The 162320-nt window shown below is 48.9% G+C and carries 151 protein-coding genes, 9 tRNA genes and 2 pseudogenes; 64 read left to right on the forward strand and 98 right to left on the reverse strand.

Translation table 11 applies throughout. From position 1 onward, the window contains the following. Positions 1-35: 35 nt before the first annotated feature. From O3661_RS04300 to O3661_RS04315, 4 genes are all read right to left on the reverse strand, one after another. Positions 36-401, reverse strand: a complete 366-nt coding sequence (locus tag O3661_RS04300; protein ID WP_371492414.1) for a hypothetical protein — start codon at positions 399-401, stop codon at positions 36-38. A gap of 109 nt (positions 402-510) precedes the next feature. Beyond that, positions 511-957: an SsrA-binding protein SmpB gene (gene smpB / locus O3661_RS04305; protein WP_003679566.1), complete on the reverse strand. Its 447-nt coding sequence runs from the start codon at positions 955-957 to the stop codon at positions 511-513. A gap of 84 nt (positions 958-1041) precedes the next feature. Beyond that, positions 1042-1257, reverse strand: a complete 216-nt coding sequence (locus O3661_RS04310) for a branched-chain amino acid ABC transporter (protein ID WP_371492415.1) — start codon at positions 1255-1257, stop codon at positions 1042-1044. A gap of 75 nt (positions 1258-1332) precedes the next feature. Next, entirely contained in the window at positions 1333-1536 is a 204-nt protein-coding gene (locus O3661_RS04315) for a cold-shock protein (RefSeq protein WP_003682902.1), read from the reverse strand. Between the two features lie 257 nt (positions 1537-1793). Here O3661_RS04315 and clpS point away from each other — a divergent pair, with 257 nt between their 5' ends. Together clpS and clpA are read left to right on the forward strand one after the other, a co-directional pair. After that, positions 1794-2105, forward strand: coding sequence for an ATP-dependent Clp protease adapter ClpS (gene clpS / locus O3661_RS04320; RefSeq protein ID WP_003679561.1), 312 nt, complete (start codon positions 1794-1796; stop codon positions 2103-2105). A gap of 3 nt (positions 2106-2108) precedes the next feature. Next, positions 2109-4388, forward strand: a complete 2280-nt coding sequence (clpA, locus tag O3661_RS04325) for an ATP-dependent Clp protease ATP-binding subunit ClpA (protein ID WP_371492416.1) — start codon at positions 2109-2111, stop codon at positions 4386-4388. Between the two features lie 165 nt (positions 4389-4553). Here the strand turns inward: clpA and O3661_RS04330 are convergent, their stop codons facing one another. Then, positions 4554-4772, reverse strand: coding sequence for a hypothetical protein (locus tag O3661_RS04330; protein ID WP_049332666.1), 219 nt, complete (start codon positions 4770-4772; stop codon positions 4554-4556). A 12-nt stretch (positions 4773-4784) separates the two neighbouring features. Here O3661_RS04330 and O3661_RS04335 point away from each other — a divergent pair, with 12 nt between their 5' ends. From O3661_RS04335 to O3661_RS04345, 3 genes are all read left to right on the forward strand, one after another. Next, complete coding sequence (locus O3661_RS04335; protein ID WP_049332664.1) at positions 4785-4955, forward strand: YegP family protein; 171 nt, start codon at positions 4785-4787, stop codon at positions 4953-4955. A 197-nt stretch (positions 4956-5152) separates the two neighbouring features. After that, entirely contained in the window at positions 5153-6010 is an 858-nt protein-coding gene (locus O3661_RS04340) for a factor H binding protein domain-containing protein (RefSeq protein WP_371492418.1), read from the forward strand. Positions 6011-6131: 121 nt separating this feature from the next. Next, complete coding sequence (locus O3661_RS04345; protein WP_371492419.1) at positions 6132-7553, forward strand: surface lipoprotein assembly modifier; 1422 nt, start codon at positions 6132-6134, stop codon at positions 7551-7553. Between the two features lie 265 nt (positions 7554-7818). On the opposite strand, the gene tkt is transcribed toward O3661_RS04345, so the two are convergent. Then, on the reverse strand, positions 7819-9798 hold the full coding sequence (gene tkt / locus O3661_RS04350) for a transketolase (protein WP_070826451.1): 1980 nt from the start codon (positions 9796-9798) through the stop codon (positions 7819-7821). A gap of 444 nt (positions 9799-10242) precedes the next feature. On the opposite strand from tkt, the gene ccoG reads away from it, so the two are divergent. From ccoG to O3661_RS04405, 11 genes are all read left to right on the forward strand, one after another. Beyond that, on the forward strand, positions 10243-11727 hold the full coding sequence (gene ccoG / locus O3661_RS04355; protein ID WP_371492420.1) for a cytochrome c oxidase accessory protein CcoG: 1485 nt from the start codon (positions 10243-10245) through the stop codon (positions 11725-11727). Positions 11728-11730: 3 nt separating this feature from the next. Continuing rightward, positions 11731-12297, forward strand: a complete 567-nt coding sequence (locus O3661_RS04360; RefSeq protein ID WP_107723459.1) for a FixH family protein — start codon at positions 11731-11733, stop codon at positions 12295-12297. Positions 12298-12973: 676 nt separating this feature from the next. Further along, positions 12974-13534 (forward strand): CDP-diacylglycerol--glycerol-3-phosphate 3-phosphatidyltransferase, encoded by a 561-nt coding sequence (gene pgsA / locus O3661_RS04365; RefSeq protein ID WP_107723669.1) that lies wholly within the window; start codon positions 12974-12976, stop codon positions 13532-13534. A gap of 94 nt (positions 13535-13628) precedes the next feature. Continuing rightward, positions 13629-13704 (forward strand) — tRNA-Gly (locus O3661_RS04370). Between the two features lie 34 nt (positions 13705-13738). Continuing rightward, positions 13739-13814 (forward strand) — tRNA-Gly (locus O3661_RS04375). 24 nt (positions 13815-13838) lie between these two features. Further along, positions 13839-13914: transfer RNA gene (locus tag O3661_RS04380), tRNA-Gly, on the forward strand. A gap of 21 nt (positions 13915-13935) precedes the next feature. Continuing rightward, positions 13936-14011: transfer RNA gene (locus O3661_RS04385), tRNA-Gly, on the forward strand. Positions 14012-14042: 31 nt separating this feature from the next. Continuing rightward, a tRNA-Cys gene (locus tag O3661_RS04390) sits at positions 14043-14116 on the forward strand. A 10-nt stretch (positions 14117-14126) separates the two neighbouring features. Beyond that, positions 14127-14204: transfer RNA gene (locus O3661_RS04395), tRNA-Cys, on the forward strand. 21 nt (positions 14205-14225) lie between these two features. Next, positions 14226-14315: transfer RNA gene (locus O3661_RS04400), tRNA-Leu, on the forward strand. 392 nt (positions 14316-14707) lie between these two features. Next, on the forward strand, positions 14708-16729 hold the full coding sequence (locus O3661_RS04405; protein ID WP_371492421.1) for an LTA synthase family protein: 2022 nt from the start codon (positions 14708-14710) through the stop codon (positions 16727-16729). Positions 16730-16816: 87 nt separating this feature from the next. On the opposite strand, the gene rfaD is transcribed toward O3661_RS04405, so the two are convergent. From rfaD to lpxK, 11 genes and pseudogenes are all read right to left on the reverse strand, one after another. Beyond that, positions 16817-17821 carry an ADP-glyceromanno-heptose 6-epimerase gene (gene rfaD / locus O3661_RS04410; RefSeq protein WP_371492423.1) on the reverse strand — a complete coding sequence of 335 codons (1005 nt, stop codon included), beginning with the start codon at positions 17819-17821 and terminating at the stop codon, positions 16817-16819. A 140-nt stretch (positions 17822-17961) separates the two neighbouring features. Then, positions 17962-18924, reverse strand: coding sequence for a D-glycero-beta-D-manno-heptose-7-phosphate kinase (gene rfaE1, locus O3661_RS04415; protein WP_371492424.1), 963 nt, complete (start codon positions 18922-18924; stop codon positions 17962-17964). A gap of 41 nt (positions 18925-18965) precedes the next feature. Then, positions 18966-19637, reverse strand: a complete 672-nt coding sequence (locus O3661_RS04420) for an NAD(P)H-binding protein (RefSeq protein WP_371492426.1) — start codon at positions 19635-19637, stop codon at positions 18966-18968. 13 nt (positions 19638-19650) lie between these two features. Beyond that, positions 19651-20382: an orotidine-5'-phosphate decarboxylase gene (pyrF, locus tag O3661_RS04425; RefSeq protein ID WP_371492427.1), complete on the reverse strand. Its 732-nt coding sequence runs from the start codon at positions 20380-20382 to the stop codon at positions 19651-19653. Positions 20383-20492: 110 nt separating this feature from the next. Next, on the reverse strand, positions 20493-21140 hold the full coding sequence (gene adk, locus O3661_RS04430) for an adenylate kinase (RefSeq protein WP_371492429.1): 648 nt from the start codon (positions 21138-21140) through the stop codon (positions 20493-20495). A gap of 72 nt (positions 21141-21212) precedes the next feature. Further along, positions 21213-21731 carry a 3-deoxy-manno-octulosonate cytidylyltransferase gene (locus O3661_RS04435; protein WP_371492430.1) on the reverse strand — a complete coding sequence of 173 codons (519 nt, stop codon included), beginning with the start codon at positions 21729-21731 and terminating at the stop codon, positions 21213-21215. Positions 21732-21742: 11 nt separating this feature from the next. Next, positions 21743-22504 (reverse strand): 3-deoxy-manno-octulosonate cytidylyltransferase, encoded by a 762-nt coding sequence (gene kdsB, locus O3661_RS04440; RefSeq protein WP_371492431.1) that lies wholly within the window; start codon positions 22502-22504, stop codon positions 21743-21745. Further along, entirely contained in the window at positions 22501-22683 is a 183-nt protein-coding gene (locus tag O3661_RS04445; protein WP_371492433.1) for a Trm112 family protein, read from the reverse strand. Before O3661_RS04445 ends, kdsB begins: the two co-directional genes overlap by 4 nt. Before the next feature lie 94 nt (positions 22684-22777). After that, a pseudogene (locus tag O3661_RS04450) lies at positions 22778-23352 on the reverse strand (DUF2059 domain-containing protein). A 45-nt stretch (positions 23353-23397) separates the two neighbouring features. Continuing rightward, on the reverse strand, positions 23398-24063 hold the full coding sequence (locus O3661_RS04455) for a hypothetical protein (protein ID WP_371492435.1): 666 nt from the start codon (positions 24061-24063) through the stop codon (positions 23398-23400). A 64-nt stretch (positions 24064-24127) separates the two neighbouring features. Next, positions 24128-25138, reverse strand: a complete 1011-nt coding sequence (gene lpxK, locus O3661_RS04460; RefSeq protein ID WP_371492524.1) for a tetraacyldisaccharide 4'-kinase — start codon at positions 25136-25138, stop codon at positions 24128-24130. 181 nt (positions 25139-25319) lie between these two features. On the opposite strand from lpxK, the gene xseA reads away from it, so the two are divergent. The 3 genes from xseA (at position 25320) to O3661_RS04475 (ending at position 28383) form a co-directional block, all read left to right on the forward strand. Next, positions 25320-26669, forward strand: a complete 1350-nt coding sequence (gene xseA / locus O3661_RS04465) for an exodeoxyribonuclease VII large subunit (protein ID WP_371492436.1) — start codon at positions 25320-25322, stop codon at positions 26667-26669. Between the two features lie 123 nt (positions 26670-26792). Beyond that, positions 26793-27572: a CDP-diacylglycerol--serine O-phosphatidyltransferase gene (pssA, locus tag O3661_RS04470; protein ID WP_070461488.1), complete on the forward strand. Its 780-nt coding sequence runs from the start codon at positions 26793-26795 to the stop codon at positions 27570-27572. A 1-nt stretch (position 27573) separates the two neighbouring features. Next, positions 27574-28383 carry a sulfite exporter TauE/SafE family protein gene (locus O3661_RS04475; protein WP_314576749.1) on the forward strand — a complete coding sequence of 270 codons (810 nt, stop codon included), beginning with the start codon at positions 27574-27576 and terminating at the stop codon, positions 28381-28383. Between the two features lie 86 nt (positions 28384-28469). Here O3661_RS04475 and O3661_RS04480 read toward each other — a convergent pair whose 3' ends face one another. From O3661_RS04480 to O3661_RS04505, 6 genes are all read right to left on the reverse strand, one after another. After that, positions 28470-29150 carry a sulfite exporter TauE/SafE family protein gene (locus O3661_RS04480; protein WP_188211289.1) on the reverse strand — a complete coding sequence of 227 codons (681 nt, stop codon included), beginning with the start codon at positions 29148-29150 and terminating at the stop codon, positions 28470-28472. Between the two features lie 110 nt (positions 29151-29260). Further along, on the reverse strand, positions 29261-30301 hold the full coding sequence (locus tag O3661_RS04485) for an ABC transporter permease (RefSeq protein ID WP_371492438.1): 1041 nt from the start codon (positions 30299-30301) through the stop codon (positions 29261-29263). Positions 30302-30337: 36 nt separating this feature from the next. Then, complete coding sequence (locus O3661_RS04490) at positions 30338-31393, reverse strand: ABC transporter permease subunit (RefSeq protein WP_003746080.1); 1056 nt, start codon at positions 31391-31393, stop codon at positions 30338-30340. A 99-nt stretch (positions 31394-31492) separates the two neighbouring features. Then, positions 31493-32422 (reverse strand): GTP-binding protein, encoded by a 930-nt coding sequence (locus O3661_RS04495; RefSeq protein WP_070838309.1) that lies wholly within the window; start codon positions 32420-32422, stop codon positions 31493-31495. After that, on the reverse strand, positions 32410-32883 hold the full coding sequence (locus O3661_RS04500; protein WP_371492439.1) for a Fur family transcriptional regulator: 474 nt from the start codon (positions 32881-32883) through the stop codon (positions 32410-32412). The genes O3661_RS04495 and O3661_RS04500 overlap by 13 nt, the downstream gene beginning before the upstream one ends. A gap of 113 nt (positions 32884-32996) precedes the next feature. Then, positions 32997-33821, reverse strand: a complete 825-nt coding sequence (locus tag O3661_RS04505) for an SDR family oxidoreductase (RefSeq protein ID WP_371492440.1) — start codon at positions 33819-33821, stop codon at positions 32997-32999. 132 nt (positions 33822-33953) lie between these two features. Here O3661_RS04505 and O3661_RS04510 point away from each other — a divergent pair, with 132 nt between their 5' ends. Further along, positions 33954-34415 carry a cytochrome c gene (locus tag O3661_RS04510; protein WP_063068203.1) on the forward strand — a complete coding sequence of 154 codons (462 nt, stop codon included), beginning with the start codon at positions 33954-33956 and terminating at the stop codon, positions 34413-34415. A gap of 175 nt (positions 34416-34590) precedes the next feature. Here the strand turns inward: O3661_RS04510 and O3661_RS04515 are convergent, their stop codons facing one another. After that, positions 34591-35787 (reverse strand): acetate kinase, encoded by a 1197-nt coding sequence (locus O3661_RS04515; RefSeq protein WP_371492442.1) that lies wholly within the window; start codon positions 35785-35787, stop codon positions 34591-34593. Positions 35788-36023: 236 nt separating this feature from the next. Here O3661_RS04515 and O3661_RS04520 point away from each other — a divergent pair, with 236 nt between their 5' ends. The 9 genes from O3661_RS04520 (at position 36024) to trxA (ending at position 44270) form a co-directional block, all read left to right on the forward strand. Further along, positions 36024-36329: a hypothetical protein gene (locus O3661_RS04520; RefSeq protein WP_049335574.1), complete on the forward strand. Its 306-nt coding sequence runs from the start codon at positions 36024-36026 to the stop codon at positions 36327-36329. Further along, the gene (gene ccoS, locus O3661_RS04525) at positions 36329-36517 is read left to right on the forward strand and encodes a cbb3-type cytochrome oxidase assembly protein CcoS (RefSeq protein ID WP_049333240.1); all 189 of its coding nucleotides are present in this window, start codon (positions 36329-36331) and stop codon (positions 36515-36517) included. Before O3661_RS04520 ends, ccoS begins: the two co-directional genes overlap by 1 nt. Beyond that, on the forward strand, positions 36514-37830 hold the full coding sequence (locus tag O3661_RS04530) for an MFS transporter (RefSeq protein ID WP_371492443.1): 1317 nt from the start codon (positions 36514-36516) through the stop codon (positions 37828-37830). Before ccoS ends, O3661_RS04530 begins: the two co-directional genes overlap by 4 nt. A 322-nt stretch (positions 37831-38152) precedes the next feature. Beyond that, complete coding sequence (locus O3661_RS04535; RefSeq protein WP_371492444.1) at positions 38153-39133, forward strand: DNA polymerase III subunit delta'; 981 nt, start codon at positions 38153-38155, stop codon at positions 39131-39133. 10 nt (positions 39134-39143) lie between these two features. Then, positions 39144-39497, forward strand: a complete 354-nt coding sequence (locus O3661_RS04540; protein WP_003682949.1) for a PilZ domain-containing protein — start codon at positions 39144-39146, stop codon at positions 39495-39497. Positions 39498-39501: 4 nt separating this feature from the next. Continuing rightward, positions 39502-40287, forward strand: coding sequence for a TatD family hydrolase (locus tag O3661_RS04545; RefSeq protein WP_003682946.1), 786 nt, complete (start codon positions 39502-39504; stop codon positions 40285-40287). 319 nt (positions 40288-40606) lie between these two features. Continuing rightward, positions 40607-42160 (forward strand): fatty acid--CoA ligase, encoded by a 1554-nt coding sequence (locus tag O3661_RS04550; RefSeq protein WP_371492445.1) that lies wholly within the window; start codon positions 40607-40609, stop codon positions 42158-42160. An 85-nt stretch (positions 42161-42245) separates the two neighbouring features. Then, positions 42246-43811, forward strand: coding sequence for an ABC transporter ATP-binding protein (locus O3661_RS04555; RefSeq protein ID WP_371492446.1), 1566 nt, complete (start codon positions 42246-42248; stop codon positions 43809-43811). 126 nt (positions 43812-43937) lie between these two features. After that, positions 43938-44270 carry a thioredoxin TrxA gene (gene trxA, locus O3661_RS04560; RefSeq protein WP_003681479.1) on the forward strand — a complete coding sequence of 111 codons (333 nt, stop codon included), beginning with the start codon at positions 43938-43940 and terminating at the stop codon, positions 44268-44270. Positions 44271-44331: 61 nt separating this feature from the next. Here the strand turns inward: trxA and O3661_RS04565 are convergent, their stop codons facing one another. From O3661_RS04565 to O3661_RS04590, 6 genes are all read right to left on the reverse strand, one after another. Further along, complete coding sequence (locus O3661_RS04565) at positions 44332-44649, reverse strand: DUF2322 family protein (protein ID WP_049335566.1); 318 nt, start codon at positions 44647-44649, stop codon at positions 44332-44334. A 97-nt stretch (positions 44650-44746) separates the two neighbouring features. After that, the gene (gene upp, locus O3661_RS04570; RefSeq protein WP_003746048.1) at positions 44747-45373 is read right to left on the reverse strand and encodes a uracil phosphoribosyltransferase; all 627 of its coding nucleotides are present in this window, start codon (positions 45371-45373) and stop codon (positions 44747-44749) included. Between the two features lie 147 nt (positions 45374-45520). Then, complete coding sequence (gene grxD / locus O3661_RS04575) at positions 45521-45832, reverse strand: Grx4 family monothiol glutaredoxin (protein WP_003681608.1); 312 nt, start codon at positions 45830-45832, stop codon at positions 45521-45523. Positions 45833-45921: 89 nt separating this feature from the next. Then, positions 45922-47172: a glutamate-5-semialdehyde dehydrogenase gene (locus O3661_RS04580; RefSeq protein ID WP_371492447.1), complete on the reverse strand. Its 1251-nt coding sequence runs from the start codon at positions 47170-47172 to the stop codon at positions 45922-45924. 9 nt (positions 47173-47181) lie between these two features. After that, on the reverse strand, positions 47182-47985 hold the full coding sequence (gene proB / locus O3661_RS04585; protein WP_371492449.1) for a glutamate 5-kinase: 804 nt from the start codon (positions 47983-47985) through the stop codon (positions 47182-47184). A gap of 263 nt (positions 47986-48248) precedes the next feature. Then, positions 48249-49034 (reverse strand): inositol monophosphatase family protein, encoded by a 786-nt coding sequence (locus tag O3661_RS04590; protein ID WP_371492450.1) that lies wholly within the window; start codon positions 49032-49034, stop codon positions 48249-48251. Positions 49035-49209: 175 nt separating this feature from the next. On the opposite strand from O3661_RS04590, the gene O3661_RS04595 reads away from it, so the two are divergent. The 6 genes from O3661_RS04595 to O3661_RS04620 all read left to right on the forward strand — a co-directional run bounded on the left by O3661_RS04595 (position 49210) and on the right by O3661_RS04620 (position 57334). After that, on the forward strand, positions 49210-50025 hold the full coding sequence (locus tag O3661_RS04595) for an RNA methyltransferase (RefSeq protein WP_371492452.1): 816 nt from the start codon (positions 49210-49212) through the stop codon (positions 50023-50025). Between the two features lie 40 nt (positions 50026-50065). Then, positions 50066-50935: a DUF1853 family protein gene (locus tag O3661_RS04600; protein WP_371492453.1), complete on the forward strand. Its 870-nt coding sequence runs from the start codon at positions 50066-50068 to the stop codon at positions 50933-50935. Between the two features lie 36 nt (positions 50936-50971). Continuing rightward, positions 50972-52231: an RsmB/NOP family class I SAM-dependent RNA methyltransferase gene (locus O3661_RS04605; protein WP_371492455.1), complete on the forward strand. Its 1260-nt coding sequence runs from the start codon at positions 50972-50974 to the stop codon at positions 52229-52231. Between the two features lie 303 nt (positions 52232-52534). Continuing rightward, positions 52535-53764 carry a TolC family protein gene (locus tag O3661_RS04610; protein WP_371492456.1) on the forward strand — a complete coding sequence of 410 codons (1230 nt, stop codon included), beginning with the start codon at positions 52535-52537 and terminating at the stop codon, positions 53762-53764. A gap of 43 nt (positions 53765-53807) precedes the next feature. Further along, positions 53808-56015 (forward strand): type I secretion system permease/ATPase, encoded by a 2208-nt coding sequence (locus O3661_RS04615; protein ID WP_107723485.1) that lies wholly within the window; start codon positions 53808-53810, stop codon positions 56013-56015. 89 nt (positions 56016-56104) lie between these two features. Next, the gene (locus tag O3661_RS04620) at positions 56105-57334 is read left to right on the forward strand and encodes an HlyD family type I secretion periplasmic adaptor subunit (protein WP_107723486.1); all 1230 of its coding nucleotides are present in this window, start codon (positions 56105-56107) and stop codon (positions 57332-57334) included. 84 nt (positions 57335-57418) lie between these two features. On the opposite strand, the gene prfH is transcribed toward O3661_RS04620, so the two are convergent. The 5 genes and pseudogenes from prfH to pheA form a co-directional block, all read right to left on the reverse strand. After that, a complete protein-coding gene (gene prfH / locus O3661_RS04625) occupies positions 57419-58057 on the reverse strand; it encodes a peptide chain release factor H (protein WP_371492458.1) in 639 nt (212 codons plus the stop codon). Positions 58058-58059: 2 nt separating this feature from the next. Further along, positions 58060-58389 (reverse strand): RtcB family protein, encoded by a 330-nt coding sequence (locus O3661_RS04630; protein ID WP_371492459.1) that lies wholly within the window; start codon positions 58387-58389, stop codon positions 58060-58062. Positions 58390-58476: 87 nt separating this feature from the next. Then, positions 58477-58749, reverse strand: a complete 273-nt coding sequence (locus O3661_RS04635) for a GNAT family N-acetyltransferase (RefSeq protein WP_371492460.1) — start codon at positions 58747-58749, stop codon at positions 58477-58479. 82 nt (positions 58750-58831) lie between these two features. Beyond that, positions 58832-59512, reverse strand: a pseudogene (locus O3661_RS04640) (RNA ligase RtcB family protein); the annotation flags it as partial. 397 nt (positions 59513-59909) lie between these two features. Beyond that, positions 59910-60998 carry a prephenate dehydratase gene (gene pheA, locus O3661_RS04645; protein WP_107857225.1) on the reverse strand — a complete coding sequence of 363 codons (1089 nt, stop codon included), beginning with the start codon at positions 60996-60998 and terminating at the stop codon, positions 59910-59912. Between the two features lie 171 nt (positions 60999-61169). On the opposite strand from pheA, the gene tsaE reads away from it, so the two are divergent. Continuing rightward, entirely contained in the window at positions 61170-61640 is a 471-nt protein-coding gene (tsaE, locus tag O3661_RS04650) for a tRNA (adenosine(37)-N6)-threonylcarbamoyltransferase complex ATPase subunit type 1 TsaE (RefSeq protein ID WP_063076419.1), read from the forward strand. Continuing rightward, on the forward strand, positions 61628-62875 hold the full coding sequence (locus O3661_RS04655; protein ID WP_371492461.1) for an N-acetylmuramoyl-L-alanine amidase: 1248 nt from the start codon (positions 61628-61630) through the stop codon (positions 62873-62875). The genes tsaE and O3661_RS04655 overlap by 13 nt, the downstream gene beginning before the upstream one ends. 65 nt (positions 62876-62940) lie before the next feature. Here the strand turns inward: O3661_RS04655 and O3661_RS04660 are convergent, their stop codons facing one another. Then, the gene (locus tag O3661_RS04660; protein ID WP_371492462.1) at positions 62941-63552 is read right to left on the reverse strand and encodes a DUF4230 domain-containing protein; all 612 of its coding nucleotides are present in this window, start codon (positions 63550-63552) and stop codon (positions 62941-62943) included. A gap of 189 nt (positions 63553-63741) precedes the next feature. Between O3661_RS04660 and ribBA the strand changes: the two genes are divergently transcribed. Then, positions 63742-65082 carry a bifunctional 3,4-dihydroxy-2-butanone-4-phosphate synthase/GTP cyclohydrolase II gene (gene ribBA / locus O3661_RS04665; protein WP_371492463.1) on the forward strand — a complete coding sequence of 447 codons (1341 nt, stop codon included), beginning with the start codon at positions 63742-63744 and terminating at the stop codon, positions 65080-65082. Positions 65083-65235: 153 nt separating this feature from the next. Here the strand turns inward: ribBA and O3661_RS04670 are convergent, their stop codons facing one another. From O3661_RS04670 to O3661_RS04685, 4 genes are all read right to left on the reverse strand, one after another. Then, positions 65236-67716: a glycogen/starch/alpha-glucan phosphorylase gene (locus tag O3661_RS04670; RefSeq protein WP_371492464.1), complete on the reverse strand. Its 2481-nt coding sequence runs from the start codon at positions 67714-67716 to the stop codon at positions 65236-65238. Positions 67717-68029: 313 nt separating this feature from the next. Then, positions 68030-70015, reverse strand: coding sequence for a glycogen debranching protein GlgX (gene glgX / locus O3661_RS04675; protein ID WP_371492465.1), 1986 nt, complete (start codon positions 70013-70015; stop codon positions 68030-68032). Between the two features lie 132 nt (positions 70016-70147). Then, the gene (gene glgB, locus O3661_RS04680; protein WP_371492466.1) at positions 70148-74434 is read right to left on the reverse strand and encodes a 1,4-alpha-glucan branching protein GlgB; all 4287 of its coding nucleotides are present in this window, start codon (positions 74432-74434) and stop codon (positions 70148-70150) included. 217 nt (positions 74435-74651) lie between these two features. Then, the gene (locus O3661_RS04685) at positions 74652-75134 is read right to left on the reverse strand and encodes a peptidylprolyl isomerase (RefSeq protein WP_371492467.1); all 483 of its coding nucleotides are present in this window, start codon (positions 75132-75134) and stop codon (positions 74652-74654) included. Positions 75135-75643: 509 nt separating this feature from the next. Between O3661_RS04685 and O3661_RS04690 the strand changes: the two genes are divergently transcribed. Together O3661_RS04690 and O3661_RS04695 are read left to right on the forward strand one after the other, a co-directional pair. Then, entirely contained in the window at positions 75644-75886 is a 243-nt protein-coding gene (locus O3661_RS04690) for a hypothetical protein (protein WP_371492469.1), read from the forward strand. 95 nt (positions 75887-75981) lie between these two features. After that, a complete protein-coding gene (locus tag O3661_RS04695) occupies positions 75982-77355 on the forward strand; it encodes an FAD-binding oxidoreductase (protein WP_371492470.1) in 1374 nt (457 codons plus the stop codon). 54 nt (positions 77356-77409) lie between these two features. On the opposite strand, the gene O3661_RS04700 is transcribed toward O3661_RS04695, so the two are convergent. Beyond that, positions 77410-78240, reverse strand: coding sequence for a symmetrical bis(5'-nucleosyl)-tetraphosphatase (locus O3661_RS04700; RefSeq protein ID WP_371492471.1), 831 nt, complete (start codon positions 78238-78240; stop codon positions 77410-77412). Positions 78241-78310: 70 nt separating this feature from the next. After that, positions 78311-78700, reverse strand: coding sequence for a RidA family protein (locus O3661_RS04705; RefSeq protein ID WP_371492472.1), 390 nt, complete (start codon positions 78698-78700; stop codon positions 78311-78313). A gap of 171 nt (positions 78701-78871) precedes the next feature. On the opposite strand from O3661_RS04705, the gene yaaA reads away from it, so the two are divergent. Then, positions 78872-79651 carry a peroxide stress protein YaaA gene (gene yaaA, locus O3661_RS04710; RefSeq protein ID WP_371492473.1) on the forward strand — a complete coding sequence of 260 codons (780 nt, stop codon included), beginning with the start codon at positions 78872-78874 and terminating at the stop codon, positions 79649-79651. Positions 79652-79730: 79 nt separating this feature from the next. Next, positions 79731-79821: transfer RNA gene (locus tag O3661_RS04715), tRNA-Ser, on the forward strand. A 240-nt stretch (positions 79822-80061) separates the two neighbouring features. On the opposite strand, the gene O3661_RS04720 is transcribed toward O3661_RS04715, so the two are convergent. The 5 genes from O3661_RS04720 to O3661_RS04740 all read right to left on the reverse strand — a co-directional run bounded on the left by O3661_RS04720 (position 80062) and on the right by O3661_RS04740 (position 87314). Then, entirely contained in the window at positions 80062-81666 is a 1605-nt protein-coding gene (locus O3661_RS04720) for an ABC transporter ATP-binding protein (RefSeq protein WP_371492474.1), read from the reverse strand. A 24-nt stretch (positions 81667-81690) separates the two neighbouring features. Next, complete coding sequence (oppC, locus tag O3661_RS04725; RefSeq protein ID WP_003683112.1) at positions 81691-82599, reverse strand: oligopeptide ABC transporter permease OppC; 909 nt, start codon at positions 82597-82599, stop codon at positions 81691-81693. Between the two features lie 70 nt (positions 82600-82669). After that, complete coding sequence (gene oppB / locus O3661_RS04730) at positions 82670-83590, reverse strand: oligopeptide ABC transporter permease OppB (protein ID WP_036490316.1); 921 nt, start codon at positions 83588-83590, stop codon at positions 82670-82672. A gap of 232 nt (positions 83591-83822) precedes the next feature. Beyond that, positions 83823-85619 carry an aminopeptidase P family protein gene (locus O3661_RS04735; RefSeq protein ID WP_371492476.1) on the reverse strand — a complete coding sequence of 599 codons (1797 nt, stop codon included), beginning with the start codon at positions 85617-85619 and terminating at the stop codon, positions 83823-83825. A 75-nt stretch (positions 85620-85694) separates the two neighbouring features. Next, on the reverse strand, positions 85695-87314 hold the full coding sequence (locus O3661_RS04740; RefSeq protein WP_371492477.1) for an ABC transporter substrate-binding protein: 1620 nt from the start codon (positions 87312-87314) through the stop codon (positions 85695-85697). A gap of 327 nt (positions 87315-87641) precedes the next feature. On the opposite strand from O3661_RS04740, the gene O3661_RS04745 reads away from it, so the two are divergent. From O3661_RS04745 to O3661_RS04770, 6 genes are all read left to right on the forward strand, one after another. Further along, entirely contained in the window at positions 87642-88715 is a 1074-nt protein-coding gene (locus tag O3661_RS04745) for a porin (RefSeq protein WP_371492478.1), read from the forward strand. 124 nt (positions 88716-88839) lie between these two features. Continuing rightward, on the forward strand, positions 88840-90357 hold the full coding sequence (locus O3661_RS04750; protein ID WP_371492525.1) for a polyamine aminopropyltransferase: 1518 nt from the start codon (positions 88840-88842) through the stop codon (positions 90355-90357). A 168-nt stretch (positions 90358-90525) separates the two neighbouring features. Next, on the forward strand, positions 90526-90993 hold the full coding sequence (locus tag O3661_RS04755; RefSeq protein WP_162817322.1) for an FxsA family protein: 468 nt from the start codon (positions 90526-90528) through the stop codon (positions 90991-90993). Between the two features lie 178 nt (positions 90994-91171). After that, the gene (locus tag O3661_RS04760) at positions 91172-93019 is read left to right on the forward strand and encodes a transglycosylase SLT domain-containing protein (protein ID WP_371492479.1); all 1848 of its coding nucleotides are present in this window, start codon (positions 91172-91174) and stop codon (positions 93017-93019) included. A gap of 277 nt (positions 93020-93296) precedes the next feature. Next, positions 93297-93509, forward strand: coding sequence for a 30S ribosomal protein S21 (gene rpsU, locus O3661_RS04765; protein ID WP_003680926.1), 213 nt, complete (start codon positions 93297-93299; stop codon positions 93507-93509). Positions 93510-93607: 98 nt separating this feature from the next. Further along, the gene (locus O3661_RS04770; RefSeq protein WP_371492480.1) at positions 93608-94054 is read left to right on the forward strand and encodes a GatB/YqeY domain-containing protein; all 447 of its coding nucleotides are present in this window, start codon (positions 93608-93610) and stop codon (positions 94052-94054) included. A gap of 87 nt (positions 94055-94141) precedes the next feature. Here O3661_RS04770 and O3661_RS04775 read toward each other — a convergent pair whose 3' ends face one another. Further along, positions 94142-94507 (reverse strand): hypothetical protein, encoded by a 366-nt coding sequence (locus O3661_RS04775; RefSeq protein ID WP_254346021.1) that lies wholly within the window; start codon positions 94505-94507, stop codon positions 94142-94144. Between the two features lie 452 nt (positions 94508-94959). Here O3661_RS04775 and O3661_RS04780 point away from each other — a divergent pair, with 452 nt between their 5' ends. Beyond that, positions 94960-95346: a helix-turn-helix domain-containing protein gene (locus O3661_RS04780; RefSeq protein ID WP_003760765.1), complete on the forward strand. Its 387-nt coding sequence runs from the start codon at positions 94960-94962 to the stop codon at positions 95344-95346. A gap of 95 nt (positions 95347-95441) precedes the next feature. Here O3661_RS04780 and accD read toward each other — a convergent pair whose 3' ends face one another. The 14 genes from accD to O3661_RS04850 form a co-directional block, all read right to left on the reverse strand. Next, positions 95442-96308 carry an acetyl-CoA carboxylase, carboxyltransferase subunit beta gene (accD, locus tag O3661_RS04785; RefSeq protein ID WP_049331298.1) on the reverse strand — a complete coding sequence of 289 codons (867 nt, stop codon included), beginning with the start codon at positions 96306-96308 and terminating at the stop codon, positions 95442-95444. Between the two features lie 75 nt (positions 96309-96383). Then, on the reverse strand, positions 96384-97169 hold the full coding sequence (trpA, locus tag O3661_RS04790) for a tryptophan synthase subunit alpha (RefSeq protein WP_371492482.1): 786 nt from the start codon (positions 97167-97169) through the stop codon (positions 96384-96386). 305 nt (positions 97170-97474) lie between these two features. Further along, positions 97475-97822, reverse strand: coding sequence for a hypothetical protein (locus tag O3661_RS04795; RefSeq protein WP_222570392.1), 348 nt, complete (start codon positions 97820-97822; stop codon positions 97475-97477). Further along, positions 97806-98108, reverse strand: coding sequence for an integration host factor subunit alpha (locus tag O3661_RS04800; protein WP_003680933.1), 303 nt, complete (start codon positions 98106-98108; stop codon positions 97806-97808). The genes O3661_RS04795 and O3661_RS04800 overlap by 17 nt, the downstream gene beginning before the upstream one ends. Before the next feature lie 114 nt (positions 98109-98222). Then, complete coding sequence (pheT, locus tag O3661_RS04805; RefSeq protein ID WP_371492483.1) at positions 98223-100586, reverse strand: phenylalanine--tRNA ligase subunit beta; 2364 nt, start codon at positions 100584-100586, stop codon at positions 98223-98225. A gap of 51 nt (positions 100587-100637) precedes the next feature. Further along, entirely contained in the window at positions 100638-101663 is a 1026-nt protein-coding gene (locus O3661_RS04810) for a restriction endonuclease (protein ID WP_371492527.1), read from the reverse strand. Between the two features lies 1 nt (position 101664). Then, complete coding sequence (locus O3661_RS04815) at positions 101665-102759, reverse strand: DNA cytosine methyltransferase (protein ID WP_371492528.1); 1095 nt, start codon at positions 102757-102759, stop codon at positions 101665-101667. Between the two features lie 70 nt (positions 102760-102829). After that, complete coding sequence (locus O3661_RS04820; protein WP_371492485.1) at positions 102830-103279, reverse strand: very short patch repair endonuclease; 450 nt, start codon at positions 103277-103279, stop codon at positions 102830-102832. A gap of 16 nt (positions 103280-103295) precedes the next feature. Then, the gene (gene pheS, locus O3661_RS04825; protein ID WP_371492486.1) at positions 103296-104285 is read right to left on the reverse strand and encodes a phenylalanine--tRNA ligase subunit alpha; all 990 of its coding nucleotides are present in this window, start codon (positions 104283-104285) and stop codon (positions 103296-103298) included. A gap of 248 nt (positions 104286-104533) precedes the next feature. Beyond that, positions 104534-104893, reverse strand: coding sequence for a 50S ribosomal protein L20 (rplT, locus tag O3661_RS04830; protein WP_070645019.1), 360 nt, complete (start codon positions 104891-104893; stop codon positions 104534-104536). Between the two features lie 12 nt (positions 104894-104905). Further along, complete coding sequence (gene rpmI, locus O3661_RS04835; protein ID WP_003675505.1) at positions 104906-105103, reverse strand: 50S ribosomal protein L35; 198 nt, start codon at positions 105101-105103, stop codon at positions 104906-104908. Positions 105104-105245: 142 nt separating this feature from the next. Further along, the gene (infC, locus tag O3661_RS04840) at positions 105246-105767 is read right to left on the reverse strand and encodes a translation initiation factor IF-3 (protein ID WP_079453677.1); all 522 of its coding nucleotides are present in this window, start codon (positions 105765-105767) and stop codon (positions 105246-105248) included. A gap of 17 nt (positions 105768-105784) precedes the next feature. Next, positions 105785-107698, reverse strand: coding sequence for a threonine--tRNA ligase (thrS, locus tag O3661_RS04845; protein ID WP_371492487.1), 1914 nt, complete (start codon positions 107696-107698; stop codon positions 105785-105787). A gap of 52 nt (positions 107699-107750) precedes the next feature. After that, positions 107751-107827, reverse strand: a tRNA-Val gene (locus O3661_RS04850). A 237-nt stretch (positions 107828-108064) separates the two neighbouring features. Between O3661_RS04850 and tgt the strand changes: the two genes are divergently transcribed. From tgt to O3661_RS04870, 4 genes are all read left to right on the forward strand, one after another. Then, on the forward strand, positions 108065-109180 hold the full coding sequence (gene tgt / locus O3661_RS04855) for a tRNA guanosine(34) transglycosylase Tgt (protein ID WP_003745960.1): 1116 nt from the start codon (positions 108065-108067) through the stop codon (positions 109178-109180). A gap of 85 nt (positions 109181-109265) precedes the next feature. After that, entirely contained in the window at positions 109266-110276 is a 1011-nt protein-coding gene (hemH, locus tag O3661_RS04860; protein ID WP_371492488.1) for a ferrochelatase, read from the forward strand. Positions 110277-110399: 123 nt separating this feature from the next. Continuing rightward, positions 110400-110798, forward strand: a complete 399-nt coding sequence (locus O3661_RS04865) for a cytochrome c (protein WP_371492489.1) — start codon at positions 110400-110402, stop codon at positions 110796-110798. Positions 110799-111003: 205 nt separating this feature from the next. Continuing rightward, positions 111004-111495 carry a disulfide bond formation protein B gene (locus O3661_RS04870; RefSeq protein WP_295708018.1) on the forward strand — a complete coding sequence of 164 codons (492 nt, stop codon included), beginning with the start codon at positions 111004-111006 and terminating at the stop codon, positions 111493-111495. 60 nt (positions 111496-111555) lie between these two features. On the opposite strand, the gene O3661_RS04875 is transcribed toward O3661_RS04870, so the two are convergent. Next, on the reverse strand, positions 111556-112284 hold the full coding sequence (locus tag O3661_RS04875; protein WP_300481257.1) for a YebC/PmpR family DNA-binding transcriptional regulator: 729 nt from the start codon (positions 112282-112284) through the stop codon (positions 111556-111558). A gap of 363 nt (positions 112285-112647) precedes the next feature. On the opposite strand from O3661_RS04875, the gene O3661_RS04880 reads away from it, so the two are divergent. Beyond that, on the forward strand, positions 112648-114078 hold the full coding sequence (locus tag O3661_RS04880; protein ID WP_371492490.1) for an alanine/glycine:cation symporter family protein: 1431 nt from the start codon (positions 112648-112650) through the stop codon (positions 114076-114078). A gap of 58 nt (positions 114079-114136) precedes the next feature. On the opposite strand, the gene O3661_RS04885 is transcribed toward O3661_RS04880, so the two are convergent. Continuing rightward, entirely contained in the window at positions 114137-114763 is a 627-nt protein-coding gene (locus O3661_RS04885; RefSeq protein ID WP_070625855.1) for a hemolysin III family protein, read from the reverse strand. 198 nt (positions 114764-114961) lie between these two features. Between O3661_RS04885 and cysD the strand changes: the two genes are divergently transcribed. After that, entirely contained in the window at positions 114962-115894 is a 933-nt protein-coding gene (gene cysD, locus O3661_RS04890) for a sulfate adenylyltransferase subunit CysD (RefSeq protein WP_314576780.1), read from the forward strand. A 232-nt stretch (positions 115895-116126) separates the two neighbouring features. Beyond that, positions 116127-116690, forward strand: coding sequence for an RBBP9/YdeN family alpha/beta hydrolase (locus O3661_RS04895; RefSeq protein ID WP_371492491.1), 564 nt, complete (start codon positions 116127-116129; stop codon positions 116688-116690). A 127-nt stretch (positions 116691-116817) separates the two neighbouring features. Here the strand turns inward: O3661_RS04895 and pyrC are convergent, their stop codons facing one another. From pyrC to O3661_RS04910, 3 genes are all read right to left on the reverse strand, one after another. Continuing rightward, positions 116818-117852, reverse strand: coding sequence for a dihydroorotase (gene pyrC, locus O3661_RS04900; RefSeq protein WP_371492492.1), 1035 nt, complete (start codon positions 117850-117852; stop codon positions 116818-116820). A 100-nt stretch (positions 117853-117952) separates the two neighbouring features. Next, complete coding sequence (locus O3661_RS04905; protein WP_371492494.1) at positions 117953-118546, reverse strand: hypothetical protein; 594 nt, start codon at positions 118544-118546, stop codon at positions 117953-117955. Between the two features lie 12 nt (positions 118547-118558). Continuing rightward, a complete protein-coding gene (locus O3661_RS04910) occupies positions 118559-118783 on the reverse strand; it encodes a sulfurtransferase TusA family protein (RefSeq protein ID WP_003681929.1) in 225 nt (74 codons plus the stop codon). Between the two features lie 109 nt (positions 118784-118892). Here O3661_RS04910 and O3661_RS04915 point away from each other — a divergent pair, with 109 nt between their 5' ends. Next, positions 118893-119504 carry a CNP1-like family protein gene (locus O3661_RS04915; protein ID WP_371492529.1) on the forward strand — a complete coding sequence of 204 codons (612 nt, stop codon included), beginning with the start codon at positions 118893-118895 and terminating at the stop codon, positions 119502-119504. A gap of 63 nt (positions 119505-119567) precedes the next feature. On the opposite strand, the gene O3661_RS04920 is transcribed toward O3661_RS04915, so the two are convergent. Next, the gene (locus tag O3661_RS04920) at positions 119568-120683 is read right to left on the reverse strand and encodes a porin (RefSeq protein ID WP_371492495.1); all 1116 of its coding nucleotides are present in this window, start codon (positions 120681-120683) and stop codon (positions 119568-119570) included. Between the two features lie 388 nt (positions 120684-121071). On the opposite strand from O3661_RS04920, the gene O3661_RS04925 reads away from it, so the two are divergent. Continuing rightward, a complete protein-coding gene (locus O3661_RS04925) occupies positions 121072-121818 on the forward strand; it encodes a carbonic anhydrase (protein WP_371492496.1) in 747 nt (248 codons plus the stop codon). 63 nt (positions 121819-121881) lie between these two features. On the opposite strand, the gene O3661_RS04930 is transcribed toward O3661_RS04925, so the two are convergent. From O3661_RS04930 to hisS, 21 genes are all read right to left on the reverse strand, one after another. Further along, positions 121882-123516, reverse strand: a complete 1635-nt coding sequence (locus O3661_RS04930) for a CTP synthase (RefSeq protein ID WP_049348005.1) — start codon at positions 123514-123516, stop codon at positions 121882-121884. Positions 123517-123640: 124 nt separating this feature from the next. Next, positions 123641-125296, reverse strand: coding sequence for an AMP-binding protein (locus O3661_RS04935; protein WP_371492498.1), 1656 nt, complete (start codon positions 125294-125296; stop codon positions 123641-123643). A gap of 93 nt (positions 125297-125389) precedes the next feature. Next, the gene (gene mnmA, locus O3661_RS04940) at positions 125390-126493 is read right to left on the reverse strand and encodes a tRNA 2-thiouridine(34) synthase MnmA (RefSeq protein WP_371492499.1); all 1104 of its coding nucleotides are present in this window, start codon (positions 126491-126493) and stop codon (positions 125390-125392) included. A 126-nt stretch (positions 126494-126619) separates the two neighbouring features. Further along, positions 126620-127096, reverse strand: a complete 477-nt coding sequence (locus O3661_RS04945) for a copper chaperone PCu(A)C (protein WP_049331348.1) — start codon at positions 127094-127096, stop codon at positions 126620-126622. 131 nt (positions 127097-127227) lie between these two features. Further along, positions 127228-127611: a diacylglycerol kinase gene (locus O3661_RS04950; protein WP_150537723.1), complete on the reverse strand. Its 384-nt coding sequence runs from the start codon at positions 127609-127611 to the stop codon at positions 127228-127230. A gap of 68 nt (positions 127612-127679) precedes the next feature. Beyond that, positions 127680-128636, reverse strand: a complete 957-nt coding sequence (gshB, locus tag O3661_RS04955) for a glutathione synthase (protein ID WP_371492501.1) — start codon at positions 128634-128636, stop codon at positions 127680-127682. Positions 128637-128751: 115 nt separating this feature from the next. Then, positions 128752-130413, reverse strand: coding sequence for a DNA repair protein RecN (recN, locus tag O3661_RS04960; protein ID WP_371492502.1), 1662 nt, complete (start codon positions 130411-130413; stop codon positions 128752-128754). Between the two features lie 199 nt (positions 130414-130612). Continuing rightward, the gene (locus O3661_RS04965) at positions 130613-132628 is read right to left on the reverse strand and encodes a BCCT family transporter (RefSeq protein ID WP_371492504.1); all 2016 of its coding nucleotides are present in this window, start codon (positions 132626-132628) and stop codon (positions 130613-130615) included. A 250-nt stretch (positions 132629-132878) separates the two neighbouring features. Next, positions 132879-133487: an SMC-Scp complex subunit ScpB gene (locus O3661_RS04970; protein WP_371492505.1), complete on the reverse strand. Its 609-nt coding sequence runs from the start codon at positions 133485-133487 to the stop codon at positions 132879-132881. Positions 133488-133556: 69 nt separating this feature from the next. Further along, positions 133557-133790 carry a glutaredoxin family protein gene (locus O3661_RS04975; RefSeq protein ID WP_036472354.1) on the reverse strand — a complete coding sequence of 78 codons (234 nt, stop codon included), beginning with the start codon at positions 133788-133790 and terminating at the stop codon, positions 133557-133559. A gap of 149 nt (positions 133791-133939) precedes the next feature. Continuing rightward, on the reverse strand, positions 133940-134140 hold the full coding sequence (locus tag O3661_RS04980) for a (2Fe-2S)-binding protein (protein ID WP_003681978.1): 201 nt from the start codon (positions 134138-134140) through the stop codon (positions 133940-133942). Positions 134141-134367: 227 nt separating this feature from the next. After that, entirely contained in the window at positions 134368-135246 is an 879-nt protein-coding gene (gene xerD / locus O3661_RS04985; RefSeq protein ID WP_004519441.1) for a site-specific tyrosine recombinase XerD, read from the reverse strand. Positions 135247-135321: 75 nt separating this feature from the next. After that, positions 135322-135765 carry a peroxiredoxin gene (locus O3661_RS04990; protein ID WP_004519440.1) on the reverse strand — a complete coding sequence of 148 codons (444 nt, stop codon included), beginning with the start codon at positions 135763-135765 and terminating at the stop codon, positions 135322-135324. A 36-nt stretch (positions 135766-135801) separates the two neighbouring features. After that, positions 135802-136437, reverse strand: a complete 636-nt coding sequence (locus O3661_RS04995) for a deoxynucleoside kinase (RefSeq protein ID WP_004519439.1) — start codon at positions 136435-136437, stop codon at positions 135802-135804. A 97-nt stretch (positions 136438-136534) separates the two neighbouring features. Beyond that, a complete protein-coding gene (gene folK, locus O3661_RS05000) occupies positions 136535-137023 on the reverse strand; it encodes a 2-amino-4-hydroxy-6-hydroxymethyldihydropteridine diphosphokinase (protein ID WP_371492506.1) in 489 nt (162 codons plus the stop codon). A 15-nt stretch (positions 137024-137038) separates the two neighbouring features. Further along, positions 137039-137413: a SirB2 family protein gene (locus tag O3661_RS05005; RefSeq protein ID WP_003681989.1), complete on the reverse strand. Its 375-nt coding sequence runs from the start codon at positions 137411-137413 to the stop codon at positions 137039-137041. Positions 137414-137468: 55 nt separating this feature from the next. Next, a complete protein-coding gene (locus tag O3661_RS05010; RefSeq protein WP_371492507.1) occupies positions 137469-138038 on the reverse strand; it encodes a class I SAM-dependent methyltransferase in 570 nt (189 codons plus the stop codon). Between the two features lie 78 nt (positions 138039-138116). Continuing rightward, complete coding sequence (hfq, locus tag O3661_RS05015; RefSeq protein WP_036493792.1) at positions 138117-138413, reverse strand: RNA chaperone Hfq; 297 nt, start codon at positions 138411-138413, stop codon at positions 138117-138119. A 298-nt stretch (positions 138414-138711) separates the two neighbouring features. Next, positions 138712-140169: a ribosome biogenesis GTPase Der gene (gene der / locus O3661_RS05020; protein WP_004519434.1), complete on the reverse strand. Its 1458-nt coding sequence runs from the start codon at positions 140167-140169 to the stop codon at positions 138712-138714. Positions 140170-140309: 140 nt separating this feature from the next. Then, a complete protein-coding gene (locus O3661_RS05025) occupies positions 140310-140939 on the reverse strand; it encodes a tetratricopeptide repeat protein (protein ID WP_004519433.1) in 630 nt (209 codons plus the stop codon). Next, positions 140940-142235 carry a histidine--tRNA ligase gene (gene hisS / locus O3661_RS05030; RefSeq protein WP_004519432.1) on the reverse strand — a complete coding sequence of 432 codons (1296 nt, stop codon included), beginning with the start codon at positions 142233-142235 and terminating at the stop codon, positions 140940-140942. It lies immediately after the preceding gene. 257 nt (positions 142236-142492) lie between these two features. Between hisS and O3661_RS05035 the strand changes: the two genes are divergently transcribed. Next, positions 142493-142999 carry a hypothetical protein gene (locus O3661_RS05035; protein WP_371492508.1) on the forward strand — a complete coding sequence of 169 codons (507 nt, stop codon included), beginning with the start codon at positions 142493-142495 and terminating at the stop codon, positions 142997-142999. Between the two features lie 55 nt (positions 143000-143054). Here O3661_RS05035 and O3661_RS05040 read toward each other — a convergent pair whose 3' ends face one another. Continuing rightward, entirely contained in the window at positions 143055-143357 is a 303-nt protein-coding gene (locus O3661_RS05040; RefSeq protein ID WP_371492509.1) for a hypothetical protein, read from the reverse strand. A 209-nt stretch (positions 143358-143566) separates the two neighbouring features. Between O3661_RS05040 and O3661_RS05045 the strand changes: the two genes are divergently transcribed. After that, positions 143567-144490: an RluA family pseudouridine synthase gene (locus tag O3661_RS05045; protein WP_371492511.1), complete on the forward strand. Its 924-nt coding sequence runs from the start codon at positions 143567-143569 to the stop codon at positions 144488-144490. Positions 144491-144559: 69 nt separating this feature from the next. On the opposite strand, the gene adhP is transcribed toward O3661_RS05045, so the two are convergent. Further along, positions 144560-145603, reverse strand: a complete 1044-nt coding sequence (gene adhP / locus O3661_RS05050; protein WP_003681279.1) for an alcohol dehydrogenase AdhP — start codon at positions 145601-145603, stop codon at positions 144560-144562. A gap of 344 nt (positions 145604-145947) precedes the next feature. Here adhP and O3661_RS05055 point away from each other — a divergent pair, with 344 nt between their 5' ends. Further along, positions 145948-147426, forward strand: coding sequence for an aldehyde dehydrogenase family protein (locus tag O3661_RS05055; protein WP_371492512.1), 1479 nt, complete (start codon positions 145948-145950; stop codon positions 147424-147426). A 95-nt stretch (positions 147427-147521) separates the two neighbouring features. Here the strand turns inward: O3661_RS05055 and O3661_RS05060 are convergent, their stop codons facing one another. From O3661_RS05060 to yjgA, 4 genes are all read right to left on the reverse strand, one after another. Beyond that, positions 147522-148457 (reverse strand): DMT family transporter, encoded by a 936-nt coding sequence (locus tag O3661_RS05060; protein WP_070504412.1) that lies wholly within the window; start codon positions 148455-148457, stop codon positions 147522-147524. A gap of 18 nt (positions 148458-148475) precedes the next feature. Beyond that, a complete protein-coding gene (recJ, locus tag O3661_RS05065; protein ID WP_049344068.1) occupies positions 148476-150176 on the reverse strand; it encodes a single-stranded-DNA-specific exonuclease RecJ in 1701 nt (566 codons plus the stop codon). A 102-nt stretch (positions 150177-150278) separates the two neighbouring features. After that, positions 150279-150989, reverse strand: a complete 711-nt coding sequence (locus O3661_RS05070) for a hypothetical protein (RefSeq protein ID WP_049344067.1) — start codon at positions 150987-150989, stop codon at positions 150279-150281. Positions 150990-151060: 71 nt separating this feature from the next. Then, on the reverse strand, positions 151061-151594 hold the full coding sequence (gene yjgA, locus O3661_RS05075; RefSeq protein WP_371492514.1) for a ribosome biogenesis factor YjgA: 534 nt from the start codon (positions 151592-151594) through the stop codon (positions 151061-151063). 124 nt (positions 151595-151718) lie between these two features. On the opposite strand from yjgA, the gene pmbA reads away from it, so the two are divergent. The 3 genes from pmbA to O3661_RS05090 all read left to right on the forward strand — a co-directional run bounded on the left by pmbA (position 151719) and on the right by O3661_RS05090 (position 154970). After that, on the forward strand, positions 151719-153050 hold the full coding sequence (gene pmbA / locus O3661_RS05080) for a metalloprotease PmbA (RefSeq protein ID WP_371492515.1): 1332 nt from the start codon (positions 151719-151721) through the stop codon (positions 153048-153050). 87 nt (positions 153051-153137) lie between these two features. Further along, complete coding sequence (locus O3661_RS05085; protein ID WP_371492516.1) at positions 153138-154307, forward strand: glycosyltransferase; 1170 nt, start codon at positions 153138-153140, stop codon at positions 154305-154307. Between the two features lie 153 nt (positions 154308-154460). Further along, complete coding sequence (locus O3661_RS05090; RefSeq protein WP_371492517.1) at positions 154461-154970, forward strand: cold-shock protein; 510 nt, start codon at positions 154461-154463, stop codon at positions 154968-154970. A 93-nt stretch (positions 154971-155063) separates the two neighbouring features. Here the strand turns inward: O3661_RS05090 and smc are convergent, their stop codons facing one another. The 3 genes from smc to O3661_RS05105 form a co-directional block, all read right to left on the reverse strand. After that, a complete protein-coding gene (gene smc / locus O3661_RS05095) occupies positions 155064-158549 on the reverse strand; it encodes a chromosome segregation protein SMC (protein ID WP_371492519.1) in 3486 nt (1161 codons plus the stop codon). A 377-nt stretch (positions 158550-158926) separates the two neighbouring features. After that, positions 158927-161680 (reverse strand): autotransporter domain-containing protein, encoded by a 2754-nt coding sequence (locus tag O3661_RS05100; protein ID WP_371492521.1) that lies wholly within the window; start codon positions 161678-161680, stop codon positions 158927-158929. 456 nt (positions 161681-162136) lie between these two features. Beyond that, positions 162137-162320: hypothetical protein (locus O3661_RS05105; RefSeq protein ID WP_371492530.1), on the reverse strand; the 184-nt coding region annotated here is incomplete at its 5' end.

Raw genomic sequence — 162320 nt, forward strand, 5'->3', positions numbered from 1 at the left:
TCTCCATATCACGGCAAGCCGGTTTTTTATTCTGGCTATTTGCTGTTTTTTTCCAACAATTTGGCCACAACGCCTTCAGCCTGTTTCACCAAATCAGGATTGGTTCGAAAGTGATTTTCATCATTTAAAGAGTAGCTGACAGTAGAAACCGCATACTTCGTGCTTCGCAACACAAATACGCCTTTACGCAAGATTTCGTTATTGCCTTTGGTCTTGTAACGTAGGTTATACGGGCAAGAAGAATCATACAGTTTGCCGCGGTTGTCCGCTGTCACAATAGTGCTGCCAATGCCGCGTTTTGCCAAAGCTTTAGACAAAGCGCGATCCAAATCATGCGGTCTTACTTTTGCATTTTGAATGATGCAGACATGTTTGATACTGGTCAGCTCTTCAGGCTTCAATATAGCGGAAGCCGCAGCCAGAACCGTTGTTACTCTCTGTTTTCCTTTTTAAAATTTTCAAACAATAAATATTCAGACGGCCTTTATAAAAAGGCCGTCTGAAAAAAAATCAACGTACGTTTTTCATCAAACGCTGTTTCTCACGCTTCCAATCAGCTTCTTTCAGGCTTTGGCGTTTGTCATGCTGTTTCTTACCCTTCGCCAAACCGATTTCCACTTTGATTCTACCTCGGGTGTAATGCAGGTTTAAGGGCACAATCGTATAACCGGCGCGTTCGGTTTTGCCGATTAACTTATTGATTTCCGATTGTTTCAACAACAACTTACGCGGGCGGACAGGGTCGGGTTTGACGTGTGTCGAGGCAGTGGGCAATGCGGTAATGTGGCAGCCCACCAAATAGAATGCGTCTTTTTTCCAGTAGATATAGCTTTCTTTTAATTGCACGCGTGCAGCGCGGATGGCTTTGACTTCCCATCCCTCCAATACTATACCGGCTTCGATTTGGTCTTCGATAAAGAAATCGTGAAAGGCTTTTTTATTATTGGCAATACTCATTATGCTGATTCTTTACAAACTTTTCAGACGGCCTATTTTATCAGGCATGCTTAAAAAATAAAACGGCAAACGGTTTTGAAACGTTTATTCGCTTAAAACATGCCGGCGGTAAAAGCGGTCTATATCGGCAATGGCTTTTTCATCTTCAGGGCGCAAATCCAGTTTCAAATCGGCAAGGCGGATCAAGATTTGGTCTTCACGCTCGGCAACGGTGCAGCTGACCTCGCCTTCGCTGCGAAAATGACAGATAAGCTCGTCCAACTGGTTTAAAGCATTTTGATAAGATGAATTTTGATTCATAATTTTTAACCCAAACGCCCATAAAAAATGGCGGGAAACCCCGCCATGATTTTACGGCTTATGCCGCACATTTGATTAAGCAGCTTGAATGTTAGCAGCTTGTTTGCCTTTAGGGCCGGTGGTTACGTCGAAAGATACGCGTTGACCTTCTTTCAGGGTTTTGAAACCATCCATGTTGATCGCTGAGAAGTGAGCGAACAAATCTTCGCCACCTTCATCAGGAGTGATGAAACCAAAACCTTTAGCGTCGTTAAACCATTTTACGATACCGGTTGCCATTAGAAACTTCCTATACTTAAAAATTAACAAAATCAGCAAAACAAGGCATACAGCAAACTAAAACGTTCAGCGTTTCTCCCACGTATTGGATACGCGGTCGAGTGCCAACTTCTGCTTAACCGTCTTTTTACATTTGTTAAGACAAAACGTCAAGCTATGTTTTCAAAAAAGTGGGAAAATAGAAAAAAATTGCCGAAATACAACAGAAAACGGTTTACACTCTAAAACAGGCCGTCTGAAAACTGAAACCTAAGATTATGAACCATCCGAATACCGACCACCAATCCGATACTCTGCTCAGCGATATCAACACACAGCCGCCGAAACGTTACGGCGTATTTTTATTGAACGACGATTACACCACCATGGAATTTGTCGTCGAAATCCTGACCGAAGTCTTTATGCTTGCACAAGAACAGGCCGTGGCCGTTATGTTGCTGGTGCACCACGAAGGCAAAGGCCTGTGCGGCACCTACACGCGCGATATTGCGCAGACCAAGCAACATCAGGTCATGGAACGCGCCAAAGCTGAAGGGCATCCGCTCAAATGTATAGTCGAAGAGGTTTAAATCATGCTTTCACCCGAATTGGAACACATCCTGCAACTGCTCTACCGTGAAGCACGCAACGCCCGTTATGAGTTTATCAGCTTGGAACACCTGCTTTTGGTGCTGATAGAAGAAGATGCGGCTGTGCCGAACGTCTTGAAACTGTGCGGTGCGGATTTGAAAGTCCTGTCCGAACAGCTTGCGGCCAGCGTTGCAGAAAATACGCCGCAAATTCCCGATCATCTTCTGGATACGGTCGAAACCCAGCCGACATTGGGCTTCCAACGCGTCATCCAACGGGCGATGGTGCATACCCAGTCTGCCGGCAAAGCCGCAGTAGAGCCTTTGGATATTTTGGTTGCCATGATGAGCGAATCCGAAAGCCATGCCGTTTATTTCCTCAAATTGCAATCCATTACGCGCTTTGAAGTCTTGCGTTGTATTGCCCATGGCTCACCCGATGATGAAGACGGCAATGATTCAGACGGCCTGGGACGCGAGGGCGAAGAAGCGGAACAGAAAACCGGCTCCCTTTCAGACTACACCGTCAACCTCAACGCCGAAGTCAAAGCCGGCCGTATCGACCCTTTGATTGGTCGCAAACACGAAATGGAACGGCTGGTACAAATCCTGTGCCGCCGCCGCAAAAATAATCCGCTTTTGGTCGGCGAAGCTGGCGTAGGCAAAACCGCACTGGCAGAAGGTTTGGCACATCAAATCGTCAACGGCGACATTCCCGACACACTTAAGGAAGCCGAAGTGTACGCGCTGGATATGGGTTCGCTGTTGGCGGGCACGAAATACCGCGGCGACTTTGAAGCGCGGGTTAAATCCGTCCTGAAACAGCTCGAAAAAATCCCGCATGCCATTTTGTTTATCGACGAAATCCACACCATCATCGGCGCGGGCAGCACCAGCGGCGGTACGATGGACGCGTCCAACCTGCTCAAACCCGCATTAGCGAAAGGTTCATTGCGCTGTATCGGCGCGACAACTTACGATGAATACCGCACCATTTTCGACAAAGACCACGCCCTAAGCCGCCGTTTCCAAAAAATTGACGTGGTTGAACCCTCCGTTGCCGAAACCGTTCAAATCCTGCGCGGCTTGAAACCGATGTTTGAAGATTTTCACCAAGTCCGCTATACGCAAGGCGCACTTGAAGCCGCAGCCGAACTTTCCGCACGCTACATCAACGAACGCTTCCTGCCCGACAAAGCCATAGACGTAATGGACGAAGCAGGCGCGGCACAACGGATTCTGCCCAAATCCAAACAGAAAAAAGTCATCGGCAAAGCGCAAATCGAAACCGTCATCGCCAAAGTCGCGCGGATTCCCGAAAAAACCGTGTCGCACGACGACAAACAAGTGTTGCAATTCCTCGGCCGCGATTTGAAAAACATGGTTTACGGTCAGGAAAATGCCATTGATGCGTTGGTTGCCGCCGTCAAAATGTCGCGCTCCGGCCTCGCCCTGCCCGACAAACCAATAGGCAGTTTCCTCTTCTCCGGCCCGACCGGCGTCGGCAAAACCGAAGTCGCCAAACAGCTTGCCTACTCGATGGGCGTACCGCTGCAACGCTTTGATATGTCCGAATACATGGAACGCCACGCCGTATCACGACTCATTGGCGCGCCTCCGGGCTATGTCGGCTTTGAACAAGGCGGCCTTTTAACCGAAGCCGTCAACAAGCAGCCGCATTGCGTATTGCTCTTGGACGAAATCGAAAAAGCCCACCCCGACATTTTCAACGTCCTCCTGCAAGTCATGGACGCAGGCAAACTGACCGACAACAACGGTAAGAGCGCCGATTTCCGCAACGTCATCCTGATTATGACCACCAACGCAGGCGCAGAAAGCCTCAGCCGACCCAGCCTCGGTTTTACAGCCAAACGCGAACGCGGCGACGAAATGCAGGCAATCAACAAATTCTTCACGCCCGAGTTCCGCAACCGCTTGGATGCGATTATCCCGTTTGCACCCTTGTCCGAACCCATTATCGTCAAAGTCGTGGACAAATTCCTGCTCCAGCTCGAACATCAGCTCCTCGACAAAAAAGTCGAAGCCGAATTCACGTCGGCATTGCGCAAATATCTGGCGGAAAAAGGTTTCGACCCGCAAATGGGTGCACGTCCGATGAACCGACTGATTCAGGAAAAAATCCGCAAACCGCTCGCCGACGAACTCCTGTTCGGCAAACTCTCCGAAGGCGGCTTTGTGCTGATAAACTGGGATGCAACAAAAGAAGAAGCCGTGTTGAAGTTTAAGAAAAGCAAGGTCAAACCTGAAACAGCAGCGGTTTGAAGGATAAAGGCAAAAGGTCGTCTGAAAACGAAATTTCCGTTTTCAGACGACCTTTTTGTAATTAACATCCAATTCTCATCTATTCTTGTTCGCGGGAGCGGCTTAAGACCAATTCCAAATCGGCATGGCGCACAGCCAACTGACGTTCAACTAATTCACGGTAGGTCATTCTTTGATACCCATTAAATATTTTATCCGTCTGTACAACTTCTTAACCCACGAAATATTTACAAATGTATAAATCTTTGTTACAACTTCGCCGTCATACTGCGCATTTTCCCGTGCAGCCTGAAATTTTGCCCGGGCTTCTTCAGGGCTGTCCGCCCAAATGCTCAATGACCAGGACTTGCCGTCAAAGCGGTAAGAAAACGTGTACTCATTCATAGGAGAAACCTTATGTATTTTGAAATCTATAAAGACGCAAAAGGCGAATACCGTTGGCATTTGAAAGCAGCCAACCATGAAATCATCGCTCAGGGCCAAGGCTACACCAGCAAGCAAAACTGCCAGCACGCAGTCGATTTGCTGAAAAGCACTACCGCCGCTACCCCTGTAAAAGAGGTATAAAATCCGCTTTTACCCTAAGCCCGCGCCCTACGCGGGCTTTTTTGTCAGTCGCCGAATAGTGGTCATAAATAGCAAAATATCTAATAATTTAACAAATTAATTATTTTTGTAAATTATTCACTTGATATTTTTAAATGACTATTTGATAATACGTCTGCATTTCAATTATCAACCAAATCATTACAAAGGAAGCATCTATGTCTTTACAAAAAATAAGTGCAGTAACTGTTATCGCCTTGAGTCTGGCGGCTTGCAGCAGCGGCAGCGATTCCAACGGCAACAACCAGCCTAATGTAAATCCATCCGTTACTAACCCATCTAATGCCAATGCTACACCACGCGTTGATTTTTCAGTTTCATACGAAGGTTTAAAAAGCAATGCTAATGAAGCTGTTCAACACCTAGCAAAAGAGTTTGGTGTTGATGATGCTGCCCTTCAATCATACACTGTGAAATTAGGTAATCAAACCAGTAAGGGCAAGGAACTTAATTTGTCCGGATACCCGCTCAAAAAATTAGCACTCAATCAAGACTTCCAAGAAACTGCCATTGCGCGTGCCGAAGGTAAAAATTACACCATTACCCAAAGCGGTAAAGCTCATATCTACCGTCAAAACTACTCTTTAATTGCGGGCATCAATCCGACAAAAGCTACTCTTAGAGGTCCAGACATCAACAAATCTGAGAATTTTGACGATTCTTATATCCTGATTAAAGGTCAAACTACCCAAACCCTGCCGACTGCGGGCAAATTTGACTACTCAGGTATTGCAAGCGATGGCGCAAGCCAAGGTAAATTAGCGTATTCTGTTGACTTTGACAGCAGAAAAGGCAGCGGTAAAATTACCGGTGTCGGCAGCGACATCAATCTGCACGAAGCGTCTATTCGAGAAGGCAGCTACACCAACGAAATCGATAACACCGAAATTAAGGGATACGGTATTCAAGGCTCTTCCAACCGTGGCGATTATGCGCTCGGCTTCTTCGGCCCTAATGCGGAAGAAATCGTCGGTACGGTTAATGACGGTGAAATCGGCTTTGCCGGCTCCCGCTAATAGTAATGTGATATGACCAAAAGGTCGTCTGAAAACGTTTCAGACGACCTTTTCGATCATTTTCACCGTGTTATCCTTATAATGACAGAATATTCCTACGACCCATATCCCACTGAATAAAATGAATAAAAACTATCTCGTCTTACTAATATTCTCCTTCACATCAGCCGCCCTTGCTGAAACACCCATTGTCCGTGTACCTACTCCTGTATTTTTTGACAAACAACCCAACAGCGAAACGCCCTCAAAAGAATTTAACGACGACAAACCTGTAGAACAGAGGCTTTCAGACGACCTATCTACCGCTTCCTCATTGGAAGCACAAATCAACCGTTCATTAATCGGACGGGACTGGAAGACGCTGGAAGGCGTGTTGGCGCAATATAAAGCTGCGCCCGACCGTGATGCCGTTTTATACGATTATGCTTTAGGCGCGTTGAGGCGCAGTCAGTTGCGGCATGATGAAGCTGTCTCGCTCTATCGCGGCATTTTGGAGAAACATCCCGATTTGGCGTATCCGCGTTTCGATTTGGGCGTCATGATGTTTGAAAACAAGCAGTACCGCGAGGCAAAGGCAGAATTGAAACGTGCAAAACCGGATTTGCAGCCGCCCATGCAGCAACTTGCCGACCGTTATCTTGCCGCCATTGAATCGGCGCAAAGCTGGCAGCCTGATGTTTCACTGCAATACGAGCAGACCGATAATGTGAACAATGCCTCGTCCGAGCGCGTTATAGAATGGAACGGCAGACGCTGGAATAAAACCGCTGAGAGCCTGCCGCAAAAGGCGCACGGTATCCGCTACGGCGCCGGTGTATCGCGCGAAATCAACATGGGCGGGCATCATTTTGTTTACGGCAACCTGAGCGGCGACGGCGTGCATTATTGGGACAATCAGGATTTTAACGAGCAAAGCCTGCGCTTGGCGGCAGGCTATAAAAACCATTCGGCGATGCAATCTTTCGGGGTTGTACCGTTTGCCGAGCAAAACTGGATGGGCGGCAAACGCTATAATCGTGAAACCGGTATCCATACCGACTTTTCACGTCGTCTGAACGAAAAATGGCGGCTCTCGTTCAATGCAGGCTATATCAAAAAATACTATCAAAACAGCAACACGGCTGCGCGTTACAACAGCCATATGCCGCTAGTGGGAGCAACGCTGGCATACTCTGCGCCGAAAAACTGGCTGATTCACGGAGGCGTGGACTGGTCGCACGACATGACCAAAGAAGCGGAGCAGGCATCCGTACGCAAGGGCATACGCTTTGGCGCGGTAAAAGCGTTTGAGAACGGGTTCGGCATCCGCACCAACCTGCGCTACGCCCGCCGTACCTTTGATGCACCGGGTAGCCTGGTGTACCATCTGACCCGTAAAGACCATGAATATCAGGCAAATGCCTCTATTTGGCACAATAAAATTTCATGGAAAGGCTTGGTGCCGCATTTGAATTTCCGTTATTTGAAAATCGACAGCAATATGAGCGGCTTCTATTCCCGCAAGAATATGCAGACATTCATCAGTGTGGAGAAACAGTTTTAATGCAACAGGGTTGGGAACAAAACATACCGTTTCAATCAGCCTTTTTTCCTACACAGGTGGAGAGCCGTCGGAAATTCCAAGAAACAGGCATTTGAAAAACAGTTACTAAATTAAAAGTAATTCCCCACAAACTCGGAAATGATGCTGATGAAAGCGTTTCTATTTGAATTACAACTCACCGTATTCGCAAATCCAAACGATACGACCTAGAAAAAAGGCCGTCTGAAATTTCAGACGGCCTTTTTATCTCAATCAAAAATCTGATTTACAAAACGGATTTAACAGTGGCAACCACATTGTCTACGGTAAAGCCGAATTCTTTGAACAGCAAATCAGCAGGTGCAGACTCGCCGAAGCGGTTGATACCGACCACGGCGCCGTTCAAACCGACGTATTTATACCAACCATCAGCATGTCCGGCCTCTACGGCTACGCGTGGCAAACCTTCCGGCAGAACGGCGGCTTTATAGGCGGCGTCTTGGCGGTCGAATACATTGGTAGAAGGCATGGAAACAACGCGTACGGCAATACCTTGTTCTGACAATACTTTTTGCGCTTCCAGAGCCAATTCAACTTCAGAACCGGTAGCAATTACAACAGCTTGTGCATTGCCTTGAGCTTCACTGATTACATAAGCACCGCGTTTGATGTCGTTCAGCTGTTGCTCATCACGCGCTTGGAATTTCAGGTTTTGACGGCTGAAAATCAGGCTGGACGGATGATCGGCTGCTTTAACGGCTTCAGACCACGCCACCAAAGATTCAACGGTATCGCATGGACGCCATACATCCATATTTGGAATTAGGCGCAGAGTGGCGGTTTGCTCGATAGGTTGGTGGGTTGGACCGTCTTCGCCCAAACCGATGGAATCGTGGGTGAACACAAATACAGGGTTGATTTTCATCAGTGAAGCCATACGCAAGGCATTACGCTCGTATTCGCTGAACATCAGGAAAGTCGCGCCGAATGGTTTCACACCGCCATGCAGGGTAAGGCCGTTCATGATTGCGCCCATGCCGAACTCGCGCACGCCGTAGTGAATATAGTTGCCGCCGTGTTCGCGGGTAACGGAAACGCTGTTTGACCAGTCTGTCAGATTGGACGGGGTCAAGTCGGCAGAACCGCCCACCAATTCAGGCAGCTCTTTGGCCAAGATTTCGATGCTGTTTTGGCTGGCTTTACGGGTGGCGATGGTTTCTGCTTTGGCGCACACTTCTTTTAATGCAGCTTGAACGTAAGCGTCGAAGTTTTCAGGCAGTTTTTTATCCATGCGGCGCACGAATTCTGCGGCTTCGGCAGGATATTTGGCTTGATATTGAGCGAAGAGTTCGTTCCATTCGGCCTCAAGTTTCGCGCCTTTTTCTTTTGCATCCCATGCAGCATAGATTTCTTGAGGGATTTCAAACGCAGGATAAGCCCAACCCAAATGTTTGCGCGTGGCTTCGATCTCGTCCGCACCCAAAGGCGCACCGTGGGTTTTATGGCTGCCTTCTTTATTGGCACTGCCTTTGCCGATTAAGGTTTTACAGCAAATCAGGGAAGGTTTGCCGGTTTCGGCTTTGGCCGCTTCAATGGCCGTCTGAATGGCATCAGTATCATGACCGTTTACATTTGGAATCACATGCCAGCCGTAGCTTTCAAAGCGTTGCGGAATATTTTCGGTAAACCAACCGTCCACTTTACCGTCGATGGAAATATTGTTGTCATCATATAAAACAATCAGTTTGCCCAAGCCCAAAGTACCGGCGAGCGAACAGGCTTCGTGCGATACGCCTTCCATCATACAACCGTCGCCCATGAAGACGTAAGTGTGGTGGTCAACGATGTTCAAGCCTTCTTTATTAAATTCGGCAGCCAAGATTTTTTCGGCCAAAGCCATACCCACTGCGTTGGCAATACCTTGTCCCAATGGGCCGGTCGTGGTTTCCACGCCGTCGGTGTAGCCGTATTCTGGATGGCCGGGGGTTTTGCTGTGCAGTTGGCGGAAGTTTTTCAGATCATCAATGGAGACGTTGTAGCCGGTCAGGTGCAACAGGCTGTAAAGAATCATGGAAGCATGACCATTGGAGAGGACAAAACGGTCGCGGTTGTAGAATTTCGGGTTGGCCGGATTATGATTGAGGAACTTCGTCCACAATACTTCAGCCATTTCCGCCATACCCATAGGTGCGCCGGGGTGGCCGGAGTTTGCTTTTTGTACGGCATCGACTGAGAGGAAACGGATTGCGTTTGCCAGTTGAGACATGGTTTGACCTTCCTTGGACAAGATTGGAAATATGAAAAAAGGTGTGCCGATTATCGCCTGAATCAGCCGTGCTTTCAAGGATAGCTTTTGATATTCGCTTTGTCAGACGGCCTGTTTCCACTCGGTTGCCCGAAACGGACGGGACAGATGATATTAACTGTTATTTCGTTTTGAAACAGTGCTTTATATATTTTTATCGTGTAAATAGCAAATCACTATAAGTTTGCACATAGGCCGAACCATAAACCTTTGAATACTGCCCTTTTCAGACGGCACTACATCAAACGGCCGCAAGGAATCCATCGTTAAGACGAAGTCCCTCTTTTGCTTTGAATAGAGTCAAATGTTATGATTTGTATGCACGCGAAAGGCCGTCTGAAAATATTCACATCAAACTACTACCATGACAACAGGCTTGTGTGCACTTCATCAAGGAACACTGAAATGTCACCAGAAAACCAAGCTGAAAACACCTCACCCTCAACAGAAAAAACAGCAAAAGCCACTCCGCCCAAACCTTCCAAACCCAAATCCAGCGTGATTCAAATCCATCCTGAAGGCGAACGCATCCATCCTAAAAAGGCGGAAGGACGCTTTGCCAAACTGCGTATCGCCGCAGTATTGGCGACCCAGTTTGTATTTTACGTTATTCCATGGTTCAACTGGAGCGGCCGTCAGGCGGTTTTATTCAATATCCCTGACCGTCATTTCTTCATTTTCGGACTGTCGCTGGGTATGGGCGATTTGATTTACCTTGCCTTGCTGCTGATGATTTGCGCATTCGGATTGTTTTGGTGGACAACCATTGCCGGTCGTTTGTGGTGCGGCTATTCATGCCCGCAAACGGTTTACACCGAAATTATGCTGTGGATTGACAACTTGGTCGAAGGCGATAGAAACAAACGCCTAAAACTGGAAAAATCGCCTTGGAACTTTACTAAAATTCGCATTAAGGCCACCAAATACCTGCTGATTTTCCTTGTCTGCGCATGGACAGGTATCACTTTTGCAGGCTGGTTTATCCCGATCCGCCAATTTGTTCCTGATTTATTCACCGGAGCAGCAGGCGGCGGCGCAATGTTTGCCGCAGCATTTTACGGATTCATGACTTTCTTCTTCGCCCACATCATGCGCGAAAAAGTGTGTCTGCATATGTGTCCGTATGCACGTTTCCAAAGTGCAATGTTTGACAAAGACACGCTGATTATTTCTTACGATACCGAACGCGGCGAACCGCGCGGCGCACGCAAGAAAACCGCCAACAAAGAAGACAGCGGCTTGGGCGACTGCATCAACTGCACCATGTGCGTGCAAGTCTGCCCCGTCGGTATCGACATCCGAGACGGTTTGCAATACCAATGTATCGGCTGCGCGGCGTGTATCGATGCCTGCGACGAAATCATGGACAAAATGGGCTACGAGCGCGGCTTGATCCGTTATACAACCGAAGGCGCGTTGGAACACGAATACCCTGAAAGCGACATCAGAAAACGCTTGAAACGTCCGCGCGTAGCTGGTTATGGCGCAGTACTTCTGGTGGTCATCATCGCCTTCCTGGTCGGCATTTCCACCCGAAAAATGGTCGAAGTCGATATCCTGAAAGACCGTGGCGTTATGGTTCGCGAAAACAGCCAAGGCTGGTTGGAAAATGCCTATAACCTGCGCATTATCAACAATAGTGAAAATGAACAACTGATGACTGCAACCGTCAAAGGCTTTGATGAAATCGCGCTGACCGGCCTACCTGAAAACGGTATTAAAATTGCGCCGCGGGAAACCGTTACCATCCCGGTACAGGTATCTACCATTCCCGAATACGCTGACAAAGGCAGCCATCCGATTGAATTTACCTTTATCTATCGCGAGACCGGCTCTGCCGACTCCAAACCGACTACTTTAGAAGAAAAAGCAACCTTTATCGGAGAATAAACGGTGTCCTCACAACCCAAAATCAAACCTTGGTACAAACATATTTGGCCCTGGGTGCTGATGGCCGGCCCCATCTTCGTCGTTATCGCCAGCGTTTCCATGTTCTTCGTCGCAAAAGAACACACGACAGACTTGGTGTCTGACGATTACTACAAAGACGGCAAACACATCGAAATCCAACTTCACCGCGATGAAGAAGCCGTTAAACGGCAAATTCAGGTGCAGGTCTTAATCAGTCCGGATATGAATGCCGCCAAAGTATTCGTCAGCGGACAATTCGATACCAAACAGCCATTAAACCTATTGTTGATGCACCCAACGCGCAAAGCCGATGACCAAACCGTCAAGCTGCGCGCCGTAACAGCCGAACCACAAAACGGCCGCATGGAATACGAAGCCGTCTTTAAACCTTTACGCCCAACCAATCATTGGTACTTACGCGTTGAAGATGCCTCAGGCGTATGGCGTGTTGAAAACAAATGGATAGTCAGCCAAGGCAATGCAGTCAACCTGACCCCCATGGACAAATTGTTCGACAACGGAAAACAAGCCGCTTCAACAGAACAATAAATCCCGACCCAGGCCGTCTGAAACCTTTCAGACGGCCTGAAATCTTCATACCCTCTTATATTCCCTTCCAAATATGATTTTTTCCGATTGGCGCAGACTTACCGAAAATGAAGTCCGTATGGCAAAACAAGTTTTTGCGGACAGCATAAACTTCCACCGCATCAAAATATATCGCGGCATTCCACTTATACCCAACGCCAATACCGCCATTGCGCCCAATGGAAACATATACTTTCCGCGTAAACACTGCCCCGAAGATTTCACTCAAGCCGGGATCGCCTACAAAATCTGGCTGATTCATGAGCTGACACATGTCTGGCAACACCAGCGCGGTCACAAAGTTTGGCTTTCCGGCCTATTCATCATGCTCAAAGGCGGATACAGAAAACGCAAAGCTTACGCCTACCCCATCCCCTTACCCCACATCAACCAATTAAATATCGAACAGCAGGCAGACCTTATTGCCCACTATTTCGCAGCTACTTTTCTACCCAAAAACATTTACACCCCGCAACAGCCTATTTTTCATACGGCCTTAGCAGATTTTCTTCACAACCCACACGACAAAAATCTATGCCCGAAATACTTGTCGGCAAAAAAACAACACTTCAAAAAGCAGAGTGAACAAATAAGCTATAATGAACAATCCGACACATCATCCAAAAGATCCCAAACCATGCCTTGGAACATACCTATTTTACTTACCTGGATGCGCGTCCTATTAATCCCCGTGTTCACCATCCTATTCTATTTACCGAACACATGGATTCAACCACAAACCGTCAACTGGACAGCCGCTATCATCTTTGCACTTGCCGCTATTACAGACTGGTTCGACGGCTTTTTGGCACGCCGCTGGAAACAAACTTCCGACTTTGGCGCATTCCTTGACCCTGTTGCCGACAAACTCATGGTCGCAGTTGCCCTGCTCCTGCTCGTCAGCCTTGGCAGAACATACGCCATCTTCGCCATGATTATTATCGGACGAGAAATTACCATTTCCGCCTTGCGCGAATGGATGGCACAAATGGGCAAACGCGGCAGCGTTGCAGTGGCCACTATCGGCAAATTCAAAACTACTGCCCAAATGATCGCCATCTTCCTTTTACTTATCGGTACGGACAAATATAACGACCCTTTCTATCTCATTGGTAACATATTGATGTTTATAGCATCTGTATTGACCATCTGGTCCATGTGCTACTACCTGAAAATGGCATGGAGAGAATTCAAATAAAATTTTTAAAAAAATAAAAACAAAACACTTGACGCACACAATTAAATCCATAATAATTGCGTCTTCTTCGATATACGAAGCAACAAATATCAGAGCGGGAATAGCTCAGTTGGTAGAGCGCAACCTTGCCAAGGTTGAGGTCGCGAGTTCGAGACTCGTTTCCCGCTCCATACTGATTACTTGTTGATTGTTCTTTTTCAATATGCGGGAATAGCTCAGTTGGTAGAGCGCAACCTTGCCAAGGTTGAGGTCGCGAGTTCGAGACTCGTTTCCCGCTCCAGTTTAATTTCAGATGCACTCAAATGCGGGAATAGCTCAGTTGGTAGAGCGCAACCTTGCCAAGGTTGAGGTCGCGAGTTCGAGACTCGTTTCCCGCTCCATTAAATCATGCATCCGAATACGCGGGAATAGCTCAGTTGGTAGAGCGCAACCTTGCCAAGGTTGAGGTCGCGAGTTCGAGACTCGTTTCCCGCTCCAGTTTCATACTACAACACTCAAACGTAGTTTTGGCGAGATAGCAAAGTGGTTATGCAGCGGATTGCAAATCCGTCTACGCCGGTTCGATTCCGACTCTCGCCTCCATCCCTTTCATGGCGGGGTGGCAGAGTGTTTATGCTATAAGGGGTGCAACCCTTATATAGGCCGGTTCAAATCCGCGCCCCCGCCTCCAATTTTTCAATTTACTGTCTACGCCCGGGTGGTGAAATAGGTAGACACAACGGACTTAAAATCCGTCGGCCCTAAACCGGCCGTGCCGGTTCGATTCCGGCTCCGGGCACCATTTACCGCTTTTAAGCGGTTATTTTTTTATCTAGTACCCACGCCTAAGAGTAGTAAAGATAGCCCATTAACAGCTTTGTAATTATAAATACCCACTATTCTATCTAGAACAAGAGATTCATTTAAACCACTAAATTATTCTTATTTTAGATTAATTGTATTGCCGTAAAAGATACTAATTCAAAAACAAATTTCCCCAACTAGTTATATGATATTAAAATGAATTCAACATATTATGTTTTTATTTATAAGAAATAGCTAAAACATATGTCTATCTCCTTCCAAAAATCAAATCATCATATCGTATGATTTCTATAAAAATTATATGCTAGTTTAAAACCTTAAAGGGTTATAAAATAACGCCGTTTTAAATACTTATTACATATCTACAAAATGTCTCGTCTACTTGCCTACAAAAAAATTCTATGCAATTCTTTTTCATTATGGCTTTGCACTGTTCTAATTCTTTTTATTGAACGGTGTTTAATGTCACACTATTATCTATCAGATGATACCCGTAGTCGTTATTCCGAGGATATTATCCAGCTTATGATCAAAGGGTTATTATTTGATATTAAATCTGCTTCTGTATTAACGGCATTACCATTTTTACTGGGGTTATTCAGCTTATTAAATTCAAAAACTGTTGTAACATATGGACGGATTCAAGCACTATTGTCTACAGTATTGTTATCTATCGTTTCTGCTCTGGCTATAGGGAATTGGTTTTATTATGGAGTCTACGAACGCCAATTCGATGTTTTTATTTTTGGTCTTGCAGAGGAAGATACTGTAGCCGTACTCAAAACTATTTGGTCCGATTTCCCAATTATTTGGGGACTAATTGCTTTAGCCATAGCAGTAACCCTTTTTTGGAAATATTTTTCCCAAATTAACAGATACTCTTTTTCTGCTACTGCTACAAGCAAAGCAACTTGGGTTGCTATCATAATGATACCTATCTTAATCTTAAGTATTGGTATACGTGGTTCGTTTGGTAAATTTCCTTTACGACAAACCTCCATGCAAATTTCAACCTTACCGCAAATAAATAAATTAGTTCCCAATGCACTGATTTCTTTAAATTGGGCTTTTGCAGAACATCGAAACAGTAATAATTTTGTCGAAGTTACCGATTCAGATGGTATTGAACTGATGAATCGTCTACAAAATCAAAAAGCTGATGCCAATTTAAATCGCTTATTTACACAAACTAATAAAAATTTAATTGTTGAACAACGTAAGCCCAGCGTCGTATTCGCAGTTATGGAAAGTATGAGTACACACTTGCTTTCTCTAAATACGCCTGAACGAGATCTATTAGGTGAATTAGATAAACATTGGAAAGAAGATTGGGTTTATTCACGTTTTATCTCTGAGGGTGATGGTACTAGCGACTCACTACACCGTTTTTTTATTCGTAGCCCACGCCTTAACCTTAGTCAATCTGCCGCTAAAAATAAAACTTTTCCTGGAAACATGTTTAAACCATATCTTGATGCAGGATATCGTATTGTGTATATCACTGCCGGCAATGGGGGGTGGCGTGATTTTGATAGTTTTCTGCGTCATTTGGGTGTACATGAAATCATTGATGAAAATGCGATCAAAGTACGCTACCCTGAAGCCCAATCCAGCACATGGGGAGTACCTGATGAATTTATGTTCCGATATGCAGAAGACGAGTTGAAACAAGCAAGAAAAAATAATACTCCCGTATTCATCATGATGCTATCAGTAACTAATCACCCCCCCTATCAATTACCTAAACCTAACCAAGCTAAAGATTTTCATCTCACAGAGCAAGAAAAACAGCGACTTTCCAGTCTAGCGACAGGAAAAGAATTGAATGAGATTTTTAACACATTCCGATATAGCAACGACCAACTTGGACGCTTCATTAGTCATATAAAATCTATTGCACCGGATACTATTATTGCTGCAACTGGAGACCATAATATGCGCGCAATCAGTTATCCTTCACCTAATGAAATTGCTCTTGGCCACAGTGTACCATTCTATCTTTATGTTCCACCTACTTACCGCTCTAATGCAGAATATCATCCTGAGCGGGCAGGCTCACATAAAGACATTTTGCCAACGCTATATAATCTTAGCCTATCAGAAACACCTTATTATCAAACCGGTTGTAATTTGACTGCACCTACTGTTGATTCTTCATGGTGTGGCTATGGTTATAATCCTGAAGTTTTAGTAACTGAACATGGTTTTTATAATTTAAGTAATCAGGAGTTCCATCGTTGGAACAATCAGGGACTGCAGACGGCAGAAGCTGAAATCAGCCAACCACCTGCTGAAGATATACCTTTTATTGAACGAGGTAGTGTTTACACTCAATTTTTAGATTGGCAAATTAACCGTATTGCAACTACCCATCACAAAGAATACAACTAAGTTTTTATACTATCTTAGTAAAATAAAACCGACTTACCCAAACAGGTAAGTCGGTTTTATTCTCAGACAACATTACTGTACTATTTATTAAACCAAGTTCTCCAGCATCCATTTAACGTAACGGCTGACGCCTTGTTTTACATCCAAAAATTCTTCTTTATACCCAGCTTCGCGCAGCTTGGTAATATCCGCTTGAGTAAAGCTCTGATATTTGCCTTTGAGTGCATCTGGGAATGGAATATAACGGATAAGTTCTTCTTCAACCAACTCTTTCAAACTCATTTCAGGCTTGCCTTCGGCTGCACGACAGGCGTTGACGGTGGCAGCGGCAAGTTCGTTAAACTGTTGGCTGCGGCCTGTACCGAGGTTAAAGATACCTGAAAGCTCAGGATGATCGAAGAAGTAAAGGTTAACCTTGGCAATGTCTTCTACGCTGACAAAATCGCGTGTTTGCTCGCCATTGCCGTAGCCGTCATTAGCGCCAAACAGATTAACATAACCATGCTCGCGGTATTGGTGGAAATGATGGAAGGCAACCGATGCCATACGGCCTTTGTGTTGCTCCTGTTGTCCGTAAACATTGAAGTAGCGGAAGCCGACAACTTGGGCGGTCAAACCTTCTTCCATTCGGCGGCGCAATACTTGGTCAAACAAGAATTTAGAGTAGCCATACACATTGAGCGGTTTTTCCAGTTCGCGCTCTTCGCGGAAGATTTCACCCTTACCATATACGGCAGCGCTGGAGGCATAAAGGAACGGAATGCGTTCATCCTGACACCAGTCCAAGAGATCGAGCGTGTACTGGTAGTTGTTGTCCATCATGTAAAGACCATCATGATTCATGGTGTCGGAACATGCGCCTTGATGGAAAACCGCTTCAATATTGTCGTAAGGCAAAAGATGGCCGCGCACTTGGCGGATAAATTCGTGTTTATCAAGATAGTGGGCAATTTCACACTCGACAAGGTTTTTAAATTTTTCACCTTTGCTCAGATTGTCGACGGCAACAATGTCGGTAATACCGCGCTGGTTAAGTGCTTTGACGATGTTGCTGCCGATAAAGCCGGCCGCGCCTGTTACGATAATGGTCATAATGAGTTTCCTTTATTTTGATTTTTCAGACGGCCTTGAAGTAATCATGCCGTCTGAAAATAAAAACTTTTCTGTCTGGATTATTTTCCAACTCTATTTTCAGACGGCATTTAGAATTTTAAGGCCGTCTGAAACAATCATTATTGCTCTTCCAATGCCTTATTCAACTCTGCAAACGAGCAAACCGCCGTACCAAGTTTTGCCACGACAACGCCCGCTGCCGTATTAGCAAGGTGCATCGCTTCAGGCATGGTATAGCCTGCCGCCAAACCCAAGCCCATTCCGGCAATAACGGTATCGCCCGCACCGGATACATCATAGACTTCTTGGGCCCGTGTAGGCTGATAAATCGGCTCGCCCTCATTGAACAGGGTCATACCCTCTTCGCTTCGGGTCAGCAAAATAGCGGTCAAGTCGAGATGGCGGCGCAGATTTTGGGCTTTCTCGGTCAAATCGTTTTCGTTTTTCCAGCTGCCCACCACTTCTTTCAATTCTGCACGGTTAGGCGTAATCAGCGTAGCGCCGGCATATTTCTCGTAATCATCGCCTTTCGGGTCGATTAAAACGGGTTTACCGGCCTGTTTCGCCCAATCAATCATATCGGAAATATGCGACAAACCGCCCTTGCCGTAATCTGAAAAAATAATGGCATCGTATTCGGGCAACACTTCTCGATATTGATGTTTGATTTGTTCCAACACCTCACGATGAGGCAATTCTTCAAAGTCAAGTCGGATAAGCTGCTGGTTGCGGGCAACAACGCGCAATTTGACAGTGGTCGCAATTTGCTTGTCGCGCATCAGATAGGAAGAAACACCGTCTTGCACCATCAATGCGTCCAGCGCATCTGCAGCTTCGTCATCGCCGGTCACGGACAACAGCCCTACTTTACCGCCCAGCGATGCGATATTGCGCGCAACGTTCGCCGCACCACCCGCGCGTTGGTCGATACGTCCGATTTTCGCCACCGGCACGGGCGCTTCGGGCGAAATACGGGACACGTCGCCAAACCAATAGCGGTCGAGCATCACATCGCCGACAACCAAGACTTTGGCTTGTGCAAAACGTGATTTTAGGGTTTCTTGTTGGAACTTGGTTACCATACTGGCTCCATTAAAATCTCTGTGTAAGGCTTGTTATCAGTTTATTGATCTAACAGCCTAAAAATATCTTGAGGCTCATATACCTGCATATGGTTTTTCGAGTACGATGCCTGTTCATGAGATGACAACAACGCCGCTTTTAGCATGGCTTGCGCCAATTTTTCGACCGCAAGCGGACGTTGGCTTTTCATCAGGCCGATACGGTCGAATCCATGCAAAATCCGTTCGGCTATTTTCTCACCCAATCGATCGCTATTCGGACGAATCAATAAGGGCGGGCGGAAAATAATAAGGCGTGGAAAATTCAAAGCGATAATTGCTTGCTCCAATTCGCCTTTCATCCTTTGATAAAACAGGCGCGAAGCGGCATTTGCGCCGGACGCGGAAACCAAAACCAAGGTATGCACACCGTTTTCTCTTGCGGCTTTGGCGAACTCAAGATTCGCTTCGTAATCGACAGCCCATTGCGCCTCTTTGCTGCCTGCCGCTTTCAAAGTCGTGCCCAAGCAGGCAAACAATACATCACCCTGCACTTCATTTCGCCATGTATCAATCCGGGCAAAATCAATCTGATGAGCGTACAGCTTGGGATGGGAAAAATCGGGATTTCTGCGTCCGAAGCAATCTATACGCTCGATTTCCGAATGTTCTGTCAGCAAGGGCAACAAGGATTTTCCTGTTGCGCCTGTCGCGCCAATCACAATCGCCTTCATACTTCAGACGGCCTTAAGCGTTTGCCACGCGGTTCACTTCACGCAATACGGCTACCGGATCGGTAGCTTTGGTTACCGGACGGCCCATTACCAAATAGGTTGAACCTGCTGCCAGAGCTTCAGCCGGTGTCATAATGCGGCGTTGGTCGTCATTATTGCCTGCAACGTCCAAGCGGATACCCGGTGTTACCAAGACAAAATCCTGTCCCAATTCGCGACGCAGCGGCACGGCTTCTTGAGCGGAACATACCACGCCGTCCAAACCTGAACTTTGCGTCAGTTTTGCCAAACGGATGACTTGTTCCTCAGGGGCGATGTTCAAACCGATTTCTGCCAAGTCGCTTTGTTCCATACTGGTCAACACGGTTACGCCGATTAGGAGCGGCTTGGTTTGATATCCGGCAACGGCTTCTGCTGCAGCTTCCATCATACGGCGGCCACCGGAGGCGTGCATATCGACCATCCACACACCCATATCGGCGGCAACTTTACAGGCCTGAGCGACTGTGTGGGGAATATCGTGGTATTTCAAATCGAGGAAAAGTTTGAAACCTTGATTGATTAAGCTTTCCGCTAAATTACGGCCGGTTGCGGTAAACAGCTCTTTGCCGATTTTGATTTGACACAGTGTCGGGTCAAGATTGCGGACAAATCCGAGCGTATCTTTTTCGTTGGCAAAATCAAGGGCGACGATAACGGGAGTACGTTGTTGCTGAGTTTGGAAATCGGAGATCAAGGGATTCATAAGATGCCTGCAGATAAACGGTTATAGCTTCGATTTTAACAGCTTTTGTACACAAAAGGCCGTCTGAAAATATTTTTTCAGACGGCCTCATGATTTTACTTCGGCAAAACTTATTTGCCCAAACCTTTCAATACTTCGGCTTTCACGGCTTCTACCGGTTGAGTGCCGTCAACTTTGATGTATTTAGGCGCGAGTTCACCTTCCAGTTTGCTGTAGAAATCAACCAAAACTTCGGTTTGCTCGTGGTAAACGGCAAGGCGTTTTTTCACGGTTTCTTCTTTGTCGTCGTCGCGTTGAATCAAATCTTCGCCGGTTACGTCGTCTTTGCCTTCGACTTTAGGCGGATTGTAGGTAACGTGGTAGGTGCGGCCGGAAGCCAAATGCACGCGGCGTCCGCTCATACGGTCGACAATCACGCTGTCAGGCACATCAATTTCAACTACGGCATCCAAATCCACACCGGCTTCAACCATAGCTTCGGCTTGTGCCAATGTGCGAGGGAAACCGTCAAACAGGAAGCCGTTTTTGCAGTCGTCTTGGGCAATACGCTCTTTAACCATGCCGATAATGATGTCGTCGCGTACCAAACCGCCTTCATCAATGATTTTTTTTGCTTCCAAACCCAGCGGGGTGCCTGCTTTGATGGCAGCGCGGAGCATATCGCCGGTAGAGATTTGAGGAATGCCGAATGCGGCGGTAATGAATTGGGCCTGAGTGCCTTTGCCTGCGCCAGGTGCGCCCAACAATAATACTTTCATGATGAGTCCTTCTTGGTTTATGGATTTGATGTTTGTTTAATTCTACACGCCTTGCGTTTATCGTTCAAAACTTCAGGCTGCCTGCTCTACGCCAAAGTGCTGCCACGCATCATCGCGCATTTCGATAAACCAGCTGTCTTCGGGGAAGCGTTCCAACGCGTCTTTCAACGTGGAAAGTAGGTTTTGGGACAAGGCTTTTGCCAAATATTCTTCCTCGTTGGCTTCTGCCGCTTTGTCCGGCTGCTGCGCCAAACCGAGGGCGCGTGTCTGATGGCCGTGTGCCAGATAGTTGAGCGCAATCACTTTTTGTGCCCAAAGCTGGGGAATATCGGGGCTTTCCTGCAACAACACCGATAAAATCGATACAGCGACCGCCAACCGTCCGCCGGTCATGCGCAAATCTAAGGATTGGTTGGGCGGCAGGGTGCTGAGCATTTCTGCCATGCGAAACCAAAATTCGCCGCTGGCCTCATCGGGCGCGGCCACTTTCAACATTTCGTAGTTGAACTCTTGATCGTCGTCTTTGACCAGCAAAGCGACATCGGCAAGCAGTTTTTGTTCGTCACGGCTCAAATGGCGTAAATCATTCATGTTTTTTCCTTTCAGACGGCCTCGAACACAACCCTTACCCTGTCCAAATCTTCCTGCGTATCCACGCCGGCGGCTGGCGCTTCTTGGGCAATTTCAACGGCAATCGGATAACCGTGCCACAGGACGCGCAACTGTTCCAGCGATTCGATGGTTTCCAAAGGAGAAACTTCCATTTCGGAATAGCGTTGCAGGAAACCTGCGCGATAGGCATAAATGCCGATGTGGCGCAAAACTGCTGTTTCGGAAGGCAATTCGCGTTTTTCGGCACGCATCACATCACGCGGATAAGGAATCGGGGAGCGGCTGAAATAGATGGCGTTGCGGTTTTTATCGAGGATGACTTTGACGACGTTAGGATTCATAAACTCGTCAAAATCGTGCAATTCGTGGGCGGCGGTCGCCATTTGCACATTGTTTTCAACCAAAACTTCAACTGTACGGTTGATGAGCTCGGGATCAATTAAAGGCTCGTCGCCTTGTACGTTCACAACAATCAGATGCTGCGGCAGTTTCAGCGTATTGGCCGCTTCGGCAAGGCGCGTTGTACCGCTTTCGTGTTGATTGGAAGTCATGACCACTTCGACACCGTGCGCCTGACAGGCCGTCTGAATATCAGGATGGTCGGTGGCAACGACAACACGCGCAGCCTCACTTTTCGCTGCTTGTTCGGCAACACGTACAACCATCGGTTTACCGTGAATATCGGCCAAAGCCTTGCCCGGCAGACGTGAAGAATCCAACCGCGCCGGAATCAATACGACAAATTCGGTCATACTTTCAGTTCCTCTTCGCTCAACGCTCGTGCTTCGTTTTCCAGCATATAAGGGATGCCGTCACGAATCGGATAAGCCAGCTTTGCCTGACGGCTCCACAATTCTTGTTTGTCTTGATGGTATTCGAGTTTGCCTTTGGTAACAGGACAAACAAGGATGTCTAAGAATTTTTTTTCCATGGGGTTACTTTCTGGTTTGGTGGTTTTAGCGAAAATCACTTTGCTCGTTTTGGCGAAACTTGCTGCACTCGTTTTCAGACGGCCTCAAGCGGCATTATTTTTTCCGTGCCGTTTTCTTCGTTTGCTGTGTACAAGCTTGGTCAGGATTTTTGCCATTGCACATGATCTGACGGATTTTACGGACTAACTTTTTGTTTTTACTTGATTTTTCGTATTTTTCAGTGATAATTCTCAATATTAGATTCATTGTGGCCTCAAAATAGCGCGGCGTTTTAGTAAGTATAATTGCCCCACTGCAGTGCCGTAAAAGTCAATCAATGCGTTGACTTCTTCCTGAGTATAAACCGCCTTTATACCATCTAAAGCTGCTTTATGTACCTGGGTATTCTCTTGTAGTGCATTAATTTCGTTCATTAATTGATTTGTATATTTTTTAAGGACCTCTTCTAACTGTGGACGCTTATCTTTTGGCACATCTTTCAAAAAATCCTGTATCTTCGGATCAGAGAGCACAATACCTCCATCGCTTTGGAGAGACTGATTCAGCAGTGCATCCATCTTCTGAACTTCAAACAAACGCTCCAGCGACGCATCACTGGGCGGCGCGGCAAACGCATTGGCACACAAGGCCAGCGTGGCGAAGGGCAATAATAAGGTTTTCAGTTTCATTTTTTCTCCTTTTCAATAAAAAAATATTTTCAGATAGTCGGAAAATTATTTGGCACATTCCGAAGAATGTTTATTACCCTTACACAAAATATCGCGTGTTTGCGCCTCAAAAGCGGGCGTATATTTATCGCTTGCATTGAGGTAGTTTTGACTCATGTTTTTTTGGATAATCTCATCGCTCAGCTTATCGAAATGCTTGACTTTTTCGAGCGCAGACTTGCCGGCACCATGCCCAAATGCTTCGGCCATCTTTTCTATATCCGATTGGCTCAACATATCCTCAAGATTTCCACCATGCTGTTGGAAACTTCTTATCTTTTTCAAAATATTTTTCCCCTGAGCCGAAGAGAAAAAACGGTTGGTTACATCGACTTCTTCTTGTGTAAATACTTTCTGTACGGCACGCTTTTCTTCATCCAACCATTGTTTTTTCAACTCAGGGCGGCTCAAATCGTCTTGCATGTTTTTCATATAACGGCTGATGACCGCCTCCATCTGCGCTTTTTGAGCTTTGGGCGTCATCGTTAACAAGCGTTCATTGTCCTCTTTATTCACCATCTCTAAAGAACGTTGTACTTTCTCGCTATAATTACTGCTTATCCCTTGAATTTCCAACCATTTCATTGCAGATTCATCACTTGGTTTAGCAGCTAAGCTTTGAGTGGATACAAATAAAGCTGCGCAAGCGACCAACAAATATTTTAACTTCATGATTTACTCCTATCGCGTAGTTTGAAGATCATCTTTAAAACATCTGTGAAACATCTATAAGCATTTAGATTGAAACATTCGCGGATACAAACGCCGCCAAGTCCGGCTCAATTATCGCATAAACAGGCAAGACCCACACATGATTCAAACCGTGGCCGTCTGAAAATTTGACCGCATCCTTTTCCGTGATAATCACCACATCTGTGTCCGGCAAATCCGCGGCCGTAATATCTGCATGATCAGGCAAGGCAATGGTTTGTTTTAAAGCAATATTCATGCTTTGCAACGCATTGAAAAAACGCTCCGGCTTAGCGATACCGGCAACAGCGGCGACAGTTTGATTTCCCAAACCCGCCAAATCCAATTTTTCAGACGGCCTGTTCAAACGGTAAATCCGCCCTGTTTCAATATGGCTGGCAAACATATTTTCAGACGGCCTGAATGCCGTATCTGCTTGCCCCCCGCTGACGACAACCGCATCAACGGAAGCCAATCGCGACAAAGGTTCGCGCAAGCTGCCGTTGGGCAGTAAATCCAAATTGGTGCGTCCTGTATCTGCCGCTGGGAATACGGCAATTTCCATATCGCGTTGCAAGGCATAATGTTGCAAGCCGTCGTCGGCCACAATCAATTCAAGCTCTGGATGCGCCGCAAGCAATGCCCTGCCTGCTTCTGCACGGCTGCTGCCTACTGCCGTCGGCGCGCCGGTTTGGCGAAACAGCAATAAAGGCTCATCACCTGCATCTGCCGCGCTGCTGGCTGTATTCAATACATGAACCGCCTTACTCTTGCGCCCGTAACCTCGGCTGATGATGCCGACCTTAACGCCCTTTTCCCGCAAACCCGACACCAGCGCGGCGACTATCGGCGTTTTCCCTGTTCCGCCCGCATGGATATTACCGACCACCACCACAGGCACAGGCAATTTTTCGCTTTTCAGACGGCCTGAAACAAAATCATCGCGCCGTTTCGCCGCAATTTTGGCAAACAGCTTGGACAATGGTTTTAACAGCGAAGACAAAAACGGATTGGGGGATTGCCAATGGCGTTCGATAATTTGGTGGAGTTTGGGCATACGCACGGCTTTTGAAGCGAAAATCAAACGATAATATAACACAAGCCTGCCAAGGCAAGGCCGTCTGAACATGCGCCTTTGATAATATTAAAACAAAGGGCGCAAGTTTCATAAAACGAATACAACGAATCGCTCTAAAAACCCTTATAATTCAGCTTTCCCAAATTTTTTCCGTTTCGTAATGTCCGAACTTTTCGCGCCCTCCTCCATTTCCGTATCCGAACTCAACGCCATCGCCAAAGCCTTGCTGGAAGACCATCTCGCAGGTTTGTGGATTGCCGGTGAAGTATCCAACCTGACCCGCGCCGCCAGCGGACATTATTACTTCTCGCTCAAAGACAGCCGCGCGCAGGTGCGTTGCGCCATGTTTAAGGGTGCGGCCATGCGCTTGGCAAAGCCTTTGAAAGAAGGCGACCATATCGAAGTATCAGGAAAAATCAGTATTTATGAAGCGCGGGGCGAATTTCAAATTACCGTGAATGAGGTGCGGCTCAAAGGCTTGGGGCAGCTTTACGAAGCCTATGAGCAATTGAAGGCGCAGCTGCAGGCTGAAGGCGCGTTTGCGGCGGAACGCAAGAAACCGTTACCCGCCCGTCCGCAATGTATCGGCATCGTCACCAGCCTGGCGGCAGCAGCTTTGCGCGATGTTGTAACCACCTTAAACCGCCGCGCGCCCGAAATCCCCGTTATCGTTTATCCGACACCCGTTCAAGGCACAGGCAGCGAGTTGCAAATTGCCCAAGCGATTAAAACCGCTTCGCAACGCGCCGAGTGTGACGTATTGATTGTCTGTCGCGGTGGCGGCAGCATTGAAGACTTGTGGGCGTTTAATGAAGAGCCGGTTGTGCGCGCCATCGAAGCCTGCGCAATTCCCGTTGTCAGCGGCGTGGGACACGAAACCGATTTCACACTCGCCGATTTCGTCGCCGACGTACGCGCACCGACACCAACCGGAGCGGCAGAGTTGGTCAGCCCCAACCGCCAAGAATCGCTACATCGTCTAGCCCAAACGCAAGGCCGTCTGAAAACTGTTTTGGAGCAACGCTATTTCGATGCCAGCCAAAAACTCGACTGGTTGGCGCGGCAAATCCGTCATCCGCGCAAAAAACTCGACGAACAGCGTGCCTCAATCAGCAAACTGGCGCAAACGCTATCTTACTCAATGACGCAAAACCTTCGCGCCCACACCGCCCGTTTCGAACGCCAAACCCAAGTCCTGAAACATTGCCGTCCTGATGTTTCCGTTTACAAACACAACATCGACCGCTTTCAGACGGCCCTGTCGCATTCCTTCCGCCAGCTACTCACCCACCGCCGCCAAAGCCTGACCGCCCAAGCCGCATTGCTCGAAGCCGTCTCGCCTCAACATATTCTGGAACGCGGCTTCTCGGTCGTCAAAAACACACGCGGACAAGTCATCCGCAATGCCGATACGTTGAAACAAGGTCAAAAACTGCACATCACTTTTGCCGACGGCGAAACCGACGTACGCGTGACCAAAGAGCAGGCGCAGGGCGAGTTGTTTGACTGACGCAATAAAGGCCGTCTGAAACTTTATGCTGATGAAGTGAAACTACGACTGCCTTTTAAAAATCCTTAACCTGCCAATGCGGTATAATGCCTCATCTGCACCCGCAGCATATACGGAAACATTATGGACAACTCACAAAATACAGAAAATCCGATTCCACCGCGTAACTCCATCCGCAAAAACAGCATTTACCTGCTGCCCAATTCCTTTACCATCGCCGCACTGTTTTGCGCGTTTTTCGCCATCACCCAGTCCATGCACGGACGTTATGAAACAGCGGCGATTGCAGTTTTCCTTTCCATGCTGCTCGACGGCATGGACGGACGCGTGGCGCGGCTGACCAACAGCCAAAGCGCATTCGGCGAACAGCTCGACAGCCTTGCCGATATGGTCAGCTTCGGCGTCGCGCCTGCCCTGATTGCCTACAAATGGCAACTTTGGCAGTTTGGCAAAATCGGTTATTCCGTCGCCTTTATCTACTGCGCCTGCGCCGCCCTGCGTTTGGCACTGTTCAACACGCTTATCGGCAAAGTCGACAAACGCTGGTTTATCGGCGTGCCCAGCCCGACCGCCGCTGCGTTGATTGTCGGCCTGATTTGGGTCAACCACAGCGTCGAACGCTTCCCCAACGTGCATTGGTGGGCATTGGGTATCACCCTGTTTGCCGGCATTTCCATGATTGTGCAGATTCCGTTTTGGAGCTTCAAAGAAATCAACATCCGCCGCCAAGTGCCGTTTATGGGCATGGTGTTGGCCGTGTTGGTATTGCTGCTCATCAACTGGAAGCCTTCGCTCGTCCTCTTCTTGTTTTTCCTCGGTTACAGCTTGTCCGGTTATGTGATGGCAGTCATCCGTTGGTTTAAAAAACGCCATAAAACACACAAACACGACAAGGCCGTCTGAAATGTGGTCTTGGGACATCATCCTTGCCCTGCTCGCCGTCGGCAGCGCGGCGGGCTTTATTGCCGGACTGTTTGGCGTAGGCGGCGGCACGCTGGTTGTCCCCGTTGTCTTATGGGCATTGCAACTGCAAGGCGTAGGCAACCACCCCTATGCCCAGCATATCGCCATCGGCACTTCCTTTGCCGTCATGGTGTTTACCACCTTCTCCAGCATGTATGCCCAGCATAAAAAACACGCCATCGATTGGGCAACCGTCCGCCGGATGACGCCGGGCATGATATTCGGCGTCCTCCTCGGCGCAGTAACGGCAAAATATATGCCGACGCTGGCTTTGCAGGTTTTCTTTATTGCATTTCTTACCCTTATCGCACTCAAAACCCTACGCGATTCCAAACCCACGCCTTCACGCACCCTGCCCGCCCGCCCCGGCCTGACAGCCGCGGGCACGATTTTTGGTGCAGCTTCAAGCTGGGTCGGTATCGGCGGCGGTTCGCTATCCGTTCCATTCCTACTGTATTGCAACTTTCCGGCGCACCGCGCCATCGGCACATCTTCAGGCCTGGCGTGGCCGATTGCAGTTGCCGGCACCATCGGCTATTTTGCCAACGGTTTGCCTATTGCCAACCTGCCTGAAGGTGCGGCAGGCTTTATCTATCTTCCGGCCGTAGCCATTTTGAGCGTTGCCACCATCCTCTTTGCCCCGCTCGGCGTTAAAACGGCGCACAAGCTGCCCGCCCGAAAACTCAAAATCGCCTTCGGTATTATGTTGCTGCTGATTGCCGCCAAAATGACTTGGAATTTGATACATTAAATCTTTCTTGTGAAACAGGCCGTCTGAAAATCTTTCAGACGGCCTGTTTCATGACAATAAAAACAAACTAAATTAAACCTTTTTCCCTACCCGATTTGCCCCATCGCAAAGACGGCCAAGCGCCATATCGCCCATCCTGCCACCAACAATCCGGCGCACAAACGAACCATGCGTTTTTGCAAAAAGGTTTTCAACTGCGCTGCAAATATGCCCATCGCGAGCAGGTTCGGCAAGGTTCCCAACGCAAACGCCAGCATATACAGTCCGCCATGCAAGGCATTACCACTGCCCAAAGCATACAAAGACGCGCTGTACACCAAACCGCACGGCAGCCAGCCCCAAAGCACGCCCACGCCGAAACAGGCAGACACTGATTTAATCGGCAGCAATTTGTTCAGTAAAGGATTCAGGCGTTTCCATATCGGTTTGCCGATGCCTTCGATTTTGGTTGCGGCAGTCGAAATACCGGCAAGATACAGACCGAGCAAAAGCAGCAAGACATTGGCGGCAATATACAAACCGTTTTGAACCGCACGCGTATCGTCCAAGGAAATGCCGACCTGCCCGACCAAGCCGACCAGAAGGCCGATGACGACATAGCTGCTGATGCGCCCCAAGTTCAACAATACAATCAGCCCGATTCGGTTTAAATGTGGCGGCAGCTGCAAAGCAAATGCGCTGCTCAATCCGCCGCACATACCGACGCAATGCGTTCCGCCAAAAAAGCCGAGCAGAAAAAGAGTAAGAAATGTGATTTCTTGATTCATGGTTTTTAATGATTCAAACGAATGGATGAGGCCGTCTGAAACTTTTCAGACGGCCCTGAGAATGCAGGATAAGCTTTTCAGCCCACCCTCTTCACGCTTTAGAAAAGCAATTAACTGCGTGCGCGTACGTCAAATGCCTGACGTAAACCTTCGCCGATCATCACCAGCAAAAGCAGCATCATCGTCAGCGTAGCGACGGCAGACAGGCCGATCCACCACGCGTCCAAGTTGTCTTTGCCTTGCGCCAGCAACTCGCCCAAACTTGCCTGTGAGGCAGGTACACCCAAGCCCAAGAAGTCCAAACTGGTCAGGGCAAGTACGGCACCTGAAATACGGAAAGGCAAAAAGGCCAATACCGGCGTCAAGCTGTTGGGCAGGATATGGCGCCACATGATTTCACGGTTGCCCACGCCCATCGCGCGCGCCGCCAAAACGTAATCGGTCTGGCGGTTTTTCAAAAACTCGGCGCGGACATAGTCGGACAAGCCCATCCAGCCGAAAAGCGACAGCAACACCAGCAAAATCAACAGTCCCGGATTAAAGAACGAAGACAGGATAATCAAGAGGTACAGCTCCGGCATACCACCCCAAACCTCGATAAAACGCTGCATCAGAAGGTCGGTTTTGCCGCCGAAATAACCCTGCACTGCGCCTGCAACCACGCCGATTACGGTAGTTACCACGGTCAACACCAAGGCAAACAGCAGCGAATCACGGAAACCGTAAACCAAACGCGCCAACAGGTCACGACCGCGGTCGTCCGTTCCCAAGATATGCCGTTCGGACGGTTTGGCCGGATCGGGTGCCGTATCAAAATCGTTCAAGGTATCGGCATCGTAAGGATTGGGCAGGTAAAGGGCAAAATTGCCGTCTGAAGTAATGTTGTGGCGGATAAGCGGATCCAGATAATCCGCAGGCGTATCGAAATCGCCGCCAAATGTGGTTTCGTTGTATTCGTTTACCAAGGGGAAGAAATACTCCCCTTGATAGCGTATCCACAAAGGTTTATCGTTGCTCCACAAAGGCGCAAGCAAAGTGACGACAAACAAAACGGCCAAAATCCGCAAAGCCAACCAACCGCGCTTATGCTGCTTAAAGGCTTGCCAAGTAGGGTTTGAAGTAGATTTTTTCTTTTTCATGGTTCGAAACATTCTTTAATAATGGATTGAAGATATTTTCAGACGGCCTTATTTCTGTCCGCCAAAGTGAATGCGCGGATCGACCCACGAATAAGAAATATCCGATACCAGTTTAGCCAACAACCCCATCAGCGTGAACACATACAGCGTACCCATTACGACAGGATAATCACGTTTCATTACTGCCTCGTAAGACAGCAAACCCAATCCGTCCAGCGAGAACAGCGTTTCAATCAACAGGCTTCCAGTAAAGAATGCGCCGATAAATGCGGCCGGGAAACCGGTAATCAAAGGAATCATGGCGTTGCGGAAAATATGTTTCCACAAAATCTGTTTCTCAGGCAAGCCCTTGGCTCGTGCGGTATAAACATATTGACGGCGGATTTCTTCAAGGAACACGTTTTTCGTCAATACGGTCATCACCGCCAAGTTGCCTGCCACCGAAGCGGTAATCGGCAAGGCCATATGCCACAAATAATCTTTGACTTTACCTGCCCAAGAGAGCGTATCGAAATCATCACCGACCAAACCGCCCTGTGGAAACCAGGCAAAAAAGCTACCGCCGCCAAACAACACCAGCAACACCAAACCCAAGACAAACGGCGGTACGGTATAGCCGACCAAAATGATCATACCCGTAATCGTATCGAAACGGCTGCCATCCCTGACCGCCTTGGCAATACCCAACGGAATACATATCAAATAAGTCAGGAAAAACGTCCACAAACCCAAACTCATCGATACCGGCATTTTTTCTTTCACCAATTCAAACACAGTTTGGTGATGGAAAAAGCTCTCGCCCAAATCGAAACGGGCGAATTTCCATACCATATCGGCAAAACGCGTCAAAGGCGGCTTGTCGAAACCGTATAAAGCATTCAGCGCGGCCAAATCTTCCGCACTGATGCGGTTGCCGTTTTTGGCCAAAGTTCCGGGCATACTGTGTCCCGCCGTCTCGCCGCCAACCGCGCCCTGCGTCAGCTGCTGAACCATCTGCTCCACCGGGCCGCCGGGAACAAACTGAATCACGGCGAAAGTAATCGCCAAAATCCCCAACAGCGTGGGAATCAAAAGGAGCAAACGATGAAAGATATAACGCCACATGGTTAAGTGTTCCTCTATTTTTTTGATTCGAAGGCCGTCTGAAACCGCTTGCTTCAGACGGCGTTATCGTAACGGATTAATAAGCGTTTGGACGATGATTTACTTCTCCAAAGCCTCCAGCAATTTTTTCTCAATCAAATCCGCGTCAAAGGATTTGGCAATCAGCTCGAAGCGCGAGTCGCGGCGCCATGAAACTTGGTTTGCGCCCCATTGTCCGTCCACCCAGTTGAGCCATACCCAAGTACCGAGCACTTGGAACACGCCTTTGGCACGGACGAGGCCGTCTGTGAATTTGGGCAGATCGTTGAAGAAATCGGTCAATTTTTCACCGTCGAAATCGCGCCCGGCAGGGAAAGTAAAGCCTTGAGACTGGAAGCCCATGGTGTTGTCCGGCAGGGCTTTGAGGCGGTAACGCGATTTTTCGACCACGGGAATATCAAGCCACTGGATGTCGAGTTGCGCATTTTGGACTTCAACCACTTTGGCTTTGGGCGGGAACAGTTTGGCCGCTTTATCATGAAATTCGGCCAGTTGCTCCGGCGTGCACAAGTCGGTTTTGCTGGCGACCAATACGTCGCAAATGCCGATTTGGTCTTTATACAAAGCCTGTTGCGCGTAATCGGGATTAATAAACTGGCGCGGATCGACAACGGTAAAGACGGCGCCGATTTCCAGCATGCTGTCGAGCGGCTTGGCTTTCAGTTCGTCGATAACGCTAGCGGCGTGTGCCAGGCCGCTGGCTTCAATCATCAAGCGGTCGGGTTGGGCATCGCGCAGCATTTTTTGTACGGTCGTCCCCATTTGCGCGCCGGCGGTACAGCACAAACAGCCGCCGGCGATTTCGGCCACGGGAATGCCGTTGTCGCTCAAGACGGCGCCGTCAATGCCGATTTCGCCAAATTCGTTGACGATGATGACCCATTTTTCGTTTGGGTCTTTTTGCGCCATCAGACTTTTGAGTGCGGTGGTTTTACCTGTTCCGAGAAAGCCTGAAATCAGGTGGACTTTGGTCTTTTTTACTTCTGACATTTTTTACAAATTCCTGTTAAAACAACATGTTCTTCTTTTAATGAGAAACCGGTTTCAGCCACGCCTGCACGCAAGGCCGCCCATTCTTGGCTCAAGGTCTGCTCATCCGCTGTACCGCATTCGGTGCAGACCAAAATAAACGCGCTGTGGTGCGCCTCTGTTTCTTCGTGGTCGTGACAATGGTCGTCACACTCGTGCTGCGCGTGGCTGCACAAAATATAGCCGTTGACCGCCGCCACTTTGTGCAAAACACCCTGTTCCGCCCAAAAATCAAGGGCGCGGTAGGCCGTCGGCGGCGCAACCACGCCCTCGCTTTGCTGCTGCATCTGCGACAGAACGTTATAGGCTTTAATCACGCCGCTTTGTTTCAAAACAATATCAAGCACTTGATCGCGCAATGCGGTTACCTGCACGCCATCGCGCTGCGCTTGTTCTAAGATTTTTTGTTTGATTGCGTTCATAACTGAAACAGCCTTTCAGACGGCCTTGTTAAAAAAAAATTACATTATAACGTGTTTGTTCAATTTCAGATAACAAAGAGGCCGTCTGAAATGTTCAGACGGCCTGATGCCGATTACTTAAACCAAGATTTTATTTTTCCAAACAAAGACATGCTTTGTTTTTCGAATGTTTCTGCCTTCACCGGAACAGGCGCGTCACGGTAAACTTTCATGCCTGCAAAGGTCTGGGCAACCGGCATGATTTCGATGGAATTGACGTTCATCCGCGCCGGACGCTGATAGAGCCATAAAGCGGTATCGGCAATATCTTGCGGCTGGATAAACTCGACATTCTCATAAACCTCGGCCGCACGCTGATCGTCGCCTTTGAAACGGACATTGGAAAACTCGGTATCGCCGCACAAACCCGGTTCGATATTGGTAATGCGGATATTTTTGTCTGCCAATTCGGCGCGCAGGTTCATACTGAATTGGCGCACAAAAGCCTTGGTCGCGCCATAGACATTACTGCCGGAATAAGCATAACTGCCGGCAATCGAACCCAAATTGATGATGTAGCCTTGTTTGCGCGCTACCATTTGCGGCAAAATCTGGCGGGTCAGAAAAGTCAGGCCGATGATATTGGTTTGAATCATGGTTTCCCAATCGCCAAAATCGGCTTTATCGGCAGTATCCAAACCCAAAGCCAAACCGGCGTTGTTGATCAGGCAATCGATTTCGGACAAATGCTCGGGCAGGCTGTTCAAAGCGTTTTGAATCGACTCCGTGCGCGAAACATCCATTTCCAAAGGGTAAAACTGCTCGCCCAATTCCTCTGCCAACTGCTGCAATTTGTCTTCGCGTCGTGCCGCGCCAATGACATGATAGCCTGCCGCAACAAAAGTACGGCACATTGCCGCGCCGAATCCTGCCGATGCCCCGGTAATCAAAATTGCCATATCGTTTCCTTTCTGTACTCGTTTCAGATTTGGGTTTAAGGTATGATAACGCCTCATCAGACGGCCTGAGTGGTTGGCCGGCTGATTTTAAATTTAACGATAATCATATCATTACAATAGGACACACTCCATATGAAAACCCGTTTTCTCCCTGTTGCTTTGGCAACAGTGGTGCTTACGCTTTCCGCCTGCGGCGGCAGCGGTGCGCCTTCCCAGCCTAAAGGCCCGATTTCCGAAGACCGTACGGCCGCGTTCAAATCCATGATGCCCGAGTTTACCCGCATGGGCAAAATGGTCAAAGACGAAGAGCCTTACGACGTAGAAAAATTCAAACAAGCCGCTGCAACCTTCGCCGAAAACAGCAAAAAACCGTTCACCCTGTTTGAATCCGACCCTCAAGGCAACGGCCGCGCCCTGCCTGCCATCTGGACAGACACAGCCACATTCAAAGCCGAAGAAGAAAAATTCGTTGCTGCGGTTGAGAAACTCAACGCTGCTGCCCAAACCGGCAAGCTCGAAGAAATCAAAGCCGCTTACGGCGAAACCGGTGCAAGCTGCAAATCTTGCCACGACACATTCCGCGGTCCGGAATAAGGCTTAAAACAAACAATAAAGGCCGTCTGAAATATCATTTTCAGACGGCCTTTTTTTACTTCAAACACCAACAAACACAATGTTTGCCGGCTTTTTTCGATATACCCTCAAAATTTTCTTCATCTATACACAACAAAAAACCTGCCCTTGCGGGCAGGTTTTCAATGATGACGGATTACAGGCCGCTCAGACGGGCAGTATCGTGCGCAATCATCAATTCTTCGTTGGTAGGAATCACAACGGCAACAGCTTTGCTGTCGGCAGTGGTAATCACACCGGCATTGCCGAAACGGGCTTTCAGGTTGGCTTCTTGGTCAATGTGCAGACCGAGGAAGCCCAAGTAGCCCAATACACGTTCGCGGATGATGTCGGAGTTTTCACCGATACCGCCGGTGAAGACCAATGCGTCCAAACCGCCTGCCGCTACTGTCATGCTGCCAATGTATTTAGCCAAGCGGTAGATGAACATTTCCAGAGCCAGTTTGGCGCCCGGATGACCTTTGGCAGCTTCTTCTTCGATGGTACGGCAGTCGTTGGACAAACCGGAGATACCGAGCAGGCCTGATTTTTTGTTCAGCATGTCAGTGATTTGGGCGATGGTCATGTTGGCATTTTCAGCCAAGAAGCTGAAAACTGAAGGGTCGATATCGCCACTGCGGGTACCCATGACCAAACCTTCCAGCGGAGTCAGACCCATGCTGGTATCGCGTGATTCGCCGTTGGCGACGGCGGTAATAGATGCGCCGTTACCCAAGTGGGCAATCACCATGCGCAGGTCTTTTTTATCTTTACCGAGGAAACGGGCGGTTTCATCAGAAACGTAGCGGTAGCTGGTACCGTGCGCGCCGTAGCGACGCAAGCCGTATTTTTCATACAATTCATGTGGAACAGCGTAGGTGTAGGCATGTTCCGGCATGGTTTGGTGGAATGCAGTGTCGAATACGACAACGTTAGGCAAACCTTTGAAAATGCTTTGTGCGGCACGCAGACCCAAGAGGTGCGCAGGGTTGTGCAGCGGAGCGAGCGGAATACATTTTTCGATGCCGGCGATAACTTCGTCGTCAACGAGGATGGATTCACTGTACAACTCGCCGCCGCTGACGACGCGGTGACCGATGGCGCCGATGCGGCTGTCGAGGCCGTGGGCTTTGAGTTCTTCCATCAGGGCTTCAACTGCGCCGGTGTGGTCGGGCTTGGCAGACAGGTCAACTTTGTGTTTTTCGCCGTTGAATTTAAAGGTAATGTAGGCATCAGGCAGATTGAGCTTTTCTGCCAGGCAGCTCAGCAATACTTCGCCGCTGTCGTTATCCAATACGGCACCTTTGAGGGAAGAGCTACCGCAGTTCAAAACCAAGATTAATTTTTGTGACATTTTTATGCTCCTTGAGGTTTCAGACGGCATTTTTTGTCGGGGCCTTACTGCTGCTCCGGCTGGGTTGCACCCCTTGTGGGACGTAGTGGGTAGCGGTCTGAACAGATTAACAAAGTAAACGCCGTATTCTAACAAAAAATGTAATCGGCTGCTTGACTTAATATTTGATGTAAAATGGACGGAATTTTATTTTAGGCCGTCTGAAAAAATGACGGAGGTTTTGAAGATTTCCCGATATGCATTATTTCAGTATCCACACTCAAGACGGCGAACACGCTGGATTTTTTATTATGTTGGCAGATGATGAATCGCAAAATCCGCCGCAAAGCGGACGCTTTGTAGTCAAGCTGCAAAGCGAAGATGCAGCCGAAGCGGCGGTATTGTCGCCTTTCGAGCAAACCGATATCCCACAATACTGGCGCGTGGTTAAAGACCGTATCGAATTGTTTTTTGACGATAAAAATATTGGTGCGTTGCGCAACGAATACCTGACCATCAGCGGTAAAACCTTTATCCTGACCGATTTGACCGGAGCAATGTAATGGAAAGTATGTTTATCCTTGTCCCCATCAGCATTATTTTGGCCTTTATCATCGGTTGGTTTTTCTGGTGGTCGGGTAAAAACGGACAGTTTGACGACCTTGAAGGACCTGCGCACCGCATTTTGATGGACGACGACTCCACTGAAAAACTGATCGAAAAAGACGAAGACAAAGAATCCAAACGATGAGCCTTAAAAAAGACAATCTGAATTTCCACACGACCCGCCGTTTCGCGCCGCTCTTTGGGACGCAGTTTTTGGGCGCGTTGAACGATAATATGTTCAAAACCACATTATTCGTGATGATCAGTTTTTACGGTTTGGGTAAAAACGACTTTCTGCCACCCAGCCAAATGCTGAACTTGGGTGCGATGCTGTTTATCCTGCCCTACTTCCTGTTTTCCGCGCTGTCAGGACAACTGAGCAACAAATTCGATAAAGCCGTTTTGGCACGCTGGATCAAGCTGTTGGAAATCATCATCATGGCAGTGGCGGCGTATGGCTTCTACATCCAATCCGCGCCTTTGCTTTTAATCTGCCTGTTTTGCATGGGCACGCAATCGACCTTGTTCGGCCCGCTGAAATACGCGATTTTGCCCGATTACCTCAACGACAAAGAGCTGATTATGGGCAACAGCCTGATTGAATCGGGTACGTTTATCGCCATTTTGCTCGGCCAAATTTTGGGCACCGCAGTCGCAGGTGTTCCGCCGTATATTGTTGGCGGTTTGGTGTTATTGGTCGCCATCGGCGGTACGATGACCAGCCTGTTTATGCCGTCTGTACCCGCTAAAATGCCGGACACAAAAATCGAATGGAACATCATCAAAGGCACGAATTCACTGATTCGTGAAGCGACGGCCGATCGTCCCGTATTCACGTCCATCATCGGTATTTCATGGTTTTGGTTTATCGGCTCGGTTTATACCACCCAACTGCCGACGTTCACGCAAATCCATTTGGGCGGCAACGATAATGTGTTCAACCTGATGTTGGCGCTGTTCTCCATCGGTATCGCTATCGGCTCGGTGTTATGCGCCAAACTCAGCCATGAGCGCCTGATTTTGGGCCTGGTCACCATCGGCACATTAGGTCTGACTGTCTGTGGATTATTGCTGGTGTGGCTGACCCACGGCCAACGCTTTACTGAATTAAACGGCATTATTTGGTTTTTATCGCAAGCTCAAGCGTATCCGATTATGCTCGTGATGTCGGCCATCGGCTTTTTCGGCGGCTTCTTCTCCGTACCGCTCTACACTTGGCTGCAAACCGCCAGCAGCGAAACCTTCCGCGCCCACGCCGTCGCCGCCAACAACATCATCAACGGCGTGTTTATGGTGTCGGCTGCCATTTTAAGCGCGGTTTTGCTGATGTTGTTCGACAGTATTACGCTGCTGTATTTGATTGTTGCCGTGGGTAATCTTCCGTTGATTGTTTACCTCATCAAACGGGAACCGAAATTTATCGGGGATTTGACCGCTTTGTTGAAAATCAGCAAATAAGGCCGTCTGAAATATATCCCCACCATGCACATTTTCACTGTTCAATCGCGTGGACAGCTTGTGCATAAATCAGATTACTGTCTGATTTAACATTAAAAAATAGGACTGCCTAAATTTTAAGCACAACTTTACCGCCGGACAAAATGCACATTTTCCCCAAACAAGCGTGTGCAAAGGCTGTGAATAAGTCGGCTTAATGTTTGATATTTCAAAACAAAACGATATTTGATTAATTTTTAGGCAGTCAATAAAAGGCCGCCTGAAACCTTTTTCAGACGGCCTGAGCGTATAATAACCACCTACCTTATAGTTCCCAAACGATATGATTTATCCATGGCATGAAACCCAATGGCAACAGCTTGCCGCTCATTGGCAAAACCGTCCCAACGCTTGGCTGTTTACCGGCAAAGAAAATACCGGCAAAACCGAGTTTGCCCGCTTTGTCGCGCAGGCATTGCTGTGCGAATCGCCCAAGTCCGGTCATGAACCCTGCGGCGAGTGTGCTTCGTGCCATTTGTTCAGCCAAAACACCCATCCCGACTTTTACGAACTCACGCCGGAAATTCCCGAAGGCGAGGCAACGGGACGCAAACTCCTGCAAATCAAAATCGATGCCGTGCGCAATATTGTGGAAAACATTTACCTGACCGCTGTCCGCGGCGGCCTGCGCGTGGTATTGGTACATCCGGCTGAAAGCATGAACACACAGGCGGCAAACGGTTTATTGAAAGCTTTGGAAGAGCCGCCGCAACACGTCGTTTTCCTGCTCGTTACCCATGCGCGCGACAAACTCCTGCCCACCATCAAAAGCCGTTGTCGCCAGATGGTGCTGCCCTCGCCTACCCATGAGCAGGCTGCGGCATACCTGCGCCAACAGGGCGTGGAAAATGCTGAAGGCTTATTAGCATTCCACAGCGGCGCGCCTTTATTCACGCCGACTCCCGAATTGGACGCATTGCGCGAAGAATTGCTGGCGCTGCTGGCTGCCCCGCGCCTGTTGGCCATACTCGACTATGCCGCCGCGTTCGACAAACAAAAACAACCGCTGGCCGTTTTCATCGACTGGCTGCAAAAGTGGCTGATGGATGTCGGCTTGGCACAACAAAGCATGGCGCCGCTTTATTATCCGCACCATGCCCAAGCCCTGCTTCAGACGGCCTCTAAAACCGATTCACGCAAGCTGTTTGCCCTATTGGGCCGTCTGAACGCGCTCAACCCTTACGGATACCATACCTTGAGTGTTAAAATGCAGCTTGAGTATCTGCTTATCGAATATTTAGATTTTTGGCAAAACAAACCCTAACAGGTAATAAATGATGAATAAAAAAGACATTCCGGCGAAGATGTTGGCTTTGCAACTCAAAGACCCCAATTTGTTGTACAACTGCTATATGCCGTTTTTAGAACACGGCGGCCTGTTCGTACCGACCGATGACGTATTCTCCCTAGGCGAAGACATCCTCTTGGCCGTAGAAATCGCCGACTACCCCAAACGCTTCCTGCCAACCAAAGTCGTTTGGATCAATCCGGCGCGCACCTCGGCCCATCGCCCCAAAGGCGTAGGCCTTGCATTCTCCGAACACGAAAGCTGCCTGCAGGCAAAAAACCTGATCGAAGCCGAGCTTGGCCCGCGCCTGCGCAGCGACCGCACTACTTTTACCCTGTAATACCATGTATTTAATCGATTCACATTGCCATCTCAACTTTGACGGCTTAAAAGACCGCCTGCCCGAAGTCTTTGCCAATATGGAAGCGCAAAGCGTCAAACAGGCGCTTGCCATCAGCGTCAGCAAACAAAGTTTTGCCGAAGTCTTCGACATTGCTCAGGCAAATGACCACATCTACTGCACCATCGGCATACATCCCGACAGCCAAGAAGCAGAAGAATTTACCATTGCCGAAATGGTAGAGGCCGCCAAACATCCGAAAATCGTCGGTATCGGCGAAACCGGTTTGGACTATTACTGGTGCAAAGGCGATTTGTCATGGCAACATCAACGCTTTGCCGACCATATCCAAGCAGCCAACGAAAGCGGCCTGCCCGTTATCGTCCACACGCGCGATGCAGCCGAAGACACGTTGCGGATTTTGAAAGAGTGCCACACTAATTCCGGCGTGATTCACTGCTTCTCTGAAGACGTTGCCTTTGCCAAAGCCGCTTTGGATTTGGGCATGTATATCTCCTTCTCCGGCATTGTGACGTTTAAAAATGCGCCGCTGATTCAGGAAGCTGCCAAATACGTCCCAGCCGATAGAATCTTGGTAGAAACCGATGCGCCTTTCCTCGCGCCGGTTCCCAAACGCGGCAAACAAAACGAGCCTTCCTACGTCCGCTATACAGCCGAGTTCTTAGCCAATCTGCGCGGCGAGAGCTTGGAAACATTGGCACAAAACACCAGCGACAATTTCTATCGCCTGTTTAACAAAGTACCCGATGGCCGTCTGAACAACGGCTAGGTCTAAAGCCTCTACCATCGGCTCTGCCTGCCCGTCATCCGAGTTCTGCCTCAAACACAGCGGCAAACTCGAAATGGCTTGAGACAGAAACTCAATCGGCTTGCGCTATCTTCCGAACGGCAGACTTTTGAAGAATGGGAATTTTCCCATCAACACAATAAGTAAGTTTAAATTCAAAATATTGCTTTCCTAAGCCCAGCAAAGCGCAAGGCCGTCTGAAAGTATTTTCAGACGGCCTCTTGCTTATTTTACCGATAGGATGTAAAACCTATCCTTCGAAATAAACGGTTCATCGAAACCGTACATCAATCGACACAATATGGACACAAACTCCGAAATGCACACCCACCCTAATTTTTACGCTATGCTGACTGCAGCCTGCCAAAAAAACGGTAAAGGCACGGTCATTTTCAACGATAAAGAAAAAATCAGCTATTCCTCCCTCAAACGTGAAGTAGAAACCGTCGCCGCCTATCTGCAACACCAAGGCGTACAATATGGCGACAGGGTTTCCCTTGTCGTTTCCAACTCTCCCGAATTTATTGCCGCCTATTTCGCCATTACTTCCATCGGCGCGGTAGCCGTCCCACTCAACGTCTTTTTGAAAAGCGAAGAATTTTCCTACATCCTCAATGACTGCGGCGCACGCTTTATGTTCGCATCCGCGCCGTTGGCCAAAGAACTCAAAAACATCAAAGCCAAAACCAAAGTCAATAAAATCATCTGGATTGGCGAAACCAACGCCGCCAGTGGCGATGACAGCTATTTCGATGCCGCGCGTACATTCCCCGGCAAGCCGAATCTGAGCCGTCAGCCGTCCGTCAACGATTTGGCGCACATCATCTACACCTCCGGCACAACCGGCCACCCAAAAGGCGCATTAATCAGTTACAGCAACCTATTTTCCAACCTTTCGGGCGTCGAACAAATTTTCCAAATTTCGCAAAAAGACCGCTTCGTCGTCTTCTTGCCTATGTTCCACAGCTTTACTCTGACTGCCATGGTTTTGCTGCCGATATATCAAGCCTGCTCGATTATTTTGGTCAAATCCGTCTTCCCGTTCTCCAACGTGTTGAAACAGGTTTTGCTCAAACGCGCTACCATTTTCCTCGGCGTACCGGCTATTTACACTGCCATGAGCAAAGCTAAAATCCCTTGGTATTTCAGATGGTTCAATCGCGTCCGTCTGTTTATCAGCGGCGGCGCGCCTCTGGCCGGACAAACCATTGACGACTTCAAAGCCAAATTCCCGCGCGCCAAATTGCTGGAAGGCTACGGCTTGAGCGAATGCTCGCCCGTTGTTGCTGTCAATACGCCTGAGCGCCAAAAAACTGCCAGCGTCGGTGTCGCCCTACCCGGCCTGACCGTGAAAGCCGTCGATGACGAATTGATCGAAGTGCCGCGCGGTGAAGTGGGCGAACTCATCATCAAAGGCGGCTCGGTTATGCAAGGCTACCTCAATATGCCTGACGCCACTGATGAAACCATTGTCAACGGTTGGCTGAAAACCGGCGACTTCGTTACCATAGACGAAGACGGCTTTATCTTCATCGTTGACCGCAAAAAAGACCTGATTATCTCCAAAGGCCAAAACGTCTATCCGCGCGAAATCGAAGAAGCCATCTACAAACTCGATGCCGTGGAAGCCGCTGCCGTCATCGGCGTGAAAGACCAATACGCAGATGAAGAAATCATTGCCTTTATCCAACTCAAAGAAGGCATGAAACTGGAAGAAGCCGAAGTCCGCAGCCACCTGCGCGGCCTGTTGGCAAACTTTAAAATCCCCAAACAAATCATCTTCCAAGACGAGCTGCCGCGCAATGCCACTGGCAAAGTGTTAAAACGCAAACTCAAAGAACAGTTTCAAGACTAAACCGCTGTTTCAGACGGCCTCTTGATTCATGCAGGCCGTCTGAAAACAACCTGTATTCCACAAACCTTTTCAGACGGCCACGACCATGACGACACCTATACTCGAAATCGAAAACCTAAACGGCTCCTTTCCGAGCAAGCAAGTCCTGCACGATATCAACCTGACCTTGCAACCCGGCCGCAAACTGGCATTGGTCGGCGAGAGCGGCAGCGGCAAAACCGTATTGTCGCAAGGCATCATGCGCCTGAATCCGATGGTTACCTTTGAAGGCCGTCTGAAATATTGCGGAACCGATCTGCTGACCCAGCCCGAACGCGCCCTGCAAAAACTGCGCGGCCGCGAAATCGGCATGGTGTTTCAAGAACCCATGACCGCCCTCAACCCTGTCATGCGCGTCGGCGAACAAATCGCCGAAGTCCTGTCCCTGCATTTGGGTTTGGATAAAAAACAGGCATGGGCGCGCGCTATCGAACTCCTAGACGAAACCGGCATCCACCAGCCCGAGCAAAAAGCCCAGGCCTATCCTTTCCAACTTTCCGGAGGCCAACGCCAACGCGCTATGATTGCCATGGCCGTATCAGCCCAGCCCAAGCTCCTGATTGCCGACGAACCGACCACCGCTTTGGACGTTGCCGTCCAAGCCCAAATCCTCGACCTGCTCTCACGCCTGCAGGAAGAACACGGCATGACCATGCTCTACATTACGCACGACTTAAACCTTGTGCGCCGTTTTGCCGACGATGTCGCCGTTATGCGTGACGGCCGTATCCTCGAAACCGGCAAAGCAGCCGAAGTCTTCGCCAATCCGCAGCACGAATACACCAAAATGCTGCTCAACGCCGGCACAACGCGCCGAGTGGCTCCATTGCCTGAAAACCCTGCCACCGTCCTTAGGGCCGAACAAATCGCCTTTTCCGTCAAAGAATCAGACGGCTGGTTTAAAAAACGCGACAAAACCATTCTCAACCCCGTTTCTTTCGATCTCAAATCAGGGGAAACATTGGGCATCATCGGCGAAAGTGGCTGCGGCAAAACCACGCTGGCGAAAGCCGTTATGCACCTTATCGATTCCGAAGGCAGCCTGAACATCAACGGCGAGCCATGGCGACATGAATTGCGCCGCGAAATCCAAATGGTGTTCCAAGACCCGTTCGGCGCATTCAATCCGCGCATGAACGTCTTTGATACCGTCTCCGAAGCCTTGCGCGTTCACGAGCCTAGTATGCCGCGCGAAGAAATGCGCCGCCGCGTTCAAGAAGTCCTCAAACAAGTCGGCCTGCCCGAAGATGCACTCGAACGCTATCCGCACGCATTCTCCGGCGGCCAGCGCCAACGCCTCGCCATCGCCCGTGCCATCATTGTCCGCCCGAAAATCCTCGTATTAGACGAACCAACCAGCGCACTCGATGTCCAATGGCAACAACAAATCCTTGAATTGCTCAGCGGCCTGCAAAAAGAATACGGCCTCGCCTTCATCATCATCAGCCACGACCTCGCCGTGATCCGCGCCATTTCCCACCGCGTGATGGTGTTGAAAGACGGTCAAGTCGTTGAAGAGGGCGAATGCGAAAGCGTGTTTGCCAATCCAAGCAGCGACTACACGCGCCATTTGATTGCCCACTCCGGCCACATGGTCCAAGAGGCCGTCTGAATCTTTAAGGATTACGATAGGCGCATTTCAAAAAAACTATTACCTAGTGGCGGCACTTGAAATTTTCCCTGTCTGCCACTATTCTGAACAACATATTTATCGATCCCCATTCAAAAGGAAACAAACATGAGCAGCGAATTGATTATCCACGCCAGCGATGCCAGCTTCGAACAAGACGTTTTGAAATCCGACGTACCTGTATTGCTGGACTTCTGGGCACCATGGTGCGGCCCTTGCAAAATGATCGCTCCAATCTTGGACGACATTGCCTCCGAATTCCAAGGCCGTCTGAAAGTCGTTAAAATCAACATCGACGACAATGAAGCCACTCCAGCCAAATTCGGCGTTCGCGGCATCCCTACCCTGATGGTGTTCAAAAACGGCGAAAACGTTGCCACTAAAGTCGGCGCACTGGCTAAAGGCCAACTGACTGCATTCGTTGAAGCCTCTATCGCTTAAGGCTTTAAGCATATAAAAAGGCCGTCTGAATATTGTTTTCAGACGGCCTTTTTTGTATTCATTAAGCAGCCAATGGTTTCAAAGTCAGGCTGGCATTTTCAGCCTTCACTTTAAACAGCAAATCAATATTCGGATGTTTGCCCGGATTGGCTTCGGCATCGGCAACATGTTCGGCAAACCATGCCAGGCCGCGTTCTGCCGCCGCTGCGTCAAGTTTACCGCCAAACTCTTGCGCCAAAGCATGGTAAAGCTTGAGCGAGCCTTGTTTGCCGGGTGCATTGGGAATGTGATGAACCACATTGCCCTCTTTGTCGAGAATATCCAAGCCGCTTAAATGATCGATGGCAGGCATGGCGGCAAGATTATCTTGGAAGCTCATGATTGTCCTTTCTGATGTGGGTTTTAAAGCAAACCATATAACAAGGCCGTCTGAAAGTTTAGGTTTGACACTTTTCAGACGGCCTTAAACATTTCAATTAACGTGTACCGAAAATCTTATCGCCGGCATCGCCCAAACCGGGAATGATGTAGCCGTGTTCGTTCAAGTGGCTGTCGAGCGCGGCAGTGTAGATGGTTACATCAGGATGCGCCTCGTTGACGGCTTTCACACCTTCCGGTGCGGCAACCAATACCAATGCTTTGATGTTGCGGCAACCTTTGGCTTTCAAAAGGTCGATGGTGGCAACCATAGAGCCGCCGGTCGCCAACATTGGGTCGATAATCAGCGCGGGACGTTCGTCCATGCTGTCGACAAATTTTTCAAAATAAGAAACCGGTTTCAAAGTTTCTTCATCGCGCTGCAAGCCGACAACGCTGATTTTGGCAGTCGGAATCAGGTCGAGTACGCCGTCGAGCATACCCAAACCGGCACGCAAAATCGGGACGACGGTCAGCGTTTTGCCTTTGATGCGGTCGCCTTCAATAGAGCCGCACCAGCCGTCAATAATGTATTTTTCAATTTCAAAATCACGGCTGGCCTCATATGCCATCAGACGTGCCAACTCGGTGGTAAGCGTGCGGAATTTGTAAGTGCTGCAATCCGCTTCACGCATCAGCGTGAGTTTGTGTCGGACTAAAGGGTGGTTGATAACGGTAACGTTCATGTTGATTTTCCGAATTGCGTTGATGGAGGGGGATTATACTTTTTTTCGCATGGCGCGCAAAGTGCGTATTCATGCGAAAGGCCGTCTGAATCAGGGTTTCAGACGGCCTTTGTCAACAATTTTACATTGCGTGAATATTTAAAATGCTTAAGCTTTCAACAATTCTTGCAATTCGCCGGCTTCGTACATTTCCATCAAAATGTCGGAGCCGCCGACAAATTCGCCGTTAACGTACAGTTGAGGAATGGTCGGCCAGTCGCTGTATTCTTTAATGCCTTGGCGTACGGCATCGTTTTCCAATACGTTGACGGTTACATAGTCGGTGCAACCTGCCGCATTCAGGATTTGTACGGCACGGGAAGAGAAGCCGCATTGCGGGAATTGCTTCGTGCCTTTCATGAACAATACGACGCGGTGTGTGGTAACGACTTCTTTGATTTGATCGTGGATAGAGGACATGGTGTGTTCCTTTTTACTAAATCGGTTGTTCGGGAAAAATCAAATTTCCCGCCATTATACGCAAATTGATGAAGTTGAGGGGGCGTTTATCAATGTCGGATCTGACCGTTGCCGTTGATGTAGAACTTGGTCGAAGTCAGCGCTTCCAAACCCATCGGGCCACGGGCGTGCATTTTTTGGGTGGAAATACCGATTTCCGCGCCCAATCCGAAAACAAAGCCGTCGGTAAACCGAGTGGATGCATTGACATAAACCGCCGCCGCATCAATGCTTTCTTGGAAAAACTCGGCATGGGCAATGCTTTGGGTCACAATCGCTTCCGAGTGATGCGTCGTATGGCCATTAATCCAATCGACGGCTTCTTCTACTGATTTCACTGTCTTGACCGACATAATATAGTCAAGAAACTCGGTACCATAATCTTCATTGGTTGCCAAAACAGCATTTTTAAAAATACGCAGCGCTTCCTGATCGGCTCTAAATTCGACCGGATGTACTTTGGCAACGGCTTCTTCCAGTTTGGGCAAAAACGCTTCCGCTATCTTTTCGTGGACAACCAAAGATTCAGCGGCATTACACACGCTCGGACGCTGCGTTTTGGCGTTTACGACGATATTGACCGCCATCTCCAAATCGGCACTGTCGTCTACATAAATATGGCAATTACCGACCCCGGTTTCAATGACGGGAACTTTCGATTTCTCTTTCACCGTCTGAATCAAGCGCGCGCCGCCGCGCGGAATCAGTACATCAATATAATCGACTGCCTGCATCAATTCCTCGGCAGCGGCATGACTGGTATCTTCAACCAGTTGCACCACATCAGCATCCATCCCCGCTTTTACCAAAGTCTGCCTGATGACGGCAATCAATGCGGTATTTGAATGGATCGCGTCGCGACCGCCACGCAAAATAATGGCATTTCCGGTTTTAAAGGCCAAAGAAAACGCATCGACCGAAACATTAGGGCGGCTCTCAAAAATCATAGCGACCACACCCAAAGGCACGCGTTTTTGAACAATCTTCAAACCGTCCAGATTGGTATAGCCGTGGACAACCTGCCCAATCGGGTCCTGCAAATCGGCAACCTGCTCAACGCCTTCTGCAATGCCTTTGATGCGTTCATGATTCAAGCGCAGCCTGTCAAGCATAATGTCCGAAATGCCGTTTTCTTTTGCAGCGGCCAAATCGCGGGCATTTTCCGCCAAAATCATCTCAGTCTGTTCAACCAACGCCGTTGCAACCTGACGCAGCAGATTGTTTTTTTCCATGCTTCCCAAGCTGATCAACGTTTTACTGGCTTTTTGGGCATTCTTGCCCAACTGTTCGATATAGCTCATCAAACCTCCCTATTTCTCTTGTGCAAACCACGTTCCGATAGGCGCGCCATCTAAAACCTGAAGAATATCGCGCGGATTGGCGCTGTTCATCAACACCATCTGGCCGTGATGTTCAAACATCATCTGCGCGCTCTTAATCTTACTGAGCATGCCGCCCGTACCAAACTTACTGCCCGATCCGCCGGCAGAAGCAATAATTTCTTCGGTAATATCGGCCACATGGCTGCGCAGCTTGGCATCGGCGTGAACAGCCGGATTTTTATCAAACAAACCGTCTATATCGGACAACATAATCAGCAAATCGGCTTTAACGATTTTCGCCACGACTGCCGACAAACGGTCGTTATCGCCAAATTTGGTCGCATGGTCCATCTCGTCCACGCTGACCGCATCGTTCTCATTGACAATAGGGATGACGCCGATGGAAAGCAGGGATTCAAAAGCATTGGTAACGTTTGCCAAACTTTCCGGATATTCGACCACATCACGCGTCAGCAGGATTTGCGATACCGTCATCCGATAATGGGAAAAAATCTGCGAATAAAGGCTCATCATGGCCACTTGGCCGACGCTGGAAACAGCCTGCTGCTGCGCCATTTCCGCCGGACGTTTTTCCATGTTGAGGACATTCAGCCCAAAGCCCATCGCGCCGGAAGACACCAGCACAATTTCTTTGCCCTTACTGACCAAGCTGGAAATGACAAAGGCCAGTTGGTCGATTTTTGCCAAATTGATTTTGCCATTTGGCAACACCAAAGAACTGGTTCCAATCTTAATGACAATGCGTTTTACTGCTTCAAAATTTCGTTTCATTATTCTCCTCTGCTTTCTATTTTTATGATTGCACGCGGCATTATTTCAGCCAAACGTATCCACATCATAACTGCGAAGCAATAGAAAATACAGACAAAATTAAAAACGCTTCCTTTAAAAGCCGTATTTTCAGCTCTTATCCGAATCCGTTAATAACAAAATAAAAGACCGTCTGAAACCCTATTTCAGGTTTCAGACGGCCTTTTACCGATTATTTAAACTCTAGCCTGCAAAGATAAATACAGACCGTTCCCTACAAACGCTTATTGGTGTTCAGAAATAATTTTCAGCATTTGCGCCAATACTTTAGGATTCGCCGCAACGATGTCGCCGCTTTCTAACCAGCCTTCATCGCCGGACATATCGGTAACGATGCCGCCTGCTTCTTGGACAATCAATGCACCGGCGGCAATATCCCAAGGTTTGAGGTTGAACTCGAAGAAACCGTCCAAACGGCCGGCCGCAACGGCACACAAATCCAAAGAAGCCGCGCCTTCACGACGGCCGCCGGCGGTTTTGGCCAAAAAATCTTTCAAAATCGCCAGATACTTGTCCATCATACTTTGATCGACAACAGGGAAGCCGGTGCCGATCAGGCAGCGGTTCAATTCGATGCGGTTGGAAACGCGGATGCGGCGATCGTTAAGCAACGCGCCTTTGCCTCGGGAAGCCATGTATACGTCGTTGCGCTCAGGTGCGTACACCAAAGCTTCTTGCAACACGCCTTTGTGCAGGAGTGCCATAGAGATGGCGTATTGAGGATGGCCGTGGAGAAAGTTGGTTGTGCCGTCGAGCGGGTCGATAATCCATTCGTACTCGGTGGTGGCTTTACCGTGGGAGCCGCCTTCTTCGCAAGTGATTTTGTGGTGAGGATAGGCTTCTTTGAGCGCTTCTACCAAAATCATTTCAGAGCTGCGGTCAACATCGGAAACGAAGTCGTTGAATGCTTTGCTGTCTACTTTGACGGCATCCAGATTGCCGGCGGCGCGAATCATCATTTGCCCTGCTTTACGGGCGGCTTTGAAAGCGGTATTTAAAAACGGATTCATGGTTTTCTTCCTAATTCAGGTAAAATACGCCCTAATGCGCCGAACATGGCACACAAGAGGCTGTTAATCGTTTCCGATGCTGTTAAAGAACATTTCAGACGGCATGGAAAAAGGCCGTCTGAAAACAAAAAGATGGCGCATTATACCTGATTCCCGTACAAACAGAAAATAAAACATGACTTCCGAAAAACCCGCCCTGCCCGCTTATCTGGACAACATCCGCATCATCCTCACGCGCACCAGCCATCCCGCCAATATCGGCTCCGCCGCGCGCGCCATGAAAACAATGGGCCTGCACAAATTGACCATCGTCGCCCCCAATCTGATGGCAACACCGATGACGGAAAATCCGCCCGTGTTTGACCCGGAGCATCCGCAATCGTTTACATTACCGGAAGAAAGCTTCATCCTCGCTTCCGGCGCGGCAGACGTTTTGGAAAATGCCACCATTGCCGCTTCTTTGGACGAAGCCCTTGCCGACACGACCATCGCCTGCGCCCTGACCAGCCGCCGCCGTGAAATCACCGCGCCGCTGCAAACCCCGCGCGATTTAGTGCCCGAATTACTGCAGGCCGCCAACCGAGGCGAGAAAGTGGCGCTGGTTTTCGGCAACGAGACTTTCGGCTTGAGCATAGAAGAAGTCCAAGCCTGCAACCGACTGATGACCATCAACGGCAATCCCGACTATTTCTCGCTCAACCTCGCCCAAGCCGTGCAGGTCGTGTGCTACGAAATCTTCAGTCAAACCGATTCGCCCATGACCCACCTGCAACAGGAAGACCATGCCGCGACCCACGAGCAAATCAAAGGCATGGTCGCCCACATGGAAAGCGTGATGAACGACATTGGCTTTTTCAACCGCCGCAACGGCGAGCGTCTGATGCGCCGTATGCAGAGCCTGTTCGGCCGCGCCAACACGCAAACCGAAGACATCGACATCCTGCGCGGTTTTTTCAATACCGTCAGCCACCGTATCCATAAAAAAGACTGATTAAGGCCGTCTGAAAACATTACAAGCTTTTTCAGACAGCATGACTGATATTCGGATAAGCATGAATTACGCCCTAGACGCATTATGGTGGAAACTCACCAGCCACCCCGTCCGCGACCTCGCCTCGCTGCTGACTGCGCCGCCTTTGTGGCAAAGCGGTTGCGAATTGAGCGTGCGGGAACTATTGGGGGAATACGGTTTCCGTTACCTTTTGGCATTGGATGCCGATCCCGCGCCGCTGACGGATTACCTCGCCCAACGCGCCCCGTTCGGACATCGTCTCGGTATTTACGCCGAAGAGTTGTTGGCTTTTTGGTTTGCCAACGCGCCGCACATCAAACTGCACGCATACAATCTGCCCGTTTTTTCAGACGGCCAAACTTTAGGTGCCGCGGATTTTGTCGTTTCCCTCAACCAACAGCCCTACCATATCGAGCTGGCGTGTAAATACTACGGCGGCAACCAAGTGCAAAACCTGCGCGGCCTCAATCCTAAAGACACGCTGACGGACAAAGCCGCCAAACTGGTGCAGCAATCCCAGCTGCTACATACACTGCAAGGCAAAGCAGCCTTAACCGCACAAGGTCTGTCGGAAAATCCGTTCCCTGCTTCCATCGTGCGCGGCATCGGATTTTTTCCACAAGGTTTCCATGCTTTTGAGCCACCACTTAATCCATACTGCTGGCGCGGCATCTATATACAAGACTGGGCGGAATACGGGTTTGAACGCCAAGAAGCACGTTATCACTTGCTCGACCGCATGGCCTATCTTGCACCTGCGCGTGTCGCCGAAACCGAAGCATTGAACGAAACCGAAATCCGCCGTATCGACCAAGGCTTGATTGCCGTTTTGGAATTACGGCCGGACGGCTTTTGGCACGAAATCGAACGCATCATGAAGGCCATCTGAAACCCTTTACTAACTTTAAGAGAAACCCATTACATTATGAACGCCGCACAACTCGACCATACCGCCAAAGTTTTGGCTGAAATGCTGACTTTCAAACAGCCTTCCGATGCCGTCCTCTCCGCCTATTTCCGCGAACACAAAAAGCTCGGCCGCCAAGACCGCCACGAAATCGCCGAAACCGCCTTTGCCGCGCTGCGCCACTATCAAAAAATCAGTACCGCCCTGCGCCGTCCGCACGCGCAGCCGCGCAAAGCCGCACTCGCCGCGCTGGTTCTCGGCAGAAGTACCAACATCAGCCAAATCAAAGACCTGCTTGATGAAGAAGAAACAGAGTTTCTCGGCAATTTGAAAGCCCGCAAAACCGAGTTTTCAGACGGCCTGAATACCGCCGCAGAATTGCCGCAATGGCTGGTGGAACAACTGCAACGGCATTGGAGCAAAGAAGAAATCCTCGCCTTCGGCCGCAGCATCAACCAACCTGCCCCGCTCGACATCCGCGTCAATACCTTGAAAGGCAAACGCGATAAAATGCTGCCATTGTTGAAAGCCGAAAGTGCCGATGCAGAGGCCACGCCTTATTCGCCTTGGGGTATCCGCCTGAAAAACAAAATCGCGCTTAACAAACACGAATTGTTTTTGGATGGCACACTGGAAGTCCAAGACGAAGGCAGCCAGCTGCTCGCCTTATTGGTGGACGCAAAACGCGGCGAAATCATTGTCGATTTCTGTGCCGGTGCCGGCGGTAAAACCTTGGCTGTCGGCGCACAAATGGCCAACAAAGGCAGAATCTACGCCTTCGACATCGCCGAAAAACGCCTTGCCAACCTCAAACCGCGCATGACCCGTGCCGGACTGACCAATATCCACCCCGAACGCATCAGCAGCGAACACGATACCCGTATTGCACGACTGACAGGCAAAGCCGACCGTGTGTTGGTGGACGCACCCTGCTCCGGTTTGGGTACTTTACGCCGCAATCCCGACCTCAAATACCGCCAATCCGCCGAGACCGTGGCCAATCTTTTGGAACAGCAACACAGCATCCTCGATGCCGCCTCCAAACTGGTGAAACCGCAAGGCCGTTTGGTGTACGCCACCTGCAGCGTGTTGCCGGAAGAAAACGAGCTGCAAGTCGAACGTTTCCTGTCCGAGCATCCCGAGTTTGAACTCGTCAACTGCGCCGAACTGTTGCAAAACCTGAAGATTGATTTGGATACCGGAAAATACCTGCGCCTCAACTCCGGAGAACACCAAACCGACGGCTTCTTTGCCGCTGTATTGCAACGTAAGGACTAAGGTTGAAAAAGGCCGTCTGAAACCCTTTCAGACGGCCTTTTTGATAGATTTTTTACATTAAAATCATTAGATACGATAGTCGCGCTTTGCAATAATATACTTTAAGGCCTGTATCTCGACCTTTCATCAGAATATTGTGAAAAGCTGGAAAAAATGCTTTATGCTTTGTAAATGTATGTGTTCTCGTTCAAAATTCGCCCGGTCATGCCTCAGGCGATATCCGATACAGACAACGATAATATATAAATCATTTGGTTAAAAATCATGTCGCATATTTATTCTTCACCCACAAAGCCCCGTTTATTGTCATCGGCCGTTGCCGTCGCCTGCTGTCTGCTGCCGTTTCAGACGGCCTCTGCATACAGCCTGCAAGACATCCTCAGGGATGCTTTAATCAGCGATCCGATTGTGCGTGAAGCCAAAGCCACTCAAGAAGCTGCGCAAAGCACAACCAAAGCCACGCGCGCACGCCATTATCCTGTCGTTACCCTGACCGGTACGAAAGTGCTGGCGCAACACAATAAATACAACAGCAACGATATGGAAGACGGCGTCGGCGTACGCGGCAGCGTAAACATCTACTCATGGGGCGCGATTGAAGCCGCCGTCCGCCGCGACCGCAGCCGCGAAGAATACTATCAACACAAATACACCGAAAGCCAAGAGCAGCTGGGCAGCGATATCGGCCGCCTTTATCTGAGCGCATTGCGTGCAAAAGAAACCCTGATCCTCAACGAGCAGACTTTGGCGCGCCATAACAACCTCTTAAAAGACTTGGACACCATCGTCAAATATGATGCTGGCCGCCGTTCTGAGCTGATTGAAGCGCGCGCGCGCCAACTGCAAGTGGCAAACATCATTGCCCAACAACGCCGCACCATGGATTTGGCACTGAGCCGCCTATCCCGCTATACCTCACGCCAGCTGACTGCCAACGATTTGGAAGATCCGTTTAAAAACGACACGGCGAAATCCATCACTGAACGCTTCAACAACCCCAACCGCAACAACAATCCGTCCTATCAGGCGCAATTAGCCGAGCGCGACAGCGTCCGTGCCGATTTGGATGCCTCCAAAGCCGAACGCCTGCCTGCCCTCAATTTGGAAGGCAGTGCAACGCGCAACACCAGACAACTTTATTTAAACGTTGCATGGAATGTGTTGGATATTGCCGCACGACACAATGTAGAGCGCAATGCCAAATCATTGATTGCCGCAGAAGCCAAGTCCGAACAAATCCTGCGCGACATGAACGAACGCGTTCAAACATCGGCCATCGATATGCAGGAAAGCGAACAGCGTACCGCGCTGACAGCGCAACACATCGCCGCCCAAAAAGAAGTCATCAAAGTGTACGAATTGCAGTTTAAAATTGCCCGACGTACGCTGACCGACGTTTTGAGCGCATACAGCGAGTTATCCTCCATCGAGCAGGATTATGTTGCCGCCCGCAACGATTTCCGCGATGCGGCGCTCGACTATTTAAATACCCAGGCCAAAATCTCCGCTTGGGTCGGTTTGGCACAAAAATAAAGCCATATCCGCCGGTTAAACCAAAAACATTACGCGAAAAAATATGAAAGCCATCATTGAACACATCGTTTTAGTGACCCGCCTTTTGGGTGCGCCCGTATCCGAAGCCGCTTTGTCCGCCGAAGTCGTACGCGACAAAAAGCTCAAGGTCAACTATCACTCACTGGTCGAAGTCCTGCGCAGCCACGGCTTTGAAAACACCTTATCCAAACGCAATCTGGAAGACATCCCCTCGCTCGCCGTGCCGGTCATGATTATCCTGCACAACGAAGAGGCGGCAGTTATCACCCAAATCGAAGGCTCCGGCCAAGAGCGCAAATACCATATCCGCCAAGTCGACGGTTTGGAACAGGAACTCAGCCACGAGCAGCTCTCCGGCCTGTATTTGGGCTACTGCTGGTTTATCAAACCCAAAATGGCTACCGATATGCGCTCGGAGCTGCCTGAATACCATTTGCCCAAAGCATGGTTTTGGAAAGTCATTTGGCGTTTCCGCAGCTACTACTACCAAGTCATCTTGGCCACCATCATCATCAACTTCCTTGCGCTCGTCAGCTCCCTGTATGTGATGAACGTGTACGACCGCGTTATTCCCAACCAAGCCTATGAAACCTTGTGGGTATTGAGCATCGGCGTGGTCTTGGCGATTTTGTTTGAGTTTGCCGCCAAGATGATTCGCGGTCATTTGACCGATATTGCCGGTAAAAAAGCCGACCTGATCATCAGCTCCGCCCTGTTCCGCCGAGTGATGGCATTGCGTCTGGCAGACCGTCCTGCTTCTTCCGGTTCATACGCCAGTAATTTGCGCGAATTTGAAGCCGTGCGCGAGTTCATGACCAGTGCCAGCTTGTTGACCATTGTCGACTTGCCTTTCCTGTTGCTGTTTATCTTCGTAATTTCCATGGTTGGCGGCAAACTGGCACTCGTTCCCCTGACCATCATTCCGATTGTCGTGATTGTCGGTTTTGTCGTACAACGCCCGCTCTCTCGCCACATCAATGAATCGATGAAAGAAGGTTCGCAACGCTCCGGCCTTGCCGTTGAAGCCATCGAAGGCATCGAAACCCTGAAAACCAACAACGCCACATCTTGGGCGCAACAACGTTGGGATGAATACACCGCCAAAACTTCTGCTTCTTCCATCAAAGTCAAGGACACCAGCAACTTCATGGTCAACTTCGCCGTTGCCATGCAGCAGCTCAATACCGTCTTCTTGGTCGTCGTCGGTACCTATTTGATTCACGCCGACAACCATGCGGAACGCATCACCATGGGTGCATTGATTGCCTCCGTGATTCTGTCCGGCCGCGCTTTGGCGCCGTTGGCACAAATCGCCGGTTTGGCTACCCGCTTCCAGCAGGCCAAACTTGCCCTCAAAGGCGTAAACGACATCGTTACCCGACCTATCGAGCGCAATCCGGAACGCAAATACATTACTTTGGACAACGTTCAAGGCAATATTACCTTTGAAAACGTATCGTTCAAATATCAAGCTGACAACAACAGCGCCGTCGAAGATTTGCACCTGACCATCAAACCGGGGGAAAAAGTCGGCATTTTGGGCCGTATCGGCAGCGGTAAAAGCACCATGCTCAAACTGGCCAGCGGCCTGTACGATACCGAAAAAGGCAACGTTACCCTTGACGGCGTCGATATGCGCCAGCTTGACCCCAACTTCCTGCGCGACCAAGTCCTACTTTTGAGCCAATCGCCACGCCTGTTCCTCGGCACATTACGCGAAAACATGGACTTGGCACGTACCGGCAGTTATTCTACCGACCAAGACCTGCTGATTGCGCTCAACCGCTTCGGCCTTGACAAAATCATCCGCAACCATCCGCGCGGTTTGGATATGCCTTTGGGTGAAGACGGCTTGGGCTTGTCCGGCGGTCAAAAACAAATCATCGCCCTGGCGCGCATGACCTTGCGCAATCCGAAAGTCGTCCTGCTGGACGAGCCAACCACCAGCCTGGACCAAGCTACTGAACGCATGGCGCTCAATGCCATCGCCCAATGGGGTCGCAACCGCACCATGCTTTTGGTAACCCACCGTCCGCAAGTGCTGCAAATCGTCAACCGCATCATTGTCATGGACAATGGTAAAGTCGTAATGGACGGCCCGCGTGACCTGGTATTGCAAAAACTCATGCAAAACGAACAGGCCAAAGCAGCTAACGTCAAACAACAGCAACAAGCTGTCAACGCCAAACAGCAACAACAAGCCGCCGCCCCTCAATCGGCAGCACAATAAAGCAAAAGGCCGTCTGAAAACCTACTTACCCTTTCAGACGGCCTGCCCTAATGGTTAAAATCCACCAAACACAATAAAGACACACGATTATGAGCCGCGAAAACAACGTCAAATCCAAAGACCTACACCTCATCAACGACCTCAACGCCGCCCTTCAAAAAGAAAAACACAGCGGTCAATTTTGGGTCATCATCCTTTTCTTCATTTTCCTGGTTGTCTTCGTTATTTGGGCTTACAACAGCCCGGTCGAAGAAGTGACCCGCGGCAACGGCAATATCATTCCCAGTAGCCGTGAGCAAGTGATTCAAAGCCTCGACCCCGGCATCGTAACCGAAATCATGGTTAAAGAAGGCGATATGGTCGAGAAAGATCAGATTCTGATGAAACTCGACGACACGCGCAGCTCCGCCGTTTTGCGTGAAAGCGAAGCCAAAGTCGAAAACCTCGAAGCCACTGTTGCCCGCCTTAAAGCCGAAGCCTACGGCACCAAGCTCTCCTTCCCTGACAGCGTGGGTCCCGAGCTTCGCCGTCGCGAAATCGCCGCCTACAAAGCACGCCGTCAAGCCATGACCGACGCCGTCAGCGGCCTTTCCCAAAGCAAGGCTGCGCTTGACCGCGAAATCGCTATTACCGCCCCCATGGTTGCCGAAGGTGTGGTTTCCGAAGTCGAACTCTTAAGAATGCGCCGTGAGTCTGCCGACTTGGCCACTCAAATTTCCGAGCGCCGCAACCGCTACAAAGCCGATGCCAACAACGAACTTTTGCAAGCCGAATCCGAGCTGGCGCAATCCAAAGAAAACGTTGCCATGCGCGCCGACCCGGTTGAACGCTCGCAAATCCGCGCACCTATGCGCGGTATCGTCAAAGGCATAAAAGTCACCACCATCGGCGGCGTTGTGAACGCAGGCGAAGACATCATGCAAATTGTCCCGGTTGACGACAAACTGCTGGTCGAAGCCTATATCCGCCCGCAAGACATTGCCTTTATCCGCGCAGGCCAACCTGCATTGGTTAAAGTCAGCGCATACGACTACTCCATCTACGGTGGCTTGGAAGGCAAAGTTACTCTTGTTGGCGCCGATACCGTCAGCAACTCCATGCAAAACCGTGCCAACGACCTGAAACTTGATCCGAACCAAGTCTATTACCGCGTTCTCGTCCAAACCGAAAACAACTCCCTGAAAGACAAAAACGGCAAACCTATGCCGATTATTCCGGGCATGGTTGCAACGGTGGACATCAAAACCGGCGAGAAAACCATCTTCCAATACCTGATCAAGCCGATTACGCGTATGAAACAAGCGTTAAGCGAACGCTAATCGATAAACCGATAAAAGGCCGTCTGAAAATTTTCAGACGGCCTTTGGTTTATGTTTTAAATACCTCCTTATTCAGCAGATAAATTATTTCTCCTTAAAAGCAGTACCGACAAACGTTCTTTTCGGATTGCCGCGCTCAACTTGATAGAGTTGCGCGTGCTGCTCCTGCGCAAAATTTCCAGCCTGTCCGGCATGATGTTTCGCCAGCTTTTGCGCCAATAACATTACCGCCAATTTTTTATTGGCATGCTGGCTGCGTTCGCTCTCGACCCGCACGGAAATGCCGCTTTCTTTATGGGTGGCGTGGACGGCACTCTCGGTTTTATTGACGTGTTGCCCGCCTTTACCGCCCGAACGGCAGGTTTGAAACTCGATTCCGTTTTCAGACGGCATTTCATACATCTGCGGCATATCGGGCAAGCGGAAAACGCCTATATACCAATTTTTGCGCGGATGTTTCGGGCGGACGGGGCTGGGGCATACCCATTGGAGCGTCCCCTGCCAAGTTTGCGCCAAACTTTCGGCTTTCTGCCCTTCCAACTTGAGCGTCGCCGACAAAATGCCGTGCTTATCGGCGGTTTCGGTAACAAGTTCGGCATCAATGCCTTTTGCTTGGGCTTCAGTAAGCAATTCGCCCAAGACGAAACGGGCAAATATACAGCACTCTGCCGGCCCTTGCGCGGTGGAAATTTGCAGATAAACCGCTGGTGTATTCTGTTTCATCTTTACGCTCCACACTCGCCGCCGGTTTTATAAGTCAAAACAGGTTTAAACCGCGCGACCAATTCAATCAAACCTACGTTTTTCATGGCAGCAATAACGCTGTCGATGCTTTTATAAGCCTGCGGCGCTTCTTCAAAAATCAAAGCTTTGTCCTGACAGACAACCACGCTGCCAAATTCGGTCTGGCGCAGGCTGTCGGCAGTATATTTGTGCGACAGCCTGCCTTTGCATTCGCCGCGCGAGCCGAGTATCATGATCAAGCCTTTATCGGTGGGCGTTGCGCCTTTTCGGTGCAGCCAACCGGTTGTGCCGTTAATCTCGGTTTGTTCCAAAAAATTATGATGGACATCAAGCAGGCATGTTCCTTTTTATGAAAAAACTGTGAATTTAAATATTTATTTATATGAATTAGTACTTTTTTATATTTTAACATCGTCGTATTCAGTACTTTTTTCGAATAAAGCAACAACATACGGACACGTTGGATGAATTTTTAAGTTTTCACCTCTTGCGAAGTCTGCTAATTTGTCCACTAATTGGCGCCCTACTCCTTGTCCGCGTATGCTTGAATCTACAAATGTATGATTCGCTTCAATCACTCCTTCTCCTTTAGAAGCGTATGTGATTTCCGCATCCATTTCTCCAGCTGCATTATAATGTCTAAACGCTTTTCCTTCATGAATAAATTCCATTTGAATATCCTCCTTAACGTTTCTATCCATAGTATACGACGTTTAATAGCAAAGACGTTTAATAGCAAATATCAAAAATACTGTCTGCGCGCCAACGGTCGAGCATTCTGGCCGCAATCAAACGGCGGTTAAGGCTGGCAAATTCCAAGGCTGCTTGGTGTTCGGCAAGGTAGGCTGCCGCCGCTTCGCCCTCTTCTGCCAAACCTTGATGCCCAAAGGCGGCAATATGGCGTTGCAAAATCTGCTGGCCCAATCCGCGCGAACCGCTATGCACCAACAGTTGCAAATGGTTTTCATCAAAATCTGTCGGAAGCAGATCGGCGCGATAAGCAGTATCAACGGTTTGCAACTCAGCAAAATGGTTGCCTCCGCCAATCGTACCTACGGCAAGGCCGTCTGAAAATTGGTGCATATCGACAGCGTCGCCTAACAAATCAACCTGTTCGTCTTTATCCAACGGCGTATCGATATTGCCCAGCTGTTTGGCGAGTTTGGCCGGTTTGAGTTTGGCTGCGCGTAAATCGGTCTGCCAAAACGCCATGCCGCAACCGATGTCATTCCCAATCAGGGCAGGATAAAAATGACGGTCGCTGAAAAATGCCGCGCCAACCGGATAACCGCGCCCTGCGTGTAAATCCGGCATTCCGGCAACGCGCAGCATATGCGGTAATCGGGCGGTGGTTTCGAGCTGTGCGACAGCATTGCCTTCAATCCATGTATTTGAATCGGCAATAATTTGAATATGATGGGGATAATTGCCCATGTGTTTATGCTTTCTTTAAAACGGATAGAAACCGACAACAGATGACAATAGGTATCCACCGTCTGCGAAATGTTCAGACGGCCTGGTTTCTAGCCGATAATCGTAGGGAAAGCAGCCCGAAGCGGGCGACATGGAATGCGAAAAGCGTTATCCGAAAATCAGACCGACGCTTGGGCTGCAAAGAATGTGATTGAGCGGATTGAAGTATTGCGTGTCATGGCTTGCTCCTTTCTTTGCATGAAAATATTAAAAACGTTCGGATTATAGAGTGTTCATTTCCAATCATGCAAACTTACTGACATCAATCTGCCAATAATGTTGCATAAATGGCAACTATTGAGAACATAATTTAAGCCGTCTGAAAACTTTTCAGACGGCCTTTGATACCTAATAATCCTTACAAAACAACGGTCGGATAAGAACCGACAACTTTCACGAAGGAAGCGCGTTCGCCCAAAAGCTGCAAGGCTTTTTGGACATTTTCATCGCTTTGGTGGCCTTCGATATCGATGAAGAACAGGTATTCCCACAAAACCGATTTACTTGGGCGGCTTTCAAATTTGGTCATGGAAATGCCCAACTCGGTGAAAGGTTGCAACAACGAAGTAACGGCACCGGCACGGTTGGGTGCGGAGACGACCAAAGAGGTTTTGTCGTTGCCGCTGCGGCCGGTTTCTTGATGACCCATCACCAAGAAGCGCGTGGTGTTGTTCGGTTCGTCTTCGATACACTCGGCGGCAAAGCTCAACTGATAAATTTCCGCGGCGATACGTCCGGCAATAGCGGCTACATTCGGACTGTCAGATTCGGCAACCAGACGCGCTGCTTCTGCATTGCTGGCTACGGCAATACGCTCGGCATTAGGCAGGTTGCGGCCGAGCCAGTCGTTGCATTGCGCTAAGGCTTGGGCATGAGCGAAAACTTTGGTAACGCCGCCGATTTCATGGCTGTCTTTACGCAACAAGTTGTGATGGATGCGGACAACCACTTCGCCGCAGGCTTTCAACGCAGTTACTGCCAGCAAGTCCAAAGTCCGCCCTACCGAACCTTCGGTCGAATTTTCTACCGGCGCCACCAAATAATCGGCTTGGCGCGTTTCAACTTGTTTGAAGCAGTTGTCGATGGTGGTACACGCCATGGTGTGTGCGGCGTGGCCGAAATGTTTGATAGCGGCTTGCTGGGTAAATGTCCCCTTTGGGCCCAAATAGGCAATCGTCAGCGGACGCTCTACCGCCAAGCATTCGCTCATAATCTCGCGAAACAGCCGAGTAACTGATTCATCCGGCAAAGGGCCGCGGTTCAAATCCTGAATCCGGCGCAAAACGGCCACTTCCCGTTCAGGACGGTACACCGCGCCTGTCCCTTTCAATTCACCGATAGCATGCGCATGACCGGCGCGCTCGTTGAGCAAACGGAGGATTTCCGCATCGATGCTGTCGATGGCATTGCGGTGCGGCAATAATTGTTCGTCTATGGATAAAGGCATAAGCTGTCTCGCAATTTTGTGAGGGATATTTTCATTTTAACATTAAAGGCCGTCTGAATTCTGTTTTCAGACGGCCTCAACACTATCTTTATCTAACTTTATCGTCTATCAGGTTTGCAAACGCCGCCAATTCCATCATAATTAAGCCTTTTGAACAACAAGGCCTATTCCATGCACTCAAACGGACTTTACACCCGTTTTCTGCCCGATGAAGAAGCAACCCTGAAACTGGGTGAAGAATGGAGCAAGCAACTCTCCGCTCCGCTGACCATCTATCTTGAAGGCGGATTGGGTGCAGGCAAAACCACGCTGACACGCGGGATTTTGCGCGGACTGGGGCATACGGGCGCAGTCAAAAGCCCGACTTACACCATTGTCGAATCTTATCCGCTGGATACATTCACCCTCCACCATTTCGACCTCTACCGCTTTACCATGCCCGAGGAATGGGAAGATGCCGGTTTGGACGAATTGTTTGCGCCCGACAGCATCTGCCTCATCGAATGGCCGCAGCAAGGTGGAGAATTCACGCCTCCGGCAGACATTACCATTACGTTGACATACACCGATAAGGGCAGAACCTGCACCTTTTCCGCCCACACAAACCAAGGCCGAAAAAGTTTAGAATCATGGTCAAATTAACTAGAAGACACATTCTCCGTCAAGGCACAGGACTATTTCTTACCCTCACGCCCGTTGGTGCCGCATTGGCCAAACCGGCCTCTCCTGCGCAATTCCTTGCCGTCCGCATTTGGCCGGCGAACGCCTACACACGCGTTACCCTTGAGAGCAACCACTCGATGAAATACCAACATTTTATGTTGGACAACCCCAGCCGGTTGGTCGTGGATATTCAAGGTGCGGAAATTAACAGCGTCCTGCAAGGTATTTCCAGCAAAGTGCTGTCTAACGACCCTTTTATCCGCAGCATTCGTGCCGGTCAAAATACGCCCAATACCGTGCGTATCGTCATCGACCTCAAACAAAGCACCCATCCGCAAGTCTTTGCACTCGCCCCCGTCGGCAACTTCAGAAACCGCTTGGTTATCGACCTCTATCCGCACGGCGCAGATGCCAACGACCCGATGATGGCCTTGCTCAACGGCAATGTTCCCAAACAACGTCAAAATACCAATATCGCATACGACACCCCTGCGCCTAAAAGCAACCGCGGCAGCGGCGGTAACCGCCGTCCCGTAATTATGATCGACCCCGGTCACGGTGGCGAAGACCCCGGCGCAATCGGCCCGAGCGGCCTCAAAGAAAAAAACGTCGTACTCTCCATTGCACGCGAAACCAAAAAACGCCTCGAAGCCTTGGGTTACAACGTATTCATGACGCGCAACGAAGACATCTTTATCCCATTGGGCGTACGCGTTGCCAAAGGCCGTGCACGCAATGCCGACGTATTCGTGTCCATCCACGCCGATGCCTTTACCAGCCCGTCCGCACGCGGTACCGGCGTATATATGCTCAATACCAAAGGCGCGACCAGCTCGGCGGCAAAATTCCTTGCCCAAACCCAAAACAACGCCGACGCCATCGGCGGCGTACAAACCAGCGGCAACCCCAATGTCGACAACGCCATTTTGGACATGACCCAAACCGCGACCCTGCGCGACAGCCGCAAGCTCGGCCATTCCGTCTTGACCGAATTGGGCAAACTCAACCAACTGCACAAAGGCCGCGTTGACGAGGCCAACTTTGCTGTCCTCCGTGCGCCGGATGTTCCGTCCATTTTGGTGGAAACCGCCTTCCTCTCCAACCCTACCGAAGAGCGGCTGCTCGGCAGCGAATCCTTCCGCCAACAATGCGCCCAAGCCATTGCCACCGGTATTCAAAAATACATCAATACCGCCGTTTTACGCCGCGGTTAATGGCTATAAGAAACAAAGGCCGTCTGAAAATTTTTCAGACAGCCTTATCTTTTCAAGCAATCTATTTAACCACATTTCCCTAACGCAGCTGGATAGACGGACACCTTCGTCTGCGTCAATGCAAATAAGTTTTCCAACTGCGCTTGTGCCTGACGGTTGGCATGTTCCAAAATCTCAGCCTTACACGCGCTTTGCAATACCTGCCGTTTTGCCTCTTCCTGCACCGTCTTGAATACAGACTTATCCATAGGCAGCAAATTAAACGAGCCGGTCTGAATATCGTACACTTCGATATTTTCCAAATCCACGCTCAAGATTTCCACCGCCGGCAGGCTGATCAATACCTTGTCGTCCACAATATTGACATTGTCCGCGCCTAACTTGTCCAAATCCAAACCGGCCAACACCTTACCGCGCACAATAAAAATACCGCTTTGCGAATCCTGCCACAGCCTGCGCCAATCCCCTTTTTTCTCCGTACGGATAATCGTATCGATATAAAATGCCGTACTTTCCAAGCGGTTCATCTGCTTAATCTGCATCAAAACCCCCTCACGGGACAAAACCTGATGTTCTTCGTTCTGACCATGCAGGGCATAAAACCAGCCGCCCGCAGCCGTCAGCGCACACAACACCAGCACGACCAATCCGCGCCCAAGCATTTTCATTTCAAACATCTCCCGTTAAAATAATCATCAAAACATTCCCCATATTCTCCCAAAACCGTCAATTTCAAGCCATACCCAGACCGTCTGAAATAATAAATTTCATTACCAAAAAGTAATAAAAAATCTCAACAAACAAAGTTTGCCTTTTGGTAAAGACAAGACTACAATCCATTACACACAATTCAATTTCATCTCATCATGAATACCACCGACCTGCGCCGCCACAACCTGCGGCAATGGATAACACAACACCACAACGGCCAGCAGACCAAGTTTGCCCAAGCCATCGCCATCAACCAAGGCGAGCTGTCCGCCCTGCTGAAAAACAAATCTTTCGGCGAGAAAAAAGCCCGAAAAATCGAGCAGGCAGCCAATATGCCTGACATGTGGCTGGATCAAGACCACCAAGACCGCCACGCCCCCACCATCAGCCAAGAAAGAAATACCATGTCCCACATCTCCACCATTCCCGAAATCCTAGCAGACATCAAAGCCGGCAAAATGGTCATCATCACCGATGCCGAAGACCGCGAAAACGAAGGCGACTTGCTGATGGCCGCCCAATTCGTTACCCCCGAAGCCATCAACTTCATGATCAAAAACGCACGCGGCCTGGTTTGCCTACCGATGGATGGCGAAATGGTCGAAAAACTCGGCCTGCCCATGATGACCCAGAAAAACGGCGCGCAATACGGCACCAACTTTACCGTCTCCATTGAAGCCGCCTACGGAATTACCACCGGCATTTCCGCCGCCGACCGCGCCCTGACCATTCAAACCGCCGTTTCCCCATCCGCCAAACCCGAAGACATCGTCCAACCCGGCCACATCTTCCCACTGCGCGCCCAAAAAGGCGGCGTACTCGTCCGCGCCGGACACACAGAAGCCGGCGTCGATCTGGCACAAATGAACGGTCTGATTCCCGCCGCCGTCATCTGCGAAATCATCAACGACGACGGCACCATGGCGCGTATGCCCGAACTGATGAAGTTTGCCGAAGAGCACAACCTCAAAATCGGCACCATTACCGACCTCATCGAATACCGCAGCCGTACCGAAAGCCTGCTCGAAGACATGGGCAACGCACCCGTACAAACCCCGTGGGGCGAGTTCCAACAACACGTTTACGTCGACAAACTCTCCGGCGAAACCCACCTCGCCCTTGTCAAAGGCACACCCTCCGCCGAAGAAGAAACCCTCGTCCGCGTCCATGAACCCTTCAGCGTCATGGACTTCATCCAAGCCAACCCGCGCCATTCATGGTCGCTGCCCAAAGCCCTTGAGCGCATCCAACAAGCCGAAAGCGGCGTAGTCATCCTCCTGCACCGTACCGAAGACGGCGCCACCCTGCTCGACCGCACCCTGCCCAAAGGCGCAAACCAAGCCTACAAATGGGACAGCAAAAGCTACGGCATAGGCGCACAAATCCTCGCCGGCCTCAACGTCAAAAAACTGCGCGTCCTCGGCCAGCCATCATCCTTTACCGGCCTCACCGGCTTCGGCCTCGAAGTCGTCGGCTTTGAAGAAGCTGAAAAATAATCTTGCTTGATTGATTATCAAAGCAAATAAAACAAAAGGCCGTCTGAAAGTTTTCAGACGGCCTCTTAAGTTTGTTATCCAATTCCAAAACAGCGAATATAAAAAAGCCAATACACCTTCCCGATGTATCGGCTTTCGCTATCTGCTCAACGCTTAATTTTTGCTGGGCAATTCTTTTTCGCTCAATGGTTTGATGTACCAAATATCGCGGCAGTAGTCGGCGATGGAGCGGTCGGATGAGAAGAAGCCCATGTTGGCGATATTGATCAAGGCTGATTTGCGCCATGCGGATACGTTGCGGTAGTGTTCGTCCGCTTTGTATTGCGTGTCGATGTAGCTGCGGAAATCGGCCATCAGTTGATAGAAGTCGCCGTATGGTTGCAACACGTCGTTGTAGCGGTTTGGCTCTTCCGGAGAGAAAGTGCCTTGGCTGATTTGGTTAACGACGCGGCGCAGGTCGCTGTCTCGTTCGATATAGCTCAATGGGTCGTAACCGTTGCGGCGGAGTTCTTCGACTTGCTCGACGGTGTTACCGAAGATAAAGCAGTTGTCCGCGCCGACTTTTTCCAAAATTTCGACGTTCGCGCCGTCCAGCGTGCCCATGCAAAGCGCGCCGTTGAGGGCGAATTTCATGTTGCTGGTGCCGGATGCTTCCGTACCCGCCAGTGAGATTTGTTCGTGCAAATCGGCGGCCGGGATGATGATTTGGGCGAGGCTGACGCTGTAGTTCGGGATGAATACAACTTTAATCAGGTCGCGGATACGGGTGTCGTTGTTGATGACTTTGGCAACGTCGTTAATCAGTCGGATGATTTTCTTCGCCATGTAATAGGCGGAAGCGGCTTTACCGGCAAAGATGAACACGCGTGGCTGCCAATCGAAATCTGGGTTTTCCAGGATTTTGTTGTAGCGGTCGACGATGTGCATCACGTTCAATGCTTGACGTTTGTACTCGTGGATACGTTTGATTTGGATATCGAAAAGTGCATCGGTGTTAACTTTGATGCCCAGCTCGGTTTCGATGTATTTAGCAAGGCGCTCTTTGGCGGCTTTTTTCACTTCGCCGAATTCTGCCTGTACGGAGGCATCGTCCACTTTGTCGTTGAGCTTGGTCAGGTTATCCAAATGCAGACGCCAGTCTTCGTCGCCTAGATGTTTGTCCAAGAATTTGGTCAGGCCCGGGTTGGCGATGTTGATCCAGCGGCGCGGGGTTACGCCGTTGGTTACGTTGGTAAAGCGTTCCGGGAACACTTTGGCAAAGTCGGCAAAGATGGATGTGGTCATCAAATCGGAGTGGATTTTTGCTACGCCGTTGACTTTGTGCGAACCGATCACGGCAAGCCATGCCATGCGGACGCGACGGCCGTGGGTTTCGTCAATGATGGATACACGGCGGACAAAGTCATCGTCGAAGTTGCCGATGGCGCGCAAGGCATTGAGGAAGTAGGCATTGATTTCAAAGATGATGTCCAAGTGGCGCGGCAGCAGACGGCCCATCAGGTCAACCTGCCAAGTTTCCAAGGCTTCGCTCATCAATGTGTGGTTGGTGTAAGAGAAAATCTTACAGCACATATTCCATGCTTCAGTCCATGCGATGCCCTCTTCATCAATCAGGATGCGCATCAATTCAGGAATAGCGAGCACCGGATGGGTGTCGTTCAAATGGATGGCGACTTCGTCCGCCAAAGTGCGGATGCTTGGGAAACGGCATTTGTGGCGGGCAACAATGTCTTGAACGGAAGCGGAAACCAAGAAGTATTCTTGCTTCAGGCGCAATTCGCGGCCGGAATCGGTAGAGTCGTTCGGATACAGAACGCGTGAGATGTTTTCGTCACTGTTTTGTGCGCGAACGGCAGAGGCATAATCGCCTCGGTTGAAGTCGGCAAGGTCAAACAGGTTGCCTGCGTGTGCGGTCCACAAGCGCAATGGGTTGGCACATTCGCCGCCATAGCCAGGAATGATTTCATCGTATGCCCAAGCGGAAATTTCTTCGCTCGGCTGCCATTCTTTTTTGTCACCCAAGTTCAACACGTGACCGCCGAAACGGACGGAATATTGTTTGTTCGGACGGGCAAATTGCCATGCCAAATCTTGGTCGAGCCACAAATCGGGTTTTTCAACTTGTTGGCCATCCACGATTTCTTGTTTGAACATACCGTATTGGTAACGGATGCCGTAGCCCATGGCCGGAATGCGCAGGGTTGCCAAAGAGTCGAGGAAGCAGGCGGCCAGACGACCCAAACCGCCGTTACCCAAACCCGGATCTTCTTCTTGTTCGCAGACATCGGCAAATTCTTTGCCCAGTTGCTTGAAGGCTTCTTCAAATTCGGCGTAAACGCCTTCGTTAATCAGCGCGTTGACAAACGAACGGCCGAGCAGGAATTCCATAGACAGGTAATAAACCATGCGTTTGCTGTTGTCGATGTGGGCACGGCGTGTTTTGAGGAAATCCTCGGCAATCAGGTCACGTGCGGCCAACATGGCGGCATTGAGCCATTGGTGTGAAGTTGCTTCTTTAGGATCGACGCCCAAGATGAAAATCAACTTGTAAACAATGGACTTGCGGATGGTTTCTGCATCCGGTTTGGGCATAACGTAATCGTAGCCGGAGATGGGGAGTTTTTGCTTAGCCATGGAAGCCTTTCTTTAATTTGAGGCACTTGGACAACGCGCCTGATGGTTTATAGAAACAACGTCATTCAGTTTTCAGACGGCCTGAAGAAGTATAAATGCCGTCTGAAAAATTTATAGGTAGGTTTGTTTCAGGTTTGATACCGATTATAACTGAAAGATTCAAATCCGTATTATTTTTTCTTTATAAAACATTTAATTACAAATTAAACCACTCATCATCTCATCGGCATTTCTATTTATGCCATGCAAGCTTCGGCCTAACGGATACAGACAAAATATCAAAGAGTTAACAATATAACGGCTTGGTTTTTATTTAATTCGTTTTATGTAAAACCCAAATCCCCATGTGTTCGACAACACATTTCCCAGCCTCTTCGTAATTAAATTTCTCAGATGGTACGCAAGAAATTTCCCAATTGCCTTGAGGCAGGTTAAATAACTGACGACTACGTTTGGCATTGACCAACAGCAGCCATTCATCGTCCAAAACAACCTGAATCGCCTTGCTGCCCCTGTTGTGCCAACAATATTCGGTCATCTGGCTACCGTCCGCATTGAGCCATTGCACACGCTCTTTTTCCCACCAGCAATCATCTGTCAGCAGCTTGATTCGGCTGCGTACGCGTATCAGCGCTTGAGTGTAATTTTGCAACTCATGGGGCTCATTTTGCCAATCCAACCATGTAATCGGATTATCTTGGCAGTAGCTGTTGTTATTGCCTTGCTGACTGTTGCCGAACTCATCGCCCGCCAAAAGCATGGGCGTACCGTTGGATAAAAACAAGGAAGCAAGCAGCGCTTTGGAGGTGTATTCGCGGTTGAGCAACACCTCTTCATCATCGGTTTCACCTTCTACGCCGTGGTTGTAGCTGATGTTTTCATTATGCCCGTCGCGGTTGTTTTCGCCGTTGGCTTCGTTGTGTTTTTCGTTATAGCTGACCAAATCGCGCAAAGTGAAGCCGTCGTGTGCAGTAATGAAGTTGATGCTGGCGGACGGGTGGCGGCCACTGTGGTTGAAAATATCGGACGACCCGGCCAAGCGTTCGGCAAATGCGCCCAAATTGCCGCTTTCCCATGACCAAAACGTGCGCATATCATCGCGGAAACGGCCGTTCCATTCGGCAAAAGGTTGCGGGAAATTGCCCAAGTGATAGCCGCCCTCGCCGATGTCCCATGCTTCAACAATCAGCTTCAAACCGGCTAAAACCGGGTCTTGATACAGGACTTGGAAAAAACGGCCGTACGATTGGAAATCGGGTTCGCGTCCCAATACGGTTCCCAAATCGAAACGGAAGCCGTCGATATGAAACTCTTCAGCCCAATAGCGCAGGCTGTCTGCCGCCCAACGGGTAACGTCACGCCGGACGATATTGAGCGTATTGCCGCAACCCGACCAGTTTTCATAATTGCCGTAAGGGGTGTGCCAATACCATAAGGTGTTGTCGATACCGCGCTGACACAGCATCGGGCCTTTGTCGTCCTGCTCGGCCGTGTGGTTGTACACGACATCCAAAATCACTTCCAAACCAGCCTGATGCAGGGCTTTGACCGCTTGTTTAAACTCCGCTGCAGCACGCTCAGGATTATCGGCATAAGACGGCTCGACGGCAAAATGAGAATAAGTGTTGTAGCCCCAATAATTGCTCAAGCCCATCTGCTGAAGATGGTATTCGTCCAGATGATAATGAATCGGCAGCAGCTCGACCGTCGTCACCCCCAACTCTTGCAGATAGGCCAAAACCCGTTTATCACTCAAGGCTTTATAAGTGCCTGCATATTTCAAATCGGGGAACTGCTTGGTAAACCCTTTGACATGGGCTTCATAAATAACGGTTTTGCCCCACGGTATTTCCGGTCTGCAATCTTTGGCCCAATTAAATCGGCTGCGTCCGATCACGACGCTTTTCGGTGCAACGGTGGCATTGTCGCGTTCATCTTCCGGCCTGAACCATGCCATTTCTTCGGCGGTACGGTAGCTTGGTTTGCCGTCAATTTTTTTAGAATACGGGTCAATCAGCAATTTTTTGGGATTAAAACATGAGCCGTATTCTGCATTTTCACGTCCATACACGCGAAAACCGTATCGCTGCCCTGCCTTAACGTCCGGCACAAATCCATAAAATACCGAACCGCGCCGCGAAGGCATCTCCAAACGGGTTTCTTTATCCTTATCAAACAGACACAATTCGACCTTTTCAGCATTGATGGAAAACAAAGTGAAATTCGCACCCTTACTTGTCAGGGTCGCACCCATGGGATAAGGCTTACCTTCCTCGATATGCCATGATTTGGCAGTCATAGAATGATTCCTTGGTATGTATTTGGTTTCGTGTCCAATATAAGGCCGTCTGAAAATCTTTCAGACGGCCTTGATTCATATTTAATGTCACTATCTTTAATTTTCAGATGATTGGGCAGGCATAATGCCCATTCACGCTTCGTCTTTGACTGCCGCCTGATACAGGTAAACAGTTGCCAACGGCGGTACGGTAACAGACAGGGAATTTGGTTTGCCATGCGACCAAACTTCTTCTGTCTCCACTGTTGCGCCGGCAGAAACGCCGCTGCCTTTGTAATGCAGGTCGTCTGAATTGAGGATTTCGCGGTATTCGCCGGCAGAATTCACACCGAATCGATAGCCTTCGCGTACTACTGGCGTGAAGTTGCTGATCACGATAACGCGGTTGCCTTCGCGGTCGCGGCGCTCGAAGACGAATACGGAATTGTTGCCGTCGTCGGCGACCAGCCACTCAAAGCCTTCAGGCCATTGGTCTAATTGGTAAAGCGGCGCAGTGTCTTTATAGACATGGTTCAATTCGCGCACAAAGTCTTGTACGCCTTTGTGCCAGCCGCCTTCTTGCTCCAGCAAGAACCAATCCAGTCCTTCGTTGTAGTTCCACTCGCGACCTTGTGCAAACTCGCTGCCCATAAATAAGAGTTTTTTGCCGGGGAAGCCGTACATAAAGCCGTAGTAGGCGCGCAGGTTGGCGAATTGCTGCCAGCAATCGCCGGGCATACGTCCGAGCAGCGAACGTTTGCCGTGCACGACTTCATCGTGTGAGAGCGGCAGGACGAAGTTTTCGCTGTACTGGTACATCATGCCGAAAGTCATTTTGTTGTGGTGATATTTACGGTTGATGGGGTCTTCCATCATGTAACGCAAAGTATCGTTCATCCAGCCCATATTCCATTTGAAGCTGAAGTTCAAACCTTCTTGACGGGTTACATTGGCGAATGAAGTAGACTCTTCGGCAATTTCAGTCGCAGCTGGAACTTCCTCTTTCAACATGGTGTTGGTATCACGCAGGAAAGCGATGGCTTCAAGGTTTTCATGGCCGCCGTATTGGTTCGGAATCCACTCACCGTCTTTACGCGAGTAGTTGCGGTAAATCATCGAAGCAACGGCATCAACGCGGATACCATCGAAGCCGAAACGTTCTATCCAATACAGGGCGTTGCCTTGCAGGAAGTTTTTCACTTCGTTTCTGCCGAAGTTGTAAATCAGGGTGTTCCAGTCTTGGTGGTAGCCTTCGCGCGGATCGGCGTGTTCGTACAGCGCGGTGCCGTCAAACTTGGCCAGGCCGTGATCATCGGTTGGAAAGTGGCCGACCACCCAGTCGAGGATAACGCTGATGCCTGCGTCGTGCGCAGCTTTAATCAATGCGCGCAATTCTTCCGGCGAACCGAAACGGCTGGTCGGCGCATACAAACCGGTTGCCTGATAGCCCCATGAGCCGTCAAACGGATATTCGGAAACAGGCAGGAACTCAATATGGGTAAAGCCCATGTCTTTGACGTATGCGACCAATTCTTTGGCCAGCTCTTCGTAAGTCAGCCAGAAATTGTTTTCCGGATTGCGTTTCCACGAACCCAAATGCACTTCATAAATGCTGATAGGCGCATCAATGGCGTTGGCACGGGCGCGGAAAGCCGGTTCTTCCACTTCGTCAGGCAAACCGCGCACGATAGATGCCGTGGTCGGGCGCAGCTCCGCACCGAAAGCATACGGGTCGGCTTTTTCGCGTACATTACCGTTGGCATCGCGGATTTCAAATTTGTAGAGGGCATTGAGTTTGACGGCAGGAATAAAGATGTCCCAAATGCCGTTGTCGCGGTGGAAACGCATCACATGGCGGCGGCCGTCCCAGTTGTTGAACTCGCCGATAACGGAAACGCGTTGCGCATTGGGCGCCCAGACGGCAAAACGTACGCCCTTCACGCCGTCCAACTCGGCAAAATGCGCGCCTAAAGTCTCATAAGGACGCAGGTGTTTGCCTTCGGCCAACAGCCAGGAATCCATGTCTTGCAACGCAGAGCTGAAATGATAAGGGTCTTCTTCAATCACTGGCTTGGAATCTTCGGTATAACGGATACGCAAAGCGTAATCGGGCGCCTCATCGGGCAAAACAGCCACAAAGAAACCGCGTTCATCAATTTTTTCAGACGGCACGATGAGTTCGCCGCTGCGGCGGTTCACAATATCCACGCTTACTGCGCCGGGAATTAAAACGCGCACCACTTCATCGCCCTCTGCAAGGCGGTGTCGTCCCAGATAAGCGAACAAGTCGCTGTGGGTGGCAAGAAACAGGCTTTCGACCGTATCGAGCTCGATTTGGTCAAGTTCATGATAAGTCTTGATTTGGCTGTTTGTTTTCATGCGTACCTCGTCAATAATGGCAAGTTGGCCGCCCATGAGGCGGTGTTGTAGGAAATCTTCCAAAGAAACCGGCATTTTTTGCGCCCAGTTCGGATAGCCTTCGGTTACACCCGGGACATTCAGATTGTCGATGACGCCCAGCAGGTTTTCCAGTTGTACGGCGTAAAGCTTGCTGCGACTCAATGCGCCGTATTTGTGTAAAGCCGCCAGCAAGGTTTCATCGGCTTTTGCCGGCATTTGTACGTCTGCACCCAGACAGCCGGTTTCTTTCAATTTATCCAGCAAATCGGCTTTATCGTGTTCGCGTTCATCCAAGGCCGTCTGAAAAGCGGCTGCATCAGGCAAAGTACCGAGTTTGAACATCGTATCCAAATCTTTACCTGTCCAATAGCCCGCCAAGGGCGCAACATCGTGGGTACTGATGACCGTAATCGCCTGCTCGGGGTATTCTTCAGGTAATTGAAAACCGTTCCAGCCCTTGCTGAAATACATGACTTTGTAGGAGAACACTTGATAGCGGTTAAGCAGATAACGCGCTTGATCGGGTACCGTCCCCAAGTCCTCGCCGATGATGACGCAACGGTTGCGCTGGCTTTCCAATGCCAAAATGGCAAAAGTCACTTCGGCATCGTAATGCACATACGCGCCGAAATCTGCTGTTTTATCGTTTAAAACCCACCACAAACGACACAATGCCATCACATGGTCAATCCGCAATACGCCATACAGGCGCATGTTTTCGCGCAACAGATGGGCAAACTTTTCATAGCCCGTATGCTTCAACATCAACGGATTAAGCGGCGGCAAATTCCAATTCTGCCCTGTCGGCCCCAAAGGATCGGGCGGCGCACCGACCGATACGTCCATACAATAATCTTGACGGTTTAACCAAGTATCCGCGCTGCCTCGCGCCACGCCGACCGCCAAATCGCCGTAAATACCGAGTTTGACACCGTATTCGGCAGCGGCTTGGTTGACTTCTTGCAACTGCTCCGCGCAAAGCCATTGCAGCCACATATAAAAACGGATTTCCCGCTCATGGCTGCGCGCGAATTTTTCTACTGCTTCGCCATCAGGCTGATGCAATTCAGACGGCCATGACTGCCAACCCACTTGTCCAGGGCGGCTATAATACTGGTCCAAAGCCTCAAACAAACCGAAGCCTTGCAAAGCCTTGCCTTTTTCCGCAATAAATGCTTCAAATGCAGCGCGTTCATTTGCCGCAGTTTCGCAAGTATCTTGTTCAAACGCGTTAAACGCCATATGCAGCGCATCACGCTTACATGCCCAAACCGCCGTATAAGTCACCGTTTCCGTAACACGCAAAGCAGCGATGCGCTGACGGATTTTCGGTTGTGCCAGCCAGTTTTTCAGTTGTTCGTTATAAGTAAACGCACCGACCTTCTCAACATCCAAATAAATCGGATTGAGCCATTCGCGCGAAGAAGGGCTATACGGGCTGGCAAAGGCGGGCTTGCTGGTAAACAAGGCGTGCAAAGGGTTGATACCGACAAAATCCAGCTTTTTCTCCGCCGCGTATTTCATCAGGTTCAGCAAATCGGTAAAGTCGCCTATGCCCCAGTTACGCTCAGAACGCAGGCTGTACAAATGCATGGTCAAACCATTCATCCGTCCGCCATTGGCAAGCAGTTTAGGCTGATAAACCGATTCAGGCGCAACAATCAGGCGCACAAAGCAACTTTTGCCACCGGTCTCGGCCGACAAGGTGTAATAACCGCAAGCCAGTTGGGGCAGCTTAATCCAAAGCGTATCGTTGTCGCCCGGATACACAGTCAAGGTCTGACATTTATTTGCTTCATCAATCAATACGACCGCTTCCGCGCCATGAAATTCAGACGGCATCTGTAAAGATTCTTCGCCGTTTTCATGCGCAACCATCGTATCCAGATAAAGGCCGTCTGAATCCGGTTTGCTTTTATCCAAAACAGCAACAATCGATTCCAAAACTTCAGGTTTGGTCGCATGATATGTCCCGTTGATGTCGTGGTAGCCTAAATCAATACCGGCCTCTACAGCCTGCTGCTCCAATGTTTCACTCATTGCATTCTGCCTGTTTTACCAATATCTGAATCTTAATACAGATTTTATCGCACCGTTACATGTAATTCATTGTAGTCTCTAACAAAATCCATATTTCCCTGTTTGATTTGACCTGAGCCAAAATTTCCTATTTATCTGTCTTGTAAAAACTTAAAGGCCGTCTAAAAAGGAGGATTTCATTCCTTTTCAGACGGCCTTTATCATGCTTTAAGCCTGATTAGTGATGGTGATGACCGTGCGGGCCATGTACGTGACCGTGGGCAATTTCTTCCTCAGTCGCATCGCGTACACCTTCAACGGTCGCTTTGAACAATACTTTCATACCGGCCAAAGGATGGTTGCCGTCTACTACGGCTTTACCGTCGGCAACATCGGTTACACGATAAATCAATACATCGCCGATTTCCGGATCATCGGCTTCAAACATCATGCCGACTTCAACTTCAACAGGGAACACGCTGACATCTTCAATGCGCACCAGCTCAGGATCTTGCTCGCCGAAAGCATCATCAGGCGACAAAGCCACTTCAACGGTATCGCCTACATTTTTGCCGTGCAACGCTTCTTCCACCAAAGGGAAAATACCATCATAACCGCCATGCAAGTAAGCAATCGGCTCTTCGGTTTTGTCCAACAACTGGTTGTTTGCATCGTACATTTCATAATGCAGGGAAACTACGGAATTTTTAACAATAGACATCATGTCGTCCTTAATCAATATTTATAAAGTCAAGTTCAGGCTATTCTATCACAGCTGTAACTAAACAATCGGTTTACCTTAAACAAATACTTTTAGCAAACACAACAAAACCAAAAAAGTCCATATAAAAAACAAGATTGAATGATTCCAATCCATAAAAGTTGCTTTTTCACAACACAAAGTTGCTAAATTACAAAAATTTCCCTAAACGCAAAAACATTCCAAACCCTTAAAACCTATAACAAATAAAAATACACAACTCGTTGAATACAATGTATTTTTAAAATCTTCATTAATAATGAATATTTTCAGATGATTTTTCGCGCGCCAATATGATTTACATTATTTTCACTATTTTCGTATTGATTTTAGCCAACAAACGGTTACGCAACGTTGCATTGACCTATCCCGTGGGGCATAATATTAAAAAATTCAGTAATGAATTTCTACTGTATAGGCCGTTTGACGGCTATTTTTAGTTTAAATCGATTTAAAAAAGGTTCTTAAAAATGAAAAAATCTCTGTTCGCTGCTGCTTTGTTGTCTTTAGCTTTGGCCGCTTGTGGCGGTGCTGATAAAGCTGCTGAAACTGCTGCTTCTGCCGCTTCTGCTGCTACTGAAGCTGCTGCATCTGCTACTGAAGCTACCGCTTCTGCTGCTACCGAAGCTACTGAAGCCGCTGCTTCTGCTACTGAAGCTGCTGCATCTGCTACTGAAGCCGCTGCTTCTGCTGCTTCTGAAGCTGCTAAATAATATTCTTTTGAATATAAGAAAAGCAGGATACCATTGAGTATCCTGCTTTTTTACATTCCTCACACTCCCCTTCCCGACTTTTCCTCCTGACTACCATGCACCTTCACGACCGTTTTGCTGAGTTTCTTTCCGCCTCTGAAATCATCGAAGCCACTCCGGCCTTGTTAAACGACCAACGCCGCCGCTTTGTTTCTTCGCCGGATATTGTCTTACAGCCGAACTCTGTCGAGAGCGTGCAGAAAATCATGCGTTTCTGTTTTGAAAACCGCATCCGGGTAACCCCGCAAGGCGGCAATACCGGATTATGCGGCGCAACGGTAACCACCGAGGGCGTACTGCTCAACCTCTCCAAGCTCAACCGCATCCACGATATCAACCTTGCCGACAACAGCATGACGGTTGAAGCTGGCGTGATTTTGCAAAATGCTCAAAAGGCGGCAGCCGAAGCCGGACGACTGTTTCCGCTCAGCCTTGCCAGCGAAGGCTCTTGCCAAATCGGCGGCAATATCGCCTGTAATGCCGGCGGTTTGAATGTCTTGCGTTACGGCAGCATGCGTGATTTGGTATTGGGTTTGGAAGTCGTTTTATCCAACGGCGAACTGGTTTCCCACCTTCAGCCCCTACACAAAAACACGACCGGCTACGATTTGCGCCATCTTTTTATCGGCAGCGAAGGAACATTGGGCATCATTACCGCAGCCACACTCAAACTCTTTGCCCAGCCCAAAACCAAAGCGACAGCATGGGTAGGTTTAGACGATATTGAATCCGCCGTCTCGCTTTTAACTGCGGTACAAGGCCATTTTGCCGAACGCTTGACCAGCTTCGAGCTGATCAGCCGCTTTGCCCTCGATTTATCTTCGGAATTCAGCCAACTCAAAAAGCCTGCCGACGCGGAATGGCATATTTTGATTGAACTCGCAGATTCCCTTCCCGAGGCCGGACTGGATGAAAAACTTGCCGAATTTCTCTATCAAAACGGATGGGAAAACAGTATCTTGGCGCAATCCGAGCAAGAGCGCTCCGATTTATGGACCTTACGTGAAAATATTTCTGCTTCCCAACGCAAACTCGGCACCAGCATCAAACACGACATCGCTGTCCCTATCGCCCAAGTGGCTGCCTTTGTCCGCCAATGCGCCCCTGCCCTGGAAACCCGCTTTCCCGGCATACAAATTGTCTGCTTCGGACATTTAGGCGACGGCAGCCTGCATTACAATACATTCCTGCCCAACGTATTGAGTAATGAAGCCTACCAATACGAAGACGCCGTCAATACCATCGTTTATGAAAACATCCTTGCCTGCCACGGTACGATTGCCGCCGAACACGGCGTAGGCATCATCAAAAAACATTGGCTGCCCCGCGTACGTACACAGGCTGAACTCGTTCTGATGCATGCCATCAAAAATCAGCTTGACCCTTACGGCATAATGAATCCGGACAAACTCCTGCCTTCTCTGGATTAACCAATACAAAAAAGCCGTCTGAAACATTTCAGACGGCCTTTTATCTTATCAAAACTATTTCAATGCCGTTTTCCAGTCCAATCCGCCCAATGACGGTACCTGTATTACTTCATTGGTATCCAAATTGACTGCTGTCAGCTCTCCACCCCACAACGCGCCGGTATCCAAAGCAATTACTTGGTCTGTGTTAACGTAGCCCAACGACGACCAATGCCCAAACACGGTAATATAATCTAAATTCTGCCTATCAGGCGCTTTAAACCAAGGGCGCAGGTAAAGCGGCATTTTTTTCAAAGTGGATTTATATTCGTAATCCAATTCGCCTTTGTACGTCAGCGCACGCATACGGGTAAAGACGTTGATAATCATGCGTAGGCGCTCATAGCCTGTCAAATCGTCTGTCCACTCGGTCGGCTTGTTGCCGTACATTTTGCCAAAAAATTTCCTGTATTTTTTACCTTGCAATTCATCCTCAGCTTCACGGGCAAGACTTTCGGCTTTATCAACCGACCATTGCGGCAAGATACCGGCATGCACCATCACATGCCTGTCGCCGCGCACCAACAGCGGCTGATGACGCAGCCAGTCAAGCATGGCATGACTATCGAGATGTGTCAAAATCGGCTCAACCGTATCGCTGCGCTTGAGCGTTCCTTCACCGCAACCAACTGCCAAGAGATGCAAATCATGATTACCCAAAACCATTTGCACGCTGCTGTCATGCTCTTTGGCAAATTTCAGGGTTTCCAAGGACTTCGGGCCGCGATTGACAATATCGCCGACCAGCCAAAGGGTATCCGTACCATGATTAAAGCCGATTTTGGCAAGCAACAAAGTCAGCTCGTCAAAACAGCCTTGAATGTCTCCGATTGCGTAATGTGCCATTATTATTGTTTTCCGTTGTTATTCTTTTCAGACGGCCTCAAGCTCAGCCCAGGCCGTCTGAAAACATCATTTATGCATTTAAAACCAATACTGCCTCTGCTTCAACCTGAACGCCTTTAGGCAGGCTGGCTACGCCCACCGCCGCGCGCGCCGGGAAAGGTTGTTCGATAAATTCAGCCATCACTTCATTGAACACTGCAAAGTTGGCCAAATCGGTCAAATAAGCATTGAGTTTGACGATATCGTTCAAAGAACCACCGGCCGCTTCGGCTACGGCTTGCAGGTTTTGAAATACTTGCACTGCTTCGGCACGGAAGTCGCCATCGCCGACCACAGTCATCGTAGCCGGATCCAAAGGAATCTGACCGCTCATATAAACCGTATCGCCTGCGCGGACTGCTTGGCTGTATGCACCAATCGCGGCAGGGGCTTTGTCGGTATGAATAATGGTTTTAGACATGATATTCTCCTCAAGTAGAAATGTCAGAAACAGGGGGGAAGCTTCGAATTTTACTTTCAACAGAAATACGTTTCAATAAAAGCATTCAATTAATGCGTTTAGCCCGTCTTGTTCTTCCTCGATTTTAAACCTACAATCCCACACATTATTCATTTCAAAGCCGAAATTATTATGTTTTTTGTCTTATCCCCAGCCAAAAACCTCAACGAAAAAGACCCCTCCCCCGTCAGCAGCTTTACCCTGCCCGACCTTCTGCCCGAAGCAGAAATCCTGATGCAGGAGTTGCGTCAGCTTGCCCCTCAACAAATCGCCGAACTGATGCATGTTTCCGATAAAATCGCCCTGCTCAATGCCGAACGCAATGCCGCATGGCACACGCCGTTTACGCCTGAAAACGCCAAGCAGGCCGTATTTATGTTCAACGGCGACGTCTATGAAGGCATCGCCGCCGATACGCTCAAACCGGAACAAATCGACTACCTGCAACAACACGTCCGCCTGCTTTCCGGCCTATACGGCGTACTGCGCCCACTCGACTTGATGCAGCCCTACCGCTTGGAAATGGGCACGACCTTTGTCAACACGCGCGGCAAAAACCTCTACGAATTTTGGGGCGATAAAATTACCGACCTGCTCAACCAAACGCTGAAGCAGGCCGATAGCGACGTTTTAATCAACCTCGCCTCACAAGAATATTTCAAATCCGTCAACACCAAAAAACTCAATGCACGCCTGATTACGCCGATTTTTAAAGATGAGAAAAACGGCAAATACAAAATCATCAGCTTCTACGCCAAACGTGCACGCGGTTTGATGGTGCGCTACGCGGCAGAACACAGCATTACCGATCCTGAAATGCTCAAAAATTTCGACTACGAAGGCTATTATTTCAATGAAGCAGCTTCAAACGAAGCCGAGTGGGTATTCATGCGTGAAGAACAATCCAAATAAAAACAGAATCCTAGATATTTTTTCTAAAATACCTCTTGGCAAAGGCCGTAAGTTCCATTAATATTACGGCTTCAAGAATGGAAGCGTGGCAGAGCGGTTTAATGCAACGGTCTTGAAAACCGTCGAGGGTTGATAGCCCTCCGTGAGTTCGAATCTCACCGCTTCCGCCATTCTTGATAAGGATATAAAGACTTGATTGATTCAAGTCTTTTTTTATTTTTGTCCTTTTGAAATTTAAGTTTATGTTGACGGGTCAACATTATCGATAAACAAAAGGCCCTCTGAAACTTCCCTATCCGGTTTCAGACGGCCTTTTAAACTTTATACCTATCCAAGCATCCCTCCCTGTTTATAACCGAATACAAAATTAGAGGCCGTCTGAAAACTACTTCAGACGGCCTTTGCTTTTTCTACAAATCAAACGCGGCGTTAATCAAACGTTTGGTATAGTCGTTTTGCGGATGGTGGAAAATCTGGTCCGCGCTGCCGTACTCAACCATTTCGCCCTGCTTCATTACAATCACATTATCGCTGACAGCGCGCACGACAGATAAATCATGACTGATGAACATATAAGTCAGACCGTATTTCTTCTGCAAATCGCGCAAAAGTTCGACCACTTTGGATTGTACGGAGCGGTCAAGTGCAGAAGTCGGCTCATCCAAAAGGATGAATTTCGGGCGCAGGATAACGGCGCGTGCAATAGCGATACGCTGACGCTGGCCGCCGGAGAATTCATGCGGATAGCGGTTGAGCGCGTCAAGCGGCAGGGACACTTCCTTCATGACTTCCAAAACGCGCTGGATACGTTCTTTTTTGGTCATTTCAGGATGATGAACCGTCAAACCTTCGCCAATAATTTCGCCAACGGTCAAACGCGGGGAAAGCGAACCGAACGGATCTTGGAACACAATTTGCCGTTGCGATTTCAGACGGCGTGCTTCTTCGGCGGTATAGTTTTTCAGGTCTTTGCCTTCAAAGGAGATATGGCCGGTATAAGGCAGCATCTGCATGACGGCTTTGCCCAGCGTGGATTTGCCGGAACCGGACTCGCCGACGACGCCCAATGTTTCGCCTTCTTTAATTTTGAGGCTGATGCCTTTGACGGCATCAAAAGTTTTGAGCGGCTTGCCGAAAAAGTTTTGCTTCAATACGAAAGAAACATTGACATTATCGGCATCGATTAACACACCGGCGTTGTTTTCTTCCGGCTCTTTCATGCCTTTGGGAATGGCATTGATGAGTTCGGCGGTATATTCGTGCTTCGGATGGGCAAATACTTCTTTGATTTTTCCGCGCTCGACAATTTCGCCGTTGCGCATGACGCAGACGGTTTTGGAATAGTGCTCCGCCAAACCCAAATCATGGGTAATGAAGATAATCGCCATACCCATTTGCTGTTGCAAATCATGGAGCAAATCGAGAATCTCGGCTTGAATGGTCACATCCAAAGCCGTGGTCGGCTCATCGGCAATCAGCAGGTCAGGTTCATTAATGAGCGCCATGGCAATCATGATGCGTTGCAGCTGACCGCCGGAAAACTCGTGCGGATATTGTTTCATGCGGCGCTCGGCTTCTTTAATGCCCACACGTTCCAGCAATGCCAATGCTTTTTGTCCTGCTTCTTTTTTGCCGAGCTTTTTATTGTGCACACGCGCCGCTTCAATCAGCTGCGCACCGATACGCATAAACGGATTGAGCGAAGTCATCGGCTCTTGAAAAATCACGCTGATGCGGTTGCCGCGCAAATCACGCAGGGTTTTCTCATCGGCATCCAAAATGGAAATGCCGTCAAAAGTAATGCGCGAATCTTTACCATAACGGGCAAATTTCTCAGGCAACAGGCGCATAACGGACATGGAGGTTACAGATTTGCCCGAGCCGGATTCGCCGACCAAAGCCAATGTTTCGCCCTCTGCCACTTTAAAGCTGACATTACGCACGGCATGAACGGTTTTCTCATGCAGCTCAAAATCGATGTCCAGATTTTCTACAACCAGTAACTGTTTTGTCATTTTGATTATCCTTTTGGTTGTGTTTTAGCGGTCTTTCGGGTCGAGCGCATCGCGCAGGCCGTCGCCGATAAAGTTGAAACAGAACAAAGTGGTTACCAAGAAGAAACTCGGCACGAGCAGCTGCCAAGGTGCGGCTTCCATCGAAATTGCGCCTTCTTGCAGCATCGAACCCCAACTGGTCATCGGCTCTTGCACACCCAAGCCCAAGAAGCTCAAGAAGGATTCAAACATAATCATGCCCGGCACCAACAAAGAGGCATACACCATCACCACGCCCAAAACATTCGGAATAATGTGGCGCGTTACGATTTTACGTTTTGCCACGCCGCTCACACGCGCTGCTTCGACAAACTCTTTATGCTTCAAGCTCAAGGTTTGACCGCGTACGATACGCGCCACGTCCAGCCAAGACACCAAACCCACGGCGGCAAAAATCAAAAGCAGGTTGCGGCCGAAGAACGTAGTCAGCAGAATCACGAAAAACATAAACGGAAACGCGTTCAAAATTTCCAAAAAGCGCATCATCAGCGAATCGAGCTTACCGCCGATAAAGCCGGCAATCGCGCCATAAAGCGTACCGATGACAACGGCCACCAATGCGCCGGCCACACCGACCAGCAAGGAAATACGTCCGCCGGTTGCCGCGCGCGACAGCAAATCGCGGCCGAGCAAGTCCGTACCCAGATAGTGATGGGTAGAAAAGGATGGTGGAATCTGCATATTGTCCCAGTCTGTGAAGTCATAGGTGTAGCGGACAATCCATGGCGCCACAATCACAAAAATGCTGATCAGCAACAAGATGATAATGCTGTACACCGCCGCTTTGTTCTGTTTAAAACGCCGCCATGCGTCGCTCCACAGGCTTTTGCCGTGTACTTGGGCGTATTCTGCTGCCTCTGCAAGGGCCTGAGTCTGCTTCTTTTTGAATAACATAATGTTCTCTCGCTTTTTATTCTTTCTTCAGGCCGTCTGAACGTTTCAGACGGCCTTTGCGCAAATGGGATTAATAACGGATTTTCGGGTCAATAATGGCATACAGAATATCGAGGATGGCGTTGAACAAAATGGTCATGATGCCGACCAAAATCGTCAAACCCAAAATCATGCCGTAGTCGCGGTTGAGCGCGCCGTTGACAAACAATTGTCCGACGCCGGGAATACCGAACACGTTTTCAATCACAATGGAGCCGGTGATGATGCCGACGAATGCAGGGCCTAAGAAAGAAACAATCGGCAGCATGGCAGGACGCAGCGCATGGCGCAAAATGATGCGGCTCATGGGCAGGCCTTTGGCGCGTGCCGTGCGGATAAAGGGGCTGTTCAATACTTCAATCATCGCGCCGCGCGTAATCCGCGCGATACTGGATACATAACCGATGGACAAAGTAACGACGGGCAAAATCAAGTTCATCAGTGCGCCATCGTTCCAACCGCCCGCAGGCAGCCATTGCAGTCTGACGGCAAACACCAGCACCAATACCGGCGCCATCACAAAACTGGGAACGACAATGCCGGTCATCGCGCCGCTCATCAGCGCATAATCCAGCCAACTGTTTTGTTTTAAGGCGGCGATAATGCCGATAAACATGCCGAAGATAGCGGCAATCAAAAAGGCGTAGAAGCCAAGTTCTGCCGATACCGGCAGGGATTGGGCAAGCAACTCATTAACGCTGAAATCTTTATATTTGAACGACGGCCCCAAATCCCCCTGTGCCAACTGCTTGAGGTAGTGGAAATATTGGAGGTACATCGGATCATTGAGGTGGTATTTGGCTTCAATGTTGGCCATGACCGCAGGCGGCAGATTGCGTTCGCCTGTGAACGGGCTGCCCGGTGCGAGCCGCATCAGGAAAAACGATACGGTAATCAACACCAGCATGGTCGGGATGGAAGCACATATCCGTTTGATGATGAATTTCAACATAATCAGGCTGTCCTGTCTGAACATACCGGACTCGTGAAAACAAAGCTGACCTGAAGCGGAAATCGGATGAATGGCAGCAGGCATCTTTAACGTCGCCGCGCCGGTTTCTCTCTCTATTCCGACCGGGTTATTGTTTTTATTCGGAGTCGGGTAAGGTTTTTTAGTTTTTAGATAATTATTGTTATAAGGCCGTCTGAAACTTTGTATCCGCCGTTTCAGACGGCCTTTCACGTTAACGCACCAAAGGTTCGGTGCGCTCAATCAGCCATGCTTTGGCCGCGCCTTCTGTCAAAGGCTCGAGACGGCGGCGCACTTCGGCGTGATATTGGTTCAGCCATTCGATTTCGCTGCCGGTCATCAGTTTGGTATCAATCAGGCGCGTATCAATCGGGCAGAGGGTAACGGTCTCGAAATACAGGAATTTGCCGAACTCGGTCTCCTCAGGGTTTTCAACCGGACGATTGATCACCAGGCTTTCAATACGGATACCCCATTTGCCCGGACGGTAAAGACCCGGCTCGTTGGAAGTCAGCATACCTGATTTCATTGCGTGATGCGGTTGCGGTACGGCGGCAACGGCAATGCTTTGTGGGCCTTCGTGCACATTGAGGAAATAGCCCACGCCATGACCTGTACCGTGACCGTAATCGCATTGTGCCTGCCAGAGCGATTTGCGGCAGATGGCATCAATCATCGGGCCTTTGATGTTTTCAGGGAAAATGGTTTCCGCCAAAGAAATATGTGCTTTCAACACCAAAGTGTAGTCGCGTTTCATGGCCGCACTCGGATTGCCGACAGGCACCACGCGCGTGATGTCGGTCGTACCGCCCCAGTATTGGCCGCCGGAGTCAATCAGCAGCATACCGTCGCCTTTGATTTTGCTGTTGTTTTCCGGTGTCGCGCTGTAATGTGGCAAGGCGGCATTGGCATTGTAGCCGGCGATGGTGTCGAAACTTAGCGAAATAAAGCCGGGACGTTGGCTGCGGTGTTTGTAGAGCATGCCGTCGATGTCCAACTCGCTCAGTTCGCCGCCGTCTGCCAAGATTTGTTCAAACTCGGCAAAGAAGCCGCACAATGCCGCGCCGTCTTCCGCCATGGTATTGCGGATATGGGCGATGTCGGCATCGGATTTGACTGATTTGAAGAATGTGCTGGGGTGGATGGCTTCAATCAAACGAACGTCTTCAGGCAGGCGGCGCAAAGTGCCGACGGCAGTTTTGTTCGGATCAATCAGCAATGCGCCCTTAACGCCAGCCAAATAGTCTGCCGCTTGCGCATAAGGCAACACTTCAAAACCTGCCGCTTTCAAAGCTTCGGCAGATTCGGCTTTCAGACGGCCTGCATCGGTAAACAATACGGCTTTATCTTGGCTGATAAACAGATGGGACAAGAACACGGGGTTAAACGGCACATCGTCGCCGCGCAGATTGGTAATCCAAGCGATGTCGTCCAAAGAAGAAACCAAATGCGCATCTGCACCCTGCTCCTTCATGGCCGCACGGATACGGGCCAGTTTTTCAGCCGCGGTTTCAGAAACGTAATCGGGATGGTGAACGTAGATTTCCGGAGTCGGCAATGCAGGACGGTCGTCCCACACTTCGTCCAACAAGGTTTCAGGATATTCGAGGCGGATGTTTTTGGCGGCAAGTGCCTGTTTCAAACCGCGCTCGCCGCTGAGTGCGAACATATCGGCAGGCGCGCCGACCACTGCGCCCTCGGGCAGATTTTGTGCCAACCATTCGGTATAAGGCGCATCAACGCCCATTTTTTGCAGCTCGATGCCGTTTGGCGCAAGCTGTTGGCCGGCCTGTTCCCAATAGCGGCTGTCCGTCCACACGCCAGCTTTATCGGCGGTTACCACCAAAGTACCGGCCGAACCGGTAAAGCCGGAAAAATCGCGGCGTGCCTGCCAATGCTCGGGCAGGTATTCGGAAAGGTGCGGATCGGCGGAAGGAATGACAAACGCGTCCACGCCATGTTTTTTCATGGCTTCGCGTAAAGCGGACAAACGTTGCTGTACAGATTTCATGTGTTATGTCTCCTATTGTTTCAGACGGCCCCTGTCATCAAGGCCGTCTGAAAATTTGTGCTGTCTATCATCAATCTATTTTTTCGGTGCGAACGACCAGCTCTTGACTGTATAGTTCCGCAAAGGGTCTTTGTCGGAATAGCCGATAATATCAGGCTTGACCATACGCACTTCAACCTGATGATACAGCGGAATCAGTGCAGCGTCTTCTTGAAGCTGCTTCTCCGCATCGGCATAGAGCTGGCTGCGCGCTTCCTTGCTGACGCCATCTTTCAGCGTATTGTTCATAAATGCGTCAAACGCCGCACTTTTGTAGCGGAATGCATTGTTTGAGTTGTTGGATTTCAAGATATTGAGCATACCTGCCGGATCGTTGAAATCGGAACACCAGCCGCTGAACGAAACCTTGAAATTGCCTTGCGCTCGCGTATCCAAATAAGTTTTCCATTCCTCGTTGGACAAAGTCGGACGGATAAACGGAATGGCGGCCTTCCACACCGACTGCACGGCAGTAATTTGTTTTTTGGATGCTTCGCTGGTGCTGTACAAAATATCGAACTCAAGCGGATGGTCATCGTTGTAGCCTGCTTCGTTCAACAGTTTGCGTGCAGTTTCGATGCGTTTTTCAGGCGTCCACTCTTTCCACTCCGGATAAACAGGAATCACGCCCTGCATTTGCGGCGGCGTCAATTGGAACGCAGGCGTATCGCCACGGCCGCCCACTTTGACGACGATGTCGCGGCGCGTCAGCATATTGAGCGCCTTGCGGACGCGCGGATCGTTAAACGGCGCCGCTTCGTGGTTCGGCTCCAAATACCAGCTGCACAAAGAAGTTGTACGTTTCACTTGTCCCGGAAACTCAATATCCGCCACTTTAACCTGATCGCTGGGGATGCCGTAAGTTACGTCAATTTCATTGGCGCGATAACGGTTGTACTCACCGCTGCCTGACAAGAAAACCGCCTTCGGAATGGCTACTTTGTCTTTATCGTAATAATTAGGATTGCGTTCCATATTGATGTGGCTGTTGACTTTCCAATCCGTTAACAGATAAGCGCCACTGGAAACATAATGACCGGGCTGCGTCCACTTGTTGCCGTATTTTTCAACAGTGGCGCGGTGAACCGGAAAAGTGAATTGCTGAATCAGCATATCAGGGAAATAAGGTACAGGCGCAATCAACGTAAATTGCAGGGTCTTCGCGTCCAAAGCCTTGACGCCCAATGTCTCAGGCTTGGCTTTGCCGTTTAATATATCTTCTGCATTTTCCACTTGGGCATCGACCAAATAGCTGCCGAAAGGTGCGCCGGTAGCCGGATCGGCAAGACGGCGGAAGCTATACACGAAATCTTCGGCAGTAATCGGATCGCCGTTACTCCATTTGGCATCACGCAGATGGAAGGTCCAAACACGTTCGCCCTCGCTCTCCCATTTCTCCGCCAAAGCAGGAATGGTTTTGCCTTCGGCATCCGTACCGACCAAACCATCCATCAACTGACGGATAATCGCACCGGCCGCCATATCGCCGCTCATCTGAGGATCCAGCGTACCCGGCTCGACGCCGTTGCTGACCACCACGCGCTCATAATCGGTACGCTTAAACTCAGGAGCAGGCTTAACATCGCGGCCGCACGCTGACAATGCGAATACGGCAGCCAATGATGCAGCCAACAGCGGATAGGTTTTTCCGGCCATATTTCATTCCTTCTTTTGGGTATTCTTCTTTTTCAGACGGCCTGATTATTCAAACTACACTCGACTACATTTATTTAGAAGTTTTCCAGCATAGTTAAATCATCTATTTCAAACCATGAAAATAGTGTTTTAAACCACATATTCCATCGAAATAATAATAACCGTCTAAGATTGTCGGCAAATTAACACAAAAATACGTAACTGAAAACTATTTTTCAATTTATCCTACGATAAGTTACAAATGTATTGATTTTTTATGTTTTGTCAAATAAGATTATCCGAACTCTTTCGCCATAAGCAAGAAAAAGACATAAAAAGGAGAATCAAATGAATAAGTTATCTTACTTTATTGCCACTGCCCTCATAGGCTCTTCCCTAAGTGCCGCCCACGCCGAACCTAAAATGAGCGGTACCATCTACCTCATGACCGAGGTCGAACACAACAATAAAACCGGCGTAACCAATACAACCATTTCCGATAAAAGTTCCAGTCTTTATCTCTCCGATGAAGTACGACTCAACAACGACTTATGGCTGAAATGGCAACTTGGCTCCTTTATTTACTTCGATTCAGACAGCTGGAGCGGCTGGGGTACTGCCGACTCATACGTCGCGCTTAACAGCTACAAAAACCTTGGTACCATCAAAATGGGGTACATCAGTACCCCCATGAACAGCATTTATCTGAACCCGTTCGACACCAACAGCCAGATTCTGGAATTCGGCAAAATTTCCCGCTTCGGTCAACGCCGCGTTTCCATGGCTTACGAATCGCCTTGGAAAAACGGTTTCCAATTCAAATTCAACGTCTCCCCAGGTTCCAATGCTCCGCGTAACAACAACGGCTGGAAGCCGGATAAAAAACGTGACGGCGACTGGGTCTTCGGCTGGGGTGTGGACTACTACCACCCAAACAACGGCTTTAACGCGCACTACGCTGCCGAATACGCACCCAACGACTCTCCGACCGAAACCAAAGACTTCCAAGCCCACGCATTCATGGCCGGATACAGCAAAGACAAAATCTCCGTCGATGCCGCGTTCCAATACGCCAAAAATACTTGCGACGGCTTTAGCTGCTGGGGGCCATGGGAGGAGGAGAAGAATGGTATAAAAATAAAACACGAAGACAAAGAAATCAACAACACCAAAGAATTTATGGTGTCGGGTTCATATAAAATCGGCAATTTCAAACCTCAAATCGGCTTCGCCTACGGTAAAAGCTCTATCGGCGAAGACTACAAACACGTCGCCGTCAGCACCGATTACAGCTTCTCCAAACGGACAACCGCCACACTCGGCGCCGGCTGGTTGAAAGAAAACGTCAATCCGAAATACGACGAAGATTTGCCGAAAAAATCTTCTTACGCAGTGGGCATGGTATTCAAACACCGCTATTAATGCCTGACAGATTAAAGGCCGTCTGAAACAATTTGTTCAGACGGCCTTTTCTACATCCTATAATTAAACTTGCAGCCCACCTTAAAAATCATTACATTGCCCACACTCAAGCAACAAAAACGTCATCATGAACGCCCACCGCACCCTCATCATCTCCGTTTTTATCGTCGCCAGCTGCGGCCTCGCTTACGAGCTCATCATCGCCGCACTCGCAAGCTATCTTTTGGGCGACAGTATTTTGCAGTTTTCCTCCGTCATCGGGCTTTATCTGTTTTCAATGGGTATCGGTGCCCACCTGACCCAATACATCAAAGATAAAGACGTATTACACCGTTTTATCGAAATCGAACTTCTGGTCGGCATCATCGGCGGCATTTCCGCACTGGCATTATTTGTGGCCTTCGGTTTATCCGCCGCCCCGTTCCGCACCCTGCTCTATGCCTTCGTGCTGATTGTCGGCGCGGTCGTCGGCATGGAAATCCCATTGGTCATGCGCGTGTTAAACCAAAAAGGTGCGGAATTTAAAGAGCTCGTTTCCAAAGTATTGACCTTCGACTACTTGGGCGCACTTGCCGTATCGTTATTATTTCCGCTTCTGCTCGCCCCCAAACTCGGCATGGCGCGTTCCGCCTTGTTGTTTGGCATCTTCAACGCCGCCGTCGCCTATCTGACCGCACGCGTGTTTAAAGCCGAACTGCCACGCTACCGCGCCATCCGCCTGCGTGCGCTGATTGTCTTGTCCATCCTCGCCATCATCTTCACCTACGCCGACCGCATTTCCTTTAAAGCCGAACAAAGCTATTTCGGCGATCCCGTCGTCTATCAAAGCCACTCGCCCTACCAACGGCTGGTCGTGACACGCTGGAAAGACGACACCCGCCTCTATATCAACGGCAACCTGCAATTCTCCTCACGCGACGAAGCCCGTTACCATGAAGCACTCGTTCTGCCTGCCATGCAGATGGTTCCAAACGCCGAACACGTCCTGATTCTCGGCGGCGGCGACGGATTGGCGGCACGCGAAGTCTTAAAATATCCGCAGGTCAAAAATGTTACTTTGGTTGACCTCGACCCCGACATGACCGCCACTTTTAGAACTTCCGCCACCTTAAGCGCACTCAACCAAGGCTCGCTGTCCCATCCCAAAATGCACGTCGTCAACAACGATGCCGCCAAATGGCTGGAAGGGTCGTCTGAAAAATTCGACGTTATCATCATCGACCTGCCCGACCCCTCCAATTTCTCGCTGGGCAAACTCTACTCCGTCCCCATGTACCACCTCGTTGCCCGTCATCTTGAGCCGCAGGGCAAGATTGTTGTGCAATCCACTTCGCCTTATTTCGCACCCAATGCCTACTGGTCGGTCGTTGCCACCCTCGAAGCGGCCAAGTTGAATACCGCGCCCTATCATGTTTACGTCCCTTCATTTGGCGAATGGGGATTTGTATTGGCAGGGTTTGACCAAAACTTCCCCATTCCGCAAAAATTCGACGTACCCACCCGCTATCTCAATGCCCAGACCGCCGCTGAAATGTTCCGTTTTCCGCCCGATATGGCAAGGCGCAAGGTGGAAGCAAATTATTTGAACAACCAAATTCTCGTCAGTTATTTTGAAAGCGATTGGAACAATGTGATGCGATAGAATATCTAAAGGCCGTCTGAAACATCTGTCTTCTTTAATATCTCCGTTCAGACGGCCTCATTACCCGTTTACCCTTTTTCACACAGCATTTGCTTGAAAAAATAAGGTTTATCTTTATCTAGATAGAACACAATCGACACTATCCGTTGAATGAAGGAACAAACACTTATGCAGTATTTTGGAATCGGTTTTTTGGTTTTAATCTTTTTGGAAATCATGTCTATCGTCTGGGTTGCCGACTGGCTTGGCGGCGGTTGGACGCTATTTGTGATGGCTCTCAGCTTTATCAGCGGTATCTTTATGCTGCGCCATACCGGTATCTCCGGCCTTTTGCTCGCAGGCGCAGCCGTCCGCAGCGGACAAAATATTTCCCTCTATCAGATGTTGTGGCCGATTCGCTATACTGCCGCCGCGGTTTTCCTGCTCAGCCCCGGTTTTATTTCAACCGCCGTTGCCCTGCTCTTGCTGATTCCGTTTAAAGGCAACGCGGCCGTTTCTTCTACGCAGTCTTTCCAAAGCCGCCAGACTTACAGCTCTGCTAAAGATGATGAAGACATTATCGAAGGCGAATATACGGTTACGCGCACCAGCAAAGCCGAGAAACCGCAAGACTATATCGAACACAAACCCGATTGACGACTTCCTTCATAAAAGGCCGTCTGAATTAGGAATACCTCAAAAGTGTTTCATATTTCAGACGGCCTTAGTCATTTCCTGGCTTTGAAAATGTAAATATCGGTTTGTAATTCGGTTATTCCGCATAAATCATTTAAAATAAGCAGCTATTTTGATTCTAAAAACGACACGGTATCCAATGAACGTTCAACGTCTTTTCCCTCTCTCCCTCAGCTTGATTACCGCCGCTGTTTTATCGGCGTGCGCCACCCAAAACACACCGACTGCTTCGAAAAGCGAAACCGTCGTTCAGCCTAAATCCACTTCTATTCCTTCACGCCGCGCCGACAGTGAGTCCAAAGTCCTGTCCGATTACAGCCAATACCAAAGCGCTATCGATGCCGCCAAACGCGGCGACGATGCTTGGGTACAACAATTTTTATCCCAAGCCAGCGACAGCGCAATGACTGAAAATGTCCGCAACGAATGGCTGAAAACCTTGGGCGCGCGCGGCCAATGGGATTTGTTCCGTCAAGAATTCGGCAAATTGAACGCCGCCGGCGTCGCACAAGAAGTGCAATGTTATGCCGATTTGAGCAGCGGCAATTACAGCAAAGCCGCCGAGCTGGTTCGAGTTACCGGCAAACTGCCTGCCGGCTGTACCCGCTTGGTTGAAAGCGCGGCAGCTTCAGGCCGTCTGAACACCAACGACGCATGGCGTCGCGTGCGCGGCTTGTTGAGCAACAGTCAAACCACAGATGCACGCAACCTCGCCGCCGCATTGGGCAGCCCGTTTGAAGGTGGCGCGCAAGGTGCGACCGAATACAGCCTATTGAGCGTGATCGGCAAAGATGCACGCAAATCCGCTTCTGCCGCCGCTACCCTGTCCGACATGGAATCAGGCCTCAGCCGCGAACAACGCAGCTTCGCATGGGGCGTATTGGGTCACTACCATGCACAAAGCCAAAACATGCCAACTGCTTTGAGCTACTATGGCCGCGTTTCCGACCGCAAGCAATTGACCGACGAACAATTGGAATGGTACGCACGCGCCGCTTTGCGCCTGCAACGTTGGGACGAATTGGCAAGCGTGATTCAGCATATGCCTGAAAAACTGCAAAAAGACCCGACATGGCAATATTGGCTGGGCCGCAGCTTTGCCGCACAAGGCAAAAGCAGCCAAGCCAAAGAAATGTACGAAAAAGCCGCCGCTTCCGGCCGCAATTTCTACGCCGTAATGGCAGGTGAAGAACTGGGCCGCCGCATCAATACGCGCAACAACGTTTCCGATGCCGATGCCAGAGACGTCCGCCGCATGAGCGAAGACGGTGCCATCAAACGCGCATTGGTTCTGTTTAAAAACAGCCAAAGCAACGGCGATTCCAAAATGCGCCGTCAGGCACAGGCGGAATGGCGTTTTGCCACCCGCGACTTCAACGAAGACAACCTGCTGACTGCCGCACAAGTTGCTTTTGACAACCAGTTCTACGACATGGCAATCAACAGTGCAGACCGTACCGACCACAAACTCAACTACAAACTGCGCTACCTCTCTCCGTTTAAAGACCTAACCGTCCGCTATGCCGCACAGGCTGGTATTGACCCGGCATGGGTTTACGGTTTGATTCGCCAAGAAAGCCGCTTTGTCATGGGCGCACAATCCAGCGTCGGCGCACAAGGCCTGATGCAGGTCATGCCTGCGACCGCCCGCGAAATCGCCGGCAAAATCGGCATGAGCAGCAGCGAACTCTACACCATGGACGGCAACATCCGCATGGGTACTTGGTACATGGCAGATGCCAAACGCCGCCTGCAAAATAACGAAGTAATGGCCACTGCAGGCTACAACGCCGGCCCAGGCCGCGCCCGCAACTGGCAGGCTTCTTCTCCTTTGGAAGGCGCCATCTACGCCGAGACCATCCCATTCACCGAAACCCGTGATTACGTGAAAAAAGTCATGACCAACGCGACTTATTACGCGTCATTGTTCAACGAACCGCAAACTTCGTTGAAACAACGTATGGGTACGGTTCCCGGTCGTTATTAATACCAGATAGGCCGTCTGAAAAGTGAGACAGAATCAAACGTTCAGACGGCCTGCAACCTTGACAGACTATCGGGTTTATAAGATAATCGCCCGATTGTTTCTGACCGAAAAGGTCACTTGCACGGCAAAAGCCGACTTGTTAGGAGGTGATGTTTACATCACGGCGCGTATCCCGCCCTGCCCTAGGCAAACCAGCGATACAACAACTCCCCCATTATGACAAACCGTCCTCTATTTCTTAAAACGGTTTGATTAAACAAAATTTAAAGGAAATAAAATGCCTGCTATTCGCGTTAAAGAGAATGAACCATTTGAAGTTGCCATGCGTCGTTTCAAACGTGCCGTAGAAAAAACCGGTCTGTTGACCGAGTTGCGCGCCCGTGAAGCGTACGAAAAACCAACTACTGAACGCAAACGCAAAAAAGCTGCTGCAGCCAAACGTCTACAAAAACGTCTGCGCAGCCAACAACTGCCTCCTAAAATGTACTAATTACAGGCCTGCCCTGTGATAAACGACACACCGCAAGGGCAGCTTTGCGGTGTGTTTTGTTTTTCAGACGGCATCTTTTTATATAAAGTGAGAACATTATGAGCCTAAAAACACAATTAACCGAAGACATAAAAACCGCCATGCGTGCCAAAGACCAAGTGTCTTTAAGCACCATCCGCCTGATTAATGCCGCCATCAAACAATTTGAAGTAGATGAGCGCACCGAAGCCGATGACGCCAAAGTCATCTCCATCCTGACCAAGATGGTGAAACAGCGCAAAGACAGTGCCAAAATCTATACCGAAGCCGGTCGTCAAGATTTGGCTGACAAAGAAAACGCGGAAATCGAAATCCTCAACCGCTACCTGCCGCAAATGATGTCTGCAGAAGAAATCAAGACTGTCGTTGAAGCAGTCATTGCAGAAACTGGTGCATCAGGCATGGCAGATATGGGCAAAGTCATGGGCGTACTAAAAACCCGTCTGGCCGGCAAAGCCGACATGGGCGAAGTCAACAAAATCCTCAAAGCTGCACTGACTTCATAATTGAATACAGACCGCTTTGGGCGGATTCAAAAAAAGGTCGTCTGAAACCGAGATTTTGGGTTTTAGACGACCTTTTCCAGACAGCCATTATTTTGTGTTATATCCTGTATGCATTTTCATCAAAAATTCGGCATTTGAATTATCATTTGTTATATTCTTCTCTTGATTATATATCTTAAATAGTTCATTTACATAAGCCACGCAAGCCAGCTTTTTTCGATCGAAAGGAAGTTCACTGAAATAATAATATAAATCGGGGTTTTGATCCGCTGCTCTCGTAAAGCTGATTAACTCTTCAAATGCCTCTCTATCCTGTCCAGAAATAATATAATTGTAAAGCCTATCTATGTGTAAATAAACTTTCATCTTGGCAGTATTCTTTTGAGAGAAATTTTTTATATAGCTCCAAATAAATGGGACTAAAACAAAAAGAAATATTAGTAATACTTTCATTCCTTACCTACCCTAAAAATTAATATTAAAATAAGATAAATTATCCCGCCAATTAATAATCCACTGATACCAGAAACAACTCCACACAATATAAAAGACCAAAATCCGCTAGGTAAAAATTGCTCATAAATATAACCTGAAGCAAAATAATTACCAATCATCAAAGGTAATAATAACAACAATCTACCTGAAAAAATTACCTCCACAAATCCACAAAACACCATAATCCAAACAAACTCATCTTTCGAGTCAAAATTAAAAATATATGCACATATCAAAAAAAATTATTGTTATAAAACTCATACTTAGCACTCCAAAACGCCTATCCCTGCATTGATTTAATATCTACTTAGAAACAAAGATGCTATACTTAATATCAAAGTTAAACCACCCACTAATCATATTAAATATCTATTTTTTAGTATCTAAATTACGCCTAAAAGTGAGTAAACATGGAACTTCATGAAAAAATCCGAGTAATGAGAGAAATGAATCAATGGTCTCAAGAAGAAATGGCAGAAAAATTAGCAATGTCTGCTAATGGGTATGCAAAGATAGAACGCGGGCAAACCAAACTGACTTTTGATAAATTGAATCAGATTGCACAGATTTTTAAAATTGATGTGGTTGAATTGATTACAAAAGAAAAACCATTATTTCTTTTAGTCGGGGATAATAGCCACAATTACGGATCAAATTACTATGGTAACAATGAAGCATTAATAGCTGAAAATGAAAAACTGAAACTGACAATCTCTCACAATAATGAGATTATTCAACGACAAGAAAACGAAATTTTAGCTTTAAAAGAAATCATTTCTCTACTCAAAAAAAATTAACACTCTGAGACCTTTGCAAAATTCTCTGCTTAATCATCAGGAATCAAAAGGCCGTCTGAAATATTATTTTCAGACGGCCTTTCTTATTGTACTAATCAAGCAGCGGTTACTTTACCTTCATGACGCAACAAAGTAATCAAATCGCTGATACGTTTTTTCATGGAACGACGATCGACAATTTGGTCGATTGCGCCCTTCTCCAACAAAAATTCTGCACGTTGGAAACCTTCTGGCAGGGTTTCGCGTACAGTCTGCTCGATAACGCGCGGACCGGCAAAACCAATCAGCGCATTCGGTTCTGCCAAAACCACATCACCCAAGAAGGCAAAGCTGGCAGACACGCCGCCCATGGTAGGGTCAGTCAATACGGAAATAAACGGCAGACGTTTTTCAGTCAGCAAATGCAAAGCCGCGCTGGTCTTCGTCATCTGCATCAAAGAGTTAATCCCTTCCTGCATACGCGCACCACCGGAAGCCGCCACGCAAATAAACGAACAATTATCTGCAACAGCACGACGTACACCCTGAACGAAACGCTCACCCACGACCGAACCCATAGAGCCGCCGATAAAACGGAATTCAAACGCAGCCACCACGACAGGCAGGCCGTTCATGGTGCCTTTCATAACGACTAAAGCATCGTCTTCGCCGGTTGCTTTACGCGCAGCCGCGAGGCGGTCCGGATATTTTTTGCTGTCTTTGAATTTCAGCGGGTCGGTCGGTTTAATATTGGCTGCAATCTCTTCACGGCCTTCTTCATCCAAAAGTAGATTCAAACGTTCGCGCGCAGAAAGCGGATTGTGGTGATTACATTTCGGGCAGACTTCGCTGTTTTGCTTCAACTCGGTTGAATAAACCGTTGCCGAACAAGACGGACATTTGTGCCACAGGCCTTCAGGGACGCTGGACGAACTGCTTCGGTTTTTAATTTTCGGAGGAAGAATTTTATCTAGCCAGCTCATGAATGACTCCTTGGAATTCAGAATTCAGACGGCCTGTTGAACGTAAGGCCGTCTGAAATAATGGAATAAAAAATATTAGCGAATCGCGTCTTTCAACTCTTTAACCAACACGCCTACCGCTTCGGCCTCGCTACCTGCGTGGCTTTCAATCTCTTTGACGATACGGCTGCCGACAATAACGGCATCCGCTACCGCACCAATTTTACGCGCATTCTCCGCATTATTGATGCCGAAGCCGACACCAATCGGAATATCGATGTATTTGCGCAAAAGCTCTATTTTACGCGAAACTTCTTCAGTATCCAAACTTGCCGCACCGGTCACGCCTTTGAGCGATACATAATACACAAAACCGCCGGCCACTTTGGCAATCGTTTGAATACGCTCCTCAGTTGTTGTTGGTGCAATAAGGAAAATACAATCAATACCTTGCGCTTTCAACGAGTCATGCAGCGGGGTAATGGTTTCTACCGGAGAATCCACAGTCAATACGCCATCTACGCCCGCGTCGGCAGCCGCTTGTGCAAACGCTTGATAACCCATTTTATGTACTGGGTTCAAATAGCCCATTAACACAATCGGCGTTTTATCATTGGTTTGACGGAACAAACGTACTGTTTCCAATACGTCGTGCAAAGAAACATGATTTGCCAACGCCCTTTCGGCCGCACGCTGAATAGTCGGACCATCCGCCATCGGGTCAGAAAACGGCACACCCAGTTCCAAAATATCGGCACCGTTAGCCACCAGGCTGTGCATCAATGCCAGGGTCGTCTCAAGGTTGGGATCACCCACTGTAATATAAGGAATCAGTGCTTTTGCGCCATTGAGCGCTGAGAAAGTTTGTTGGATTCTGCTCATTTTCTGCTATCCATTTCATCGATTTGAATGTTGTCCGACAGCCTAATCTATTCTGCCGTTACATTTATTGTAAAAAACTTAGTCTGCCGCAAAAACAAATGGCCACTTTTCCCAATCGGCAAACAAGAGGCTAAGTATAACATTTACGGCTATTTCATAGAATCATTTGCAATCAAGATTCTGATATTTTGAAAGCAATATAAAACAATAAAGGCCGTCTGAAAACAATTCAAACAGCCTTTACAATAATCAATCATGCAAATCTTTGTATGCCTTCGCACTTTTGATCACAATTTCCTTATCGATTACGGCTCGACATGGTGGTTTTGTTGTTCAGAACCTAGATGACGCTCCAAATCAGACAAAATCTGCATCAGACCATGACGGACTTCTTCCGCATTGGCGGCAGGATTGCCGTTTGCATCCAAAGCGCCACGGCTGAACGTATCGATATACGGTTCAAACGTATCTTTCAGTTTCAACAACTTAACTACATCCGAGCGCGTATATCGATCGCCACCGTATCCAATCACAACATTATTTTCATGTTGCCATTGGGCAAACTGGGCCGGACTGATTTGCACCAATTGGCACATCTCATCCAACGTAAAATAACGCTTGGCAGGAATAACCGGGTTATTGTTGTTTGTCATAGTAATGCTCCACCATGCCTTTGAGTTTTTGGCTGGCATGGAAAGTTACCACACGGCGTGCGGTAATCGGCACTTCTTCGCCGGTTTTAGGGTTACGGCCTGGGCGTTGAGGTTTGTCGCGCAATTGGAAATTGCCGAAACCGGAAATTTTAATTTCTTCGCCACGCGCCAAAGTGCTGCGGATTTCTTCAAAAAAGAGCTCGACGATTTCTTTGGCATCATTTTTGGTGACGTTGCTGACTTTGTCGACCAAAATATCGGCCAATTCTGCTTTAGTTAGTGTCATGTGTTTACCTTCATTCAAACTGGTGCAATTATTACCAAAATTCTTTTAAAAATCAAGTCCTCACCAAAAAATCAAATATGATTGGCAATTTTTGGCGACAACTTTTATCTTGTTTTAAGCACGAAGTTGCGCGTCTTTTTCGGCTGCGGCTTTAATCATTTTCGCAACCAAAGGCTCGATGACTTCATCTGTCAGCGTGCTTTCCATATCCTGCAAAATAATTTTGACGGCAACGCTCTTCATGCCTTCAGGCACGCCTGTACCGCGGTAAACGTCAAATACACTGATTTCTTGAACCAGCTTGTTCGCCGCCGCTTTCAGGGCATTTAACAAATCATCATGCGTTACAGCCTCAGGCATTACAAATGCCAAGTCTCGGCGCGCAGGTTGGAATTTGGATACGGTCTGATAACGGGTTTTCTCACGACCCAATACCGCATCCATATCGATTTCAAACACCAGCGGCGCTTGTGGCAAATCATATTTTTGCAGCCATTTCGGATGCAACTCGCCGACAAAACCAACTACTTTGCCGTCTGAAACGATATTGGCGGCACGTCCAGGATGCAGTGCCGGATGTTCGTTCTTCACAAAGGATACCTCTTTGTTTTTCAAGAGACTCTCAACATCGGCTTTCATATCGTAGAAATCTACGTTACGTGTTTTCTCGCCCCATTGCTCAGGCAACACAGAGCCATACCACAAACCGCCGATACGTTCGTTTTGAACAAATTGATCAGCCGAATCTTTGCTGAACACGCGAGCAATTTCAAATACGCGTACACGGTTTTGCTTACGGTTCAAATTGTTTTGCAAAACTTCCACCAAACCGCCGATAAGCGTAGAACGCATGACGGCATACTGCGCCGCCAACGGATTTTGCAGGCGGATAGGATGGGTATTGGCAGCAAAGTCTTGCTCCCATTGCTCATCCACAAACGCATAGCTGACCACTTCACGGTAACCGCGTGCCGCCATTTCGTTATAAACCGCAAAACGCAGGCGTTTGGTTTCAGGCAAAGCCAACATTTTCAGACGGCCTGAAGTATAGTCGTCAGGGATATTTTCATAACCGTAAACACGGCCGATTTCTTCAATCAAATCGGCTTCGATTTCGATATCGAAACGGAAGCTAGGAGAAATAACACGGAAGCCTTCTGCGGTTTTCTCAGGCTGCAAACCCAAGTGTTGCAAGATAATTTCAACTTGCTCGGCAGGAATTTCAACGCCCAATACCGTTTTCAGACGGCCTAAACGCAATTCAACCTGTTTTGCCTCAGGCAATTTGCCTTGTGCCTCAACCATTTCACCGGCTTCACCACCGCAAATCTGCAACACCAATTCGGTAGCACGCTCAATGGCATCAGCTTGCAAGCGGTAATCCACACCGCGTTCAAAGCGGAAAGAAGAATCCGAACCAAAACCGTATTGACGGGATTTACCGGCAATAATCTCAGGAGCAAACCAAGCAGCTTCCAATACAATATTTTGCGTCTCATCAGAAACCGCACTTGCCTCTCCGCCCATCAGACCGGCCAAACTCAACACACCTTTTTCATCAGCGACCACCAATGTATTGTCAGCCAAAGTAACGGTCTTCTCGTTCAGGCACGCCAACGTCTCGCCATTTTGAGCACGGCGGACAATCAAACTGCCCGATAGCTTGTCGGCATCGAAAACATGCATCGGCTGACCGATTTCCAGCATGACATAGTTACCAATGTCCACCAATGCGGAAATGCTGCGGATACCGCTGCGTTCCAAACGTTGTTTCATCCAATCAGGAGTAGGCGCCTTCGCATTGACATTTTCAATAACGCGGCTGATAAAACGGCCGCAGTCAGCCGGTGCATCAATACGGACAGCCTGTTTTTTCTCACTGCCGATAGAGGCCGTCTGAATTTCAACAGGCGTAAACGCACATTGCGTCAACGCAGAAACCTCACGCGCAATACCTTTAACACTCAAGCAGTCAGCGCGGTTAGGCGTAATTTTCAGCGTAAACAGCGTATCGTCCAGATCTAAGTATTCGCGGATATTGGTACCGACGGGCGCATCTTCGGGCAGAATGTGCAGACCGTCTACACCATCATCAGGCAAACCCAATTCATTGGTCGAACACAGCATACCGTTTGATGGCACACCGCGCATTTTAGTCGGCTTAATTTTGAAATTGCCCGGCAAAACGGCACCCGGCAACGAACAAGGCACTTTAATGCCCGGCTTGACATTCGGCGCACCACAAACAATCTGAACCAACTCGCCCGTACCGACATCAACTTGGGTAACGTTCAAACGGTCTGCATCAGGATGTTTTTCAACGGATTTTACTTCAGCAACAACCACGCCACTGAAAGCAGGGGCGGCAGTATCGATTTCTTCCACTTCCAAACCGGCCATGGTCAAAAGATGTTCCAGTTTATCGGCAGAAAGATCAGGATTGGCTTGGGTTTTCAGCCATGAATAGGAGAATTGCATATTTTTCCTAAAATAAAGTTTGAGTCGGCAATTAAATCAATATGATGTGAATCACATTACACATTTTTCCATGAAGCAGTCTAAAAATTCTTCATTTACTGCCTTACTAGTTAGTTTGCGGCGCATACACAGGGAGTATAATTCCTCAACAGCAGAATAAGGAAAATATTGAGCATCCAAACTTTGGAACATCGGAACATTTGCTTCTTTAAAAACTTTATCCCTATCTTCATCAGGAGCAACGATAACCCAGCGCGTATTAGCATATGGTGGCAACAGGTCTTTCAACTGCTTCATCCGCGCAAGGCCGGAACGTACACCCGTACTATGTTCAACCTCCATCACCGCCGGCATCAGTTTTCCATTCCTGAACCAGATGCAATCAATATGCATTGCGGCCTGAACCGCGCCGTCAAACGAACTGATAAGTTTCTCGCATTCTATCTTTTGCACGATACCGTCCAAATCGGCAATTTTTTTATCCCCATAACTGATACCTTGGTCGTTTCTCGCAATCCACGTCCTGAAACCAAGCTGGAAACCTATTGCTGAAAGGGCAATCTGTATTTGCACGTGACGGCGTTTTACATCTATATCTATTTCTGAATGGGTCGAAGGAAGGGATAAAGCATCGTAAACCACATTGTTGGAGGGGATTTCCGAAATAACGACATCTGTCTCATATTCCTTCATTACACCTTTTTCATGCGGACTATCGGGAAGCCAAATGATGTGTTTATGCCCTTCCACCACCTTACTTTTCTTTAAACCTGGCTGTATCCGCTGCAATTTGCACCAGTAGATTTCAGGCGTATGGGCGAGCAATGCTTCCAGCGCAGAACGGTAGTTATAACTTGCGCCCAACACTCTGTCCACATTAACAGGTTCTCCTGTAGACAATGCTTCTGCTAATCGCCAAATCGAATTTTTTGATATAGAAATGTCTTTCCTCCCCCTTCTAATCTTTATCGGTCCTTCAGGTTTTTCCACGTGAACAATTTGTATGGTGTCCGTATTTGAACTGTTCACATAGTTGTAATTGACATTCTTTCCCAAGCTATCAATTGCACTAACCAAATTAGCAGCCGTTAGTTTTTGCCTGCTCATAGTGATTCTCCAAATAAGACTTTAATGTCATGGCGATCCCTTTTGCAGCCAAAAATGGAACACCATTACCGATAGTCTTAAACATATTGCTCAAAGTCATGTCATTTGGCAATTCAAACTCTTTAGGCAGAGATTGTATTGCCAATGCTTCCGCCGCAGAAATTCTCCTGGGGAGATAGGGATGAATGTGTACTTCATTGTTTCCGTATGCTGCAGTAGGGGAATAACGCCATCGATGCAGACGTTTGTAGGATTTTTTCTTATCATCCCCTTCGCTGATTGTTTGAAATTTTTTCAAACCAGCCCTCGGTTGAAAATGCTTACCTGCATTCGGGTGCGTATCCACGCCGTTGCGATCGAACCAATACTGAACTGTCAGCTCAGGATAAATGTTTTCAGGCTGACTAACAGCACTTCCTACATCTTCTGTCGTAGGCCAGCTTTTCCCCAATGCATCGGGGAATAAAATATGGGCATCCCAATCGAACTTCTGTAAAGTATCAACATGCTGATTCAAAAAACCTACTAAGATAATCCTTTCCCTATCTTGCGGTACGCCGTATTCGATAGCGTTAATGAGTTTTTCTGTACACACATATCCAAAATTGGAAAGTTGCCGTTTCAGCGCATTAAAAAACTCCCTATGCTTGGCAGTTCTATATAGTCCTTTCACATTCTCAAATACAAAAAAATCAGGCTGGTTTTTACAAATTAAATCCACATAACTTTGTGATAACTTACCATTCTCCCCATCCCTACCTTTATTTTTCCCTGCTACGGAAAAATCCGGACATGGTGGACCTCCGATAAATCCAACAATAACACCATCCTGCTTTTCCTTTTTAACCCAACTAGACAAATCTCTTGCTTTTTCCATATCAAGACATTCGTCGATACTACCTTCGAAATATCCATATTTAGGCTTTGGAATACCCATTTTGCTTCGAGAGTATTTATACGCTTCCAAAAACGGAGGATGGACTTCATTAACGAAGGCAATCTCAAATCCCGACAACTCAAAGCCCAAATCTAAAAAGCCTGAGCCAGAAAAAAAAGAAAAAATCAAAGTTTTTTTTCTTTCTTGTCGTCCGTCTATATCTAAATTGTAGCTTTTATCCTGCAACTGAGACGAGGGGTTATTTTTTCCCTGCTTGTTGAGATTTTGACAATCCCTGTTTTTCGTAGATGACTTGTCTGACTGCTTCGGCACAGCTGCTTGTATCTTTAACGACATCGTTACTCCAAAAACGTAAAACCGTCCAGCCCTCGGCTTTCAGACGGCCTGTTACTTCTATATCCCTTTTGATATTGCGCTCAATTTTGGCAATCCAAAACTCACGATTTCCCTTTATTTCCGCTTTTTTCTGTTCCCAATCCTTACCGTGCCAGAATTCTCCATCGACAAATATGGCAACTTTATATTTTTTAAACGAAAAATCAGGTTTCCCAAAAATGCTTCCGCTATTCTTCCGATACCTGAACCCCAAAGCCCACATTGCCTTCGCCAACACAAGTTCGGGTTTCGTCCCTGTACTTTTGTTGGACCGCATACATTTTTTACGCTGCTCCGGGGTTAATTTATCCATTGGGTTTATTTGAAATTTATTTAAACTGCTTCAAAAAGTTCAAATCATTATCGAAGAACAAGCGCAGGTCATTGACGTTGTAGCGCAACATGGCAAAGCGGTCGAGACCGATACCGAAAGCGAAACCGGTATATTTTTCAGGGTCGATATTGACGTTTTTCAATACGTTAGGATGTACCATACCGCAACCGCCTACTTCCAACCATTTGCCGTTTTCGCCCATGATGTCGATTTCGGCAGAAGGTTCGGTAAACGGAAAGAAAGACGGACGGAAACGCACTTGCAGGTCATCGCGTTCAAAGAAGCGACGGATAAAATCAGTGAACACTGCTTTCAAGTCGGCAAAAGTGACACCCTCTTCCACCCACAAACCTTCGGCCTGATGGAACATAGGCGAGTGAGTGGCATCACTGTCCACACGGTAAACGCGGCCGGGGGCAATAATGCGGATAGGCGGCTCTTTTTTGTCGAGCATATAGCGGATTTGAATAGGCGAAGTGTGTGTACGCAAAACATCGCCGTTTTCAACATAGAAGGTATCTTGCATCGCACGCGCGGGGTGATTTGCAGGAATATTCAAGGCTTGGAAATTATGGAAATCGTCTTCGATTTCAGGGCCGTCCGCCACTTCGAAACCCATACCGTGAAACAGCTCAACCACTCGTTGCAAAGTCAAAGTAACAGGATGCAAACCGCCATACTCTTGTGTACGGCCCGGCAAAGTAATATCCAAGGCTTCTGCAGCCAATTGGGCTTGCAGCTTGGCTTCATTCAGATCATCGCGTTTGGCATTAAATGCTGTCTGAAACTGATTTTTGCATTCGTTGATGTGCGCGCCTATGGTTTTACGTTCTTCAGGAGACATTTGACCCAAAGTTTTCAAAAGTCCGGTCAATTCGCCGGTTTTACCAAGATAGCGTGCTTTAATTTGTTCTAAGGCATTGAAGTCTTGCGCGGCTTCAATAGCGGCAATACCTTCTGCAACGATACGGTTTACATTTTCCATAGTAGTTTATCGTCTGTTTGTTGATGGCAGGCCGTCTGAAACAACAAAGCCGTCTGTTGGGTTTGATTTCAAACCTGTTCAGACGGCCTTTTGTATTAGTGCGGCCAATCCGTTTGATAAGAGGGGCCTATTTTATCGCAAATCAGTATAAAAAAATAGAGTTTAAAGAAAGAAAATCAACTACATAGAGTTTCTTTTGTAAAAGAAAAAAGGAAGCATAAGCTTCCTTTTTAAATAATCTTATCGAATTAAGCAGCCAAAGCAGCTTTAGCTTTTTCAACCAATTGTGCAAATGCAGCTTTGTCGAATACAGCCAAATCAGCCAATACTTTGCGGTCGATTTCGATAGTAGCGCGTTTCAGGCCGTTCATGAATTTGCTGTAAGACAGACCATTTTCACGGGCACCTGCGTTGATACGCACGATCCACAGTTGACGGAATTGACGTTTACGTTGGCGACGGTCACGGTATGCGTATTGACCGGCTTTCATTACCGCTTGTTTGGCAACACGGTAAACGTTTTTACGACGACCGCGATAGCCTTTGGCTAACGCGAAGACTTTTTGGTGACGAGCACGAGCGGTAACACCGCGTTTTACGCGTGGCATATTCTAAACTCCTTAAGCGTAGGGCAACATTTTAGCAACAGAAGCCAAATCGCGTGAATCCACCATAGCGGTGCCGCGCAATTGACGTTTAGTTTTAGTGGTTTTTTTGGTCAGGATGTGACTTTTGAACGCATGACCGCGTTTTACACCACCGTTACCCAGTACTTTAAAGCGTTTTTTCGCGCTAGACTTGGTTTTCATTTTAGGCATTGGAAAACTCCATTCGTTATTAGATAAGGTATAAGGGGTTTTGAAATAAATTTCAAACACTTGGAACCCAAAATACCACTGTTTTTGCCGCTAATTAAACCTTATTCCGAGCGGCAATCGAAATAAGCCTTGCATTATAGCTTTATTTTTTCTTAGGCGCAATCATCATCACCATTTGACGGCCTTCCATTTTAGGGAAGGACTCGATTTGTGCCACTTCAGCCAACTCTTCTTTTACGCGTTCAAGCAGTTGGGCGCCCAATTGTTGGTGGGCCATCTCACGACCGCGGAAACGCAATGTCACTTTAACTTTGTCACCATCAGCAAGGAAACGGTTGATGTTGCGCATCTTGATTTGATAGTCGCCTTCATCAGTACCCGGACGGAATTTAATTTCCTTAATTTGTACCTGCTTTTGGTTTTTCTTGGCTTCGTCGCGCTTCTTGGCTTGTTGGTATTTGTATTTACCGTAATCCATCAGTTTGCATACGGGCGGTTTGGCAGTCGGGGAAATTTCTACCAAATCGACATCTTGCTCTTCGGCCATAGCCAGAGCTTCACGAACTGAAACGACACCAAGCTGATCGCCTGACTCACTGATTAATCGCACTTCTTTGGCGGTAATTTCACCATTGATTCGTGCTTCGCGTTCTTGAGCGATGATGAATACTCCTATAAAAATTAATGATTGACGAGGGCTTCAGTGATTTCTTGCTGCAATTGTGCAATGAAATCATCGACATTCAAAGAACCCAAGTCTTCTGCTTTGCGGCGTACCGCAACTTTGTTTTCTTGTTTCTCTTTATCGCCGACAACGATTTGGTAAGGGAAACGGTATTGGCTGTTGTCGCGGATTTTGTAACCGATTTTTTCGTTACGCAAATCCAATTCGACACGGAAGCCTGCCGCCTGCAATTTGGCAGCCACTTCGCGACAATAATCTGCTTGGTTTTCAGTGATATTCATAATCACCATTTGAACCGGCGCAAGCCACAATGGGAATGAGCCTGCATGGTTTTCAATCAGAATACCGATGAAGCGCTCCAACGAACCCAAAATAGCACGGTGCAACATTACAGGGCGCGCACGGTCGTTGTTTTCGGTTACATATTCTGCATTCAAACGCTCCGGCAATACGAAGTCCAACTGCAGGGTACCGCACTGCCAAGAGCGACCCAAGGCATCTTTGACATGGTACTCAATCTTAGGACCATAGAATGCACCTTCGCCAGGCAATTCTTCCCACTCCACGCCGCAAGCGGTCAATGCATCACGCAGACCTTGTTCGGCCTTATCCCAAACTTCGTCAGAACCTGCACGTTGCTCAGGGCGGAGGGATAGCTTCACAGCAACATTATGGAAGCCGAATTGTTTGTAAATGCGAACCAGCAATTCATTAAATGCGCGTGCTTCATCAACGATTTGATCTTCGGTACAGAAGATATGCGCATCATCTTGCACAAAACCGCGAACACGCATCAGACCGTGCAACGCACCGCTTGGTTCATTGCGGTGGCAAGAACCGAACTCAGCCAAACGCATCGGTAAATCGCGATATGAGCGCAAGCCGTTATTGAAAATTTGCACATGACCCGGACAGTTCATCGGTTTAACCGCGTATTCACGTTTTTCGGAACTGGTCACGAACATATTGTCTTTATAGTTTTCCCAGTGGCCGGATTTTTCCCAGAAGGCTTTATCCATAATCTGAGGCGTTTTCACCTCTTTATAGCCAGCAGCATTCAGCTCTTTGCGCATATGCTGCTCAATCACTTGCCACAAAGCCCAGCCTTTAGGATGCCAGAACACCATACCCGGTGCTTCATCTTGCAGGTGGAACAAGTCCAATTGTTTACCCAGCTTACGGTGGTCGCGTTTTTCCGCTTCCTCGATGCGTTGGATATAGGCTTTTAATTCGTCTTTACTTGCCCAGGCTGTACCGTAAATACGTTGCAGCATTTCATTGTTGCTGTCGCCGCGCCAGTATGCGCCTGCCAGTTTGGTCAGCTTGAAGTTTTTCAAGAAACGGGTATTGGGAACGTGAGGACCGCGGCACATATCGACGTATTCTTGATGATGATACATACCCATTGCTTCCACTTCAGGCATGTCTTCAATCAGACGCAATTTGTACTCTTCGCCGCGATCTTGGAAAATTTTGATGGTTTCTGCACGGGGCGTCATCACTTTAATGACGTCGTAGTCTTGTGCAATCAACTCTTTCATGCGCGCTTCGATGGCGGCTACATCATCAGGCGTAAATGGTTTTTCAGTTGCAATATCGTAATAGAACCCGTCTTCAATCACCGGGCCGATAACCATTTTGGCATCAGGGTAGAGCTGCTTGACCGCATGACCGACCAAGTGCGCGCAGGAGTGGCGGATAATTTCCACGCCTTCTTTGTCTTTAGGCGTAATGATTTGAACGTGGGCATCTTCGGTAATCGGATCGCAAGCATCCACCAATTTACCGTTAACCTTGCCCGCTACCGTTGCCTTTGCCAAACCTGCACCGATAGACGCTGCAATTTGCGCCACGGTAACGGGTGATTCATATTGGCGGACCGAACCGTCCGGCAAGGTAATGTTCAACATCAGAAAGCTCCAAAACATTAAAAAATAACGGCATAAAGCCGTTATGGAAATTTGGTAGGCACAATTGGACTCGAACCAACGACCCCCACCATGTCAAGGTGGTGCTCTAACCAACTGAGCTATGTGCCTTCATCTAAGTCGCTTATTGTAACGAAGCGTGTTCCCTTTTGCAAGCATCTGTAAATACTTTTCAGACGGCCTGGATATTTTTGTTTGATTTATGCCTCATTTTTTATTTCTTCTATTATTCAGGCCGTCTGAAGCATTGTTTTGATAAAGATAAAATCCAGCCGTCAACCAACGAAAAATCCTTTATAATCTGCCCTTTCATTTCGCACACACGCGAACGTCCAATCTATTATTACTATGCTCAAATTTACCTTACACAAAAAAGACGGTCATGCCCGACGCGGCACTTTGGAACTGAACCACGGCAAAATCGAAACGCCGGTATTTATGCCTGTCGGCACTTACGGTTCGGTCAAAGCAATGAACCCGCAAAACCTGCATGACATCAAAGCACAAATCATCTTAGGCAACACTTACCATCTGTGGCTGCGCCCAGGTTTGGAAGTCATCGAACAATTCGGCGGCCTGCACGAATTTATCGGCTGGGATAAGCCGATTTTGACCGACTCGGGCGGTTTCCAAGTATTTTCGTTGTCCGATATGCGCAAGCTGACCGAAGAAGGCTGTACATTCCAAAGCCCGATCAACGGTGACAAACTGTTCCTCTCGCCTGAAGTGTCGATGAAAATCCAAACCGTATTGAATTCCGACATCGTGATGCAGTTGGACGAATGCACCCCTGGAGAAGCAACGCACAGCCAAGCGCAAAAATCGCTGCAAATGAGCCTGCGCTGGGCGGAGCGAAGCAAAAAGGCTTTTGAAGACCTGAAAAATCCGAATGCGTTGTTTGGCATTGTCCAAGGCGCGATGTATGAAGATTTGCGCGAAGAATCGCTGAAAGGTTTGGAAGAGCTCGACTTCCCCGGCTTGGCCATCGGCGGCTTGTCCGTTGGCGAACCCAAGCCCGAAATGTACCGCATGTTGCGCGCTGTCGGCCCTATCCTGCCGGAACACAAGCCACATTACTTGATGGGTGTCGGCACGCCTGAAGACTTGGTGTATGGCGTGGCACACGGCGTGGATATGTTCGACTGCGTTATGCCTACCCGCAATGCGCGTAACGGCTGGCTGTTTACCCGTTTTGGCGATTTGAAAATCAAAAACGCCAAACACAAACTCGACAAGCGTCCGATTGATGAAAGCTGCACCTGCTACGCCTGTCAGAATTTCAGCCGCTCCTACCTGCACCACCTGCACCGTGTCGGCGAAATCTTGGGCGCACAGCTCAACACCATCCACAACCTGCACTTCTACCAAGTCATCATGGCCGAAATGCGCGAAGCTATCGAACAAGGCAAATTTGCCGATTGGCAGGCGCAATTCCATGAAAACCGCGCCCGCGGTGTGGATTAATCCTTTTAAAGGCCGTCTGAAAGCAGGTTTTAATTCAAACTACTTTTCAGACGGCCTCAATATTCATCATTAATAAAGCACAACCATGTCCCGTTTCCATACCGAACCGGCCCTAGCCTATACCGCACAAAACCGTACCGCCGTCCTGCTGCTCAACCTCGGCACACCTGACGCGCCGACGGCTGCCGCAGTCAAGCCTTACTTGAAAGAATTTCTGTCCGATCAACGCGTTGTCGAACTGCCCAAGCTCTTATGGCAACCGATATTGCGCGGCTTGGTATTGACCTTTCGCCCGAAAAAAAGCGCGCATGCCTATGAAAAAGTTTGGTTTAAAGAAGGTTCGCCGCTTGAGGTTTACACACACCGCCAAGCAGAAGCCCTGGCCAAACATTTGCCCGATGTCATCGTCCGTCACGCTATGACTTACGGAAATCCAAGCGTTGCCGATGTTTTGGCGGAACTCAAAGCCCAAGGCGTGGGCAAATTGCTGGTCATCCCGCTTTATCCGCAATATGCCGGCTCTTCTACCGGCGCGGCCTTGGATAAAGTGTTTCAAGAATTATTGCTGCAACGTAACCAAATGAGCATCCGCACCGTCTCCCGTTATTACGACGATGCCGCCTATATTCAAGCCATGAAGCAGCACATCGAAGCCTATTGGGCCCAAAACGGACGCGGCGAAAAACTGATGTTGAGTTTCCACGGCATTCCGCAAAAGCATCATGACGACGGCGACCCCTATCCTGACGAGTGCCACCATACTGCCAAACTACTCACGCAGGCATTGGGCTTGTCCGAACAAGAATATATCGTTTCTTTCCAAAGCCAGTTTGGCAAATCCCAATGGATCAAGCCCAGCACGCAAGCCCTGTTTGATCAGCTGCCGAAACAAGGCACAACCAAACTCGACGTATTCTGCCCCGGCTTCCTGGCCGATTGCCTTGAAACCATGGAAGAAATCGCCATTATGGGACGCGAACAATTCCACGCCGCAGGCGGCAAAGAATACCGTTACATCCCCTGCCTCAACGATTCCGCTGACTGGATTGCCGCACTTGCACAATTAAGTCGGGCCAATCTGCAAGGCTGGATTTGACCTAAACCAAAGGCCGTCTGAAAAATCTACTTTCAGACGGCCTTTAGCGTTATCATCAAGCTATCAAAACGCAAACCAAGCGTGTAGCCATCAAAAACAACACTACTCAAAAAGGAACACATCATGACTGCACTCCGCCCTATCCTGCTCCTTCTGACCGCACTCAGCATCCCAACCGCTTTTGCCGCTGATGCCACGTTGATGAGCAAAGGACAAAAGATTTACGAAACCAACTGCGCCGCTTGCCACGGCAAAAAAGGCGAAGGCCGGGGTGCCATGTTCCCGCCACTGTTCCAGTCCGACTATATCAACAAAAAACCGCAAGTTCTGTTGCAAAGCATGACCAAAGGCATCAACGGCCCGATTAAAGTGAACGGCAAACCTTACAACGGCTTCATGCCTTCTACTGCCATCAATGATGCCGATGTCGCCGCCGTTGCCACTTACATCATGAACGCCTTTAATAATGGCGGCGGTACGATTACTGAAACAGATGTCAAAAAATCTCACGGGAAAAAATAAAACGTCTCTCCCCTAAAGGCCGTCTGAACATTTCAGACGGCCTTTTCGATATGGAACACATTTTTATTTCCATATTTATGGTTACGCAACATCAACAAACATACGCAAAAAACCGTCAAACCGAAAAAAGCATATTCGTTTTGTGTTAAAGTAAACATTATTTATCGGCTGTTTTGCGTCCAGGCCGTCTGAAAGGTTTTATGTTATGAACTTTTTCCGCAAGACTGTTTTATTTCTAGTCGTCCTCTCCATATTTGCCGCCTGCGGCTCCTTTGTTTCCCAATACGTTTTGGGCATGAACCCGTGCGTATTGTGCATCCTGCAACGCTTATGCGTATTGGCTGTCGGGCTGTTGGCCATTGTTACGGCATTCAGCTCGCAATCTTCCAAATTTGCCCGCTCGCTCTCGGCATTGTTGATTGCCGCCCCGGCCGTTTACGGCGCAGGTGTCGCCGCCTATCAAATTTGGCTGCAAAGCCTGCCGCCCGGCACCGCCCCTTCTTGCGGCGCACCCTGGACCTTCCGCCTGCGCGACTGGCCTTTGTTCGATTGGTTTGAACCCATCGTCCGCGGCTTTGGCAACTGCGCCGAGCCGGACTATCTATTCGGCGTCGCCCTGCCGGTGTGGAGTATTTTGTATTTCAGCTTCGTCGTATTGCTGCTGCTTTGGGCTTGGTTGAAAACCAGAAAAATCTGATTGGTTTCGATATAAAAAGGCCGTCTGAAATTTCAGACGGCCTTTTGTTCTTTAAACTGTTTAGTCCAGATTCAACACGGCAGAAGTGTAAACGTCTTGTACGTCGTCCAAATCTTCCAATGCGTCAATCAGTTTTTGCATCTTAACCGCATCTTCGCCGCTTAACTCGGTTTCGTTTTGGGCGCGCATGGTAACGTCGCCGTCAACAGATTTGTAGCCTGCGGCTTCCAAAGCCGATTTCACACCTGCCCAGTCGTTCGGCGCGGTAACCACTTCGATGGAACCGTCGTCGTTGGTGATGACGTCTTCCGCACCAGCTTCCAAAGCTGCTTCCATCAGCGCATCTTCGTCAACGCCCGGTTCAAACACCAAATAGCCTTGATGAACGAAGTTGAACGCTACGCAACCGTCAGTACCCAAGTTACCGCCGTTTTTAGTGAACGCATGGCGCACATCGGCAACGGTACGGGTTTTGTTGTCGGTCAGACAGTCCACCATCAAAGCCGCGCCGCCGATGCCGTAGCCTTCGTAACGCAACTCGATGTATTCCACGCCTTCCAGATTGCCCGTACCTTTATCGATGGCACGTTGCACGTTGTCTTTAGGCATATTGTTTTCAGCGGCTTTTTCCAAAGCCAGGCGCAGGCGCGGATTTGCGCCGGGATCGCCGCCGCCCATGCGGGCAGCAACGGTAATTTCTTTAATCAGACGGGTGAAGATTTTGCCGCGTTTGGCATCTTGTCGGGCTTTTTTGTGTTGGATATTTGCCCACTTACTATGGCCTGCCATGTTGATTCCTTTCGTTTTTTCACGCGTTGAGGCGGAATTTGCTTCATTTGTAAGGCGTGCATTTTATCATAAGTTGCCTTTAGCCAAAATATTCAGACGGCCCGAACATTTGCAAAAAAGGCCGTCTGAAAACAAAAAAACCTTTTTTAAATAAAGAAGCACATTTTCGGCAACCCTTTGTCAGTTTTCGTTTTAATTCACGAAGGTTTACGGTATGATGACAAAATCGGTCAAAATTGTTAACAACTTAACCGGTATCGAATGGCAAAACGGCCTGCTCGCCGATGTTGCCAAACGCGAGAAATGAGTGGGAGTAGTTACCCATATCATTTTATTTTTATTGTTTCTATTAAAGGTTTTATTATGGAAGAAATATTGTCTGCTCTGGTGGGTGCAGTCAATCAGGTTCTTTGGGACTACCTGCTGATTTATGCCTTAATCGGTATCGGCCTGTTTTTTACCCTGTACTTGGGCGCGCCGCAAATTACCAAATTGGGGGCGGGTTTTAAAGCCGTTTTCGGCGGCTTGTTCAGCAAAAAAGACAAAGACCACGAAGGCAAATCCCTGTCTCAATTTCAAGCGCTTGCCGTAGCGATTTCCGCGCAAATCGGTACCGGTAACGTTGCCGGTGTCGCCACTGCGATTACTGCCGGCGGCCCGGGTGCCATTTTTTGGATGTGGCTGTCTGCTATTCTGGGCATGTCTACCATTTTTGCAGAAGCCGTTTTGGCGCAAAAATACCGCGTGGTCAGCCACGGCAAATACATCGGCGGCCCTGCGTTTTACATCACGCACGGCCTGACTCCGAAAATCGGCCGTGGTGCGGCGCGTTTTCTGTCCGGCTTTTTCTCTATCGCCTTGATTATCGCGCTGGGCTTCATCGGTAACGCGACCCAATCCAACTCCATCGCTTCGGCCATGAATTTGGCTTTCGATATTCCCCCTATGGCTGTCGGCATTGCTTTGGCGGTATTCGCCGGCCTGATCATCATCGGCGGCATCAACCGCATTGCCGGTATCGCGCAATTTGTCGTGCCGTTTATGGCGGTGATTTACATCTTGTGTGCCGTGATTATTTTGTTCAAATTCTCCGACCACATCATCCCGATGTTCCACAGCATCTTTGTCGCCGCCTTTAATCCTGAAGCGGTATTGGGCGGTGCAGCCGGTATCGGTATGCGCGAGGCAGTCCGCTTCGGCGTGGCACGCGGCCTGTTTTCCAATGAAGCCGGTATGGGTTCGACCCCGCACGCTCATGCGACCGCCAACGTCAAACACCCTGTACAACAAGGTATGGCTGCGTTTATCGGTATCTTCATCGATACGCTGATGGTCTGCACGGCAACTGCGCTGATTATCCTGCTGACCGACGCTAACTTGTCCGGCGAAACCGGCGCGGCAGTTACCCAACTGGCTTTTAACAAAGCCTTCCCGGGTTTCGGTTCGCAATTGCTCGCCGTCTGCCTGACCTTCTTCGCCTTTACCACCATCATCGGCTGGTACTACTTCGGCGAATCCAATATCCGCTTCCTGTTCCGCGGCAAACACTTGGGCATCTACCGCGCACTGGTTTTGGTAGCCATCGTATTGGGTACATTGGGCAAAGTGGATTTGGTTTGGAGCATGTCCGATATGTTCAACGGCTTTATGGTCTTGCCGAACTTAATCGCCCTCTTCCTGCTGCGTAAGGAAATCCGTGCGGTTTACGACGATTATCTGGCGCAAACCAAAGCCGGAAAAGAGCTGACCTACAACTATGAATTCCACGAATTCCACGACAAAAACCCAGGTTAACGACAAACAAAAACCTCTCAGTCAAACTGAGAGGTTTTTTATTTCAGGCCGTCTGAAACTACAACACATAAAAATAAATGCTGATAAATTGCGTCAAACTGCCTGCTAAGACAAACAAGTGCCAAATACCGTGGCCGTGGCGGATTTTCGTATCGTTGATAAACCAATAAATCCCCGCGCTATACAATACGCCGCCCAACACCAGCCAAAACAGCCCACCGGCCGAAAGCGACTGTATCAGCGGCCACACCGCCACCACAATCAGCCAGCCCATCAACACATAAATCACCATCGACAGCAGCCGTTTCTCACTTTTGCGCCCGATCGTCAGCTCCTGAACAATGCCTAGCAAAGCCAGCCCCCACGACACGCCGAAAAGCGACCAGCCCCAGCCACCGTGAAGGGTAATCAGCGTAAACGGCGTATAGCTGCCTGCAATCAAAAGATAAATCATACAATGATCGACCTTTTGCAAAATCGCCTTGGCCTTCGGCTGCGGAATACTGTGGTATAAGGTTGAGCCCAAATACAAAAGCAGCAGGCAGACTCCGTAAGTCAGTGCACCGGCAATCCGATAGCCGTCCGCCGATTCCACCGCTTTCACCAGCATCAGCACCAACGCCGCCACTGCCAACAAGAAACCGGCCAAATGGCTGTACGCATTAAATCTCTCGCCGTGATACATAAACCATTCTCATTTATAAAAGACCAAAGTGTACGCCAAGACAGGCGCTTCGTCAGAGAAATCGGTTTAAAAATAAGTTAAAGCGCAAAGGCCGTCTGAAAAACACGGCCTTGCAATATAACAAAAACATCTTTGCAACAAACAAACCATTCTTTCCCTTTTTCAGACGGCCTCACTAAAGTATCGGCTATCGCCAAGATTGCAAAGAGAGAAAAAATGTCCATCCAAAACCACCACCTCGACTGGCTCGAAGCCGAGTCTATCTACATCATCCGCGAAGTGATTGCCAACGCCCAAAACCCGGCCCTGCTGTTTTCCGGCGGCAAAGACTCCGTCGTCTTGCTGGCGCTTGCAGTCAAAGCCTTCCAAATCGAAGGCCGTCCGCTGAAGCTGCCGTTCAAACTCCTGCACGTCGATACCGGCCACAACTACCCCGAAGTCATCCAGTTCCGCGACGACACGGTCGCACGCACCGGCGTACAACTTGTGGTCGGCAGCGTAGAAGAGTCCATCCGCAAAGGGAGTGTCGTCTTGCGCCGCAAAACCGATTCGCGCAACGCCGCCCAAGCCGTTACACTGGTTGAAACCATCGAAGAACAAGGCTTTGATGCACTGATGGGCGGCGCACGCCGCGATGAAGAAAAAGCGCGCGCCAAAGAACGCATCTTCTCTTTCCGCGACGAGTTCGGCCAATGGGATCCCAAAAACCAACGTCCTGAATTATGGTCGCTCTACAACACGCGCCTGTTCCAAGGCGAAAACATGCGCGTTTTCCCGATTTCCAACTGGACGGAATTGGACATCTGGCAATACATCGCACGCGAAAAACTCGCCCTGCCGCCGATTTATTACACCCACAAGCGCGAAGTTGTCGAACGCAACGGCCTGCTCGTTCCCGTTACCCCGTTGACCCCCAAACGCGAAGGCGAAGTTGCCCAAATCCGCGATGTCCGTTTCCGCACCGTCGGCGATATTTCCTGCACCTGCCCTGTTGCCAGCACCGCCGCCACGCCGGAAGACATCATTGCCGAAACCGCCGCCGCAACCATTTCCGAACGCAGCGCCACACGCATGGACGACCGCGTATCGGAAGCGGCAATGGAAGAGCGCAAAAAACAAGGCTATTTCTAAACTGTTTTTTCAGACGGCCCATATATATTTCAAACCCGAACAACACGGCAACGCCATCCGCCCCTGCCGTGTTGTTTGCTTTATTATTCTTGCAAATATCATTTAACAACAAAAGCTTAATCAAAAATCCTTACCAAGCGACAAACAATAAAACATAAACAAACATGGTATAATGAACGCTTACAGGCAGAGATTTAGACAAAAGTCTCAGGCCGTCTGAAGGAGGAAAAACATGAATCGACGCGTTTATATCGTACATGGATTTGAAGGCAATCCGCACGGCAACTGGTTTGACTGGCTTTGCGCCCAAGTCAAAAGCATCGGCGCACAAGCAATCTCCCTCGCCATGCCCAATCCCGACAAACCAAGCACGACAGCGTGGCAGTTTACCCTTGACCAGCACATCGGCAAGCCCGATGCCCATACCTTCCTAGTCGGCCACAGCCTCGGTTGCATTACCCTCCTTCACTTCCTCAGCCGCCAACAACCGCAAAAAATCGGCGGTCTGCTGCTTGCCGCAGGTTTTGCCGATACGTTGCCTCCCCTGCCCGCACTCGATGCCTACATTAAAGCAGCGTCCCCCGATTTCGACATCCTGCGCAAAATCGACATGCCAAAACACTGCCTGGTTTCCGACAACGACACCCATGTTCCGCCCGAACTGACTTTGGACATGGCGGCCAAACTCAAAAGCCCTGTTACCCATATTCCCGAAGGCGGCCATTTGATGGCTTCGGATGGCTTTACCCAACTGCCGCAGGCTTGGGAAGCACTGAAACCCATGTTGACCGAATAAACGTAATAATTGGTTTTCAGACGGCCTTGTATGCCTCCCTCCCCATGACAGGCCGTCTGAACAACAATAAAAAAACAACCTGCCTTTCAAGCAGGTTGTTTCTTTTTATGCCTTATTGACAGCAAATTTAATATTGCACCGTCCATTCAATCTCACCGCCAGCCCTCATCGGTACAAGCTCGCCATCACCGTAAGGTACGCTGGCAGGTACAGCTTGCGTTTGTTTGAGCAATGTGATGGTATCGGAATTTTCAGGCAGACCGTAGAAACGCGGGCCGTTTTTAGAAGCAAAGGCTTCCAGTTTGTCCAACGCGCCAGCTTTCTCAAACACTTCGGCATAAAGCTCGATGGCGGTCATCGCGCTGAACATACCGGCGCAACCGCAAGCATTTTCTTTGGCAGTTTTGGCATGTGGCGCAGAGTCCGTGCCGAGGAAAAATTTGTGCGCCTTATCGCCGGTAACGGCGGCAACCAAAGCCTGACGGTGGGTTTCACGTTTGAGTACAGGCAGGCAGAAATGATGAGGGCGCACGCCGCCGACCAAAAGGTCGTTGCGGTTGAGCAGCAAGTGTTGCGGCGTAACGGACGCGGCCACATTATCTCCGGCTTCCAATACCAGTCGGGCAGCCTCGGCAGTGGTGATGTGTTCAAACACGACTTTAAGATTCGGCACTTGCGCCAAAACCGGCTTCATCACGCGCTCGATAAAGGCAGCCTCGCGGTCGAAAATATCGATTTCAGGATCGGTGACTTCGCCGTGAACCAAGAACAAAATGCCCTGTTTCGCCATTTCTTCCAACACGGGAATCAGTTTGAACAAGTCGGTTACGCCGGAATCGGAATTGGTGGTTGCGCCTGCTGGATAGAGTTTGAAAGCCACGATACCGGCAGCCTTGGCTTCGCGCACAAGTTCGGGAGTGGCGTTGTCGGTCAAATAAAGCGTCATCAACGGCTGGAAGGTGCTGCCTTCAGGCAGGGCGGCCATAATGCGCGCTTTGTATGCTTGGGCATCGGCAACGTTGACAACGGGCGGCTTCAGGTTGGGCATGATAACCGCGCGGCCCATTTGTCGGGCGGTGTACGGGGCAACGGCTTTGAGCGCGTCACCGTCGCGCAGGTGTAAGTGCATATCGTCGGGGCGGATGATGGTCAGGGTTTGCATAGCTTACTTTCGAGTGGTTTGGTTTGATAATGTTTCAGACGGCCTTTATTCGGCGGTAACGGTTTCTAGCAAGTTTGATGTTTTTTAATCGTCAACCGGCCTAAGGCAAAACGGCGGCCTTATTGTCGTAAGAATGATGGGTCAAATAAAAAACAGCCTGTACCGGAAAATGCTCGGACGACGTTGTTTTGACGGTCAGCAAGGTTTCTTTCGGACTGCCGGACGCGCGCCATGCGTAGGAAATCTGACGCATAGGCAACGGGGCTTCCGACAAATTATCGGCACGCAACTCAGAGTTCGAACCTTGCGGCGGATTTTCTGCCAAAGCCAAAAATTGTTTAAAAATCAGATGGTCGTCGGCTTTAGCTGTGCGCACACTACAACTGTCTTCGGTCAGGCTCAAATAATAATCCGCGCCGTTTTCCGTTTTCTTCCAAATGCTTAATGCCTCCGAATCCATCATTCCGGCAGGCAAATCGGCAATATCTTTTTTCGACAATAAAACCAGCTTGTTGGCATTGGCAAACTCGCCGACAAGGGCGGCATCGCCGTCTGCGGCCACGCAGCTTTGGCGGAACAAGTCGGTTACATTTTGGGCATAATCGGCAGCGTTCTGCGGCGAAACGCCTTCATTGCCGCATGCACTCAGGCAGACAGCCAATACGGCGGCAGACAACGCGACGGCTTTAGACATTTCAGACGGCCTTTATTTGTGCTTCAACACCAGCTTGAACACGCCGTCGGCCTCGCTCGATTCCAACAAAACATGTCCGGTCTGACGGCAAAACGCTTCAAAATCGCCTGGAGCGCCGCCATCGGTAGCCAATACGGTCAGCACTTCGCCCTCCTGCATTTGCGCCAAAGCTTTTTTAGCACGCAAAATCGGCAGCGGGCATTTCAAACCGATGACATCCAGAGTTTGTGTATTCATGATGAAAACTCGTCATATTAATCAGAATTAACGTCAATTATACCGCACTTACTTGCACCCCACCCTGCAAGCCCATAAAATAAAGCCGTTTTTCACTTTGGAGCTGTCTATGCGCCGTTTTGCCTTTCTCGCCCTCAGCCTTGCCGCGACTCAAGCATTTGCTTTGGGTTTCAGCCAAAAGGATACGCTGACCAACACGCGTTATCAGGAAAGCCCTGAAGAAGTTGCCGCACGCGAATTTAAAGAACACAAAGCCGAGTTGCCGCCCCTGCCCGATACCCAATCGGGCGATTGGTTCGACCTCTACGTTAACGAAACTTACGGCAAGCAGCCCAAAATCCTGCTCAGCAGCCTGCAAATCATGCCTGCGCCTGACAACAGCATCCGCTACGTCTTGAATGTGCGCTCTGACAAAGGCTACGACAACCTCTCCGTCGAAGGCCTCTATTGCGCCCGCACGTCCTTTACTTACAGCAACGACAAGCGTTCTTCTTACAAAGTATTCGCATACGGCGACACAGTAAACCACCGCTGGATCGAGCCGCGTAAAGGCGATTGGAAGCTGATCGGCAATACATTCAGCCGCAATGATGCCCTGCACACCGCCCTGTATCAGGCATTCTGTATCGACGGTATGCCGACAACGGTCGAAGGCTTGGTACAACGTTTGAAAGAACGCGGCGGCCGTCACGGCACAACACTGACCAACCACGACAAATAAACCACTTTAATCAACAAAAAGGCCGTCTGAAATTTTTCAGACGGCCTTGTCTTTCAAGACGGCTTAGAATTTGTGATACAGGCCCACAGAAGCGGCTTTTTGTTCAACGCCGCCTTTGTTGGCCGCAGTCAGACGGGTTTTGTTGCCGACTTTCAGATACGCCAGTTGGGCATTGATGCCGGTGCGTTTGCTGAAGGTGTATTGGCCGCCGACAACGACTTGGTCGAATTTATCCACCAATTTCTCGCCACTGTTCACGCCCTTGGCAGGCCAGCCGTGTGCGTAAGTAATGCGTGGAGTGACATTGCCCAATTTGTAGCCAACAGTTACCGCTGCATCAACTACTTTTACGGCTTCAGATTTGCCTGTATCGGCAGTGATGTCACTACCCTTGTACTCATTAAAATCATCGGTGAAATAGCCTAAATATTTGTTGGCTGTCTCATGGCCTTTGGCATAGTGTACGCCGCCGCCGACAAAGAGATTGTCTTTGTTGTAGTAAGTTTCAACTTTGGCGATTTGTGCCGCTTTGACTTTGCCAGAATTGTCGGTGTACGCGCCGTTGTAGTGGCCGTAAGCCGCATTGGCAGTAAAGCCGTTTTTAGAGAAGCTCACGCCGCCGGTGTATTGGTCTTTAGCCGGTTTGGTGTGCGTGTATTTGTCTGAAGGATTGCGGTTGTCGCGCGGTGCGTAAGACACGTTGAATTTGAATCCGCCGAAATCCGGGCTGTCGTAGCGTACGGCGGCGTTGCGGTTGCCGGTACGGGTAAAGATGCCCAAGCCTGCGGCATTGGTTTTGTACATCCATGGATCGATGGTGTCCATTTCATTCAGCATATTGCTGAGTTTACCGGCGCGAATCTTACCGAAGTTACCTTGCAGGCCGATGAAGGAGTCCCGAGTGGCAAAACCTTGGGAACCGCCGGTAATGGCCGTTTTTTGTTCTACCTGCCAAATGGCTTTCAAATCGCCGCCCAAGTTCTCGCTGCCTTTGAAACCGATACGGGAAGTATTGTCATTGATGCTGGTTGCGGTGGAGCTGGTTTCCGAACCTGCATCACCTTTGATTTTTACTTGACCGACGGTCACGCTGCTTTTGATTTGACCATACAGAACCACTTCTGCAGATGCAGCCAGCGGCAAACCGGCAATAACCAAAGCGATAATCGATTTTTTCATTATTCTCTCCAAAACAAAGTTAAAATCTCGTGAAAACACGTTTAGCGATATTAATGTTTTCCAACGCTACAAACAACTACTTTCATCTTGAGAAACGCTTTTATTCATTAGAGTTTAGACTTTTTACAACATTCTCAAATAAAACAGGCCGTCTGAAAGAAATTTCAGACGGCCTCTCCTATTCAAAGTTACAACAAGGACAATCATCCCTCTTATTGCAATCATTTAATCAAAAATGATTGCTTGATAAATGTTTGCCATATATCAACCCAATATTCCCAAATTGCCACTATCATTAACTTACTTCTTATAAAGAAGTTTTTTTATATCAATAATTTATTTGGTATAAATTTTTCCTTTTACCTAATATAAATAAATAGGAGCCTTTATGTTGAACAAACATCTCTTTTTATCTTTGCTAATGGCTGTCTCTACTGCAACGGTATCCGCCGAAACCCATCATGCACATTGGTCTTACACAGGTGAAAACGATGCTGCACACTGGGGCGATTTGAGTGAAGACTTTGCTGTCTGCAAAACAGGCAAACAGCAATCTCCTGTGGACTTCTCCACGACAAAAGCAGTAAAAGGCAAACAACCGGCATACCGTTACAACGTCGCCGACTACAAAGTAGAAAATAACGGCCATACCCTTCAAGCCACGCCGCAAGGCAAGGCCCAAACCATCGTGATCAACGGTAAAACCTATACCTTCAAACAATTCCACTTCCATACGCCGAGCGAACATACTTTCAAAGGCAAACATTTCCCGATGGAAGCGCATTTTGTCCATCAAGCCGAAGACGGCACTTTGGCGGTCATCGGCTCTGTATTTAAACCGGGCAAAAACAACCCTGCCTTGTCTGCACTCACTGCAAAAAAACTGAAAGCGGGCGAATCCGTAACGTTGAAAAACTTGAACATCCAAACCCTGCTGCCTAAAGATAGCAAGTCCTTCCAACTGAAAGGCTCGCTGACAACACCGCCTTGCAGCGAAAATGTGACTTGGGTTGTCTTAAAAACTCCGGTTCAGGCAGATGCGGCACAGTTTAAAGCCATGCGCGACATTATCGGCGGCGAAAACAACCGTCCCGTACAACCTTTGAACGACCGCGAAGTCAATGAAGACAAATAACTTCTAAGGCCGTCTGAAAACAAAAAAGCACCCGGATAACGGGTGCTTTTTCAATCACATCAATCAGGCTTTTTTGTTACCCAACGCGGCTTTCACAAACGCGCTAAACAAAGGATGGCCTTTGCGCGGATTGGAAGTAAATTCCGGATGGAACTGACACGCGAAGAACCAAGGATGATTTGGCAATTCGATGGTTTCAACCAAACGCTCGCGGCCTGCGGATACACCGCCGATGACCAAACCGGCTTTTTCCAACTGAGGAACATAGTTGTTGTTGACCTCGTAGCGGTGGCGATGACGTTCGCGGATATGTTCGCTGCCGTAGATTTTTGCAGCAAGACTGCCCGGTTTGAGGTCAACTTCTTGCGCACCCAGACGCATGGTGCCGCCCAAATCGGCAGATTCGTCACGGGTTTCTACGCTGCCGTCGGCAGTTTGCCATTCGTCAATCAGGGCAACGACAGGCGCGGCGCATTTCAAGTCAAACTCGGTAGAGTTTGCACCTTTCAAGCCTGCAACATCGCGGGCGTATTCGATCAGGGCAATTTGCATGCCCAAACAGATGCCCAAGTATGGTACGTTGTTTTCACGCGCATAGCGTACGGCGGCAATTTTGCCTTCCACGCCGCGTGAACCGAAGCCGCCCGGCACCAAAATCGCGTCCATGTCTTTGAGCATGGAAACGTCGCCATTGCTCTTCTCGATGCTTTCGCTGTCGACAAAGGTAATTTGTACGTCGGTTTCAGTGTGAATACCGGCGTGTTTCAGGGCTTCGATCAATGATTTGTAGGACTCGGTCAAATCAACGTATTTGCCGACCATCGCAATTTTGACGGTATGTTTCGGATTTTGAATCGCGTGAACGATTTTCTTCCATTCGGTCAAATCGGCTTGTTTGACATTCAGCTGCAACTGCTCGGTAATGATGCTGTCGATGCCTTGATTGTGCAGCATTTCAGGGCATTCGTAAATGCTGTCCACATCGTAGCTGCCCACGATGGCGCGTTCTTCAACATTACAGAACAAAGCAATCTTACGGCGCTCGTCCGCAGGCATTTCTCTGTCCATACGGCAGATCAGGATGTCCGGTTGCAAACCGATGCTCAACATTTCTTTAACGGTATGCTGGGTCGGTTTGGTTTTGATTTCGCCGGCAGCGGCGATGTAAGGCACATAGCTCAGGTGGGCAAACAATGTATTGTTGCGGCCGAGCTGGCTGCGCATTTGACGGATGGCTTCCAAGAAAGGCAACGATTCGATATCGCCGACTGTACCGCCGATTTCAACAATCGCCACATCATAACCAGCCGCGCCTTCATGGATACGGCGTTTGATTTCATCGGTAATGTGCGGAATCACTTGTACGGTACCGCCCAAATAGTCGCCGCGACGCTCTTTGGCAATCACATTTTCATAGACTTGGCCGGTACTGAAGCTGTTGCGGCGGGTCATGGTGGCGTTGATGAAACGCTCGTAGTGACCGAGGTCAAGGTCGGTTTCCGCACCGTCATCGGTTACGAATACTTCGCCGTGTTGAAAAGGGCTCATGGTACCCGGGTCAACGTTGATATACGGGTCAAGCTTAAGCATGGTCACGTTCAAGCCACGCGACTCGAGAATAGTAGCAATAGAAGCGGCGGCGATACCTTTACCCAAAGAAGATACAACGCCGCCGGTTACGAAAATAAATTTAGTCATGATGTGATACCCATGTTGGAATGTGTGATTTTAACTTGAAGCAGCATATTCTGGCAAACGGCAAAAGCTTCAGGCCGTCTGAAAACAGCGTTTTCAGACGGCCTTATCATACTGATTCTATATATCAGCGCAGCTCGCGGCGCAGGATTTTGCCAACGTTGGATTTTGGCAACTCGTCGCGGAATTCGATGTCTTTCGGCACTTTATAAGCAGTCAGCTCTTTACGGCAGAAATCGATCAGCTCTTCCTTGGTCAAAGACGGGTCTTTGCGTACGACGAAGACCTTAATCGCTTCACCGGTTTTCTCGCTTGCCACGCCGATACAGGCGACTTCCAAGACTTTGTCGTTGCTGGCTACTACCTCTTCGATTTCGTTCGGATACACATTGAAACCGGATACCACAATCAAATCTTTTTTGCGGTCCACCAGCTTCAGCCAGCCTTTTTCATCCATCACGGCAATGTCGCCGGTCTCCAAAAAGCCGCGTGCATCGATTGCTTTGGCGGTTTCTTCAGGACGGTTCCAATAGCCTTTCATCACTTGCGGACCGCGTACCCACAATTCGCCCGGCTGTCCGATAGGCACTTCTTTGCCGTCCGCATCGCGTAATTCGACTTCGGTCGAAGGAACCGGCAAACCGATACCGCCGCTGTAAGCCTCGATATTCAAAGGATTGCAACATACGCCTGGACTGGCTTCGGTCAAGCCGTAAGCTTCCACAATCGGCGTACCGGTGATTTTTTTCCATTTTTCCGCAACGGCTTTTTGCGTTGCCATACCGCCGCCCAAAGTCAGCTTCAAACGGGAAAAATCGACTTCGGTGAAATCCGGACGGTTGACCATCGCATTAAACAGGGTATTCACACCGATGAACACGCTAATCGGCTCTTTTTTCAATTCACCGATAAACCCCTTCATATCGCGCGGATTGGTAATCAGGATGATTTTAGAACCGGTATTGGCAAAGATCATCAGGTTTACCGTCAAGGCAAAGATATGATAAAGCGGCAACGCGGCAATAACCGTTTCTTTGCCTTCGTGCAGGCTGTTTTTAATCCATTCTTTTGCCTGCAACATATTGGCGCAGATATTGCCGTGACTGAGGACGGCGCCTTTTGCCACGCCAGTCGTGCCGCCTGTATATTGCAACAAGGCAGTATCGTCGCGTGTCAACTCGACTGGTTTGAACGTATTTGCCGCACCTTGCTTCAAGGCTGTCTGAAAAGTCACGGTATTGGGAATACGGTATTCCGGCACCATTTTTTTCACTTTGCGGATGACGAAGTTCATCAACGCGCCTTTAATCATGCCAAACATCTCGCCGACTGATGCGACAATCACATGTTTGATTTGCGTACGCGGCAACACCAGCTCCAGCGTATTGGCAAAGTTTTCCAACACGACAATCGTGGTCGCGCCGCTGTCTTTCAACTGATGCTCCAACTCGCGCGGCGTATAAAGCGGATTGGTATTCACTGCCACCAAGCCTGCTTGCAAAATACCGAAAAGCGCGATCGGATACTGCAAAACGTTCGGCATCATAATCGCCACGCGCTCACCGCGCGGCAGTTTCAATACGTTTTGCAGGTAAGATGCAAAATCCGTTGCTAACTTGCCCACTTCGGCATAAGTCAGCGTTTTGCCCATGTTTTGAAAAGCCGGTTTGTCCGCGAATTTTTCGACGCTTTGACGGAATACGTCGCTGATGGAGCTGTATTGCGTGATGTCGATTTCGGCATTGACGCCTTGTTCGTAGCTTTTGAGCCAGAGTTTTTCCATGTTGATTCAGTCTTTGTTTTAGTCGTTTTTAGAATGTAGGCCGTCTGAAAGGCTTGATTTAATCTGCCGCTTCGTTTTCAGACGGCCCTTGTGTTAAGCAGTAATGATGACAGGCTTGTCGGTGGACATGATGATACCGCCACCCAAGCATACATCGCCGTCGTACAGTACCGCTGATTGTCCGGGGGTTACTGCCCATTGCGGCTCGTCAAAGATAAGCTCGATGGTTTCATCATCCAAGTAACGCAACGTACAAGGCGCGTCGGCCATACGGTAGCGCGTTTTGCAGGTATAGCGTCCTTCTTTCGGACGTTCGGGCAATGTGAAACTTAAATCGTTCATAACTAGGCTTTGCGTATAAAGCAAAGGATGGTCATGGCCTTGTACGACAATCAGTTCGTTTTTGGTCAAATCCTTGGCCGCAACAAACCACGGCTCGCCTGCGCCGCCGATGCCCAAGCCTTTACGTTGGCCCAGCGTGTAAAACATCAAGCCGACGTGTTCGCCGACCACTTTGCCTTCAGGGGTCACCATTTTGCCATTATTGGTCGGTAGGTATTTTTGCAGAAATTCGCGAAACGGGCGTTCGCCGATAAAGCAGATGCCGGTACTGTCTTTTTTGGTTGCAGTCGGTAATTTGAATTCTTCGGCAAGACGGCGGACTTCAGGCTTCTCCAACTCACCCAATGGGAAAATTGCGCGCTCGAGTTGGAAAGGCTTGAGGCGGTATAGGAAATAGCTTTGGTCTTTGTTTTGATCCAACCCTTTGAGCAGGTAATGCACGCTGTTTCGAACTTCTTTTCGGGCATAGTGTCCGGTGGCAATGGTATCGGCGCCCTGCTCGATGGCGTAGTCCAAAAAGCATTTAAATTTGATTTCGGCATTGCACAAGACATCCGGATTCGGTGTGCGGCCTGCGCTGTATTCTTTGAGGAAATAGGCAAATACGTTGTCTTTGTATTGTGCGGCGAAATTGACGATGTCGATGTCGATGCCGATGATGTCAGCAACGGCAATGGCATCAAAGGAATCTTGTTTGATGCTGCAATATTCGTCGTTGTCGTCATCTTCCCAGTTCTGCATGAACACGCCGCTGATTTGATGGCCTTGCTGTTTGAGCAGGGCCGCGGTAACGGATGAATCGACGCCGCCGGAAAGGCCGACGATGATGTTTGCTGGTATGTTGTGAGTATTCATGAGCGGAATGTGGGTTTCAAATACATTTTTTAAAGCGTGATTTTAGCACATTTTGATTTGACGACAGAAAAGGCCGTCTGCAAGCCCAATGACTTTCAGACGGCCTTTATATGCAAATTCAAGCAATTAGTGCTGATGTGCGCCACCGTGTGCACCGTGGTCGTGCTGCATGTCGGCTTTAGGTGCGGTTTTCACTTCCAGCTCGACAGTTTGAGGTTTCGCGTTTTTGAATTTCAGGGTTACAGGCACTTTTTCGCCTTCTTTCAATTGTTTTTTCAGACCCATGAACATAACGTGGTAGCTGCCTGGTTTCAGCTCGGTTACGCCTTTTGCAGCCAAAGGCACGCCGCCTTTAACTTCGCGCATACGCATAACACCGTTGTCGTTAATATGGGTATGTACTTCAACGCGTTCTGCAACAGGGCTGCTGCCGCCTACCAAGAAGTCTTGTTTGGCTTCATCGTTTTGGATTTTCATGAATGCGCCACCCATTTTCATACCTTCGACAGTAGCACGCGCCCAACCGTCTTCGATATGGATACCGGCTGCAGATACGGAAGTTGCCAAGCCTGCCAGAATCAGGGTTGCCATTAATTTTTTCATGTTTTGCTCCTTGTGTTTGCCAAATGGCTGGGATATACAGCCTTCATCTTACAACCAAAGGCCGTCTGAAAACTTTGATATAGATTAATTAATACTATCTAATCCTAACGAATTACTATATTACCACATTTTTAAGCAGTTAATGCAATAATCCAAACAATAAATAACATGAACAAAGCCATCAATTGCGCGGCCGAGCCGGCATCTTTGGCACGCTTGGCCAGCTCGTGTTTTTCAGTAGAGGTATGGTCAACGGCTGCTTCGACGGCGGTATTAAACAATTCGGTAATCAATGAAATAAACGATGCGACAACAAGCACCATTTTGGTGACCGGGCCGAAATCAAGGAACAAAGCCAAAAAAATTAAAATCAGGTTCAACCAAAAAACTTGGCGAAATGCGCTTTCATAACGATACGCGGCAGCCAGTCCGTCTTTGGAATAACCAAACGCATTAATGATGCGCTTGATGCCGTTTTTGCCTTTTTTTTCAGATGCGTAGGAGGATGGTTCCATCATATTCTCAACATAAAAAGGCCGTCTGAAAAGAAACGGTCGGATCAATTTTCAGACGGCCTTTGGGTTTATTGTTTTGCCCAAGATGCTACGGCATCTGCAAACATGGTGGCAACGTCGAAATCTTTTTGCTTCATGATTTCTTGGAAGCCGGTCGGGCTGGTTACATTGACTTCGGTCAGGTTGTTGCCGATGACATCCAAACCGGCAAGCAAAATACCGCGACGCTTCAATTCAGGCGCAAGGGTTTCTGCAATCTCACGGTCGTGTTCACTCAATTCCTGTGCCACGCCGCGACCGCCGGCAGCCAAGTTGCCGCGCGTTTCGCCGTTTTGCGGAATACGCGCCAAAGCATACGGAACAACTTCCCCGCCGATAATCAAAATGCGCTTGTCGCCATGTACGATTTCAGGAATATAACGTTGTGCCATGATGGTGCGTGAATCAAGCTGCATCAGGGTTTCCAAAATACTACCGATATTGGGGTCGGATTCGGTCAGGCGGAAAATGCCCATACCGCCCATGCCGTCCAACGGTTTGATGATGATGTCGCCGTATTCTTTCAAAAAGGCACGGACATCGGAGGAACGTGTGGTAACCAAAGTCGGCGCGATAAACTGGCTAAAGTTCAAAATCGCCAATTTCTCATTGAAATCACGCATTGCTTGTCCGCTGTTAAATACTTTTGCGCCCTGCTGCTCTGCCAAAGTTAAAAACTGGGTCGCATACAGATATTGCATATCAAACGGTGGATCAGTGCGCATAATGACCGCATCGAAATCTTTTAAGGCCGTCTGAACTTTTGCCTCTGATTTAAACCATTCGTGATCGTCATCGTTCTTCGCACCGACAAACTCAAATGCCGCTGCCTGAGCCACTACCCAGCCTTCACGGACGGACAATTCTCCGCTCAAGGTATGAAAAAGCTGCCAACCGCGCTTTGCCATTTCACGCATCATGGCGTAAGTAGTGTCTTTATAGGTTTTAAAACTTGCCATTGGATCGGCGATAAACAGGACTTTCATCAAAATTTCCTTGTAAACAGACGATATAATCATACCTTGTATTCTGCCTGCCTGAAAAGGTGGCAAAATATAGAAAAGGCCGTCTGAATCCTATTTTCAGACGGCCTTGAAGCTTTTAGGCGGCTGCCAAATGCAAGAGTTCGGCGGCATGGCTGCGTGTGGTATCGGTAATGATTTCGCCACCCAGCATACGCGCGATTTCCTCAATGCGCTGATGATGGTTCAAGACACTGATTTCGCTGACGGTTTGCTCCCCTTCGCTATGCTTGCGAACCTGCCAATGGTTTTCACCGCAAGAGGCGACTTGAGGAAGATGGGTTACCGCCAAGACTTGATGTTTTTTACCTAAGGCACGCAAAGCTTTACCGACCATTTCAGCGACGCCGCCACCAATACCGGTATCCACTTCGTCAAAAATCAATGTCGGCACTTGCGTGTATTGGCTGGCAACCACTTGCAAAGCCAAGCTGATACGCGCCAATTCGCCACCGGAAGCCACTTTGTTCAAAGGTCGGGACGGATTGCCTTTATTCGCCGCCACTTGGAATTGCACCTGTTCCAGACCATGTGCGGTCGGCGAAGACGGCAACAAGACGATGTCAAAACGTGCGCCCTTCATGGCTAAATGTTGCATATGCTCGGTTGTTTCTTCGCCCAAACGGCCGGCCGCCTGATGACGCATGGCGGAAAGGATATGCGCGGCTTCGTGGTATTCGGCAAGATTACGTGCGACTGTATTCTTCAAAGCTTCCAAATCGGCAGCCGCGTGCAGGTTTTGCAGGCGCTCATCGATTTCTGCCAGCTTTTGAGGCAACTCTTCCGGCTCAATGCGGTATTTACGCGCCATACTCATCAATTCGCCCATACGGCTTTCTTGTGCGGCCAATTCATTAGGATCGATATCGCTGCGACCGGCCACATCGCGCATATTGGCACTGATTTCACCCAACTCGGCTTGAATACTTGCCAACATATTCAGGCTCTCGGCAAAACGCGGCTCAATGTTTTGCAGATTACCCAGCAGTTTTTGGCATTGGTAGATTTGACGTTGGATGCCGTTGTCTCCGTCTATGCTGTCGCCCACCTGCTCAGCAGTTTGCAGCAACTCGGCCGAATGCGCCAGACTGTCGTGGCTTTGGCTTAAGGTTTCCCATTCGTTGGGTTTGAGCTCCAATTGGTTCAATTCATTAAACTGCCATTCCAAACGCTCGCGTTCGATGGCCATGGTTTCTACCTGCTCTTGCGCTTCTTGCAGTGCCTTTTTTGCATTGACCCAATTTTGATAAAGCTGCTTGACTGTTTCTGCCTGCTCTTTGCTGCCGGCAAATGCGTCCAACAACTCGCGTTGCGCAGACTCTTGATTCAACGAATGATGGGCATTTTGGCCGTGAATATCGATTAACTGCTCGCCAATAGCTTTCAGCTGCGCCAATGTTGCTGCCTGATTATTGATATAACTGCGACTTTTACCCTTGGCATCGATAATACGGCGGATGCTGAGCTCTTCGGCATCTTCTTCCAAAAGACCTTGCTCCTGCAGCTGCGCTTTCAATTCAGACAAACCGCTGATATCGAACAAAGCCGACAACTGCGCTTCTTTGGCGCCGCTGCGCACTTGGCTGTAATCGGCTTTATCGCCCAACAACAGGCCAATCGCATCCAGAATAATCGATTTGCCTGCACCGGTCTCGCCCGTCAATACGGTAAAGCCGTTTTGAAAATCAAGATTCAGGTTTTCAACAATGACAAAATCACGCAAAGAAAGTGCCAACAGCATTGCAGTATTCCTTAGTAAATCACCCGCATCTATGCGGAATAGCTTTAGATAAACTGATTATAACTAAGATTTTTTATAGTTTGAATCAGATTTTTCTTATAGTTTATCTAAGATATTTATTTTAAACAACTTATTTTTTAAGCAGGTAATAAAAAGGCCGTCTGAATATTGCTACATGTTCAGACGGCCTAAATTTGCTTTATTCTGCCAGCTCTACTTGTTCATGCCCCATTAATTCCTGCCCCACTCCGGCAAGCAGGTTCAGATAACGCTCATACTGCTTGAGCATATCGGCAATCAATTCTTTTTGCGTCATATATTGCACATCGTATCCATCGCGCCCATCCGAGAAATACGTCAACGGTATGAACGTTACCGCATATTTGAAATGAGGCAGGCTGTCTTCGCGAATCAACTGATCGGTAATTTCCCGCTTTACGGATTTAATCCCATAGATAAAATCCCTTACCGTCCCTTTATGCACCACCAGCTCCACCGACGGCTCATCCTGTTGCAACAGGCAACGGATTTCTACGTCCATATTGTATTTTTCGGTCAATTCGTTTTTCAATTCCTGCATTGCCGGAAGCGCCGTATTTTTCATAAATTTGATGATATCGACTTCCTGCGTCTGATTCATCATTTGGCCAAGGCGTTCCCTCCAATGATCGCCCGACCAGAAAATACTGCTCGGATTGACGGCGGTTGCAAAATAGTTGGCATCGTTGTTCAGAGCTTTCCACAAAGAAACCATCATAAAAATCATCAACACCGCAAACGGCAGAGACGCAATCAGGGTCATGGTTTGCAAGATAGGCAAACCGCCGGCACCCAGCAACACAATAGCCACAGCCGAAATCAACACACCCCACATAACCGATTGCCACTTAGGCGAAGCCAGCCCTTTATCGCGCGAAGCAATATTGTTCAGCACATAAATGCCCGAGTCGGCAGAAATGATAAAAAACAGCGCAATCACCAGCAATGCCACCAAGCTGCTGACAACCGGCCACGGCAAATAATTCAAAAAGGCAAACAACAGTTTTTCAGGCTCGTTGGTCAAGGCAGACAATGCGCCGTTTGCCACATGCGTGTCCAGCCACAAGGCCGAATTGCCAAATACGGTAAACCACAAAATACTCATCAGGCTAGGCACTGCCAATACGCCAAAAATAAATTCGCGGATGGTCCTGCCTCGTGAAATTCGGGCAATAAACAAACCGACAAAGGGTGACCACGAACACCACCAAGCCCAATACAACACCGTCCAGCCGGTAAACCATTTTGTATGCTCAGGCTCGTAGGTATATGACTTGAAGCTGAACGAAACGAAGTTGCTCAAATAAGTACCCAAATTGTCGCTGAATGCAAAAATCAAATACGTCGTCGGCATACTCAGCAAGACAAACAGCATCAAAGCCAGTGCCAATACCAAGTTGGTTTCGCTCAAAATTTTGACGCCTTTGCCCACGCCCGAAGTCGCGGAAAATATGGCAATCGCCATCACAACAACGATAATGCCGACCTGCAAAACATAGCTGTTGTCCTGCACCCAGCCCATCTTCAACAAACCTGAACCCATTTGTGCCGCGCCAAATCCCAAGGTTGTGATAATACCGAACAAAGTCGCAATCAAAGCCATCACATCGATGGCATCGCCCATTTTGCCGTTGATTTTGTCTTTTAAAATCGGATAAAAGCAGGAACGCAACGCCAGCGGCAATTTATAACGGAAACCGAAATACGCCAAGGCAAGCGCAATGATTCCGTAGATTGCCCAGGCATGAATCCCCCAGTGGAACACCGTATGCAGAATCGCCTCTTGCGCATTGCCTTTGGCAATCGGGGAAGAGAAATGCGATAAAGGCTCGGCCACCCCGAAAAACATCAAGCCCACGCCCATGCCGGCCGCAAACAGCATGGCCAGCCATGATAAAAATGAAAACTCAGGTTCATCCTCGTTTGTACCCAACCTGATACTGCCGAGGCTGCTAATGGGAAGCGCCAATAAGAAAATAAGGAATACAGAGAAAGTCAGAATGTAAAACCAACTGACATTTTGAAAGATAAACTGCTTCATTGCATTTAACAAAGCCTCAGTATTTTGAGGCCAAACCAAAGCAGCTGACAAAAGCAAAAGGACGAAGAAAAGCGTAATACCGACCACGCTTGGGTTGAAAGAAGATTTGTTTTGAATGAATTGTTTGAATTTCATATCGGTTCCGTAGTTGATACAGCGCATATTTGAAGAACAAACGGGCTGCCGATTGATAAAGAAAGAAACGTTTCCGTATGCCTTCTCAAACTATTCCAGAATGAGAGATATTTATTCTAATAATTTCCAAATTATATCACAAAATCAATAAGTTACTAAGTTAAATGAAAATTATATTTAAAATCATGATGTTACACAACAATAAAGGCCGTCTGAAACACAATTATTTCAGACGGCCTTTACATTCAAATCAGTTAATCAGTCTGCTTCCTGATTCAACTGCTTCTTCAGATTCCTCATCGCCCGTCGGCGGCGTTTCCATCAAATCAGGCAACACCAGCTCGCCCAATTCAGTCAGCGGCGGCAATTCTTCCAAACTTTCCAAACGCAAATCGCTTAAGAATGTTGCCGTGGTTGCCCACAAAGCCGGACGGCCGACAGAATCACGGTGGCCGATGACTTCAATCCAGCCCCTATCCTGCAAGGTTTGCATGACATTTTGCGACACCGCCACGCCGCGTATGCCTTCGATATCGCCACGCGTGACCGGTTGCTGATAGGCAATAATCGCCAGTGTTTCCATTACGGCGCGGGAATAACGCGGCGCGCGCTGCTCTTGCAGGCTGCCCAGTCGTTCAAAGGCGGCTTGGGCGATTTGGAAACGCCAGCCCTCATGGGTATGCATCAGTTGCAAAGCCCTGCCCTGCCAGCGGGCCTTCAATTGCGCCAACACATCAATCAACTTGTCTTGCGACAACGGCGGCACGCACAATTCGCGCATGGCTTTTTCGTTTAAGGGTTCGACTTGCGTCAACAGTGCCGCTTCAATCAGCGCATCGGGAGAAAGTTTTTCAGTCATAATAAAATCAATGTTCATACGGCATGAATAGCCAAAGGCCGTCTGAAAGACAATATGGTCAACGGTTTGTTATGCGCTCAAATGCGCTTTCAGTTTTTCTTCGTCCAAAAACCAATGGCAGATTTCGGTATCGCCATCCAGCAAAACAGGCACCAGCTCATTGTACTTTTCTTCTAAAACCGGATCTTCATCAACATCGACAATATCCAGCTCAAATCCAAACTGCTCCTGATAAGGCTTTAATTGTTCGCGCATTTTGTGGCACAGGCTGCAATACTCCCGAAACATCAAGGTCAGTTTCATGGCGGTTACTCTCGGAGGGACAAAAGCGGCCATTGTATAGCAAAATGCCTCCAAACCATACAGGCATGACAAAGGCCGTCTGAACAGGCGCGAAACGAAATCAAGGATTTCTGTCACGCCTTCAGACGGCCTTTGTGTATATTCTAAAATTAAGACTGAACGTTGATACCGGCAGTCACAGTATTTTGGGCACTGCTTGCAGTCAAAAATGACGCTGCCAATTCGCCGCAACAACCGCAACAAGTCGCCACACCTAATTGAGCCTGCAAATCGCTCATGGTGGTTGCACCGGCGGCGATAGTCTCTTTGATGTCGTGGTCGGTAATGGCGTTGCAGATGCAGACAAACATGATGTGCTCCAATAATTTTGTTACCCTCTGTAATTGAGAGTAGGATTTATTCTTGAACGTAAATATAAATAAAAACGGTTTGCATTGCAATATTGGCACTGTCCTTTTGTTTTGAAATTTTTCTATGTAAATTTGTATTTTGATTGTTATTTTATAAATAATAAACTTTATAACTGTTCAGACGGCCTCAATAACAAAAAGCGGCATCTTCGAGATGCCGCCTTTATTTATGAACGGGAATGGTGTTCATCGACCATGTTTTTCAAACGAATATTGGCAACATGGGTATAAATCTGCGTGGTGTTGATATCGGAATGTCCCAACATCATCTGGACCGAACGCAAATCGACGCCGTGATTGACCAAATGCGTGGCAAAAGCATGGCGCAAACCGTGCGGACTGAGCGAAGCAATACCGGCCGCTTCGGCATATTCTTTGACTATCATCCATGCAAGTTGACGGCTGATGCCGCTGCGTTTCTGGCTGACAAACACTTCGTCGCAGATTTTGTTTTTCAGCAACAACGGGCGCGATTCGTTGCAATAGCGTTCCACCCAATACGCCGCTTCCTGCCCCAGCGGAACCAGACGCAATTTGTCGCCCTTGCCTATGGTACGGATACTGCCGCGATGTAAATCGATATCGCTGAGCGTCAATTTGACGGCTTCGGTCACGCGCAAACCTGTTGCATACATGACTTCAAGCAAGGCTTTGTCGCGCAGCCCGTGCAGCGTTTCCACATCCGGCTCAGCCAGCAGCGCATCGATTTGGGCTTCGGTAATCAGCGTGGGCAGTTTGCGTTCCGATTTCGGCGCCTTGAGAAAACGGGTGGGATTGTCTGCTCTTTGGCCTGTCTCTTCCAACCAGCCGTACATACGCTTGCAAGCCGACAATGCCCGTGCTTGGGACGTGTTTTTTTCTCCCTCCGCATACACAGCATCAGACAGGGCAAATTCATCGGCACTCAACCAATCCTGCCCGCCCTCGGTCAAACGCGCGGCGACTTTGACCAAATCACGGCGGTAACTTTGCAGCGTATTGTAGCTGAGCCGGTCTTGCAGCCAAAGGGATTCAAGCAGCTTGTCTATTAAATCGTCCATACTCATCAAACTGTATTGAAAGGCCGTCTGAACGGCATGACTTTACATCCGTTCAGACGGCCTTAGGTTTTCAAAGCCCTATTAAGAGGCTTGAGAGATTGTATCCAAAACTTCCTGCGCGTGTCCGGCCACTTTGACTTTGCGCCACTCATGGGCGATTTCGCCGTTTTCGTCCAGCACAAACGTGCTGCGCTCGATGCCGAGGGATTCTTTGCCGTAAAGCTTTTTCAGCTTGATCACGTCAAACAGTTTGCAGACGGTTTCTTCTTTGTCGCTCAACAATTCAAACTGGAAGCCTTGTTTGGTGCAGAAATTCTGATGCGATTTGACACCGTCGCGCGAAATGCCGACAACGGTATAGCCCAATGCTTTGAATTGTTCCAATCGGGCATTGAAATCCAAGCCTTCGGTGGTACAGCCGGGCGTGCTGTCTTTAGGATAAAAATAGACAACCAACGGCAAATGTTCGGCGGAGTTAAAATCGCTACCGGAAGAAGATGGGAGTGTGAATTGATATTTTGACATATTATTCCTTTCAGACGGCCTAAACCTAGCCTACGTTTATTTTTCGCTTAAATTCAAATAACTGCGCGTACCTTGAAAATCTTCCAATGTACGCAACAAAAGCTGGAAGTAGTCGTCATTGCCGGCTAAATCCAACTCATCGGCATTGACAGTCAGCAAAGGCGCGCTTTGATACAAATGGAAGAAATGACTGTATTCGTCATGCACCCGTCCCAAATAGCCTTCGGGAAACAAGCTGATAATGCCTTCGTGACGTTTTTGCAGACGTTTGCGGTTGTTTTCGACAGCGGTTTGCAGATAAATCACCACATCGGGCTCCGCGTATTGCGGCAGAATGCGTTGCTTCATATCGGCAAAAAGCTGCTGCTCGTCATCATTCAAAACGATGGGCGTAAAAATACGGTCTTTTTCCGGCAAAAAATCAGCCACAACCATTCCGCCTTGCGCGCATTGGTCTTCAATAATATTCACGCTTTCAGCGCGGCGCATCAGGAAGAAAAGTTCGGCAGCCAAGCCATTATTGGAAACATTGCTGTAAAACTTCATGAGAAACGGATTGTGATCCGGATTCTCCGACAACAGCAACGCGCTGAAATGCTCTGCCAAGCGGCGGCTCAAAGCGGTCTTGCCGCTACCGATGGCGCCTTCGACAACAATATAACGAGGATTCATAGTAACTCTTTGTAATGTGTTTCCCAACAATATTTTATAGCAAAAAAGGCGTGTCCAACACGCCCTTTCTTGTTTTCGTCCGTTTTTCAGACGGCCTTTATTCTTTCAACAGGCGAATACCCTGCCCGCCCAAAGCCTGAGCCAACTCAGCCGCACGGCCATGCTCGCCCAACTCGAAATCCGGAAGGATTTCAGCCAGAGGAAACATAACGAAACTGCGCTCATGCGCGCGCGGGTGCGGCAAGGTCAGATGCGGGTCATCACTGAGGATACCGTCAAAATCAATAATGTCCAAATCCAAGGTGCGCGGCGCATTACGGAAGGTACGTTCGCGCCCAAATTCGGCCTCAATGCGGTTTAACTCTGCCAACAGCGCTACGCCGTCCAATGAAGTTTTCACCGCACAAACGGCGTTCACAAAATCGGGCTGATCGTCATAGCCGACCGGCGCAGTCAAATACAGGGAAGATGTTTTTTCGAGCCGGATATGAGGATGCGCGGCCAATTCGGCCAAAGCGGCGCGAATCTGTTCGGCAGGATTGGCGAGATTGCTGCCCAAAGCGACAACGGCAAAATGCGGATACATTTCAGACGGCCTCTTTTAAAACGGCAGCGTTTTGGTTTTGGCAAGGAAAACAATCGTGGCAACACACGACATGGCCAAAACGTAGACGATATAGAACTTCGGCGAACGCGGACGCGAACGCATCATAATCATGCCCAACACAATATAAACCAGCAACAGCAGGATTTTCATGCCGAGCCACGGCGCATTGAACGGCGAAAAATGGGTAATCTTCATCAGCCACAAGCCGGTAAACAGCAACATGGTGTCGTTCAAATGCGGCATGGCTTTCCAAATGCCAGCCAACGGCTTCTCAGGATGACGCCAGAGCAGGAAAAAACGGATGTTGAACAACAGAATGGTAATGGCAACGAAAATCTGATGGCTGTATTTTACAAACAGATATTGCATGGCAGTTTCTTATGTTGAGGGTTGAAAAACAAAGCAGCTATTTTACCGCAAACATCTATTTCTGACGCAACTTTTCAATCGCCAGCAGATAGGGAGGCGCATTGCGGCGGTTGACAAAGCCATAGCGTAACACGGCAAATGCTTCCTGCGGCAAAGTTTCCGCCCATTGCACAATCGCTTCAGCCTCTATACGGCCGGCTTCATGCCCCGGATACAATACCGCCACGGCAAGCCCGCCCTCTTTCAGCAAACCCAAAGTATCCGTCAGCGCACTGATGCTGCTTGCTGCTTCAGTTGTACAGCTTTTATCGCCTCCCGGCAGCCAACCGAAATTAAATACTGCGGCATCTAAAGGCTCGTCGATATAAGACAAAAGGTTTTCATGGCCGTCATGTATCAGGGCTACCCGACCATCTACGCCGTTTTCTTTCAGACGGCCTTGAGTCTGCGCCAGTGCTTTAGATTGCACATCAAACGCCCACACCCTACCCGTTTCGCCAACCAATTGCGCCAACAGCAAAGTATCATGCCCGTTTCCGGCCGTTGCATCCAAAGCGTGGTCGCCTGCTTTTAAGGCTTGTCGTAACAGGGAGTGGGCAAAGGGCAGAATGTTTTCAAGCAGCATGATAAAGGTCGTCTGAAAATAAAAATACCCTACCGCAAAAGCGGTAAGGTATTGAAAAACAGGAATGCGTTACATCATTTATTCGGCAGGTTGTTGCACAGTCTCAACTTGAACCGGAGCAGCTGCGGCAGCGGCTTGAGGTTGTTTGTTTTCGTGTTGCAGGCTGACTGCGCGTGCAGGAACGATTGTTGAGATAGCGTGTTTGTAAACCATTTGAGTGACGGAAGTATTACGCAGCAGAACAACGTACTGGTCGAACGATTCCACTTGACCTTGCAGCTTAATGCCGTTTACCAAGTAGATCGAAACCGGAACGTGCTCTTTACGCAACGCATTCAAAAAAGGATCTTGTAACATTTGTCCTTTAGCTGTCATATTCTTGAGCTCCATTATTATGATTGTAAAGACGCCAAAATCAGCGTTTGATGGGATTGTAGCCCCGAATAGGATAAATTACCAACTATTTTTTTCTATCACACCGTTTAGAAATCCAGCAATAAGGGAACCTCCCGTCAAACCGACTGTTTCATTTCCATATTCACAACAATTCCAAATTCAAATTTGATGTTTTTTTAAATTCGGCAAACCCTATCGAAAATATGCCATGAAGCTCTAATGAGCTGTTTTTTTATTATAAAAAGGCCGTCTGAAATTGTTCAGACGGCCTTTGTGTTTATTTGCTGAATTGTTTTTTCACGCTGACTTTGGTTTTCTTCTTGAAGCGGTTTTTCTCTTCCTTGCGGCCTTCGCGTTTCTCAATACGGTTGCTCAAGCTGACACGGCGCAGCGGTTTTTTCTTCGGTTTATCTTCCGCATTTTCATACGGGTTTTCCGAAACATTGTATTGAATTCTGAGCGGCGTACCTTGCAGATTGAAGGCTTTACGGAACGTTTGGGTCAGATAACGTGTGTAGCTGTCAGAAATGGCGTGCAGCGAATTGCCGTGAACCACAATCACCGGCGGGTTCATGCCGCCTTGGTGGGCATAACGCATTTTCGGACGCACCAAACCAGCGCGCGGCGGCTGTTGACGCTCGATAGCGCTTTGCAATACGCGCGTGATTTTTGGCGTCGGCATCTTAATCATCGCCGCATTGTAGGCAGCCTGAATGCTTTCAAACAAACCGTCTATACCGCGTTCTTTCAATGCAGAAATAAAGTGGAACTTAGCAAAATCAAGGAAATACAGTTTGCGGTTGATATCGCGTTTCACTTGCTCACGGCGCTCTTCGCTGATGCCGTCCCATTTATTGACCGCTACGACCAAGGCACGGCCTGCTTCCAAAACGAAACCTGCAATCGTCGCATCTTGATCGGCGATATCTTGTTGCGCGTCCAATACCAAAACGGCAACGTTTGCCGCTTCAACCGCCTGCATAGCTTTGATAACGGAGAACTTTTCCACCGCTTCATCCACTTTGCCGCGACGGCGCACACCTGCGGTATCGATGATGGTAAACGGTTTGCCTTCGCGCTCAAAATCAATGTGGATGCTGTCGCGCGTCGTACCTGCCATATCGAAGGCAATCACGCGCTCTTCGCCGAGAATGGCGTTTACCAAGGTCGATTTGCCGACATTTGGACGGCCGATTACAGCAAAAACAGGATGTTTCGCTTCTTCCTCTTCCTTTTCAGGCTCAGGGAAGGTTTCCAAAATATCTTCAATCAGATAATACACACCATCGCCATGCGCACCTGAAATAACATAAGGGTCGCCCAAAGCAAGTTCGTAGAACTCAGCGGCAAGTACAGCCCTATTGCCGCCCTCGCCTTTATTCACAGCCAAATAAACAGGACGCGGACTTTGGCGCAAACGGTCGGCAATAATTTTATCTTGCGGCGTCAAACCGGTACGGCCGTCCACTAAAAACACCACTGCATCGGCCTCATCGACAGCCTGCAAGGTTTGTTTTGCCATTTCGTGCAAAATGCCGCTATCGACAACCGGCTCAAAACCGCCGGTATCGATGACCAAATAAGGTTTGCTGCCGACTTTGCCATGACCGTAATGGCGGTCACGTGTCAGGCCGGGCAAGTCATGCACAAGCGCGTCTTTGGTGCGCGTCAAACGGTTGAATAAGGTAGATTTGCCGACATTGGGGCGGCCGACAAGCGCGATGGTTGGTTTCATGTGGAGTCTTTCTGTGTCAAGTGCCGCCTAAAAACGGGAGCGGAACACAAGCAGGTGTTTTAAAAACACGGTTGATAAGGATAAGTGTAGGCCGTCTGAAAAGTCATTGCAACTTCAGACGGCCTTGATTTCAAACAAACTTATTTCAAGCTGTCGATTTTCATTTGCAGCAATTCGCGGCCTACTGCGGTTTGCGGCATTTTGCTCAAAGCAGCTTCGTAACTTTGTACGGCTTCTTTGGTTTTATTTTGGGCAACGTAAACATCGCCTTTGGTTTCCAGCATCAAAGGCTCGAAGTCAGCCTCAACCTGAGTATTCAGGGCATTGATGGCGGCATCGTATTTTTTCTGCTGCAACAGGACAACGCCCAAACGCTGCGCTGCCAAAGCTTGAACCAGCGGTGCATTTTGGTTTTTCAGCACCCAATTCAAATGACCTTCCGCTACATCATAACGGCCGGCATCGAACTCAGTCGCCGCCACCATCAACGTAGCTTGGGCTGTCGAAATAGAATCAGGATAGTTTTTTTGCAATTCGGCCAAATCGGCGTTGATGGCTTTAGGGTCGGTTTTTTGCTGCGCCTTTTCCACCATTTGCGCCAATACGGCGGCGGCTTCCTGATCTTTTGAAGCTTTTTGGCCTTGGTAAATGGTGTAACCCAAATACCCCAAAGCCGCCACGATCAGCAAGGCAAAGATCCAACGGCCAGTGCGTTTCCAAAAATATTTAAAGTTGTCTAACTCTTGTTGTTCTTCCAAATGGGCTGCCATTTATGCGTTCTTCCATTGTTGAAAAGTGTCTGTCAAATCAGCGGCGGCAACGGTTTGTTGTTCGTGTTTGCCCTGCATATCTTTCAGGGTAACCGTACCGTTTGCCAGCTCATCCTGAGCCACAATCAGGGCAAAGCGTGCGCCACTGTTGTCTGCTTTTTTCATTTGCGCCTTCAGGCTTTGATAGCCGGAATGCTGCATCACATTGAAACCTTGAGCACGTAGAGCTTGCGCGTATTTCATCACCTGCAAGTCCGCACCTTCGCCTTGGTGCATTGCATAGACATCAGGCGCAGCGTTCACTTCCAGAGAGCCATATTCGCTCACCAAAAGCAGCAGGCGCTCAATACCCATTGCAAAGCCGATAGACGGCGCAGGTTTGCCGCCAAGCTCTTCAATCAAACCATCGTAACGGCCGCCACCGCACACAGTCGCTTGCGCGCCGAGTTTGTCGGTCGTCCACTCAAAAACCGTCTGATTGTAATAATCCAAACCACGGACCAAGCGCGGATTTTCAATATATTGGATACCCAAACCGTCCAACATCGCCTTGAAGCGTGCATAGTGGTTTTGCGAAGCCTCGCCCAAGTAATCCACCAAACGCGGCGCCGCATTGCAGATTTCCTGCAAATCAGGGTTTTTCGTATCCAAAACGCGCAAAGGATTGGTTTTCAGACGGCGTTTGCTGTCTTCATCTAGTTGCGCTTCATAGCGGGTCAAATATTCAACCAATGCCGCACGGTGTGCCGCGCGTTCCTCACGGTTGCCCAAACTGTTGATTTCCAAAGTCAGGTATTCGCGAATACCCAATTTTTCCCACAAGTCGGCAGACATCGCGATGATTTCCGCATCAATATCCGGCCCTTCAAAACCCAAAGCCTCGATACCGACCTGATGGAACTGACGATAACGGCCTTTTTGCGGACGCTCGCGGCGGAACATCGGCCCCATATACCACAGCTTTTGCGGGCTGTTGTACAGAAGGTTGTGTTCGACCACCGCACGCAGACAAGAAGCCGTACCTTCAGGGCGCAAACTCAAACTCAAAGAATCGTTTGAATCAGAGAAGGTGTACATTTCCTTGCCGACCACATCGGTTTCCTCGCCAATGGAGCGGACAAACAAACCGGTTTGCTCGACAATCGGCGTACGGATTTGCTGATAGCCGTAAGCGCGTGTCCAGCGACCGACCGTATCTTCAAACGCCTGCCAAAACGCAGCCGTCAGTTTGAAATCTTTTTGTTCGACAGGTAAAAGGTCGTTCATACCTTTTACAGATTGAATTTTTTGTGCCATTTCAATATGGGATAAGCGAAAATCAAATAGTTGGGCATTATAGCTGATTTTTAAGGGTTTGTGAGGTTGGGAACAAATCAAAAGGCCGTCTGAAAATCGGTTTTCGCATTCAGACGGTCTGTAAAGCAGATTGCAGAATCATATTCAATGATTCCAATCCTTCCCCTGCTTTTCAACTTAAATTTCTTAAAAATATATTCAATATAGATTCAATGTCGTTATACTTGGATTCTTTTCATCTCGTCCCTATGCACATCATGAAAACACTACGCTCTCTTTTTGTTATTGGCTTGTTAACCACCGGCTTATTCTCCCAAGCGATGGCTGCAAATAACGCCACAAATAATCAAGCAAAAATAGATTTAGTCAAAAAGGTTTACCTGACCAAAGTGGATTTAGGCTCTGAACACAATCGTATTACCACGCCCGAACTACAAAAAATCATCCGACAATTCAATAAATTCGACACAAATATCCGTAAGCAACCCGATATGGAGATGGGATGTGACATGCCGATACATTACTACTTGGGCTTTGGTCAGGATCATCCTGATAACTTCCATAAAACCTTGCAAGTCAAAGTCACTTCTCCCCATACCGTCCGGGCAACATTTAAACAATTTGACGGCCATAGGGTCGGTGCAGATTTCACGTTGAAATGTACAGAAAACCGTTGTTTGATAGATGATTTTAAGATGATTGGCGATCAAACCGGCATCAAAACCGATTACAAACTTGTTTTGCGCAAACAAAAATGTGAGTGAGCCGACAAAACAAAAGGGCTGCCCAAACAAATGGAGCAGCCCTTTGATTTTGAAATCAAGGTCGTGAAGGATGCGGATTTAAGCGGACAGGCGGCAAATTAGGTTTTCCGTATTGGGAAACAGCTTGTCTGCCTGAAGCCACTTTCCCTGACTGCATGACGCCGCTATCGTTGCGTATTGGATGTGCGGCATACTCATCTTGATTTAATTGTGAAACTTCTTCATTGACTTCATGCTCTGCCACAAGTTCATACTCATTATCGTATGCCTTACTCTTGCCAAGCCGAACTTCCCCTCCCGCCATAGCGGATACGGAAAACGCGGATAACATGATGATTATGCCGATTTTTCTCTGCATAATATTCTCCTTTTCTCAAATATTGCTTCTTTATCATTTCTTTAATTTATGCCACAAAAGCAAGTTCAAACAAAACCAGTTTCTTTGGTCGGTTGAAGAATCTATTTAAGCACAAAACCGGCATCACTACATATCCGTTATTAGAAGTTTATTTTCCATATAAACAAGGCCGTCTGAAAAAATCCTAAAAAACGAGTACAATCCGCCGCATGAAAAAACGTACTAGTCCCCTACCCCTTTTAGACGGTGTCAAACCCAGCTACTTAGTTTTGCCACATAAAAAGCAATTTTACGGCTTGCCTCTGCTGCATTTTTTATGCGCTCATTTTCCCTTTGTCGGCGAAGAAAACTGGCGACGGCGGCTGAATAGCGGTTTTGTGGTGGGCGCGAATGGCGTACCGTTTGATGAGAATACTTTATTCGAGCCCGGTAAGACGATGTTTTATTACCGTGAAACCAGCCGTGAGAGCGAGCCGCGTATTCCGTTTGAAGAAAAGATTTTGCATATTGACGAGCATTTGATTGTAGTGGACAAACCGCATTTTCTGCCTGTCATCCCCAGCGGCAGATTTTTGCGGGAAACCCTGCTCACGCGCCTGCGTTTGCGTTCTGAATTGCAGCATTTGAATGTTGAAGACATTACGCCGATTCATCGCTTAGATAAAGATACGGCAGGCGTTATGCTGCTTTCGCTCAACCCTGCCACGCGTCGCGATTATCAGACCATGTTCCAAGAAAAAACCGTCCGAAAAACCTATGAAGCGGTTGCGCCGACGCGGACGGATTTGGACTATCCACTGGATATTTCGTCACGAATGGAACGCGGCGAAAAATTCTTTCTCACGCGGGAAACAGAAGGCAAACCCAACGCCCACACGACCATCGAGCTTATCGAAAACCGCGGCGCATTCAGCCTCTACCGCCTCACGCCGCATACCGGAAAGAAACACCAGCTCCGCGTGCATATGATGAGTTTGAACATGCCGTTGATGAACGATGCACTTTACCCTACCCCATTGGTAGCCGGTGATGAAGACTACGACAAACCTTTAAAACTTCTGGCCAAAAGAATTGAGTTTACCGATCCTGTCAGCGGAAAAATCCGCGTATTTGAAAGCGGCTTTACGCTTTAAGTTATCCAATCCAATAAAAAAGGCCGTCTGAAATTTTTCAGACGGCCTTTTTGTCACGGAATCATTTGATTAGTGATGAATGCAGCTGCACTCTTTATTCATATCAATCACCATACGGCCGGTAATTTTACCTTCGCGCATTTCTTGGAAGATGGCAGGCGCTTCATCCAAAGCACGCAACTCGACTTTAGGCACAACCAAACCTTCTGCGCCGAATTGGAATGCTTCCTCCAAATCTTTGCGGGTACCGACCAAAGAGCCGACCACTTCGATGCCGTCCAATACCAAGCGAGGGATAGACAAATCCATAGACTCAGGTGGCAAGCCAACTGCAACGACACGACCGCCTGCGCGGACGCAGTTAACACCTGAATTGAAGGCAGCAGCGGATACGGCTGTTACAACGGCTGCGTGTGCGCCACCGGTTTTCTCTTGGATGACTTGAGCCGCATCTTCTTTGGCAGCATTGATTACCAAATCCGCACCAGTTTCTTTGGCAAAAGCCAGTTTGTCGTCATTAACATCAATGGCAACAACGTGCGCGCCAAACACTTTTTTCGCGTATTGAACCGCCAAGTTGCCCAAACCGCCTGCGCCGTAAATCGCAATCCATTGGCCCGGACGGACGCCGGAAACTTTAATGGCTTTATAAGTAGTTACGCCGGCACAAGTGATACTGGAAGCTTGCGCAGGATCCAAGCCTTCAGGAACTTTGACCGCATAATCGGCACTCACGATACAGTGGGTCGCCATGCCGCCGTCGGCAGTATAGCCTGCGTTCAATACAGAGCGGCACAAGGTTTCACGGCCGGTATTACAGTATTCGCAAGAACCGCAGCTTTGGAACAGCCATGCGATGCTGACACGGTCGCCGACTTTCAGATTTTTCACACCGTCGGCAACTTCTTTAACCAAACCGATGCCTTCGTGTCCTAACACGCGACCCGGTTTGTCGCCGTAATCGCCTGCCGCAACGTGCAAGTCGGTGTGGCACACGCCGCAATACTCGACTTCCACCAACGCCTCGCCGTATTCCAGCGGACGCAGTTCGCGTTCAACAACTTCTACATCACCTGCTACATCTTTGTTTACTACCACAGCATGCATTTTCATGAGAGAGTCTCCTAGGGTGTTGAAAAACTGTTTAGCTATAAATGAGAATACTCCCCATACCCTAAACCGTCAACCCATAATCTTTTTTAAAACAATGGTTTATAATGTTATACCATAACAAAATCTATTTATCCCCTATAAATCTTTAAATATATTAACAAATATACTTTTATTTCAATTAAATCCTTTATTTTTCAGACGGCCTACTTACTACATGAAACAACATTGCAAATGTAAATTTTGAGAATATCCTCATTTTTAATACTTGAACTTAAAAAGAAAAAAGCATAAGCTGTTTTCATGGTGTTGAAACACCTATTCCCATTCATTAAGGAGACAGCATTATGGCAAAAGATTTAAATGTGTTTGATAAAGAATACGGCCTTTTGATCAACGGCGAATGGACAAAAGGTAGCGAAGGCAAACTTTTATCCTCCTACAACCCTGCCAATGGCGATGAGTTGGCCAAGTTCACAGATGCAACCGATGCCGATGTCGATGCTGCTGTAGCCGCTGCGCAAGAAGCGTTTAAAACATGGCGTAAAACCACGACTGCCGAACGTGCGGCCATTTTAAACAAAATCGCCGACGTGATTGACGAAAACGCCGAATTGTTTGCTCTGCAGGAAACCTTGGACAACGGCAAACCCATCCGCGAAACCCGCGCTGCCGACGTACCTTTGGCTTCCGACCATTTCCGCTATTTCGCCAGCGTGATCCGCGGCGAAGAAGGCACTGCGACCCAGCTTGATGCAGAAGACCTGTCCATCGTTCTGCGCGAACCGATCGGCGTTGTCGGCCAAATCATTCCTTGGAACTTCCCATTCTTGATGGCCGCATGGAAAATCGCTCCGGCATTGGCCGCAGGTTGTACCATCGTCATCCACCCTTCTTCCAGCACTTCATTGAGCCTGTTGTCCTTCGCTCAAAAAATCAACCACTTGCTGCCTAAAGGCGTGTTGAACGTGATTACCGGCCGCGGTTCTAAATCCGGCGAATACATGCTGCACCACAAAGGCTTCAACAAACTGGCCTTTACCGGCTCAACCGAAGTCGGCCGCCGCGTCGGCATCGCCGCCGCCGAATTACTGATTCCGTCCACTTTGGAATTGGGCGGCAAATCTGCCAATATCTTCTTCGACGATATGCCTTTCGACAAAGCCCTCGAAGGCGCGCAAAAAGGTATTTTGTTCAACCAAGGCCAAGTGTGCTGCGCCGGTTCGCGCATTTTTGTACAAGAAGGCATTTACGACAAATTCGTCAATGCTTTGGCTGAAGAATTCAAAAAAATCAAAGTCGGCCTGCCTTGGGAAGACGACACCCAAATGGGTTCGCAAGTCAATGCCGGACAACTCGAGACTATTTTGAAATACGTCAAAATCGGCGAACAAGAAGGCTGCCGCATCATTACCGGCGGTAAAAAAATCGAAGGCGAATTGGGTAAAGGCGAATTTGTCGAGCCTACTTTGATTGAAGCCAGCAACAAAGCTCGTGTTTCCCAAGAAGAAATCTTCGGCCCGGTTGCCACCGTAATTAAATTCAAAACCGAAGAAGAAGTCATCAAAATGGCCAACGACAGCGAATACGGCTTGGGTGGCGCAGTTTGGAGTACCGACATCAACCGCTGCCTGCGTGTTTCCAATGCATTGGAAACCGGCCGCGTTTGGGTGAACTGTTACAACCGCCTGCCTGCCGGCGCGCCGTTTGGCGGCTACAAAACTTCAGGTATCGGCCGAGAAACCCACAAAATGATGCTCGCCGCCTACACCCAAGTGAAAAACATCTACATCAGCACCCGTGAAGAACGCGAAGGCTTCTATTAATCCGCCGTTCCACATTAATCTGATTTAGAAAATATAAAGGCCGTCTGAAACCTGTTTCAGACGGCCTTGTTTTATTCTGTTTTGCAATAAATGCTTCATATCTTTCTCAAAAAAAGCCCCATTACTTTCTCTCCGGCCACCGCCAGCAAGGCTCCGGTCACAACTACCATGGCACCCACATAGCTGACGATATTCATATCTGAAGCGGCAAAATAATCGGGGGCGAGATGATGGCCGATGGTGGAAAATATCATGGTGAATACGGGAATCAGCGTGGTGACGATACTGACTTTTGAAGCGTCCCAATGGTTGAGCGCTTCGCCGAATGAACCGTAGCCGATCAGCGTGTTCAGGCAGCAATAGATAAAGCAACCCCATAAAAACGGATTGCCGATATGGGCGATTTGCGACGGTTCGGCAAACGGCAGGAAAACAAAGCTGCTGCAAAAATAGATCATGAGCAGGATTTGTTGCGAATTGAAATGTTTGGACAGAAGTTTTTGCGCCACGCCGTAGCACACCCAGATCATACTGCCCGAAGCCGCCATCATTACGCCGACCGCATAGCTGCCCAAGCTGAAAAGTTCGCCGAATTTGTCGTTGAAAAACATGACCAAACCCGTCAGCAAAAGCATCAAGCCGATTTTTTGCCAATGCGTAAAGGCTTCTTTAAACACGCCTACGCCGACCAAAATCATGGTAAAGGGAGAAAGCTGCCACAACACCTGCGTGGTTGTCGGAGAAATATAGTGCAAGCCCATGGCAACAAGCACAAAGTTGGCGGAAATACCGATAATGCCCAGCATCAATAAAAATAAGGTTTGCTTGGAAAATTCCGACGGCCTCGGCAGCTTGCCGGTCAGCCCCAACAGCACAAACAACACCAGCGAAGCCACTAAAAAACGTATCCACACCAGCGTGGGCGCATCGACGGCTTTTAATGCCTGTTGGGCGATGACCGGCAGCGAACCCCAAGTCATGGTGGCAAGCAACGCCAATGAAAAGCCGAGCCAAGGTTTTTGTTTCTTCATTTTTCAGACGGCCTTTGTTTACGCGGCTTCCCAGTAGTCGATATAAAGCTGCAATTCGAGATTGTTCCGCCATTCGTTGGCAACGGGGCGGTACACCGTGCGGATGTATTCTGGAATGTCTTCGCTGCAACGCCAGAACATGGCTTCAAATTCGTAGCCGTCTTTTTGCAGCCAGACTTTTTTGTGTTTGCCTTCCGCACCCAACGGCTGCTGGCGGACAACATGAAATTCGTCAGTAAAACTCGGTGGCGCGAAGCCCTGCCCCCAAACGTGTTTAGCAAGGTTTTGCGCCTGTTCCAGCGTAATGTCGCGTGCAGGCAGGCTGCCGTCGGTGATGAAGGTTTGCGACAAATCGTCTTCGCACACCATCTCGCGCACGGCTTCTTCAAAGGCCGTCTGAAACGCGGGGATATTGTGTTCGAGTATGCTCAAACCCGCCGCCATCGCGTGTCCGCCGAATTTCAAAATCAAATCGGGATAGCGTTTGGACACCAAGTCCAAAGCATCGCGCAAGTGCAGATTGGGAATGGAGCGTCCCGAACCGCGCACTTCGCCGTTGTCGGCAGGCGCAAACACGATAGTAGGACGATAAAAACGGTCTTTGAGGCGGCTGGCAACGATGCCGACCACGCCCTGATGGAAGTCGTCGCGATACGCCACCAAAGTCGTCTGACCTGAAGGCAGGGTTTCAGGAAAAGCATTCAGCGCGTCTTGCAGCATAGACTGCTCGATTTCGCGGCGCTCGATATTGAGGTTGTTTAACTGCGCCGCCAGTTCCTGCGCCTCGGCATTATCTCGCGCCAACAGACAGGCAATGCCGACCGACATATCGTCCAGCCGTCCGGCCGCGTTGATGCGCGGCCCCAACGCAAAGCCCATATCAAAAGGCTGAGCCTTGCGCCAATCGCGCCGTGCCACTTCAAACAAGGCACGGATACCGGGGCGCATTTTACCCAAACGCATCCGTTTCAGACCTTGCGATACGAGGATACGGTTGTTGTGGTCTAGAGTGACGACGTCAGCGACGGTACCGAGTGCAACCAAATCCAAGAGGTCGCCCAGATTCGGCTCTTTCAGGCCGTCTGAAAAATAATTGCGGCGGCGCAGTTCGGCACGCAAAGCCATTAATACATAAAAAATCACGCCCACGCCCGCCAAGCTTTTGCTTTGGAAACCGCAGCCTTTTTGGTTTGGATTGACGATGATGCAGTCGGGCACGGTCTCGGCAGGCAGATGGTGGTCGGTTACAATCACATCCAAACCCAATTCCTGCGCGCGCGCCACGCCTGCAATGCTGGCGATACCGTTATCCACCGTCACCAATAAATCCACACCTTGCTCTGCCGCGATTTCAGCCAGCTCGGGCGTTAAGCCGTAGCCGTGTTCAAAGCGGTTGGGCACGAGAAAATCCACTTTCGCCCCCATCGCCGCCAAACCGCTCATACCGACGGAACACGCCGTCGCACCGTCGGCATCGTAGTCGGCGACAATCAGGATTTTTTCCTGACGCTCAACCGCATCCGCCAAACGGCCGGCGGCGGCTTCGCAGTTTGTCAGCGTTTGATACGGCAAAAGAGCTGCAAGCTTGTCGTCCAACTCGGCCGGACTTTGTACATCACGCGCAGCACACAGCCGCGCAATCAAAGGATCGGTACCGGCAGTGAGCAAGTCGTTAAAAACAGTCGGATTAATGGAACGTGTTTGGATTTTGACGGACATGGTGTGTGGGATTAAATAGAGAGAAATTAATATTTTTGAAGCGTTTATTTTAAGGGCCAGGCCGTCTGAAACCTGCAATCCGTTTTCAGACGGCCTTGGATATTATTTGCGTGAATCATCGACAATTTCACCGATCACGGCATAGGAGCCTGCTATCACTACGCCGACTGCATCCAAAGCCAGCGCCAATGGCGTTTTCAGGATATTCCCCGTCAACTTCCAAACATCGGTGCTTGTTTTGGTTTCCGTATAATAAATTCTGACTGGAACGGCAGTGTCAAAATGGCGGTCTTCGGCAACATTTTTCGGCGTTGCGTAATAATGACCTTCGGCAGAAATACACCGTGTGTAGACAGTTTTACCATCGAGCTCAACCGGCTTGAACGCCAGTTGTTTCAACTTGACAATCTCGGCAACTTTTTGAGTATCGTAACGCAGGCAGAAATTCGAGCGGAAAGTTTGCGCTTCAGGGGATTTCAATTCAACCGGCAAAGCCTCATACACCTGTTTTGGGTTTTGCCGAACCATTTGAAACCGTTTGCTCAGCTTAGCATCCAAGATCGCCTTCAACTTGGCCGAATCTTTAGAATTAACGACAAACCAATATTTTCCGCCCATCATGACCAAGCTGCCTTTTTCCAACTGCGTATTGTCTTTGGCAACCACGCCAAATGCTTGAATATTGTCTTTGGCAACGGTTTTTTCGGTTGTGGTTTTATGGAACGGGCTATTTCTTTCCCAAAGATCGTTAGTACAACCATTGAGGGTTAGTGCACTAATTAACAAGGCAGGTACAAAGCGGCGAAATTTCATGGTCATCCTCCTTCGGCATTACGATACAGGCCGTCTGAAAACCGCAATCCGTTTTCAGACGGCCTTGAGGTTTATTCCTCCCAATCCTGCCCTTCTTCTGAAGCATCGAATTGACCGGCCTCCATCACTGCTTTAATTTCTTGGAACAGCGCGCGGAAGTTTTTCGGCGGTTTGTTTTGTTCCTGCTCTTTTTTAGTGTTGCGGATCAAGGTGCGCAATTTGCCGGCGTCGGCTTGCGGAAAATCGGCCATAAATTGGGTAATCGCGCCATCGTCTGCCAACAGTCGGGTACGCGCCTGCTCGACGCGTTGCAAAAAGGCATTGTGTGCCGTATTGTCGCCGCGCAGTTTGGCCAAATAGGCTTCGATGGGCGCAGGGTCGGTATCGCGCATCAGCCGGCCGATAAATTGAGCTTGGCGTTTGAGTGCGCTGTTGGACGTGATTTTTTTATAGGTGGCGATGGCCTCGAACAGCTCTTCGTCCAAGCCGATTTTTTTCAACGTATCGCTGGAGAGCTTGGTCAATTCCATACCCAAAGCCTGCAAATCGTTCATCTGCTTTTTCATTTGGGTTTTGCTGACCCATTCGTCTTCTTGTTCAAACATTGTGTTTCCCTGATTTTCTGAATCTGCCTATTTTATCAGTTTTCAGACGGCCTTTCCGTGCGTTTTTTGCAGAGGCCGTCTGAAACGGTTAAAATGCCGCAAAACCCTGTCAGGAAACCTTTTTATGCTGTTTAACCACACACCGGACGAGCTGTTGCGCTTGTGCGGACACACGCTGGATTTGGCCAAACAATCCGGCGCCACCGCGGCCGAAGCCGATTTCAGCGAGTCGCTCGGTCAAAGCGTCAGCGTGCGCTTGGGCGAAATCGAACAAATCGAGTTCCAACAAGACAAATCTTTAGACATTACAGTCTATGTCGGCCAACGCAAAGGCCGCGCCAGCACTGCCGACTTCTCCGAACGAGCACTGCAAGATACGGTCAAAGCCGCCATCGATATTGCGCGCTATACCGCCGAAGACGATTGCGCCGGTCTTGCCGACGCTGCCTTGATGGCAACCCATATCGGCGACCTCGACCGCTACCATGAATGGGATTTGAGTACCGAATCCGCCATCGATTTGGCCAAGCAATGCGAACAGGCCGCGCTGTCAACGGACAAACGCATTGAAAATTCCGAAGGAGCATCGGTTCATACCGGCCATTACCAATATGTTTACGGCAACACCCACGGCTTTGCGGCACACCAGCAAAGCACGCACCACAGCATTTCTTGCAGCGTGGTCGCCAGCGATGAACACGGCATGCAGCGCGACTATTGGTATGATTCTTCCTGCCGTCACGAAGACATGGACGCGCCCGAACTCATCGGCCAAACTGCAGCCGAACGGACTTTACGCCGTCTGAACAGCCGCAGCGTTCCGACCGGCAGCTATCCCGTACTGTTCGACACCACCGTCGCAGTCGGCTTAATCGGCCACCTTATCGGCGCACTCAGCGGCGGCGCGCTCTACCGCCAAAGCAGCTTCCTGATTGACAGCATCGGCAAACAGGTGCTTCCCGAATTTCTCAGCCTTCGCGAAGAACCACATATCCTGCGCTCGTTCCGCAGCACTTATTTCGATGCCGAAGGCGTGGCCACGCATCCGCGTTTTGTGGTGAAAGACGGCGTCGTCGAAGGCTATTTCCTCAGCAGTTACAGCGCGAAAAAACTCGGTATGCAGACAACGGGCAACGCCGGCGGCGCGCACAATCTGTATCTGAACCACACCCACGCCACGCAGGCCGACCTGTTGAAAGAAATGGGAACAGGTTTGCTGGTTACCGAATTGATGGGACAAGGCGTCAATGGCATTACCGGCGACTACTCGCGCGGCGCGGCCGGCTTTTGGGTAGAAAACGGCATCATTGCCTATCCGGTTCAGGAAATCACCATTGCCGGACGTTTGCAGGATATGTACCGCGACATCACCGGCGTGGCAGACGACGCATTACGCCGTTCGTCCAACCAAATCGGCTCCATCTTGGTTTCAAAAATGACGGTTGCTGGCAACTGATTGAACTAAATAGACAAAAGGCCGTCTGAAAGATATCTTTTCTTTTCAGACGGCCTCGCCGTTATCTACTTCCATAAAAAACACATCATGCATATTGTCGTTATCCCCTCTTGGTATCCTTCTTCCGAAACCGACGTGGACGGAATCTTTTTCCGCCTCCAAGCCCAAGCCCTGCAACGCGAAGGCATGAAAATTGGCATGGTCGTACCCATGTTCCGCTACTTGAGAAGCCAGCCGAAAACCATCTTCTCGCGCTTCTACGGCCTGCGCCGCCATCAGCAAGGCGGACTCAACACTTACGCCTACGACAGCATGTATTTCTTTCCGCGCTGTCCGGTTGTCGATATCGACCGTATCCGCTGGGTCAACGCAGGCATGAAAGCTTTTGAAGCCTATATCGCCGACAACGGCAAACCCGACGTAATTCACGCCCATTGCGTCAACTACGCCGCCATTTTGGCCTGCGCCATCTTCAAAAAATACGGCATTCCCTATGTGATTACCGAACACAGCAGCGCCATTTCACGCGGCCTTGTCCGCAAAAACCAATGGCCGTCCATGCACGAAGCCGTGCGCCACAGCGCGGCCCGGTTCGCCGTCAGCCGTGATTTCTGCCGCATTCTCGAAAAAACCTACGCCGGTACAGACTGGCAATACCTGCCCAATATGCTGGGCGGCAATTTTGAACAGGATTTCGAGTTCCCCGAAAAAAACAATCAAGACTTCACCTTCTGCAGCGTCTCCCACCTGCGCCACCTCAAAGGCCACGACCTGCTCCTACCTGCTTTTGCCGAAGCACTCAAAACCTATCCGCAGCTCAAACTCAAAATCGGCGGCGGCGGCGCAGAAGAAGGCCGTCTGAAACAACTGGCAAGCGACTTGGGCATCAACCACGCCGTTACCTTTACCGGCGCATTAACCACCGACCAAACCCTAGACCTCATGCGCCACAGCAACGCATTCGTCCTCGCCAGCCGTACCGAGACCTTCGGCGTCGTCTATATCGAAGCACTGTCGCAAGGTTTACCCGTTATCGCCACACGCTGCGGCGGCCCCGAATCCATCGTCACATCCAACAACGGCCTGCTGGTGCCAATCGAAAACATACCGGAACTAACCAAAGCATTGCTCACCCTCTACGAAAACCATGCAAACTACGATCCCGTCCGCTTACGCCAAGATTGCCTGCAACAATTCGGCAGCCGTGCCATTGCGCAACATCTGATCGATACCTTCCAAAAAGTGCTTAATAAGTAGGCATAAAGCATACAGGCCGTCTGAAATCCTTCAGACGGCCTGCCTGCTTCCAATAAGACAAATCTAGTGTAAAATTAAGACAATAACTAAACTTTTTGATTTAAAATCAGTCCAAGGAAAACTGTTACCTATAATAATATCCCCACATACATTATGCGTTATTACGGAACGATTACTCGCTGGAACAGCAAGCGCGGCTTCGGAGCCGCTACCATAGAAGACACAGGCCAAGAAATCTTTCTTGCCCTTGCCGCCTTCACCACCCTTACCCGCCTTCCGGCCGAAGGGCAACACATTTCCTTCAACATCACAGAGGGCCGACGTGGCCGCAAAGAAGCCGAAAACGTCTGCTTCGCCCTCGATTGCGCCGACTGCTTCGATGTCCTCGTCCCTCCCCCCGAAAAACCCCTCGCCGGTAAACAGGCCATCGTCGGCCTGATTGCCGTTATCTTCGTCTGCAGCATTTTCGCCGCCTTGTGGTACGGCATCCACTTTTCCGATAACACACCGGAAGAGCCAGCCGTCAAAAAACAAGAAACTATGGTTCACGAAGTAGCCGCCAAAATCGAAGCCGAACGCAAAGCATGGCGTGATGCCGTCAATGGTAACAACCAACGCTCGGGGCAGCCTCAACGAGCCAAAGATAATACTTCAAAACAATAACGCTGTATCCAATACAAAAAGGCCGTCTGAAAAAATGGGAAGATGAAATTATAGATTTCTTCCTCATTCCTTCAGACGGCCTTTGTTCTTACCTCAATTCGGCTCAGCCATTTCCAACGCTTGTTTGATGTCCACAGCAACGACGCGTGATACGCCTTTTTCCTGCATGGTTACGCCGACGAGCTGTTCCGCCATTTCCATGGTCAGGCGGTTGTGGGAGATGTAGAGGAACTGGGTTTGCGCCGACATTTCTTTGACCAGGTTGCAGAAACGCGAGGTGTTGGCGTCGTCCAGCGGGGCGTCGACTTCGTCCAGAAGGCAGAAGGGGGCGGGGTTGAGGCTGAACAGGGCGAACACGAGGCTCATGGCGGTGAGGGCTTTTTCGCCGCCGGAGAGGAGGTGGATGGTGCTGTTTTTCTTGCCGGGCGGGCGCGCCATGATGGACACGCCGGCGGTCAGGAGGTCGTCGCCTATCATTTTGAGGGTGGCTTCGCCGCCGCCGAACAGGGTCGGGAAGAAGGTTTGGACTTTGCCGTTGACGGCGTCGAAGGTTTCTTTGAAGCGCGCTTTGGTTTTGTCGTCGATTTGGGCGATGGCTTCTTCCAAAAGGGAGATGGCGGCCTGAACGTCTTCGCTTTGGCTGCGGTAGTAGCCGTCGCGTTCGCGCGCTTCTTCGAGTTCTTGCAAGGCGGCGAGGTTGACGGCGCCGAGGGCTTCGATTTGCTGGGTAAGGCTGCTGATGCTGCTGTTCAATACTTTCGGCGATTCTTTCGCCAACGCTTCGAGCGCGTCCAAGTCGGCGGCGCGTTCGGTCAGGTTTTGATGGTAGCGTTTGGCGTTGATCAGGGCTTCCTGCTGCTGCAACAGGGCGGTTTGGGTGGCGGCCTGAAGCTGCGGCAGCTTGGTTTGCAGGGTTTGTACGCGGGCATATTGCTCCCTACCCTGCTCCTGAATCTGCGCGAGTTTTTCCTGCACGGCGATGTACTCTTCATCCAAATTTTGTACGGCTTCGGTCAGCTCGTCGAGTTTGATGTGCTGCTCGTCGTTTTGGAACTCGGTTTCATAGGCGAGAGCAAGCTCTTGTTGGCGTTCCTGCCAATCGAATGTTTGCTGTTCAAGTTGGGCAATTTGCTGTTGGTAGTTTTGTTTTTGCTGGTTGAGCTTGTGGACGGCGACTTCGGCAAGCCCGTATTGGCGGTTGGCTTCCAGCAGGGCAAGCTGCGCCTGTTTCAGACGGCCTTGCTGCTCTTGGCGGCTGTGCGCGGCGGTTTGCTGTTGGTGTTCGAGTTCGGCGGCGGCTTCCTGCAAAGTAGCGATGTCGTCTGAAAGCCCGTCGGACGTGTGTTGCAACACGGTCTGCTCTTCCGCCAACTGCGCCAGTTCGCGCTCGATGTGTTCGCGGCGGATTTGCCCTTGGTTGGTGCGCGCCAGAAGTTCGGCGGCGCGTTGCTGTGCTTGGCTGTACTGGCGCGTGTGCTGCTGTTGCTGCTGCATCAGGTTTTTGTGTTGCACTTCGGACGAACGCACGGCGGCCTCCGCCTGTTTGAACGCGGCTTCGGCGGCAGAAAGTTCGGGGGCGAGGTTTTCCAGTTCGGACGTAATGCCGTCAAGGCGCGCTTTTTGGGTAATCAGGCTTTCCTGCGCGGGTTTGGCATAGAGCAGGACGCTGACTTTATCGACCTGATGGCCTTCGGGCGTGAGCCAGATTTGGTGTGCGCCCAAATCGCTTTGATGCGCGAGGGCGTAGCTCAAATCGGGCGCGCACAATACGCCGTCGAGCCAGTAGTGCAATGCCGTCTGAAACGGCGGCTGCGCTTGGATTTGGTTCAGCAATGCCTGTACGGGCAGGGATTTTTTGATGCCGCCGGAGAGGTCGTCTGAAAGCCATGCCGCCTGCCCCTGCGGCAATGGCGCGGGCGGAACGAAGCCTTGCGGCACGGCGCGGGCGTGCAGGCGTTCGGCAAGGATGACGGACAAGGCGTGCTGCCACTCGGCGGGCGCGGTGATGTGTTGCCACAGTTGCGGCGCGGCGGCGTGGTCGGTTGCCTGCCAGAAGTCGGCGGCTTCCTGCTGTTGCGACAGGATTTGCGACAACGCCTGTTGCTGCGCCTGCAAGGTGATGTGTTGCTGCTTCAGGCTTTGGAAGCGGTTTGAGGCCGTCTGAAACGCCTCGCGGGCGGCGTGTAAGGCTTCTTCGGCGGCAATGATTTGTTCTTCGTAATGCTCTTGCTGGCTTTGCAACAAGGCGGCGGCTTCCTGCGCGGCGGCGGTTTCGGCCTCGTCGGGCAGGTTCAGGGCTTGGTTTTCCTGTTTCAGACGACCTTTGCGCTCTTCGTGTTTGGCAACGGTTTGTTCGGCATGGGCAAGCTGCTGCTGCTTCAACGCCAGTTCGCGGCGGATACGGTTTGCCTCGTCCTGCTGGGTTTGGAAGGCGGCGTTGAGCGTGGCTTGGGCTTCTTCCAATTCGGGCAGACGCTCTTCGTGTTCGGCAACCTGCATCGCCCACTCTGCCAATTCGGTTTGCTTTTCTTCTACCTGCAACTCGTTTTCTTCAAGCTGCACGCGGATTTGCTGCTGCTCTTGATGAATGCGTTGCAACTGCGCCTGCGCCGCCTGCTTGTCGCGTTCGATGCGTTGGTGCAGGTTTTGCTGATGGCGGATTTGTTCTTCCAAACGGGCAATCTGCTCGCGCAACACGCCGCGTTTGTTGCTCAATTCGTGTACCGCCTGCTGCTGCGACTGCTCGGCAGTCTGCAAGGCGTGTACTTCGTCATTTAACGCCTGAACCTGCGCGGCGGTTTCGTCCTGCTGCGCCTGCAAAGACTGATGCTGCGCGGTCGCTTTGTCGGCGGCGGCAAGCGATTGCTGCCATTGGGCGTAATCGAGCAAATCCTGTTGCTGGTTCAACTGAGCGGTCAAGGATTTGTAGCGTTCGGCGGTTTCCGCTTGTTTCTCCAGCTTTTCCACCTGACGCGCCAACTCGTTCTGCAAATCGCCCAAACGCTGCAAATGCTCGCGCGTGTCTTTCAGACGGCCTTCCGTCTCCTTGCGGCGTTCCTTATATTTGGACACGCCCGCCGCCTCCTCGATATAAGCGCGCAACTCCTCCGGCCGCGCTTCGATGATGCGCGAAATCATCCCCTGCTCGATAACGGCATAACCGCGCGCGCCCACGCCCGTACCCAGAAACAAATCGGTAATGTCGCGGCGGCGCACGGTCTGATTGTTGATGAAATAAGTCGATTCGCCCTGACGCGTCAACTGCCGCTTGATGCTCACTTCAGCATACTGCCCCCACGCCCCCTGCAAACTGTGGTCGCTGTTGTCAAACACCAGCTCCACCGAAGCCCTCGGCGCAGGACGGCGCGTTGCCGCACCGTTAAAAATCACGTCCTGCATACTCTCGCCGCGAAGCTGCTTCGCCGAAGCCTCGCCCAACACCCAGCGCACCGCGTCAATCACATTCGACTTGCCGCAGCCGTTCGGCCCGATGACCGCAACAAGCTGCCCCGGCACATGAATAGTGGTCGGGTCGGTAAAAGATTTAAAGCCGGAGAGTTTGATGTGGGTCAGGCGCATGAGATAAGGACGGGAAAAAAATAAAGTGGGATTTTATACTAAAACAGTAGAAGAAACCGACAATTCAATCATGGAAGTATTATGCCTGTAAAATGAAATTACGCTCTAGCTTACAAAGTGCATGCTTAGTACGCTTTGCATTTTGATTTTTGCATCTTGAGTTTATTTAATGCATAAATATTATATTCTTATTTTATTGATGAGAGATATAAAGATGGAAATTTAAAAATCAAAAATGAAAAAACCTGAGTCCAGTTTTCACTGGATTCAGGTTTTAATGTCATCTGGAAAGATATAGTTTGAAGATTATCTGCGTAGAACGTCGTTGACGAAACCGTTGCAGATTGTTTCAAATAAGTATCAATTCCATGAATTAATCAGAATTTAACGCCCAAATGAAGACCTGCACCTCGTTGGCGACCGCCGTAAACCTGCAAGGCCGTATTCAATTGTTTACCGCCCAATTGGTAATTTACTCCTGCTTCACCCAAAGTGGTCCCTCCTTTCATAGTCGGACTAGGTAAGGATAAGCCTTGATATTGAGCGCGTACATGACCATTCCATTCTCGTTCATGAGCTAAACCAAAATGCAATTTTGTTTTGGCTAACTGATGGTTATATTGCACACCAATACGGCCTCTTTGAGAACGAACTGAAGAAAAATGATACGTTTCGCCTGAATTCAACTTAGCTTTATCACTAGATGTATGGGAGTCAAAGTATTTAATATAAGTGTCTAATGAATTTAGACTGCCTAGCTGCCAAATCTTACCTGCACCGATATGGCCCGCTATGTAATTGGATTTGCTGTCATAGTTGACCTGGTTGCCATTAGCATGCACGAAATCGTTACTGCGGTAGTCTCCTGAAACACGGCCGATACGAAGGCTGCCTTGTATATACAAGCCATTGTTCCACAAGTAATTCCCAAATGTATTTGCACCTAAGTACCAAGCTTTACCCTTACCTCTGGTACCGTCGTCCAAATGTGATGTATAACGAGTATAACCGTATTCAGCAGCGATACCATATGTTAGATTACCCAAGCCTAAAGGTTTATTCCATGCATAACCTGCATCAAATGTCATACCTTTCAGTTTTACATGACTGCCTGTCGTTACTTCACGGTTATCAGCACGGACATTAGCAAAGCCATTAGAACCGGTATTTGCTTTGTTTTTATCTACATTGGTATTTTGATAGAATGATTCCAAACCGCCTTCCAAAAGGTAAGCTGAACCACCATTAATCAATGCTGGCGCAACCAAACGACCTTGCAACAAAGATTTAGTTTTTGGGTTGACGTTAGCAGATGGCATTGTGGTGTCAGTATTGTTGGAGGCATTGTTCTTATTCCCTGCACCAGTATTATTCACAGAGCCATTGTTGTTAGCTGGAACGTTTATGCTGTCCTTAATATTATTTTTTTGGAATACTAAATCTAGGTTTCTTGACTGCTCGTCCACTCTAATATCTGCCAAATCATGAGTCAGAGTAACGCCTTGATATACCTTTCCTTGCCCTTTCCATGCGATTTCCCTGGTGGGATCTACCTGTATCAAATGTACAATATCTCCTGCTTTCAAAGCAGTATCTCCCGGTACATAGCTGTTAACCGTAGCATTACCCAAATCTATAACTGAATCAAAATCCCCTTCAATACCTAACAGTTTCAATGCGATATCTTGATTACGGGTATTGTTGGGCAGATAAAAATTGTAGGTATTGAAATATCCAACTTTACCAGCAGATATGCTGTTCATTTCTATCGGTTCGTTGATGTTACCCAAATTCAACGTATTACCGACACTTTTATTATCGCTGACACCACCATAGAGCTTACCGGAAACTTCGCCTCTGCCCAAAAGCGTAACGATATTATTATTGGCTTCTTCTGTTGCCCCCCCTCCAGAGAGGTTGGCAATCTTGAAATCTCTATTAAGCAGAACTTTATTGCCATTTGCACGTGTGACTGCCACCCCTCCGACAAGCATATATCTCACTGTCGCATTACGACCGAGCATAACAGTATTGTTGTTTGCCTCGCTCTCCCAGCCAGCTTGACCGCCTATAACATCATCAGCAGTCAGGTTTGCACCTATCGTTACCAAATTTTCAGAAACATTGCTGCCATTCCAAGCGTAACCGCCACGTATCCTATTAATATTTGCATCTTTACCGATTCTGAGTTCATTTTTGTTTACAATAGCTTTTTCTGTGCCATTACCCGCAACAACATTAAATATTCTGCTACGGTCTCCAATAGTAACGCGGTTTTTGTTTTCTGTATTATCAGGGATGACACTGGATTCTTTGCCTGAACTACCACCTAATACTTGTCCGGCATAAAAATCATCTCCGATATTAACGACATTGGAGTTAGTGACAACAGGAACATAATCAGTTTGATGTCCTGCGCTGCCGCCTGTAACAATTCCACCACGGACCAATTCTTCATCGGGAAGTTTCGGACCTACCCTGACATTGTTACCGATTAAGACTTCGTTGAAGGAAGATAGCATCCCATCCGAACCACCAGAGACACTTTCTGTTACAACCGAATTATCTCCAATATGAACACTGTTGCTGGAGGAATCTATTTCAATATTTTTGCGGCTGGCCTCATCTGTCTTTACGCCACTAGCAGAACCACCTTCAACAAAACCATTTATTATTGCATTAGCTCCAATACGCACAGCATTGAAAATAGCACTTGATTCGCTCGATGAACCGCCCAAAACAAATCCATTATCTTTTTCCGTACCAATTTGGACATTATTTCCTATCACCACTTCATTATGATTAGTTTCTTTTTTAGTCGAGCTTCCACCACGAATAGCACCCGAAACATGTGCGCTGTGTGCAACATTGACACGATTATTATTAGCCGAGCCTTTGTGGGCACTGCCACCAGTAACGGAGCCATCTAATTTCTGACCTAATCCCACTGATACAGAGCAACCGTCGGCATTTTCATTGCTAAAAAAGCTTCTATCACATCCATAAATCGATGCTGCCTGGGTATATATCGGAAACATACCTGCCAACATACAAGTAAGAGTAGTTAATGCTGTACTCAATTGATGATTATTATTTTTTGTCATAATCGAGCTAGTTTTTTTAATACGCATGTTTTGTTCCTTTAGAAATTGATGGCAAATGTGAAAAATACGACTTAAATAAAAAATTACTGCGTTACCGTAAGCCTAAGGGGAAAGATCTCTGAAATATCCACAGCAAATTGATTACCACCTTAATAATAAATCTTTGTGCTATACCAAAGCGTATCGCTTTGCTATTTTTATTTCAAACTACTGGTTTATCATAATAAGTTTATAACAATTTATCAAGCAGTGTGATTTTTTAGATTATCGGTACATTTATTATCTTCAGTGGTTTTTAGAAGTATTCTTTAACTACAACAAATCCTGCTTTCTTTGAAAATTCTATGGAAATATACTGCTTACACTTCACTTAAAATTCAAAGAGTTATACAATTTTATGATATTCGTAGCGTTGCCTCATTTTGACTAATTTTCACAGCAATGATATTATTATCGATTAATTTTATTTATACTGCTTTATTCCTATACACTACGGCGCACGGTCTGATTGTTGCTGAAATAAGTCGATTCGCCCTGACGCGTCAACTGCCGCTTGATGCTCACTTCAGCATACTGCCCCCACGCCCCCTGCAAACTGTGGTCGCTGTTGTCAAACACCAGCTCCACCGAAGCCCTCGGCGCAGGACGGCGCGTTGCCGCACCGTTA

The sequence above is a fragment of the Neisseria sp. 20925_1_37 genome, assembly GCF_041433255.1.
GTDB lineage: Bacteria > Pseudomonadota > Gammaproteobacteria > Burkholderiales > Neisseriaceae > Neisseria > Neisseria flavescens_D.

Excerpts from the sequence above, each read along its gene's own strand:
- smpB (WP_003679566.1), bottom strand. The coding sequence starts at position 957 with ATGAGTATTGCCAATAATAAAAAAGCCTTTCACGATTTCTTTATCGAA.
- O3661_RS04310 (WP_371492415.1), bottom strand. The coding sequence starts at position 1,257 with ATGAATCAAAATTCATCTTATCAAAATGCTTTAAACCAGTTGGACGAG.
- O3661_RS04315 (WP_003682902.1), bottom strand. The coding sequence starts at position 1,536 with ATGGCAACCGGTATCGTAAAATGGTTTAACGACGCTAAAGGTTTTGGT.
- clpS (WP_003679561.1), top strand. The coding sequence starts at position 1,794 with ATGAACCATCCGAATACCGACCACCAATCCGATACTCTGCTCAGCGAT.
- clpA (WP_371492416.1), top strand. The coding sequence starts at position 2,109 with ATGCTTTCACCCGAATTGGAACACATCCTGCAACTGCTCTACCGTGAA.
- O3661_RS04330 (WP_049332666.1), bottom strand. The coding sequence starts at position 4,772 with ATGAATGAGTACACGTTTTCTTACCGCTTTGACGGCAAGTCCTGGTCA.
- O3661_RS04335 (WP_049332664.1), top strand. The coding sequence starts at position 4,785 with ATGTATTTTGAAATCTATAAAGACGCAAAAGGCGAATACCGTTGGCAT.
- O3661_RS04340 (WP_371492418.1), top strand. The coding sequence starts at position 5,153 with ATGTCTTTACAAAAAATAAGTGCAGTAACTGTTATCGCCTTGAGTCTG.
- O3661_RS04345 (WP_371492419.1), top strand. The coding sequence starts at position 6,132 with ATGAATAAAAACTATCTCGTCTTACTAATATTCTCCTTCACATCAGCC.
- tkt (WP_070826451.1), bottom strand. The coding sequence starts at position 9,798 with ATGTCTCAACTGGCAAACGCAATCCGTTTCCTCTCAGTCGATGCCGTA.
- ccoG (WP_371492420.1), top strand. The coding sequence starts at position 10,243 with ATGTCACCAGAAAACCAAGCTGAAAACACCTCACCCTCAACAGAAAAA.
- pgsA (WP_107723669.1), top strand. The coding sequence starts at position 12,974 with ATGCCTTGGAACATACCTATTTTACTTACCTGGATGCGCGTCCTATTA.
- O3661_RS04405 (WP_371492421.1), top strand. The coding sequence starts at position 14,708 with ATGTCTCGTCTACTTGCCTACAAAAAAATTCTATGCAATTCTTTTTCA.
- rfaD (WP_371492423.1), bottom strand. The coding sequence starts at position 17,821 with ATGACCATTATCGTAACAGGCGCGGCCGGCTTTATCGGCAGCAACATC.
- rfaE1 (WP_371492424.1), bottom strand. The coding sequence starts at position 18,924 with ATGGTAACCAAGTTCCAACAAGAAACCCTAAAATCACGTTTTGCACAA.
- O3661_RS04420 (WP_371492426.1), bottom strand. The coding sequence starts at position 19,637 with ATGAAGGCGATTGTGATTGGCGCGACAGGCGCAACAGGAAAATCCTTG.
- pyrF (WP_371492427.1), bottom strand. The coding sequence starts at position 20,382 with ATGAATCCCTTGATCTCCGATTTCCAAACTCAGCAACAACGTACTCCC.
- adk (WP_371492429.1), bottom strand. The coding sequence starts at position 21,140 with ATGAAAGTATTATTGTTGGGCGCACCTGGCGCAGGCAAAGGCACTCAG.
- O3661_RS04435 (WP_371492430.1), bottom strand. The coding sequence starts at position 21,731 with ATGAATGATTTACGCCATTTGAGCCGTGACGAACAAAAACTGCTTGCC.
- kdsB (WP_371492431.1), bottom strand. The coding sequence starts at position 22,504 with ATGACCGAATTTGTCGTATTGATTCCGGCGCGGTTGGATTCTTCACGT.
- O3661_RS04445 (WP_371492433.1), bottom strand. The coding sequence starts at position 22,683 with ATGGAAAAAAAATTCTTAGACATCCTTGTTTGTCCTGTTACCAAAGGC.
- O3661_RS04455 (WP_371492435.1), bottom strand. The coding sequence starts at position 24,063 with ATGAAGTTAAAATATTTGTTGGTCGCTTGCGCAGCTTTATTTGTATCC.
- lpxK (WP_371492524.1), bottom strand. The coding sequence starts at position 25,138 with ATGCCCAAACTCCACCAAATTATCGAACGCCATTGGCAATCCCCCAAT.
- xseA (WP_371492436.1), top strand. The coding sequence starts at position 25,320 with ATGTCCGAACTTTTCGCGCCCTCCTCCATTTCCGTATCCGAACTCAAC.
- pssA (WP_070461488.1), top strand. The coding sequence starts at position 26,793 with ATGGACAACTCACAAAATACAGAAAATCCGATTCCACCGCGTAACTCC.
- O3661_RS04475 (WP_314576749.1), top strand. The coding sequence starts at position 27,574 with ATGTGGTCTTGGGACATCATCCTTGCCCTGCTCGCCGTCGGCAGCGCG.
- O3661_RS04480 (WP_188211289.1), bottom strand. The coding sequence starts at position 29,150 with ATGAATCAAGAAATCACATTTCTTACTCTTTTTCTGCTCGGCTTTTTT.
- O3661_RS04485 (WP_371492438.1), bottom strand. The coding sequence starts at position 30,301 with ATGTTTCGAACCATGAAAAAGAAAAAATCTACTTCAAACCCTACTTGG.
- O3661_RS04490 (WP_003746080.1), bottom strand. The coding sequence starts at position 31,393 with ATGTGGCGTTATATCTTTCATCGTTTGCTCCTTTTGATTCCCACGCTG.
- O3661_RS04495 (WP_070838309.1), bottom strand. The coding sequence starts at position 32,422 with ATGTCAGAAGTAAAAAAGACCAAAGTCCACCTGATTTCAGGCTTTCTC.
- O3661_RS04500 (WP_371492439.1), bottom strand. The coding sequence starts at position 32,883 with ATGAACGCAATCAAACAAAAAATCTTAGAACAAGCGCAGCGCGATGGC.
- O3661_RS04505 (WP_371492440.1), bottom strand. The coding sequence starts at position 33,821 with ATGGCAATTTTGATTACCGGGGCATCGGCAGGATTCGGCGCGGCAATG.
- O3661_RS04510 (WP_063068203.1), top strand. The coding sequence starts at position 33,954 with ATGAAAACCCGTTTTCTCCCTGTTGCTTTGGCAACAGTGGTGCTTACG.
- O3661_RS04515 (WP_371492442.1), bottom strand. The coding sequence starts at position 35,787 with ATGTCACAAAAATTAATCTTGGTTTTGAACTGCGGTAGCTCTTCCCTC.
- O3661_RS04520 (WP_049335574.1), top strand. The coding sequence starts at position 36,024 with ATGCATTATTTCAGTATCCACACTCAAGACGGCGAACACGCTGGATTT.
- ccoS (WP_049333240.1), top strand. The coding sequence starts at position 36,329 with ATGGAAAGTATGTTTATCCTTGTCCCCATCAGCATTATTTTGGCCTTT.
- O3661_RS04530 (WP_371492443.1), top strand. The coding sequence starts at position 36,514 with ATGAGCCTTAAAAAAGACAATCTGAATTTCCACACGACCCGCCGTTTC.
- O3661_RS04535 (WP_371492444.1), top strand. The coding sequence starts at position 38,153 with ATGATTTATCCATGGCATGAAACCCAATGGCAACAGCTTGCCGCTCAT.
- O3661_RS04540 (WP_003682949.1), top strand. The coding sequence starts at position 39,144 with ATGATGAATAAAAAAGACATTCCGGCGAAGATGTTGGCTTTGCAACTC.
- O3661_RS04545 (WP_003682946.1), top strand. The coding sequence starts at position 39,502 with ATGTATTTAATCGATTCACATTGCCATCTCAACTTTGACGGCTTAAAA.
- O3661_RS04550 (WP_371492445.1), top strand. The coding sequence starts at position 40,607 with ATGGACACAAACTCCGAAATGCACACCCACCCTAATTTTTACGCTATG.
- O3661_RS04555 (WP_371492446.1), top strand. The coding sequence starts at position 42,246 with ATGACGACACCTATACTCGAAATCGAAAACCTAAACGGCTCCTTTCCG.
- trxA (WP_003681479.1), top strand. The coding sequence starts at position 43,938 with ATGAGCAGCGAATTGATTATCCACGCCAGCGATGCCAGCTTCGAACAA.
- O3661_RS04565 (WP_049335566.1), bottom strand. The coding sequence starts at position 44,649 with ATGAGCTTCCAAGATAATCTTGCCGCCATGCCTGCCATCGATCATTTA.
- upp (WP_003746048.1), bottom strand. The coding sequence starts at position 45,373 with ATGAACGTTACCGTTATCAACCACCCTTTAGTCCGACACAAACTCACG.
- grxD (WP_003681608.1), bottom strand. The coding sequence starts at position 45,832 with ATGTCCTCTATCCACGATCAAATCAAAGAAGTCGTTACCACACACCGC.
- O3661_RS04580 (WP_371492447.1), bottom strand. The coding sequence starts at position 47,172 with ATGAGCTATATCGAACAGTTGGGCAAGAATGCCCAAAAAGCCAGTAAA.
- proB (WP_371492449.1), bottom strand. The coding sequence starts at position 47,985 with ATGAAACGAAATTTTGAAGCAGTAAAACGCATTGTCATTAAGATTGGA.
- O3661_RS04590 (WP_371492450.1), bottom strand. The coding sequence starts at position 49,034 with ATGAATCCGTTTTTAAATACCGCTTTCAAAGCCGCCCGTAAAGCAGGG.
- O3661_RS04595 (WP_371492452.1), top strand. The coding sequence starts at position 49,210 with ATGACTTCCGAAAAACCCGCCCTGCCCGCTTATCTGGACAACATCCGC.
- O3661_RS04600 (WP_371492453.1), top strand. The coding sequence starts at position 50,066 with ATGACTGATATTCGGATAAGCATGAATTACGCCCTAGACGCATTATGG.
- O3661_RS04605 (WP_371492455.1), top strand. The coding sequence starts at position 50,972 with ATGAACGCCGCACAACTCGACCATACCGCCAAAGTTTTGGCTGAAATG.
- O3661_RS04615 (WP_107723485.1), top strand. The coding sequence starts at position 53,808 with ATGAAAGCCATCATTGAACACATCGTTTTAGTGACCCGCCTTTTGGGT.
- O3661_RS04620 (WP_107723486.1), top strand. The coding sequence starts at position 56,105 with ATGAGCCGCGAAAACAACGTCAAATCCAAAGACCTACACCTCATCAAC.
- prfH (WP_371492458.1), bottom strand. The coding sequence starts at position 58,057 with ATGAAACAGAATACACCAGCGGTTTATCTGCAAATTTCCACCGCGCAA.
- O3661_RS04635 (WP_371492460.1), bottom strand. The coding sequence starts at position 58,749 with ATGGAATTTATTCATGAAGGAAAAGCGTTTAGACATTATAATGCAGCT.
- pheA (WP_107857225.1), bottom strand. The coding sequence starts at position 60,998 with ATGCCTTTATCCATAGACGAACAATTATTGCCGCACCGCAATGCCATC.
- tsaE (WP_063076419.1), top strand. The coding sequence starts at position 61,170 with ATGCACTCAAACGGACTTTACACCCGTTTTCTGCCCGATGAAGAAGCA.
- O3661_RS04655 (WP_371492461.1), top strand. The coding sequence starts at position 61,628 with ATGGTCAAATTAACTAGAAGACACATTCTCCGTCAAGGCACAGGACTA.
- O3661_RS04660 (WP_371492462.1), bottom strand. The coding sequence starts at position 63,552 with ATGTTTGAAATGAAAATGCTTGGGCGCGGATTGGTCGTGCTGGTGTTG.
- ribBA (WP_371492463.1), top strand. The coding sequence starts at position 63,742 with ATGAATACCACCGACCTGCGCCGCCACAACCTGCGGCAATGGATAACA.
- O3661_RS04670 (WP_371492464.1), bottom strand. The coding sequence starts at position 67,716 with ATGGCTAAGCAAAAACTCCCCATCTCCGGCTACGATTACGTTATGCCC.
- glgX (WP_371492465.1), bottom strand. The coding sequence starts at position 70,015 with ATGACTGCCAAATCATGGCATATCGAGGAAGGTAAGCCTTATCCCATG.
- glgB (WP_371492466.1), bottom strand. The coding sequence starts at position 74,434 with ATGAGTGAAACATTGGAGCAGCAGGCTGTAGAGGCCGGTATTGATTTA.
- O3661_RS04685 (WP_371492467.1), bottom strand. The coding sequence starts at position 75,134 with ATGTCTATTGTTAAAAATTCCGTAGTTTCCCTGCATTATGAAATGTAC.
- O3661_RS04690 (WP_371492469.1), top strand. The coding sequence starts at position 75,644 with ATGAAAAAATCTCTGTTCGCTGCTGCTTTGTTGTCTTTAGCTTTGGCC.
- O3661_RS04695 (WP_371492470.1), top strand. The coding sequence starts at position 75,982 with ATGCACCTTCACGACCGTTTTGCTGAGTTTCTTTCCGCCTCTGAAATC.
- O3661_RS04700 (WP_371492471.1), bottom strand. The coding sequence starts at position 78,240 with ATGGCACATTACGCAATCGGAGACATTCAAGGCTGTTTTGACGAGCTG.
- O3661_RS04705 (WP_371492472.1), bottom strand. The coding sequence starts at position 78,700 with ATGTCTAAAACCATTATTCATACCGACAAAGCCCCTGCCGCGATTGGT.
- yaaA (WP_371492473.1), top strand. The coding sequence starts at position 78,872 with ATGTTTTTTGTCTTATCCCCAGCCAAAAACCTCAACGAAAAAGACCCC.
- O3661_RS04720 (WP_371492474.1), bottom strand. The coding sequence starts at position 81,666 with ATGACAAAACAGTTACTGGTTGTAGAAAATCTGGACATCGATTTTGAG.
- oppC (WP_003683112.1), bottom strand. The coding sequence starts at position 82,599 with ATGTTATTCAAAAAGAAGCAGACTCAGGCCCTTGCAGAGGCAGCAGAA.
- oppB (WP_036490316.1), bottom strand. The coding sequence starts at position 83,590 with ATGTTGAAATTCATCATCAAACGGATATGTGCTTCCATCCCGACCATG.
- O3661_RS04735 (WP_371492476.1), bottom strand. The coding sequence starts at position 85,619 with ATGAAATCTGTACAGCAACGTTTGTCCGCTTTACGCGAAGCCATGAAA.
- O3661_RS04740 (WP_371492477.1), bottom strand. The coding sequence starts at position 87,314 with ATGGCCGGAAAAACCTATCCGCTGTTGGCTGCATCATTGGCTGCCGTA.
- O3661_RS04745 (WP_371492478.1), top strand. The coding sequence starts at position 87,642 with ATGAATAAGTTATCTTACTTTATTGCCACTGCCCTCATAGGCTCTTCC.
- O3661_RS04755 (WP_162817322.1), top strand. The coding sequence starts at position 90,526 with ATGCAGTATTTTGGAATCGGTTTTTTGGTTTTAATCTTTTTGGAAATC.
- O3661_RS04760 (WP_371492479.1), top strand. The coding sequence starts at position 91,172 with ATGAACGTTCAACGTCTTTTCCCTCTCTCCCTCAGCTTGATTACCGCC.
- rpsU (WP_003680926.1), top strand. The coding sequence starts at position 93,297 with ATGCCTGCTATTCGCGTTAAAGAGAATGAACCATTTGAAGTTGCCATG.
- O3661_RS04770 (WP_371492480.1), top strand. The coding sequence starts at position 93,608 with ATGAGCCTAAAAACACAATTAACCGAAGACATAAAAACCGCCATGCGT.
- O3661_RS04775 (WP_254346021.1), bottom strand. The coding sequence starts at position 94,507 with ATGAAAGTATTACTAATATTTCTTTTTGTTTTAGTCCCATTTATTTGG.
- O3661_RS04780 (WP_003760765.1), top strand. The coding sequence starts at position 94,960 with ATGGAACTTCATGAAAAAATCCGAGTAATGAGAGAAATGAATCAATGG.
- accD (WP_049331298.1), bottom strand. The coding sequence starts at position 96,308 with ATGAGCTGGCTAGATAAAATTCTTCCTCCGAAAATTAAAAACCGAAGC.
- trpA (WP_371492482.1), bottom strand. The coding sequence starts at position 97,169 with ATGAGCAGAATCCAACAAACTTTCTCAGCGCTCAATGGCGCAAAAGCA.
- O3661_RS04795 (WP_222570392.1), bottom strand. The coding sequence starts at position 97,822 with ATGACAAACAACAATAACCCGGTTATTCCTGCCAAGCGTTATTTTACG.
- O3661_RS04800 (WP_003680933.1), bottom strand. The coding sequence starts at position 98,108 with ATGACACTAACTAAAGCAGAATTGGCCGATATTTTGGTCGACAAAGTC.
- pheT (WP_371492483.1), bottom strand. The coding sequence starts at position 100,586 with ATGCAATTCTCCTATTCATGGCTGAAAACCCAAGCCAATCCTGATCTT.
- O3661_RS04820 (WP_371492485.1), bottom strand. The coding sequence starts at position 103,279 with ATGGATAAATTAACCCCGGAGCAGCGTAAAAAATGTATGCGGTCCAAC.
- pheS (WP_371492486.1), bottom strand. The coding sequence starts at position 104,285 with ATGGAAAATGTAAACCGTATCGTTGCAGAAGGTATTGCCGCTATTGAA.
- rplT (WP_070645019.1), bottom strand. The coding sequence starts at position 104,893 with ATGCCACGCGTAAAACGCGGTGTTACCGCTCGTGCTCGTCACCAAAAA.
- rpmI (WP_003675505.1), bottom strand. The coding sequence starts at position 105,103 with ATGCCTAAAATGAAAACCAAGTCTAGCGCGAAAAAACGCTTTAAAGTA.
- thrS (WP_371492487.1), bottom strand. The coding sequence starts at position 107,698 with ATGTTGAACATTACCTTGCCGGACGGTTCGGTCCGCCAATATGAATCA.
- tgt (WP_003745960.1), top strand. The coding sequence starts at position 108,065 with ATGCTCAAATTTACCTTACACAAAAAAGACGGTCATGCCCGACGCGGC.
- hemH (WP_371492488.1), top strand. The coding sequence starts at position 109,266 with ATGTCCCGTTTCCATACCGAACCGGCCCTAGCCTATACCGCACAAAAC.
- O3661_RS04865 (WP_371492489.1), top strand. The coding sequence starts at position 110,400 with ATGACTGCACTCCGCCCTATCCTGCTCCTTCTGACCGCACTCAGCATC.
- O3661_RS04870 (WP_295708018.1), top strand. The coding sequence starts at position 111,004 with ATGAACTTTTTCCGCAAGACTGTTTTATTTCTAGTCGTCCTCTCCATA.
- O3661_RS04875 (WP_300481257.1), bottom strand. The coding sequence starts at position 112,284 with ATGGCAGGCCATAGTAAGTGGGCAAATATCCAACACAAAAAAGCCCGA.
- O3661_RS04880 (WP_371492490.1), top strand. The coding sequence starts at position 112,648 with ATGGAAGAAATATTGTCTGCTCTGGTGGGTGCAGTCAATCAGGTTCTT.
- O3661_RS04885 (WP_070625855.1), bottom strand. The coding sequence starts at position 114,763 with ATGTATCACGGCGAGAGATTTAATGCGTACAGCCATTTGGCCGGTTTC.
- O3661_RS04895 (WP_371492491.1), top strand. The coding sequence starts at position 116,127 with ATGAATCGACGCGTTTATATCGTACATGGATTTGAAGGCAATCCGCAC.
- pyrC (WP_371492492.1), bottom strand. The coding sequence starts at position 117,852 with ATGCAAACCCTGACCATCATCCGCCCCGACGATATGCACTTACACCTG.
- O3661_RS04905 (WP_371492494.1), bottom strand. The coding sequence starts at position 118,546 with ATGTCTAAAGCCGTCGCGTTGTCTGCCGCCGTATTGGCTGTCTGCCTG.
- O3661_RS04910 (WP_003681929.1), bottom strand. The coding sequence starts at position 118,783 with ATGAATACACAAACTCTGGATGTCATCGGTTTGAAATGCCCGCTGCCG.
- O3661_RS04915 (WP_371492529.1), top strand. The coding sequence starts at position 118,893 with ATGCGCCGTTTTGCCTTTCTCGCCCTCAGCCTTGCCGCGACTCAAGCA.
- O3661_RS04920 (WP_371492495.1), bottom strand. The coding sequence starts at position 120,683 with ATGAAAAAATCGATTATCGCTTTGGTTATTGCCGGTTTGCCGCTGGCT.
- O3661_RS04925 (WP_371492496.1), top strand. The coding sequence starts at position 121,072 with ATGTTGAACAAACATCTCTTTTTATCTTTGCTAATGGCTGTCTCTACT.
- O3661_RS04930 (WP_049348005.1), bottom strand. The coding sequence starts at position 123,516 with ATGACTAAATTTATTTTCGTAACCGGCGGCGTTGTATCTTCTTTGGGT.
- O3661_RS04935 (WP_371492498.1), bottom strand. The coding sequence starts at position 125,296 with ATGGAAAAACTCTGGCTCAAAAGCTACGAACAAGGCGTCAATGCCGAA.
- mnmA (WP_371492499.1), bottom strand. The coding sequence starts at position 126,493 with ATGAATACTCACAACATACCAGCAAACATCATCGTCGGCCTTTCCGGC.
- O3661_RS04945 (WP_049331348.1), bottom strand. The coding sequence starts at position 127,096 with ATGAAAAAATTAATGGCAACCCTGATTCTGGCAGGCTTGGCAACTTCC.
- O3661_RS04950 (WP_150537723.1), bottom strand. The coding sequence starts at position 127,611 with ATGGAACCATCCTCCTACGCATCTGAAAAAAAAGGCAAAAACGGCATC.
- gshB (WP_371492501.1), bottom strand. The coding sequence starts at position 128,636 with ATGAAAGTCCTGTTTATCGCCGATCCAATGGCAAGTTTTAAAACCTAT.
- recN (WP_371492502.1), bottom strand. The coding sequence starts at position 130,413 with ATGCTGTTGGCACTTTCTTTGCGTGATTTTGTCATTGTTGAAAACCTG.
- O3661_RS04965 (WP_371492504.1), bottom strand. The coding sequence starts at position 132,628 with ATGAAATTCAAACAATTCATTCAAAACAAATCTTCTTTCAACCCAAGC.
- O3661_RS04970 (WP_371492505.1), bottom strand. The coding sequence starts at position 133,487 with ATGACTGAAAAACTTTCTCCCGATGCGCTGATTGAAGCGGCACTGTTG.
- O3661_RS04975 (WP_036472354.1), bottom strand. The coding sequence starts at position 133,790 with ATGAAACTGACCTTGATGTTTCGGGAGTATTGCAGCCTGTGCCACAAA.
- O3661_RS04980 (WP_003681978.1), bottom strand. The coding sequence starts at position 134,140 with ATGTTTGTCTGCATCTGCAACGCCATTACCGACCACGACATCAAAGAG.
- xerD (WP_004519441.1), bottom strand. The coding sequence starts at position 135,246 with ATGAGTATGGACGATTTAATAGACAAGCTGCTTGAATCCCTTTGGCTG.
- O3661_RS04990 (WP_004519440.1), bottom strand. The coding sequence starts at position 135,765 with ATGTCAAAATATCAATTCACACTCCCATCTTCTTCCGGTAGCGATTTT.
- O3661_RS04995 (WP_004519439.1), bottom strand. The coding sequence starts at position 136,437 with ATGAATCCTCGTTATATTGTTGTCGAAGGCGCCATCGGTAGCGGCAAG.
- folK (WP_371492506.1), bottom strand. The coding sequence starts at position 137,023 with ATGTATCCGCATTTTGCCGTTGTCGCTTTGGGCAGCAATCTCGCCAAT.
- O3661_RS05005 (WP_003681989.1), bottom strand. The coding sequence starts at position 137,413 with ATGCAATATCTGTTTGTAAAATACAGCCATCAGATTTTCGTTGCCATT.
- O3661_RS05010 (WP_371492507.1), bottom strand. The coding sequence starts at position 138,038 with ATGCTGCTTGAAAACATTCTGCCCTTTGCCCACTCCCTGTTACGACAA.
- hfq (WP_036493792.1), bottom strand. The coding sequence starts at position 138,413 with ATGACAGCTAAAGGACAAATGTTACAAGATCCTTTTTTGAATGCGTTG.
- der (WP_004519434.1), bottom strand. The coding sequence starts at position 140,169 with ATGAAACCAACCATCGCGCTTGTCGGCCGCCCCAATGTCGGCAAATCT.
- O3661_RS05025 (WP_004519433.1), bottom strand. The coding sequence starts at position 140,939 with ATGGCAGCCCATTTGGAAGAACAACAAGAGTTAGACAACTTTAAATAT.
- hisS (WP_004519432.1), bottom strand. The coding sequence starts at position 142,235 with ATGGCACAAAAAATTCAATCTGTAAAAGGTATGAACGACCTTTTACCT.
- O3661_RS05035 (WP_371492508.1), top strand. The coding sequence starts at position 142,493 with ATGAAAACACTACGCTCTCTTTTTGTTATTGGCTTGTTAACCACCGGC.
- O3661_RS05040 (WP_371492509.1), bottom strand. The coding sequence starts at position 143,357 with ATGCAGAGAAAAATCGGCATAATCATCATGTTATCCGCGTTTTCCGTA.
- O3661_RS05045 (WP_371492511.1), top strand. The coding sequence starts at position 143,567 with ATGAAAAAACGTACTAGTCCCCTACCCCTTTTAGACGGTGTCAAACCC.
- adhP (WP_003681279.1), bottom strand. The coding sequence starts at position 145,603 with ATGAAAATGCATGCTGTGGTAGTAAACAAAGATGTAGCAGGTGATGTA.
- O3661_RS05055 (WP_371492512.1), top strand. The coding sequence starts at position 145,948 with ATGGCAAAAGATTTAAATGTGTTTGATAAAGAATACGGCCTTTTGATC.
- O3661_RS05060 (WP_070504412.1), bottom strand. The coding sequence starts at position 148,457 with ATGAAGAAACAAAAACCTTGGCTCGGCTTTTCATTGGCGTTGCTTGCC.
- recJ (WP_049344068.1), bottom strand. The coding sequence starts at position 150,176 with ATGTCCGTCAAAATCCAAACACGTTCCATTAATCCGACTGTTTTTAAC.
- O3661_RS05070 (WP_049344067.1), bottom strand. The coding sequence starts at position 150,989 with ATGAAATTTCGCCGCTTTGTACCTGCCTTGTTAATTAGTGCACTAACC.
- yjgA (WP_371492514.1), bottom strand. The coding sequence starts at position 151,594 with ATGTTTGAACAAGAAGACGAATGGGTCAGCAAAACCCAAATGAAAAAG.
- pmbA (WP_371492515.1), top strand. The coding sequence starts at position 151,719 with ATGCTGTTTAACCACACACCGGACGAGCTGTTGCGCTTGTGCGGACAC.
- O3661_RS05085 (WP_371492516.1), top strand. The coding sequence starts at position 153,138 with ATGCATATTGTCGTTATCCCCTCTTGGTATCCTTCTTCCGAAACCGAC.
- O3661_RS05090 (WP_371492517.1), top strand. The coding sequence starts at position 154,461 with ATGCGTTATTACGGAACGATTACTCGCTGGAACAGCAAGCGCGGCTTC.
- smc (WP_371492519.1), bottom strand. The coding sequence starts at position 158,549 with ATGCGCCTGACCCACATCAAACTCTCCGGCTTTAAATCTTTTACCGAC.
- O3661_RS05100 (WP_371492521.1), bottom strand. The coding sequence starts at position 161,680 with ATGCGTATTAAAAAAACTAGCTCGATTATGACAAAAAATAATAATCAT.